General features: G+C 72.2%; 191 protein-coding genes and 5 pseudogenes (1 of these 196 only partly in view). 97 read left to right on the top strand and 99 right to left on the bottom strand.

The genetic code is table 11. From position 1 onward, the window contains the following. From ACGFZ2_RS16085 to ACGFZ2_RS16060, 6 genes are all read right to left on the bottom strand, one after another. On the bottom strand, nt 1-397 hold the 5' end (the start) of the coding sequence (locus ACGFZ2_RS16085) for a hypothetical protein (RefSeq protein ID WP_393454136.1). It extends 497 nt beyond the left edge of the window; only the first 397 of its 894 coding nucleotides appear in the window; its start codon is at nt 395-397; the stop codon falls past the left edge of the window. Continuing rightward, nucleotides 394-1,509, bottom strand: a complete 1,116-nt coding sequence (locus ACGFZ2_RS16080; protein ID WP_393454133.1) for a hypothetical protein — start codon at nt 1,507-1,509, stop codon at nt 394-396. The genes ACGFZ2_RS16085 and ACGFZ2_RS16080 overlap by 4 nt, the downstream gene beginning before the upstream one ends. Continuing rightward, the gene (locus ACGFZ2_RS16075) at nt 1,506-1,952 is read right to left on the bottom strand and encodes a DUF4188 domain-containing protein (protein ID WP_393454130.1); all 447 of its coding nucleotides are present in this window, start codon (nt 1,950-1,952) and stop codon (nt 1,506-1,508) included. Before ACGFZ2_RS16075 ends, ACGFZ2_RS16080 begins: the two co-directional genes overlap by 4 nt. Beyond that, complete coding sequence (locus ACGFZ2_RS16070; RefSeq protein ID WP_393454127.1) at nt 1,949-3,367, bottom strand: phenylacetate--CoA ligase family protein; 1,419 nt, start codon at nt 3,365-3,367, stop codon at nt 1,949-1,951. The genes ACGFZ2_RS16075 and ACGFZ2_RS16070 overlap by 4 nt, the downstream gene beginning before the upstream one ends. Before the next feature lie 484 nt (nt 3,368-3,851). Further along, nucleotides 3,852-4,451 carry a methyltransferase domain-containing protein gene (locus ACGFZ2_RS16065; RefSeq protein WP_393454124.1) on the bottom strand — a complete coding sequence of 200 codons (600 nt, stop codon included), beginning with the start codon at nt 4,449-4,451 and terminating at the stop codon, nt 3,852-3,854. 342 nt (nt 4,452-4,793) lie between these two features. Beyond that, entirely contained in the window at nt 4,794-5,429 is a 636-nt protein-coding gene (locus tag ACGFZ2_RS16060; RefSeq protein WP_393264120.1) for an isochorismatase family protein, read from the bottom strand. Nucleotides 5,430-5,519: 90 nt separating this feature from the next. On the opposite strand from ACGFZ2_RS16060, the gene ACGFZ2_RS16055 reads away from it, so the two are divergent. Continuing rightward, nucleotides 5,520-6,575 carry a GlxA family transcriptional regulator gene (locus tag ACGFZ2_RS16055; protein WP_393454121.1) on the top strand — a complete coding sequence of 352 codons (1,056 nt, stop codon included), beginning with the start codon at nt 5,520-5,522 and terminating at the stop codon, nt 6,573-6,575. A 101-nt stretch (nt 6,576-6,676) separates the two neighbouring features. Here ACGFZ2_RS16055 and ACGFZ2_RS16050 read toward each other — a convergent pair whose 3' ends face one another. Beyond that, nucleotides 6,677-7,309, bottom strand: coding sequence for an MBL fold metallo-hydrolase (locus tag ACGFZ2_RS16050; protein ID WP_393264122.1), 633 nt, complete (start codon nt 7,307-7,309; stop codon nt 6,677-6,679). Further along, the gene (locus tag ACGFZ2_RS16045; protein ID WP_393264453.1) at nt 7,306-8,391 is read right to left on the bottom strand and encodes an S-(hydroxymethyl)mycothiol dehydrogenase; all 1,086 of its coding nucleotides are present in this window, start codon (nt 8,389-8,391) and stop codon (nt 7,306-7,308) included. Before ACGFZ2_RS16045 ends, ACGFZ2_RS16050 begins: the two co-directional genes overlap by 4 nt. 117 nt (nt 8,392-8,508) lie before the next feature. Between ACGFZ2_RS16045 and ACGFZ2_RS16040 the strand changes: the two genes are divergently transcribed. Then, complete coding sequence (locus ACGFZ2_RS16040; protein ID WP_393454118.1) at nt 8,509-9,744, top strand: LuxR C-terminal-related transcriptional regulator; 1,236 nt, start codon at nt 8,509-8,511, stop codon at nt 9,742-9,744. A gap of 315 nt (nt 9,745-10,059) precedes the next feature. On the opposite strand, the gene ACGFZ2_RS16035 is transcribed toward ACGFZ2_RS16040, so the two are convergent. Beyond that, nucleotides 10,060-10,818: a hypothetical protein gene (locus ACGFZ2_RS16035; protein WP_393454115.1), complete on the bottom strand. Its 759-nt coding sequence runs from the start codon at nt 10,816-10,818 to the stop codon at nt 10,060-10,062. Nucleotides 10,819-10,827: 9 nt separating this feature from the next. Continuing rightward, entirely contained in the window at nt 10,828-11,238 is a 411-nt protein-coding gene (locus tag ACGFZ2_RS16030; protein ID WP_393454112.1) for a hypothetical protein, read from the bottom strand. Nucleotides 11,239-11,422: 184 nt separating this feature from the next. Here ACGFZ2_RS16030 and ACGFZ2_RS16025 point away from each other — a divergent pair, with 184 nt between their 5' ends. The 3 genes from ACGFZ2_RS16025 to ACGFZ2_RS16015 all read left to right on the top strand — a co-directional run bounded on the left by ACGFZ2_RS16025 (nt 11,423) and on the right by ACGFZ2_RS16015 (nt 13,810). After that, nucleotides 11,423-12,598, top strand: coding sequence for a sensor histidine kinase (locus ACGFZ2_RS16025; protein WP_393264133.1), 1,176 nt, complete (start codon nt 11,423-11,425; stop codon nt 12,596-12,598). Between the two features lie 5 nt (nt 12,599-12,603). Next, nucleotides 12,604-13,251 (top strand): response regulator, encoded by a 648-nt coding sequence (locus ACGFZ2_RS16020; RefSeq protein WP_393454109.1) that lies wholly within the window; start codon nt 12,604-12,606, stop codon nt 13,249-13,251. Nucleotides 13,252-13,462: 211 nt separating this feature from the next. After that, nucleotides 13,463-13,810 (top strand): VOC family protein, encoded by a 348-nt coding sequence (locus ACGFZ2_RS16015; RefSeq protein WP_393264138.1) that lies wholly within the window; start codon nt 13,463-13,465, stop codon nt 13,808-13,810. Between the two features lie 190 nt (nt 13,811-14,000). Here the strand turns inward: ACGFZ2_RS16015 and ACGFZ2_RS16010 are convergent, their stop codons facing one another. The 12 genes from ACGFZ2_RS16010 to ACGFZ2_RS15955 form a co-directional block, all read right to left on the bottom strand. After that, complete coding sequence (locus tag ACGFZ2_RS16010) at nt 14,001-14,957, bottom strand: amidohydrolase family protein (RefSeq protein WP_393454107.1); 957 nt, start codon at nt 14,955-14,957, stop codon at nt 14,001-14,003. Nucleotides 14,958-15,126: 169 nt separating this feature from the next. Then, entirely contained in the window at nt 15,127-15,900 is a 774-nt protein-coding gene (locus ACGFZ2_RS16005; protein ID WP_393454105.1) for a GntR family transcriptional regulator, read from the bottom strand. A 187-nt stretch (nt 15,901-16,087) separates the two neighbouring features. After that, a complete protein-coding gene (locus ACGFZ2_RS16000) occupies nt 16,088-16,969 on the bottom strand; it encodes a fumarylacetoacetate hydrolase family protein (RefSeq protein ID WP_393454102.1) in 882 nt (293 codons plus the stop codon). After that, nucleotides 16,969-17,385 carry a RidA family protein gene (locus tag ACGFZ2_RS15995; protein WP_357454537.1) on the bottom strand — a complete coding sequence of 139 codons (417 nt, stop codon included), beginning with the start codon at nt 17,383-17,385 and terminating at the stop codon, nt 16,969-16,971. Before ACGFZ2_RS15995 ends, ACGFZ2_RS16000 begins: the two co-directional genes overlap by 1 nt. A 21-nt stretch (nt 17,386-17,406) precedes the next feature. Further along, the gene (locus tag ACGFZ2_RS15990) at nt 17,407-17,940 is read right to left on the bottom strand and encodes a cupin domain-containing protein (RefSeq protein ID WP_393454099.1); all 534 of its coding nucleotides are present in this window, start codon (nt 17,938-17,940) and stop codon (nt 17,407-17,409) included. Then, a complete protein-coding gene (locus tag ACGFZ2_RS15985) occupies nt 17,937-18,308 on the bottom strand; it encodes a cupin (protein ID WP_350712639.1) in 372 nt (123 codons plus the stop codon). Before ACGFZ2_RS15985 ends, ACGFZ2_RS15990 begins: the two co-directional genes overlap by 4 nt. Next, nucleotides 18,301-19,941, bottom strand: coding sequence for an FAD-dependent monooxygenase (locus tag ACGFZ2_RS15980; RefSeq protein WP_393454096.1), 1,641 nt, complete (start codon nt 19,939-19,941; stop codon nt 18,301-18,303). The genes ACGFZ2_RS15985 and ACGFZ2_RS15980 overlap by 8 nt, the downstream gene beginning before the upstream one ends. Then, nucleotides 19,938-20,672, bottom strand: a complete 735-nt coding sequence (locus ACGFZ2_RS15975) for an SDR family NAD(P)-dependent oxidoreductase (protein ID WP_393454093.1) — start codon at nt 20,670-20,672, stop codon at nt 19,938-19,940. Before ACGFZ2_RS15975 ends, ACGFZ2_RS15980 begins: the two co-directional genes overlap by 4 nt. A gap of 28 nt (nt 20,673-20,700) precedes the next feature. After that, nucleotides 20,701-21,780 (bottom strand): Ldh family oxidoreductase, encoded by a 1,080-nt coding sequence (locus tag ACGFZ2_RS15970; RefSeq protein WP_393454090.1) that lies wholly within the window; start codon nt 21,778-21,780, stop codon nt 20,701-20,703. Continuing rightward, entirely contained in the window at nt 21,777-22,577 is an 801-nt protein-coding gene (locus ACGFZ2_RS15965) for an ABC transporter permease (RefSeq protein ID WP_393454087.1), read from the bottom strand. Before ACGFZ2_RS15965 ends, ACGFZ2_RS15970 begins: the two co-directional genes overlap by 4 nt. Then, nucleotides 22,574-23,341 carry an ABC transporter ATP-binding protein gene (locus ACGFZ2_RS15960; RefSeq protein WP_393454084.1) on the bottom strand — a complete coding sequence of 256 codons (768 nt, stop codon included), beginning with the start codon at nt 23,339-23,341 and terminating at the stop codon, nt 22,574-22,576. The genes ACGFZ2_RS15965 and ACGFZ2_RS15960 overlap by 4 nt, the downstream gene beginning before the upstream one ends. A gap of 59 nt (nt 23,342-23,400) precedes the next feature. Next, complete coding sequence (locus ACGFZ2_RS15955) at nt 23,401-24,399, bottom strand: ABC transporter substrate-binding protein (protein WP_393454081.1); 999 nt, start codon at nt 24,397-24,399, stop codon at nt 23,401-23,403. Nucleotides 24,400-24,722: 323 nt separating this feature from the next. On the opposite strand from ACGFZ2_RS15955, the gene ACGFZ2_RS15950 reads away from it, so the two are divergent. The 5 genes from ACGFZ2_RS15950 to ACGFZ2_RS15930 all read left to right on the top strand — a co-directional run bounded on the left by ACGFZ2_RS15950 (nt 24,723) and on the right by ACGFZ2_RS15930 (nt 29,943). After that, complete coding sequence (locus tag ACGFZ2_RS15950) at nt 24,723-25,121, top strand: DUF2809 domain-containing protein (RefSeq protein ID WP_393454078.1); 399 nt, start codon at nt 24,723-24,725, stop codon at nt 25,119-25,121. 57 nt (nt 25,122-25,178) lie between these two features. Further along, nucleotides 25,179-25,703, top strand: coding sequence for a GNAT family N-acetyltransferase (locus ACGFZ2_RS15945; protein ID WP_393264165.1), 525 nt, complete (start codon nt 25,179-25,181; stop codon nt 25,701-25,703). Between the two features lie 68 nt (nt 25,704-25,771). Next, a complete protein-coding gene (locus ACGFZ2_RS15940) occupies nt 25,772-26,095 on the top strand; it encodes a hypothetical protein (RefSeq protein ID WP_393454075.1) in 324 nt (107 codons plus the stop codon). A gap of 258 nt (nt 26,096-26,353) precedes the next feature. Then, nucleotides 26,354-27,541, top strand: coding sequence for a DNA polymerase IV (dinB, locus tag ACGFZ2_RS15935; protein WP_393454073.1), 1,188 nt, complete (start codon nt 26,354-26,356; stop codon nt 27,539-27,541). A gap of 350 nt (nt 27,542-27,891) precedes the next feature. Continuing rightward, nucleotides 27,892-29,943: a sialate O-acetylesterase gene (locus ACGFZ2_RS15930; RefSeq protein WP_393454070.1), complete on the top strand. Its 2,052-nt coding sequence runs from the start codon at nt 27,892-27,894 to the stop codon at nt 29,941-29,943. Between the two features lie 105 nt (nt 29,944-30,048). On the opposite strand, the gene ACGFZ2_RS15925 is transcribed toward ACGFZ2_RS15930, so the two are convergent. Beyond that, the gene (locus ACGFZ2_RS15925; protein WP_393454068.1) at nt 30,049-32,481 is read right to left on the bottom strand and encodes a M14 family metallopeptidase; all 2,433 of its coding nucleotides are present in this window, start codon (nt 32,479-32,481) and stop codon (nt 30,049-30,051) included. A 434-nt stretch (nt 32,482-32,915) separates the two neighbouring features. Between ACGFZ2_RS15925 and ACGFZ2_RS15920 the strand changes: the two genes are divergently transcribed. Together ACGFZ2_RS15920 and ACGFZ2_RS15915 are read left to right on the top strand one after the other, a co-directional pair. Further along, nucleotides 32,916-33,518 (top strand): SigE family RNA polymerase sigma factor, encoded by a 603-nt coding sequence (locus tag ACGFZ2_RS15920; protein WP_393264173.1) that lies wholly within the window; start codon nt 32,916-32,918, stop codon nt 33,516-33,518. Beyond that, nucleotides 33,508-34,908: a hypothetical protein gene (locus ACGFZ2_RS15915; RefSeq protein WP_393264176.1), complete on the top strand. Its 1,401-nt coding sequence runs from the start codon at nt 33,508-33,510 to the stop codon at nt 34,906-34,908. Before ACGFZ2_RS15920 ends, ACGFZ2_RS15915 begins: the two co-directional genes overlap by 11 nt. A 162-nt stretch (nt 34,909-35,070) precedes the next feature. Here the strand turns inward: ACGFZ2_RS15915 and ACGFZ2_RS15910 are convergent, their stop codons facing one another. Beyond that, the gene (locus ACGFZ2_RS15910) at nt 35,071-35,529 is read right to left on the bottom strand and encodes a hypothetical protein (protein ID WP_393264178.1); all 459 of its coding nucleotides are present in this window, start codon (nt 35,527-35,529) and stop codon (nt 35,071-35,073) included. A 230-nt stretch (nt 35,530-35,759) separates the two neighbouring features. On the opposite strand from ACGFZ2_RS15910, the gene ACGFZ2_RS15905 reads away from it, so the two are divergent. Beyond that, nucleotides 35,760-36,302: a DUF5565 family protein gene (locus tag ACGFZ2_RS15905; RefSeq protein WP_393454065.1), complete on the top strand. Its 543-nt coding sequence runs from the start codon at nt 35,760-35,762 to the stop codon at nt 36,300-36,302. 92 nt (nt 36,303-36,394) lie between these two features. Here ACGFZ2_RS15905 and ACGFZ2_RS15900 read toward each other — a convergent pair whose 3' ends face one another. Next, complete coding sequence (locus tag ACGFZ2_RS15900; RefSeq protein ID WP_393454062.1) at nt 36,395-36,949, bottom strand: hypothetical protein; 555 nt, start codon at nt 36,947-36,949, stop codon at nt 36,395-36,397. A 268-nt stretch (nt 36,950-37,217) separates the two neighbouring features. On the opposite strand from ACGFZ2_RS15900, the gene ACGFZ2_RS15895 reads away from it, so the two are divergent. From ACGFZ2_RS15895 to ACGFZ2_RS15840, 12 genes are all read left to right on the top strand, one after another. Next, nucleotides 37,218-37,865 carry a helix-turn-helix domain-containing protein gene (locus tag ACGFZ2_RS15895; RefSeq protein ID WP_393454059.1) on the top strand — a complete coding sequence of 216 codons (648 nt, stop codon included), beginning with the start codon at nt 37,218-37,220 and terminating at the stop codon, nt 37,863-37,865. 10 nt (nt 37,866-37,875) lie between these two features. Next, on the top strand, nt 37,876-38,595 hold the full coding sequence (locus ACGFZ2_RS15890; protein WP_393264189.1) for an SDR family oxidoreductase: 720 nt from the start codon (nt 37,876-37,878) through the stop codon (nt 38,593-38,595). A gap of 93 nt (nt 38,596-38,688) precedes the next feature. Continuing rightward, nucleotides 38,689-39,105, top strand: coding sequence for an ASCH domain-containing protein (locus ACGFZ2_RS15885; protein WP_393454056.1), 417 nt, complete (start codon nt 38,689-38,691; stop codon nt 39,103-39,105). A 222-nt stretch (nt 39,106-39,327) separates the two neighbouring features. Next, a complete protein-coding gene (locus tag ACGFZ2_RS15880) occupies nt 39,328-40,500 on the top strand; it encodes a sensor histidine kinase (RefSeq protein WP_393454053.1) in 1,173 nt (390 codons plus the stop codon). Beyond that, entirely contained in the window at nt 40,497-41,159 is a 663-nt protein-coding gene (locus ACGFZ2_RS15875; protein WP_357703381.1) for a response regulator transcription factor, read from the top strand. The genes ACGFZ2_RS15880 and ACGFZ2_RS15875 overlap by 4 nt, the downstream gene beginning before the upstream one ends. A 228-nt stretch (nt 41,160-41,387) precedes the next feature. Next, nucleotides 41,388-41,810, top strand: coding sequence for a DUF6223 family protein (locus tag ACGFZ2_RS15870; protein WP_393264195.1), 423 nt, complete (start codon nt 41,388-41,390; stop codon nt 41,808-41,810). A gap of 274 nt (nt 41,811-42,084) precedes the next feature. Further along, complete coding sequence (locus ACGFZ2_RS15865) at nt 42,085-43,296, top strand: D-alanyl-D-alanine carboxypeptidase family protein (protein WP_393454050.1); 1,212 nt, start codon at nt 42,085-42,087, stop codon at nt 43,294-43,296. A 163-nt stretch (nt 43,297-43,459) separates the two neighbouring features. After that, nucleotides 43,460-43,972 (top strand): membrane protein insertion efficiency factor YidD, encoded by a 513-nt coding sequence (gene yidD, locus ACGFZ2_RS15860; protein ID WP_393264199.1) that lies wholly within the window; start codon nt 43,460-43,462, stop codon nt 43,970-43,972. A gap of 396 nt (nt 43,973-44,368) precedes the next feature. Next, entirely contained in the window at nt 44,369-45,331 is a 963-nt protein-coding gene (locus ACGFZ2_RS15855) for a zinc metalloprotease (RefSeq protein WP_393264201.1), read from the top strand. A gap of 195 nt (nt 45,332-45,526) precedes the next feature. Beyond that, on the top strand, nt 45,527-46,741 hold the full coding sequence (locus ACGFZ2_RS15850) for a cyanophycinase (RefSeq protein ID WP_393454047.1): 1,215 nt from the start codon (nt 45,527-45,529) through the stop codon (nt 46,739-46,741). 399 nt (nt 46,742-47,140) lie between these two features. Beyond that, nucleotides 47,141-48,394 (top strand): protein kinase, encoded by a 1,254-nt coding sequence (locus ACGFZ2_RS15845; RefSeq protein ID WP_393454044.1) that lies wholly within the window; start codon nt 47,141-47,143, stop codon nt 48,392-48,394. Nucleotides 48,395-48,509: 115 nt separating this feature from the next. Then, on the top strand, nt 48,510-50,267 hold the full coding sequence (locus tag ACGFZ2_RS15840) for an extracellular solute-binding protein (RefSeq protein ID WP_393454041.1): 1,758 nt from the start codon (nt 48,510-48,512) through the stop codon (nt 50,265-50,267). Nucleotides 50,268-50,436: 169 nt separating this feature from the next. Here ACGFZ2_RS15840 and ACGFZ2_RS15835 read toward each other — a convergent pair whose 3' ends face one another. The 6 genes from ACGFZ2_RS15835 to ACGFZ2_RS15810 are packed head-to-tail and all read right to left on the bottom strand — an operon-like array spanning nt 50,437 to nt 58,862. Further along, nucleotides 50,437-51,918: an ABC transporter substrate-binding protein gene (locus ACGFZ2_RS15835; RefSeq protein ID WP_393454038.1), complete on the bottom strand. Its 1,482-nt coding sequence runs from the start codon at nt 51,916-51,918 to the stop codon at nt 50,437-50,439. Between the two features lie 56 nt (nt 51,919-51,974). Further along, complete coding sequence (locus tag ACGFZ2_RS15830; RefSeq protein WP_393454035.1) at nt 51,975-52,874, bottom strand: ATP-binding cassette domain-containing protein; 900 nt, start codon at nt 52,872-52,874, stop codon at nt 51,975-51,977. Further along, complete coding sequence (locus ACGFZ2_RS15825; RefSeq protein ID WP_393454032.1) at nt 52,871-54,649, bottom strand: dipeptide/oligopeptide/nickel ABC transporter permease/ATP-binding protein; 1,779 nt, start codon at nt 54,647-54,649, stop codon at nt 52,871-52,873. The genes ACGFZ2_RS15830 and ACGFZ2_RS15825 overlap by 4 nt, the downstream gene beginning before the upstream one ends. Further along, the gene (locus ACGFZ2_RS15820) at nt 54,636-55,622 is read right to left on the bottom strand and encodes an ABC transporter permease (protein WP_393454029.1); all 987 of its coding nucleotides are present in this window, start codon (nt 55,620-55,622) and stop codon (nt 54,636-54,638) included. Before ACGFZ2_RS15820 ends, ACGFZ2_RS15825 begins: the two co-directional genes overlap by 14 nt. Nucleotides 55,623-55,672: 50 nt before the next feature. Beyond that, nucleotides 55,673-57,157, bottom strand: a complete 1,485-nt coding sequence (locus ACGFZ2_RS15815) for an ABC transporter substrate-binding protein (protein ID WP_363706738.1) — start codon at nt 57,155-57,157, stop codon at nt 55,673-55,675. 28 nt (nt 57,158-57,185) lie between these two features. Further along, nucleotides 57,186-58,862, bottom strand: a complete 1,677-nt coding sequence (locus tag ACGFZ2_RS15810; protein WP_393454026.1) for an ABC transporter family substrate-binding protein — start codon at nt 58,860-58,862, stop codon at nt 57,186-57,188. A gap of 353 nt (nt 58,863-59,215) precedes the next feature. On the opposite strand from ACGFZ2_RS15810, the gene ACGFZ2_RS15805 reads away from it, so the two are divergent. Then, a complete protein-coding gene (locus ACGFZ2_RS15805) occupies nt 59,216-60,658 on the top strand; it encodes an aminotransferase class I/II-fold pyridoxal phosphate-dependent enzyme (protein ID WP_393454023.1) in 1,443 nt (480 codons plus the stop codon). A gap of 90 nt (nt 60,659-60,748) precedes the next feature. Here the strand turns inward: ACGFZ2_RS15805 and ACGFZ2_RS15800 are convergent, their stop codons facing one another. Further along, nucleotides 60,749-61,087, bottom strand: coding sequence for an alpha/beta hydrolase (locus ACGFZ2_RS15800; protein WP_393454020.1), 339 nt, complete (start codon nt 61,085-61,087; stop codon nt 60,749-60,751). Between the two features lie 55 nt (nt 61,088-61,142). Here ACGFZ2_RS15800 and ACGFZ2_RS15795 point away from each other — a divergent pair. From ACGFZ2_RS15795 to ACGFZ2_RS15780, 4 genes and pseudogenes are all read left to right on the top strand, one after another. Further along, nucleotides 61,143-61,340 (top strand): annotated as a pseudogene (locus ACGFZ2_RS15795) (helix-turn-helix domain-containing protein); the annotation flags it as partial. A gap of 97 nt (nt 61,341-61,437) precedes the next feature. Next, nucleotides 61,438-61,788: a hypothetical protein gene (locus tag ACGFZ2_RS15790; RefSeq protein WP_393454415.1), complete on the top strand. Its 351-nt coding sequence runs from the start codon at nt 61,438-61,440 to the stop codon at nt 61,786-61,788. Nucleotides 61,789-61,875: 87 nt separating this feature from the next. Then, entirely contained in the window at nt 61,876-62,094 is a 219-nt protein-coding gene (locus tag ACGFZ2_RS15785) for a hypothetical protein (RefSeq protein WP_393454437.1), read from the top strand. A gap of 121 nt (nt 62,095-62,215) precedes the next feature. Further along, nucleotides 62,216-62,539 carry a hypothetical protein gene (locus ACGFZ2_RS15780; protein WP_393454018.1) on the top strand — a complete coding sequence of 108 codons (324 nt, stop codon included), beginning with the start codon at nt 62,216-62,218 and terminating at the stop codon, nt 62,537-62,539. A gap of 112 nt (nt 62,540-62,651) precedes the next feature. Here the strand turns inward: ACGFZ2_RS15780 and ACGFZ2_RS15775 are convergent, their stop codons facing one another. The 10 genes from ACGFZ2_RS15775 to ACGFZ2_RS15730 form a co-directional block, all read right to left on the bottom strand. Continuing rightward, nucleotides 62,652-63,071: an MmcQ/YjbR family DNA-binding protein gene (locus ACGFZ2_RS15775; RefSeq protein WP_393454015.1), complete on the bottom strand. Its 420-nt coding sequence runs from the start codon at nt 63,069-63,071 to the stop codon at nt 62,652-62,654. A gap of 97 nt (nt 63,072-63,168) precedes the next feature. Beyond that, on the bottom strand, nt 63,169-63,834 hold the full coding sequence (locus tag ACGFZ2_RS15770; RefSeq protein WP_393454012.1) for an SMI1/KNR4 family protein: 666 nt from the start codon (nt 63,832-63,834) through the stop codon (nt 63,169-63,171). A gap of 85 nt (nt 63,835-63,919) precedes the next feature. Then, nucleotides 63,920-64,849 carry an ROK family protein gene (locus ACGFZ2_RS15765; RefSeq protein ID WP_393264251.1) on the bottom strand — a complete coding sequence of 310 codons (930 nt, stop codon included), beginning with the start codon at nt 64,847-64,849 and terminating at the stop codon, nt 63,920-63,922. Between the two features lie 37 nt (nt 64,850-64,886). Next, nucleotides 64,887-66,344 carry an argininosuccinate lyase gene (locus ACGFZ2_RS15760; RefSeq protein WP_393454009.1) on the bottom strand — a complete coding sequence of 486 codons (1,458 nt, stop codon included), beginning with the start codon at nt 66,342-66,344 and terminating at the stop codon, nt 64,887-64,889. Between the two features lie 65 nt (nt 66,345-66,409). Then, on the bottom strand, nt 66,410-67,363 hold the full coding sequence (locus ACGFZ2_RS15755; protein WP_393264255.1) for an amidohydrolase family protein: 954 nt from the start codon (nt 67,361-67,363) through the stop codon (nt 66,410-66,412). Continuing rightward, entirely contained in the window at nt 67,360-68,316 is a 957-nt protein-coding gene (locus tag ACGFZ2_RS15750; RefSeq protein WP_393454006.1) for a creatininase family protein, read from the bottom strand. Before ACGFZ2_RS15750 ends, ACGFZ2_RS15755 begins: the two co-directional genes overlap by 4 nt. Continuing rightward, entirely contained in the window at nt 68,313-70,106 is a 1,794-nt protein-coding gene (locus ACGFZ2_RS15745) for an ABC transporter permease (protein WP_393264260.1), read from the bottom strand. The genes ACGFZ2_RS15750 and ACGFZ2_RS15745 overlap by 4 nt, the downstream gene beginning before the upstream one ends. After that, entirely contained in the window at nt 70,103-71,176 is a 1,074-nt protein-coding gene (locus tag ACGFZ2_RS15740) for an ABC transporter ATP-binding protein (RefSeq protein WP_357699696.1), read from the bottom strand. The genes ACGFZ2_RS15745 and ACGFZ2_RS15740 overlap by 4 nt, the downstream gene beginning before the upstream one ends. 181 nt (nt 71,177-71,357) lie before the next feature. Further along, on the bottom strand, nt 71,358-72,404 hold the full coding sequence (locus ACGFZ2_RS15735; protein ID WP_393264263.1) for an extracellular solute-binding protein: 1,047 nt from the start codon (nt 72,402-72,404) through the stop codon (nt 71,358-71,360). 47 nt (nt 72,405-72,451) lie between these two features. Next, entirely contained in the window at nt 72,452-73,615 is a 1,164-nt protein-coding gene (locus ACGFZ2_RS15730) for an ROK family protein (RefSeq protein WP_350706160.1), read from the bottom strand. Between the two features lie 425 nt (nt 73,616-74,040). Between ACGFZ2_RS15730 and ACGFZ2_RS15725 the strand changes: the two genes are divergently transcribed. Next, nucleotides 74,041-76,737 carry a sugar-binding protein gene (locus ACGFZ2_RS15725; protein WP_393454003.1) on the top strand — a complete coding sequence of 899 codons (2,697 nt, stop codon included), beginning with the start codon at nt 74,041-74,043 and terminating at the stop codon, nt 76,735-76,737. A gap of 293 nt (nt 76,738-77,030) precedes the next feature. Here ACGFZ2_RS15725 and ACGFZ2_RS15720 read toward each other — a convergent pair whose 3' ends face one another. Next, nucleotides 77,031-77,792 carry a sulfite exporter TauE/SafE family protein gene (locus ACGFZ2_RS15720; protein WP_393454000.1) on the bottom strand — a complete coding sequence of 254 codons (762 nt, stop codon included), beginning with the start codon at nt 77,790-77,792 and terminating at the stop codon, nt 77,031-77,033. A 218-nt stretch (nt 77,793-78,010) separates the two neighbouring features. On the opposite strand from ACGFZ2_RS15720, the gene ACGFZ2_RS15715 reads away from it, so the two are divergent. From ACGFZ2_RS15715 to ACGFZ2_RS15690, 6 genes are all read left to right on the top strand, one after another. Next, complete coding sequence (locus tag ACGFZ2_RS15715; RefSeq protein WP_393453997.1) at nt 78,011-78,382, top strand: sterol-binding protein; 372 nt, start codon at nt 78,011-78,013, stop codon at nt 78,380-78,382. Then, nucleotides 78,375-80,462, top strand: coding sequence for a glycogen debranching N-terminal domain-containing protein (locus tag ACGFZ2_RS15710; protein ID WP_393453994.1), 2,088 nt, complete (start codon nt 78,375-78,377; stop codon nt 80,460-80,462). Before ACGFZ2_RS15715 ends, ACGFZ2_RS15710 begins: the two co-directional genes overlap by 8 nt. Nucleotides 80,463-80,473: 11 nt before the next feature. Beyond that, nucleotides 80,474-81,076 (top strand): cysteine hydrolase family protein, encoded by a 603-nt coding sequence (locus ACGFZ2_RS15705; protein WP_393453991.1) that lies wholly within the window; start codon nt 80,474-80,476, stop codon nt 81,074-81,076. 179 nt (nt 81,077-81,255) lie between these two features. Continuing rightward, nucleotides 81,256-81,753 (top strand): DUF523 domain-containing protein, encoded by a 498-nt coding sequence (locus ACGFZ2_RS15700; RefSeq protein WP_393453988.1) that lies wholly within the window; start codon nt 81,256-81,258, stop codon nt 81,751-81,753. Between the two features lie 147 nt (nt 81,754-81,900). Continuing rightward, nucleotides 81,901-82,455, top strand: a complete 555-nt coding sequence (locus tag ACGFZ2_RS15695) for a DUF3592 domain-containing protein (RefSeq protein ID WP_393453986.1) — start codon at nt 81,901-81,903, stop codon at nt 82,453-82,455. Between the two features lie 964 nt (nt 82,456-83,419). Continuing rightward, the gene (locus ACGFZ2_RS15690) at nt 83,420-84,973 is read left to right on the top strand and encodes a TROVE domain-containing protein (RefSeq protein ID WP_393453983.1); all 1,554 of its coding nucleotides are present in this window, start codon (nt 83,420-83,422) and stop codon (nt 84,971-84,973) included. A gap of 189 nt (nt 84,974-85,162) precedes the next feature. Here the strand turns inward: ACGFZ2_RS15690 and ACGFZ2_RS15685 are convergent, their stop codons facing one another. The 3 genes from ACGFZ2_RS15685 to ACGFZ2_RS15675 all read right to left on the bottom strand — a co-directional run bounded on the left by ACGFZ2_RS15685 (nt 85,163) and on the right by ACGFZ2_RS15675 (nt 90,976). Further along, nucleotides 85,163-87,328, bottom strand: coding sequence for a peptidase domain-containing ABC transporter (locus ACGFZ2_RS15685; protein ID WP_393453980.1), 2,166 nt, complete (start codon nt 87,326-87,328; stop codon nt 85,163-85,165). Then, nucleotides 87,325-90,687: a type 2 lanthipeptide synthetase LanM family protein gene (locus tag ACGFZ2_RS15680; RefSeq protein ID WP_393453977.1), complete on the bottom strand. Its 3,363-nt coding sequence runs from the start codon at nt 90,685-90,687 to the stop codon at nt 87,325-87,327. The genes ACGFZ2_RS15685 and ACGFZ2_RS15680 overlap by 4 nt, the downstream gene beginning before the upstream one ends. Nucleotides 90,688-90,799: 112 nt before the next feature. Continuing rightward, nucleotides 90,800-90,976, bottom strand: a complete 177-nt coding sequence (locus ACGFZ2_RS15675) for a hypothetical protein (protein WP_176737180.1) — start codon at nt 90,974-90,976, stop codon at nt 90,800-90,802. Nucleotides 90,977-91,308: 332 nt separating this feature from the next. Here ACGFZ2_RS15675 and ACGFZ2_RS15670 point away from each other — a divergent pair, with 332 nt between their 5' ends. From ACGFZ2_RS15670 to ACGFZ2_RS15660, 3 genes are all read left to right on the top strand, one after another. Then, the gene (locus ACGFZ2_RS15670; RefSeq protein WP_393264291.1) at nt 91,309-91,557 is read left to right on the top strand and encodes a mersacidin/lichenicidin family type 2 lantibiotic; all 249 of its coding nucleotides are present in this window, start codon (nt 91,309-91,311) and stop codon (nt 91,555-91,557) included. Further along, on the top strand, nt 91,557-91,805 hold the full coding sequence (locus ACGFZ2_RS15665; protein WP_357464787.1) for a mersacidin/lichenicidin family type 2 lantibiotic: 249 nt from the start codon (nt 91,557-91,559) through the stop codon (nt 91,803-91,805). The genes ACGFZ2_RS15670 and ACGFZ2_RS15665 overlap by 1 nt, the downstream gene beginning before the upstream one ends. A 152-nt stretch (nt 91,806-91,957) precedes the next feature. After that, nucleotides 91,958-95,314: a type 2 lanthipeptide synthetase LanM family protein gene (locus ACGFZ2_RS15660; RefSeq protein WP_393453974.1), complete on the top strand. Its 3,357-nt coding sequence runs from the start codon at nt 91,958-91,960 to the stop codon at nt 95,312-95,314. Nucleotides 95,315-95,393: 79 nt separating this feature from the next. Here the strand turns inward: ACGFZ2_RS15660 and ACGFZ2_RS15655 are convergent, their stop codons facing one another. Next, a complete protein-coding gene (locus ACGFZ2_RS15655) occupies nt 95,394-96,200 on the bottom strand; it encodes a BTAD domain-containing putative transcriptional regulator (protein ID WP_393453971.1) in 807 nt (268 codons plus the stop codon). Nucleotides 96,201-96,529: 329 nt separating this feature from the next. Between ACGFZ2_RS15655 and ACGFZ2_RS15650 the strand changes: the two genes are divergently transcribed. From ACGFZ2_RS15650 to ACGFZ2_RS15605, 10 genes are all read left to right on the top strand, one after another. Beyond that, complete coding sequence (locus ACGFZ2_RS15650; protein ID WP_393453968.1) at nt 96,530-97,522, top strand: RICIN domain-containing protein; 993 nt, start codon at nt 96,530-96,532, stop codon at nt 97,520-97,522. Between the two features lie 168 nt (nt 97,523-97,690). Continuing rightward, nucleotides 97,691-99,028 (top strand): SWIM zinc finger family protein, encoded by a 1,338-nt coding sequence (locus ACGFZ2_RS15645; RefSeq protein ID WP_393264304.1) that lies wholly within the window; start codon nt 97,691-97,693, stop codon nt 99,026-99,028. After that, the gene (locus tag ACGFZ2_RS15640; RefSeq protein WP_393453965.1) at nt 99,025-101,691 is read left to right on the top strand and encodes a DUF6493 family protein; all 2,667 of its coding nucleotides are present in this window, start codon (nt 99,025-99,027) and stop codon (nt 101,689-101,691) included. Before ACGFZ2_RS15645 ends, ACGFZ2_RS15640 begins: the two co-directional genes overlap by 4 nt. Before the next feature lie 294 nt (nt 101,692-101,985). After that, on the top strand, nt 101,986-102,558 hold the full coding sequence (locus ACGFZ2_RS15635; RefSeq protein WP_393264309.1) for a sigma-70 family RNA polymerase sigma factor: 573 nt from the start codon (nt 101,986-101,988) through the stop codon (nt 102,556-102,558). Between the two features lie 90 nt (nt 102,559-102,648). Next, nucleotides 102,649-103,425: a zf-HC2 domain-containing protein gene (locus ACGFZ2_RS15630; protein ID WP_393453962.1), complete on the top strand. Its 777-nt coding sequence runs from the start codon at nt 102,649-102,651 to the stop codon at nt 103,423-103,425. A gap of 95 nt (nt 103,426-103,520) precedes the next feature. After that, nucleotides 103,521-104,123 carry a copper chaperone PCu(A)C gene (locus ACGFZ2_RS15625; RefSeq protein WP_393453959.1) on the top strand — a complete coding sequence of 201 codons (603 nt, stop codon included), beginning with the start codon at nt 103,521-103,523 and terminating at the stop codon, nt 104,121-104,123. 23 nt (nt 104,124-104,146) lie between these two features. Further along, a complete protein-coding gene (locus ACGFZ2_RS15620; protein WP_393453956.1) occupies nt 104,147-105,349 on the top strand; it encodes a Dyp-type peroxidase in 1,203 nt (400 codons plus the stop codon). A gap of 28 nt (nt 105,350-105,377) precedes the next feature. Next, a complete protein-coding gene (locus tag ACGFZ2_RS15615; RefSeq protein WP_393453953.1) occupies nt 105,378-105,974 on the top strand; it encodes a copper resistance protein CopC in 597 nt (198 codons plus the stop codon). Nucleotides 105,975-106,211: 237 nt separating this feature from the next. Beyond that, the gene (locus ACGFZ2_RS15610; protein ID WP_393453950.1) at nt 106,212-108,191 is read left to right on the top strand and encodes a cytochrome c oxidase assembly protein; all 1,980 of its coding nucleotides are present in this window, start codon (nt 106,212-106,214) and stop codon (nt 108,189-108,191) included. 657 nt (nt 108,192-108,848) lie between these two features. Then, a complete protein-coding gene (locus ACGFZ2_RS15605) occupies nt 108,849-109,361 on the top strand; it encodes a winged helix-turn-helix domain-containing protein (protein ID WP_393453947.1) in 513 nt (170 codons plus the stop codon). Between the two features lie 202 nt (nt 109,362-109,563). Here the strand turns inward: ACGFZ2_RS15605 and ACGFZ2_RS15600 are convergent, their stop codons facing one another. After that, nucleotides 109,564-113,931, bottom strand: coding sequence for a S8 family serine peptidase (locus ACGFZ2_RS15600; RefSeq protein WP_393453944.1), 4,368 nt, complete (start codon nt 113,929-113,931; stop codon nt 109,564-109,566). 326 nt (nt 113,932-114,257) lie between these two features. Here ACGFZ2_RS15600 and ACGFZ2_RS15595 point away from each other — a divergent pair, with 326 nt between their 5' ends. Beyond that, nucleotides 114,258-114,821 (top strand): winged helix-turn-helix domain-containing protein, encoded by a 564-nt coding sequence (locus tag ACGFZ2_RS15595; protein ID WP_393453942.1) that lies wholly within the window; start codon nt 114,258-114,260, stop codon nt 114,819-114,821. A gap of 79 nt (nt 114,822-114,900) precedes the next feature. Here ACGFZ2_RS15595 and ACGFZ2_RS15590 read toward each other — a convergent pair. Then, a pseudogene (locus ACGFZ2_RS15590) lies at nt 114,901-115,044 on the bottom strand (IS5/IS1182 family transposase); the annotation flags it as partial. An 81-nt stretch (nt 115,045-115,125) separates the two neighbouring features. Here ACGFZ2_RS15590 and ACGFZ2_RS15585 point away from each other — a divergent pair. The 4 genes from ACGFZ2_RS15585 (at nt 115,126) to ACGFZ2_RS15570 (ending at nt 119,065) form a co-directional block, all read left to right on the top strand. Next, entirely contained in the window at nt 115,126-115,956 is an 831-nt protein-coding gene (locus tag ACGFZ2_RS15585) for an alpha/beta fold hydrolase (RefSeq protein ID WP_393453939.1), read from the top strand. A 9-nt stretch (nt 115,957-115,965) separates the two neighbouring features. Continuing rightward, nucleotides 115,966-116,850 (top strand): helix-turn-helix domain-containing protein, encoded by an 885-nt coding sequence (locus ACGFZ2_RS15580; RefSeq protein WP_393453936.1) that lies wholly within the window; start codon nt 115,966-115,968, stop codon nt 116,848-116,850. A 337-nt stretch (nt 116,851-117,187) separates the two neighbouring features. Continuing rightward, on the top strand, nt 117,188-118,063 hold the full coding sequence (locus ACGFZ2_RS15575) for an alpha/beta fold hydrolase (RefSeq protein ID WP_393453933.1): 876 nt from the start codon (nt 117,188-117,190) through the stop codon (nt 118,061-118,063). A gap of 411 nt (nt 118,064-118,474) precedes the next feature. Beyond that, nucleotides 118,475-119,065 (top strand): DinB family protein, encoded by a 591-nt coding sequence (locus tag ACGFZ2_RS15570; RefSeq protein WP_393453931.1) that lies wholly within the window; start codon nt 118,475-118,477, stop codon nt 119,063-119,065. A gap of 414 nt (nt 119,066-119,479) precedes the next feature. Here the strand turns inward: ACGFZ2_RS15570 and ACGFZ2_RS15565 are convergent, their stop codons facing one another. Beyond that, a complete protein-coding gene (locus tag ACGFZ2_RS15565; RefSeq protein ID WP_393453928.1) occupies nt 119,480-120,472 on the bottom strand; it encodes an alpha/beta hydrolase in 993 nt (330 codons plus the stop codon). Between the two features lie 77 nt (nt 120,473-120,549). Here ACGFZ2_RS15565 and ACGFZ2_RS15560 point away from each other — a divergent pair, with 77 nt between their 5' ends. Further along, entirely contained in the window at nt 120,550-121,143 is a 594-nt protein-coding gene (locus ACGFZ2_RS15560) for a TetR/AcrR family transcriptional regulator (RefSeq protein ID WP_393453925.1), read from the top strand. A 123-nt stretch (nt 121,144-121,266) separates the two neighbouring features. On the opposite strand, the gene ACGFZ2_RS15555 is transcribed toward ACGFZ2_RS15560, so the two are convergent. The 3 genes from ACGFZ2_RS15555 to ACGFZ2_RS15545 all read right to left on the bottom strand — a co-directional run bounded on the left by ACGFZ2_RS15555 (nt 121,267) and on the right by ACGFZ2_RS15545 (nt 123,727). After that, complete coding sequence (locus tag ACGFZ2_RS15555) at nt 121,267-121,689, bottom strand: nitroreductase family deazaflavin-dependent oxidoreductase (protein ID WP_393453922.1); 423 nt, start codon at nt 121,687-121,689, stop codon at nt 121,267-121,269. A gap of 242 nt (nt 121,690-121,931) precedes the next feature. Continuing rightward, nucleotides 121,932-122,861: a diacylglycerol/lipid kinase family protein gene (locus tag ACGFZ2_RS15550; RefSeq protein WP_393453919.1), complete on the bottom strand. Its 930-nt coding sequence runs from the start codon at nt 122,859-122,861 to the stop codon at nt 121,932-121,934. A gap of 122 nt (nt 122,862-122,983) precedes the next feature. After that, entirely contained in the window at nt 122,984-123,727 is a 744-nt protein-coding gene (locus ACGFZ2_RS15545) for a YqjF family protein (RefSeq protein ID WP_393453916.1), read from the bottom strand. Nucleotides 123,728-123,912: 185 nt separating this feature from the next. On the opposite strand from ACGFZ2_RS15545, the gene ACGFZ2_RS15540 reads away from it, so the two are divergent. The 4 genes from ACGFZ2_RS15540 to ACGFZ2_RS15525 all read left to right on the top strand — a co-directional run bounded on the left by ACGFZ2_RS15540 (nt 123,913) and on the right by ACGFZ2_RS15525 (nt 128,734). Continuing rightward, nucleotides 123,913-124,884, top strand: coding sequence for an SRPBCC family protein (locus tag ACGFZ2_RS15540; RefSeq protein ID WP_393453913.1), 972 nt, complete (start codon nt 123,913-123,915; stop codon nt 124,882-124,884). A gap of 25 nt (nt 124,885-124,909) precedes the next feature. Further along, nucleotides 124,910-126,085: a zinc-dependent alcohol dehydrogenase gene (locus ACGFZ2_RS15535; protein WP_393453910.1), complete on the top strand. Its 1,176-nt coding sequence runs from the start codon at nt 124,910-124,912 to the stop codon at nt 126,083-126,085. 424 nt (nt 126,086-126,509) lie between these two features. Further along, nucleotides 126,510-127,109 carry a TetR/AcrR family transcriptional regulator gene (locus tag ACGFZ2_RS15530; protein WP_393453907.1) on the top strand — a complete coding sequence of 200 codons (600 nt, stop codon included), beginning with the start codon at nt 126,510-126,512 and terminating at the stop codon, nt 127,107-127,109. After that, nucleotides 127,106-128,734, top strand: a complete 1,629-nt coding sequence (locus tag ACGFZ2_RS15525; RefSeq protein ID WP_393453904.1) for an acyl-CoA dehydrogenase family protein — start codon at nt 127,106-127,108, stop codon at nt 128,732-128,734. Before ACGFZ2_RS15530 ends, ACGFZ2_RS15525 begins: the two co-directional genes overlap by 4 nt. A gap of 39 nt (nt 128,735-128,773) precedes the next feature. Here the strand turns inward: ACGFZ2_RS15525 and ACGFZ2_RS15520 are convergent, their stop codons facing one another. Further along, the gene (locus tag ACGFZ2_RS15520) at nt 128,774-129,430 is read right to left on the bottom strand and encodes a M23 family metallopeptidase (protein ID WP_393453901.1); all 657 of its coding nucleotides are present in this window, start codon (nt 129,428-129,430) and stop codon (nt 128,774-128,776) included. A 79-nt stretch (nt 129,431-129,509) separates the two neighbouring features. Further along, complete coding sequence (locus ACGFZ2_RS15515) at nt 129,510-130,073, bottom strand: adenylate kinase (RefSeq protein ID WP_393453898.1); 564 nt, start codon at nt 130,071-130,073, stop codon at nt 129,510-129,512. A gap of 105 nt (nt 130,074-130,178) precedes the next feature. On the opposite strand from ACGFZ2_RS15515, the gene ACGFZ2_RS15510 reads away from it, so the two are divergent. The 3 genes from ACGFZ2_RS15510 to ACGFZ2_RS15500 all read left to right on the top strand — a co-directional run bounded on the left by ACGFZ2_RS15510 (nt 130,179) and on the right by ACGFZ2_RS15500 (nt 133,657). Then, nucleotides 130,179-131,456 carry an MFS transporter gene (locus ACGFZ2_RS15510; protein WP_393453895.1) on the top strand — a complete coding sequence of 426 codons (1,278 nt, stop codon included), beginning with the start codon at nt 130,179-130,181 and terminating at the stop codon, nt 131,454-131,456. A gap of 99 nt (nt 131,457-131,555) precedes the next feature. After that, nucleotides 131,556-132,341 carry an alpha/beta fold hydrolase gene (locus ACGFZ2_RS15505; protein ID WP_393453892.1) on the top strand — a complete coding sequence of 262 codons (786 nt, stop codon included), beginning with the start codon at nt 131,556-131,558 and terminating at the stop codon, nt 132,339-132,341. Beyond that, entirely contained in the window at nt 132,338-133,657 is a 1,320-nt protein-coding gene (locus tag ACGFZ2_RS15500) for a cytochrome P450 (protein WP_393453889.1), read from the top strand. The genes ACGFZ2_RS15505 and ACGFZ2_RS15500 overlap by 4 nt, the downstream gene beginning before the upstream one ends. A 71-nt stretch (nt 133,658-133,728) precedes the next feature. Here the strand turns inward: ACGFZ2_RS15500 and ACGFZ2_RS15495 are convergent. From ACGFZ2_RS15495 to ACGFZ2_RS15465, 7 genes and pseudogenes are all read right to left on the bottom strand, one after another. Then, nucleotides 133,729-133,806 (bottom strand): annotated as a pseudogene (locus ACGFZ2_RS15495) (N-acetyltransferase); the annotation flags it as partial. 22 nt (nt 133,807-133,828) lie between these two features. Next, nucleotides 133,829-134,698 carry a MerR family transcriptional regulator gene (locus ACGFZ2_RS15490; RefSeq protein ID WP_393453886.1) on the bottom strand — a complete coding sequence of 290 codons (870 nt, stop codon included), beginning with the start codon at nt 134,696-134,698 and terminating at the stop codon, nt 133,829-133,831. Nucleotides 134,699-134,871: 173 nt separating this feature from the next. Then, nucleotides 134,872-135,060 carry a hypothetical protein gene (locus ACGFZ2_RS15485; RefSeq protein WP_393264375.1) on the bottom strand — a complete coding sequence of 63 codons (189 nt, stop codon included), beginning with the start codon at nt 135,058-135,060 and terminating at the stop codon, nt 134,872-134,874. A gap of 60 nt (nt 135,061-135,120) precedes the next feature. After that, nucleotides 135,121-136,209: a hypothetical protein gene (locus ACGFZ2_RS15480; RefSeq protein WP_393453883.1), complete on the bottom strand. Its 1,089-nt coding sequence runs from the start codon at nt 136,207-136,209 to the stop codon at nt 135,121-135,123. Beyond that, nucleotides 136,179-136,508 carry a PadR family transcriptional regulator gene (locus tag ACGFZ2_RS15475; RefSeq protein WP_350706191.1) on the bottom strand — a complete coding sequence of 110 codons (330 nt, stop codon included), beginning with the start codon at nt 136,506-136,508 and terminating at the stop codon, nt 136,179-136,181. Before ACGFZ2_RS15475 ends, ACGFZ2_RS15480 begins: the two co-directional genes overlap by 31 nt. A gap of 139 nt (nt 136,509-136,647) precedes the next feature. Continuing rightward, the gene (locus tag ACGFZ2_RS15470; RefSeq protein ID WP_393453880.1) at nt 136,648-137,694 is read right to left on the bottom strand and encodes a hypothetical protein; all 1,047 of its coding nucleotides are present in this window, start codon (nt 137,692-137,694) and stop codon (nt 136,648-136,650) included. A 99-nt stretch (nt 137,695-137,793) separates the two neighbouring features. Further along, nucleotides 137,794-138,774: a DUF2804 domain-containing protein gene (locus tag ACGFZ2_RS15465; RefSeq protein ID WP_393453877.1), complete on the bottom strand. Its 981-nt coding sequence runs from the start codon at nt 138,772-138,774 to the stop codon at nt 137,794-137,796. 225 nt (nt 138,775-138,999) lie between these two features. Between ACGFZ2_RS15465 and ACGFZ2_RS15460 the strand changes: the two genes are divergently transcribed. The 4 genes from ACGFZ2_RS15460 (at nt 139,000) to katG (ending at nt 143,717) form a co-directional block, all read left to right on the top strand. After that, nucleotides 139,000-140,199 (top strand): RNA ligase RtcB family protein, encoded by a 1,200-nt coding sequence (locus tag ACGFZ2_RS15460; protein ID WP_393453875.1) that lies wholly within the window; start codon nt 139,000-139,002, stop codon nt 140,197-140,199. Continuing rightward, a complete protein-coding gene (gene prfH, locus ACGFZ2_RS15455; RefSeq protein WP_393264387.1) occupies nt 140,196-140,891 on the top strand; it encodes a peptide chain release factor H in 696 nt (231 codons plus the stop codon). Before ACGFZ2_RS15460 ends, prfH begins: the two co-directional genes overlap by 4 nt. Before the next feature lie 97 nt (nt 140,892-140,988). Continuing rightward, entirely contained in the window at nt 140,989-141,417 is a 429-nt protein-coding gene (locus ACGFZ2_RS15450; protein ID WP_393453872.1) for a Fur family transcriptional regulator, read from the top strand. A 23-nt stretch (nt 141,418-141,440) separates the two neighbouring features. After that, nucleotides 141,441-143,717 (top strand): catalase/peroxidase HPI, encoded by a 2,277-nt coding sequence (katG, locus tag ACGFZ2_RS15445; protein WP_393453870.1) that lies wholly within the window; start codon nt 141,441-141,443, stop codon nt 143,715-143,717. Nucleotides 143,718-143,815: 98 nt separating this feature from the next. On the opposite strand, the gene ACGFZ2_RS15440 is transcribed toward katG, so the two are convergent. Next, the gene (locus tag ACGFZ2_RS15440; RefSeq protein ID WP_393453867.1) at nt 143,816-144,730 is read right to left on the bottom strand and encodes a LysR family transcriptional regulator; all 915 of its coding nucleotides are present in this window, start codon (nt 144,728-144,730) and stop codon (nt 143,816-143,818) included. Between the two features lie 116 nt (nt 144,731-144,846). On the opposite strand from ACGFZ2_RS15440, the gene ACGFZ2_RS15435 reads away from it, so the two are divergent. Both ACGFZ2_RS15435 and ACGFZ2_RS15430 read left to right on the top strand, forming a co-directional pair. Further along, nucleotides 144,847-145,929 (top strand): YeiH family protein, encoded by a 1,083-nt coding sequence (locus ACGFZ2_RS15435; RefSeq protein WP_393453865.1) that lies wholly within the window; start codon nt 144,847-144,849, stop codon nt 145,927-145,929. 218 nt (nt 145,930-146,147) lie between these two features. After that, on the top strand, nt 146,148-146,975 hold the full coding sequence (locus ACGFZ2_RS15430; RefSeq protein ID WP_393454412.1) for a DUF72 domain-containing protein: 828 nt from the start codon (nt 146,148-146,150) through the stop codon (nt 146,973-146,975). Between the two features lie 112 nt (nt 146,976-147,087). On the opposite strand, the gene ACGFZ2_RS15425 is transcribed toward ACGFZ2_RS15430, so the two are convergent. Further along, complete coding sequence (locus ACGFZ2_RS15425; RefSeq protein ID WP_393453862.1) at nt 147,088-147,273, bottom strand: hypothetical protein; 186 nt, start codon at nt 147,271-147,273, stop codon at nt 147,088-147,090. 251 nt (nt 147,274-147,524) lie between these two features. On the opposite strand from ACGFZ2_RS15425, the gene ACGFZ2_RS15420 reads away from it, so the two are divergent. The 3 genes from ACGFZ2_RS15420 (at nt 147,525) to ACGFZ2_RS15410 (ending at nt 150,653) form a co-directional block, all read left to right on the top strand. Next, entirely contained in the window at nt 147,525-148,298 is a 774-nt protein-coding gene (locus tag ACGFZ2_RS15420) for an aminoglycoside adenylyltransferase domain-containing protein (RefSeq protein ID WP_393453859.1), read from the top strand. A 123-nt stretch (nt 148,299-148,421) separates the two neighbouring features. Beyond that, nucleotides 148,422-149,687 carry an MFS transporter gene (locus ACGFZ2_RS15415; RefSeq protein ID WP_393453856.1) on the top strand — a complete coding sequence of 422 codons (1,266 nt, stop codon included), beginning with the start codon at nt 148,422-148,424 and terminating at the stop codon, nt 149,685-149,687. 9 nt (nt 149,688-149,696) lie between these two features. Beyond that, nucleotides 149,697-150,653 carry a DUF1152 domain-containing protein gene (locus ACGFZ2_RS15410; RefSeq protein WP_393453853.1) on the top strand — a complete coding sequence of 319 codons (957 nt, stop codon included), beginning with the start codon at nt 149,697-149,699 and terminating at the stop codon, nt 150,651-150,653. 47 nt (nt 150,654-150,700) lie between these two features. Here ACGFZ2_RS15410 and ACGFZ2_RS15405 read toward each other — a convergent pair whose 3' ends face one another. The 3 genes from ACGFZ2_RS15405 to ACGFZ2_RS15395 all read right to left on the bottom strand — a co-directional run bounded on the left by ACGFZ2_RS15405 (nt 150,701) and on the right by ACGFZ2_RS15395 (nt 153,800). Continuing rightward, nucleotides 150,701-151,060 carry a flavin reductase family protein gene (locus tag ACGFZ2_RS15405; protein WP_393454409.1) on the bottom strand — a complete coding sequence of 120 codons (360 nt, stop codon included), beginning with the start codon at nt 151,058-151,060 and terminating at the stop codon, nt 150,701-150,703. 324 nt (nt 151,061-151,384) lie between these two features. After that, the gene (locus ACGFZ2_RS15400) at nt 151,385-152,722 is read right to left on the bottom strand and encodes a BCCT family transporter (RefSeq protein WP_393453850.1); all 1,338 of its coding nucleotides are present in this window, start codon (nt 152,720-152,722) and stop codon (nt 151,385-151,387) included. Between the two features lie 457 nt (nt 152,723-153,179). Beyond that, complete coding sequence (locus ACGFZ2_RS15395; RefSeq protein ID WP_393262589.1) at nt 153,180-153,800, bottom strand: L-threonylcarbamoyladenylate synthase; 621 nt, start codon at nt 153,798-153,800, stop codon at nt 153,180-153,182. 289 nt (nt 153,801-154,089) lie between these two features. On the opposite strand from ACGFZ2_RS15395, the pseudogene ACGFZ2_RS15390 reads away from it, so the two are divergent. Continuing rightward, nucleotides 154,090-155,198: pseudogene (locus tag ACGFZ2_RS15390) on the top strand (IS630 family transposase). Between the two features lie 115 nt (nt 155,199-155,313). On the opposite strand, the gene ACGFZ2_RS15385 reads toward ACGFZ2_RS15390, so the two are convergent. Then, a complete protein-coding gene (locus tag ACGFZ2_RS15385; RefSeq protein ID WP_393453847.1) occupies nt 155,314-156,186 on the bottom strand; it encodes a hypothetical protein in 873 nt (290 codons plus the stop codon). Nucleotides 156,187-156,431: 245 nt separating this feature from the next. On the opposite strand from ACGFZ2_RS15385, the pseudogene ACGFZ2_RS15380 reads away from it, so the two are divergent. Then, nucleotides 156,432-157,076, top strand: a pseudogene (locus ACGFZ2_RS15380) (IS630 family transposase); the annotation flags it as partial. On the opposite strand, the gene ACGFZ2_RS15375 reads toward ACGFZ2_RS15380, so the two are convergent. After that, complete coding sequence (locus ACGFZ2_RS15375) at nt 157,049-157,261, bottom strand: zinc-binding dehydrogenase (RefSeq protein ID WP_393267391.1); 213 nt, start codon at nt 157,259-157,261, stop codon at nt 157,049-157,051. The pseudogene ACGFZ2_RS15380 and the gene ACGFZ2_RS15375 sit on opposite strands and share 28 nt — an antisense overlap. A 1,088-nt stretch (nt 157,262-158,349) precedes the next feature. On the opposite strand from ACGFZ2_RS15375, the gene ACGFZ2_RS15370 reads away from it, so the two are divergent. The 6 genes from ACGFZ2_RS15370 to ACGFZ2_RS15345 are packed head-to-tail and all read left to right on the top strand — an operon-like array spanning nt 158,350 to nt 179,416. Beyond that, entirely contained in the window at nt 158,350-162,717 is a 4,368-nt protein-coding gene (locus tag ACGFZ2_RS15370; protein ID WP_393453844.1) for a peptidoglycan-binding protein, read from the top strand. Between the two features lie 55 nt (nt 162,718-162,772). Continuing rightward, on the top strand, nt 162,773-166,357 hold the full coding sequence (locus tag ACGFZ2_RS15365; protein WP_393453841.1) for a DUF6603 domain-containing protein: 3,585 nt from the start codon (nt 162,773-162,775) through the stop codon (nt 166,355-166,357). Between the two features lies 1 nt (nt 166,358). After that, nucleotides 166,359-171,206: a hypothetical protein gene (locus tag ACGFZ2_RS15360; RefSeq protein ID WP_393453838.1), complete on the top strand. Its 4,848-nt coding sequence runs from the start codon at nt 166,359-166,361 to the stop codon at nt 171,204-171,206. Further along, the gene (locus ACGFZ2_RS15355; protein WP_393453835.1) at nt 171,206-175,723 is read left to right on the top strand and encodes a hypothetical protein; all 4,518 of its coding nucleotides are present in this window, start codon (nt 171,206-171,208) and stop codon (nt 175,721-175,723) included. The genes ACGFZ2_RS15360 and ACGFZ2_RS15355 overlap by 1 nt, the downstream gene beginning before the upstream one ends. Continuing rightward, nucleotides 175,720-177,564 carry a hypothetical protein gene (locus ACGFZ2_RS15350; protein ID WP_393453832.1) on the top strand — a complete coding sequence of 615 codons (1,845 nt, stop codon included), beginning with the start codon at nt 175,720-175,722 and terminating at the stop codon, nt 177,562-177,564. Before ACGFZ2_RS15355 ends, ACGFZ2_RS15350 begins: the two co-directional genes overlap by 4 nt. A gap of 46 nt (nt 177,565-177,610) precedes the next feature. After that, nucleotides 177,611-179,416 (top strand): hypothetical protein, encoded by a 1,806-nt coding sequence (locus tag ACGFZ2_RS15345; protein WP_393453829.1) that lies wholly within the window; start codon nt 177,611-177,613, stop codon nt 179,414-179,416. A gap of 78 nt (nt 179,417-179,494) precedes the next feature. Here ACGFZ2_RS15345 and ACGFZ2_RS15340 read toward each other — a convergent pair whose 3' ends face one another. Then, entirely contained in the window at nt 179,495-180,058 is a 564-nt protein-coding gene (locus ACGFZ2_RS15340) for a DUF664 domain-containing protein (protein ID WP_393453826.1), read from the bottom strand. A gap of 107 nt (nt 180,059-180,165) precedes the next feature. Beyond that, complete coding sequence (locus tag ACGFZ2_RS15335; RefSeq protein WP_393453823.1) at nt 180,166-180,690, bottom strand: SMI1/KNR4 family protein; 525 nt, start codon at nt 180,688-180,690, stop codon at nt 180,166-180,168. A 266-nt stretch (nt 180,691-180,956) separates the two neighbouring features. On the opposite strand from ACGFZ2_RS15335, the gene ACGFZ2_RS15330 reads away from it, so the two are divergent. From ACGFZ2_RS15330 to rpsD, 5 genes are all read left to right on the top strand, one after another. Then, nucleotides 180,957-181,661: a tryptophan 2,3-dioxygenase family protein gene (locus tag ACGFZ2_RS15330; RefSeq protein WP_393453820.1), complete on the top strand. Its 705-nt coding sequence runs from the start codon at nt 180,957-180,959 to the stop codon at nt 181,659-181,661. Nucleotides 181,662-181,733: 72 nt separating this feature from the next. Then, complete coding sequence (locus ACGFZ2_RS15325; protein ID WP_393453817.1) at nt 181,734-182,996, top strand: hypothetical protein; 1,263 nt, start codon at nt 181,734-181,736, stop codon at nt 182,994-182,996. Further along, the gene (locus tag ACGFZ2_RS15320; RefSeq protein ID WP_393453814.1) at nt 182,993-184,171 is read left to right on the top strand and encodes an aminotransferase class V-fold PLP-dependent enzyme; all 1,179 of its coding nucleotides are present in this window, start codon (nt 182,993-182,995) and stop codon (nt 184,169-184,171) included. Before ACGFZ2_RS15325 ends, ACGFZ2_RS15320 begins: the two co-directional genes overlap by 4 nt. Beyond that, complete coding sequence (locus tag ACGFZ2_RS15315; protein ID WP_393453811.1) at nt 184,168-185,199, top strand: methyltransferase; 1,032 nt, start codon at nt 184,168-184,170, stop codon at nt 185,197-185,199. The genes ACGFZ2_RS15320 and ACGFZ2_RS15315 overlap by 4 nt, the downstream gene beginning before the upstream one ends. 204 nt (nt 185,200-185,403) lie before the next feature. Beyond that, nucleotides 185,404-186,000, top strand: a complete 597-nt coding sequence (rpsD, locus tag ACGFZ2_RS15310; RefSeq protein ID WP_393453808.1) for a 30S ribosomal protein S4 — start codon at nt 185,404-185,406, stop codon at nt 185,998-186,000. An 89-nt stretch (nt 186,001-186,089) separates the two neighbouring features. Here the strand turns inward: rpsD and ACGFZ2_RS15305 are convergent, their stop codons facing one another. Next, nucleotides 186,090-187,757 (bottom strand): family 10 glycosylhydrolase, encoded by a 1,668-nt coding sequence (locus ACGFZ2_RS15305; protein WP_393453805.1) that lies wholly within the window; start codon nt 187,755-187,757, stop codon nt 186,090-186,092. Nucleotides 187,758-187,788: 31 nt separating this feature from the next. Between ACGFZ2_RS15305 and ACGFZ2_RS15300 the strand changes: the two genes are divergently transcribed. From ACGFZ2_RS15300 to ACGFZ2_RS15290, 3 genes are all read left to right on the top strand, one after another. Then, entirely contained in the window at nt 187,789-188,319 is a 531-nt protein-coding gene (locus ACGFZ2_RS15300) for a LysE family translocator (protein WP_393267349.1), read from the top strand. Nucleotides 188,320-188,406: 87 nt separating this feature from the next. Beyond that, complete coding sequence (locus ACGFZ2_RS15295) at nt 188,407-190,443, top strand: polymorphic toxin-type HINT domain-containing protein (RefSeq protein WP_393453802.1); 2,037 nt, start codon at nt 188,407-188,409, stop codon at nt 190,441-190,443. Nucleotides 190,444-190,501: 58 nt separating this feature from the next. Beyond that, nucleotides 190,502-190,954, top strand: a complete 453-nt coding sequence (locus ACGFZ2_RS15290; protein WP_393453799.1) for a hypothetical protein — start codon at nt 190,502-190,504, stop codon at nt 190,952-190,954. 72 nt (nt 190,955-191,026) lie between these two features. Here the strand turns inward: ACGFZ2_RS15290 and ACGFZ2_RS15285 are convergent, their stop codons facing one another. Beyond that, entirely contained in the window at nt 191,027-192,433 is a 1,407-nt protein-coding gene (locus tag ACGFZ2_RS15285; RefSeq protein ID WP_393453796.1) for a PLP-dependent aminotransferase family protein, read from the bottom strand. A 25-nt stretch (nt 192,434-192,458) separates the two neighbouring features. On the opposite strand from ACGFZ2_RS15285, the gene ACGFZ2_RS15280 reads away from it, so the two are divergent. From ACGFZ2_RS15280 to ACGFZ2_RS15270, 3 genes are all read left to right on the top strand, one after another. Further along, complete coding sequence (locus ACGFZ2_RS15280; RefSeq protein WP_393453793.1) at nt 192,459-193,439, top strand: DMT family transporter; 981 nt, start codon at nt 192,459-192,461, stop codon at nt 193,437-193,439. Nucleotides 193,440-193,764: 325 nt separating this feature from the next. Next, complete coding sequence (locus ACGFZ2_RS15275; RefSeq protein ID WP_393453790.1) at nt 193,765-195,015, top strand: N-acetylmuramoyl-L-alanine amidase; 1,251 nt, start codon at nt 193,765-193,767, stop codon at nt 195,013-195,015. 87 nt (nt 195,016-195,102) lie between these two features. Beyond that, complete coding sequence (locus ACGFZ2_RS15270) at nt 195,103-195,633, top strand: SRPBCC family protein (RefSeq protein WP_393453787.1); 531 nt, start codon at nt 195,103-195,105, stop codon at nt 195,631-195,633. A 106-nt stretch (nt 195,634-195,739) separates the two neighbouring features. On the opposite strand, the gene ACGFZ2_RS15265 is transcribed toward ACGFZ2_RS15270, so the two are convergent. The 13 genes from ACGFZ2_RS15265 to ACGFZ2_RS15205 all read right to left on the bottom strand — a co-directional run bounded on the left by ACGFZ2_RS15265 (nt 195,740) and on the right by ACGFZ2_RS15205 (nt 208,793). Next, nucleotides 195,740-197,143 (bottom strand): hypothetical protein, encoded by a 1,404-nt coding sequence (locus ACGFZ2_RS15265; RefSeq protein ID WP_393453784.1) that lies wholly within the window; start codon nt 197,141-197,143, stop codon nt 195,740-195,742. Between the two features lie 236 nt (nt 197,144-197,379). Beyond that, nucleotides 197,380-198,174, bottom strand: a complete 795-nt coding sequence (locus tag ACGFZ2_RS15260; RefSeq protein WP_393453781.1) for an ABC transporter permease — start codon at nt 198,172-198,174, stop codon at nt 197,380-197,382. Then, complete coding sequence (locus tag ACGFZ2_RS15255; protein ID WP_393453778.1) at nt 198,171-199,160, bottom strand: ABC transporter ATP-binding protein; 990 nt, start codon at nt 199,158-199,160, stop codon at nt 198,171-198,173. Before ACGFZ2_RS15255 ends, ACGFZ2_RS15260 begins: the two co-directional genes overlap by 4 nt. Before the next feature lie 84 nt (nt 199,161-199,244). Continuing rightward, nucleotides 199,245-199,601 (bottom strand): hypothetical protein, encoded by a 357-nt coding sequence (locus ACGFZ2_RS15250; protein WP_350704599.1) that lies wholly within the window; start codon nt 199,599-199,601, stop codon nt 199,245-199,247. A gap of 10 nt (nt 199,602-199,611) precedes the next feature. Then, nucleotides 199,612-200,181, bottom strand: coding sequence for a TetR/AcrR family transcriptional regulator (locus ACGFZ2_RS15245; protein WP_393454406.1), 570 nt, complete (start codon nt 200,179-200,181; stop codon nt 199,612-199,614). 101 nt (nt 200,182-200,282) lie between these two features. After that, nucleotides 200,283-202,346 carry a glycogen debranching N-terminal domain-containing protein gene (locus ACGFZ2_RS15240; RefSeq protein ID WP_393267318.1) on the bottom strand — a complete coding sequence of 688 codons (2,064 nt, stop codon included), beginning with the start codon at nt 202,344-202,346 and terminating at the stop codon, nt 200,283-200,285. Beyond that, the gene (locus ACGFZ2_RS15235; protein ID WP_393453774.1) at nt 202,343-202,720 is read right to left on the bottom strand and encodes an SCP2 sterol-binding domain-containing protein; all 378 of its coding nucleotides are present in this window, start codon (nt 202,718-202,720) and stop codon (nt 202,343-202,345) included. Before ACGFZ2_RS15235 ends, ACGFZ2_RS15240 begins: the two co-directional genes overlap by 4 nt. A 170-nt stretch (nt 202,721-202,890) precedes the next feature. Further along, nucleotides 202,891-204,468: a hypothetical protein gene (locus ACGFZ2_RS15230; protein ID WP_393453771.1), complete on the bottom strand. Its 1,578-nt coding sequence runs from the start codon at nt 204,466-204,468 to the stop codon at nt 202,891-202,893. After that, the gene (locus tag ACGFZ2_RS15225; protein WP_393267310.1) at nt 204,468-204,767 is read right to left on the bottom strand and encodes a YciI family protein; all 300 of its coding nucleotides are present in this window, start codon (nt 204,765-204,767) and stop codon (nt 204,468-204,470) included. The genes ACGFZ2_RS15230 and ACGFZ2_RS15225 overlap by 1 nt, the downstream gene beginning before the upstream one ends. Next, nucleotides 204,764-206,086 carry a hypothetical protein gene (locus ACGFZ2_RS15220; RefSeq protein WP_393453768.1) on the bottom strand — a complete coding sequence of 441 codons (1,323 nt, stop codon included), beginning with the start codon at nt 206,084-206,086 and terminating at the stop codon, nt 204,764-204,766. The genes ACGFZ2_RS15225 and ACGFZ2_RS15220 overlap by 4 nt, the downstream gene beginning before the upstream one ends. A gap of 40 nt (nt 206,087-206,126) precedes the next feature. Continuing rightward, nucleotides 206,127-206,888, bottom strand: a complete 762-nt coding sequence (locus ACGFZ2_RS15215; RefSeq protein ID WP_357462198.1) for an SDR family oxidoreductase — start codon at nt 206,886-206,888, stop codon at nt 206,127-206,129. Beyond that, nucleotides 206,885-207,865, bottom strand: coding sequence for a transketolase C-terminal domain-containing protein (locus tag ACGFZ2_RS15210; protein ID WP_357462199.1), 981 nt, complete (start codon nt 207,863-207,865; stop codon nt 206,885-206,887). Before ACGFZ2_RS15210 ends, ACGFZ2_RS15215 begins: the two co-directional genes overlap by 4 nt. Continuing rightward, nucleotides 207,858-208,793 carry a thiamine pyrophosphate-dependent dehydrogenase E1 component subunit alpha gene (locus tag ACGFZ2_RS15205; protein WP_393453765.1) on the bottom strand — a complete coding sequence of 312 codons (936 nt, stop codon included), beginning with the start codon at nt 208,791-208,793 and terminating at the stop codon, nt 207,858-207,860. Before ACGFZ2_RS15205 ends, ACGFZ2_RS15210 begins: the two co-directional genes overlap by 8 nt. Before the next feature lie 130 nt (nt 208,794-208,923). Here ACGFZ2_RS15205 and ACGFZ2_RS15200 point away from each other — a divergent pair, with 130 nt between their 5' ends. Next, nucleotides 208,924-210,054, top strand: coding sequence for a mandelate racemase/muconate lactonizing enzyme family protein (locus ACGFZ2_RS15200; protein WP_393453762.1), 1,131 nt, complete (start codon nt 208,924-208,926; stop codon nt 210,052-210,054). 62 nt (nt 210,055-210,116) lie between these two features. Here the strand turns inward: ACGFZ2_RS15200 and ACGFZ2_RS15195 are convergent, their stop codons facing one another. The 6 genes from ACGFZ2_RS15195 to ACGFZ2_RS15170 are packed head-to-tail and all read right to left on the bottom strand — an operon-like array spanning nt 210,117 to nt 215,888. Then, nucleotides 210,117-210,500 (bottom strand): L-rhamnose mutarotase, encoded by a 384-nt coding sequence (locus ACGFZ2_RS15195; protein WP_393267300.1) that lies wholly within the window; start codon nt 210,498-210,500, stop codon nt 210,117-210,119. An 8-nt stretch (nt 210,501-210,508) separates the two neighbouring features. Then, nucleotides 210,509-211,342 carry a carbohydrate ABC transporter permease gene (locus ACGFZ2_RS15190; RefSeq protein WP_393267297.1) on the bottom strand — a complete coding sequence of 278 codons (834 nt, stop codon included), beginning with the start codon at nt 211,340-211,342 and terminating at the stop codon, nt 210,509-210,511. Then, a complete protein-coding gene (locus ACGFZ2_RS15185; RefSeq protein WP_393453759.1) occupies nt 211,339-212,298 on the bottom strand; it encodes a carbohydrate ABC transporter permease in 960 nt (319 codons plus the stop codon). Before ACGFZ2_RS15185 ends, ACGFZ2_RS15190 begins: the two co-directional genes overlap by 4 nt. Nucleotides 212,299-212,357: 59 nt before the next feature. Further along, nucleotides 212,358-213,653, bottom strand: a complete 1,296-nt coding sequence (locus tag ACGFZ2_RS15180; RefSeq protein WP_393267291.1) for an ABC transporter substrate-binding protein — start codon at nt 213,651-213,653, stop codon at nt 212,358-212,360. Beyond that, entirely contained in the window at nt 213,640-214,671 is a 1,032-nt protein-coding gene (locus ACGFZ2_RS15175; protein WP_393453756.1) for a Gfo/Idh/MocA family protein, read from the bottom strand. The genes ACGFZ2_RS15180 and ACGFZ2_RS15175 overlap by 14 nt, the downstream gene beginning before the upstream one ends. Further along, nucleotides 214,668-215,888, bottom strand: coding sequence for a M20 family metallopeptidase (locus ACGFZ2_RS15170; RefSeq protein WP_393453753.1), 1,221 nt, complete (start codon nt 215,886-215,888; stop codon nt 214,668-214,670). The genes ACGFZ2_RS15175 and ACGFZ2_RS15170 overlap by 4 nt, the downstream gene beginning before the upstream one ends. A gap of 113 nt (nt 215,889-216,001) precedes the next feature. On the opposite strand from ACGFZ2_RS15170, the gene ACGFZ2_RS15165 reads away from it, so the two are divergent. The 3 genes from ACGFZ2_RS15165 to ACGFZ2_RS15155 all read left to right on the top strand — a co-directional run bounded on the left by ACGFZ2_RS15165 (nt 216,002) and on the right by ACGFZ2_RS15155 (nt 220,473). Then, entirely contained in the window at nt 216,002-216,877 is an 876-nt protein-coding gene (locus tag ACGFZ2_RS15165) for an amidohydrolase family protein (protein ID WP_393453750.1), read from the top strand. A 159-nt stretch (nt 216,878-217,036) separates the two neighbouring features. Then, a complete protein-coding gene (locus tag ACGFZ2_RS15160; RefSeq protein WP_393453748.1) occupies nt 217,037-217,573 on the top strand; it encodes a hypothetical protein in 537 nt (178 codons plus the stop codon). Then, nucleotides 217,573-220,473, top strand: coding sequence for a M48 family metalloprotease (locus tag ACGFZ2_RS15155; protein ID WP_393454403.1), 2,901 nt, complete (start codon nt 217,573-217,575; stop codon nt 220,471-220,473). The genes ACGFZ2_RS15160 and ACGFZ2_RS15155 overlap by 1 nt, the downstream gene beginning before the upstream one ends. A 52-nt stretch (nt 220,474-220,525) precedes the next feature. On the opposite strand, the gene ACGFZ2_RS15150 is transcribed toward ACGFZ2_RS15155, so the two are convergent. From ACGFZ2_RS15150 to ACGFZ2_RS15120, 7 genes are all read right to left on the bottom strand, one after another. Next, nucleotides 220,526-221,749, bottom strand: coding sequence for a multidrug effflux MFS transporter (locus tag ACGFZ2_RS15150; RefSeq protein ID WP_393453745.1), 1,224 nt, complete (start codon nt 221,747-221,749; stop codon nt 220,526-220,528). Nucleotides 221,750-222,013: 264 nt separating this feature from the next. Then, nucleotides 222,014-223,384 (bottom strand): PQQ-binding-like beta-propeller repeat protein, encoded by a 1,371-nt coding sequence (locus tag ACGFZ2_RS15145; protein ID WP_393453742.1) that lies wholly within the window; start codon nt 223,382-223,384, stop codon nt 222,014-222,016. A 172-nt stretch (nt 223,385-223,556) separates the two neighbouring features. Beyond that, nucleotides 223,557-224,933: an FAD-dependent oxidoreductase gene (locus ACGFZ2_RS15140; RefSeq protein WP_393453739.1), complete on the bottom strand. Its 1,377-nt coding sequence runs from the start codon at nt 224,931-224,933 to the stop codon at nt 223,557-223,559. Between the two features lie 450 nt (nt 224,934-225,383). Next, complete coding sequence (locus tag ACGFZ2_RS15135) at nt 225,384-226,274, bottom strand: peptidoglycan DD-metalloendopeptidase family protein (RefSeq protein WP_393453736.1); 891 nt, start codon at nt 226,272-226,274, stop codon at nt 225,384-225,386. A 331-nt stretch (nt 226,275-226,605) separates the two neighbouring features. Beyond that, nucleotides 226,606-227,262, bottom strand: coding sequence for a DNA-binding response regulator (locus tag ACGFZ2_RS15130; RefSeq protein ID WP_393453733.1), 657 nt, complete (start codon nt 227,260-227,262; stop codon nt 226,606-226,608). Beyond that, nucleotides 227,241-228,338: a hypothetical protein gene (locus tag ACGFZ2_RS15125; RefSeq protein WP_393453730.1), complete on the bottom strand. Its 1,098-nt coding sequence runs from the start codon at nt 228,336-228,338 to the stop codon at nt 227,241-227,243. Before ACGFZ2_RS15125 ends, ACGFZ2_RS15130 begins: the two co-directional genes overlap by 22 nt. Then, on the bottom strand, nt 228,331-229,377 hold the full coding sequence (locus ACGFZ2_RS15120; RefSeq protein WP_393453727.1) for a sensor histidine kinase: 1,047 nt from the start codon (nt 229,375-229,377) through the stop codon (nt 228,331-228,333). The genes ACGFZ2_RS15125 and ACGFZ2_RS15120 overlap by 8 nt, the downstream gene beginning before the upstream one ends. Before the next feature lie 348 nt (nt 229,378-229,725). Between ACGFZ2_RS15120 and ACGFZ2_RS15115 the strand changes: the two genes are divergently transcribed. Both ACGFZ2_RS15115 and ACGFZ2_RS15110 read left to right on the top strand, forming a co-directional pair. Continuing rightward, a complete protein-coding gene (locus ACGFZ2_RS15115) occupies nt 229,726-230,262 on the top strand; it encodes a M23 family metallopeptidase (RefSeq protein WP_393453724.1) in 537 nt (178 codons plus the stop codon). Continuing rightward, nucleotides 230,219-230,686, top strand: a 468-nt coding sequence (locus ACGFZ2_RS15110) for a hypothetical protein (protein ID WP_393454434.1), incomplete at its 3' end; no start/stop codon positions are given. The genes ACGFZ2_RS15115 and ACGFZ2_RS15110, both read left to right, overlap by 44 nt.

The following is a 230,686-nucleotide window of genomic DNA, read 5'->3' as shown; positions in this document are numbered from 1 at the left end:
CGGGAAGGTGGACGAGTCCGGGTTCCAGGTCGGCGAGAACGGCCGGGTCGACCGGCCCGTTCGCGTACCGGCCACGGGCGACCCGGCGGGACTCGATGTCCACGATCCTGAACGGGGTTGGGTACCTGTGCGGCGCGGCGACCAGGCGGGGGCCGGGCGCCGCGGTGACGTTGAGGCCGAGGTCGGCGGCGACGATGAGGCACGTCTCGACGAACGCGCCGATTCCGAGGCCGAGGTCGCGTCCGGTCGGGTCAGAGTCGGGCAAGGAGCGGGGCTGATCGACGTTGATGACGATCTCGTCGGCGTGGTACTCGGGCAGCCATGGCTGTGTGTTGTGTGCGCTCGGCGCCCTGCGGCAGGTCGCCTCGTGCGCCCGTAACTGCTCGACCCACGTCATGCCGACCGCTTCTCGTAGAATGTGTACCCGTGCAGCGGTCGCCCGCCAGCCCGCCGGTACTGGGCGGCCGAGGCGGCGTTCTCCCGCTCGACGAAGGTGCTGCGCAGTGTCCGGTACCCGCCGGCAGCAAGGTTGCGGTGCAACTCCCGAGACAGCAGCGTCAGGTACCCCTTGCCTTGTTCCTCGGGCACGGTGCCCTTGATGATGAGCACTGCGTCGCGCCGGTACCGGGCGCGGGTCGCCAGCAGGCGCAGCTGATTGAGTACGCCGAGCCGGCCACCGACCTTCATGAGGAACTCGGAGATGTCCGGCACGGTCACCACGAACGCGATTGGCCGGCCGGCCTTCTCCAACCAGAGCAGCAACCCCTCGTCGAGCAGGTGAGCGAGGCCGTCGGTCTGCTCGGCCAGTTGCTCGGTGGAGATCTCGGTGTAGTAGCCGAGCTGCGCGAAGCTGGCGTTGAGCAGCTGCCGCAGGATCGGCAGCTGCTCGCGGAAGTGCCGCCGCGAGCCGTGCCGGATGATGAGCTGCTCCGCGGGGATTCGGGTGTCGTCAAAGGTGAACCCGTAGTCACGGTCGGTGCCGGCTGGGGCGCGAGCGGGGGTCGAGTCGGCCCCGGAGTCCCGGCCAAGGTCGACCAGCCAGGTGTCGGCCTCGAAGCGGCGTTGGAAGCCGTGCCGCTCATACATCACCGGGTAGTAGGCGGGGTTCCAGGCTGAGTCCACGAAGCCACGCTCGGCGAAGCCGGAGGTGATCACCCCGCCGGTCTGGTTGGGCAGCAACGCGACCGGTCCGAACAGCGGCCGGCCGTCGGCCCTGGCCTCGACCGTGTCCATGATGGCGGCGAAGACGGCGTCGTCGTCGACGAACTCGGTGTGCCCGAACAGTTGCCGCGGACCGACCTTCGCGTCGAAGGCGCTGCTGCGGTGCACGCTGGTCCGCCCGACTACGGCGCCGCGTCCGTCGCGGATCAGGAACAGTTCGGCGGTACGGCGGTGTGCGGCGATCACCGACGACAGCAGGGGCACGTACCGGTTGGTCGGGTGCAGCCGAAGTGGGAAGTCGACAAACGCTCGCAGGTCGGCCCGCGACTTCACGGCGGATACTCTCATGCGCGGTGCACCGGCGGGCCGGCTGTCTCGGTGGACAGCGGAGTGAACGTCTGGATGTGCGCCATGCCGTCAGCCTCGGCACGCCAGACGCCGTTGGTGTAGCCCTCGGGCTCGGCGTTGTACAGCCGGATGTAGCCCCCGGTGGCGTTCTGCGTGCCGTGGTCGGTCACCCAGCACATGAGGTCGCGGTGGTGGCGGCTGCGCGCGAACCTCAGCAGCGCGTCGCGGTCGCTGAAGAACGCGATGGTGCCGAGCGTGAACGGGAACTGGTAGTACACGGTATGCCACCGGTATCCGTCCATCCGTTGCATCTGCTTGACCATCTTGAACCAGGTGCGGGTGAGGGTGAGGATCGAGCGGGGCCCCCGGTATCGGGTGGCGCCGACGAACATGGCGGTCGCTTGACCAACCGGCGGCGCGGCGGAAAAGTCGGAGGTCCTCACGTCGTCGCGCCCTTCACCAGGTACACATTCTTGATTTTGGATGTTGCGCCGGCGAACGGGCCGGTGCCGTAGTCATGAACTCTCACCCGCAGGTCGGCTGCGGACGGGTCCTCGACGAGGGATTCGGCGAAGTCCCGGCTGACCTCGGCGAGGTAGCGCAGCACCCCACCGCGGCAGGTTTCGGCGAGGGCCAGCCGCTCGTCGGGACCGAGCGCGAGATCCTCGCGCAGCTGCAGGTTGACGACCGGCCGGCTCTCCAGGTCCGCGTGCTCCTCCAGCTCCAGGCAGAAGCTGTGCAGCAGGTGAGCGAGGGGATTGTCGGCGTAGAGGCCGTACTCGACGTCCTGTGGGTAGATGTTGGCACCCATGTAGGAGATCGTGCTGTCCTTGCGGCCGAACAGGAACAGCAGCGGCAGTTGCATCCGGTCGGTCCGTCCGGCGCGTTCGGCGTCCGACTGCGCGGCCGGGTCCCCGATCGCGGCCAGCACATCCGGGTACGCGATCAGCCGGCCCTCGTCGCCGATGTTGTAGCGGACCTTCGGGTTGAGCACCGCCGTCGAGTTGATCGTGCAGAGCACCTCGAGGTCGGCGTTGGTCTCCAGGTACGTCTCAAGCGGGTTGTACTGGAAGATCATTGGCAGCCGGTGCTCGTCGGGGCCGAGCAGGGCGGTCCGCAGGGCGACGTCGGTGCGTAGCCGGCGGCGGACCCAGACGGTGAAGTCGGTCTCCCCGGCGATACCGATGGTGAGGTCGCTGGCGCCGTAGCCGGAGCGTACCTTGAGGAAGCGCTCCTCCAGATAGTCACGCAGCGCCTCGGTCATCCCCTCCCCGCCGACCAGACCGCTGATCCGGTACTCGCCCCACGGGAAGCCCTCGGCGTCGAGCTTGTCGCGCAGATGCTTGAGGAACGGCGGATACGCGGTGACGATGTACTCGAACCCGGGCCCGAAGTACCGCAGCGTGTCCGCGATCTTCTGCAGATCCGGGCCCGTGTTCTTCACCATCGCGATCTTGGACATGGCGATGCCGGTGTTGGTGCCCGTGGCCCAGGCACCCATGGAGTACGCGTTGATGACGAACCGCCGTTTCGACGGGAACACCATGGTCGCGTAGCCGGCCAGGTTCTTGTGGACCGAGCGCAGTTCGCGGCGGCTGCGAATCCAGTTGAACGGCTGACCGGACGATCCCGAGGACTCGTCGACGACGCTGCCGGCGATCTCGATCTCGCCGTGCCAGCAGCGCTGGGCCTCCGGGTACGCCTTCACGTACGACTGCTTGTCTGTCGGCGGGTACGACGACAGGTCGAACCAGCGGAACCGCCATTGGTTGCGGCGCAAGAAGTCGCCGTACGCGGGCACGTCGATCGCGGCGAACTGACAGGTCATCCACGCGTGCAGCCGAGCAAATCGACCCATGTACGGACGGTAGTTCCGCGCCATGAGTCGCCACACCGCCGGATGAATCTGGTGCAGCGTATAGAGCCACGTCAGTGAGAAGCTCGTGAGCCGCAGCGTCCCCTGGCGCAGGAAGGTCATCACCACGCGTCCACGATAGGAGTCCTCGCAAGTCCCTCACCTGGTCACGGATACTCAACCGCCCTGGGTACCCCGACTCAACGACCTCCCGCCTTCGGCCTCGGCATGCTCCGGGCCGTGGACGTGGTCGACCCGGCGGCGTGGGTCTACGTCGCCCGGTGAGTCCGTCAGGACCGCGCCCAGCACGGCGCCGCTGATCACCACGTCAAGAAGGAGTCGTGATCGGCCACCCGGCAGAGCGTGGCGGAACAGCGGGTTCAGCGCATCGGTTGGGTCCTGCAGCGCTGCCCTGGGTCGTTGGGAGTGGGATGATCAGCGCAGTGGTCGCCGGGCCCGCGAGCAGTGTCGCCTCAGCGGGTGGCGGTCACGGGCGGGTCGCGGCCACCACGGTGTCCAGGGCGTCGACCGTCTTGTCTCGCATCCGGACCGGGCGCCGCGCCGTCTCGGACCGGTGGATCCGCATGCCGGGGAGTTCAGCGACCACCATCTCCGGAGTCTGCAATACTGCGGCATCCTGCGGGCCGCCGGTGCCCGCGGTGAGGTTGGCCAGATCGTGGCCGACGAGGACGAACGACCCGCCGGGGCGCACGGCGCTGGCCGCGTGCCGCAGAACGGTGGCCAGGTCGGGTCGGGGCAGGTGCAGGTAGGCGATGAGGACCAGGTCGTAGGCGTCGGCTTCGGGCCGGTAGGCGGTGACGTCGGCGATCTGCCAGTCGATGTCGACGCCCCGTTCGCGGGCAAGGTCCTGGCCGCGGCGCACGGCCACGGCGGAGAAGTCGACGGCGGTGGCCCGCCATCCGCGTTCGGCCAGCCAGACCGCGTTGCGACCTTCGCCCGCGGCCAGGTCGAGCGCCCGGCCCGGTGGCAGGTCGGCGGTCTCCTCGACGACGAACCGGTTCGGCTCGGCAGTCCAGACAAGCTCGGGGGCGTCGGCGTAGCGGGCATCCCAGTCGGCGCTGTCCACGTTCGGCCTTCCTTCGGTTTGGCGGTGTCTTCCACCTCCCAGCATCAGCCGGCAGGCGAGGTGTGAGCGGGTCTTTCCCAGGCTCAGCCGCGGACGGAGGTGTGTGAGCGCGAGCAGGTGGCCCGGTGCACGGCGATTCCCGCGGCTGTCGCGGTCGTGACCAGGGGCCCGCACGTGACATGCGGGACCCATCGAACCCCTCGCACTGACTCTTCGAACCAACCGAACGCCCCACGCAGCACGTCCTCGGACACCCGGGGCCATTATGGGCATCTGGTTACGCCCCGCCACGCGCGACAGTTGTCAGCCTCGCTGGCGGTGGAGGCGTGGCGCGGATGACGCCTACGCGGCGCGCCGCGCACCCGTCACGGCGGAGGTGCCAAGGTCGCTCTTCGGCAGCGACCGCCCGGCGGCGACAGCGCCGGACCAGGTCGCGGTGTCGGCGACGGCGGCGAAGTTCGAGTTGAGCAGTGCCAGCAGAGTCGTGTGGACCGTCTTCGCGTCGGCGAAGCCGGCCTCGTTTGCGATGTTGATCGCGCCGGTGGCGTCGGAGAGGACTTCGGCGGCCAGGCCGTGGGTCTCGGCCTCCGCGGCGGAGGCCAGCACGCAGTTGTTGGTCATGTAGCCGACGAGGGTGACGGTGTCGATCTCGTGCTCGCGCAGCCAGGCGAGGAGGTCGGTGCCGGCGAACACGGTGCCGTACTGCTTGACGACGGACTTCCACTCGTCCGTGCGGCGGCTCTCGACCTCCGGGTGCAGCTGGAAGCCGGGCTGGGTGGGGTTGAACACGGGCGCGTCCTCGCCCATCGCGTGCTGCACCGCGACGACGGGAATGCCCGCGGCGGTGGCCGCGTCGATCGCGTGCGTGATCTGCGGCAGCGACTCGGCATGGGGCGGGTACTGGATCTCCAGCGGGCCGTCGCCGAAGTAGTCCCGCTGCACGTCGATGAGGATGAGTGCGCGGCGAGGGGTGGTCATGGCCTGTGCTCCTTGGTCTCGTTGCCGCCGTCTTCGTGGGCGACGCACATCGAGTCTGCGGGCTGTGAACCGCGTCGGCCATTGGCACGCGTGCAGCGTTACGATGGATTCGTGCCAACGTCCGAGGATGCTCTGCGGATCGCCGTCTACGCCTTCGACGGCGTCACGATGTTCCACCTCTCTGTGCCGCAACTCGTCTTCGACGAGGTCGCTCGGCAAGGCCTGGGCAACTGGGAGACGATGCTCTTCTCGGACCGCGCGGGGTCGATTCGTACCGCCGAGGGCTACACACTCGGCGAGGTGCGCGGGCCCGCGGCGGCTGAGGAGGCCGATGTCGTCGTCGTCCCTTCCTGGTTCGAGGACGGTCGCACTGCCGGGCCGGCGCTTCAGCGAGCGTTGACGAGGGCCCACGGCCGCGGCGCGACGGTCGCCGGGCTGTGCCTCGGGGCCTTCGCCGTCGCCGACGCAGGCCTGCTGTCCCGACGCGCGGCCGTGACGCACTGGCAGGCCGTCGACCTGCTCGCCGCCCGGCACCCCGATGTCGACACGGATGCCTCCGTGCTGTACATCGATCACGGTGACGTGTTGACCTCGGCCGGGACGGCGTCGGCGATCGATGCATGTCTGCACCTCGTCCGCAGCAGGCTCGGCGCGGCGGCGGCCAACCGGGTGGCTCGCAGTCTCGTGGTGGCCCCGCACCGCGAGGGCGGGCAGGCGCAGTACATCGAACGGCCCCTACCCCCGCACTCCTCCGACGACCCGATCACCGAAGCGATGGAGTGGGCTCTGCGGCACCTGGCAGAACCCCTCACGGTCGAGCGGCTGGCTGGCGTCGCGCACATGAGCCGGCGCACCTTCATCCGAGCGTTCCAGGCATCTACCGGCGTCACCCCGGCCGCCTGGGTCAAGCGTCAGCGCCTCGACGAGGCCCGTCGGCTGCTGGAGTCGACGGAGCTGTCGGTCGACCAGGTCGCTGCCGCATGCGGTATCGGCAGCAGTGTCACGCTGCGGCAGAGCTTCGCCGCGGCCTTCGACACCTCGCCGTCGGAGTACCGCCGACGGTTCGACACCCGTACCGCAGACCGTCGGACGAGCAGTCACCGAGCAGTCCCACGTCCACAAGGGATAGGCAAAGCAAGAGCCTGACCTGCGTTTCCGCAGGTCAGGCTCTTTTGATCTTGCACGCCCGAAGGGAGCCGAGCCCCTGACCCTCCGATCCCCAGCCGGATGGGGTGGACGTGCCTGAATCAATGACCGCGGGCGATCCACTCGTCCAAGTGCGGAGCTTCGGCGGCAATCGTGGTGCCGTCACCGTGACCGGTGTGGACCCGGGTGTCGCCGGGCATGGTGAGCAGCCTTTCCCGGATCGAGGAAATGATCGTCGGGAAGTCCGAGAACGAGCGGCCGGTGGCGCCGGGGCCGCCGGAGAACAGGGTGTCGCCGGTGAACAGGACCCCCGCTTCGGGCAGGTGCAGGCAGACCGACCCGGGCGAGTGCCCCGGGGTGTGGATCACCCGCAGTTCCGTGCCCGCCACGGCGATCCGCTGCTCGTCGGTAGCCGGCCAGAACTTCTCGTCCGGGTGGCTCTGCCGCCACAGCTCCTCGTCGCCGGGGTGCAACAGGACCGGCGCGTAGCACTCCTTGGCGAGCCGCGGCGCGGCGGTGACGTGGTCGTTGTGCCCGTGTGTGCACACGACGGCGACGACGGCACGCGAGCCCACGGCCTCGATGATCGGCTCGGCATCGTGAGCGGCATCGACGATGACGACCTCGTCGTCGTCGCCGACGAGCCAGACGTTGTTGTCCACCTCCCACGTGCCGCCGTCGAGCTGGAACACCCCGGAGGTGACCACGCGGTCGATCCGCAGCGCGCCACTCATAGCACCACGACCGAGCGCAGCACCTCGCCGGCGTGCATGGTGTGGAACGCCTTCTCGACGTCGTCGATCGCGATACGTTCGGTGACGAACCTGTCCAGCGGCAGCCTGCCCTGCAGGTACAGGTCGATCAGCATGGGGAAGTCCCGCTCAGGCAGACAGTCGCCGTACCAGGAGGACCTCAGCGCGCCGCCGCGGGAGAAGATGTCGAGCAGCGGCATCTCCAGGCGCATGTCCGGGGTGGGCACGCCGACGAGCACGACGGTGCCCGCGAGGTCGCGGGCGTAGAACGCCTGCTTCCAGGTCTCCGGCCGCCCGACCGCGTCGATCACGACGTCGGCACCGAACCCGCCGGTCAGCTCCGCGATCGCGGCGACGGCGTCGGTGGCTGAGGCGTCGACGGTGTGGGTGGCTCCGAGGTCCCGGGCCCACTCGAGCTTGCGTGCGTCACGGTCCACGGCGATGATCGTCGAGGCGCCGGCCAGACGGGCGCCGGCGACGGCGGCGTCGCCCACTCCCCCACAGCCGATGACGGCCACGGAATCCCCGCGCCCCACCGCACCGGTGTTGATCGCCGCGCCGACGCCGGCCATGACCCCGCAGCCGAGCAGGCCCGCGACGGCCGGGTCGACGGACGGGTCGACTTTCGTGCACTGGCCGGCGTGCACGAGCGTCTTGTCCGCGAATGCGCCGATACCCAAGGCGGGGGTGAGCTGCGTGCCGTCGGTCAGGGTCATCTTCTGGGTCGCGTTGAACGTGCTGAAGCAGTACTGCGGGCGGCCCCGCTTGCAGGCCCGACACTGACCGCAGACCGCTCGCCAGTTCAGGATGACGAAGTCGCCGGGTCGCACCGACTCGACGCCTTCGCCGACGCTCTCGACGGTGCCCGCGGCCTCGTGGCCCAGCAGGAACGGGAACTCGTCGTTGATCCCGCCGTCGCGGTAGGTCAGATCCGTGTGACATACCCCGCAGGCGGCCACCGCGACCACGACCTCACCGGGACCGGGGTCGGGGATGACTATGTCCGTCAGCTCGACCGGCGCACCCTTGGAACGGGCAATGACACCGCGCACCTGCTGTGGCATGGAGATGCTTCCTCTTTCGATCGGCGGTAGATGCGACAGCGACACTAGCTGCGCTTTCCCGGTACGCGACCTGGCCGGCGGACGAGAGAAACCTGGTCTTTCGGCTAGGGTGTTCGAATGGGAACGGAACTTGCCGGGCTGCGTGAGGTGATCGAGGGGCCACTGCACGAGATCGCCGGACGGTTCTCCCGGTTCCTGGCAGACCGCTGGCCGCATACCGCACTGATCATCTTCACCCGCGAGTGCACCGGCCGCCCCCGCAAGGTGGCCGGGGCGATCGAGACGATCAACAGGGTCACTCTCGCGGAACTGGAGGACCTCAAGGCGCGCATCGAACCCGGTCGTCCGCTCTGCACCACGGCGACGATAGCCGGGGAGGCCCGCGCGGTGTGGGTGGTGCGGGATCGGGTGGATACGCTGCTCGTCCTCGTCGCTCGCAGCGCGGCCAGGCGCTTTCCTCAGTCCGAGGTCCTGGCGGAAGTCTTCGGTATCGTCGCGACGTCGATCCGGCAGCAGGTTGCCCAGGCCAGTCCGGACTACCTCGCTGAATCGCGCGCGGCGTCGACCGAGCGGGCACGCACGATCGCGGAGATGGCCGCGGCCCACGAGACCGCGCTCGTCACCATTCTCACGACGCTGCGTTCCACCGGCCTCGACGATCGCCGCGCCCGTCTCGCCGCCACCGACTCGGCGTCCGCCGCGCTCGTGGCGTTGCGCACCGCTCAGGAGTCCGACCTGGCCTCGTCCGAGGAACCAGCGCCGGCCGTGTTCGCCAAGCTGCGCAAGGAGATCCGCCAGGTGCTGCGCCACCACGACGCGCAGCTGGATTTCGTGCCACCGCCCAAGGACGTACGCCCGGTGCCCGGCGAGATCGCCCGCGCGGCGCACGCCATGACCCGTACGGTCGTGCTGGCCTTCACCGCCCAGCCGGGGCTCGCACGGCTGCGTATCGCCTGGGACTGCGACGGCACGTCGCTGCGGGTCGATGTGCGCGACCAGGGCGCCGGCCGCCTTGACACCCACGCCTTGCGCCGCAAGCTCGACGGCCGTGCCCGTGCGCTCGGCGCCACCGTCGAGTTCGACGCCGTACCCGACTGGGGCAGCCGCGCCACCATCAGCCTTCCGCTCGCTCCAGCTCCCGATCGTTCCGGCGGAAGCAGGCTGAGCAGCCTGAACCGGCGGGAACTCGAGGTACTTCGCCTTGTCACCCAAGGAAAGCGCAACAAGGCCATCGGCATCGAGCTCGGCATCAGCGAAAGCACTGTGAAGTTCCACGTCGCCGGTCTGCTGAAAAAGTTGGAAGTCAGCTCCCGCGGCGAGGCGACGGCGCTGGCGCTCGACGCGGGCATCTAGTGCTCCAGCCGGGGACCGTGATCATGGCTTGATGAGGTCTTGTCGGGTGTAGTGGCTGGTCTTGGCTCGGGCTCGGTGGCGGCGTCGGCGGATGGACCAGAGCGGCAAGGGCCAGGTCGGCCTGGACCACAACCAGGTGCGCGGTTGGACCGGCTGACACCGGTTCATCACCCTGGCCATGCTCGCCCTGGCCGTCCTGACCATCCTCGCCGCCCAACAGCCCGACACCGACCGACCAGACCATGCCGCACATCCGCCGCGACCTGCCGGGGCCCTGCCCAGTTGAGCGCCGTCCCGAGGAGCTTCGTGCACCCCCTACTCGGCTGGAGGCTGGGCGACTCGGCGTTTGGCGTTCCGCCACATGAGGCGGCCGAGGACCATGAGCCAGAGGGATTCCAGCGGTAGGACCATCACGAAGAGAAACAGGTCGGTGCCACCGGCCGGCGCCAACCCGACCCCGGCGAAGGCCAGCAGGCCATTGGTGAGCACCAGCGCGCCGGCGATCGCCCCGGCAACCGCGAACCAACGGGGATAGCGGGCATCGAGGGCGACCGCCAGCCCGGCCAAGAGCATGGTCAACCCGTAGAACACGACTATTTCGCTGTGGAAGGTGCCGTTGAGGAACCAGATTCCGGTTTCGGCCATGCGTTGCAGCGCCTCTTGTTCCGGGCCGGTAGCGGTTGCCCACTCGTCGGCCAGGACCTTGAGCGCGTAGCCGTCCACCCCGTAGTCGAAGACGACGAAGAGACTCCCAACAATCGCGCTGGGTATCAGGAACCGGCCGACCGCGCGGGCGGCGCCCGGCATCAGGGTGTTCGCGAGTGCGACGAAAGCACCGAGCCAGATAAGCCCAGCCACGATCGTGCCCAGATGGATGAGCAGCCAGGTCTGGTGGTCGGCGATGAACCGCAGGGCCACGGCCTCGCCCACGAGACTCTCCTCGCGCGTGGGGAGATCACCGTGCGGGGCGAACGACGCGCCGAGCACAAGTGGCCCAGCGATCGCGCACACCGCGCCGATTCGGAGCAGAATCCGTTGCTCGGAGTCCACCGGCTCCGCCGTCGAGCGCGTCATACCTGTCTCCTATCGGTGGGTGCGTCGGTCTTTGTCGCCTGGGGCATGCGCGGTGGCGTGCCGGCCGTCGCGCAGCCGCCGTACGAGCACCGCCAGCCCGCCCGCGATGAGGCCCCACAGCATGTTGGTGACGAACAGCGGGATGACCGCGAACGGCATGGCGAGCGGGCCCTGAAGCTCTCCGGTGAGAATCGGCGAGAGCACTGCGCTGAGCAGGATCGCCGCGGCCGCGTAGGTGAGCCCGGCGGCCACGAGGGTCAGCAGCGGCTCGCGTACCCGGCTCAGGCCCACGATCAGGACCCAGGCCGAGGTGATGGCGATGGTGAGGATGAGCGGTGTTGCCGGCTTCCCCAACACATCGCTCAGGCCGACGATGGAGAAGAGCGGCCGGACGAGCGCCAGCGCGGCAAGGCCGAACACCAACGGCCAGTTGAGGCGTCGAACAACTGAGGCAGGTTCCATGTCTTCACGCTAGGGTCGCCTGCTCGGCCGGCCTGTCAGTCAAGTCTCGTCACTTTTCGGCGGGCGCTACACCGTGGGGCGACATGGGACGTCGCCCCTCGACGTACACGTCGCCCGGCGAACGGATGCGATCATGTCGTCCATGACCCATGGCGCGGGCGACAATGAGGTAGCCCCGTGGGTCCTCGCGGCTCTGGTCGCCGCCGGCCAGGCCATCACGGTCGCGCTCATCATCGCGATCGGCTCGCACGACGGTGGGCGACACGACGTCGGGGCGTACGTGTTCGCGGCCGGCTTCGGTGCGCTGCTGCTGCTCCGCAGCCGGCTGCCGGTCGCCGTGCTGATCACCGCGGTCCTGCTCGTGTTCGCCTACTACGCCGCCGGATACCCGCCGATCGGCATGGCGCTGCCGCTGGTCGGGGCCTTCTACGGCGCCGCCGAGCGCGGGCGCGCAGCCGTGGCCTCCGTTGTCGGAGCGGTCCTGCTTGCGGTCTCGTTGTACTTCCGCACCACCGACGGCGAGTCCAGCGCCGTCCTGGCCTACGACCTGATCACGAACGTGGCCCTCATCGGCTGCGCGATCGCCCTCGCCCTCGCGGTCCGCAGCACGCGCGCCCTGCGCAACCAGCAACGCCGAGTGGTCGCCCTGGAACGTCACCATCAGCAGGAACGGGCCGCCCGCCACCTTGAGGCCGAACGCCTGCGCATCGCACGGGACGTCCATGATTCCGTCGGCCACGCGCTGTCCCTGGTCTCCGTCCAGGCACGCGTCGCGCAGCAGTCGCTCGGCACCAACGACGCGGCCGTCGGGCGGGCCCTCGACAACGTCGTCGACGCCGCCCGGTCATCCCTGGCGGATTTGCGCCGCACCCTGGCGATCCTCCAGTCCGATCGCGAGGACGCGGGCCGGGCCCTGCTCACCCTGACCGGCATCGAACGCACGGCGCAGGCGGCCCGCGACGCCGGACTCGACGTGACCGTCTCGATCGACGTCGACGAGGCCGCCATTCCCGCGCCGGCGGCAAGCACCGCCTTCCGGATCGTGCAGGAGTCGGTTACCAACGTGCTCCGTCACGCGAGTGCCAACCGGGCCACGATCACCATCTGGAGCAGCAAAGACGAGCTGCGCGTACGCGTCGCCGACGACGGTCACGGCGCGCGGACGGAACCCGTCTTCCGGTCCACCCGGGGCGACGGGGGGCGGGGAATCGACGGTATGCGGGAGCGGGCGGCACTGCTCGGCGGCACCCTGACAGCCGGATCCACCCCCACGGGATTCAGTGTCGAGGCGGTACTGCCGATCGGAGGAGCACGGTGATCAGGGTGGTCATTGCCGAAGACGAGGTACTGCTGCGCGGCGGCCTGAAGGCCCTGGCCGAACATGACGGTGACATCCAGATCGTCGCCGAGGTGGATCAGGGCGGGGCCGCCGTCGCCCGGGTACGCGAGCTGCGACCCGATGTGGTCCTCATGGACATCCGGATGCCCGGCCTCGACGGCATCGCAGCGACCCAGATCATCACCGCGTCCCCCGCTCTCGCTGATGTCGCCGTGCTGGTCCTGACCACCTTCGCTGAGGAGCAGACCGTGCTGGAGGCGCTGCGGGCGGGCGCGGCCGGCTACGTACTCAAGGACATCGCCCCGGAGGAGTTGCGCGAGGCGATCCGGGCGGTCGCTGCGGGCCGGCCGATCCTGTCCCCCGATGTCACCACGACCGTCATGCGGGCCGCCGTCAGGTCCCGTTCCGGACCCGACCCGGACCTCATCGACCGGCTCGCACCACGGGAACTCGAGGTCCTCGCCGAGATCGGCCTCGGACTGAACAACGCCGAGATCGCCGAGCGGCTCTTCATCAGCCCGGCGACCGCTCGGACCTATGTGAGTCGGCTGCTCCACAAGCTGGACGCCCGTGACCGTGCCCAGCTGGTCGTGATCGCGCACCGCGCCGGCCTCGTCGACACCCCTCGGTGAGGCCGGACCGGCGACGGGCCGTCGATCCACCGCCTGTCGGCGAACGTGACTGCGCCGGCCAGCACCGCGCACACCGCCACCGCAGGGGGTAACCTGGGCGCGGGACCCGTCCGAAGGCGATCGGGTCGACCCCGTCAGGTTTCGCTGCCAGGTCCGGTCTGACTTCAGGGCCCGGCATCGGTCGGGCTCGACATCGACTGAGGAGACAGACATGGCGGTAGGAGTGTTTGCGGGCATCCCGGTGCGCGACTATGACAGCGCCCTGGAGTGGTACAAGCGGCTGCTCGGTGCTGAACCGGCCTTCTATCCCAACGAGATCGAGGCGGTCTGGCAGTTGGCCGAGGATCGGTACGTGTACATCATCCAGGATCCCGACCGGGCCGGCGGAGCTGTCAGCATGATCTGGGTCGACGACCCGGTCGCCGAGGTTGCGAGGATCTCCGGACAGGGCCTGGAGCCGGTCGACGTTGAGAAGCACGACTCGGTCTGGAAGTACGTCTTCCACGACAGCGACGGCAACGAGACCGGAATCGGCGGAGAGGTCTCGACGACCGGATGATCACTGGTCCCGCGCTGCAGGCGTGGTGACCTCGGACCACTCCCAGCAAACCTTGTCGAGCTCCGCTCGGCGGGCCAACGTGCCCGCCGTCTTGTCGATGAAGATCTGCTCACAGTGGGTGGCGTCCTGGAGACGCCACCCACCCGGGCGGCGGCAGTGGCAGCTCGACGGCGTCAGCCGCACCGATCCGTCACCGACCGCCGGGTGCCCGCCCCAGAGCTCGCGCCGCGTTGTCGGTGGCCACCTGCCGGGCGTAGTCAGCGCCCCGGTGTGCCACCGTGGCGGACGGAGCGTCGGTGCCCATCGGGAAGGGCCAGTCGCTGCCGAGCACCAGCCGGTCCGCGCCGAAGACCGAAACCGCCAGGTCGACCACCTCCGGGTCGTGGGCCAGATTGTCGACGTAGAGGGCGCGCACCGCCTCGGCCGGGGTGGGCGACAGCACCGGTACGCCCGGTCTGCTGGTGGTGTGACCGCGCTCCCAGCGCCCGACCACCGCCGGCACGCAACCGCCACAGTGCACCAGCACGAACCGGATCCCCGGGTGCCCGCCGAGCACCCCGCCGAAGACGAGCTGGGCCACTGCCACAGTCGTCTCGACCGGGTTGCCCAGCAGGTTGGCCAGGTAGTAGGGCTCCAGGCGGGGATCCGCCGAGTGCGCGGGGTGCAGTTGCACGGTGCGCCGGTCCGCATCGAGACGCTGCCACAGGGGGTGCAGCGGCGGACCGTCGAGCGGTCCGGCGCCTCCACCGGCGGCGCCCACCACGCCGGCCCAGCGGTCGTCGGCGGCGATCCGGTCGTACTCGGCGAGGGCCACTTCGGGATGTTCGAACGGCAAGTACGCCAGCGGGGTGAGCCGGGGCCGGTCGGCGACCACGGCGAGCAGGCCGTCGTTGACCGCACGGACCCACGCCGCCGCCTCCGGTCCGGACATCCGCTGACGGTAGAAGGGCGGCGGGACGCTGACGATCGCCTCGTCCAGCCCTGCCTGGTCCAGGTGGTTCTCGAGCCGGTCCGGGTGGTACAGGTCGGGCGGGCCGACCCGTTTGCCGCCGAGAACGGCGGCGCCGTCACCGTCGACCGCGACCCCTGGCAGATTGGCCGGGCGCAGGTCGGGGGCGAGGTGGGCGTGCATGTCGATGCCAGGCAACGGGGCTTCCTAACGGTTGGCCCGACCGGCGGTCACGACGGGACGCGCCGACGGTACGGGATGGTGGCTGGCGTGGCCGCTCACCCGGCGGCGGACAGTCCGTCGGGGCGGGGGTGCCCCGACGGTTGTTGGGCGGCGCCACTACCGGCTGACGCGGTGGCGCCGGCGGTCAGCTCCCGGGACGCGCGCGTCCCGGTGCCCGGGCGGCAGGCACTGCCGCGGCGTCGGTGTTCATCTTGCCGATCACCCGGTCTGCCGCGTGCTGGATGTGGACCTGCACGGCGGCCACCGCCGCCGCCACGTCCCCCGCCACGCACGCGTCGAGGATGGCCCGGTGCTCGCGGACCCGCTCCTCGTTCTGCCCCGTCGGGGTGACCGTCGCGAACCGGTACCGCTCGCTGTTCTCCCAGACCGGTTCCAGGCCGCGCAGCAGCCAGCGCGATCCGGCCGCCCGGTAGATGGTGAAGTGGAACTCGGTGTGTGCCCTGCGGGCAGCCGTGGTGTCGCCGCGCGCGGACGCGGCGATGTGCTCGTCGAGTGCCGCCTCGGCCCGCCGGGCGTCCTGGGCGGTGAACCGGCTCGCCGCCCGCTCGATCAGTGCCGTCTCCATGGCGATCCGGGTCTCATGGGTGTCGACCGCGTCCTCGACGGTCAGCGGCATGACCCAGGCGCCCTTGTGCTGGACCACCTCGACCAGGCCGAGCGCGGCCAACCGCCGGATCGACTCGCGGACCGGGCTCATGCTCATACCGAGCAGGTCGGCCATCTCGTTGAGCCGCAACGGGGTGCCGGCCGGCAGCCGACCGGTGAGGATTGCCTCGTGCAGGACCGCGGTCGCCGAGTCGGCAAGGGTGCGGTGCTGTCCGTCGGCTCCACCGGCATCGGTCCGGCCGTCGTCGTCGTTGGCGTCGCTCAGGACGGATCGACGATGCGTTGTTACCACGGTTTGCCTCCGGATAGAGCCGCTGGTGGATGCCGTGCTCGTCCCGTTCTCGCAGGACATGATCCATGTTCATGGGTGCTCGGGTGATCCCACAAACGCATCAGGGCCCTGGAAATGGTACCAATTTCGTCGCTGTGGAATGGTGCGGGTCGGCGCCGCGCTGCGCCGCCCCGCACCCGTCGCGGGGTCAGTGCAGCTTCGTCAGTCGCACCTGGTTGCGCAGCTCACCGAGCGCTTCCACCCGGGTCACCACCAGGTCCCCGTCGTTCAGGAACACCTGTGGGTCACGGGCGTTCCCGATGCCGCTCGGCGTACCGGTGAGCACCACGTCGCCGGCCCGCAGGGTCATCCCCCAACTCAGTTCCGCGATGATGCGGGCGAATGGGAAGGCCATCTGCCCGGTCGACGCGTCCTGGAGCAGCACGCCGTTCACCTCGCACTGGATGCGCAGGTTCGCCGGGTCCGGCACCTCGTCCACGGTGGTCAGCCACGGCCCGAGCGGCATGGTGGCGTCGATGCTCTTGCCCTTGAGCCACTGGCCGCCGTGCGCGCGTTGCAGGTCGCGCTGCGACACGTCGTTGGCCACGCAGAACGCCGCCACGTACGACAGCGCGTCCGCCTCGCTCACCGAACGGCAGTCCGCGCCGATGACCAGCGCCACCTCCGCCTCGTAGTCCCACTTGGCGGAGAGTTGCGGGTCGTAGGCGATGTCGTCGTACGGGCCGACGACCGTGTCCGGGCCCTTGGTGAAGAAGGTCGGGTGCTTGGGCCGTTCCGCGGGGTCCTGCCCTTCCCGCTTGCCACGCGACTCCTCGAAGTGGTCCCAGTAGTTCCAACCGGTGCAGAGGATGTCCCGGTTGAACCGGCGCAGCGGCGCGTCGAGCCGGACCTCGGCCAACGGCACCGCCGCGACCTGCCGCGCGGCGGTGCGGACGGCCGCCAACGCGTCCGCGCCACCACGAATCGCCTCGTCGAGGTCGCCCAGCTCGGCGGGGAGCACGGCGACGGTGTCGCCGTCCACCACCCCGATCCGCCGGCCGGCCTCGGTGAGAACGCTGGCGAGCTTCATCAGGCGTCCTGCTCGTCGTCGATCACGCCGATCGCGTTGATCTCGATCAGGTAGTCCTTGTTCACGAACTTGGAGACCTCCACCATCGTCGAGGCCGGCGGCTCACCGGTGAAGTACTGCCGGCGCACCTCGTGGATGGCGTGGAAGTCCTCCATGTTGCGGACGTAGACATCCACCCGCACGATGTCCTCCAGCGACCCGCCGGCAGCCGTCATCGCGGCGCGCAGGTTCTGGCAGACCTGGTGCGTCTGGGCGGCGATGTCGCCGACGCCGGTGACCCCGCCCTCGCGGTTGCGGGCGGTCATGCCGGACACGAACACCATCCGGCCCCGCGCCCTGATCTGGGTGGCCTGGGCGAAGTGACCGTTCGGGGCGGCCAGCTCGGGGGAAACAATCTGCTGCTTGGGCATGGTCATCTTCTCTTCTTCGAGGTGGAGCTAGCGGGCGTCCGCCGGGTCGGTGTACCACTCGGGCTGGGTCGGGTAGTGCGGCCCGTCGTAGATCTCCAGCAGGACGCTCTCTTCTTCGGCGAGCGTGGGCCCGTGCAGGCTGCCCTTCGGGTTCCAGTAGAACGAGCCCGGGGTGAGGGTGAGCCCGGTGGGCACGTAGGTGTACCGGCCGCTGAGGCAGAACATGAACTGGTTGGACGCGTGTGAGTGGCGCAGCGGGATGCCGGCGCCCTTGCGGAACCGGATCAGCGAGATGGACGCCTCGGTCTCCTCGTTGCGCCACAGCGCCTTGTGGGAGAGGCCGGCCAGCGTCTTGTCCGCCCAGTCCAGCTCGTCGGTCTGGAGCAGGATCTCGCGGAAGCGGGCCAGCACCAGGCCGCCCGGGCCGGGCACCAGGTCCTCCCGCGACCGGTCGGCGGCCTCGCCGCCGTAGTTCGACGGCTCGGAGAGGTTGTTGGCCCACTCCTGCGGGTCGACGCCGGCCGGCACCGGCGGGGTCGGCACGAGCGGCAGGTCGCTCATCGCTCGCCCTGACCGGACACGAGGTTCTCCCCCAGGCACTTCAGCTCGACGAGCCGGCTGCGGTACCGGGTGGTGCCGTTGTTGGTGAGCATGTGGATCTCCCCCGGCTCGCGGTAGACCACCCCGCCGATGTCCTCGTGCACCAGGCGGGGGTCGCCACCGGCGAGCGCGTCGATCCGGTTGTCGGCGGCTTCCAGCGCGATCACCAGGTACGGGTTGAGGTGGTGGTGCCAGGGCTGCTGCTCGCCGGGCGCCAGACTGATCTCCCAGACCCGCACCTGGTCGTTCTCGAAGACCACCTGCTGGCCGACGGCACCGAGCTCGACCTGGGTTCCGTCCGGGGCGGTCGCGTGACCGTAGTTACTCATTGTCATCCCTTTCGCAGACGAGGGTGTTGTCGGACCGGGTCACGGGCGGCGGGCAGCCGGTGACCCGGGCGTAGAGCTGGGCGGCCGTGTCGATGCCGGAGACGGGGTCGAACGGGACGATCGCCGCCACGTGCCCGTCCGGGCGAACCAGCACCAGTGTGTCGTTGTCGACCCCGAAGCGGCGCCGCACCCGGTCTCCCGGGTCGAACAGCGCCCGGTCCCGCAGCCCGGAGTCGTGCGGCGCGTCCCACCGGCTCACCACGTAGTGCCGCAGGGCGGGCGACTCCTGTGGCGGCAGTGCCGGGACCCGGCGCGGGTCGGTGAAGTAGAGCGCCACGAAGGCGTCGGCAGCCAGGTCGTGCAGGTGCACCGTGCCGGACTGACCGAACAGCGGCAGGTCGGGGCTGCGCGCCCCGGCCAGCACCGGCAGCGGTTCGTCGCCGGCGGCGACCATCGACCAGTCGCCCGTGCCGCCCACGTCGAGGCGTACGCCGAGCATGGCGCGGGTGAACGCGTTGCCCCAGTTGCCGGCGGTCATCACCCCCGGGTCGTCCGCGCGCCGGGCCATGTAGGCCCGCGCCGCCGCGGCCATCGCCGCGGAGCCCTTGGTGGCGACCGGTTCCTGCTCGACCTGGTAACCGTCGAGCAGGCTCGGCTCGGCCCAGCCGCGCAGCACCCAGGCCATCCGCCAGGGCAGGTTCGAGGCGTCCAGGACCCCGGTGTTCAGGCCCAGCGCCCACATCGGGGTGATCAGGTGCGCGGCGTCGCCGAGCAGGAAGACCCGCCCGTCCTGCCACCGGTCGGCCACCCGCTGGTGCACGTTGTAGATGTTGGTGCCGACGATCTCCAGGGTCTTGGTGTCCCCGATGAACCGGCGTGCCTTGTCGGCCAGTTCCTCCCGGTCCGGCTCGGCCTGCCCGGCCGGCAGCGGGTAGAGGAAACGCCAGCAGTGCGGCTGGCGGACCAGGATCATCCACTCCTGGGGATCACCGAAGTAGGCCAGGTACGGGTAGTCGCGCGGGTTCTCCACGTCCAGGTCGACCTTCAGGTCGACCAGCATGTAACGCTCCTGGTACGTCTCGCCCTCGACCCGCGCGCCGATCTGGTCCCGGACGGCGGACCGACCGCCGTCGCAGCCCAGCAGGTACCGCACCGGAACCGTCCGCTCCCCCTCGGCGGTACGCAGCCGCAGGTCCACCCGGTCCGGGTGCTGGACGAAGTCGAGCAGCCGGTGTCCCATGTGCAGCGCGCCGGGGGCGGTGGCGTCGAGCCGCTGCCGCAGGATCGGCTCCAGCTCGTGCTGCGGGATGTTGATGACGAACGGGAAGCGGGTGTCCTCGGTCAGTTCGCCGGTCCGGACGCTGAGGGTCTGGGTGTTCGTGGCCCGGTCCAGCTCGCCGATCTCGTCGATGCGCAGCGACCCGGCCAGCACGTCGTTCAGGGCGCCGTACCGGTGCAGCACCTCCAGGGTGCGGGTGAGGACGGTGCCGGCCTTGGTGTCCAGCGACAGCCGCTCGTCCTCCTCGAAGATGACCACCGGCACGCCGTAGTGGGCCAGGCCCAGCGCGGTGACCAGGCCGACCGGCCCGGCGCCCACGATGCCCACCGGCAACTGCTCGGTCGTGCTGCTCATTGTGCTTCGCTCCTCGGGTACGCCCGGTCACGGGTCAGGGTGGATCCGGTCATGGTCGCGGCCGGCGAGAGCAGGAACATCAGCGGACCGACCACGTCGGCCGGCGTGCCGATGCCGGTGGCCCTCGCCCAGTGCTCCCGTTCGCCGCCGCTCGGGTTGGCCTGCTGGAACTGCGGGGTGTCCACCACTCCGGGGAAGACGGTGTTCACCCGGATCCGGTGCTCGGCGACCTCGGCGGCGAGCGACTTGGCGAAGGCGATCAACGCCCCCTTGCTCGCCGCGTAGGCCGACGCCTGCGCCCGGCCGGCGGTGGCCAGGCCCGACGCGAAGACCAGGATCGCGCCCGAGCGGCGGGCGATCATGTCCGGCAGGACCGCCTGCGCGCACCAGACCACCCCGTCGAGGTTCACCGCCAGCGTGCGGCGCCACTGCTCGGGGTCCATGTCGACCACGTCGCACCGCGGCTGCACCGCCGCTCCGGCCACCAGGGCGTCGATCCGCCCGTGCTCGGCGAGCACCCGGGCGACCGCGGCGTGCACCGCGTCGCGGTCGGACACGTCCACCCGGTGCTCGTGCACCCGCCCGCTGGGGTGCGGCTGACCCGATGTCACGTCGAACACCACGGCCGTACCCCCCGCGTCCGCGTACGCGTGGGCGAGGGCGGCGCCGATGCCGTTGGCGCCCCCGGTGACCACGAGCACCTCGCCGGTGGCGTCGAAACTGGCCCGCATGACGTCCTTTCCTCCTTCTCGACCGGGGTCAGCCGGCGCTGGGCGGCGACGGGAGCGGCACGCCCAGCCCGGCGGCGACCTCCACCAGTCCGGCGAAGACCGACGGCTGGAGCGCGACACCGTCGCGCGACGCCCGGTCGTACCGGCCGGCTTCGATGTCACCGGGCAGGTGGACCCGCTCCGTGCCGGGCGCCAGCGCGGAGCCGAGCACCTGGTCGGCCAGGTCGTCGACCCGGCGGGCGAGCTCCTCCGCGTCCTCGGCGAACGCCTCGGCGTCCAGGGCGAGGAAGAAGTGCGCGCAGTCGTTGGGCACCGACACGTCGGCGTAGAGGCCCTGCACGCCCCGGCCGTACGCCCCGCCGGACAGCACCCCGGTCAGTACGTCGATCATGAACGCGAGACCGTATCCCTTGTGGGCGCCGGACGGCAACAGCAGTCCCCTGAGCGCGGCGGCCGGATCGGTGGTGGGCCGTCCCTGCGCGTCGGTCGCCCAGCTCGCGGGGATCTCGCGGCCCTCACCGGCGGCCAGCCGGATCTTGCCGAGCGCGGCCTCGGAGAGCGCCACGTCGAGGATCACCGGCTTGCCGCCCGCACGGGGTACGCCCACCGCGAGCGGGTTGTTGCCGACCACCGCCGAGGCGCCACCGGGGGCGGGCATCAGCGGGCGGGTATTGGCCGCCGCGATGCCGACGCAGCCGTTGTTCGCGGCGAGGTCCACGTAGCGGAACGCCCCGCCGAAGTGGAACGCCCGGCGAACGGTGACCACGCCGACGCCGTACGTCCGCGCCTTCGCCACCGCCAGCCGCATCGCCTGGTCACCGGTGAGCTGCCCGAGCGCGTGGCCGGCGTCGAGCACCGCGATGGCGCCCTTGTCGCGGACCACCTCGGCCCGCTCGGCCCGGCTGACCGAGCCGGCCCTGATCCGGTCCACGTACATCGGCAGCAGCATCACCCCGTGCGAGGGGATTCCCCGCATGTCGGCGTCCACCAGGGAGCCGGCGACCAGGCCGGCCGCCTGCTCGGAGAAGCCCAGTGCGCCGAAGACCGAGGCGACGGCGTCGGTGAGCCACCGGACCGGGACGGTCGGCGGGAAGTCCGGCGCGCTCATGACCGGTCCGCCCACGGCACGAAGAACCGCTCGACTGCGGCGAGCAGGTAGAACAGCACGACGCTCAGCACCCCGAGCAGGATCATCGCGGCGAAGGCCAACGCGGTGTCGGCGCTGGCGCCGGAGGCGACGATCGCGTAGCCCAGCCCCTCGGTGGCCCCGACGAACTCGGCGATCACCGCGCCGATGACGGCGAGGGTGATGGCGAGCTTGAGACCGACGAAGAGCTGCGGGATGGCGGCCGGCATCCGGATCATGCGGAACGTCTGCCACCAGTTGGTCTTCAACGACCGACCCAGCTCCACCAGGTCGGCCGGGGTGGAGCTGAGCCCGGCGGCGGTGGAGATGACGATCGGGAAGAAGCAGACCAGGAAGACCAGGAAGACCTTGGGGAACTGGCCGAAGCCCATCCACACCACCAGCAGCGGCGCGACGGCCACCTTCGGTACGGCGTTGAGCATCAGCAGCAGCGGGTAGACGGTCCGTTCCAGCATCCGCGAGGCGGTGACGATCAGCGCCAGCGGCACCCCGATAGCGATGGCCATCAGGAAGCCCAGCAGCGTCTCCCAGAGGGTGACCAGGGTGTTGTCCCACAGGTAGCCGGACTCCTCGACCATGGTCTGCGCCACCTGCCCAGGGGACGGCAGGATGAAGCTCTCCACGTCGAAGACGACCGTGGTCGCCCACCACAGGGCGGTGGCGCCCACGACGCCGAGCACCGGCGGGAGTTGCTGGGCCCAGTGGCCCGCGGCGCGTGGCTTGTCGCGGCCGGTACGGCGGGATTCAGTGACCGTCACCGTGCCACCTCCTCGGGGGTCATGAGCAGGTCGTGCAGTTGGGCGCGCAGCACGCCGAGTTCGGCCGAGTGGCCGTCGCGTCCCAGCGAACGCGGGCGGGCGATGTCGATCCCCACGATCTGCCGCAGCCGGCCCGGTCGCGGGCTGAGTACGACGACCCGGTCGGCGAGCAGCACGGCCTCGTCGACCGAGTGCGTCACGAAGAGCACCGTCGAGGCGTGCTTCATCTGGAGGCGCTGGAGTTCGACCGTGAGGTCGGCGCGGGTGAGCGCGTCGAGCGCGGAGAACGGCTCGTCCATCAGCAGCACGCGCGGCTGCTGGATGAGGGCCCGGCACAGCGAGACCCGCTGCTGCATCCCGCCGGAGAGTTCGTGCGGCAGGCGCTTCTCGAAGCCGTTCAGCCCGACCAGGTCGAGCAGTTCGTGCGCGCGTGCCCGGGCGTCCCGTCGGTTCTGCTTGAACACCTCGGTCGGCAGCAGCACGTTGTCGATGACCGACCGCCACGGCAGCAGAGCCGGGCGCTGGAACATGAAGCCGATGTCCCGTCGTGGCCCCCGGATCGGGGTGCCGGCGACGGTTATCTCGCCCGAGGTGGCCGCCTGGAGGCCCGCCACCAGCCGCAGCAGGCTGGACTTACCGCACCCGGACCGCCCGACGATCGCCACGAACTCGCCGTCGGCGACCTCCAGCGACACGTCACGCAGGGCCTCCACGTCGCCGGCCCGGGTGCGGTAGATCTGCGAAACGTTACGAATTCCGATCATGGTTCGCCCCTCGCGGTGCGCGCCGCAACCAGCCGCGCGCACCGCCGTCGAAGAGGAAGTTATGGCTTTGCGATGTCGTAGACGCCGATGTCTTCGGCGTTCGGCGTCGACTTGAGGGTGCCGGTGCCGGCGAGGAGCTTGATCATCGCCTCCACCCGCGCCCGGTCCAGCTTTCCGGCCGGCCCGCCGTCGCCCAGGACGTACGGCCGCATCTCGGTGAGTTCGGCGGCGGCGACCTTCTCGTCGGCCGTCCGGTCGTGCTTCTTGAGCAGCTGGGCGGCTTCCTCGGGGTGCTCCACCGCGTAGAGCAGGCCCTTGACCAGCGCTGCCGTGAACTTCTCGACCTCTGCGCGGTTGCTTTCCAGCTTCGCGGCGGAGACCAGCAGGCCGTTGCCGTACAGGTCGGGAAGCTTGTCCGCGTACGGCAGCATGGTGACGGTCTTGCCACCGGCCGCCTTCTCCAGCAGCGGCTTGCCGGCGGCGAACTGGCCGATCGCGTCCACCGAACCGGCGGCGAGCAACTGCGGGAGCGACTGCGGCGAGGACGGGACGAACTTCACCGACTTCGGGTCGATGCCGGCCGCCTTGGCGTACGCCGGGAAAATGATCATGTTGGTGGAGCCGGAGCTGTCCGCGATGCTGGCGCCGGGCAGCTTCTCCGGCGAGTCGATCGCCTTGTCCAGCGAGGCGATGCCGGCCATCGACCGCTGGTGGATGGCGGCCACCACGCGCACCGGCATCTTCTCGTTCGCCAGTGTGGTGATGACCCCGGAGAGGTCGCCGGGGCCGTAGTCGGCCTGCCCCGACCCGATCAGCTTCATGACATCGACGGTGCCGGTGCCGGGCTTGATGGTGACGTTGAGGCCGGCCTCCTTGAAGTAGCCCTTCTCCAGTGCGACGTATGCGTACGCGTCCCGACCGAACGTCCCGAAGGAGGTCAGGTAGGTGACGGAGGCGGCATCGGGGGAACCGGTCTTCTCCGAATCACCACAGCCGGCGACGGTGAGTGTGAGAGCCGCTGCGGCGACGGCCGCGACGAGACGGGTGCGAGCTGACATGAGACCTCCTGCATCGGCGGGATTTATCAAATGTCAAACTTCCCGGCCCGTCAAGACCTCGTTTTGGCAACACCGCCCCGCTCCGGCGGTCCCGGCCCGGCGACCGCACCCCCGCCAGGCCCACTGACCTGGCAGTACGCCCCGCCACCAGTGGCGACCACAGTCGACACCGCAGGATCGCGTTACGCGCCGACAGCGAGCACGTCGCCGCTCGGCTCGACTCCGCCCGGCGGTTCGTTCTGTGGAGGGTCAGGTCGAACCGCCTCGTCACCGCTCTGGGTGGCCACGATGTCTCCGGCGAAACACGGCCTAGCATCGCCGGAGTGTCGATCACTCCTCGGCGGTGCCGGATCCTGATGCTCGCGGCGGCGGCCGTGTTCCTCGCGGTCGCCCTCGTCATCCGCGCGACGGCTGGCGGCGGCCTCGAACAGCACTCCGGCACCGCCCTGTACGGGTCCATGGTCTGGGCCGGGGTGCTGTTCCTCCGGCCGCGCACGGCGCCGCTGTCGGCGGGCGCGCTGGCGGTCGCCTTCTGCTGGGCGGTCGAGGTGTCGCAGCTGACCGGCATCCCGGCGGCGCTGTCGGCGCGCAGCCTCGTGGCCCGGCTCGTGCTCGGCGTCCAGTTCGACCCGGTCGACCTCGCCTGGTACCCCGTCGGGGTGCTGCCGCTGGTGGCGCTGGCGCAGTTCGTGCGCCGCACCCGCCGGCGGCGCGCGGACTGAACGGTCGGCGCCGATAATCGGGAGCGCTGGGAGGCCCGCCCCGCCTATCGTGGCGCGGTGCTGATCAGACGCGAGACCCCCGCCGACATCGACGCCGTCCGGGCGGTGCACCTCGCCGCCTTCGCCGATCCCGACAAGCCGGACGCCGTACCGGTGGAGGCCGGGCTGGTGGACGCGCTGCGGGCGGACGCCGGGTGGCTGCCCGCCTTCTCCCTCGTCGCGACCGCCGACGACGGGCAGGTCGTGGGGCACGTGGTGTGCACCCGGGGCCGGGTGGCCGGCGAGCCGGTCGCGCTGGGGCTGGGGCCGCTCGGCGTGCTGCCGGCCTGGCAGCGGCGGGGGGTCGGCTCCGCGCTGATGCACGCGGTGCTCGGCGCGGCCGACGCGCTCGACGAGCCGCTGGTGGTGCTCCTCGGCCACCCCGACTACTACCCCCGCTTCGGGTTCGGCCCGGCCGTCGACCTCGGCGTCACCCCGCCGCAGCCGTGGGGGCCGCGGTACTTCATGGCGCGTCCGATGAGCGCCTGGCGGCCGTCGATCCGGGGCGAGTTCACCTACGCCCGCCCCTTCGACGACCTGTAGGCGAGCCCGACGGCCTTGGCCGCCTGTCGATCGTCGGGCATGATTGGCGGATGGGAGAGGTGTTACCGATGCCGAGCTTCGGTGACCTGTTCACCGACCTGCGCGGCAGCGACCGGACGATGCGGGTGAGCTGGCATCCCGAGCGGGGCGCCGTGGTGCTGTCCCTGTGGTCGGGCACGGTGTGCCGGGGGTCCTTCCGGCTGGCCGCCGCCGACCTGCCGAGGCTGCTGTCGCTGCTCACCGACATCACCGCCCCCGCCCCGGACGGGCCCACGCAGGGCGCCGCACCGGCCCGCCCCCGTGCCGCCTCGGCCGTGGAGCAGACCGGCGAGATCGACCGGCCCGCCCCCCGCGGCCTGCTCCCGATCGTCGCTGCCCCGCGCGTCGCCTGACAGCTCCGCACACCCTCCACGTCACTCGCCCTGTCGGCTGCCGTGGTCTTCGCCGGTAGTGGGATCGGCGGGCACACGACCGGACAGCCCGGTCGGCGTCGCCCCGGGAGGCAAGCTCCAACGCTTGCAGAGTGAGGAGTCGCAAGGCGCACGGCGGCGGGCGCGTGCCGCTCGGCATCCCCGTCGCGGCGGTGGCCGCCCGGCGCTGTCCGGGCAGGTCAGCGCCGATGTCGACCCGTCCCGTGCGAACATGTGTTCGTGTCGCGCGAGGCCCGCATCCTGCACGCCGACCTGGACGCGTTCTACGCGTCGGTCGAGCAGCGCGACGACCCGCGCCTGCGGGGCCGGCCGGTGATCGTGGGCGGCGGCGTGGTCCTGGCGTGCAGCTACGAGGCGAAGGCCCGGGGCGTACGCAGCGCGATGGGCGGCCGGCAGGCCCGCCGGCTCTGCCCGGAGGCCGTCGTCGTGCCGCCGAGGATGGCGGCCTACACGGCGGCCAGCCGCGCCGTGTTCGAGATCTTCCGGCAGACCACCCCGGTCGTCGAGGGCATCTCCATCGACGAGGCGTTCCTCGACGTCGGCGGCCTGCGGCGGCTGGTCGGGCCGCCCGCCGACATCGCCGCCCGGCTGCGCCGGGAGGTGCGCGCGGGGGTCGGCCTGCCGATCACCGTGGGCGTGGCCCGGACGAAGTTCCTCGCCAAGGTGGCCAGCGGCGTCGCGAAGCCCGACGGTCTGCTGGTCGTGCCGCCGGACGAGGAACTGGCCTTCCTGCACCCGCTGCCGGTGGCACGGCTGTGGGGTGTCGGGCCGGTGACCGCGGGGAAGCTGCGCGAGCGGGGCATCCGTACCGTCGGGCAGGTCGCCCGTCTCGGTGAGGCGACGCTGGTCTCGCTGCTCGGCGCGGGGGCCGGCCGGCACCTGCACGCCCTGGCACACAACCGCGACCCCCGGCCGGTGCAGGTCGGCCGCCGACGTGGGTCGATGGGCGCGCAGCACGCCCTGGGTCCCGTCCCGCACTCCCCCGCCGAGTTGGAGGCGATTCTCGCCGGCCTGGTCGACCGGGTGACCCGACGGATGCGGGCGGCGGCGCGGGCGGGGCGGACGGTGACGCTGCGGCTGCGGTTCGGCGACTACACCCGCGCGACCCGCTCGCACACGGTGGCCAAGGCGACCGCCGACACGACGCCGCTGCTCGGCGCCGCGCGGGCGCTGCTGCGGGGGGCGCTGCCGGAGATCGAGCGGCGCGGCGTGACGCTGATCGGCGTGTCGGTGGGCAACCTGGACGACTCCCCCGTGCAGCCGCCGCTGCCGTTCGACCGCGACCCGGGGGCGGACCTGGACGCGGCGGTGGACGCGGTGCGCGACCGGTTCGGGTCGGCGGCGCTCACCCGGGCGGTGCTGCTGGGCCGCGAGCCGGGCCTGGAGATGCCGCTGCTGCCGGACTGATCGAAGGCGGCGGAGCAAGCAGCGGCCGTGACGGTGGCCCCCGATGCCGCCGGTGACCGCCGTCGTCGTCTCGCATCTGGCCGAGGCGAGGCAGCGGCACCCGGCAACCGGTCGCCCGTTCATCGCCGTGACATGCGCTCCCGCCGCGGCGATCCCACCGCTCATCGCATACGCATTGCGGTCGGTGAATATTGATAGCTAGGCATGACCCACGCCGATCCGGCGGACCCGACCTACCCGACCTGCTGGAGGTCCGAGTCATGCCCCGTCCACCCCGTTCCCGGCGGACACGCGACACGCGCCGTGCCGCCATCGCCGCAGTAGGCCTCCTCCTGTCCACCGTCGCAGTGGTGTTCGGGCAGCCGCCTGCCGCCGGCGCCGCACCCGACCCTGTCAGCTCCAGGCCGATCGACGGCACCTCGTGCGCCGCCAACGTCGACGGCATGGCCGACTTCACTCCCGTCCTCGCGCTGGACCTGCCCGAACGGGCCAGCTGGTTGAACCAGACGCCGCCGTACGCCTTCGACCACACCGCCGAGGTGGCCGCCGGCTTCGACCGGGTCGGATACTGCCTGGAGCTGGCCACTCCGGCGGGCCCGCAGTGGGTGTGGACGGCGATGGCGCCGTTCACCACCGACGCCGGCCGGCTCGGCCTGCCGACCCGCACCGGGGAGATCATCCGACAGCGGGTCAGCGACCTGGAGGTCGCGTCGAACGTCCCGGGCGTCACCACCGGCACCGACCTGGCCGGTCACGTGGAGATGTGGCCCCACACCTACAGCAGCGGAGGGTCCCGCCAGATCGCCGGTGCCTCGCCGAGCGTCTACGATGCCGACGACACCGTCAACCCGTCCGGCGGGTACGGGTCGTTCCAGGTGCACCAGGTCGGTGCCACCCGCCCGTCGTCCGTGGCGCCCCGCACGGTGCTCGCGGTCAACACCTTCACCTCCTCCGGGGCGCCGCTCTCGCTCGGCATCGGCCCCGCACCCAGCGGGCACCCGGACTGGACCTTCGCGGGGAACGCGGGCACCTTCACGCAGCGCCGGCTCACCGTGTACGCCCGGCCGTCCGTGCTCGCCCTCGACCAGCACCCGCAGGACCGCCAGTTGTACCCACGGGACGCCTCGAACGCGGCAACGGTGCCCGTGTCCGGGACGGTCACCGATCCGCGGGTCAAGGCGGTACAGCTGACGGTGACGAGCGGCGAGGACGAGTGGACCTACACCGCAGCGGTCACCGACCGGCGCGACTTCTCCTTCAGCCCCCGCATCGACGCCGCGCTACGCGAGTACCGGTTCGAGCTACGCGCGCTCGGCGCCGGCGTCACCCGCCGGGCCGGCCTGTGGGAGGGCGTCCTGGCTGGGGACGCCTACGTCATCCAGGGCCAGTCCAACGCCGTCTCCGCCGTGTACCGGGGTTCGTCCGCCGGCGAGGAGTCGCCGTTCATCCGCAGCTACGGCTCGCCCACCGCGGACCCGGTGCTGTCCGCGGCGGAACGCAGCTGGAACTACGCCGCCAGCGAGGTCACCAACCAGCCCGGTTCCGTCGGCCAGTGGGGCATTCGCATGGCCCGCCGGATCGTCGACACCTACGGCGTCCCGGTCGCCCTCGTCAACGGCGGCCACGGCGGCCGGCCCATCTCGTTCTTCCAGCGCGACGACGCCGACCCCGACGCCATCAGCACCAACTACGGGCGGCTGCGGCAACGACTGGTCGCCGCCGGAGTCCAGGCCGACGTGCGCGGTCTCCTCTGGTATCAGGGCGAGTCCGACAACGACAACGCCGCCGTCCACGTCTCCGGGTTCACCGCGCTCCTCGCCGACTGGCGTAGCGAGATCGGCACCCGCGCCGGCGACGGCGCCCGGTACTTCGTCTACCAGGTCCGCACCTCCCCCTGCGGCAACAGCACCACCGGAGCGCTGCGGGAGGCGCAGCGGCAGATGGGTGACACGCTCGGCGTCACCCTGCTGTCCACGAACGGCCTGTCCGGTCACGACGGGTGCCACTACGCCTGGGAACAGGGCTACCGGGAGATGGGTGACCACACGTTCGCCGTGGTGGCCCGCGACCTTTATCACGGCCCCAGCGCCGGGGTGGCACCACCCAACCCGCGCAGCGCGACCTTCTCCAACGTCGAGCGCACCGAGGTGACGGTGCAGTTGCGCAACGACGACCCGCTGGTCGTCGATCCTGGTGTCGCGGCCGACTTCCGGATCAACGGCAGCACGGCGGCGGTCACCGACGTCGAATACCGGGCGGGCGGTCGACTGGTACTGACGCTCTCCGCGCCGGCCGACGGGGCGACCGGGGTGAGTTACCTGAGCCACCTGCGCGCCGGCCCGTGGATCGTCAACGCGACGGGCAGCGGGCTGCTCACCTTCCACAACCTGCCGATCGCCTGACCGGCGGCCGGCAGGACGGGAACGGCGCGGGCCACCCGAGGTGGTCCGCGCCGTTCCCGGCTCCGCGGCAGGGCCCGCCGGGCCATCGGTACCGGCCGGAGGACCTCAGCCAGCAGGAAGGACGGCGGTGCCCTGGCGGTAGTTCGTGCCGTTGCCGTCGGGGCGGTAGTTGTTCTCGACGTTGCCCGCCGAGTCCACCGAGAACCAGTGGACCGTCGTGCCCGCCGGGACGGTCAGCGTCTCCCCGCCCTCGCGGACGCCGGCGGAGCCGTAGAGGGTCGACGCGTACGTCGGGGCGGCCCGGTCGAGGGTGTAGAAGACGGCCGCCGGCTCGCTCGTGGAGAACGTCACGGTCACCATGCCCGGCGTCGAACTCGGCGCGACCGTCAGCGTGCTGCGCGGCCGGCTGTTGTCCTTGGCGAAGTCACGGGCCACCCGCATCAGCTCGACGAGGCCGTTGGCGAACTCCATGGTCTCGTCGTGCGCCTCGTCCCACTCCGGCTGGAACGAGGTGCCGACCTCGAAGTTCCAGGCGTAGATGCCGTACTTGTACCAGAGCATGTCCCCCGAGTTACCGGCCGCCGAGTAGAGCACGTCGGAGATCGGGCCGGTGCGCGCCGGGGTGACCGCCATGTTGCGGTGCCGCTTGATGGCGGCCAGGATCCGCGACGACGCGCCCCAGAACGCCGACTCCTCGGCCAGCGTCGGCCGCGGCGCGGAGACCCGGTCGGGCAGCGCGTACGCCCCCGGCGACCACATGAAGTAGTTGCCCGACGAGTGCAGGTTCATCGAGAACCTGATGTTCGGGCGGGCGGCCAGCCAGTCGACGTTGCGGTTCTCCGGCTCGGACAGCTCGCTCGGGCCGGCGTAGGTGCCGCTGGTGCAGCTCGACGACGCGCCGGAGTAGCCGTCGAAGAGGCTGTACTCGGTGTAGTTGCGGTTGTTGTCCACGCCCCACGAGTTGCGGGCCAGGAAGTCGGCGGCCCCGGTCGACGGGCAGTGGTTGGTCATGTTCTTGCGCTGGGAGTTGAAGTCGTAGAACGAGTAGTGCCCGCCGTCGGGGTTGACCGACGGGGCGATCCAGATGTCGAGGCTGTCCAGCAGCTGCTTGGTCTGGCCGTCGTGGGCGTAGTTGCGCAGCAGCCGTTCGGCGGTCTCGATGGTGACCAGCGGCGGCACCCACTCGCGGGCGTGCTCCTGGGCGTAGGCGAGCACGCCGAGCTTCGAGCCGTCGCGGTGTTTGCCGATCCGGATCGCGTACACGGGGTGCGGGTCGCGGGAGACGCTGGCGGGCGCGCTGAGGCCGTCGCTGAGCGCGGTCCGCGGCGCCGGCGCGACCACGCCGGTGCCCGGGCTGCCCCGATAGGTGTACGCCCGCAGCAGCGCCCCGGCGCCGGTGTTGAGCGCCGCGACGACCTGGGCGGCGGTGCTGGTCACCGCGCCCGCGCCGTCGGTGCCCAGGGTGACCCGTACCGCGGAGCCGGTGACGGTCACCGACAGCGGCGTGTTCGCCGCGCCCGGGTCGGCGAGCTCCACGGAGATGGCGTTGCCGCCCTCGTGGCCCCAGGCGAGGGAGTCCACCGCGACGCGGCTGGCGGTGGCGGTGCCGAGCACCGCCTGCGCGTGCCGCCGGTAGCCGTTGGTCTTGTAGGGCAGCTCCACGACCTCGGCGAGCCGCGGGAACTCGGCGGCCAGCTGGTGGATCCGGGCGTACAGCTCGGTGGGCGTCAGGTAGCTGGTGACGAAGTCCTTCTGGTAGCCCGGTCCCTCGGGGCCGGTGCCCGGGGTCGGCAGCCACTCCCGCACCTGCGCGACGGCCACGTCGCCGGTCGGGCTGGTGATCCGGATGCGGTCGGGGCGGCTGGTCACCGTGGCGGCGCCCCGGTGGTACAGGTAGACGCCGGCGTCGACGAACCGGGAGATGGTCTGCGTCCCGCCGGAGCCGAACTCCGTGCCAGGGCCGCTGTCCCGCTCGACGGTGAGGGGGGTCGCGGCCGTCTGGCCCTGCGTCCACTTCGCCTCGACGGAGAGGATCTGGCTGGTCCCGGAGGTGTACCAGTCCGCCCGGATGATCTTGACGTCGGAGGCGTCCGGGGCGCTCGGGTCGGCCGCGGCGGCGGCGAACTGCCGGTTCTCGGCCACGCGGCCGGCGATGGTCGCCTCGCGTTCCGCCACCCGCTCCCGCGCGTCGGCGGGCCGGTGCAGCACCTTGCCGAGCGTGAAGCCGGCCTCGGTCAGCGCCGCCGCCTCGCCGGCCGTGACGACCGCGTGCGCGACGACGCCGTTCTCGGTGTGGGCGACGTGGTGGTCGAGGTCGACGCCGGTGGCGACGAGGGCATCCAGCTGTGCGGTGCCGGCGAGCAGCACCTCGACGACGTTCGCCTCCTCGTCGCCGACCCGGACCAGGTCGACGGCGGGGGCGACGGACGGCGCGGTGGCCGAGGCCGGGCTGACCAGCAGCACCACGGCCACGGCCCCGGCCAGCACGGCGGGGAGGGGAAGGCGGCGTCGCCACCGGGGACCTTGGGGATCACGCATCTGTCGACCCTTCTGTTCGTCGGCACGGGTGACCGAACGAGATGGCCGAGGGGCCCGCCCGGGGTACGCGGCTCCGCCCCGTCGGTCGCGCGCCACGCCTGCGGCGCCACGACACGGTGGAAGGAAGGTGGTGGTGCTGTCCGGTTGCGGCGGACCGACGCTGGCCGCATCGCCGAGCTGCGGAAACGTCGTCAGGCTGATGGACGGGAGGCTGCTCCGGTGGCGGTCGGTGGACTGCGCCAATCCTCAGTGCGCCCAAAGTGATCTGTCAATACCTCCGGTAAGCCCCCCGGGGGGTTCGCCTCGGCGGCCCGGGGCACCACTGATCCCCGGCACCCGAGGGGGCGGGAACACGCCGCCGTGGCCGTCGGTCAACCTTTTCCGGCGTCCCAGGGTCATCTTCTCGTCGATGATGCCCAAGATAGGGCTGGAGGGTGCACTTGACGGAAGACGGCTTCCGCGAGTTCGTCGAGATCCGATATGCGGATCTGCTGCGGACCGCGTACCTGCTGACCGGATCACGGCACGCGGCCGAAGACCTGGTGCAGAACGCGCTGATGCGGGCGATGCGACGGTGGCGGCACGTGGACGAACCGATGGCATACGTCCGCCGGATCATGGTCAACGAGCGGGTCAGCCTGTGGCACCGGTTCGGTTCCCGGGAGTTTCTGGCCGGCGTGACCGGCGCCTGGCGGCTGCACGCCGACCGGGGCAGCCGCGACGTGGCGGACGACGTCGTGGTACGCGAAGAGGTGCGCGCCGCCTTGCACGGTCTGCCACCCCGGATGCGGGCGGTGTTGGTGCTGCGCTACTGGGAGGACCTCACCGAGGCGCAGACCGCCCAGACGCTCGGTTGCTCGGTCGGCACGGTGAAGAGCCTCGCGTCCCGCGGGATCGCCCGGCTGCGGGCGGTGCTGCCGACGCCGTCGGCAGGGTCGTCACGGCCGGGCGCTCAAGAGCCGCTGCCAACCGACCCGCCACCGACCGTCGTGTTGCCCGCCGCCACTAGCTGGAGAGGTGCGAACGATGCCCGATGAGATCAAGGAGACGTTGGCCCGGCTCGCCGAGCCAGTCCTGCCGCGCCCCGACCCGTATCACCGGTTGCTGGTCCGCGTCCGGCGGCGCCGGCAGCGGCGGATGGCGGCAGGCGTGGTCGGTCTGGCGGCGGTGGCGGTGGCGCTGCCGATGTTCGGCGTGGCCGGCCCCCCGGCAGGCACCGACGCGGGGTCGTCGCCGCCACCCGCGATGGGGACGTACCAGCCGGCGAGTCGGGTCGACAAGCCGATGGTGCGACGGTTGTTGGACTCGCCGACCCGGGGCAACCTCGCCGGCGACCGGGCGCTGATCGCGGACATCGAGCAGCAGTACCGGTCGGCTCGCGCCCACCTGCTGGTCGACCCGGCGCTGGACGAGGTGAAGGTGCTGCTCGCACACGACGCACCGGGTGCCCGGACGGTGGTGGTGGCCTTCCTGAACGACTCGCACGCGTTGCTGCGCCATGGGCTCGGTGATGCCGGTGCGTCCGTGCCGGAACTGCTGGACAAGACCGGCACCCCGGACGAACCGCAGCCCTTGGAGCCGATCGTCTTCCTCGGCCGGCTGTCTCCGGTGGACGGCCGCCGTCTCGCCGACCTCACCGTCGGGCTGGCACCGGCCGGGTGCCGCGTCGAGACCTCCGCCGACGGCCGGATCCAGCCGGACGGATCGGTCGCCCGAAGCTGGCAGACGGTCAACACCGATGGTTTCGTGGTCCGGGGGGCGGGCCAGGTGGCCGAACGGTGGCGGTTCACCTGCGACGGCGTCGTGCGATACGCCGGTCCGGGCGGTGGTGGACCGGGCATGGCCAGCCCGACGGAGAACGCGCCGCCGGGTTCCACCACCGGCGCACGCGGCTCAGCGGAAACCACGCTCGCCACGACCGCCGTACGCGCCCTGCAAGACGTGCTCGATGGCCACGGGCTCACCGGGCCGGCGCCCCAGGTGATCTGGAGCGGACGGTTACCCGACTGGGTTCCTGGCGCGCCAGTAGCCGCGGTGGTGAGTTCCTGCTCGCCTGACGGCGGCTGCGCCGCCCTGCTGATGACCGATACCGACCAGCCGCAGCATGCGGAGTCAGGGGCACCGGTCACCTACCGGACCGCCACCGGGCTTCCTGACCTGGTGGCCGTCCAGGTGCCCGGCGAGACAGGCGGCGTGCTGGTCGTCGGGCCGGAATCGGCGGTCCGCGCCGAGTTGCTCGACGGCAGGGGACGCACGATCGCTAGCGGTCGGCTGGAAGCCGGTGCGGGCACGATACGCGTCGATCCCCGCCAGGTGGCCACAGTGAACATCCTCGACACGAGTGGCCGGGTCCTGCGGACGGCGGCCACCCCGGCCCTCGGCGCCGACATCGGCCAGCTCGGTGAACCGACCGTCTGGGCGAGGTGACGACCGACCGGACCACCGACACGGGGCGGTCGGTCCGGTCCCACCGCCGGATGGTCTCCGGCGGTGGGACCGGTTCTCGCTGGCCTGCCGAGCGGCCCCTGGCATACGAGTTACGCGCCCGGGCCGGTCAGTGCCCACCGATGGATCCGGGCTGAGGGCAGCTCAGCCGCAATTGCCCCAGCTGTACCGGCCAGCGCCCTGCCAGCTGGTGCCGTACAGGACCTCGCCGCTGTACATCACGCACTTGTCACGGGCAGAACGTTGGATCGCGGCGTAGTACTTGAAGTTTCCGGAGTCGTAGACCCAGGAACCACCCTCCACCCGGATCCCGGCGGAAACCCCGGTCGTCGAGCCGACAGCCACCCGCTTGAGGGTGGCGACACAGTTGTACGCGGTGGCGCTGTTGTACATCAGGTAGACGTCGCCCACCCTGGTGCCGTCCGGCGCGTAGATCGACCGGTGGCCGTCACCGGCGTACGCCCACGAGCCACCGAAGTCGTTGTTGCACGCCTGCGCCGCGGTGAACGGATTCGTCGCGGCCTGAGCGGGCGAAGCGAGCCCCACCGCCGCAACCGTGGCGGAGATGATCGAGATGGTCAGTCGTCGCGCTGGTCCACGCACACAGTCCCCCAAATGCTTCGGCGCCAAGATCGCGCATGAGCCGCCATGGTCCCACAGTGGATCATCACCACGATCCGGGGCAGCGCGGGCAGCCGGGATCGCTGGTGCAGGCGCCGGAGAAGGTGGAGCAGAGTGCTGACGGCCGCGCGCCCCGGCAGCACCCGACACCGCGCCAGCTCCGCCGGCAGCGCGAGGTGATATCCGTTTTGCACTGGTGAGACCATGCGGGCGTGAACAAGATCCCCACGCTGTTCCGCCGCGACCCGGACGACCGCAAACGCGTCCTGCCCGAGGCAGACCCTGCCTGCCAGTGGGTCCTCGACGGCGAGGGAACGCCGACGCGCAAGTACGACGGCACCTGCGTGATGCTCGACGAGGACGGCATCTGGTGGGCACGGCGCGAGGTGCGGCCCGGCCGCGCGCGACCGCCCGGCTACCGGCCCGTGATGACGGACGAGGTCACGGGCAAGACCGTGGGGTGGGAGCCGATCGAGCAGTCGCCGTACGCGCGGTACCACGCCGAGGCCCTCGCCGGCTCGCCCGAGCGACGGCGCGCCGGCACCTACGAGCTGATCGGCCCGAAGATCAACGGGAACCCCGAGGGCGTGCGGGGCCACGAGCTCGTACCGCACGGCGACGCGGAGATGCTGGACGTGCCGCGCGACCTTGCCGGCCTGCGTGACTGGCTGCTGGCGCACCCTCAGTACGAGGGCATCGTCTGGCACCATCCGGACGGCCGGCGGGCGAAGTTGAAGCACCGCGACTTCGCCTGAGCCGGCGGTTGTACGTCTTCACGCGCTGCTGCCCGCAAGGCGGCGGCGCCGTGGGGAACACATGCCAGAACGGCCCCTGGTGCCCTGCCCCCTCAGTCCTCGAGGTCGGGTGACTCCGGCGGCGGCAGCGGCAGTTCGACGGCGGCGACCGCTCCCACCCGCACGGCGGAGTGCGCCGGCGGCAGCTTGTCCGCTCGCGGCGAGCGGCTGTGCACCCGGCCCCGGCCAGTCGGGTCCGGTCGCCGGCCCACCTCGCAGGTCACCATCCGGATCGGCGGAGGCGGGGCCGTGAACCGGCCGGCACCCCAGCGCACCCACACCGGGATCCGCCCCGCGTCGGCTTCGGCGAGCAGCTTCTCCCAGGTGCGGCGGCGCGTACCGTGATCGACCTCGACGACGACCGGCGGGCCGTCCGGGCGGGCACAGGCCACGTCGAGCACCGACTGCTGTGCGGACATCGGCGGTGGCAGCGGCAGCACGCTGGACGCCCGCCGGTAGACCCGCCAGCCCCGCTGCTCCGCCCAGTCGACCACCGCGTCGATCAGCCGGGCGGTGACCTGATCCGTGGTCAGGTCGGTGAAAGTGACCGCGTCGAGCCGGTCAGCCAGCGACGCCGCCAACCGCTCCTCGTCCTCGCCGAGCACCACCGCCGCAGGGTAACCGCGCAACCGGCCGTCCGCGCCGGCGGGGCAGCACGAGTGGGCGAGTCGGTGCGCCACTGCGACTCGTACCAGAGCCTGGACGCGTGGATGATGGCTGGCTGTGAGCCACGTGCACTCCATACCGGTGCGGGTCCCTCCCGAGCCGTGCGAGACGATCGCCAGCCTCCCGCATCCGCGACTGCGGCCGTATGTCGTCGGTTACGCGGGCTTCCGCTCAGGTTCGGGAGCAGCCTTACGGCACCGGGTCCTGCCGATGAACCTGGCCACGATGATCGTCGACTTCGCCGGGCCGAGCAGGGTGGTCACCGGGCCCCGAGGTGACCCCGCCGTCTACGAGCAGACTGCTTGGGGGGACGGCGTCTCGATCGGCTTGACGCCGGCCGGAGTGACCGCGCTGTTCGGCGTGCCGATGCGGGAGGTGGCCGGCGGCACCTTCCGGCTGGCGGACGTCTTCGGCCGCTTGGAGGTGGAGTTGGCCGAGCGGCTCGGGGAGGCACCGGACCGGCCGACGTGGTTCGCGGTGCTGGACGACTTTCTGACCGCTCGGCTCGCCGCGGACACGGGGCCGGACGGGCTGACGATGCGTGCCTGGTGGCGACTCCAGCAATCGGCGGATCGGCTCCGGATCAGCACGTTGGCCGACGATCTCGGCGTCAGCCGGCGCACCCTTGAACTCCGGTTCCAGCGACAGATCGGTCTGTCGCCCGGAACTGTCACCAGGATCGCTCGGTTTCAGCGCGCCCTGCGCATGCTCACCCGGTCCGCCGGCCTGCCGCAGACGGCGGTCGACTGCGGTTACGCCGACCAGCCGCACTTCAACCGTGAGGTCCGCGCCCTGTCCGGCCTGACGCCGACCGAGCTGTGCGCATTCTTTCAATACCGGGAACTCGCCCCCGGCTAGCGTCCCCGGCATGAGGCTCACCGGTAAGACCGCACTCGTGACCGGCGGTTCGCGGGGAATCGGCCGGGCGATCGTGCATCGACTCGCCGGCGAAGGCGCAACGGTCGTGTTCACGTACAAGGAGAACCAGGCGGCGGCCGACGACCTCGTCAGCCAACTCGCCGGCACGATCGCCGTCCGCGCCGACCAGGAGGACCTCACCAGCATCTCGGCGATGTTCCAGCCGGTTCGCGACGGCCTGGACATTCTCGTCAACAACGCCGCCGTCAACCCCCGGGCGCTGATAGCGGACATCACCGAGGACGAGTTCGACCGAGTGTTGACGGTCAACACCAAGTTCCCCGTGCTGGCCATGCGCGAGGCGGCGCCGGTGCTGCGCGACAAGGGCCGCATCATCAACATCTCCACCCTCAACACGGTGGTGCCGGCGCCCGGCCACTCCCTGTACTGCGCCAGCAAGGCCGCGCTCGAACAGTTCACAGCGGTCGCCGCCCGAGAGTTCGGCGGCCGTGGCATCACTGTCAACACGATCTCGCCCGGCGCGACCGACACCGACCTGCTGCGCGCCGTCAACCCCCCGGAGGCCCTGGCCCAGACCGCCGCCGTCACCGCGTTGCAACGGATCGGCCAGCCCGACGACATCGCGGCCGTGGTCGCCTTCCTCGCCGGGTCCGACGCGCAGTGGATCACTGGTCAGAACATCCGGGCAACGGGCGGGCTGCTCGTTTGAGCACGACGCCGACGCGGAGCCCTGCCAGGGCGGTTGTCGGTGCCCACCGGAAACCCGGTGAACTTCAGTGGACACCGCACTACCCTCGTCCGGGTGATCGCCGATCTGCCCTCGTTCGAATTCGCCTTCCCTGGCCCACTGCGCGACAAGTTGGTCGCTGCCGTGCTCGACGGGACCAAGACCACCACCACCGGCCTGCTCCAGGACTACGAGATCGACGGCGAGCCGCTGCCGGTGGTGGGCACCCGAGCGGCGGTGGTCGACTCCGCCGGCCGCCGGGTCGCAGTGATCGAAGTGACCGACGTACGTGTCAGCCGACTGGGTGACGTCGATTTCGACCACGCTCGCGACGAAGGCGAAGGGGACGACTCGGTTGCGGCCTGGCGAGCCGGGCACGAGGACTACTGGCACGGAACGGACTACCGGGGCTGGCTGGGCAAACCGGACTTCACCGTGAACGACAACACCCCGGTCGTGCTGGAGCGGTTCCGCCTCGTTGCGAAGCTCTGACCTCCACGGCTGAAGGACGGTCGCGCTCGCTGCCCGGTCGCACCACCACGAGATGCCCGGGAGGCGACGCGTCAGCGCGAGCAGGCCGACCGCGGCTCCGATCACCGCCACGTCGCTGTGACGTTCCCGGACAGGTGCCGAGCGCGGGACGCCGCCACCTGGACCGCACGCCCGCCGGTCGGATGTTCTCCCGGCCAGTGCCGGGAGGTTAGGCTTCGGCGCATGTCGAGGTGGCGATGGCAGGGCCGTCCAGCGAACATCGCCCTGGTGCTCGTGGTCGGCCTGGTGGCCCTCGTCGGCCTGGTGGTGCAGTCGCGTGGCATCGACACCGCCGCTGAACGGGCGGCGCTGCTGGCCGTGCTGGCCTCTTCCGGCGCGCTGTACGTCCGCCGCCGCCATCCGGTCGCGGTGGGCGTGGTGGCGCTGGCCGCCGTCGGCGCGTACGGAGTGTTGCTGCACCGGCCCGGGCCGATCATGCTGGTGTTCGTCGTGGCGCTCTACACCGTCGTCGACGAAGGGCACCTCGCGGTCGCCATCGGGCTCGGTCTCGCCTCGGTGGTCGCCTTCGCCGTCGCGGACAGCTACAACAGGACGGCGAACAGCGCGAACGGGGCGACGCTGCTGCACGCCGGCTGGCTCATCGCGGTCATCGTGGGCGTGACCCGCAACCGCCGGGCCTACCTCGCCGAGGGACAGGCTCGGGCGCTCGCCGCCGAGCAGCGGATGGAGGAGGAGGCCCGGCGCCGGGCCACCGAGGAGCGGCTGCGCATCGCCCGCGAGCTGCACGACGTGCTCGGGCACCACCTCTCGCTGATCAACGTGCAGGCCAGCGCCGCGCTGCACCGGCCGGACCCCACCCGGTCCACGCAGGCCCTCACCGCGATCAAACAGACGAGCAAGGAGACGCTGCGCGAGTTGCGTACGACTCTCGGCATACTGCGGCGGGAGGGCGAGGCGCCGACCGCGCCCGCACCCGGCCTGAACCGCCTGTACGAGCTGGTCACGGCGGCCGGCCGGTCCGGATTGGAGATCCGCACCGAGCTGACCGAAACCCGGCCGCTACCGCCGGAGGTCGACCTGGCGGCGTACCGGATCGTCCAGGAGGCGCTCACGAACGTGACCCGGCACGCGGGCGCGGCCGCCGCGGTGATCCGAGTCCGGCCCGACCACGACGACGTGCTGGTGGAGGTCGAGGACGACGGTACCGGCGCACCGGGCCCGCCCGGCAACGGGATCCTCGGCATGGGCGAGCGGGCCCAGACGTTGGGCGGTTCGCTGAGCACGGGCCCCGGGCCGGACGGCGGCTTCCGGGTGCGCGCCCGCCTCCCGCTGCGGCCCGAGCCGGTGCCGGCGGGAGCGCCGGCGCTGCGATCGGAACCGGGGGGCGCGGCGTGATCCGGGTGCTGCTCGCCGACGACCAGACCCTGGTTCGCGCGGGGTTCCGGTCCATCCTGGACGGCGAGGACGGCATCGAGGTGGTCGGCGAGGCCGCCGACGGTGCCGAGGCGGTGCGCCTGGCCCGGCAGCTGCGGCCGGACGTCGTCCTCATGGACATCCGGATGCCCGTGCTGGACGGCCTGGCCGCCACCCGGGAGATCGCCGCGAGCTCCGATGTCCGCGTGGTCATCCTGACCACCTTCGACCTGGACGACTACGTCTACGGCGCGCTGCGGGCCGGCGCGAGCGGCTTCCTGGTCAAGGACACCGAGCCGGCGGAGCTGATCCACGGAGTGCGGGTGGTGGCGCGCGGTGACGCACTCATCGCGCCGTCGATCACCCGCCGGCTGATCTCCGAGTTCACCGCCCGGGCCACGCATCCGGACCCGGGGCCACGGCTGAGCGCGCTCACCGAGCGGGAGCGTGAGGTGATGGCGCTGGTCGCCGCCGGCCTGTCCAACGACGAGATCGCGGCGCGGCTGGTGCTGAGCCCGGCCACCGCGAAGACGCACGTCAGCCGGATCATGACCAAGGCCCAGGTCCGGGACCGGGCCCAGTTGGTGATCCTCGCGTACGAGTCCGGCCTGACCGTCCCCGGCTGGCTCGCCCGCTCCTGACAACAACCTGCGAGAGCACGCCGGCTGCCTGGCGGTGGGCTCGTCGGGCCTGCCGGCGGGGGCGAGTGTGCGGTTGCGCCGGTACGGGGAGACAACCGCAGCGGTACGACGCCCCGAGCGCGTACGACCCGGGTGGTAGGCCCATCGGCAACTCCGGCATGACGACCCGGAGACACGCTGGTACATACGCTGCCGCCTGTACCCGTCACGCGACCGAAGGGATCCTCGATGTCCATCCGCCACATGCTCGCCGCCGCCGCAGCCGCCCTGCTCGGGGCGTTCGGACTTGCCGCACCGGCGGCCGCGCACGTCTCGGCCCAGCCGGCCGCCGCCAGTGTCTACACCATGAGCGCCGGGCGACTCGGGGCCAGCGTGGCCGCCGTGCTGGGGCTGGCCGGCGTTATCATCGGCGGGCTCGCTCTGGCCCGCCCCACCAGTCGCATCGGCACCGGCAACGGGCGCGGCGGAGCGACCATGGCCCTGGTGGCGGGGCTGATCGGCATCGCCCTCGGTGGACTGGTCGTGGCAACCTCCGACAGTGGCATCGGCACCGGCAACGGGCGCGGCGGAGCCTACGTGGCACTGGTGGTGGGGCTGATCAGCATCGTCCTCGGTGGGCTGGCTCTGGCCCGCACCCGCCGCACCGGCTGACCCGGCCCTCGAGCCGCCGCCGACCGGGTGCGCCCGCCCGGTTCGGGCAGCCGGCTTCCGGCGGCGGCGTACGGTGGCGAAACGGGATGCTACCCGCCTCTGAGCAGCGCAAACATGGAGCGGCAGGTGGGAGTGGGTGCCGTTTTCAGGCGGCGCCGTCGGTGCTGTCGGTCAAGCGCAGCCCGCCGCTCCCCACCTGCTCCTCGCCGTCACCGCGACGTGCATTTCTCCAATCGCACCGTACCCGCCTCTGCGCCGATTACCGTACGTTAACGTGACTGACTTTCGGGTTACCGCCTTGACGCTCAGCGCGCTCCTGGTTCTGCCCGCTGGCGCGCTCGTCGTGACACCAACGCCGGCGGTAGCCACGCCGTACGTGCCGTGCCCCGCCGTGAAGCCGTCGGTTCCTCCGCCCACCACGCCGTCTCCCCCACCGGTTGACCCCGCTCAGCAGGCAGTCGGGGGGCAGGCGCTGGCGACGCCAGGACTGGCCATCCCTGCGGGTGCGCCGAAAGCTCCGGCAGTGACCGCCACCGCGTGGCTCGTGGCGGACCTCAACAGCGGTGAGGTCCTGGGTGGGTGCGGCCCCCACGAGCACCGAACGCCAGCCAGCGTGCAGAAGCTGCTGCTCGCGGCGTCCCTGATGTCCCGCCTCGATCCAGCCGACGTCGTTCAGGTGACCCGGGCGGATCTGCACGATCTCGATCCGGCGAGTTCGCTGATGGGGGTGGTCGAGGGCGGCCGGTACTCGATCGAGAGCCTGTGGCTGGGGCTGCTCCTCAAATCGGGGAACGACGCGGCCAACGTGCTGGCTCGCGTCGGCGGCGGCGCCGCCGGCCGGCAGGGCGGAGTCGACGCGATGAACGACGAGGCGCAGCGGCTGCGCGCGAACCAGACCCACGCCGCAACGCCCTCCGGCCTGGACGGCCCCGGCCAGTACACCAGCGCGTACGACCTCGCGCTGATCGCGCGAACCGTCTTCGCCCGCGAGGACTTTCGGCGCTACATCGCCACCGAGGTGGCACAGATACCGGCACGGCCGGGAAACCCGGCAATCGAGATCACCCATGACCAGACGCTGCTGGGCCACTACCCCGGGACGCTCGGAGGGAAGACGGGCTTCACCGACCTGGCTCGGCAGACGTACGTCGGCGTAGCCGAACGCAACGGGCGACGGCTCGCCGTGACCCTGCTCGGGGCGGAGACCGCGCCGCTGGGGAGTTTGGGTGAGTCGGCAGCGCTGCTCGACTGGGGCTTCGCGCTTCCTGCCGGCGCGTCCGTCGGCCACCTGGTCGCACCCGAGGAAAAGAAGCACGACCGGCCCGTAGTCCCCGTCAAGGGCGAGCAACACGGCGGGGCCAGGGAATCGTCGTCCCTGTCCGTGCCCGCCGGGATCGGCCTCGGCGCCGCCCTCGTGCTGGCCGTCCTGATCCTGGCGGCCCCACGGCGGCGCACTGACGCGCGGGATGAAGGCAGCCAACCGTAGGGAGTCCAAGCCCGGCGCAGCCGCACGGGCTGGGCTGACGGGCCGCCGTCGCGCGCCCCCGAACGCTGATCGGCGACTTCAGCCAGACGGCCTCCGTCGATCGCTCGCCCTCCCGGCGTATCCCCGGCCGGACGCCTTGCCCGGACCAGGCATGATCTCACCCATGACGATCAACAGCGCCGGCCACTCCGGAAGCCAGGGGCCCTGCCGCTGCCGTAAGCCGGCCCACTGCCACGCCGTGGGCCACTGCCACAGCGAGGTCGGCTCCCGTCGTCAGGGACCCGGATGCAAGGGCCGCAAGGGGGCCCTGGACTCCTGTGGCGACGACCCTTGCAGCAGCCCGGGCTGCTGCGACCTCGGCCTCTTCTCCACCCTGCTCACCCTGGGCGCCGCCATGGCGGGCGCCGCCGGTGGCCTGGCGCCCGCCCGGCAGGGCCGATCGGCCCGCAATCGGCCGGGAACCCTGGACCGGGCCGGTCTCGCCGCGATCCGCGGCTACCGCCGCTGGCTGTCGCACCGCTGGCCCGGGCAGTGCCGGTACACCCCGACCTGCAGCGCGTACGGACTCGCCGCCGTCGACCGCTACGGGCTGGCCGTCGGCGGGCGGCTCGCGGCGGCCCGGCTGCGCCGTTGCCGGCCCGAGGTGCCGCTCGGAACCGTCGACCCGCTGCGCTGATCCGGGGCCGCCGGTTGTGGTGACCCGCAGGCACCACCCGGCCAGACGGGCCGCTCCGGGCGGCCAGCGGGCGCCCACTCGCCGGGTGGCGACCCCGGGTGCCGCGTGAGCCGGTGATGCCGCACTCCACGGCGTGGCCCGCCGCGTAGTCCTCGGCATCGGACGATGGCGGTCGGCCGACGGCCTGGCCCCGCCTCTTGCGGGGCTCCACCCGGCCTGCGGCGCCGGGCTACTGCCGAAGGACGCCGACGCACCGGCGATGCTCCCTCTTTCGGGGCCTGTTGTTAGCGCCGGTGGCGTGTTCTCATACCGAGACGACGATGTCTGTGAGCTGGTCGGGCCGCCCCTCGCTCGTCCGCTCTGTGACCCCATCCCCCATGCGTGAAAGGTGCAACGATGCACAGGAGACTGACGTTCCGACTGGCAGTCCTGACCGCCACCGCCGCGACGTTCCTGGCGGCCGGCGGAGCCTCCGCGGCGGTGGGCACAGCCGCGTCCGTGACCGCCTCCCCGGGCGTCGCGGAATGCGAGCCGGGTGCCGAGGGGCACAGCGCGGCGCGGGTGAGCGAGGGCGCCACGGCGCAGGAGCCGGAGCTGTATTCCAAGAACGAGGCAAACGCCTACGGCGTGATCAAGGATTCGCCGCGCCTGCCCAACGGCAGCGTCACCGTGCCCACGGTCTTCCACATGATCTCCGACCACCCCCTGAGCGCGGCCGAGACGAACAGGTGGAACACCCTGATCGCGGCGCAGATGACGGTGCTCAACGATTCGTTCGCGGGCCGCACCGCGGCGAACGCCTCCGACACGCCGTTCCGGTTCTCGCTCGTCGACACGACGTGGACGGTGAACAGCGACTGGTACACGGTCGTGCCGGGCAAGAACGAGCGGGACATGAAGAGTGCGTTGTACACCGGCGACTCCCGAACCCTGAACGTGTACGCGGCGAACATCGGCGGCGGGCTCCTCGGCTGGGCGTACTTCCCGAAGGGTTACAACAACGGCCGGGACTACATCGACGGCGTGGTGATGCTCGACGAGTCGATGCCGGGCGGAACGGCGGGCAAGTACGCCCTGGGTGACACGCTCACGCACGAAGTCGGGCACTGGCTGATGCTGGAGCACACCTTCGCGCACGGGTGCTCCGCTTCCGGCGACTACGTCGCGGACACTCCGCGGGAGGCGGCGCCGCAGTTCAACTGCCCGGTGGGCGCGGACACCTGCACGGCACCGGGGCTTGACCCGATCCACAACTTCATGGACTACACGCAGGACGCCTGCATGAACATGTTCACCCCGGGGCAGGCGGACCGGATGAGCGACGCCTGGGTGGCATTCCGGGCCGGTGGCGGCAAGTAACCACGCACTGTCGGGGTTGGCGGGCCGCGGTCGGCGGCTCGTCAACCCCCTTTGTGTACGCGGACCGAAGCGCTACCGAGAGGCCCCAACCGCACCCCCGCCAACGGCAGCTCCCGCTGGGTGGCAGGTGGGCGTCGCGGAACAGGAATCGACGTTCCTTGACGCCTGTCCGGCGGCTGTCTAGCGTCGGTTGCCATGACCCGGCCCAAGTTCCTGCCACTGCTCACCGCCCTGATCATCACCGTGGCCGCGGCGGCCCTGCCCGGCAGAGCCGCGTCCGCCGATCTCGCGGGATCGGCGAGCGGACCGGGGGCGGTCATGCTGATCGGCGGCGCTCTCGCCGACGACAACAGCGCCGTCTACGGGGCGTTCGTCCGGCAGGCCGGTGGCTCCGGAGCGCGGATCGGCGTGTTGAGCGCGTCGTCGGCGTCGCCGCACTGGGCTGCCAACCAGGTGGGCAAGGTCCTCGAGCGGTACGGGGCGGCGGAGGCCACCTGGATCCCGGTGAGCGTCAAGAAGAACGGCAGCGGCGACGACGCGGCGAACGCCGCGCTGGCCGCGTCGATGACCGGGTTCTTCTTCGCCGGTGGCGACCAGTTCCGCTACGTGCAGTCGATGATCCACGCCGACGGCTCCGACGGTGCGGTGCTCGCCGCGATCCGGCAACGCTTCCAGGCCGGCGCGCCGGTCGCGGGCACCAGCGCCGGCATGCAGATCTTCGCCGGCCCCGACATGATCACCGGCGGGTCGAGCTACTACGGGGTCCGCGACGGGGCACACACCGGCTACTACGACACCGACGAGATCCTCGGCTACTGGCCCGCCGGTGGCTTCAACCTCTTCACCTCCGGCCTCGTCGACACCCACTTCGACGCGCGCGGCCGCAACGGGCGGTCGCTCCGGCTCGCCGCCGACACCGGGCACGACCGGGTGTACGGGGTGGGTGAGAACACCGCCCTGGTGGTCACCGGGGCGGGCACGGCGAGCGAGACCGCGCGGGTCGTCGGCACGAACGGGGTGTCGGTCCTCGACCTGCGCTCGGCCCAGGTCGGCACGGTCGGCGGGCACTGGTCGATCAGCGGTGTCCGGTGGAGCTACCTCACCGACGGCGACAGCTATGATCCCGGCCGGTGGCAGGTCACGAAGGGCGCGACGAGCACGCCCGCCGTCCCGCACGACCGCGCGGCGGCACCGCCGTCGACCGATGTGTTCGGCCCGTACGCGCTGCGCGACGCCGCCCTCGACCTCGCCGACGCCGGGCGGTCCACCGCGACGACCGGCACGACCGCGGAGACCGGTCCGCGTTTCGCGGTCGGACTGGCCAAGGGCGCCTCGTTCCTCGCGTACACCGCCGGCGGGGCCGGTCCCGCGTCCTTCACCGACCTGACGGTGTCAATCCAGGCGGGCTGAGCCACCGGGTTCCAAATGGCTGGAGGTTACGGTCCCGATCGACCTGTCAGCCCGCCGGCTGACCACCGATCGTGACCGCAGGGGCCACCGACCCCGGTTCGCCATCCGAACTCGCACGCTCCCGCGAGAACGGCTCGGTCATCTTGGCCGCGCCGCCGTGCGAGACACCCCGCCGCTAGACGTGCCGCCCCACTACCCGCCCACCGTGTGCCTCCACCGCAGTCGCCAGCAGGTCGAGCTTTGGACCGGGCCGACGGAGGTAGGCCGAGTAGGCGGAACGCGTCAGCGAGGTCCGCCGCGCTGCCCGGACGACAGCCTCGGCTGTGCCGCGCCGGCATGGCACGATACTCAATGTCCTCCGCCGCCGGGTGGTCGGGACACGACGTTGATGGAGTCGGGATGACAGGACTGGCCGGCGCACAGGTGCCGGGGCTGACCCCACTGTGGACGCACGACCCGGTCACCGCCGGCCCCTACCGGCTGGTCGGTCGTCTGGGCGCGGGCGGGCAGGGAGTGGTCTACCTCGGCGAGGACGACCAGGGCCACCGCGTCGCGGTCAAGATGATCAACATCGACCTGCGCGACCCCCGGGCCCGGTCGCAGTTCACGAAGGAGATCGCCGCGGCACGCCGGGTCGCGCCGTTCTGCACGGCGCAGGTGCTCTTCGCCGAGGTGGACGGCGAACCGCCCTACGTGGTCAGCGAGTTCATCGAGGGACCGACCCTTCACCGGCACGTCCGCGAACACGGGACGGTCAGTGGCAACGCGCTGCACCGGCTCGCCGTCGGCACTGCCACCGCGCTCGCCGCGATCCACCGTTCCGACGTCGTGCACTGCGACCTGAAGCCGGACAACGTGGTGCTCGGCCGGGACGGCCCCCGGGTGATCGACTTTGGCATCGCCCGCGCACTCGGGGTCACCGAGACGGTGACCAGCCGGGTGATGGGGACGACCGCGTACATGGCCCCGGAGCGATTCCGCAACGACCCGGTCGCCCCGCCCTGCGACGTCTTCGCCTGGGCCGCCACGATCGCCTTTGCCGCGTGTGGCCGGCCGCCGTTCGGCAACGACTCGCTCTTCGCGGTCATGCACCGGGTCCTGAACGACCCGCCCGAGCTGCCGCCGCTCCCCTCGGGCCTGGAGGAACTGATCCGGGAGTGCCTGGCCAAGGAGCCAGCGGACCGGCCGGCGGCCGAGCAGGTGCTGATCCGGCTGCTCGGGCAGGACGTCCGGGTCAGCGGTCGGGTCCGCCAGGAGAACCTGCTCCAGATGGGTAACGACACCGCCGGCGCGCCGACGACGAACGAGCCGCTGCCCACGTCGGCGACGCCGCAACCCCAGCCGACACGTGTGGCGCCGAGGCAAACCCGACCGACACCGCCGGACCAGCGTCCGGCATCGACGTCGGATACACCCGCCGCGTCGTCCCGCCCAGGAGAGGGTTGGGGGCAGCGGCTGCGCCGTGAGTCCGTCGACGCCTGGGGTGTGTCGACTGCGATCGTCCTCGGCTCGGGGGGCGCGGCCGCCGGCTACGTCGCGTCGAGCACGGTGGGCGTGGCCGCAGCGGTCGGGACGGCCACCTTCGCCGTGGTCTACCTGGTCCGGCTGCTGGTCGCGACGGCCCTCGGCGGCGGCCCCGCCGACCGCTCCTGAGGACCGGGTCCGGAGCCGTCCCGGTGGCGCTGGACCGATAGGTTGACTGCTATCCGTCAACCCGTCGAGGAGGACATTTCCGATGGCCCCAGCCCCGCCCCACACACGACCGTGGTTGCCGTACACCGCTGCCATCACCATCGGGATGCTGGTCATCGTCGGGGCGTTCGTGCTGGTCCGGCAGCGGGACGCAGGCACCGACCGGCCCCGCGCCGACTGCACCACCAAGCTCGAGGTCAACTCCTCGACGGAGAAGGCGGCGCTGCTGGTCGAGTTGGCCGAGCGGTACAACGGCAGTGACCGGTCGCTCGACGGCGGCGGCTGCGCCCAGGTGCACGTGAGTGCCCTGAACTCGGGCAAGGCCGCCGAGGCGCTGGGCGCCGGCTGGAGCGGCGTCCACCTGCCCGAGCCGCAGGTCTGGTTGCCGACGTCGAGCCTGTGGACCGGTCAGCTCCGGTTGTTCGACCAGGCCGCCGGGCGAGCGCCGCAGACCCCGGACCGATACCCGTCGATCGCCAACAGTCCCCTCGTGATCGCGATGCGACAGCCGAAGGGCGAACTGGTACGCCAGCGCGGGGCGCTGGGCTGGGGGGACATCCTCGGCCTCTCCGGGCGGGAGGGGTGGGCCAGCTTCGGTAAGCCGGAGTGGGGCCGCTTCACCTTCGGCAAGGACAACCCGAACCTCTCCACGTCGGGGCTGGCGGCGACCATCGCCACCTACTACGCCGCCGCACAGCGGTCCAGCGACCTGACCCGGTCGGACCTGGTGGACCCGAAGGTGACCCAGTTCGTCCGGCGGATCGAGGCCAACGTGTCGCACTACAGCGACGACGTGGTGGACCTGCTGCGGGACCTCGCCGAGGCCGACCTGGCCGGCGGGGGCGGGAGCACGGACGACATGAGCGCGATCGTCATGCAGGAGGAACTGGTCCACCTCTACAACGAGGGGAAACTGAGCCCGACGCACGACGGCCAGGAGCGGGGCCAGCGGCCGAACGTCCCGCTGGTCGCCGTCCACCCGAAGGAGGGCACCTTCAACCTGGACCACCCGTTCGTGGTGCTCCCCTCCGCCGACGAACGGCAACGCGTGGCGGCAGCCGACTTCCTGGCCTTCCTGACCGAGGACGCCCAGCAGAGGAGCTTCGCCCGGCTCGGCTTCCGGGACCACGAACGCCGGGCCCCGGCGGAACTGCTCGCCAGCGTCGGCGCCGAGCCCACCGGCGGGCTGACCTACTTCGAGCCGCCGGATCCGGCCGTGGTCAACGCGATGTTGGACGGCTGGAGCACGCTGCGCAAGAAGGCCAACATCCTGATCGCGCTGGACACCTCCGGGTCGATGCAGGCGGCAGTCGGCGACCGTACCCGTTTCCAGGTCGCCTCGGCGGCGGCGGCCAAGGGACTCGCGCTGCTCAACGCGGAGGACCGGGTCGGGCTCTGGTCGTTCTCCTCGGAGACGTCGAAGCGGCCCGACGGCCCGTACCGGGAGGAGGTCCGGCTCGGTGACTTCGACCAGCAGCGGATCACTCGCCGAATCGCTGGCCTGCACGTCGAGGGGGGCACCGCGCTGTACGCGACGGTCCGGGCCGCCCACGGGCACCTGCTCGACCGGTACGACCCGGAACGGATCAACGCGGTCGTGGTGCTGACCGACGGCAAGAACGAGTACGGTCGGGACAACGACCTGGCCCGGTTGCTCGCCGATGTCGCCCTGGATCCGCGGCGCCCGGTCAAGGTCTTCTGCATCGCCTTCGACCGGGAATCGGACTTCGGCACGCTGGACCGGATCGCCAAGGCGTCGTCGGGCAAGGCGTTCGACGCCACCGACCCTGCCAAGATCGACGAGGCATTCGTGAAGCTGGTCAGCAGCTTCTGACCGCCGGTACGACGCTGGAGCGTCTCAACCCCGACGCGCCGCCCGACCTGAGGTCGGGCGGCGCGTCGGCTGTTCGTCGATCAGCGTCAGCGGGCACAGCCGGGCACCTGCGCACCTACGACAAGTACGTCACCGAGCTGCTCGACGCCCACCCGGACGTCGTCATCGGTCAGGAGACCGGCCTGATGCGTCCCCAGTGCCACCAGGGTACGGAGAACCCGATCTGGTCGGCCCAGCCGAAGAACTTCTCGCTACGCGGGTAGTAGGTGCCGTACCAGAACAGCGGCACCCACTCGGTGTCCCTGGCCCACACCGCCTGCAGGTGCCGGTAGTGCTCGCGGCGCTCGTTCCTCGTCGCGGCGGTCCGCGCGGCGACGTAGGCGTCGTCCACGTCGGCATTCCGGTGCAGGCCCATGTTGTTCCGCCCGCCGGAGGAGTACTTGGTCGCCGTGATCTCCGGATCCGGCGCCATCGACCCGCCGACGATGATCAAGTCGAAGTCGTGTTGCTTGCGTACCTGGCGGGACCAGTCCACCGACGACAGGCCGGCGAAGGTCACCTCGAACCCGACCTCGCCCAGTTGGCGCGCAACCAGCTCGGCCAGTGGCCTGTGGCCGTGGAACATGTCCATGTAGAACATCGACAGCCTGGCCCGCACTCCCGACCGGTCCGCGGTGACACCGGCATCGTCGAGCAGGGCGCGTGCCCGTTGCGGGTCATGACCGGGCGCCTTGGCGTCCGGGTTGAAGGCCCACGAGGATCCAAGCAGGTAGTGGTCCCATGCCTGGGAGACCCCCGGATCGCCCAGGTCGGCGATCTCCTCCCGGTTCACCGCGTACGCGATCGCCTCGCGCACCCGCCGGTCCTGCCACAACTCGCGGCCGTGGTTGAAGTCCAGCAGCGCCATGCCCGGACCCTCGCGCTTGAGGATCTCGACCCCCGGCACCCCTTCCACCAGGCCCAACCGGTCGCGGGTGAGGGTGTCCTGGGGAACGATGTGGGCCTCACCGCGGGCGACCATCCGGACGCACTCGTCCCGGTCCGGCACGATCTTCAGGATCAGCCGGTCGATCTGCGGTCGCGGGCCCCAGTGGTTCTTCACCGCCTCCATGATGATGTGCTCGCCGGGGACCCATTCCGCGAGGCGGAACGGGCCGGAGCCGACCGGCTTCAGGTTGTGCAGGTTCGTCGCCCAGTCCGTTCCCTCGTACAGGTGCCGGGGCAGGATGTGCGCGAAGATGAAATTGCCGAGCAGGACGAGGAACCCGGCGTTCGGGGTGTGCAAATGGTAGTCGACGGTGTGGTCGTTGACCGCGACGATGGTCTCCACATCCGTCAGGAACATCGCGCCCTGATAGCCCATCTCCTTGGCGTGCAGATGGGTGTAGACGACATCGTGCGCGGTCAGCGGCGTGCCGTCCTGCCAACGGGCCGCCTGGTTGAGGTGGAAGCGCCACCGGCGCGACCCGTCCAACTGTTCCCAGTGCGTGGCCAGGTCGGGAAACGGGTTGGTCTCGTACCATTCGTTCAGCACGACCCGGTTGTAGATGTTGTTGCAGGCCAGATAGCCGGCGCTACCCGTCACGTTCCGGTACACATCGTTGAACTCCACCGCGTCATGCGGCGTCGCCACGACGAAATCGACAGACATAGGCGCGTCTCTCCGTTTCTGTGCAGTTCGACAAGTAGCTGGCCATTCGGCGGTCGCTAATGAAGGTCGCCGTGCGGGCAGGGCGGCAGCCCGTCGGATTCCGTCGGCCACCGGCGCTGCAGCATTCGGGGCTTGGCTCGTTCGATCCGCGGGTCGGGCACCGGCACGGCCGCGAGGAGTTCCCGGGTGTACGGGTGCCTCGGCTCGCCGATCACCTGCTCGGTCGCGCCCAACTCGACCATCTGCCCGCCATACATCACGCCGACCCGCTGGGCGATCTCCGCGACGACGGCAAGGTCGTGCGCCACGAAGAGGTAGGAGACCTGCCGCTCCCGCTGCAACTCCTTCAGCAGGCCCAGGATCGCCGCCTGGACCGAAACGTCGAGTGCGGACACCGGCTCGTCCAGCACGATCAGCTTCGGGTTCAGGGCCAACGCGCGGGCGATCGCGATGCGTTGGCGCTGACCACCGGAGAACTCGTGCGGAAACTTCCGCAGGCTGGCCGCCGGCAGCCGCACCTGGTCAAGGAGGGCCAGCGCCTGCCGGCTGGTCGCCGGCAGGCCATGGATCTGCGCCGGCTCGGCGAGGATGTCCGCCACCGTCATCCGCGGATCCAACGACGTGTACGGGTCCTGGAACACGACCGACAGCTCACGCTGCGACGCGCGGGCGCTCGCGCCCTTGAGCTGGGAGACATCCTCGCCGAGGAACAGCACCCGACCCGCGGTCGGCCGCTGTAGTCCGAGGATGGTTCGTAGCAGTGTGGTCTTACCCGAACCTGACTCGCCGACGATGCCGAGGGTCTCCGCCGGGCCGACCGAGAATGACACCGAGCAGAGGGCGTGCACGGTGGACTGTCCACTGCGACGGGCGGCGCGCGGCGCTCGGAAGTGCTTCACCAGCTCCATGACCCGCAACAGCTCGGCGGCCTCGCCGGGGCGTGTCTCCGCACTCATTTCCCCTCCACCGCCTTGCCTGTGAGCCGTGGGGCCAACGACAGCAACTTCCGCGTGTAGTCCGATCGAGGGTCGTCGAATATGTCGAAGACGTCCCGTTCTTCGACGATCTCGCCCTGGTACATGACGGCGACGCGATCGGCGATACCGGCGACGAGGGCCAGATCGTGGGTGATGAAGAGCATGGCCGCACCGGTACGCTCCCGAGCCACCGCGAGGGTGGCCATCACCTGGGCCTGCACCGTGACGTCCAGGGCGGTGGTTGGTTCGTCGGCGATGATGAGATCCGGGTCGTGGACCATCGCCAGGGCGATGGCGATCCGCTGGCGCATGCCGCCGGAGAGCTGATGGGGATGCTGGTCGAGGCGGGCCTCCGCATCCTTGATGGCCACGCTCTCCATGAGTTCGACCGCCCGCCGCCGGGCTTCGTCGCGGCTGACGGCGCCGGCCAGCTTCATCGAGTCCTCGAACTGGGCGCCGATGGTGAGCACCGGGTTGAGGGTGGTGGACGGATCTTGCAGGATCATCGCTATCCTCCGCCCCCGGTACGTCCGCCACTGCTCGAAGCTCAGGCCGGTGAGTTCGTCGCCGTCGAAGACGACCGACCCGGTGCCCGTCGCGTTGCTGGGCAGCAGCCCCACCAGCGACAGTCCGGTCAAGGACTTTCCTGACCCCGACTCGCCGACGAGGGCGACCACCTCGCCCGGCTGGATCTCCAGGCTGATCGAGTCCACCGCCACCTGCGCACCGAACCGCACGGACAGGTCGGACACCTTCAGCAGTGCCTCCCCCGCCACCTCCCGCACGGGCAACTCCCGGCGGCGGCGACGGCTGACGGTTGAGCGAGGTGTCGCCAGTGGGTTGGTGGGCGAGGACTTCGGGTTGAAGGCGTCCCGAAGCCCCTCCCCGACGTAGTTGACCGCCAGCACGATGGTGATGATCAGGAAACCCGGGAAGTAGAACAGCCACGGCCGGGTCAGCACCGCCGATTGCGCGTTTGCCACCAGCAGGCCCAGCGAGGTGTCCGGTGGCTGCACCCCGAACCCGAGGAAGGACAGGCTGCTCTCGGCGAGAATCGCCACGCCGAACATCAGCGTGCCGGCTACCACGATGTGGTCCGAAACGTTAGGCACGAGGTGCCGGAACATGATCCGGGCCGGGCTCGCCCCCATCACCCACGCCGCGTCCACGAATGCCTGCTCGCGCAGACTCAGCACCACGCCGCGGACCAGGCGGGCGACCGAGGTCCACATGAGCGCCCCGAGGACCAGCGCGAGGCCGAGCCAGGAGACTCCCCGGCCGGCGACCAGCGATCCCAGGAACGCGGCCAGGGCGAGGGTGGGCAGCGTGAGCACGAGATCGACGGCGCGCATCACGGTGGCGTCGACGAGGCTGCCGAAGTACCCGGCCGTCACGCCCAGGACCACGCCGATGATGCAGGCGACGATGGTGACCGAGAAGGCGATCAGGAGCGACTGCTGCATGCCGCGGAGCACCAGCGCGAACAGGTCACGGCCCAGGGTGTCCGTACCCATCGGGTGTTGTGGTGACGGTGCCTGCGACAGCTCGGACGTGATGTCGGTGTAGTTGTACGGCCAGAGCGGCGGGACGACGACGGCCGCGAGGATGACGACGACGAGTACGCCCAGGGCGACCATGCCCACCCGGTGCCGGAGAAACCGGCGGGCGGTGACGGCCAGCCTCGACGTCCCGGGTTCACGCTCCGGCGTGCCGGGTTCGATCGCCAGATCTTTTGTCAGCTCAGGATTTGGCATAACGCACCCGCGGATCCACGAGGCCGTACAGGATGTCGGCGAAAAGGTTGAAGACGACCACGGCGGTCGCGGCGATGAGCAACCACGCGAGTACGGCGTTCGTGTCGCGCAGCGCGATCGACTCGAGCAGGAACCCGCCCATGCCGCGCCACTGGAAGACCGTCTCGGTGATCACCGCGCCGGAGAAGACGACCGGAAGGTCCAGCGCGACGATGGTCACGATCGGGATGAGCGCGGGGCGGACCACGTACGACCTGACGATGCGCCGGCGGGACAGCCCCTTGAGCACGGCGAACCGGACGTGGTCCCCGGCCAGTCCCTCGGCCACCGCCGCGCGTTGGTAGCGGCTCCAGGTCGCGAAGTGCACCAGGGCCAGCACGATCGTCGGCAGGACCAGGTGCCCGGCGATATCCCCGGCCAGGGGCAGTATGCCCTCTGGTCGGGGCACCGACGCCTCCCCCACCGTGTAGAAGATCTGGTAGCCGGTCAGGTCGTTCAGCCCGATCCCCCACTGCTTCAACAGCACTGCCAGCCAGAACGACGGCAGCGCGAGGAGCACGAACGCGGCCGGGGTCATCAACAGGTCCGGCCAGCGACGCTGGTGAAGCGCGGACACCGTGCCGGCGATCAGGGAAAGCACGAGCGCCAGCACGATGGCCAACACGACCAGGCGCAGGGTGACCCCGACCCGGGTGCCCAGCTCGGCCCCGATGTCGCGGGTGGCGATCGTCGACGGACCGAAGTCGCCGGTGAGCACCCCGCCGAGCCAGGTCAGATAGCGCAGCGGTAGCGGCCGGTTCAGTCCCAACCGCGCTTCCTCGGCGGCGATCACCGACGCCGGGACCGGCGGTTGCCGGTCCCGGAGCTCGGCCAGCGGATCTCCCGAGACCGAGATCACTGTGAAGATCACGATGGAAGCGAGCAGCAAGACCAGGACGGCGCTTGCCAGCCGTCGAAGGATCAACCGAATCATGTCTCCGCGCCTCCTTTCCTCGGGGAGATCTGCCTGTGGTTACCGCGGGTTCAGACCGCGCGGATGCGGCCCCAGTGCCACCAGGGCACGGAGTAGCCGAGTTGGTCGGACCAGCCGTAGAACTTGCTGCTGCGGGCGAAGTACGTGCCGTACCAGAACAGCGGCACCCACTCGGTGTCCCTGGCCCAGATCTCCTGCAGGCGCCGGTAGTGCGCGCCGCGTTCGGCCAGGCTGCCCGCCGTGCGTGCGGCGAGGTAGGCGGCATCGACGTCAGGGTTGTGGTGCTGGGCCATGTTGCCCTGGCCGCCGCTGGTGTACTTCGGTGCGGTGATCTCCGGGTCGGGCGCCATCGATCCGCCGACGATGATCAGGTCGAAGTCGTGGGCGCCGGTGACCCGGCGCGCCCAGTCCACGGACGAGAGTCCCTCGAAGGTGACGTCGAGGCCGATCGCGCCCAGCTGACGCGTGATCATCTCCGCCAGTGGTTTGTGCCCGTGGAAGCTGTCCATGTAGAACATGGAGAGCCGGGCCCGTACGCCCGAGGCGTCGGCCGTCACGCCGGCCTCGTCGAGCAACGCGCGCGCCCGTTCCACGTCATGGCCCGGCGCCTTGGCATCCGGGTTGAACGCCCACTCCACCGAACCCAGCAGGTAGTGGTCCCACGCCTGCGAAACTCCCGGGTCGCCGAGTTCGGCGATCTCCTTCCGGTCCACGGCGAGGGCGACCGCCTCCCGCACCCGCTGGTCCCGCCAGAACTCCCGGCCGTGGTTGAAGTCCAGCAGCGCCATTCCCGGCCCCGGGTCACGCAGCAGCTCGATGTCCGCCGTGGCGCCGTCGAGCAGGTGCAGCCGGTCCTTGGTCAGGGTGTCCTGGGGGAAGAAGTGAGCCTCACCGCGGGCCACCATCCGGACACACTCGTCCCGGTCCGGGACGATCTTCAGGATCAGTCGGTCGATCTCCGGCTGCGGCCCCCAGTGGTTCTTCACCGCCTCCATGACGACGTGCTCGCCCGGTATCCATTCCGCCAGCCGGAACGGGCCGGAGCCGACCGGCTTCAGGTTGTGCGGGTTCGTCGCCCAGTCCGTTCCCTCGTACAGGTGCCGGGGCAGGATGTGGGTGAAGATGAAGTTCCCCAGCAGGACGAGGAATCCGGCGTTGGGCGTGTGCAGGTGGTAGTCGACGGTGTGGTCGTCAACCGCGACGATCGTCTCCACGTCCTTCAGGAACCGACCGCCGGTGTATCCCATCTTCATCGCGTGCAGGTGGGTGTAGACGACGTCGTGCGCGGTCAGCGGGGTGCCGTCCTGCCAGCGTGCCGCCTGGTTGAGGTGGAAGCGCCACCGGCGCGACCCGTCCAACTGCTCCCAGTGCGTGGCCAGGTCCGGGAACGGGTTGATCTCGAACCACTCGTTGAGAACCACCCGGTTGTAGATGTTGTTGCAGGCGATGTATCCGGCACTCGCGGTGGTGTTGCGGTAGACGTCGTTGAATTCCACCGCGTCATGCGGGGTGGCCACCACAAAGTCGATGGTCATCTGAATCCTTTCTCGAATGTCTGCGCGACTACTTGCGCAGACCCCACTGCTCGACATTCATGGTGGTTCCGTACTTGCTGGGGTTGATGAAGATGTTGGCGAACTTGTTCGGGTGGACGGCCATCTGCGGGCTGGCGAACAGCGGCAGCACCACACCGTCGGACATCAGGGTCCGGTCGAGTTCGTTCATCAGCTCGACCTGCTTGCGCGGATCGAGTTCGGTGGCGGCCGCCGCCAGGATCCGGTCCGCCTCGGCGGACGAGTAGCCGAACGAGCGGGCCGCGCCGGTGCCGTACCACTGCTGCAGGGACAGCGCACCCAGGTCGAGCGCCGTTCCGGTGGCCATGAGGTCGAAGCTGCCCGTACGCAGCGCCGGCGAGTAGCGCGAGCCGTCGGCCGCGTCGATGGCCACGGTGATGCCCAGTTGCTTGAGTTGGGACTGGGTGATCTGCGCGAGTTCCATGCGGAGCACGTCGGTGGACAGGGTCAACATCTTCAGATCGCGCAGGGGCTTCCCGTCGGGGAGGATCAGCCTGCCGTCGGTCACGCGATATCCCGCCTTCTCCAGGATGTCGAGCGCGGCCTTGCTGTCGCCCTTGCCGATGTTGAGTTCGTCGATGTTCTCGCGGTAGGCGTCGATGCCACCCACCTTCTGCCCGGGGACGTACGTGCTGCTCTTCATCGTCACCAGGTCCGGCGCGTACTGGCCGACCGTGCGCTTACGCATGTCGTCGAGGTCGAGCGCGGTGGCGATCGCCTTGCGCAGGGCCGCGTCGCTCATCACGTCGCCGGTGGTCTTCATGCCGAGATGGAAGTAGGTGAGCGTCGAACCGACCTGAACGGTCATGCCGTTCATGGCCTTCACCTGGTTGACGGTGTCGAGAGTCGGGTTCTGGTAGACCAGATCGATCTCACCGTTCTGCAGCGCCGTGATCTGCGCGCCCTGGCCCGAGATGTAGCGCGTCGTGATGGTGTCCAGGTTCGCCGGATCCCCGTACCACTTGGGGTTCTTGACCATGGTCATCGAGACGCCGTCCTGGTAGTCCTTGATCAGGTACGGCCCGCCCGAGAACTTCGGCACGTTCTTGCCGAAGCCTTCGTTGAAGGAGGTCGCCAGGTCCCCGTAGGTCTCGGCCACGTGCGCCGGCAGGATGTAGTTGAACAGGGCCTGCCACATCGCGAACGGTTTCGCGTACGCCATCGTCACCGTCTTGCCGTCGCTGCTGGTCTCGACAGAGGTGATGAGCGAGTAGCCTTCGGTGAACGCGGCCTTGCACCCGGCGCACTTCTTCGGGTCCTGCACCGCCTGGGTGTACTCGAAGTCCTTGCCGGTGATCGGGGTCCCGTCCGACCAGACGGCCTTCTGCTGGATCTTGTATTCGACCTTCATCGGGCTGGCGCCAACCACCTCGGCGGACTCCAGGAGCGCCTTGTTGAGCACCACGCTGGTGTCGGGGTTGGTCAGGAACGGATGTGGATAGAAGGGCCACTGCTGCTGGCGCTGGCCGGTGGTGTCGCCCGCGGCGGACAGGGGGTTCCAGTCCACCGGAGCGCTGGTAGCGGCCAAGGTCAACGTCCCGCCGGCCGCAACCTCGCTCGCGGCGGTCGGCGTCTGGGACTTGTCATCGTCGATCTTCGTGCAACCTGCGGGCCCGACCAGCGCGGCGAGCGCGACAGCGACCACGAGGCGTCGAGAGGCTTTCACGGGCACACGTCCTCTGGTTCAAGTGATGGGGGTACGCGACGTCGTGTGGCTGGTGTTCGACTCCGGGGGGCGGTTGCCAGGGTGGCTGGACTCCGCGGCCAGGACCCTCAAAGTTCGAGGTCAACGCCGTTGAAGCTAAGTTCGGCTTATGTTCTGGTCAACATCCCAATGTCCATGGACATATCCTGGCCGCCTCCTCGAGGGTCGGCCCCGCACCCACGGGCCGGCGCCCCCCGCGGCCCACGCCCGACGGCTACAGTCACCACCCGGCACGCCTACCCCGCCGACCGCGGCGCTTGATGGTCGACGGCGTCGACCCTCGGGCGCGTATCGCTATTCGGAGGACACCAACCGTGACACCACCAGCGCCGCTGGATGGCCAGGAATGCATGCGACTCATCCAGTCGCGGCTCACGTTGCGCACGACCAACGCGCTGGCCCGGGCGATCCTCGACCTGATCGCGTCCGGCGACCTGCCGGCCCAGTCGCAGCTGCCCACCGTGCGGGATCTGGCGGCCAAACTGGGAATGAGCCGGTCGTCGGTGGCGCAGGCCTGGAAGATGCTCAGCTCCCGGTACGTCATCGAGACCCGGCGCCGCGGCGGCACCTTCGTCCTCGGGCCGCCGCAGCCGCCACGGGCCAGGCGATTCGACAGCATGGTGCGCACCTCGTCGACGATGCCCATCGATCTGGGAAATCTACGAAGGGATGACCTGCCCCCTCCGGACCTGGCGCCCGCTCTCGCCTACGCGCTGAGCAACCGGGCATTGCACAACACCTTCGCCGACCCGGTCGCCCCCGAGTTGGCGGAGGCGGTCCAGCCATTCTGGCCGTTCGAGACCAACCATTTTCTCGCCACCCACGGGATCATCGACGCCATCGAACTGGCGCTTGCCGCCGTGGTCCGCCCGGGCGATCGGGTCATCATCGAGTCACCCACCCAAGCACGAGTGCTCGACATCCTGGATTCCATCGGTGCCACCACGATCCCCATCGACTACCGACCAGGCGGCCCAGATCTTGATCAACTACGGGTTGCGCTGATCAGCAAACCAACCGCGATGATCTACCAGCCCAGCGGAAACGCGCCGTCCGGACTGACAGTCAGCGAAGCGTGGATCGACGGGGCGGCATCCCTGCTCCAGAATGAAGCATTTCCCATCTTCGAACTTTCGCAGACCGCCCTCATGCGGTCAGCACAGCGTTCTCTGGCGACCCACCTTCCGAGCCGTGTCGTGCACATGCAGGCCTACAACTTCTTCTTCGGCGCCGACCTGCGCGTCGCCGTGGTAGGCGGCTCGCCGGAGTACATCGACATGATGTGGCTGCGACTCACCTACTCATCACGCTGGGTCAGCCGCGTCCTGCAACTCGCGCTGGCGTTCCAGTTGACGGACGCGAATGCGATACGCCACACGAACGACTTCATCGCGGAGTGCAAGCGAAGGCATTCCGAATTCAGCCATGCCCTCACCAGACGCGGATTCAACCTCGAACCGACCGAAGGACCCCACATCTGGCTGCCGGTTCCCGACGAGCATTCGGTCTGCACCCGACTCAGTCGGCACGGCATCGTCGTTCATCCCGGCAGTTTCTTCCATGCCCACCCAGCCACACAACATGTGCACATCAACGGAACCGCACTGGTCCACGGCATCGACGAAATGGCCCAGACGATAGCCCAAGCCTGCCGGATGCCCACCAAGGCAAACGAAGACTCCCCCCTTCCTGCCAGATTCGATCCGAGTCGAGACCAGACCTCAACTCCCTGGGTGGCCGCCCGAACGCCGCGATGAGACACCCGCTGCTCCGCGCGAACGCCGGCAGCGCCAGGGTGGCCGCCGCAGTCCGGGCACGCAGCCAGCTCGTGGTCAGGATCAGCGGTGTCACCTCGGCAGAAGCTGGCTGACGAAGCCGTCGATGGCCTGCCGCATCTGGGAGAGGCCCGGTTCCTCGATCGGCAGGTGCCCGGCCTTGTCCAACAGCACAAGTCTCGTGCGTGCGGTGATACGTCCGAAGAAGGGCAGGCTCAGTTCCGGTGGGGTCCAGCGGTCGGCTGCCGGGTGGGCCATCAGCACCGGGCAGGCGGTGAACTGCTCTGGCTCCACCGGTGGTGCTGAGGACAGGAAGGTACGGAGGAACGTCAGCGAGACGCGATTGCCGCCGCCGGCGGGATCTGATGCGACCAGCGCCGTCAACGCGGAATCGTTGCTCATCGCGCCCATGTTCGCCACCCAGCACATGGGGATGTGAAGCCGGCCCAGCCAGCGCAGGTGGTGCTTGCCATCTCGGCCGTCACCGCATCAGCCCAGGAAAACGCCCCAACGGCAACGCTCCTGGCAGACCCGCCAGCGCATCCTCGACGCCGCGGCTCGCGTTTTCGCCGACTACGGGCATGCCGCGGGCACCACCGACCGCATCGCCGAGGCCGCAAGGCTCTCCGTCGGCTCGGTGTACCAGTACTTCCCGAACAAGGACTCGCTCCTGCTCACCCTCGCACTCGCACACATCGACGAGAGCGCCGCGACCGTGCGAGCGGCCCTCGCCGTCACCGCCACCCCTCCGACGCTGATGCATTGGCTGCCCGCGACCGTCGCCGCGTACGCCGACCTGCACACACGCGACCCCACGCCTGCACAAGGTGCTGTTCGAGGAGTCCCCGCGCCCGCCCGAGCTGCTGGCCCGATTCCACCAGGCCGAACCCGACGCCGCCGACACCGTCGAGCAACTCCTGCGCCAGGACCCCGCCCTCGACCTCCCCGAACCGGCACGCAACGCCCGCATCGTGGTAGCGGTCATCGAGTCCCTGGTCCACCGGTACGTCAGCCAGCAACCAGACGACATCGACACCCCACAGCTGACCAACGAGATCGTCGACCTCCTGGTCGCCTACCTACGCGCCGCGCAGGGTCCCCCTCGGCCTTAGCCCCTCGGCGGTGCCTCGTCCCGACCAGCGTCACTCCCGCCACCGGCCCCGACCACTGGGCTGGCGGTGGACGGGCACGGTGTAGTGTTGACCAGCGTCCGGGACCACGACGGCCGTACCGAGGTGCGGATGGTCGCACAGACCGACCGCCACAACCCCGGTCGTCGGCACGGTGACGTCCGAGCAGCGTGGCGCGCGGACCGCCTCGGCCGACCCGGCGACCTGCTGACCACCGACGGTGACGGCGTGGTCCGACCGCCGATGCGGGCCTGGGAGACAGCCACCATGCGCCTCGACCTGAACTGACCGCGCGAGCCTCCCCGGGCGTCCGCCCGACACCTGCCACGCTGTGCCGGGGGTAGAGGTTTCACCGGCACGAAAAATGGAAAAGGTGGAAGTCGCACCTGCGCCCGAGGGGGGATCACTCGTGTCCGACACCAGCATCGACCGGTCCGACCGACAGGCCGACCGTCCTGACGAGGTGACCGATCCACTGCTGTGGAAGCTCGCCTTGGACGTGGCCGACGCCCACGAACCGGACGGGGAGGGCGGCTGCCGCAACCTGCTCTGCGCGGACCAGGCGTGGCCCTGCCCGGCCTGGAACAACGCCCAGCACGCGCTGCGCGTGGCCCGGGCCGACTCCGCCACGCAGCCGTCGTCGCCCGGCGTCCCGAGGCAGCCGGATCGTACCGACCGGCCGGCCGTGGCCGGGTCGGCGCGACGCCCCCGGCCGGCCGCGTCGGCCGCGTAGGGCGCCAACCTCGGGCCGAGCCGGACGTACGCGCCGGTCGGTGCCGAACGTCTTCGCCGCCGCACCCGCCCGCCGGGTGCGGCGGTCGTCGTGACCGGCGTGCTGCCGGGACTCAGGCCGGCCCAACCGGCCCGGTGATCCGGGCGGCCAGCTTCTTCGGGGCGAGCAGGCAGTAGCTCTCGGTGAGCAACTCGCCGACCTCGGCCCAGTCGACGCCGTCGTCGAGCACCATGCCCAGCACGTCGGCGCCCCAGTCCGGCTTGAAGAACGGGTGACCGCCGGCCACCAGCGCGTGGACCTCGTCGAGAGGCGAGCGGAACGTCAGCACGCAGGTTGGCTCGTCGGTCGCGGCGGCCCGGGCGTACGCCATCTGGTGGTCGGGGTCGACGGTGAGCACGTGGGCGAAGGTGCGCTTGCGGATCCGCCAGCGCACCCCCACCCAGGCCGGCTCCTCGTAGCTCTCCGGCAGCTCGCGACAGATCGGCCGCAGCCGGTCGAGGAACTCCGGCGGCACGTCTCCGGGGGCGGTCATGCCCCGCACCGTAGCCGGGCCCACCGACACTTCTGCCGCCCTCGCCGGCCGTCGGTTCGACGGAGCTGCCACGTGCGTACGCCGGCCGCGCTGACGGTCAGCCGACGGCGGCGTCGGCCTCGTCGAGCCAACGCCGGTACCAGCGGGCGAAGCCCAGCGGCGTGCCGTCGGCGTCGCGCAGCGGCCGGAATCCGCTCCCCTCGGCGGTGTCGTCGGCCCACATCTGGCCGCGCGCCGGGCCGCTGACCACCAGCGCCTCGCGCAGCGCGCAGCCGAGGTGGCACAGGTAGAGCAGCCCGATCGAGTGCTCGGGGGCGTAGACCAGCCTGTCGTGCCGTTCCCAGTAGGCGTCCTCGGCCTCGTTGAACGCCTCGACGGTGTCGTAGCCCTCCTCGTCGGGGGGCTCGGGCAGCCCGTCGGCCGGGTTGAAGGGCTCGGTGTGCGGGAACGGCTGGTGCAGCGTGTCCCGATCGGTGAGGTCGGCTCCGTCGCCCTCCCACGCCCAGCGGCCGTCCACCCTGCGCAGCGGGAACAGCCCGTAGGTCGGCCCGGCGCCGCCCCGGCCGGCGGCGAGCAGGAACGAGCGGTACTCCTCGGGGACCTCGACCCGCAGCTGCCCCTCCAGCTCGGTCATCTCCTCGGCGCGCAGCGGCGGCTCCAGCGTCCACCGGTGCGACTGGGCGCCGAAGACCTTGTCACCGTCGGGGTGGGCGGCCAGCCGGGCGAGCCGCCCGCGTACGTCTGACCAGTCGGTGTGCGTCACGGCCGGGACCCTATCGGCGGGCACCGACAAACGACGGGGCGGCCGGCCCCCGGTGCGGGAGCCGGCCGCCGGTCAGCGCCGGGTGTCACCGGGGTGTCGGGACCGCCTCGCGGGCGAGGATGACCGCGCCGAGCAGCGCGGCGTCGTCGGCGAACCGGGACAGGACCACCTCCGGCGGGTACGGCAGGACCGCGGCGAGCCGCTCCCCCAGCAGACCCCGGATCAGTCCGTTGCCGGCCACCCCGCCGACCAGCACCACCCGCTGCGGGTCGAGCAGCAGGCAGCAGGTGACCAGGTGTCGGGCCAGCTCGTCCACCCGGGCGGTCAGCGCGTCCCGGGCCGGGCCGGGGCGCTCGGCGGCGGCGGCCAGGGCAGGCGCGCCGCCCGGCAGCCCGAGCGAGTCCGCGAGCCCGTCCAGCGCCCGGCCGGAGAAGTCCAGCTCCAGCATGGTGCCCGGCCACGGGCCGCCGGCCACGGCGTAGCCGATCTCGCCGGCCGCCCCGTGGTGACCGGCCAGCACCGCCCCGCGGACCGTGGCCGCCGCCGCGACGCCCGTGCCGAGGCCGACCACCAGGCCGGGGTCGGCGTCGCGCAGCGCGCCGATCCGCAGCTCGGCCAGGGCGGCGGCGTTCAGGTCGTTGTCGACCGCCACCGCCGGCACCGCCAACCGGTCCCGGACCGCGTCGGCGAGCCGCAGCCGGTCCCAGCCGGGCACGTTCGGGGCCAGGTCGATCCCGTCCGGCCGCACCACGCCGGGCGAGGCGATGCCGGCCGCGACGACCGGCGAGCCGACCTCCCCCACCAGCTTCGCGGCCAGCTCCAACGCCCGGTCCAGGGCCTGCGGGGCGCCCCGTTCGGCGTACGTCGGGACCCGCTCGCGGGCCAGCAGCCGTCCCTGCCCGTCGGCCACCCCGACCGCCATCTTGGTGCCGCCGAAGTCGATGCCGAGCAGCACACCCGCGTCGCCGGTGGCCTCGGCGGCCTCGGCGGCCCGACCGGCCAACCGCACGCTCACCGTCCCGTCCCCGTGTCCACGGCCTTCGCGCCGGCGCTCATCGGCCCGCCCGCTCGGCGGCGACCGCGTCCAACGCCTTGTCGGCGGCGGCCAGACGGTCCCGGACGGCGGCCAGCCGGCCGGCGACGGTGTCGAAGGTGCCGCGCAGCACCGCCACCTGGGCCCGGACGGCGTCCGCGCCGGGGCCGTCGACCTGGGCGCGGTCGAGCACCAGCTCGGGGCGTACGGCGGCGGCGATCAGGTCGGCGACGGCGGCGTCGGCCAGCCCGTCGGCGATCCCCTCGGCTGCCGCGCGGACGGTCTGCGCGGTCCAGGTGTCCGGGGCGCCGCCGCGCACCAGCCGGCCGACCACGGAATGGGCGGCCCGGAACGGCACCCCGTGCCGGGTCAGCGCGTCCGCCGCGGCGGTGGTGGTGGCGCCGGAGGCGACGATCTCCTCCCGCGACGGCGGCTCGAGCGGCTCGATCTCGGCGAGGAAGCCGCCGAGCAGGGCGAAGAACCGGTCGGTGCGGTCGTTGCTCTCCCAGAGCCGGACCTGCACGTCGGTGGTGGCGTTGTTGGAGTCCTCCCACCAGGCCGCGCCGACGTTGTTGAGCACGGAGGCGGCGTCGGCGGCGGTGGCGCCGGCCATCGAGACGAGGTGTTCCAGCACCACCGGGTTGCGCTTCTGCGGCATGATGCTGCTGCCCTGGGTGAAGTCGCCGGGGGTGGTCACCCAGCGCCAGCTCAGCCAGTCCATCAGGGTGCGGGCCAGCCGGGCGCCGGTCGCGAGGGCCTGGGCGTTGAGGGTGCCGACCCGGACGAGGTGGTCGGCGCCGGCCACCGCCTCGTAGGAGTTGGTGACCAGGCCACCGAAGCCGAGCAGCTCGGCCACGCGGGCCGGGGAGATGTCCAGGTCGGTGCCGGCGAACGCGCAGGAGCCCAGCGGCGAGGTGTTGAGGGTCTCGATCAGGTCGGCGTACGCGACGGCCTCGCCGGCGAGGGCCTCGGCGTAGCCGGCGAGGGCGTGCCCGATGGTGGTGGGCTGGGCCGGCCGGCGGTGGGTGTAGCCGGTGATGACCACGTCGGCGTACCGGTGCGCCGAGTCCAGGGCGGTCGCGCCGGCGGCCAGGACCCGGTCGAGGACCCCGAGCAGCTGGTCGCGCAGCAGCATCCGGAACACCCCGGCGTCGAGGTCGTTGCGGCTGCGGGCCATCTGCACGTCCAGCTCGGACGTGGGGATGCCGCACGCCTGCGCGAGCCGCTTCTCCATCAGGTAGTAGGTGTCCTCGAACGTGCCGTCGAACTCCGGCGCGCCGGCGGTGTCGGCGCGCAGTTCGGCCAGCCCGCGCAGCAGCCGGGCGCCCCGCTCGGTGGGGATGAGCCCCTGCTCGGTCAGCATCACCACGTGCGCCTGGCTGGCCCGCACCATGGCCGGGAACAGGTGCCCGACGTGGTGGTCGTAGGTCGGCCGGAGGTGGTGCCGCTGGTAGGTGGTCAGCGCGGGTGTGTTCATGACGGTTCTCTACTTCCTTCCGTGCCGGGCGCGCCGGTCACCCGCCGCGCCCGGTCGTCAGCCGGTCAGTGGTCGAGGCCGAGCAGACGCTCGGCGTTCCCGGCGAAGATCGCGCGCAGGTGGTCGTCGGGCAGGCCCAGCTCGCGGCAGATCCGCAGCTGGTCGTCGAGGTAGCGGGTGACGTAGCCGCGCGGAAACCACGACGAGTCGCTGCCGAACACGATCCGGTGCGGGCCGATGGTCTCGTAGCAGCGCCGGAACAGCTCGTCCAGCGTCAGCTTGTACGGCATCCAGCGCACCCACTGGTTCGAGCCGGAGGTGTCGACGTGGATGTTGGGGCAGCCCCAGGCGGCGAAGAGCAGGTCCTGCACGTGCTGGACGCCGAAGTGCGGCACCACCACGGCGAGTTCGGGGAAGCGGCGGGCCATCCGGGCCAGCTCGTCGGGGCCGCCGTACCGGCCGTGGGAGAGGCCGCCGGCGCTGCCGTAGTGACCGATGTGGATCAGCACCGGCACGCCGAGGCGCTGGGCGGTGCCCCAGAGCGGGTCGAGGGCCTCGTCGTCGAGCGGGCCGCGCAGCAGCGGGGCGAAGAGCTTCAGCCCGCGCAGGCCGCGTTCGACCACCGCGCGTTCCAGCTCGGCGGCGGCGTCCGGGCCGTACGGGTCGTGGTGGGCGAAGCCGAGCAGCAGGTCGGGGTGGCGGTCCACCACGTCGGCGACGGTGTCGTTGCCGCCGCCGGTGACGAAGACGGCCCGGCGGATGTCGACCGCGCGCAGCTCCTGCGCCCACCGGTCCGCCTCGTCCTGCCACCGCGGCGCGGGGGGCTCGGGGTCGGGGAAGCCCCACGCCTGCCGCCACTGCGCCGCGTACGGGGCGGAGCCGGCGGCGCGGACGGCGCGCTCGTGCTCGCCGCCGGGGTGCATGCCGGCGGCGTGCTCGCACGCCCGGATCGTCTCGTCGGCGCCGATGCGGAAATGCAGGTGGAAGTCGACGACGTCGAGTCCGCGGTCGACGGTCACGGTGCCTCCTCTGGCTCGGGCCCGCCGGCCGGCGGGGTGCCGGCGGGCGGAACGTCCGTGGGCGGCGGGGCGGCGCCGACCAGGGTGTCGGCGGGCAGCGGGGCGTCGGTGGGCGGGGCGGGAGGCGGGGCGGCCACCCAGGCGGCGACGACCTCCCGCAGCCGCGTCGCGGCCAGCTCCCGGACCCGCCGGCCGGTCTCCTCGCCGGCCAGCGAGACGTGCCCCGACCAGCCCTGCCACGGGTCGGGGCGGGACTCCACCAGCACGTACGGGTGGGTCACCGGCAGCTTCGGCCTCGGCGGCAGGTCGGCGACCGCGTCGAGGCGCACCGCGCCGGGGTCGAAGCCGAGCACCCCGTCGGTCTCGTACGCCCCGCCGTGGCCGCGCGCCGGCAGCGGCCCGTACAGCTCGGCGGTCTCGGCCGGGGTCACGAGCTGGAACCAGTTGACCAGCAGCAGGCTGGCCGTGCGCCGCCCGGAGACCCACTCCATGGCGGCCCGGACGGTGGACATGTTGGCGTCGTGCCCGTTGACGATCAGCAGCCGGGGGAACCCGGCCGCCACGATGCCCTCGATCACGTCGGCCAGGTAGCCGACCGCGATCTCCGGCCGGATCGCCACGGTGCCGGGCCACGGCCGGGTCTGGCCGGGGCACGCGGCGTACGGCACGGCGGGGAAGAGCACCCCGCGCGGACCCGCCGTCGTGCCGGGTGCGCCGGCCGGGGTTGCGGCGGCACCCGGGGTCCCGTCGCCGGCGCCGGGGACCGCGCTCTCGGCGGCGAAGCCCTGGGCGAGGATCAGGTCGGTGCCGAGCGGCAGGTGCGGGCCGTGCCACTCGACCGCGCCGACCGGCAGCACCGCGAAGTCCGCCGCCTCGGCCACCGCCGCCAGTTCCCCGCCGGGGATCCGGGCGGCGGGGACCAGCCCGCCGCCCGCCGGCCAGGCCTCGCTCACGCCGTCCACCGCGCCGCCTCGCGGCTGGAGCGCCGGCCGCCCTCCAGCCGGCCGGAGACCACCATCACCACGAAGATCAGGACCACCTGGAGCATGCCGTACGCGGCGGCGGTGCCGACCTCGAACGAGTACATCCGGTTGTTGATCTCCACGGAGATCGGCGCGGTGTCGGAGGTGTAGATGAGCACCGAGGCGACGAACTCGCCGACGCCGTGCACGAAGGCGAGCAGCGCGCCGGCCACCACGCCGGGCAGCATCAGCCGCAGGGTGACCGTGCCGAACGCCCGCCACCAGGACGCGCCCAGGTTGCGCGCGGCCTCCTCCAGCGACGGGTCGATCTGCGCCAGGGTGGCCGAGCTGGACCGGAACACCAGCGGCAGGAACCGCACGAAGTACGCCAGCGGCATGATCCAGAAGGTGCCGATCAGCACCTGCCCGAAGCTGAACGCGTTGCCGGTGCTGAACGCCGAGATCAGGTTGATCGCCACCACCGTGCCGGGCAGCGCCCAGGCCAGCATGACCGCCACGTCCAGCAGGCCCCGGCCGCGGAAGTCCAGCCGCCGCACCGCGTACGCGATGAGCACGCCGACCACGACGCAGCCGACGGTCGCGATCAGGCTCATCTGCAGCGAGTTGAGGATCGGCTGGAACGCCTCGGGGTCGGAGAAGATGGTGACGAAGTTCTGCGTGGTGTAGGCGGCCGGGATCACCTCGGTGGTCCAGGAGCCGTCGGCGGAGAACGCCACCAGGGCGATGGTCGCCACGGGGGCGAGCAGCACGGCGGTGGCCAGGATCGACGCGACCAGGGCCAGCCACTTGCCGAACGGGTTGGTGATCTCCCGCCGGTGCGCGGCGACCCCCTTCGACTGGGACCGGTAGCTGCGCCGCCCCTCGTACCAGCGCATGCCGAGCAGGAACAGCACCGACACCACGCCGAGCACCGAGGCGTACGTGGAGGCCATCGGCAGGTCGCCGTTGGTGCGGTTGATGTAGATCTGCATGGTCATGGTCTGGTCCACCCCGAACAGCAGCGGGGCGGTGTACGAGGCCAGCGAGGTCATGAAGACCAGCAGCGAGGCGGAGACCAGCGCCGGGGTGAGCATCGGCAGCAGCACCGTGCGCCACACCCGGACCCGACCGGCCCCCAGGTTGTACGCGGCCTCCTCCACCGAGGGGTCCATTCCGCCGAGCGCGGCGGAGGCGGACAGGTAGAAGTACGGGTACATGGTGAAGGTGTGCACCACCAGCACCCCGGCGATGCCGCTGAACGGCAGTACGGGGTTCTCGGTGCCGAAGAGCTGCTGGAGCCCGCGCGGGAGGATGCCCGTCTCGCTGTAGAGCAGCTGGAACGAGATCGCCCCGATCAGCGGCGGCAGGGCCGCCGGCACCAGGATGATCGCCTCGATCAGCCGGCGGCCGGGGAACGAGAACCGCTTGAGCAGGAAGGCCATCGCCACGCCGACGATGCCGCAGAGCAGCACACTGGCCGCGGAGATGATCAGCGAGGTGACCAGGGACGAGCGGGCCACCCCGTCGCCGGAGAGGAAGGCGCCGTAGTTCTCCACCCCGTCCACGCCGACGCTCTCGGCGAAGGTGGCGAACATCGGCTGCACCACGTACCCGAAGAGGATCAGCGCGAGCGGGAAGACCAGGACGTACGGGAACCAGCGGGAGCCGGTGCCGCCGGCGAACCGGTCGGCGAGCCGGCGGCGCGGCGCGCGCGGCGGCGTCGGCTCCTGGGTGACCGGGGCGACGGTGGCCGGGCTGGGGGTGGCGGGAATGGTGCTCACGGGCGCACCACCCACATCCGCTCGCGGTTGAGCCGCAGCCCGACCTGGTCGCCGGCGGCGATCCCGTCCGGCACGTCGATCGCGGCGACCTGCACCGACTCGCCGGCCACGTCGACCACGAGGTTGGTGGCCATCCCGGTGAACTCCACCTCGGTGACCCGGCCGGGCAGCGCGTCCGCGTCGGTGGCCGAGGTGAGGCCGATGTGCTCGGGGCGGACCGACACCAGCGCGGTGTCGCCCTGGCGCAGGCCGTGCCCGGTCGGGGCGGGGACGGCGATCTCGCCGCCGGCGGGCAGCTTCACCGTGACGGCCTGCTCGGCGGCGCCGGCCACCGGCAGGGAGAGCACGTTGCTGCGGCCGATGAAGCGGGCCACGAAGCTGGTCGCCGGGCGATGGTAGATCTCCTGCGGGGCGCCGATCTGCTGCACCCGGCCGGACTGCATCACCGCGATCCGGTCCGACATGGCCATCGCCTCGGCCTGGTCGTGGGTGACGTAGATGGAGGTGGTGCCGGCCTCGCGCTGGATGCGGCGGATCTCCACCCGGGTCTCCTCGCGCAGCTTGGCGTCGAGGTTGGACAGCGGCTCGTCGAGCAGCAGGGTGCGCGGCCGGATCACCAGGGCCCGGGCGAGGGCGACGCGCTGCTGCTGGCCGCCGGAGAGCTCGTCGATGCGGCGGTCGCCGTAGCCGGCGAGGTGCACCTGACCGAGCGCCTCCTCGACCCGGCGCCGCGACTCGGCCCGGCCGACCTTGCGGATCTTGAGTCCGTACGCGACGTTCTGCGCCACGCTCATGTGCGGGAAGAGCGCGTAGTTCTGGAACACCATGCCGGTGTCGCGCTTGTTCGGCGGTCGGCGGGTGACGTCCTCCGCGCCGAACCGGATCCGGCCGGAGGTGGGGAAGTAGAACCCGGCCACCATGCGCAGGGTCGTGGTCTTGCCGCAGCCGCTCGGGCCGAGCAGCGTGAAGAACTCCCCGGCGGCGATGGTGATGTCGACGTCGTCCACGGCCGCGGTGTCGCCGCCGCGCGCGAAGCGCTTGCTCACCGACTCCAGCGTGACATCGATCATGAGGTCCTCTCCTTCGTGCGGTACCGGACCTGTCGGTCGTGGGATGGGGGGCGGGAGACGGGAAGGGCACCTTCCTGACGCCTCCGGCGGAGAGGGGCTCCCCTCTCACACCTGCCGGCGCCCCGGGGGCGGGCGGCGGGGCGCCGGGGACGGGACGGGCCCGCCCCCGGCGCCCGGGCGATCAGCCCTTGTTCTTGATCTGGCTGTTCCAGTGGTTGATCCACTCGGTCTCGTTCTTGCCGATCACGTTCCAGTCGACGTCCAGCGGCTTGAGCTGGAGCTGGGCCAGCCACTCCGGCTTCTCGGCGATGTCCACGGCCGGGATCTGGTAGTAGTCCTTGGCCAGGTCGGCGCGGAGCTTGTCGTCGAAGAGGAACTCGATGAACTTCTGCGCGCCCTCGCTGTTGCCGCCCTTGACCGCGGCCAGGCCGTCGACCAGCACCGGGGCGCCGGAAGCCGGCATGACGTAGCCGAACGGCATGTTCGACTGGTGGGCCTGCAGCAGGATGTCCTGCAGGTTCCAGGCGCTGAGCGTGCCCTGCTGGCGGGACAGCTTCAGGTAGAGGTCGGTCGGGTTGGCCGCGTACGCGCCGGTGTTGGCGTCGAGCTTCTTGAGCCAGTCGTAGCCGGGCTGCGGGTTGCTGCCGTCCGCGGACTGGCGCACGATCATCGCGGCGTAGATCGACCGCATGGTGCCGGACGCGGCCACGTCCCGGATGATGATCTTGTCCTTCCACTCCGGCTTGAGCAGGTCGTCCCAGTCCTTCGGGGCCTGCTCCGGGGTGAGGGCCTTGTTGTTGTACATGATGACCTCGGGCAGCAGGATCTCCCCGAACCAGCGGCCCTCGGCGTCCTTGTACTTGGCGTCCATCTTGCTGGCGAAGGCCGGCTGCCAGGAGGTCAGCAGGTCCTCGGACGCGCCGGCCGCGAGGCCCTGCTGGGTGCCGCCCCACCAGACGTCGGCCTGCGGGTTGGCCTTCTCGGCCCGCACCCGCTCCAGGATCTCCTGGGCGCCGAGGTTGAGGATCTCGACCTTGCCCTTGTACTCGGGGTACTTGGCGGTGAACTGGTCCACGACGTAGTCGGAGACCTTCTTGTCGCGGGCGGTGTAGATGGTCAGCTTCTCGGCGCTGCCGCCGCTGGCCGTGTCGTCACCGCCGCCGCCACAGGCGGTGCCGGCGGCGAGCACGGTGGCGAGCGCGCCGGCGAGGAGAAGGCGACGTTTCATGGGGTACCTCCGAGGGTGAGGGGAACTACGTTGTTCGGGGTGTGAGGTCAGGGGGTCGGCAGCAGGGTGGGCAGGCCCGCGGCGGCCGCGGAGAGGGCGTAGCTGACGGCGCCGTGCAGCACCGCCCGGTCGCCGAGCACCGCCCGGCGGACGTCGGTGGCGCTCGGCGCGGCGGCGCTGACGAGCGCCTGGAGCCGGTCGACGGCGGCGTCGTCGAGCTGGGCGGCGGCGCCGCTGAGCAGCACCCGCCCGGGGTCGACGACGCAGACGCAGGAGACGATCAGCCGGGACCAGGCCGCGAGCAGCTCGTCGAGGTACGCGGCGGCCCGCCCGTCGGTGGCGGCCAGCTCCACCAGGGCGGCCACGGGCGAGTCCGGGCGCCGCCCGGGCGCCAGCGCCACCACCCGCTCGGCGATGGCGTTCTCCGACCAGCGGGCCTCGAACGGGCCGATCCCGTCGTGGCCCCGGTCGGCCGGGTCCAGCGGCAGGAAGCCGACCTCGCCGGCGGCCCCGCCGGCGCCCCGGCGGACCTGCCCGTCAAGCACGAGGCCGGCGCCGATGCCGTCGGCGACGTGCAGCAGCAGCAGGTCGGCGACGTCGCTGCCGGCGCCGACCGCGTGCTCACCGGCGGCCATCAGGTTCACGTCGTTGTCCACCAGCACGGGCACCCCGAGCCGGCGTTGCACCGACTCCCCCACCGGCCGCGCCTCGACGAGGCCGACCGAGGGGGCCAGGCGGACGGCGCCGCCGGTGGAGATGCCGGGCGCGGCGACGGCCACCCCGCGCAGCGCCGGCAGGCCGTCGCCGACCAGCTCGGGCACCGAGCGGCAGATGGTGTCGACGATGTCGCCGGCGAGTCGCACGGCACGGTGGGCGATCACGGTCCCGTCGCTGTCGGCGATCTCGCAGCTGAGCCGGGACGGCTCCAGCGAGACCGCGGCGACCAGCTCGGCCCGGGGGTTGAACTCCAGCATCGCCCGGGGACGGCCGGCGCGCGACGCGCCGGGACCACGCTCGATGAGGTAACCCTCGGCGATCAGCTCCCGCACGAGCGGGGTGAGCGTGGCGGGGCTCAGGCCGGTGAGCTCGGTCAGCTCGGCGCGGGAGAGCACCCGCACCTGGCGGGCGGTGGAGATCACGGAAAGCCGCTTGATCTCCTTCGACCGCTCCCGGCTCACCGGGCTCGTCGGTGGCGTCACCACGTCAGTCACACTTCCTTCCTACGGCGAACGAACTATTGAGTCAAGTAACGAAACCGTCTCGTTACCTTGCGGCCACCTTCACGAGCAGCAGAAACGCCCTTCGCGGGGTCCGCCGGGGCCGAGCACGCGCGCCGCCGACCGAGGCATGGAAGACCGCCTGACCCCTTGTTTGTTTCTTTCGCAAAGAAAGAAAGACCTTGCAAAGCATTGACGGGCCGCCGCGCCGGTCCCTAGCGTCACCGGGCGAAGGCCTTCCAGTGTGTACGGATCTCCGTGCCGCTGCGTACCCCGGTGCCGGGGCGCCCCCTCGCGCCCCGCACCCCTCACCCCCACCGCCGCCGTCTCGCCGTCCGACCACGACCCCGCGTCCGCGCCACCGCGCGCCCGACGTCGGTGGCCGCTGCGCGGACCTCGCGTGTCGCGAAAGGACCTGCATGCGACTCAAGTCGTTCCTGCTACCCACGGCGCTCGCCCTGGCCCTGTCCGGGGCGCCCGCCGCCGCCCTAGCCGCCCCCACCGACGCCCGGCCGACCGACACCGTCGACCTGGACGTCCTCTTCGTCAGCGCCCACCCCGACGACGAGGCCGGCAGCCTCGCCACCCTCGGCCAGTGGAAGGAGAAGCACGGCGCCAAGGCGGGCGTCGTGACCATCACCCGCGGCGAGGGCGGCGGCAACGCCGTCGGCCTCGAGGAGGGCCCGCCGCTGGGCATCATCCGCGAGCGCGAGGAGCGCACCGCGATCGGCCGGGCCGGCGTGGAGAACCTGTACAACCTCGACCGCGTCGACTTCTGGTACACCGCCTCCGCGCCGCTGTCCGAGCAGATCTGGGGGCACGACGACACCCTGGCCCAGATCGTCCGGGTGATCCGGCAGACCCGGCCCGAGATCGTCATGACGATGAACCCGTCGCCGACGCCCGGCAACCACGGCAACCACCAGCAGGCCGCCCGGTTCGCCGCCGAGGCGTTCCACGCCGCCGCCGACCCGGCCGCCTTCCCCGAGCAGCTCACCCAGGAGGGCCTGAAGCCGTTCCGGGCAGCGAAGTTCCTGCGTACCGGCGGGACCGGCAGCTCGGCAACCGGGGCGCAGTGCGCGTCCAGCTTCGTGCCGACCGTCCCGACCGACCAGGTGTTCGGCGTCTGGGAGGGCACCCCGAGCGCCGACGGCAGGACCTGGGCCGAGATCGAGGTCGACGCCCGCCGGGACTACGTCACCCAGGGCTGGGCCGGCACCGCCGCCGCCCCCACCGACCCCGCGAAGATCCGCTGCGACTTCTACACCCTGGTCGACAGCCGCGTCCCATACGACCCGGCGGACACCTCGCCGGAGGCCATCCTGCGCGGCTCGGTGCTGCCGACGACGGCCGGCGGGCTTCCCCAGGGCACCGAGCTCTACCTGACCGCCGACCGGTTCGATCTCGCCCCCGGCGAGACCGTCGAGGTCACCGCGCACGTCCGCGCCCCGCACAACCGGGCGCTCACCGCGCCGCGGGTCTCCCTGCGGCTGCCGCAGGGCTGGACCGCCACCGGCTCCGGCGCGCTGCCCGGCGCCGTCCCCGCCGGCACGGAGCGGACCGTCGCCTTCACCGTGACCGTTCCCGCCGGCGCCGACACCAACGAGCAGCACCTCGTCGGCGCGAGCCTGACCACCGGCCAGGGCACCGGCCGCACCGACCGCGCGGTCCGGGTGGTCGCCGACGTGCGCGGCACCCTGGAGCCACTGCCCGAGGTCGGGCTGTTCCGCACCTGGGCCGGCGACAGCGGCTACCCGCAGCTGGACACCCTGATCAAGCCGGTCCTCACCGTCGGCTCCGGCAAGAGCCGGACCGTCCGGGTCGACCTGCGCAACCACGGCGAGGCCCCCCAGGGCGGCACCGTCACCCTCGGCCTGCCGGCCGGCTTCACCGCCGACGCGGTGACCAAGAGCTACGCCGAGCTGGCGCCGGGCGCGACCGGGGCGGTCACCTTCACCGTCACCAACAGCGACGCCACCCTGCCGACCGCCAACGAGGGCGGCGACGGCGGCGACTACGGCATCACCATCACCACCACCAGCGCCGCCGGCAGCACCGTCGAGACCGGCGCACTGGAGATCGTGCCGACCAGCGAGGTGCCGCACGCCGGGCACGACCACGCTGTCGACGGGGTGGCCTCCCCGGACGAGTACCCCGGCGAGGCGCTGGACCTGTCCCGGATCTGGGAGGGGCAGGCCACCACGCCGCAGGACGCCTCGGCCACGGGTCGCGTCGCCTGGACCGAGGACGCGCTGAAGGTGTTCGTCCAGGTCACCGACGACGTGCTCGGCAAGAAGGTGGTGCCGCAGGACTGCAAGCGGCAGCGGCGTACCGACAGCGTCGAGATCATCGTCGACCCGAAGGGCAACTCGACGGACACCTCGACGGTGTTCAAGGCCGGCATCTTCCCGGTCACCGACGACCCCGCGGGCGGCGACCCGCCGTGCTGGCAGCGCGACGCCGACAACCGGCAGGGCCCGGGCGCCACGACCGCGCCGGGAATGACGGTGGTCAGCAAGGTCACCGCGCCGTACGCCGGCTACACCATCGAGGCGAGCATCCCGTTCGCGGTGCTGCCCGACGCCGTCGACCCGGCCCGGATGGGCTTCAACGTGCTGGTCTACGACTCGGACACCCAGGACCTGACCTCCCAGTCCCGGCTGGGCTGGTCCACCTTCACCGGCGTCCGTGCCGACCCGTACCGCTACGGCCTGGTGACTCTGCCCGGGTACACCCCGGCGCAGCGGCAGCCCAGCGCCCCGGTGTTCCCGGACACCGCCGCCCGCAGCGTGCACAGCCCGCAGACCATCGCGCAGTCCGCGGTCGACGGCGTCGCGCCGGCCGCCGTGGCCCGACTTCCCGAGCGGGCGCTGCGGCTGACCGGCCAGCGCCAGGTGGCCGGCGGGGTGCAGGTGACGGTCCTCGCCGACCGCGCGGGCACCGCGTACCTGCACGCCTGGGACGGTGACCGTTCGCTCGGTGAACGGTCCGTGCAGCTGAGCCCCGGCGACCCGGTGACCGTGCTGGTCCCGGTCACCGGCGGCACGGCCGACGGCCTGCTGGCCGCGTTCGAGGCCGGCGGCGCCGCGCTGGCCCGCCACGTTCCGCTGGCCTGACCGGCGACGGCCCGGCCCCGGTCATCCCATGGGATGACCGGGGCCGGGCCCGCCCGGCGGGTCCCCCGCGCCCGACGGACACCGGCCGCCGGGCCGTGCCGGTACGCGGTGGGCCGGCTCGCGGATCCACTGCTGCGTTCCCCGCACGCCGCCGGGGACATCGTTGCGGACGTGCGCGAACGCGGCGGGTGTCCCGGGTGCCGACCGGCCGGCCGCGGGTCCGGCCGGGTCATCGACCGGACCGGGACACCTCGCCGGCCGCCGAGCCGTCCCCGGCCGTCGACCGACCCGGTCTACCGCACGTTGCGCCAGAGCAGGACCAGGCCGAAGACCGCCCCGAACGTGACGATCACGGCTTTGAGGGGGGCAGCGGGGAGCCTGCGGAGCAGCCGCGCCCCGACGTAGCCGCCGACGACGGTCGCCGGGACCAGGATGGCCGCCCCCGCCCAGTTGACGGTGCCGAAGAAGACGTAGAGCGCCACCGCCGTGAACGAGATGACGGCCGACAGCAGGTTCTTCAGGGCGACCGTCCTGGTGAGCGGCTCGTGCTGCAGGAGAGCCAGGCTGGCGACCAGCACGATGCCGAACCCCGCGCCGATGTAGCCGCCGTAGACCCCGCCCAGGGCGACCAACGCCTGCAGCGTCGCCGGGTGTTTCTGTCGGCCACGCAGTGCGGAGCGCCTGACCAGCTCGTTCAGGCGGCCCTGAAGGCCGAGGACCGCGGAGGCGGCGAGCACCAGGAACGGCACGATCATGTCGAAGACGCGGCTGGGCGTCAGCAGCAGCAGCGCCGACCCGGCGACCCCGCCGAGCACGGCGGCGGGCAGGATCCGCCTGGTGTCTCGCCGGGGTGGCAGGTCCCGGTAGCCGCCCACGACGCTGGCCACGTTCCCGGGGAACACCGCGACCGTGCTGGTCAGCTTGGCGGTCAGCGGCGGTATGCCGGTGCCGAGCAGCGCCGAGAAGGCGATGAGGGAGCCGCCGCCCGCGACCGCGTTGAAGGCGCCCGTGGCGACACCGGCGGCGAGGAGCAGCGTTGCCTCGATGGGATCCATCGAGTCCCAGGCTAGTGGCGTCGCCCGCCGGTAGGGCCGGGGTCCGCCGGCCCGAGCCGGCGCGCCGCGACGCGGACGGCCTGACGGTGGCCGGCGGCGTGGCGGCGTCGAGGAGGCCGGGGTGGCAGCAGCGGCGGTTGGCGGTGGGGGAATTCACCTCTTTCGGGTGAGGCGGAAGCCGCGATTCGCGGGAATGGTGGCCCTGAGGAGGTGGCGCGATGGGGAATGCCACCCAGGATTTCTTCCGCAGCCTGGCGCAGCGTGGACACGACCGCCGTCTGACGGCGATCGACGAGGGCAGTGTCCGCTTCGAGATCAGCCGGGACGGGCGGGTCGACCGCTGGCTCGTCTCCATCGACAAGGGCGACATCAGGGTCTCGGAGCAGGCGACCGGCGGGGACGCGGTCGTCCAGGCGGACGGGGCGGTGTTCGACCGGATCGCCAGCGGCGAGGCGTACTTCCTGACCACCGTCCTGCGCGGCGAGGCGACCGTGGCGGGCAGCCCCCGGCTCTTCGCGAGCCTCCGTAGGTTGTTCCCGCCGCCACCCAGTTCGGCGGGGACGGAGCACCGAGGAGGTGACCATGAGTGAGAACCAGGTGGGCATCCTGGACGGCACCACCTTCATGGTGTGTAACCGCTCGGGCGACATCATCCCGTCACCCGACGCTCCCATGGGCCTGTTCGCCCACGACACCCGGCTGCTGTCGAAGTGGGTGCTGACGGTGAACGGGGAACGGCTGACCACCCTTTCCATCGACGACATCCACTACTTCGAGAACCGGTTCTTCCAGGTTCCCGGGCGTCAGGACGTCTACGTCAACAGCACTGTGGGGGTGCGTCGGCTGCACAGCCTGGACAGCGGCCTCCACGAGGACCTGACCGTCATCAACTACGCCAAAGAACCGGCCGACGTGACCCTCAGGATCGAGGCGGACGCCGACTTCGCGGACCTCTTCGAGGTAAAGGACGCGGCGGTGAGGAAGAAGGGCCGACACTACCGGCGGGTCGACGACGGGCGCCTCGTCCTCGGTTACGAACGGGAGCGGTTCCGACGGGAGACGATCATCACCGCGTCGGCGCCGGCCGCGTGGGACGACAACGGCCTGACGTTCGAGGTCCACCTCGAACCTCGCAGCCGATGGACCGTCAGACTCAGCGCCCTGCCGGACCTCCCGATGCCCAGAGGGCTGGAGCGCCTCGTGATCCCAGGGCGGGCAGCAGGCAAGGGCAGGGACAAGGCACAGGATCTCCTGGAGTGGTTGGACAACGCGCCGCGCCTGGAATCCGGCTGGGAGCCGCTGAGCGGCACGTACCGGCAGAGCCTGATCGACCTGGCCGCGCTGCGCTTCAGTCCCTTCCTCGCCGACGACAAGAGGGTCCCCGCCGCCGGCCTGCCCTGGTTCATGGCCATGTTCGGTCGGGACAGCATCTTCACCAGTCTGCAGGCGTTGCCGTTCACACCCGAACTCGCCGCCACCACCCTCCGGGTGCTCGCGCTCCGGCAGGGCAGCCGCGTCGACGACTTCCGGGAGGAGGAGCCCGGCCGGATCCTGCACGAGATGCGGTACGGCGAGATGAGCATCTTCGAGGAGACGCCACACACGCCCTACTTCGGCAGCGCCGACTCCACTCCCCTGTTCCTCGTGCTGCTCGACGAGTACGAGCGGTGGACCGGCGACGTCGACCTCGTGCGCTCGGTCGAGCACGAGGCGCGCGCGGCGATCGACTGGATCAACAACTACGCCGACCTGACCGGCATGGGCTACATCTCCTACGAGCGGCGAAACACCAGGAACGGTCTGGAGAACCAGTGCTGGAAGGACTCCTGGGACAGCATCTGCTACCGCGACGGTCGGCTGCCGGGCTTCCCCCGCGCGACCTGCGAGCTGCAGGGGTACGCGTACGACGCGAAGATGCGTACCGCGCGGCTCGCCCGCACCGTCTGGAACGACCCGCCGTACGCGGACCGACTGGAGCAGGAGGCCGCCGACCTCAAGGAGCGCTTCAACCGCGACTTCTGGGTGGCGGACGGCGAGTACATGGCGCTCGCCCTCGACGGCGACGGCCGCCAGGTGGACGCCCTGTCCTCCAACATCGGGCACCTGCTGTGGAGCGGCATCGTCGAGAAGCCGAAGGCGGAGGCCCTGGTGCGGCACCTGATGTCGCCCGCCCTGTTCAGCGGCTGGGGTGTCCGCACGCTGGCCGAGGGCCAGGGCCGCTACAACCCCATCGGCTACCACGTGGGCACCATCTGGCCGTTCGACAACTCCTTCATCGCCTGGGGGCTGCGGCGTTACGGGTACGCCGACGAGGCGGCGCGGATCGCCGCCGGGATCCTGGACGCCGCCGTCTTCTACGACGGCCGGCTGCCCGAAGCCTTCTCCGGATCCTTCCGCGCCGACACCAGGTATCCGGTCAACTATCCCACCGCCTGCAGCCCTCAGGCGTGGTCGGCCGGAGCGACCCTGCTCCTGCTGAGGACGATGCTCGGGCTCCACCCGGTGGGCGAAGACCTCGTCGTCAGGCCCGCCCTTCCCGCTAACCTCGACTTCGTGGCGTTGCACGGCATCCCCGGCCGGTGGGGGCGGTTCGACGCCTACGGCAGGGGGCCGGCCGCCGCAGGCAGGCAGGGCTACCAGGCGGCACCGCAGCAACTCTCCGCCCTGTGACGGGAGGAACAATGCGAGAGATCGACCCGGCGCGCACCGCGGTGGTCGGCGTCCACTGGCAGCACGAGGTCGTCAGCCCCGACGGGCTGTTCGGTCCCTTCTTCGCCGAGCAGGTCGCCCGCCACCGCGTCGCCTCGTACGCCGCCCAGGTCGCCGGGGCGGTACGCGCCAGCGGCGGGCTGGTCGTCTACACGCGGGTCGCCCACCGGCCCGGCTACCCCGACCTCATCCCCAACACGCCCAGCTTCGCCATGATCCCCGAGCGGCAGGCATTCCTGGAGGGCGCGCCGAAGTCCCGCATCATCGACGAGGTCGCGCCGGAGGCGGGCGACGTCGTCATCACCCACGTGCGGCTCACCGGCTTCTTCGGTACCGAACTCGACACGGTGCTGCGGCGCAGACAGGTCGAGACAATCCTGTTCACCGGCGTCGCCACCAACCTGTCCGTGGCGGGAACCGCCTTCGAGGCGGTCAACCACGGGTACCGACCCGTGATCGTCTCCGACGCCTGCACGGCCGCGACCGACGAGGCCCACCGGGCGAGCCTGGAGACGTGGGGCCAGCTCGGCGAGGTGGTCACGACCGCCGAGGTCGTCGAGCGGCTGTCGCGATGAGTCGCCCCTCGATCCGAGCTGGCTGCGTCGCGGTCTGGTCCGGCTGGTTCCGAGGTCACGGGCTCTGCTGACGTCGGTCTCGCTCTCGGTCCGGTACGGCCGGCGCGGTTGCCGTACTTCGCTGCCGTCCCGCCACCCCCGGCCCCGACGGCCCATCCGGCGGCGGTTACGGTGCTCCGGTGCGCAGGGTGCTGGTGAGCGGCTGTCTGGGGGGCAGTCCGGTCCGGTTCAACGCGACCGGGGTGGATGTCTGCTCGCCGATCTGGGACCGCTGGGCCGCCGAGGGTCGCCTGGTGTCGTTCTGTCCCGAACTGTCGGTGGGGTTGCCGGTGCCCCGGCCACCGGCCGAAATCGTCGGCGGCGTCGCGGCGGAGGTGCTCGACGGTGACGGCAGGGTGCGGGAGGTGACCGGGCGGGACGTCACAGACCTGTTCCGGGTGGCGGCGCGACGGGCCGTCGACCGGGCCCGGGCGGCCGGGGTGGTCCTCGCCGTTCTGGTGGACCGCAGTCCGACGTGCGGCACCAGCCAGGTGCACGACGGGTCGTTCACGGGCCGCACGATCCCCGGGCGCGGTCTGGCCGCCGAACTGCTGGTCCGCGCCGGGATCCCCGTCTTCCATCAAGGCCAGCTCACGCAGGCCGCCGCCCTGTTGGATGGGCTCGACCGGGACGACTAGCCATCGGCCTTCTCCCACGCGGGAAACGGCGTTTGAGCTGCCTGGAGCTGAGCCATTTGAATGCCTGCCTCCCTCGATGCGAAGGAGGCGAAGAGGTCCCGCCGCCCGCTCCCGGTCGGGGTTGCGGGCGGCCGGCACGATGGCCGGGTGCGTACCGCGATCACACCGCGACGGTCCCCGGCCTGGGTGACCGCCGGCTGCGTGCTGCTGCTGGTGGTCGGCGGCGCGCTGCTCTGGCTGCCGTTCCACACCCAGTACGCGCTCGACGACTGGAAGACCGACCTGCGGGCGCAGGGTGTGCCGGCGCGGGCACTCGTCTACGACCGCGTGTCCAAGCGTGGCGGCACGTCGACCACGATGCACGTCCGGTACGAGCTGTCCGGCCGGACGTACACGCGGGAGGTCGCCTGCTTCGAGGTGTGCCGGTCCATCGGCGACGAGGTGCCGATCTGGGTCAACCGGCGCGATCCGAGCGACTTCGTCACCGACTTCGACCAGCTCAGCGGGCACCGGGGCCGCGTACAGGGAGGGCTGGGCGCCGTCGGGTTCGGGATCCTGGTCGTGGCGGTCCCCCTGACGCTGTCCCGCGCCCCGTTCGGGCGCTGGTTCCCCCGGCGTACGCCGCGGCGGTCGTCGGCCGCCCCGAAGCGGGACGGTGCCGCGTTCACAAGCCGTTCCAAGCACAAGCGCGGCGGCCGCTGACCTTCCGCCGTTCGGGCGGCAATTGCGGTTGGCTCACCTGTACGGGGTGGGTACCGTGGTCCGGCACCTCCCGGTGCGCAGGCAACGGCTACTTCCGCTTCCCACGGGGAGACGCGGGTTCGAATCCCGCCGCCGCCGATGCGCGGTGTCGACCAGCGGCCCAGGTCACCTTGGCCCGCGAGGGCCGGTCTCCGTTGCCGCTTCGACCTCGGGAGGCGCGTTCACGCCGCTTACCCGGTGCGATGGGGACGGTTACTTCTGGTAGAGGGCCCACAAAGAAGGGCCTTGCGGTTCGAACCCGCACACGCCGTGTCCGACCTCGATCTCGGGTGAGCGGCGTGAACGCCTACGGACGCGAAACCCCTTGCCGCTCCGGCGCCTCAGCCTGTACGTTCTCGTCGCACGTCCCGGTGCGAAGGTGACGGATACTTCTTTCCCGAACGAGCCCGTCGCCGTTGTCGGTCTCGGGACGTGCTCACGCCGCGTACCCGGTGCGCAGACGACGGATACTTCTAATCTATGGGTCGGGGGTTCGAGTCCCCTCCAGCCGTTGTGCTGGTAGCTCAGTCGGCAGAGCAATAGGCATTCCGTCGTCGACCTTCTGGTCTCGGGTACGCGGCGCGACCGTTCCAGCCACCCACCATCGTGGAACGGCAAACTCCGTTGCCCGGCCGCCGGTGCCGCCGCTACGGTCGGGTCCGCACTTCCCGGTGCGAAGGTGACGGTTACATCTGGAGGGGCGAACGCCCCGGCGAAGGACCCGTCCGTCGCCGGCTCCGATCTCGGGAGGCGCGACCACACCACACCCGGTGCGCAGGCGACGGTTACTTCACGGATCCGCAGGTTGGGGGTTCGAGTCCCCCCACGCCTTCGGGCGGGTAGCTCAATCGGACAGAGCGGCGGACAAGTCCGTCGCCGACTCTGGTCTCGGGTGTGCGTGTGGCCGCGTCCTCTCGTACGAAACATGGGGGACGTGATGGCCAAGTTCAACCTCAAGCTGCGCAGGAACCGGCACGAAGACGACTACGAGGTCGTCACCGCCGAGGGCGCCCCGGGTTTCGCCCGCGAGCCGCGGACGGAACTGTTCCTGCTCGGCGTGTCGAACATGGTCGGCGAGGACACCTTCTACGAGGGCGCCGCCGACCGGGACGCCCGGTTCCGTGAGCTGGTCGCCACCGTCGCCGTCGCCGACCCCGACTGGTTCGCCCGCTTCGTACCGTGGCTGCGCACCGGCGCGATGCTGCGTTCGGCGGCTGTCGTGGCCGCCCTCGAGGGCGCCCGCGCGCAGGTGGCGGCCGGCATTCCCGGATCGCGCTCCATCGTGGACTCGGCGTTGCAGCGCGCGGACGAACCGGGCGAGGCCCTCGCCTACTGGCTGGGTCGCCACGGCCGTGCGCTGCCGAAGCCGGTCAAGCGGGGCATCGCCGACGCGGCCGTGCGGCTGTACCACGAGCGGAGCCTGCTCAAGTACGACTCCGACCGCAACGCCGTCCGGTTCGGGGACGTCATCGACCTGACCCACCCGACGGCGAAGGACGAGCGGCAGGGTGACCTGTTCCGGCACGCGCTGGACCGGCGGCACCAGCGGGACAACCCGCTGCCGGCGTCGCTGACCGTGCTGGCGGCGCGGGCCGAGCTCATGGCGTTGCCGGTCGAGCGGCGTCAGGAGATCACCGACCCGGCGGTGCTGGGCGCGGCCGGAATGACGTGGGAGGCCCTCGCCGGCTGGCGGCAGACGGCGATGGACGCCCCGGCCTGGGAGGCGATCATCCCGACGATGGGCTACCTGGCGCTGCTGCGCAACCTGCGCAACTTCGACCAGGCCGGCGTCAGCGACGCCGTCGCCGAGACGGTGGCGGCCAAGCTGTCCGACCCGGGCGAGGTCGCCAGGTCGCGGGTGCTGCCGATGCGTTTCCTGTCGGCCTCCAACGCCGCGCCGAGCCTGCGGTGGGGGTACCCGCTGGAGAAGGCGTTGCAGCACGCGCTGGCGAACGTGCCCGCCCTGGACGGTCGGACGCTGGTCCTGATCGACACGTCGGGCTCGATGAACAGCGCCTTCAGCAAGGACGGCACGCTGCGCTGCTGGGACGCGGCCACCGTGTTCGGCCTGGCGCTGGCCGCCCGCGCGCAGGACGCGACGGTCGTGTCCTTCTCCCACGACGCCCGGGTGTTCCCGGCCGTCGCGGGCGAGTCGGTGCTGGCGGCGGTGCGCCGGTTCAAGGACGGCGGCTATTTCTACGGCGGCGGGACCGAGACCGAGAAGGCGGTGCGCCGGCACTACGCCGGGCACGACCGGGTGGTCATCCTCACCGACGAGCAGGCGCACTGGCACCGTTCGGTGGACGTGACGGCCGCGGTGCCCGGGCAGGTGCCGGTGTACACCTGGAACCTGGCCGGATACCGGGTCGGGCACGCCCCGACGGCCGGGAACCGGCACACGTTCGGCGGCCTGTCCGACGCGGCGTTCGCGATGATCCCGCTCATCGAGGCGGGGTCCCGCGGGCATTGGCCCTTCTGATCGCGCCACGGCGTCGGCCTCCCACCGGAGGCCGACGCCGCCGCTGATCTCGCCGTTGCCGCGCGGCACTCCCCGGGAGCGGGCCCACGACCGAGTGTCCGTGTCGGACACGGGCCGCTGGTTGAACATCAGCGCGGCGGTAGCAGAACGCGCTGACCGGATCGAAGCCACTGAGCAGGGGACCTTCGACTAGCCCCCGGCTGTCGCACGCTCCGTCAACCGACCCGTCTGCCGCCGCGCCAGCTCGGCGTACCGGCCGCCCAGTGTCATCAGCTCCTCGTGGGTGCCGCGCTCGACGATCTCGCCCTGATGCAGCACGACGATCTGGTCGGCGTCGCTGACCGTGCTGATCCGGTGTGCGATCACGATCCGGGTGCAGCCGAGCGCCGACAGTTCGGCGGCGATCGCCGCCTCGGTCAGGGTGTCCAGGTGGCTGGTCGCCTCGTCGAGCAGGAGCACGTTCGTCCTGGCCAGCAACGCCCGGGCGATCGCCAGCCGCTGCCGCTGGCCACCGGAGAGCGCGCCGCCGCCCTCACCGACGCCGGTGCTCAGGCCCATCGGCATGCGCTCCAGATCCGGCAGGAACTGCACCTTGCGCAACGCCTCGCGCAGCTCGTCGTCGGTGACGTCGAGCCGGCCGAGCGTCAGGTTGTCGCGGATGGAACCGCCGAAGATGTACGGGAACTGGGTGACCACGCCGAAGCGCTGGCGTAGCGGCTCCAGGTCGTACTCGTCGAGGGGCCGCCCGTCCACCAGGACGCTCCCGGCGCTCGCCCGCAGCAGCCCGGTGAGCAGCCGCACCAGGGTGGTCTTGCCGGAGCCGGTGGACCCGACGACCGCCACCTTCGACCCGGCCGCGACCCGCAGGTCGATGTTCTTGAGCACCAGCGGTGTGCCGAGGTCGTACCGGAAGTCGACCCCGCGCAGCTCGATCTCGCCGCGCAGCTCGACCGGCTGGTGGGCCTGCGGGCACGCCCGTTCCGGTTCCTCGTCCAGCACGTCGTAGATGCGCTCCAGGTGGGACCCGATCGTCTGGAGGTAACGCAACGCACCCATCACCTGCCCGACGGGTGCCAGCAGCAGCCCGGCGACGACGTTCAGGCCGAGCATCGTGCCGAGCGACATCCGGCCGGCCACCACCTGGACGACGCCGAACAGGAGGAGCACCAGCGGCGCCGCGACCTGGAACATCCCCATCGCCGACTCGTTGACGAGGTCCAGCCGCCGCCGCTCGAACCCGGCCCGCACCGACACGGTGAACCGGTCGGCCCACCGGCGCAACGCCCAGTTGGACAGCCCGGAACTCTTCAGGAACTCCGCCCCGGCCAGCGCGTCGATCGCGCTGCTCTGCGCCTTCGCGTCGGCGGCCAGCTCGCGCTGGGCACGCTCGTGGACCAGCCGGATGGTGCTCAGCACGATGCCGAACTGGGCAACCGCCAGGACCGCGACCACCGCCGCGTACGCCGGGCTCAGCGCCACCAGCAGGGCGGTGTAGATGAAGACGAAGACGGTGTCGAGCAGGAGCGTGGCCAGCTGCGAGGTCAGCATGTCCCGCACCGCCATGTTGCTGCTCAGCCGGCCCATCAGGTCGCCCGCGCCGCGGGTCTGGAAGTAGGCGTACGGCAGCCGCATCAGGTGGCCCATGAAACGCTCACCCAGGGTGCCGTCGAGCCGACGTTGGAGCACCAGCAGCGCCAGCCCCCGGGAGAGGGTGGCGAGGGTGTGCGTCGCGATGTACGCGCCCACGCCGAGGGCGAAGAGGGACAGGGTGTCCGCCCGCTGCCCGATGAGGACGTCCACGCCGTACTTCGTCGCCCAGGCGGAGGCGAGCCCGAGCACCTGCACCACGGCCGAGAGCGCCACGGCCAACACCATGAGCAGCGGCGCCAGCCGGACCAGGTCACGGAGGAACCGCAGGGCGAGGTGGTCGCGGATCGGGCGGCGCCGGCGCCGCATCGACTCTTCCGGCGTGAACTCCAGCACGGTGCCGGAGAACTCCGCGAAGAACTCCTCGTGCGTCAGCCGGCGCCGGCCGTGTCCGGGATCCACCATCCGGATCCGGCGCCGCCCGACCTTCTCCAGCACCGTGAAGTGGTCCTCGCCCCAGTGTGCGATGGCGGGCAGGCGGACGCCGGCCAGCCCGGCCTCGTTCACCCGCAGTCCCCGGGCGGCCAGCCCGTACTCGCGGGCCACCTCCAGGATGCGGCGGGCGCTGGTGCCGTCGCGTCCCACCCCGAAGTGGGCGCGCAACTCCCGGACCTCGGTGGCGCGTCCCAGCCCGCCGAGCACCATGGCCAGGCAGCTCGGCCCACACTCGGTGCTGCTCATCTGGACGATCACCGGTACGCGGGTCACGCTTCCTCCTCGGCGACGGCACGGGCGGCGGTGGCCGGGCCGGGTGGTTGGCGGTCGCGGGGCGCCGCGCCGATCGGCGGAGCCAGCAACAGGACGTTCGGCGTGCGGTCGGGCCGAGCGGCCCGCAGCAGCCCGTAGCCGATGCCGGCGGCACCCATCAGCAGTCCCGGCACGTGCATCCCCTGCGGTACGCCGCAGAGCTCCTCGCCGGCGAGCACCGTCTCGGCGACCGCGCGCGTCGCCCTGCGCGCCGTCGCGACGAGAGTCCCGTCGCCGGTGGCCAGGCCGGCGGTGAGCAGGGCTTCCGCCAGGCCGAGGTCGCCGTGGCACAGGCAGTCGTTGCCGGTGCCGGTGAGCAGCTCGCCCGAGGTGAGGCTGCGCCGCACCGAGGCGACCGCCGCGTCGAGGTCGGCGCGCACCTCGGGGATGGGCACGGTGCCGAGCATGGCCGCGCGGGCCAACGCGACGCCGGCCGCACCGTGACACCACGCGTTCATGAACGTGCCCGGCGGGGTGACGTCACGGTGGTCGGGCCAGTTGCCGGCGGCGGCGTCGTACTGGAGGTGCTCGTACCGCACGGCACGCTCGGCCGCGTCGAGGTAGCGCTGCCCGCCCGTCACCCGGGCGATCTCGGCAAGTGCGTAGGCGATGCCGGACACCCCGTGCGAGAAGCCGAGCAGCGGCGATCGCGCGGGGATCGCGGACGGCCACGCCAACCCGGGGTCGTGGGCCGAGGCGGTGGCGAGCAGGTGGTCGCCGGCCGCCCGCAGCGCCACCGACGTCCGCTCGTCCGGATCGACCGAGTGCAGGGCGCGCAGCGCGAGCGCCGCCCCGGCGGTGCCCGCGACCACGTCGAGGTGGCGGTCGCCGTCGAACCGCCGGAGCAGTTCCGGGACGAGCCGACGTGCCTGGTCCAGCAGCGGTTGCGCTCGCCACAGCGCGCCGAGCTGGGTCAGCGCGTGGACGTAGCCGCCCAGTTCGCTGAAGCCCCCGATGCCAAGCAGGTCACGGTCGGTCTCCGGCCAGTCGAGCAGGGCGTCGACGTGTCCGCTGAGCATCGCGGCGATCGCCTCGGCCGCGGACCGGAACCGCGCCAGGCCGGTCCGCTCGCCGAGTTGGCCGAGGAACACCGCGATCCCGGACAGCCCGCTGTAGCTCTCGAACGCCGTGGGTACGACGCTCCAGTGCCGGTCGGTGACGAGCGCGAGGGTCAGCCACACCGGCCGGGCCGGGTCGCCGAGCGCGGTCTCGAGGAGTCGGTCGCCCAGGCGGACGGCGGCCCGCTCCGCGAGCGCCTGGTCGATCTCCTCGGCCGGCGCCGCGCGCGTCCGGGGTGCGATGGCCCCCTGGCCGTCGCCGAGTTGCAGCGCGGCCAGCGACGCCGACACGGCCCAGCTCTGTTGGCGCAGGTCGGCGGCGGAGAGCCCGGCGATCCGGTCCCGGACGAGGTCCAGTCCCCGGTGGGGGAAGAAGTCGCGTACGACGAGGCCGCGATCGTCGTACAAGTCCCGGGAGTCGGGTCGGGTCCGGAAGAACGGGATGTCCCGCCGGGCGAGCTGCCGGATCTCACTGGCGGCGACGGCTCGGTCAGCGACCAACTCGGGGTGGCGGGTGGCGAGGACCTCGAACAGGCACTCCCGGTCCAGGGCGTCGCCCAGCACCACCGGGTGCCAGGATTCGCCGAGGATGCGGCCGTACACCATGGTGGGCAGCACGATGAACCGGATCTCGTCCGCGGCGAACGCGGCAACCGGCCCGCCGGGTGCGGCCAGCTCGTCACGGTGCGCGAGCAGCAGCCGGTAGCAGGCTTCGAAGCCGGCGACCAGGTCAGCCTTGTACCGGGCGGGGTCCGCCGCGGTGCCGGCGACCGTGGGCAGGTTGTGCCCGCCGGGCATCTCCATGCGGGCCCGGGTCCGCCGCATCTGGTCGGTGCCGGTGTCCTGCCACCGCGGCACCTTCATCGGGCTCAGTTCTCCTCGCCCGCCGGCCATCCCGGACAGCTCGGTGGTCACCACCGCGTCGCCGTCCTGCTGGATCAGGCGCTGCGGCAGCAGGCCGATCGACAGCACGGACTCTTCGATGCGCTGCATCGCCTCGGTGGGCAGCACCAGCGGCCGGGTGTCGGTGGTCGGCCGAGCCTGCTGGAAGATCGCTTCCAGGTCGACGATCACCGGGTGCTCGCCGGCGGCGATGACGTTCTCCAGGTGGATGTCCGAGGCGCGCAGCAGATACAGCAGGCTCAGGTACGCGCCCTGGCGCCAGTAGAAGCGGCGCAGCCCCTCCTCGTCGGCGCAGCTCTCGGGGTGGACGAACTCGACCCAGCCGTACCCCGTCCGCTCCACGATGGTCAGCCGGCGCAGTGGGCAGGCCATCCCCTTGGCGTTGAGCCAGTCGACCAGGGCGTAGAAGTGCGACTCGACGGCGAGTGGGCGCGGCTTGTAGACCACCTTGCCGCCGCCGGCGAAGGTGAGGATCGCGACGCTCCGCCCGCCGCGGTGCGTGTCGCCGGCACCGGTCTGCACCTCCACGAGATCGTCGAGCGAGGCGGCGGTCAGGCCGAACTCCGCGCGCAGCGCCGGCAGATCGGCCAGCACGCGTCGGGCCAGCTCGCTGCGTACCGTCAGCCACGTCTCCATCTCGTCGGCGAGCTCCCGGGTGAGCGTCGGATACTCGGCGAGGATCCGCAGGGCGTACGCGGGCTGGCGAAGCTGCCGGGCGAAGTCGCCGAATCGTGCTGCCGGCGTGTCACCGGAGAGTGTCCCCGCGCTGCGTGCGCGCTGCAGGTGGACCGCGAGCACCGGACTGATCATCGCCAGGTGGACCTCGTGGTTCGGCCGCAGCAACGGATGGTGCGGCGGAACCTCGCCCCGGTGGCCGAGGTCACGGGCGAGCCGGCGCACCTCCTCGTGCAACCGCTGCTGATAGCGGTGCGACAACGGGTGCACCAGCGCGAGCAGGTCGGCGGTCGGTCCCAGGTCGGCCGTCGGGCCGGCGTCGAACGCGGGCAGGTCGGCGGGGTCGGTGGACCACGCCTGGGCCACGCTCGTCAGCCACGACGGTGGCTGCGGCACCCGGTCGCGCAGGCTGTCGGAGGACTCCCCGAGGAGCAGCTCCAACTCCTCCTCGCTGAGGCCCGTCTCGTGCCACCGGGCGAGGTTCGGCTCCAGTCCGCCGGTGGCGGCCCGGACGGTCCGCCAGGCGTCGAGCCGGCGCGCGCCCCGGCTGCGGGCGGCCTCGGTGTCGGGCACCGGCACACGCCGCCGTTCCTCCAGGGACAGGGCAGCCCACCAGGCTGGTCGGTCGAACACGTCGCTGCCGAGGTCGGCGCGATCGCTCGTTGCGGTGTTGCGTGGGGCCATCACGTCTCTCCGTTGCGGCTCGTCACGATGGAACGGGTTCCGGGTGGGCGGAGACGGCGGGCGTCTCCGCCCACCCGGTGACGCGACCGGAGTGCCGATCGCCGTCGCGGGATCAGCAGCAGCCGACGCTGAAGATGCCGCAGGTGCCACAGATGCTGTGCTTGAAGGTGGAGATCGTGACCGTGATGGTGAAGCACACCGCGCTGCTACCACCGTTGATCTCCTGGTCGAGGTCGGTCAGGTCCAGCTGACCGATCGGGTCCTCGACGAGTTCCGGTCGTTCCGTCATTTCTGTCACCTCCCCTCGTCAGATCGCGAACCGTCGCTGTTCTGGCCGAGCGGAATGAGCGTTTCAGACGCCGGTTGTTTTCCGGTCGACGCTCGGTTCGCTGCCGATTCAGTCGCGGTAGAGCCGGTCGCCGTCGGTCTTGACCGGTGAGCCGGCGGCGTCCAGTGTGGTTTCTGCCGCCATCGGGCGGCACCGGTTCCTGGCCGAGCCGAGTTTCCGATTCCGTCGCCTGTTCTGACCGCGGGCTCATCGCCGCCCGCCGCAATCTCCGCACCCGTCACCCGGGTGGAGTGGCAGGCGTGGCGACACTTCTTCTATCGATCGGAGAAATCATGGAAACTGCTGCGAGGGCGTGGAAGGACCCGGTTTTCCGGGCCACTCTCGACGACAGCGAGCTCGCCGTGCTGCCGGCCCACCCGGTCGGCCGGGTCGAGTTGGGTGAGATGGTCACGGACGGGACCCGGGGCGCCGGCACCGAGTCCACCGCGACGATGGGCTGCTGCAACGGGGAGCCCTACACCTTCCGCACCTGCCTCACCTGCTACCCGCTGTGGACCTGCCGCACCTGCTGGGGATGCTGATGAGCAACACGGTTGTGCGCGCATGGAAGGACCCCGCCTTCCGCACCACGCTCGACGACGCCGACATCGCCCTCCTGCCGGAGAGCCCGGTGGGCGCCGTCGGTGGCCTGGACTCGGATCTGGCGGACATCTTCGGCGGTGACCGGGCGTTCACCTTCTACACCTGCTTCACCTGCCAGTGGGGCAGCCTCGGCTGCACCAACACCTGCTGGATCATGACGGCCGGATGCACGTCGGGAAGCTGCTGACGGCGGTCGACAAACCGCATTCCAATACCGACGACTGACCGATTTCCACGCAGGCCGGGGTGGGCATCGTGGTGACGGTGTCCACCCCGGGCCGGAAGGCCGGGCCACGACAGCCGCGGCCGTTCCGGACGCGGATAGATGAGGGCGGAGACATGTTCGACGAGATTCTTCAGACGCCGAACTGGTGGCGTGGCCTGACCCGGTCCGAACGGGCCGGAGGCACGCCGTTGATCACGGAGGAGCAACGCGACTACGGTCGCCGCCGGCGGGACGCCTGGCGTGGCGGCCACATCCTGCGCGGCACCGACATCTCGCTCGACCGGTGGGAACGACTCGGGCTGGCCGAGGACGGGATCGTCGAGCTGCTGGCCGAACCGGCCGAGTCGCTCGCCGCCAGGATCCCCGACCGGCCGGCCTGGCTGGACGTGATCGCCGAGGCGTGGCGGCGGTTCGGGTCGACGCGCCTCGACGACCTCGCCGGTGGCGGCCCGGCGACCGGATGCGATCACGACGACCACGACCACGGGCACGACCAGGCCGGGAACGTGGTGTTCCTGAACCTGATCGCGCCGTTGCTGGCGTGGGGCCAGGAGGAGTTGGGCAGCCGGGTGGCCCGGCTGGCGGCCCGGCACGGCCACGGCGACACCCTGCCGGCGGACCACTCGCTGCTGCAACCGCCGCTCGACCGACTCCTGCAAATGATCATCTCCGTGATGATCCTCGAGGTGAACGTGGCCCGGGTGGAGGGCCGGCTGGCCGGGGCGACACCGGCCGAGCGGATGTCGTCGTTCATCGCGCAGATCCGTACGCCCGAGACGGCGCTCGGCATCCTGGCCGAGTACCCGGTGCTCGCCCGGGAGCTGGTCACCTGCCTGCGCACCACCGTCGACGTCCGGGCCCGGTTCGCCGAACGGCTCCTCACCGACCTGCCCGAGCTGCGGCAGACCTTCGGTGGGGACTGGCACGGACTGGCCGACCTGGCCCGGGTGAGCTTCGGCGCCGGGGACACCCACCGCGGCGGCCAGACCGTCGCGATCCTCACCTTCACCGACGGCCGCAAGCTGGTGTACAAGCCACGCAGCCTCAGCGTGGAGGTCCACTTCAACCAGGTCCTCGACTGGCTCAACGCCCACGGGCTCCGCCAACCGCTGCGGCCGCTGCTCGTCCTCGACCGGGGCGAGTACGGCTGGGTGGAGCACGTCGACGTCGCGTCGTGCGAGAACGAGGAGCAGGTGGACCGCTTCTTCTGGCGGCAGGGCGCGTTCCTGGCGCTGTTCCACGCCCTCTGCGGCTCGGACCTGCACCTGGAGAACGTCATCGCGGCCGGGGAGCACCCCGTCCCCGTGGACCTGGAGGCGATCTTCCAGGTGCTGCCCCGGGTCACCGGGGCGCAACTGGCGCCGCTCACCTTCGGCGAGGCGCCCCGCGTGGTGCGGGACTCGGTGCTCCGGGTCGGCCTCCTGCCCGAGCGCATCATCACCGCCGACGACGAGGGCATCTACGACGCGGAGGTGAGCGGCCTGGCCGGCTCCGGCGGCCAACTCTCACCCGCCCGCCTGCCCACCTTCGTCGCCGGCGGCACCGACGAGATGCGGGTCGTGCGGGACCGCCGGGAGATGCCGGAGACGCAGAACCGCGTACGGCTGGACGGCCGGCCCGTCAACGCGCTGGCCCACACCGACGCCCTCGCCGCCGGCTTCACCGACTGCTACCAGATCATCTCCGCCCACCGCGACGACCTGCTCGCCGCCGGCGGACCCGTCGCCCGGTTCCGCGACGACGAGGTGCGGTTCATCCCCCGCCCCACGATGACGTACGGCCGGGTCCAGTCGGAGTCCTGGCACCCGGACCTGCTGCGCGACTCGCTCGACCGGGAGATCTTCCACGAGGTGCTCTCCTCCGCGTTCGTCGACCTGCCGGACCGCGACGTGCTCTTCGGCAGCGAACATCGACAGCTCGCCGACCAGGACATCCCGGCGTTCCACACCACCCCCGGCTCGACGGACCTCTACGACGCGCAGGGAGTGGTGGCCCGCGATTTCCTGGAGACCAGCGGATTGGCGGCCGTGCGGGCGCGGATCGGCGCGATGTCCGAGGAGGACCTGCGGCGACAGCTCTGGTGCATCCGCGCCTCCATGTCCGGGCTCACGGTGGGTACGCCCCGCGCCGAGCGGGTCGACTCCAGGCCGCTGCCGGAGGCGCCGATCGACGTCGATCTCGCCGTGCGGGCCGCCCGGTCGATCGCGGACCTGCTGCTCGACGCCGCCCTGGCCGCCGACGGCGAGGCGCCGTCGTGGCTGTCGGTGAACTTCATCGGCGACCGGTACTGGAAGGTCGGCCACGCCGGCATCGACCTGTACAGCGGGGTCGCCGGAGTCGCCCTGTTCCTCGGCCAGCTCGGCGCGGCCACCGGCGACGCCCGGTTCCGCCGGCCCGCCGAACAGCTCGCCGCCCAGCTCGCCGAGGTGACCCGCCAACTCGCCGCCAGCCCGGACCGGGGGGCCGGGCTGCCGATCGGCGGCTTCGGCGAGCTGGGCGGCCTCGTCTACGTACTGGGCCAGCTCGCCGAGGTGTTGCGGGCGCCCGCGCTCGTCGACGCGGCCCGGCAGGCCGCGGCGCTGTGCCAGGAGCGGTTCGCCGAGGACAAGGTGCTCGACGTGATCAGCGGCACCGCCGGGGCGGCGCTGGCGATCCTCGCCCTGCACGACGCCCATCCCGACGAGCAGACCCTCGACGCCCTCAAGGCGGCCGGTAGGACGATCGCCGACCGCGCGATCGACGTGCCCGGCGGGACAGGATGGCAGGTCGAGTACGAGAACGCGCCGGCGCTGCTCGGGTTCTCCCACGGCGCCAGCGGCATCGGGTACGCACTGGCCCGGATCGCCCAGCTCACCGGCGACGACCAGCTCGCCGAGGTGTGCGGGCGGGCGTTGCGCTTCGAGCGGCACCACCTGTCGCCGGAACGCCGGAACTGGCCCGACCTGCGGGTGATCAGTGGTCCGGGCGCCTTCATGAACGCCTGGTGCCACGGCGCCGCCGGGATCGGACTGGCACGCGCGGCGATGCTGCGACTGCCCGTGCTGGCTCCCTGGCACGACCTGATCCGCGAGGACCTGCGCATCGCGACCGGCAAGGTCCGCGACGACCTGGTCGTCGACGGGCGGTACACGGGCATCGGCAACGACTCCATCTGCCACGGGGACCTCGGGTTGGTCGAGACCCTGCTGGCGGCCAGTTCGGCACTCGACGAGCCGGACGGCGCGGCGCTGGGTCTGCGGTGCGCGCGGGCGATCGCCGAGCAGGTCCTCGCCGGCACGCCCCGGGCCGGGGTCCCGGAGCAGGTCAGCACGCCCGGGCTGTTGATGGGGCTCGCCGGCATCGGCTACGGCCTGCTCCGGGTGGCGATGCCGCACCGGGTGGCGAACGTCCTGCTGCTGGACGCACCGGGGCACGGCGGCGATCCGGGTCGGCCGGCCGAGCGAGGGCACCACGTGGTGGTGGCCGCCTGAGCGTCCCGCCCCCGTCTGGACGGGGCGGTCCGGGGTGTCGGGCGGCGACACCCCGGATCGCCCCGTCGTGACCTGCCGGTCAGAAGTCGGTGGGCACGGCGAGCGGGCGCAGCAGCGACAGGTCCACGTCCTCCCCGAGCAGGATCGTCCGTTCCAGCCGCTGGATCTGGGCCCCCGGGTCGATGCCCAGCTCCTCCCTGAGCAGGCAGCGCAGGTGCCGGGCGACGCTGAGGGCGTCTGCCCGCCGGCCGGTCTCGTAGAGCGCGGTCATCAGCAGCTCCCGGAAGCGTTCCCGCAGCGGGTGCGCGACGACCAGGCATTCCAGCTCCGGTATCAGGACGTCGTGCCGGCCGCAGGCCAGCCCCGCGCGCAACCACAGCTCGGTCGCGGCGAGCCGGCGCTCGGTCATCCGGATCCGCTCGGCCGCGACCGCGGGGGCGTTCCCGACGTCCGCCATGGCCGTTCCGCGCCACAGCGCCATCGCCTGCCCGAAGTGCGCCATCGCCTCCTCGTACGCCGCCGTCGCGAGCGCCCGTCGGCCGTCCGCGCAGAGCGCGTCGAACCGGTCCACGTCCAGCTCGCCCGGGGACACCCGCAACTCGTACCCGGCGGGCCGCGTCCGCAGGACTTCGCCGTCGGGGTCGTCCAGGCTCCGGCGGAGCCGGTGGACGTACTGTTGCACCAGCTTGCGTTGGCTGCCCGGCGCCTCCTCCGGCCACAGCTGCCGCACCAACTCGCCGCAGGGCACGACGTGGTTCGACCGGACCAGCAGGACCGCGAGCAGCGTGCGCCACTTGTCCTGTCGAAAGTCCTGCCAGGTGCCGTCGGCCGACTTCGTCTGTACGGGACCGAGTATCCGGTATCGGATCGATTCGGGCAGGGCCACGCTTCCGCCTCCCACATCAGTGCGACATCCGTCTCGTTCACCGGGTCACCGCTCTCCGCCGTGCCCGAGCGGCGACGGGCGCACGAGCGGTGCCCGGACCGGCCGGACCGGGAGCGGTCTGCCGGGGCCTCCGCCGCCGCGCGCTCCTGCCGCGACGGGGAGGTCCCGTCAGCCTCGGGGGGACCGGGTGTGTCCGGCAAGGACAGTCGCCTGTCCCGGTCACGGCCGACATGTCCGGCCTGGTCAGCGCGGTGCCTCGGACCTGTCCGGACAGCTCACCGCCCGAACCCGGCCCCCGCCGATCGAGTTGTGGCGATAGCCTGTGGGCCATGTCGGCCGGGGCTACGGGGGACGAACGACCGGATGAGGCTGCCACCGTCGCTGAACTCGTCGCGCTCATGGCACGGCTCAAGCAGCGGTCCGGGTGCACGTACCGGCAGCTCGAACAACGGGCCGTCGCGGGCGGCGAAGCGCTGCCGCGCAGCACCATCGCCGACGTCCTGCGCCGGCCGGCGCTACCGCGCGCCGAGGTCCTCGCCGCGTTCGTCCGCGCCTGCGGAGGCGACCAGGAGGAAGTGGACGTCTGGCTGCGGGCACGGGATCGACTGGGCACCGCGACCGAGCCCACGGCACCGCCCCCGGACGCACCCGATCCGGGTGACGTCCCGGACGCACCCGATCCGGGTGACGCCCCACCGGTCCGACGCAGGTGGCCATGGCTGCGCCCTGCCTTCGCCCTGCTGGCTGCCACCGGCCTGGCGATCCCGCTTGCGGTGTGGGCGATGGACCAGCGTGACCAGCCAGACCGTCAGCCGGAGCGGCCCGTCGTCTCCGGCAGCCTGGACCTGCCCGAAGGGGGAGCGTGGGCACAGATCCATCCGGTCGGCTCGCCCACCTTGTGCCTCTCGGAAGGGCGCGAGCACACCGGCCGGTACCCGAGCTCGGTCGCGACCCTGCAGCCTTGCGACAAACCCGACCTGCCCCGCACCCGCATCGAACCCGTCCGGGACAACCTCGTCCACATCCAGTGGGATCATCCTCAGTTCGGCATCGGCTGCCTCACCGTCCTGAAGTCACCACCGGTCCAGGACATGCTCGAACCCTGGACGGACTGCAGCGCCAGCAGGAAGGAACAACTGTTCGCCGTCGAGCGGGTCGACGCGCCGGTCCCGGGTGGCTACCGGCTGCGGCCGGCGGCCAGCGGGCTGTGCGTCGGCATCCGGGACGACGCCCGCACGCCCATCGGCGCGGAGGCGATGCAGGGGCCGTGCACCGGCGAGGCCCACCAGGAGTTCCTCATCGAGCTGACCCCGGCGTCCTGACAAGGGCCGGGCGTCGCACGTCCAGCGCTCCTTGGCCCGCCTACCCGGTCCGGAGGCCACGCCCCGGACAGGTGGCCGCCACCGCGCGGGAGGCCGCACGGGTCCGGATCGCAGCCGACGGGAAACGAGCCTGGTTCCTGTCGGTGGGGTCCTCTACTGTCCGCGGACGTGAACGCAGTGCAGACGTACCGGTATCTGGGGTCCTCCGCGTTGGGACAGGATGGACTCGCCCTGCAGACGAGTGGGGGGCCCGCGCCGAACCCGCGGTTCTTCACCGGCTTCCTCACCACCCCGCACGCGGCGGCCGTCGGCCTGCTGGCGGTCGCGGAGGTGGCCCGGACCCGGTACCACCGGCCGGTCAGCCCGGCGAGCCTCGACCCCGTGGTGACCGGCAGTCGGGACCGGCTCCGGTTCGAGTCCTTCTCCGGCTGCTGCGGGGTCTACGCCCGCCTCGACGCCCTGCCCGACGGCCTGGACGGCGACGTGGTGGAGCACGGCACCACCAACGTCGACGTCAACAACCCGCTGCGGGAGGCCCTGGCCCGGGTCGGCGGCCTCGACCCGCTGCACCTGTCGGTCGGCCCGGAGGACCTGACCGTCTCCACCATGGACGGCGCGGTGGTGGAGAAGAAGGTCCCGCTGCCGGTGCGGTGGCTGCGCGGCTTCGCCGAGGTGCAGGTGCTGGCCGCGAGGTTCGAGCCCCGGGCGGAGGTCCCGGCGGCCGAGGCGGCGGCGTTCCTGCGCCGGCTGCCCACGACCGCCGACCGGTCGGTGCTCTGGGTGGTGCCGGCCGGGCGCTCGCTGCGGCTGACCTCCCGGCCCGTGCCCGGCGCGGTCTGCCTGGCCGGGGCGAGCCGGCTGGCCGCCCTGCGCCCGATGCTGCGGTTCGCCCGGACCCTGCGGGTGTACGGGCCGACCGTCGCGGCCGGGTCGGCACCCGTGCCGAGCACCTGGGAGCTGGACACGGGCGCGCTGCGCCTCTCCCTGACCCTCTCCCCCGAGCCGTACCGCGGGTTCTCCGGCGAAGGCGCGGCGCTCACCGCGCTGGCCGGGGACGAGGTCGTCGACGACGCCGACCTGGTCGCCGCCCTACTCTCCTGGGACCCGGCCATCGACGTGGATCGGCTGGCGGCGGAGGCCGGGATCGACGCGGCACGGGTCCGGGGCGCGCTGGCGCAGCTCGGCACCGCCGGGCGGGTCGGATACGACGTCTCCGAGGCCGCGTACTTCCACCGGGTGATGCCGTACGACGCGGGCCGGGCGGAGCGGGACAATCCGCGTCTGGTCGGCGCGCGGGCACTGCTCGACGCCGGGGCGGTCGAGTGGGACGGGACGTCCGCCACGATCCGCAGCGGCGACCAGGTGTACCGGGTCCGCCGGCTGCCGGACGGCGGGTTCACCTGCACCTGCCCATGGTGGGCGAAGCACCGGGGGCAGCGGGGACCGTGCCGGCACGCGCTGGCCGCCCGGATGCTGACCACCGACCAGGTCGAGGAGCGGGTGTGAGCCGGGCCCAGCAGACGCTGCTGATGAAGAGCACCGTACGGCGGCGCCGGGAGCTGGCCGCCAGCGGGACCAGCGATTTGTTCGACCTGGTCCAGAACGGCTCCGCCACGCTGGTCGCGGACGCCCTGGCCGGCCTGCCCGAGCAGCGCCGCAGGGAGATCGGCGTCGAGCTGACCGCCTGGTTCAAGGAGCGGAACCGGTCGACCTGGTGGCCGGTCGGATCGGGCACCGCCCTGGCGGTCGCCGTGGTGGGCTGCCTGCCCAGCGCGGCACAGGCGGCGGCGATCCTCGCCCGCAACTCGGTCAACCCGGACGGCGAGCGGGCCGCCGCCCTGCTGTCCGGCGTCGCCGAGGAGCGCGGCATCACCTGGCTGGGCGACCTGGCGCACCGGCTGGCCGCGAAGGTCAACCAGCAGACGTGGGTCGAGCGGTGGCGGTTCGTCGCCGCGCTCCTACGGGCGGAGGGGGTCGCCCCGCCGACCGACGACCGGTTCGTGGAGCTGTGGCTGGGGGCGGTGGAGCTGCCGGACCGACGCCGCTCCGGGCCGCCGACTCCCCTGGTGGACCGGTTGCGCAGCGACCCGTTCCTGGCCGCCATGCTGCCCCGCCTGTTCGAGGTGGACGGTCTCGGCTCGCGGATGATGTTCGACGAGGTCGCCACGACCTGGGAGGAGCGGGAGCGGCACGTCCTGCCGACCGCGCTGGCGCGGCTCGCCGCCGAGGGGGTCGTCGACCGGACGATGCTCATCGACGGCTCGCTCGGCCGGCTGCTGCGCGGCGACCGGGCGGCGGCGCTGCGCGCCTTCACCACCCTGCTCCACGAGCTGACCCCGACCACCGCCGAGGTCGCCGCCCGGGCCACCGACTACCTCCGCCTGCTCACCGACGCGCCGGCGCCGGTCGCCACGATGGCGCAGAAGGCGTTGCGGGATCTGCCCGACCTGGAGATCGAGGCGGTGCTCGACGCCTCGCGTGAGGTGCTGCTGCGGCCGGACAAGACGCTCGTACGGGCGCAACTGGCCTGGCTGGACCGGTTGGCCCGGCAACACCGGGACCGGGCGGTGGAGGTCGCCGAGGTGATCGGGGTGGCGCTCGGGCATCCCGCCGTCGAGCTGCGCGACCGGGCGAGCACGCTGGCCGCCCGGCACGGTCACGACCCGGCGACGGTCGGGACCGGCCCGGCGGTCAGCCGGCCGCGCGGGGACGACCTTCCCCCGCCCGCGCCGCCCGCGCCGGCGCCCGACCCGATCACCCACGTGGACGAGCTGGCCGAGGAGGTCGCCGCCCTGCTCGGCACGCCGTCGCACGGCGCACCGCTGGACCGGATCCTCGACGGGCTGGTCCGGGTCACCACGACCGAGGGTCCACGGGTGCACGCCGCCCTCGCCCCCGTCGTCGACCGCCGCCACTGGTCGTGGGGCAACGAGCACCGCTACGACCCGCTCTGCCTCTGCCAGGTGCTGGTCGACGTGCTCCTCACCGCCGGCTCCACCGAGCAGCAGCCCCGGCGCCGCAGCCGGTGGGCGGCGCTGCTGGCCGCCGTCCGCCGGACCGACCGGACGCCGTCGGCGCCGGAGCTGGCCACCACCGATCCCCGGGTGCCCCCGCCGCACCGGCTACTGCGGGCCCGGCTCGCCGAGATCGGCGCGCACGTCGACGAGCCGGGGCAGCCCGGTCTGCTGGCCGCCCCCACCTCCGCCAACGGCCTGCTCGACCCGCTGGCGCTGGTGGAACGGCTCGCGGCGTGGGGCGACCGGACGCCCTGGTACTGGGACCTGACCCAGGCCCTGCTGCGCCTGCCCGCCGACGCCGACGACGCGGTGGCGAACAAGGCGGCGGCGCTGGGCACGCCGGCCGGGGAGCGGCTCGCCGCCTGGCTGCGCGGCGGCGGACTGCCGCAGCCGGTCATGCGGGCCACAACCGTCACCCGGCGACCCCGCAAGGCCGGCTACGACTGGGAGTTCGACCAGCTGGCGCCGGAGCGGATCCTGGTCGAGCTGCGCCCGCCCGACGGGTACGAGGACCGGTACGGCCTGCTGACCGCCGACCCGGCACCGATCGGGGTCGAGTACTCCGGCTGGATGAAAATGTGGCCGTCGATCCTGCCGGGGCACCGGGGGGTGGTCGCCGCGTACACCCTCCCGTTGGTGGCCGGGGCGGCGGACATGGACCAGCGCGACGGCGCCGTGGTGCTGCCGCTACTCGCCGAGAGCAGCGGCACCGGCGGGGTGGCCCTCGACCTCGCCCTGGCCTACGGTCTCGGGGCCCGGCACGGCGCGGACCGGGTCGCCGCCCTGGACGCCCTGCTCGGGCTCGCCGGGGCGGGGCAGTTCGACGCCGGTGGGGCGGGTGAGCAGCTCGGCCGGCTGGTCGCCAGGCAGTTGGTGAAGCTGACCCGGGTGGTGGAGCCGCTGCGGGACGCCGCCCTGGCCGGGGCGCCGCTGACCGTGTGGCGGCTGGTCGCCGCCGCGTTGCCGGCGGTCCTCGCCGCACCCAGGCCGCCGCGCGGCCTGCCCGACCTGCTGACCCTGGCGACGGAGACGGCCACCGCGACCGGTGTCCGGATCGAGGTGCCCGGCCTGGGCGAGGTCGCCGGCCAGGGCGGGTCGTCCCGCCTGGTCACCGAGGCCCGACGCCTGCACCGGGCGCTCACCACGGCCTGACACCTGTCGATGGTCCGGCGGGTCTGCGATCCGCCGGACCATCCAGCGGTGGCCGTCGTGCGGCGCCAGGCCGATGATCCGACGCGGTCGCCGTGCCCGGGCCGCGCAGCGGCGTCGGCATGCCGACGTCCCTCGACCGCGGGGAGGCGGTCAACCGATCCGGTCCGGCGAACAACCGCAGGGAGAGATACGTCGCGTCGCCCGCGATACGGTACCGTCCGGTTACTACTACGACTTGTCGTGACCGCCGTGGGGGTGTCCGTCCTCCTCCGGTGGGCTGACGGGAGGTGCCGGATGGCCGACGACGACGCGGAGATCACCGCGTGGGCGCTGGCCGCCGGCCGGGGTGACCGGGACGCCGCCGCCCGGTTCGTCCGGGCGACGCAGCAGCAGGTCCGGCGCTTCCTCGCCGTGCTGGTCTCCCCCACGGAGGCGGACGACCTCGCGCAGGAGACCTTCCTGCGGGCGGTGCGGTCGTTGCGGTCGTTCGCCGGGCGGTCGTCGGCGCGGACGTGGCTGCTCGCGATCGCCCGCCGGGTCGCCGTCGACCACATCCGGAGCGCCACGTCCCGTCCGCGGACCGTGCCGCTGACCGACGGGCATGACACCGCTGACGCGTCGCGGAGCGCGTTCGATCGGCAGGTGGTGCTGGAGCAGCTGATCACGGCGCTGCCGGCGGACCGGCGTGAGGCGTTCGTCGCCACCCAGGTGCTCGGCCTGTCCTACGCCGAGGCGGCGGAGGTCTGCGGTTGCCCCGTCGGCACGATCCGCTCCCGGGTGGCCCGGGCCCGGGAGGACCTCGTGGCCGCCATGGACGGCGGCGGCCGGTCGACGGCCGCGCGGCCGGGCGGGAACGCGGCCGGCTGAGCGGGCCGCACCCCGGTTGAGCAGGGCCGCGGCGGCGGCCGGCGAAAAAACGTCGGGAACCGACGGCCGCATCGGAACGACTACCCGTGCATGGGGTGTGAGCAGTGGCGTGAGGTGCTGTCGGCGCAGCTGGACGGGGAGGAGTCCCCGGCCGAGCGGACGGCGGCCGAGGCGCACCTGGCCGGGTGCGGCGGCTGCCGGACGTGGTACGACCAGGCCGCGGCGGTGACCCGGCGGGCGCGGCTGTCGATCATGGCCGCCGGTGACGACCTCACGGACGTCGTCCTCGACGCACTGCCCGAGGTGCCGCCGCACCGGCGGCGGGGGCGGGCCGTGCTCAGCCTGCGGGGGCGGGCCGTGGTCAGCCTGCGGGCGGTGCTGGGGCTGATCGGGGCGCTGCAGCTGGTCTTGGGCCTGGCGCAGATCGGGCGGGGCGTCGCCGGCCCACACGTGCATCCGGCAGCCGACGGGCTGGCGGCGGGGCATCTGTGGCACGAGTCGGCGGCCTGGAACGTCGCGGTCGGCGCCGGGTTCCTCTTCGTCGCGGCCCGGCGCACTCCCCCGACGGGGCTGGTGCCGATGTTGAGCGCGTTCGTCGGCATGCTGGTGCTGCTGTCGGTCAACGACCTGGCGACGGGGCGGGTGGACACCACCCGGCTGGTCAGCCACGGTTTCCTGCTCGTGGGCTACGTGCTCGTCGTCGCGCTGTCCCGCCCCGGGCTGCGCCCCGACGGCCCGGTGCGGCGCAACCGCACCGACGAGCCTCGCTGGCACCTGCCCGCCGAGGAGCAGCCCGAGTCGCCGGGGCTACGGCTGCTGCCGCCGTACCCCGGTTCCGCCCGCGTCCCCGACCGCCGGGCGGCCTGATCAATTTCGGACAGGATCGGCTCCCGGTCGGAACTTTTCCGACTACCGGGCCGACCAACCGAACGTCGCGTCATCGTTCGAAGGGACCTGCCCGGATGCTCCACACCATGCTCGCCGGCTCGCGTCGCCGCCCGGCCGCACTCCTCACCTGCGTCGCCCTCCTGCTCGGCGGAACGGTCGGCTGCGGCTCGTCCGACGGCTCGTCGGCCGGCGCGCCCAGCCCGTCACCGTCGGCCACGGCGAGCGCGGCGGGTGTGCTCGGCGTCCGCGACCCGTGGGTCAAGGCAGCCGACACGGGAATGACCGCGGCGTTCGGCAGCCTGGTCAACGACGGCGACACCGACGTCACGATCACCGGCGCCGCCACCGACGTGTCGGCGATGGAACTGCACGAGATGGCCATGCGGGACGGCCAGATGGTCATGCGGGCCAAGCAGGGCGGCATCGTGGTCAAGGCCAGGAGCACGCACGTGCTGGAGCCCGGCGGCGACCACCTGATGCTGATGGACCTCAAACGGCCGGTGCGGGCCGGCGACCAGGTGAGCTTCACGCTGACCTTCGCCGACGGCCGGACCCAGACGTTCACCGCGGTGGCCAAGCCGTTCACCGGTGCGCAGGAGAGCTACGCCCCCGGCCACGGCGAACCCGCGCCCGACACGAGCGGCAGGCCCGCGACGACCACCGGCCCGGCGTCGTGACCGGAGTGCCCACCGCCCGCCCGGTGAGCAGGCGCGGCCTGCTCGCCGGCGGCGCCCTGGCCGCCGGAGGCACCCTGGCCGGCGCCGCCGCCGGCGCCGCCACCCGTTCGGACCCGGGAGTACGGCCCGTCGAGGCACTGCCCGTGGCCGAGGTCGGTGGTGCGGTCGAGCCGTTCCACGGGCCCCGGCAGGCTGGCGTCGCCACCGAGCCGCAGGCACACGCGTCGTTCGTGGCGTTCACCCTGAGGCCCGGCACCGACCGGGCGGCGCTGGGCCGGATGTTGCGGCTGCTCACCGACGACGCGGCCCGCCTCACCCAGGGGCGTCCCGCGCTGGCCGACACCGAGCCGGAACTCGGGCTGCTGCCCGCCCGGCTGACCGTCACCTTCGGCTTCGGCCCCGGCCTCTACGCCGCCGCCGGCCTGGCGGACCGGCGGCCGGCGTCGGTGGCGGCGCTGCCCTCGTTCCGCGTCGACCGGCTCCAGCCCCGCTGGTCGGGCGGGGACCTGCTGCTGCAGATCTGCGCCGACGACCCGGTCACCGTCGCCCACGCCCAACGGGTCCTGGTCAAGGACAGCCGGCCGTTCGCCGCCGTCCGGTGGGTGCAGCAGGGCTTCCGGCGCGGCGCCGGCGTCGAACCCGGCGGGCGTACCCAGCGCAACCTCTTCGGCCAACTCGACGGCACCGCCAACCCCAGGCCGGGTGGGCCGCTGGAGACCGCGGTGTGGGTGCCCGACGGGCCGGCGTGGCTGCGCGACAGCAGCACCCTGGTCGTCCGCCGGATCAGCATGAACCTGGAGACCTGGGACCTGCTCGGCCGCGCCGACCGGGAACTCGCCGTCGGCCGCCGCCTCGACACCGGCGCCCCGTTGACCGGAGCCGCCGAACACGACGTGCCCGACTTCGCCGCCACCGGCCCCGACGGGCTCGCCGTCATCCCCGACTTCTCCCACCTGACCCGCGCCCACGTCGGCGAGGACCGGCTGAAGATCCTGCGCCGCCCGTACAACTACGACGGGGTACCCACCGCCGACGGCACCGCCGACAGCGGATTGATCTTCGCCTCCTACCAGGCCGACATCGCCCGCCAGTTCCTCCCCATCCAGCGGCGCCTCGCCGAACGGGACCTGCTCAACGAGTGGACCACCCCGATCGGCTCCGCCGTCTTCGCCGTCCCGCCCGGCTGCCCCGACGGCGGCTGGATCGGCCAACAACTGCTCGGCTGACCACCACCCACCAGGAGAAGCACCAGAGATGCCCACCCGATTCCGCCGCCCGACCGCAGCCGGTCTCGTCACCGCCGCGCTGGCCGCCGCCGCGCTACTGCTCGTGCCGGCCGCTCCCGCCGCCGCGCACAACACGCTGCAGTCCGCCAGCCCCGCCAAGGAGGCCCAGCTGGCCACGGCGCCGACCCAGGTCAGGCTGACGTTCATGCAGAAGCTCGATCCGGCCTTCACCACCATCGCACTGACCGACGCCGCCCGAACGAAGGTCGCCACCGGCGAGCCCGTCGTCACCGGAACGACGGGGACGGTGACGATCGACCGCCCGCTGGCCAACGGCACCTACACCGTCGCCTACCGGGTCGTCTCCGCCGACGGGCACCCCGTGCAGGGTTCGTACCGGTTCACCGTCGCGGACCCCTCGGCGAGCGCCAGCCCGCAGGTGACCGCGGCGAGCAGCGCCCCACCGGCCGCCGGCCCGTCCACCCCGTCGGCCGGCCCCGCCGCCTCGGCGGGCGGCTCCGGCGGGGGGCCGGGCACCGCGACGCTGGTGGTGGCCGCCGGCGTCCTGGCCGCCGTCATCGGCGGTGCCGCCATGCTGTGGCGTCGTCGCCGCGCCGGCGCCTGACGCACGCCCAGCCGACCGGAAAGGTCGACGCCTTGTCGCGGCGGCCCCGCCGGGCAGCCCGACCGGGCGACCACCGCCCTCCCCACCAGCAAGGGAAGCGACGTGCCAGACACCAAGTCCCACCCGGCCCCCGTCCCGGACGCCGGGCGCGCGGCGGCGGATGCCGGCCCCACCGCAGGGGCGACCACCCGCGGGGTAGGTCCGGCGGCCAGCGGTCGCGGCGGGTGGCTCGTGCCGGTGGCAACCGTGGCGTCGGCGGTGGCCGTGCTCCTGCTCGGCCTGCGCGCCGGCGGCGCGCTCACCGCCGCGATCCCCGGCCTGCCCGATCCCGGGCCGGTCACGGCGTGGGCGCTGCCCGTGGTTCGGCTGCTCGCCGACGGCCTCGCCACCCTGACGGTGGGGATGGTGGTGACGGCCGCGTTCCTGCTGCCCGGCGACGGTCCGAGCGTGTCCCCGCACGGCTGGCTGCTGCTGCGCCGCGCCGGCGCGGCGGCCGCGGGCTGGGCCGTGGCCGCGTCCACGCTGATCGTGCTGACGGTCTCGGACCTGCTCGGCGTCCCCGTGGACGGGCTCAGCCTCGCCACCGTGGTCAGCTTCGCCTCCTCGATCTCCCAGGGCCAGGCGCTGCTGCTGCAGGCGGGGCTCGCCCTGACGGCGGCGGTGCTGGCCCGGGCGGGGGTGTCACGCGGGCTCGCCGCCGTGGTGGCGTTGGTCGCCCTGGTCGCGGTGCTGCCGCCGGCGTTCACCGGGCACGCCGCCGGGGCGGGCAACCACCAGGTCGCGGTGACCAGCCTCGCCCTGCACGTGCTGGCCGCCGCGCTGTGGGTCGGCGGGCTGGCGGCGCTGCTGATGATCCGTCGCAGCCGGCAGCTCGCCGACACCGCCGGCCGGTACAGCCGCCTCGCCCTGGGCTGCTTCGCGGCCGTCGCCGTGAGCGGGGCGGCCAACGCCGCCGTGCGCCTCGGCTCCCTGGCGGAGCTGTGGCAGTCCCGCTACGGCTGGTTGGTCCTCGGCAAGCTCGTCGCGCTGGCGATCCTGGGCGTCCTCGGCGCCCTGCACCGGTCGCGGACCCTGCCGGCCCTGCACGCGGGCCGCCCCGGCGCGTTCCGTCGGCTGGCCGCCGGCGAGCTGGTCGTGTTCGCCGCCACCGTCGGGCTGTCGGTGGCGTTGTCCCGCAGCCCCGCACCGGTGTCCGGGGACCCGCTCGACGCCGATCCGATCACCGAGCTGCTCGGCTTTCCGATGCCCGCCGCGCCGACCCCGGCACTCCTGGCGGGCCAGCCGCTGCCGGACATGTTCTTCCTGACCCTCACCGTCGCCGGGGTCGGCGGCTACCTGGCCGGCGTGTGGCGGCTGCACCGGGCCGGGCACCGCTGGCCGGTCGCCCGCACCGCGAGCTGGTTGGCCGGCATGCTGCTGCTGGCCGCGATCACCGACCTGGGCGTGGCCCGCTACGCGTACGTGCTGTTCAGCGCCCACATGGTGCAGCACATGGTGCTGTCGATGCTGGTGCCGATCCTGCTCGTCGGCGGCGCCCCGGTCACCCTCGCCCTCCGCACCCTGCGCCGGCCCACGGACCCGCAGGTCCGCGGCGCCCGGGAGTGGCTGCTGATGGCGCTGCACAGCCGACCGGCGAAGCTGCTCACCCATCCCGTGGTCGCGTTGGGCATCTACGCCGGCAGCCTCTTCGGCCTGTACTTCAGCGACCTGCTGGGCACGCTGATGCGGTCCCACGTCGGCCACCTGGCCATGCTCGTCCACTACGTGGCCGCCGGGTACCTGCTGTTCTGGGTGCTCATCGGGGTCGACCCCGGCCGGCCGAGGCTCGCCCCTCCCCTGCTGGTGATCCTCCACCTGGCCGCGATGATGGCCCACGGCTTCTTCGGCCTCGTCCTGATGCAGAGCACCACCGTCATCGCCCCGGACTGGTACTCCGCCGTCCACCCCGCGTGGGCGTCCTCCATGATCGACGACCAGAGGCTGGGCGCGGGGATCGCCTGGGCCTTCGGGGAGATACCGGCCGCGTTCGTCATGATCGTGCTGGTGCGCCAGTGGATCCGCGCCGACCAGCGCGAGCAGGGCCGGCTCGACCGGGCGGCCGACCGGGCCGAGGCCACCGGCGAGGAGGACGACCTCGCCCGGTACAACGCCTTCCTCGCCGCCGCCCGGCGTGCCGACGCCGGCCCGCAGGACGGCCGCGACCCCGCGCGTCCGTGACCGGGCAGGCGGCCGGTACGGTGTCGCCATCTGCCTCGTCGGGGTGGCGGTCATGATGTACGCCCCGCTCAGCGGCTGACCCCGGCGGCACCGCCACCCGCCGGGCGGGGCAGCCCGGAGGCCCGTTCCAGCCCTGGCATGGTCATCCTGCCCGCCCACGCATGTCGAGCGCGGCAGTGTCATTGCGATACCGGAATTGTCCGCCAAGCAATTCAGGCCGATGCGTCGGGCGACGCGACATGGACCCGTGCCGAAATACCGTCGGCCCGTGACCGTAATTAGCATACGTGTGTTTCAGCAGGGTGTCGGCTGAAGCGGACAACGACCACGCCGCATACGAGACGTCGGCCGCCGCGACGCCCGAGCCGTCCGCCCGCGTCCCGCAACGACCAGCGGGCTGGACACGGCGGCCGGTACGCAGGCGTCGGGAGCCCTCGCCCGGTCGCCGGCGGAGCGCCCATGTCCGAAAGATCGGTCAACCCACCACCAAAGGCCTCTCCGCTTCCGTCCGGACCGGGAAGTCAACCCATTTATGGATGCCAAAATGTAACCGTCTTTGGCCGAGGCAGGATGACATCCTGTCAGGGTCACAAACCGATTGATCGGCGTCGTATAGCAACTGTCCCGGAACGGGTGGGGAGCCGGAAGGGGTGGGGCATGAGGAGGATCCCGGCCGTGTCCTTGGTCATCGGAATCGCTTCCTCGCCGGCCGAGCGCCGGCAGCTCGCGCGACTGCTCGGCGGGACGGAGGCGTTTCTGATCGTCTCGAGCGTCGACCAGGCACGGGAGTTCCTCGACGTGGTGGAGACCCCGCCGCCGGGGGCAGCGGCCCCAGCCGTCCAGACCGTGGTCACGGCGGCCGCCGGCGGCACCACTGCGCCACCACCCGACCTCAGCGTCGATTCCGACCGACGGGTGCTGCGCTGGCGGGACCGCGAGATCGAGCTGACCCGCCTGGAGCACGATCTCCTGCTGTGCCTGGTGGGAGCGCCCGGGCAGGTCTGGACGTACGAGCGGCTGCACCTCAAGGTCTGGGGCAACGAGCACCTCGGCCGCGGCTCCGACATGCATTCGGTCGTGCGGAGGGTGCGGCGCAAGCTGGCCGGGCTGAACGCCTCGGCGACGATCCACGCCGTCCGCGGGGTCGGCTTCCGCCTCGCCCCGGCCTGACCACGATCCGCCGCCGAGCGAGCCCGGAGACGCTGCCGGGCGACACCTCGCACCGCTCGCACCCTCGGAACGCGCACCGCCAGCAGCCCTCGGACGCGCAATCCTGTGCCTTCGAACGCCGCACCGCCCGCCGCCCTCGAAACTGATCCGGCCCGCCTGGTCGATGACCAGGCGGGCCGGACTGTCAGCTAGCGGTCAACTGTCAACAACGGATGGGGGACAGAGCGAAGTCCTCCACCGTCGGGGTGGTGGTGTTGATCCTCGTCTGACGGGTCTGGGGCTTCCAGCCGTCCTTGGCGACGATCATCGTCATGGGGTTGTTCCGACGGTCCATCCAGTAGGCGTACTTGCCCTCGGCGTCGGTGGCGAACGTCCAGGACATCGCCCACGAGTCGATCTGGACGACGGCACCGGCAAGCGGCGAGCTGGCACCCTGGCAGCTCGTCCCGGTGACCGTACCCATCAACTTGCCCCAGGTGGTCGGCGGCTTCACGTTCATCGTCACGGCCACCGGCTCCACCGTGTACGGCGTGTTCTCCTTGATGGCGACCGAACCGGAGTAGGTGCCCGGCTGGTCGACGTTCGCCGTCATCCCGACGGTGACCGTGACCTGCTCGCCCGGCGCCAGCGTGACCGCCGTCTTGTCGATCGTCATCCAGCTGACGTCGGCGCCGCCCTCGGCGCACTCCTCGAACCCGGGCAGCGCCTCGCTGTCGGGCGTGGCGTTGAAGCTGCCGGAGGAGCCACCGACCTTGTAGAAGCCGCACGCCGCGGCACCGCGGTACCGCGGCGTGTTGGCGTTCGGCAGGTTGGACCACGAGTCGGTGGCCGGGTCGTAGGCGAAGCCGGCGTTCGTGATGGCCCCGCCCTGCACACCGCCGACGACCAGGAGCTTGCCGCTGGCGACAGCGAACGAGCTGGCCCAACTGTCGACCGGCGCGTCGGCGATCGCGGTCCAGGTGTTGGCCCCCGGGTCGAAGGCGTAGCTGGACTTCAGCACGGCGGAGCCGTCGTTGCCACCGGTGCAGTAGACGACGCCGTCGACCCCGCCGCAGGAGGCGAAGGCCACCGACTTCGGGTAGTCGGGCAGCGTCTCCCAGCTGTCGCTGCCCGGGTCGTACCGGACCACGTCGTTCGACATCGGCGTGCAGGACGACGTGGTGCAGCCACCGATGGCGTACAGCTTGCCGCCGACGACCGCCTGCCCGGCCGCGGAGCGCGGCGCGGGGTTGTCGGCCTTCTCCGTCCAGGTGTTGGCCGCCGGGTCGTACGACCAGGTGGTGCCGTCCGGGCCGGACGCCGCCCAGCCACCGGTCGCGACGATCTTCCCGTCCACGACGCCCACCGTCATGGCGTTGCGGGCGCCGGGAAGATCCGCGATCGGCGTCCAGATCTGCGCGATCGGGTCGTAGACGAAGTTCTTCGTCGTGGACGCCGACCCGTTGGTGCCGGCGATCGAGTACACCTTGCCGTCCAGGTTCACCACCCGGTTGTCCATCACGTTCGCCGGGTAGTCGGCGATGTCGGTCCAGGGCGCGGCCTGCGGCCCGACCGCAGCCGAGGCCGCCGTCGCCGCCTTGCCCGTCGCCGCCGCGGCGAACGACGTCGGGGCGGTGAGCCGCTGCTCCGGCGCGCCGGTGGAGCCGAGCACCTGCTGCTTGCTGATCCGGGAGCCGTCGGCACGCAGAAGGGTGAACCCGCCGTCGCGCTCGCTGAACTCCACGTCGACCGGGGCCCCGCCGGTGTTGGTCACCGTGAACGGCTTGTTGACCTTGCCGGTCGGCATCTGGACCGTTCCGCTCACCGCAGCCGGCGTGACCGACAGGCGGCCGGCCGCCAGCTGGAAGTTCGCGGCGGTCGCCCAGTCCTCCTGGACGTCGACCTGCTTGCTCTGGCTGACGTAGTTGCCGGCCTTCGCGGTGAACTTGTGGTTGCCCGTCAGCGACGAGAACAGCCAGTAGAAGCCGTCGGCCAGCCCGGCGTCGTCCGGCGTCGCCACGGTGGTGGCCTTCTCCGCCGGCCGCTCGTCGCTGGTGACGGTGGCACCGTTGACGTAGCCGTTGGTGTTCTTGTCACGGACGTGGCCGAGCACCAGGCCACCGTTGGTCGGCTCGCAGACGACCTGGCTGCCGATCAGCACGTTGTCGACCTGCCACCACCACTCGTACGAGGCGTCGTAGTAGTGGAACCGGACCCGGGTCTGCGCCTGGCCGGCGGCCTGCGGGATCGGAACCTCGGTCACCCGCGGCCCGCGGACGTCGGCTGCCTGCCGGAGCACGTTCGTCCAGGTGGTGCCGCCGTCGACGCTGAGGTCGACATCGGCGCGGTCGCTGCCCAACCAGTTGTAGTCCTGGTTGAACCGGATCACCGGAGCCGCGACGTCGGTCAGGTCGACGACCGGGCTGACGAGCGACGTGTCCTGCCGCCCACCGGAGCCGTACTCGTCACTGTCGACGATCGCGAAGTTGCCGGTGCCGCCGGTCAGGTTGCGGCGGCCGCCCTCGTCGGTGAACTTCCAGACCTGACCGGTGTTCGCGTGGTCCACCACGGACCAGCCAGCCGGCACGGTGGCGCCGTCGAACGTCTCGTACTCGCCGTCGGAGCCGAACCGGTAGCCGGGCGCCGTGGTGCACGAGTTGGTCTCCACCGGCACGGCGACGTTGGCGGTGACGTTGCCGCCGCCGACCACGACCTCCTTGGTGACGGCCTGGTAGCCCGGGTACTGCGACTCGACCTTGAGGTTGTACGTGGCCGAGGCCGGGAGCTTGATGCTGTATCGGCCGTTGACGGGCGTGGTGTAGTCGGACACACCGGACGGACCCTCGACGGTCACCTTGGCGTAGAGCGGCCAGCCGTGGCCCGACCCGTCGGTGACCGAGCCGCTGACGGTGACGCTGGGCACCGCCGTCAACGCGACGTTGATCGTCGTGGTCGCGTCGCGGGTGACGGTCGCCGGCGTCGTCTTGCCCTGGTAGCCGAACGCCGTCACGGCGACCTGGTAGTCACCGACCGGGAGCAGCGACGAGTACGTCCCGTTGGCGGCGGTGGTCAGCTCGCGGTCCGCCGCGCCCGTCAGGGCCACCTTGGCGCCCGCGATCGGGTCGCCGGTGGTCGCGTCCGTGACCGTGCCGGCCAGGGTGCCGGTGTCGCCGATCGGGGCCGCGTTGAGCAGCGCGAGCGCGTCCAGCCGACCCTCGCCGTACACGTTGTTGTCGTCGGTGGTGCCACCGCACTGGGTGTCGGCCTTGTCGACCGCCGCGTTGTCCAGCAGCGCGCGGGTCGGGTTGACCTCGCCGACCAGCGCCGGTGCCGCGGACCACAACAGCGCGATCGCGCCCGCGAGGTGCGGGGCGGCCATCGAGGTGCCGTTGTAGCTGGCGTAGCTGCCGCCCGGAACGCTCGACCGGACGTTCACGCCCGGCGCCGCGATGTTGGGTTTGATCTCGCCGTTCTGGCCTACGCCACGCGACGAGAAACCGGCGATGTTGTTGTTGATGTCGTAGGCGCCGGCCGAGTAGTTGCTGACCAGGCTGCCCGGGGAGCCGCTGGTCTGGCACGCCGACCCGTTGTTGCCGTTGGACCAGACACCGAAGATGCCCGACGCGGTCCAGGCCAGCGTCACGTCCTCCATGAACGGTTCGTTGGAGGGGCTCGTGGTCCCCCACGAGTTGTTGATGATGTTCGGCCGCTTGCTGACGTCCGGGTTCTGGCCGTTGAGGTCGGTCGGCTCGAGCATCCACTGGCCGGAGTTGACCAGCGCGGCGTCGCTGGGGCAGCAGCCGTTCGCGGCGATCCACTTGACCTCGGGTGCCACGCCGATCTGGTTCGCGCCCGCGGAGCCGGCCATCGTGCCCATGGTGTGGGTCCCGTGGCCGTTGCTGTCACAGGGCGCCGCGGCGCAGGTCCCGGCGGCGTTGTACCAGTTGTAGTTGTGGTCGAACGTGCCGTCGCCGTTGTTGCCGCGGTAGGAGTTCACCAGCGCCGGGTGGTCGAACTGGACCCCGGTGTCGATGTTCGCCACCGTGATGCCGGCGCCCTTGACGCCGTACTGGGACCAGACGTCGTCGGCGTTGATGTTGGCGATGCCCCACTCGAGGGCGTTGACCGTCTTCTCGTCGGTGCCCTTGGTGACCTCGGGCACCTGGTAGGCGACCGGGGCGTACAGGCCCTCGACCTCCGCGTGGGAGGCAATGCTCTCCGCCATCGCCAGCGAGCCGCCGCTGACCTTGATCGCGTTGGTGGCCCAGAAGGTCTCGTACTTCGCGCCCGCGCCGTCGAGCTCGGCACGGATCTTGGTCTGGCTCTCGGCGGCGGTTTTCTTCAACGCCGCCACGACCGCGGCGCCGCGCTTGTCCCAGTCCTTGATCGCTGCGGCCTGGTTCAGGTCCGCCCGGTCCTTGAAGCGGATCCAGAAGTCCCCTTCGGTCTTGCCCTGGAGCTGCTTGCTGAGCTCCGGCCGGATCTTGCCGTCTGCGGAGGCTGCTCCTGCCCCGGCCAGCGCGGCCTGTGCGCCGGAACCGAATGCGGCCAGGCCTGTCGCGGCGAGGACCAAGGCCGCGCCGGCACTCACCAGGGATCTGGCTGTGCGTCTCGTGAATGGACGTCTGAACATAGGTGGCGCCTCCTCCAGAACGACCCAGAGTGGAACGAGCCATGGTGGAGGGTGCGGGGAACACGCCTCCCCAAGTGGACGAAGCGGAACGCACCCTCCATGGCCCCCAGGCAACCGCGCGGGTCACGCCGGCTGCCCGTCTGGACACTATGATCGACATGAAAGGACGATCAAGAACTTGCCGTAAGCAATCTGTCACTAACAGTTGGCCAGCCGTCGGGAAGCTTGCCAATTTTTGTCACGATCATGACGAGGCTGGGCAGAAACTTGCCCATCGTTTCGGGGTGGGTGCTGTGGGGGCACACGACGAAGGCACGGCGTCGGACGGGCGCGATCCGGCCGAGGAACAATTTCCGCTGGTGATCGCGGTGGCACCGTCGCGGGCCGAGCGGATCCGACTCGCGGAGCGCCTCGAGGGCGTCGCACCGCTGCTGCTGGTCTCCGATCTCGACGAGCTGCGCAGGCTGATCGCGGCCCCGCAGCGGCTCCCCCCGGCGTCGTCCGGGCCGGCCCCTGCCGCCGCGCCCGAGGCGGCCGACGGCATGCTGCTGATCGACTCGGCCCGGTCGACCGCTCGCTGCCGGGATCGCGAGGTCGGCCTGACGCGGCTTGAGCACGACCTGCTGATCAGCCTGACCACCGAGCCGATCCGGGTGTGGAGCTACGCCGAGTTGCACCGGACGGTCTGGCGTGACGAGGGGCTGGAGCGCAGGGCCGACGTGCAGTCGCTGGTGAAGCGGCTGCGGCGCAAGCTCGCCGGGCTCGGCACCGGCGTGACCATCGACGCGGTACGCGGCGTCGGGTTCCGGCTGACCGACCACCAGCAGCCGCGGGTCAGCGGTTCCTGATGCCTGCCTGACTTGGGCAGCCCGCATCGTGGTCCATCACCTGCAGCCCGGCGCGAGGTGGGGTAATGAGGTGCGGGTCCGACGCGTACGCCGTGTCGGCCAGGACCCGGCCGGGGCGAGTTCTCGGGCGTCCGGTCGTCGGCCGTGGGACACGGATGGCGTCCAGGACCGGGATGAACCGCGGACTGTCGCCGCGGTGTCCGGCGGTCAGCACGATGGCGAGCAGCTCAGGGTCGGCCCCGGCCCCTTCCACGACGACATTTGTCCAAGACTGATAGCCGGCAGCCCATGCATCATCCCCCGCATGAGTCAGTACGACGTTGAGCACTCGCATGGGATGCACGTGGTCCACGACGGCCCGCTGCAGGCGCCGCCGTTGCTGCTCATCCACGGATCGGGAGCCTCGGGCGCTTCCTGGAGCCCGATGATCCCGACACTCGCCGCCAACCATCACGTCATCCGGGTCGATCTCCCCGGCTGTGGCCAGTCCCCGCCCGCGCTGTCGTACGACGTGCCCGCGCAGGCGGGCAGGGTGGCGGCGCTGCTCGACGACCTCGGCCTTCGGCACGTCGCCGTGGTCGGGCACTCCAGCGGCGGCTACGTCGCCACCGCGCTTGCCGAACAGCGCCCCAGCCTGGTGCGGTCGCTCGCCCTGGTCAGCACCGGCCCGAGTCCCGAGGCGCTCCTCCCACAGCCGGCCATCCTTCGGGTCCTGCTGGGCCCGATTTTCGGCCCGGTCGTCTGGTCGAGGCGTTCGGACGCAATGATCGGCAAGGGGATCAGGGCTACGACCGCACGGCCGGTGGACATCCCGGACGACGCGATCGCCGATCTCAAGGGCATCACCTACCGCGTGTTCAGGACGGTGCTGCGCCGCAACACCGAGTACATCGCCGAGCGGAGCGTGCCCGAGCGTCTCGCCGCCCTCGAGGTCCCTGTGCTGGTGATCTTCGGCGCCGCCGATCCCCGCTGGGACCCGTCGTCGGCGCACCAGTACGACGCGGCGCCGACCGCGCGGGTCGAACTGCTGCCCGGCGTCGGGCACATCCCCATGTTCGAGGCGCCCGAGGCGACCAGCGAACTGCTGCTGGGCTTCGCGGCAACACCAACCCCGCCCGTGATCCCTCAGGCATAGGCTGGTCACGTGCTGTCGACCGGGACACAACCCGACTGGGCGTCGCTGGAGGTTGCAGTGCCGCGCCTGTCAGGTCGACTGCCGGGGATCAGCATGGCCGGGTTCCGCCAACGTGTCCCCGCACCCGTGGACATCGCCATGGTGGCACACCCATCCGTAACCCTGCTCGTCGATCTGAGCGAGGGAGAAGGCCTCGTCTACGACACCCCTGGCCGGCACGAGCGCGGTAGCGTCGTCATCGGGCTTCTCCCCGGCGATCTTCGGGCAACTGGCCGGGGGGTCGGCGAGTGCCTCCAGATCCGGCTGGAGCCGTCCGTGGCGGCAGCGGTGCTCGGCACATCGACCGAGTTCAGCGGGACAGTCGTGTCCCTCGACGATGTCTGGGGCCACGACGCCGTGCGAGCCGAGCGCAGGCTGCGCGCCGCCGCCTCGTGGGACGAACGGTTCACGATCGCGGTGGAAATCCTCGGCCGACGGCTGGGCGCCCGCCCACCGATCGATCCGGAAGTCGCCTACACCTGGCGGCGGACGCTCACCAGCCGGGGGCGAGTGCGGGTCGATGGCCTGGCGGACGAGGTCGGCTGGAGCCGCAAGCGCCTGTGGTCCCGCTTCCGGTCCCAACTCGGCATCACACCCAAGCGCGCCGCCCAACTCGTTCGGTTCGACCACGCCGCCCACCTTCTCGCGGCGGGCCACTCCCCCGCCAGCGTTGCCATCGAGAGCGGCTACGTCGACCAGTCCCACCTTCACCGTGAGGTCAGGGCGTTTGCCGGGCTTACGCCCACGGCCGTGGCCGCCGCGCCGTGGCTCGCGATTGACGACGTTGCGTGGCCGGCTTCATCGCCAACCTCGAGCCCGATGACGGATGGCGAACGCATCCCCGAGCATCGTTGAACAACCTGCCCACCACGATCTGGCTTCCCCACGACGCGCGGATTGAGAAACACGCCGTGTCAGGGCAGTTTCCGTCCACGGCCGCTGCAACAGCGACCGCACAGCGCACTTCCATCGGCAGTTCAGGATGCCCCCTCGACTCAGGCCACCTACCGACCGCGACCGCTCTTGATCAGTCAGCACGCGGACGGCGGCAGATCCGGATGCGGGGTGTCGAAGCGAGTCGGGCGGTGCGGGTTCGAGTTCCGGCACGATGGGCTGGTGAGTGATCTGGTCGACGGCGTACTGGCTGGCCCATCCGATCACGGGGGCGTGGACGTAGAGGGAGGAGGACGCAATGCAGGCGATCCAGAAGGTCCGCCATCGACAGGCTGACGTCAACGGTCTGGAGGTGTTTTTTCGCGAGGCCGGGCGTCCCGGCCGGTCGACGGTACTGCTGCTGCACGGGTTTCCGAGCTCGTCGCACACATTCCGGGAGGTCATGCCCACGCTGGCCGACGTCGCGTACGTGATCGCGCCTGATCTTCCCGGCTTCGGCATGTCCTCGTCGCCAACCGTCGACAAGTACGACTACACCTTCGAGAACCTCTCACGGACGATCGAGAACCTACTCGACCAGCTTGGGGTCGAGCGCTTCTTCGTCTACCTGCACGACTTCGGCGCAGCGGTGGGATACCACCTGGCCACTCGCGCCCCGAATCGCATCCGCGGCCTTGTTGTCCAGAGTGGCAACGCGCACGAGGACGGCCTCGGCGAGCAGTGGGACAGCGCCAAGGCGTACTGGGCCGACCCGACCGACGCCAGGCGCGCCGAACTGCCGGACTGGTTGAACTTCGCCGGCACCCGTGACCAGTACCTCGCCGGGCTGCCCGAGTACCTGCGCACGCTGCACTCTCCCGAGTCGTGGCACCTCGACTGGGAGCGCATGAGCCGCCCCGGCAACCTCGACGCGCAGTTCGCGCTGTTCAGTGACTACGCCAGCCACGTCGCGCGTTTCGGTGAGATCGCCGAGTACCACCGGGCTCACCAGCCGCCGGCGCTCGTGCTGTGGGGACGGCGCGACCCGTACTTCGACGTTGACGAGGTCCTCGCCTACCACCGCGCCCTCGATCGCATGGATGCGCACATCTACGACGGCGGGCACTTCTTGTTGGAGACGCACGCGGCCGAGTGCGCCAAGCTCATGCGGGCGTTCGTGCTCGACCACGCTTGAGCTTGCTTTGGCAGGGGCAGGGGCCAGGACGCGCTCTCCCTGTCGGTCGGCGCGCGTGACGAGAGCGGCGTTCCGCTGATCGGTTCGTCGATCCCCATCTGAGTCACGGCCCGGTCCCGCGCGGGCCGCCGGACCGCCAGCCACTCGCTGCGGAGGTCGCCGAAGCCAGCCTCGGCCCCAACAACCAGACCCAGGTCGGAGAGATCGACTGCGTACGCCAGCCAGCAGTAGCTCCCATGCCAGGATCGAACGCGCTGTCATCGGCACGAGCGGGTGGCGCCGCCCGCCTGGCGACCGTACGTAGCGCCCACTCGGCGGCTACGGACGAGGATGCCCGACCGCTCCAGCCGAGCGCTGATCTCGCAGGCGACACCTCGCACGATGCCCGGCGCATACGGAACACTGGCGGGCATGGCTGACTTGGGCGATGCGAAGGCTGCGCTACACCACTACCTGCAGGCGGCTCGCGAAGACCTGATCTGGAAGCTCGACGGGCTGAGCGAACGCGAGGCCAGACTGCCCCGCACCGCGACCGGCAACAACCTGCTGGGAGTCGTCAAGCATTGCCTCAATGTCGAAGCCGGCTACTTCGGGCCTACCTTCGGGCGCGAATTCCCGACGCCTGAGGAACTGGTCCCCATGCAGGCGTTCGAGGAGGACCCGCAGGCAGACTGGTACGCGCGGGAGGAGGAGACGAAGGATGGGCTGATCGATCTGTATCGCCGTGTCGGGGTGTTCGCGGATCAGACGATCGAACAGCTACCGCTCGACGCGCCGGGGCGGGTGTCGTGGTGGCGGCCAGGTGGACAGGACGTGACGCTGCAAAAAATCATCGTCCACGTAACCTGCGACCTCGCTCGTCACGCCGGTCACGCCGACATCATGCGCGAGCAGCACGACACGGCGATCGGCCTGCGGCGGGAGAACACCAACATCCCTCACGACTATGACTGGCCGGCGTACGTCACCAGGCTGACGAAGCTGGCTGACCGCTTCGGATAGCCGCCCGGTCCCGTCGGTGCAGTCGGTGACTTCAGCATCCGCACTTCGGCGGGTGAGGACGCCACGGCTGGCCAGCGCGACAAGGAGCGGACCACCAACCCATCCGCCACGGCGGCTCAGCGGAGCCGACAAGCTGGCGGCGAAACTCCAGAGGTGCGGACGCAGCAGCCGCGTCACGGTCTGTTCCGCCGCGGGCTCGGCGCCCCTCATTGGTGGTGGGGCAGACCGCTCCCCCACCGGGGCAAGGTCCGAGGCGTTCATCGTTCTCCCGTCTTCATCGATCTCTCCTCACGACCAGGCCGGCGGTCGCGCCGATGGCCGTACCCCCGGTCGGCCAGCCGGTTGTGTCGATCGCCCGGGCCATGTGGGCCATGGCGGCGGTGACGTGGAACAGAAACCGGCCGGCCGAGGCGATCACCCGGTGAGGCCCCCGCGGAGGAACTCGGTGATCTCCGCTCGTGCGGCCTTGGCCTGGGGTACCACGCCCGGCATGCTGAGGAACGCGTGCGTGGCTCCGGGGTACTCGGTGAGCCGTGCGGCGGTCCCGGCCGCCCGCAGTCGTTCGGCGTAACGGCGGCCGTGATCGGCCACCGGATCCAGGGTCGGCACCACGACGAGCGCGGGGGCCAGCCCGCTCAGGTCGTCGGCATACAGCGGCGACAACGCGCGAGGATCCGTTCCCGGCGGCACGGCGAGCCGCTGGAACAGCCGCATCTGCGGCATGGTGAGGGTCGGGCTGTTGGCGTGTTCGTGCATCGAAGCGTGCTCGAACCCCGCCGCGGTGAGGTCAACGGCCGGGTTGACCAGCACCTGTGCCCGCAGGAGCGGGCCGGACTTCTTGGCCCGTATCGCGGCCAGGGCGGTGACCATCGAGCCGGTGCTCTCGCCGAAGACGGCGATCCGGGCCGGGTCGATGCCCCACTGCGCGGCGTGCTGCACCACGTGCAGAAGCACGTCCCAGCCGTCGTCGACGGCCGCCTGCAGCGGAGTCTGAGGATCGAGGAGCCGATGCTCGACCGACACGACGAGCCCGGGTAGCCGCGCGGCGAGGTGGCTGTTCACCCAGTCGCTCTGCACCGCCGTGCCCACGAATCCGCCTCCGTGAACATGGAGCACGAGTGGCAGGCCGGCCCGGGCGGCGCCTTCGCCCTCGCGCCCGGGCGACGGCCGGTACGTCCGGACGCGGAGCCTGCGTCCGGGAAGTGCGACCTCCTGCCACTGGATCGTGACGCCGCGGTCCGGAAACCCGGTGATCAGCCGCGCCAGGCGGGACGACCGCTCACGGTTCACCGCCTCCCGCAGCACCACCAGTTCCTCGGCCGTCATCGCCGACCAGTCCGGCTCCTTGCCCAGGGCCTGCATCAGCCGGATGCCCAGCGGTGCCCGCTCCGCGGTGACCTCGCTCATGGTTCTCCTCGACACTTTGTGGTTTCGATACCGAGAGTATCGATACCTAAGGTAGCGTAATCGGCTACCGTGTCAACATGACCCCTGGGACCACATCCGCCAGGCCGCCCGGCCGTCCGCGCACCGGCGTCAACGCCGCCGTCTTCACCGCGACGCTGAGCACCGTCCACGAGCTGGGCTACGCGCGCGCCACCGTCGACCGCATCGCCGCCACGGCCGGCGTCGCGAAGACGACGATCTACCGTCGCTGGCCGTCCAAGGGCGCGCTGGTCGTGGACTGCCTCCTCGACGCGTTCGGCCCGGTGCCGGTGGCGAGCGGCAGTCAAGCTCAGCTCGTTTCCTCGGCCATCCATTGGATCGCGGCGAAGATCGGCGAGCCCGGGGTGGGCGACGCGTTCGCCGGCGTGTTCAGTGACGCCGTCAGCGATCCGACCCTGCGCGAGATCCTGTCCGCGCGGCTGCAGGAGCCGTACCGGCTCGCGCTCCAGGAAGCCCTCGGCGAGCCGGAGAACCGGGTCCTGCTCCTCATCGACGTCGTCGTCGGGACCCTGCTCCACCGGATGGGCATGACCGGCGAGCCGATGACCGACGCTGACGTCGCGGCACTGGTCGAGATGGTCCTGCCGCACTTTGCCGACGACGGCGGTCGGCCCAGACCTGCCGTCGACTGACGGCGGCACCGGAAAGGAGACGCCGGCCGCCGACCGCGCCTGTGGACCGAGCAGGCGTAGGCCGCGCTCGACCGGCTGACAGGCGACGAGGCCGCGAGGCGCTGTCGCTCACTCGTCCACCTCTCACGTGGGGGCACGAACGGGGCATTCACGGATTCGGAACACGGGGTGACGAGGCGCGATCCGGCGGGACTCCGGCAAGGGGGCTGCCGGCCCCAGCCCCAGGTGCGCCCGTGCGCCAGGCGCGGCGGCGAGGTAGCGGCGCAGGATCTCGGCGCGACGCTCGGACGCGATCTCCTCGATCAGGATCGGGGTCTCGCGACCCCGACGGCGGAGCGCGGCCCTACCGCCCGCCGCCTGGACGTTCCGCACCCAGTTCGCATCCGGCCCGAGCATCGACACGAGGTATTCGGCACGGCGGTAGGCCGTGACGCGACCGGAAGCGAGGTGACGTTGCCGCTGTGATGCCCCAGCACCTTCAGCACGGCAGCGTGGCGCGGCGACAACCACCGAGCCCTCGTACACCAGGACATCGAGCTGGTTCATCAGCCGCATGAGCCCGTTCGGCCGTCCTCCCCGATACATCGCGCGCTTGACTGACGCGACCGCGCGTACGACAGCTCGCCCGAGGCTCCGCGCCCGCACGGCGCGTTCGGTCGCGACTGCTTGTTCACTTGCCCTATGACCGGTGTCTGGCGAGGCTCGGTCCAGGCGCCCGGGCTGTCGCTCTCTCATCGGCTGCCCACGCTGGTCGTGTGGTGTTTGGCCTGCGCGGTCCCGGGCGTCGCCTAGCGGTCCGGGCTGTCGGCGGCGGCCATGACGCGCAGCGCGTTGGGGTCCAGGCCGATCCGGATCGGGGTCTCGCCGTACGGCTCCCCGTCCACCTCCACGGGCGCCGGCCGGTCGGTCTCCAGCCAGAGTTCGCGTACGGCGAGGAACGGCTCGTCGACGAGGGTGCGGCGATGGCCGGTGGCCGCGTTACGCGCCGTGTCCCGCAGCAGTCCGCGGCGGGTCGGGCCACCCACCGGGTACGCGACCAACAGCCGGTCGTCGGCGTCCGCGTCCGCGGTGATGGGCCGCCCCGCGTGGAAGCCGCCGTTCGCGACGTACAGCTGGTGGGTGAGGAACTCGTGCCGCCGTCCCTCGGCGCGTACGGCGGCGCGCAACGGCCGGTGCCGGGTCAGCAGCGCCAGGGCGGTCATCGGGTACGCGATCCGGCCGATGACCCGCTTGAGCCGGGGCGGTGTCCTGAGCATCACGTCGGCGGAGAGGCCGATGCCGATGTGGTTGGTGAACCGCATGTTGCCCACGAGTCCGAGGTCGACGTCGATCACCTTGCCGTCGGTGAGGACCGCGACCGCCGCGTCGAGGTCGAGCGGGATGCCCACCGTACGCGCGAAGTTGTTGGTGGTGCCCAGCGGCAGCAGGCCGAGCGCGATGTCGCGGTGGGCGAGCAGGCGCGCGGCGGTGCCGATCGTGCCGTCGCCACCGCCGGCGACCAGGAGGTCCGGCCCGAGGTCGGCGGCGGCGGCGAGGCTCTGCTCGAGTTCGGCGGGCCGGTCGACCGGATAGGTGCCCAGCAGGGTGAAGCCGGCCGCGACCAGCCGCGACCGGGTCTCCTCGTAGAGCTGGCGGCCCCGGCGGGAGTGGGCGTTGACGACCAGCACCGCCCGCCGCTCCCGCCGGATGGCCGCGCTCAGCTCCTGCTTCGTCCGCATAGGGCCCGACCCTAGCGCCGGACGGCCGGCGGACGGCGCACGCCCGCCGGGTGTTCGGGTCGGCGGTGCCGTTCGCCACCCGGTTGATGGTGCGCGCCGCCCACAGCGATTCGGGCCGGTGATCAGCGAGACGGGCGCAGGGTGACTGGTGGGCCGAACCGGACCGGCACGCCGGGGGAATACAGCACGCTGGCCGGCGGTCCGGTCGGCGCCGGCAGCCCGGCGGCGGTGACCAGCTCGTCGTCCAGGTGCAGCAGTTCGGCCCGGTGCAGCGGCCAGCGGGGATGCCAGTTCGGCAGGTGCCGCGTGCGACCGTACGCCCGGGTGTGCAGCCCCCACCGGGCGGTGACGAAATGCTCCAGCGGGGTCGGCTCGGCGATCGCCCCACCCACCCGGACCACCATCCGGCTCGCCGCACAGGGCGGGCCGGGCCAGCGACGCCGGCACCGGTAGGTGCGGCGGTCGCCGTCCCGGTCCAGCCGCATCGCCGACCACATGTACGGCAGCCGCAGGGTCGCCCGGGCGACCAGCACCGGGACCAGCCGGGACGCGTCGAGCGAGCGGAACACCACGGCCCGCCGGCCGGCGCCGTCGACCGAGTAGAGCCGGACGTTGGTCTCCCAGAAGCTGCCGAGGTACGGCACCCCCGGCCCACGGCCGAGGCCCAGCCCCACCATGCGGAAGCCGACCAGGCCCACATAGCTGAGCCCGTCGAGGGTGTCCGGGCGGGTGCCGGCCGGCAGCAGCGGCGCGACGAGCTCCGGAGCGACCGCCCAGTGCAGGAAGGCGAGGTCCTCCCAGCGCTGCCGCAGGATCGCTCGCGGGAACGCCTGCTCGGGCGCGCAGTCGACCGGCTCGATGTACACGTGCCCATCCTGCCCGGCGGCACCGGGTGACGCTCCCCTCCCGGGCGTGATCTCGACATTTCCGGGAAGACGGGCGCGGCAGGGCGCTGCCCCGGGCGCCCGGGTGCGAGGCGAGCGGACATGACCCGTGCGCGGGCAGCGGGCTTATCGCCGCCTGGGACCGATCCGGAAGTGGAGCGAGGTAGATGGCAGGAAGAACCACCTTTGGCGTCCGATCGCTGACGGACAGCCTCGGCATCGAACGGGCGAGCCAGGGCCGCAGGTCCGAAAGGCTGGCGCGGCTCCTCGGCTGGGCCAGTGTCGGCCTCGGAGCAGCGGCGCTCGGCGCCCGGCCGCAGGTCAGCCGGATGTGCGGCATCGACGATTCGCGCACCGCCCGGACGGTGCTGCGGATCGCCGGCGTGCGGGAGTTCGGGCACGCCGCCGCGCTGCTGATTCCGCGCCGGGCGGGGTGGGGAGCGTGGACGCGGGTCGCCGGCGACATCATGGACCTCGCCGCCAGCGGCCGGGCGCTGCGGAACCGCCACGACGAGCGGCGACGGCGGCTGCGCTACACGACCTGGGCGCTCGCCGGCATCACCGCTGTCGACCTCTACACCGCGGTACGGGTCACCCGGGGCCGACGGATGACGGGCGACAACCAGGTGGAGGCGTCGATCACGGTCAACCGCAGCGTCGAGGACACCTACCGGTTCTGGCACGACTTCGAGAACCTGCCACGGTTCATGTACCACCTGAAGTCGGTGCGGATAGCCGGCAACCGGCGTTCCCGCTGGACGGCGAAGGCCCCGGCCGGCGGCAGCGTCGAGTGGGAGGCGGAGGTCGTCGACGACCGCCCCGGCGAGCTGATCAGGTGGCGCTCCGTGGCGGGGGCACAGGTGCCCAACTCCGGGTGTGTGCGGTTCAGGCCGACGGCGGGCGGACGCGGCACGGAGGTCCATGTCGAGCTGACGTACTCGGTGCCGGGCCGGCGGTTCGGCGCGATGGTGGCCAAGATGTTCGGCGAGAGCCCGCAGCAGCAGACCTGCGACGACCTGCGGCGGTTCAAGCAGGTCATCGAGACCGGCGAGATCACGAAGTCCGACGGCAGCCCGCAGGGCAGCAGCGTCCAGCAACAGGTGAAACAGCGCCCCGCCCAGCCGCTGCCGACCCGCTGACCGGTCGAGAGAAGGCAGGAAGCACATGAGAGCCACCTGTTGGGTCGCCCCGAACAAGGTATCCGTCGACGACGTGCCCGACCCGCAGATCATCAACCCCCGGGACGCGATCGTGCAGATCACGTCGTCCGCGATCTGCGGCTCGGACCTGCACCTGCTCCAGGGATACCTCCCGGCGATGAGGAAGGGCGACGTGCTCGGCCACGAGTTCATGGGCGAGATCGTGGAACTGGGCCACGGCGTCCGGGACGGGCTGGGTGTCGGCGACCGGGTCGTGGTGGCCTTCCCGATCGCCTGTGGCAACTGCGTCGCCTGCGCGAACGGCCTCTACTCCATCTGCGAGAACTCCAACCCCAACGCGGCCGTCGCCGAACTGGCGATGGGTCACTCGCCCGCGGGTGTCTTCGGCTACTCCCACCTGCTCGGCGGCTACGCCGGCGGTCAGGCGCAGTACGTACGCGTGCCGTACGCCGACGTCGGGGCGCTCAAGGTCGAGGACGACCTGCCGGACGAGAAGGTGCTGTTCCTGTCCGACGTCCTGCCGACCGGCTACATGGCCGCCGAGATGTGCGACATCGAGCGCGGCGACGTCATCGCCATCTGGGGGGCGGGGCCGGTCGGTCAGCTCGCCGCCGCCAGCGCCTTCCTCCTCGGCGCGGAACGGGTGATCGTCATCGACCGCTTCCCGTACCGCCTCGCGATGGCGCGGGAGAAGACGGGCGCGGAGACGATCAACTACGAGGAGACCGACGTCCTCGACGCCCTGCGGGACATGACCGCCGGGCGCGGGCCCGACGCCTGCATCGACGCGGTCGGCGTGGAGGGGCATCACGCCTCGGCGGCGCTGCACGCGTACGACAAGGCCAAGCAGGCGCTCAAGATGGAGACGGACCGACCGCACGCGCTTCGGGAAGCCGTCCTGAGCTGCCGCAACGGCGGCACGATCTCGGTGATCGGCGCGTACGGCGGCTTCATCGACAAGTTCCCGATGGGCTCGTTCACGAACCGGTCGCTGACCATGCGGTCGGGCCAGACCCACGTGCAGCGCTACATGCGGCCGCTGCTGGAACGCATCCGTAAGGGCGAGATCGACCCGAGCTTCATCATCACCCACACCATGCGGCTCGACGACACGCCCCACGGCTACGACATCTTCAAGAACAAGCAGGAGGACTGCGTGAAGGTCGTCCTCAAACCCTGACCCTCGCGGTCGTGCCGGTCTAGGACGACGGCGCTCCGGTCCTGCTCCTCGCTGCGGCCCGTCTCCCGCCGCGACATCGCCTTCGCCACCTCGATGGAGAACGGTGACCCCGGCGGCCCGCATCAGGACCGGCGGCCCCTCGGCGGTCAGCTCGCCGACGCCAGCCGCCCGCCGTCGGCCAGCACGTCCCGGGCCTGACGGGCGAGCAGGAGGTGCTCGGAGCGCCGGGCGAGTTCCTCGCCGAGGCGGGCGTGCCGCGCCGCCTCCGCCTCCCGCCCGGTGCGCCGTGGCCAGACCGATGTGGGCGCAGACCTCCGCGCGGCGGTAGCCGATCTCCCGGCTCAGCCGCAGGGCCCGGTGCAGGAGGTCCTCCACGCCTGCCGCCACCTTGTGACCAAGGTTTGAATGATGGTTCAATTCTTGCGTGGTCTACCGGAGCACCGACCGTGTGAAGGCTCGGCTGAGCGCGTCCCGCGACCGGATCATCGTCGCCGCCCTGGAGATCATGGCCGGGCACGGGTACGCCGGCTGTTCCGTCGCCGCCGTCGCCGAGCGGGCCGGCATGGCCACCGGCAGCGTCTACCGCCACTTCCCCACCAAGGCCGACCTGTTCGCCGAGGTGTTCCGCACCGCCTCCCAGCGGGAGGTGGACGCGGTCGCGCGCGCGGCAGCGCTGGAGCCCACGGTCGCCGCGCAGGTGTCCGCCGTCATCGAGACGTTCTCCGGCCGCGCGCTGCAGTCCCCGCGGTTGGCGTACGCCCTGCTCGTCGAGCCGGTCGACCCGGCGGTCGACGCCGAGCGGCTCGTCTTCCGCCGGGCGTACGCCGAACTGATCGCCGGCTACGTCGCGGCCGGCGTGGCGAGCGGTGAGCTGCCCCCGCAGGACCCGGAGCTGACCGCGACCGCTCTCGTCGGTGCCCTGGCCGAAGCGATGGTCGGCCCGCTGGCGGCCGGGGTCGCCGGCCCGAGCACCATCCCTAGCCTGATCACGTTCATCCACCGTGCGATTGGAGTGTCGCCTTGACGACGCACGAGGTCCGCAACCAGGTCCCCCCGCTGGCCGGCTACGACGCGGCGGACGACCCGGCGCTGCTCGACGGGCTCGCCCGGGAGGGTGCCGGGTGGGCCACCGCGGAGCTGCACGAGCTCGGCCGGATCGGCGGCGCCGAGCAGGCGATCGAGTACGGGCGGCTGGCGAACGAACACCCGCCGGTCCTGCGCACCCACGACCGCTACGGCCACCGGATCGACGAGGTGGAGTTCCACCCGGCCTGGCACGAGCTGATGCGCACCGCGGTCACGCACGGGCTGCACGCCGCGCCGTGGGCGGACGACCGGCCCGGCGCGCACGTGGCCCGGGCCGCCAAGTTCTACACCTGGCGCCCCGACGCCGGGCACGGCTGCCCCATCTCCATGACGTACGCGGCGGTGCCGGCGCTGCGGCACGACCCGGAGCTGGCCGCACGGTACGAGCCGCTGCTCACCGCCGCGACGTACGACTTCGGGCTGCGCGCGCCGCTCGGCAAGCGGGGGCTGCTGGCCGGCATGTCGATGACGGAGAAGCAGGGCGGCTCGGACGTACGCGCCAACGCCACCACCGCCCGCCCGGAGCCGGACGGCACCTACCGGCTCCTCGGGCACAAGTGGTTCACCTCGGCGCCGATGTGCGACGTCTTCCTCACCCTCGCCCAGGCGCCGGGCGGGCTCACCTGCTTCCTCGTGCCGCGGGTCCTCCCGGACGGCACGCGCAACCCGATGCGGCTGATGCGCCTGAAGGACAAGCTCGGCAACCGGTCCAACGCCTCGGCGGAGGTCGAGTACGAGCACGCGCTGGCCTGGCGCGTCGGTGACGAGGGCCGTGGCGTGCGCACCATCATCGACATGGTCAACCTGACCCGCCTCGACTGCGTCATCGGCGCGGCGGCCGGGATGCGCCAGGGCGTGCTCACCGCCGTCCACCACGCCACCCACCGGCAGGCCTTCGGCCGGTACCTCGCCGACCAGCCGCTGATGCGCAACGTCCTCGCCGACCTCGCGGTCGAGTCCGAGGCCGCCACCGTCCTGATGATGCGGCTCGCCGGGGCGACCGACCGCTCCGCGCGCGGTGACGCCGGCGAGACCGCGTTCAAGCGGCTCGCCCTCGCCATCGGCAAGTACTGGGTCTGCAAGCGCTGGCCGACGCACGCCGCCGAGGCCCTGGAATGCCTGGGCGGCAACGGCTACGTCGAGGAGTCCGGCATGCCGCGGCTGTTCCGCGAGTCGCCCCTGAACTCGATCTGGGAGGGCTCCGGCAACGTCGCCGCGCTGGACGTCCTGCGCGCCCTCGCCAAGGAACCGCAGGTCATGGAGGCTTTCCAGGCCGAGGTGGCCACCGCCGCCGGCGCCGACCCGCGGCTCGACGCCGCCGTACGAGGGGTGCGGGCCGACCTGGCCGACCACGGCGACCTCGAGCTGCGGGCCCGCCGCGTCGTCGAACGGCTGGCGCTCGTCCTGCAGGGCTCGCTGTTGGTGCAGCACGGCCACCCCGCCGTCGCCGACGCCTTCTGCGCCTCGCGCCTCGGCGGGGACCACGGCCACGCGTTCGGCACCCTGCCGCCCGGAGTCGACTTCGCCACGATCATCTCCCGCGCCGTGCCCAAGGTGGGCTGAGGCCACCGCGGCACTCCCCCACGATCCGGACCCGGCGCGTCACACCGATTCGACGATCTCCGACTCGCGGGGGATGCCCTGCTCGACCACCACCGGCGGCCCGCCGGGTCGACGCCACGCCCGGTAGTCCCGGAAGGACATGGGGAGGCCGCGCGCGGCGAACGGATCCGCGGAGTCCATGACCTGGATGTGCAGGTGCGGCTGCGTGGAGTTGCCCGAGTTGCCGCAGTCGGCCAACTCCCGGCCGGCCGCCACGGGCTCGCCCTCGCCCACCCGGATCGAGCCGGCGCGCAGGTGGGCGAGCACGACGTACCCGCGACGGCCCGCCAGCTCGAGGATCACGTGGTTGCCGGCGAGCGCGCCCGCGCCCCCGCGAGCCCGGGACGCCTGGGTCAGGGCGTAGGGCACCCGCGCGAGCGGTGACCGCCGCGCCACGTGGTCCACCTCGCCGTCGTGGACCGACACCACCCTGCCGGCGGCGGGCGCGAGGATGGGCTGACCGAACGCGAAGAACCGCTCCGCCGGCTCCGTGGCCAACAGCGCGCGCCAGTCCCGCGTGGTCGCCGTGCGCCGGCCCCGCACCGCGACGAAGTCCATGGCGTACGTCGTGGCGAACAGGTGGGTGCCGTGGCTCGGCACGCGCCGGGCCGGGCTGTTGCGCGCGAGCCACGTGCCGCGAAACGGTAGCGTGAGCACGACGTGGTCGAGAGCGGAGATCGTGAACCTCCCGTGTCACCTGCTCGTCCCCGCCACGAACTCTACCGGTGGACCGCCGTCAACGACGTGAGCCGGGCGTGCCGGCCCCGTCTCCCAGGCGGGGCAGGCCGGCCAACCAGCGGTCCAGGGCTGCCGGCGAGCGGAACAGCAGCACCGGCGGCCCGGTCGGGTCGGCCTGCCAGGCCCGCATCCGTCGCCGGGCCCGGCCGAAGGCGGTGAGGTGCCACACCAGGATCGAGTCCCGGGACAGCACGCTGCCCAGCGACTCGCGGTTGCCGTTGCAGATCTCCTCCCCCGTCCGCAACCGGCGGACGGTGCGACGCAACAGGCGCCCGAAGGAGCACCAGCGCGGGTAGTCCAGGCCGACGACCAGGTCGGCGCGGGTCAGCACCACGTCCCGCCACCCGTGGTATGCGCCGTCGAGGATCCATCGGTCGCGTCGGCAGATCGCCTCGATCCGGCTGCGCTGCTGCGCGACCGGCACCTCGACCCAGCCGGGCTCCCAGAGCAGGTCGTCGACGGGGTACCACGGCAACCCCAGGTGCCGGGCCAGCCGCGCCGCCAGGGTGGACTTGCCGGCGTCGTACACCGCGTAGATGAGGATGCGCGAGGGAGCGCTCATCGCGGCAGCGTACGCCGGTGGCGCCACACCGCCCGGTCCACCGTGTCCCACCCCGCCGTCAGGCTCGCCAGCCTGGCCGGGGTGGCGGGACTATCCTCGCCGGGTATGAGCCAACGCGTCGGTCCGGCCCAGCCTCCCTTGTGGCGTGACCGCAACTTCGGCGCGTACTGGGCGGCGCAGTCGCTCTCCGCCGCCGGTGACTCGTTCGCCTACATCGCGGTGCCGCTGCTGGTGCTGCACGCGACCGGGTCGGTCGCCCAGATGGGCCTGCTCACGGCCGTGGCCGGCGCCGCCTCCGTCGGCGCGGGGGTCTTCGGCGGCGTCCTGGTCGACCGGTACGACCGGCGGACACTCATGGTCGCCGCAGACCTGGCCCGCCTGGTGCTCTACGCCCTCGTTCCCCTGGCCTGGCTCGCCGGCCCACAGATCTGGCTGCTCTTCGTCGTCCTGCCCATCTGCGAGGCGGCCGGCATGGTGTTCCAGGTCGCCGCGGTGACCGCGGTACGCAACCTCGTCGACCGACACCGGATCACCGAAGCCAACGGGCGGCTGCAGGCGACCTACGCGACGGCGGCCGTGGGCGGGCCACTGCTCGCGGGTGTGGTGTCCGCCCGATTCGGTCCCACGGCGGCCATCGCCATCAACGCGGCCAGTTTCGCCCTGTCAGCCGCCGGCCTCTGGCTGGTCCGGCTCCGGCAGCCCGCCGAGGGTGAAGGGACCGGCGGCGGGCTGGGGCGGGAGACGCGACTGGCCGAGTTCCTGGCCGGCGCCCGGTTCCTCTGGCGTCAGCCCGTGCTCCGCTCGCTGACCATCCTGCTGTCGGTCTTCATCTTCCTGACGTACGGATTCACCGACGTGCTCATCTACCACGTCAAGTACGACCTCGGCGGCTCCGACGGCACCGTCGGCACGGTGCTCGGGCTGGCGGCGCTGGGCACGATCGCCGGAGCGCTGCTGGCGGCGCCGTTACGCCGCAGGCGTGGCTTCGGAGTCACCTGGATCGGCGCGGTGTCGATGTGCGGTCTCGCCATCGCCGGCATCGGCGTCGTCGGAGACGTGCACGGCGTCACCGTGCTGACCGCGGTATACCTGTGCGGCGTCAGCGTGGGCGGGATCTGCTCGATGTCGCTGCGCCAGGAGATCACGCCCGATCACCTGCTCGGGCGGGTCACGTCGGCTTTCTGGAGCACGCACTACTCGCTCGGCCCGGCCGGTGCCGCGGTGCTGACCTGGGCCGCCGGCCGGTACGGCGTCACCGCGGTGGCTCTCGTCGCCGGAACAGGGTGTCTCCTGGTCGCGGTCGGCGGACTGTTCACGCCCATCCGCCGGGCCGGCGCCGAGCCGGTCGCCCACGAGCCGGAGCTTCAGCGGGCCACCACCTGAGGCGGGCTACGGTCGCCTTCACGACGACAGCCTTCACCTTGTCGGCTCCAGGTTGTTCACTTCGGTCGCAGCGCCGCAACAGCGAAAGGGGTCGCCGTCATGTCGATCAGCCACACCAGTGTCGGTGACTCCGACGCGAGCCCGGTCACCGTCGGGCACGGGCCGCGCAGGGTGCTGGCGCTACACGGCTGGTTCGGGTCGGCGCGGGGCTGGGGCTGGCTGCCGGAACTGATCGACGTCGAGCGCTTCACCTGGGCTTTCCTGGACTACCGGGGCTACGGTGCGCGCACCAGCGTCGCGGGCGACCACAGCATCGCCGAGATCTCCCGTGACGCCCTGGCCCTCGCCGACTCCCTCGGCTGGGACACGTTCTCGGTGGTCGGGCACTCCATGGGCGGCAGCGCCGCCCAGCGGGTGCTCGCCGACGCGCCGGAGCGGGTGGACCGGCTCGTCGGCATCAGCCCGGTCCCGGCCGGTGGTGTGCCCTTCGACCTGCAGGGCTGGGCCCTGTTCGACGGCGCCGCCGCCAACCCGGGCAACCGGCGCGCCATCATCGACCTCACCACCGGCAACCGGCTCTCCGGCCGCTGGCTGGACGAGATGGTGCGGTTCTCCCTCGACCACTGCACCCGGGAGGCGTTCGGCGCCTACCTCACGGCCTGGGCGCGTACCGACTTCACGGACGACGTGAAGGGCAACCAGGTGCCGGCGCTCGCCGTCGTCGGCGAGCACGACCCGGCGCTGGGCGCCGACACGATGCGCGAGACCTGGATGCGCCACTACCCGAACGCCCGGCTGGAGGTACTCGCCAACGCGGGGCACTACGCGATGTACGAGACCCCGGTGCGGTTGGTCACGGTGCTCGAGGAGTTCCTCGGGCAGTGAGCGTCGATCCGGCGCCCCTGGTCGATCCCCGCACCTACGTCGACGGCGTTCCGTACGACCTGCTCGCCACGCTGCGCGCGACCAGCCCGGTGGTGTGGGTCGAGGAGCCCCCGCTGCTCGGGCTGCCCGGCGGTCCGGGCTTCTGGCTGGTGCTCCGACACTCCGACGTGACGGCCGTGCTCAGGCAGCCAGGGCTCTTCTCGTCGGCGCTCGGCGCCACCCAGATCCGCGACCCGGCGACCCCGGAGGACCTGGGTTACGTCCGGCGGATGATGCTCAACATGGATCCGCCGGAGCACGGCCGGCTGCGCCGGCCGGTCGCCCGCTCGTTCACCCCGCGCGCGGTGGCCGCGCTGGAGGCGTCGATCCGCGCGAACGCGGCGGCGCTCGTCGAACGCGCGCTCGGCGACGCGGACGAGGGCAACTGCGACTTCGTCCGCGACCTCGCCGCCGACCTGCCGCTGCTCACCCTCGCGGACGTGCTCGGGGTGCCGGAGCGCGACCGCTGGCTGCTGTACGACTGGTCGAACCGGGTGATCGGCTTCCAGGATCCGGACTACGCCGTGTCCGCCGCCTTCGACCCGCAGGCCGGCACCGCCGCGGCCCGCGAGGCGCTGCGGCACCGGCCGGTGCCGGACGCCGACGGCCGGATGCCGGATCCGCGCGCCCGGGCCGGCATGGCCGACCTCTACGCGTACGCGCACCTGCTGGCCGGGTCGAAGCGCCGCAACCCGGGACAGGACGTCATGTCCATCCTGCTGGCGCACCGCGGCGACGACCGGCTCTCGGTGGACGAGTTCGAGAACATGTTCTGGCTGTTCGCCGTGGCCGGCAACGAGACCGTCCGCAACGGCCTGCCCGGCGCGATGATCGCCCTGCTGGAGCATCCGGCGGAGATGGCGCGGCTACGCCGGGACCCAACGCTGTTCGACACCGCCGTCGACGAGCTGCTGCGCTGGTGGACGCCGGTGATGGTGTTCCGGCGTACCGCCACGGTGGACACCGCCGTCGCCGGGGTGTCGGTGCGGGCCGGGGACAAGGTGGTGGTCTCGTTCGCGTCGGCCAACCGCGACGAACGGGTCTTCGCCGAGCCCGACCGACTCGACCTCGCCCGTCACCCCAACCCGCACCTCGTCTTCGGTCACGGGCCGCACTTCTGCCTCGGCGCGCACCTGGCCAGGTGCCAGCTCCGTGCGCTGCTCCAGGAACTGCTTGCCCGCACCGCCAGCGTCGCGTACGCGGGCCCACCCGACTACCTGCGCTCGAACTTCCAGCGCGGCGTCAAGCGCCTGCCGATCCGCTGGCGGCGCCGCTGATCACGCCCCCGACCCCGCCGAATCACCGGTGTGCCGTGCGGCCCAGGCAGGCGGAACCGGCCGGTTCCGGTGATGACGGGGCTGCGGCGCTCCAGCAGGACCACGTCGCGCCAGCGGCCGTGGTGGCGGCCGACCCGCTCGCGGATGCTATCCGCTCGGCGTCCTGTGGCGTCATGGGTCGGACGGTGATGCCGGCCATGTCGCGGCCTGTCGGGGTGTTGCCGGTTCGCAGGGGAAGGCGACGTCGACGCACGGTTCAGTGTCGGTCGCGGTGTCCCAGTTCTGGTAGTAGATCTCCCGCGCGGACGCACTCAGCCGCTGGTCGTGATCTCGGAGCCACGTGTCCAGCGCGTCGTAGGCCCGCAGGATCGCCGGATAGACCGCCTCCGCCTTCGTCAGCGACACGTACGCCTGCCGGTGGGCTCGCTCGATCCGGACCCCCACCGACCCCTCGGGCTCTACCGGATCACCCGTCGGGGCACACACCTCGACAGGCCCGTCGGAGTCCTCGGTGACCAGGCCGTGGTAGGCGACGAACACGGGCCCGGACAGCGTGCCGCCGGCGGCGGTCAGGTGGTCGAACAGCAGGCGCGTCGCTTCGGGCAGGAAGGACGGAAGGCGATCGGCGGTCACGTGTCGCTGGATGAAGATCACCTTCTGGGTGGGCACGTCGCGGCACCGGACCCCGGACGCGACCCCCGAGGCCGCTCGATCGTCGAGGAGATCCAGCAGGTGACGCACCAGCGGCCGACGGGCGTGGTGCGCGGCCTCGGCGTCCCGCCAGTACGCCTCCACCCTGTCGACCGCCTGCGGGCCGGGAAGGCCGAGCACCTCCGCGATGGCCGCCATGGGCATGCCGATCGCGCGCAGCAGGGTGACGCGGCGGGCCCGTTCCAGTTCCGCGTCGCCGTAGTACCGGTAGCCGGTCCGGGCGTCGACGTGGGCCGGGCACAGCAGTTGACGCTCCTCGTAGAGGCGCAACGCCTTCGCGCTCAGTCGGGACCGATTCAGGAACTCACCGCTCGTCAACCACCGTGGCATGGTCGCGAGTCTGCCCTCCGCCCCAGGGGCAGGGTCAAACAGGCAGGTGTCGATCATCGGCCGGCATGACGCACCGGTCGCGCCAGCCATCGCCCGCCGCCACCTACCGCAACGGCGGCTCCGGCCACTCTCCCGCCCAGGCACCACCGGCGCGATCGTGAGGAGGCTTCGCCTCAGTCACCGTCGCCGTCGCCGCCGCCACACCCCCCGGTGTCACCCGAGGTCGCCAGCCACAACAGGCCGGCCGGGGTCGCGGCCTGGGTGGTCACGACCTGGTCGAGGCGTACGCGTGCCGGCAACCGCCGGTACTTCTCCGCGCCGCCGGGATCCTGCGTCCTGCGCGGCTTGTCAGGCTCCGACATGAGGGGATCTCCTCTCGCACAACTCGATGGGTCGCTGGCCATCTGATGGCCCGTATCACGTCATCCCGACACGTCGGCGGGGTTCACGGAGAGTTCCCGGGTGGCCCGCAGCGCCAGCATCGCCAGCGGCGCGCACACCAGCAGCAGGATCGCTGCCTCGGCAGCGCACACCGCTGTCACGGCAGCAGATACGCCGCCCCGCAGGACGTAGTCGGCGACGGACACGCCGCGCAGCGCGAGGGCAGCAATCCCCAGGAACAGGAGAGTCAGCGGCCAGTGGGCTGCCCGGGCCACTGCCGACGCGCGCAGGACGAGGTAGCCGACACCCGCTGCGGACACCGACAACGCACACAGGCCCGGCCAGTCGAGTGCGGCGAGTCGCAGCTCCTGCTCCACGGGAAGTGTCCACATCCCGATGACGTACAGGGGGCTCAGGAGGACACCGGCGACGAAGGCACGGATCCAGGTCCGGGTGCGCACGGGCGGAGCCTCCCGATGGAACGCCACCAACGCCAGCACCAGGCCGGTGTTGACGAGCACGATGAGCCAGGTGGTGGGGGGCGTGCCGCCAGGCAGGAACATCGCCTCGTAGGTCCTGGCGACCCAGTCCGCGACGAGGGGCACCGCCGCCAGCCAGCGGGCCGGCCTGGGCTGATTCACCGCGAGCGCGACGAACGCGGCGATCGCGAACAGACCAAGGGGATTGAACGCCAGGCGCCACGGTGCACCGGGCAGGTCGAACACCGGCTCGGTGGGCGGCGTCGGCAGCGGCGGAAAGTCGCCGGCGAGCCAGGGCATGACGCCGATCTCCACCGCCGCCGTGACGGCATGGAAGAGCAGGCCGAGCAGCGCCACCGCGCGGATCGCATCGCCCCGGAGCCGCGGCCTCGGCTCGGCGCCGACGCCGCCGAGCCGAAGCCGCGTAGCAAGCGCCAGGACGCTGAGGACTTCGTCTCTGTCCGGCCGGCCGTGGTCCCGGAGGTACGCGGCGTCCTCGGTGTCTTCCTCAGCGCCGACGCACTCCAGGAAGGTGCGGACCATGTCGTCCTCCCACCTCCGGCGATAGGAGGCTGGCAGAAGCGTCAGCAGCCGGCGGTACCGCTGCTCCAGACTGCTCGTCATGCCGCACCGCCGGCGGCCGGCCGCCACACACCGAGTCTTTCAGCGGCCGCACGGGCATTGGCGGCTTGGCGGTCAGCTTCCTCCGCCAACGCCCGCCCGCCGGAGTTGGTCAGCCGGTAGTACCGCCGGAGCCGACCCTGCTGCACCTCCTCGCGGTCCAGTTCCACCAGACCGTCGGTGACGAGCCGGTCGAGCACGCCGTAGAGCGTGCCCACCCTCAGGTGCACCCGCCCCCGCGACAACTCCTTCACCTCGTTGACGACGCCGTAGCCGTGGCAGGGCCCACCGGCCAGCGCTGTCAGGACGAAGAACGCCGCCTCGGTCATCGGTCGAGTCACCATGGCCACAATATATCGGGAGACAGGATATGCGTCCAGGCGGACATATCTGGAGGAGCGCTGACGCGGCCGGCGAACGCCGGGTGAGGTCCGGGGTCCGCCGCCTCGACCGACCGGGCCAGGACGGTTAGCGCGACCTGGCCCGCCGGGAACGGGCCACCACGACCCCCGCCACGACGACCAGACCCAGCCCGAGTGCTCCGGCCGCCACGATCAACGTGGCCACGTCGTCGGGGTGGTCCGCCCTGTCGTCGTCCGCGGCGCGCGCGGTCGGCGCGGGGGTGGCAACCGGCGCTGTCGACGGGTCGGCCGCGGCCAGGGCGTAGCGGAGGAGGTCCGCCCTTGTTCCCGGCGGCCGGCCGGCGGTCTCGGACACGGTGAGCAGGGACCGCCCGTCGCGGCTGTAGGTGATCGACTCGCCCTGCGGCTCGTCGGGCAGCGGGATGACCCGTGGGGTCCCGCTGGTCAGCGCGGTGACCACGTCGCCGTCGGCGACGTCGAACTCGTACGCGTCGGCGTAGGTGCGCAGCACTATCCTGCGCCCGTCCGTCGCGGTGGCAGCGCCGGTGACCGCTGTCCGGCCGAGCACCGAGAACGGGTTGCTCGTCGTGGAGGCCGGCAACCGGACCTGTCCCACCTTCGCCAGTGGCACGGTCGTGCCCGGTCGCAGTGGGCCGCTCGGGGCGTACAGGTTGGCCGAGTACTTGGTCACGATCACCGGCCGGCCGTCGCCGGTCACGAGCATGGCCTCGGCGTCGTGCGGGCCGTCCGGATACGCCATGCGGTGCAGCACCGGACGGTCGGCGCCCGGCGGCAGCTTCCACACCGCGACCGTCTGCCGGGAGCGGTCGTTGTCGCCGATGTCCGCCACCCAGACCGTGCCGTCCACGCCGACGGCGAGGTCCTCGGTGTCGCGGGGCCGCGACGGATACGGCACCGTCCGCGTGACGGCGCACTCGTGATCGAGGAAGAAGATCCGGCGGCGGGCCTCGTCGTCCGCGCCGTCGTTGACCACCACGTACCCGTCGTCCGTGGCGGCCAGGCCGGAGATCTCGGTCAGCCGGTCGTCACGCACCTCGCACAGCGGCGTCCCCCGGACCGGAGCGGGCGACGGGTTCGCCACCGCGGCACCCGGCACCAGCAGGACGGCGAGGATGACGACCGCTCCCGCCACGCGCGGCAACCTCCGCGCGGTTCCCTTACTGCGTCGCATCACCGGCAATCCTCCCATTGCGGCACGCCGGCAGGTCCGCCGACGCCGGTCCGTGTCGGACTACCAGCGGTTGCGTGCTTCCTCCGCCCAGCCGACGAGGCCGTCGAGGTCCGTGCGCTCGCCGTCGTCGGTCTGCGCCCAGCCGGTGAAGTGCCCGAAGCACTGGTGGGTCTCGTTGGCCAGCACGCCGAGGTTGATGCGGGCGACCCGCTCGTGGAACGGATGGAACTCCACGTCCACCCGGTCGCCGGTGATCCGCCAGGGCCGTAGCCAGTCGGTGCGGTCGTAGCGCCAGGTCAGGTCGGCGCCGATCTTGTGCAGCCGCCCGTCGACGAAGAGGGCGTTCTCGGTGGAGCCGGTGCCGTCGGTCCATCGGCCGCCGAGTTGGATGGATCGGCCCGGGGCGCTGCCGGCCGCCCAGTTCCACCGGATGGCGTACGGCCATCTGCCACGGCCGTGGTCGAGCACGGCGAACGAGTCCTTCTCGCTGATCGGGTACGCCGTGTCGCCCACCCACAGGGTGCCGCGCACGGGCCGCCCGAGGTCCTTGACGGTGTACTGGAACCGGCGGGTGTCCCACGGCACCACGACGCCGAGCGATTCGTGTTCCGCGGGCAGCGGCGCCTCCAGGTCGACCTGGACGCCGGGCGTGGTGGCGCGGATCGTGCTGCCGTCCGGGCGCTGGTCGATGTTGATCGACAGGCCGCCGCCGACGGCGCGTACCCGGCCCGCGCCGCTGGCCGCCGGGAACAGCGCGCGGCGGGCGAACGGGACCACCGTCTCCTTGGTGGTCTCGACGCCGCTGCGGCGGTCGAGGACGTAGACGCTGTGCACGCCCGCGTAGTCCAGCGACGACGCGACGAGGCCGACGACGTGCGTGGGGGTGACGATTCCCCAGTACTCCCACCGCTTGGTCCGTCCCCAGCCGCGCAGGTTGGCCCGGTGCAGCGGTCTGCGGCTCCAGCCGACCGCCGCCGGGTTGAGCCGCCCGTCGGGCAGGCACAGGTCGACCGGTTCGGTGATCTCCCGCTCGCGCGTCACCGGGGCAGGGTACCGGTCGGCCGGCGGCCCGGTCGGCGGTCGGGCATGACGTCCAGCGGAGCACCGCCCGCGCCGCCAAAAGTCGCTTGCCGCCAACCGCGGGCTCCGGGAGGCTGGGTCCATGACGTTCTGACGGACAGCACCCCCGTTGCTCCCAGGCCCCACGGCGCCGACCGGTGCCGTCGTGCCGTCCGCCCGTCCCCTTTCAGCGAAAAGCGAGCGTCCTTGTCTCCGCACCAGTCGCGGCGGGAGTCCCTGCCGCAGTCCAACCCTGCCCCTGCCCCTGCCACCGTCACCGTGTTCGCCTCCCCCACGAGCTGGATCGAGTCCGACGCCCTGGCGCAGTGCCGGCAGGTGGCCGCCCTCGACGGCATGATCCACGTCGCCGCCATGCCGGACCTGCACCCGGGCAAGGGCGCCCCGATCGGCGCCGCCATGGCGTCGACCGTGCTGTACCCGTTCCTGGTGGGCTCCGACATCGGTTGCGGCATCGCCGTGTTTCCCATCAGGCTCAAGCGCCCCGTACCCGAGAGGCTCGCCGCCCGGTTCCCCGACCTCGACCGCGCGCTGGACCCCGAGCAGGACGCCGACGACCCGGCCTGGGCCGTCGTGGAGGGCGACGTTCCCGCCGGTCACGTCGAGGGCCTCGGCACGGTCGGCCGGGGTAACCACTTCGTCGAGCTGTCGCGGATCGAGACCGTCCTCGAGCCGGGCCACGCGAGCCGTCTCGGGCTCGCCGCCGGCGACCTCGTGCTCATCGTCCACAGCGGTTCCCGAGGGCTGGGCGAACGGATCCTGCGGGCGCACACCGAGGTCCACGGCGCGGGCCCCGCCCCTGACGCCGCCACCTACCTGGCCATGCACGACGACGCCGTACGCTGGGGATCACTCAACCGGCGGCTGTTGGCCGCCCGGGTCGCCCACGCGCTGGGGGCCGAGCCCACCGAGCCGATCGTCGACCAGTGCCACAACCTGGTCGAGGTCCGCGACGGCATCTACCTGCACCGCAAGGGCGCGGCGCCGGGCGACGGCCGCGACGTGCTCGTCGCCGGCACGCGCGGCACCCCCTCCTACCTCGTCGCCGGCCACGCCGGCCCGGAGGCCAACCATTCCGTGGCGCACGGCGCGGGCCGCAAGATGTCCCGCGCCGACGCCCTGCGCCGGGGCCGGGCCAAGCACACCGTCGAGGAACTGCGCCGCACCCCGGTCGGGTCGCTGGTGGTGTGCGGCGACCGCCAGTTGCTCTTCGAGGAGGCCCCGACGGCCTACAAGCGCATCGAGCAGGTCGTCAGCGACCTCGTCGACCACGGCCTGGCCACCCCCGTGGCCACCACGGTCCCGCTGGTCACCTACAAGACACCCGACGTCGGGCCCGCCTCCCGACCGGACCGGCGGGACAACCGCCGCAGGCGAGGCCGGCCATGAGCGTCCACCTGCTCGTCTCCGCCGGGCGCGGCCCGCAGGAGTGCGCCTGGGCGCTGGCCCGGCTGCTGCGTCGCCTGGAGGCCGACGCCACCCGGCACGGTCTGCCGACCCGCCGGGTGCAGACCGTGCCGGGTGATCGGCCCGACACCTACCGGTCGGTGCTGATCCGGATCTCCGGTGCCGGCGCCGAGGCGTTCGCCGCCTCGTGGACCGGGACCCTGTGCTGGCAGGCGCCCAGCCCCTACCGGGCGAGCACCGGCCGGAAGAACTGGTACGTCACCGCCCGACCGTGCCAGGTCGACACCCCGACCACGACATTCGCGGAGGCGGACGTCGACATCGTCGCCTGCCGTACCGGCGGCCCCGGCGGTCAGCACCGGAACAAGGCCAGCACGGCCGTACGGGCGACCCACCGCCCCACGGGCCTCGTCGTCGTGGTCGACACCGAACGGCAGTTCAGCCTCAACCGCCGCATCGCCGTCCAACTGCTGCGGCAACGCGTCGAGCACGGCGACGAGACAGCGCGTAACGCCGCCACCACCGCCCGCTGGCGCGTCCACGACGAACTCGTCCGCGGCAACCCCACCCGCGTCGAACGCCCGAGCCCCTCGGGACAGGAGACGGTCCCACCGCAGCGGGCGCACCAGCGACGGGGACGGTCCACCGGGCCACGCCCGCCCCGCTCGTTGTAGTGCCACCGCCGCTGGGCGCCCAGGTCTGCGTCGAAGGTGTGCGGGTTGAGCCGAGCAAAACTAGATTCATTCCAAAAGAATGGACTATGTTCATCACATGGCGTCCGACTTCGAGACTCAGCTGCGGGCGGTCTCGTTGCGCGTGACGCGGCCCCGGTTGGCGGTGCTCGCAGCGCTGCGCGACCATCCGCACGTCGACACCGACACGGTGATCGCCCTGGTACGGGCGGATCAGCCCACGGTCTCCCACCAGGCGGTGTACGACGTGCTGCGCGCGCTCACCGACGCCGGTCTGGTGCGGCGCATCCAGCCTGCCGGTGCGACCGCCCGGTACGAGTCCCGGGTGGGCGACAACCACCACCATGTCGTGTGCCGCTCCTGCGGCGCGATCGCCGACGTCGACTGCGCTGTCGGCCACGCTCCCTGTCTCACCGCCTCCGACGACCACGGCTTCACAGTCGACGAGGCGGAGGTCGTCTACTGGGGCACCTGCCCCGACTGTGCGACCGAACGCACCTCCCAGTGATTCGCCAGTTCGGAAGGAAGCAGATGAGCGACAACCAGGACAACGGCCCCTCCAGCGCGCAGGGCGTGGACAAGAAGGCGGCGGCCGGCTGCCCGGTCGCGCACGACTCCGTGACCGCGCACGGCAGTGAGAGCGAGAACCCGGCGATCGACTCGCCGGCCCCGAAGACCGGAGGTCGTCCGCGCACCAACCGGGACTGGTGGCCCAACCAGCTCGACCTCTCGGTGTTGCGTGCCCACTCGTCCAAGAGCAACCCGTTGGGCGAGAGCTTCAGCTACGCCAAGGAGTTCGCCAAGCTCGACGTCGAGGCCCTCAAGCAGGACATCATCAAGGTCCTCACCACCTCGCAGGACTGGTGGCCGGCCGACTTCGGCCACTACGGCGGCCTGATGATCCGGATGAGTTGGCACGCCGCGGGCACCTACCGCATCCACGACGGTCGCGGTGGCGCCGGCGACGGTGGTCAGCGGTTCGCTCCGCTCAACAGCTGGCCGGACAACGCCAACCTCGACAAGGCCCGCCGGCTGCTGTGGCCGGTCAAGCAGAAGTACGGCCAGAAGATCTCGTGGGCCGACCTGCTCGTGCTCGCCGGCAACGTCGCCCTGGAGTCGATGGGCTTCAAGACCTTCGGATTCGGCTTCGGCCGGGAGGACGTCTGGGAGCCCGAGGAGATCTTCTGGGGTCCGGAGGACGCCTGGCTCGGCGACGAACGCTACGTCTCCGAGAAGGAGATGGCGGCCGGCGTCGGGGCGACCGAGATGGGGCTCATCTACGTCAACCCGGAGGGCCCCCGCGGCAACGCGGACCCGGCTGCGGCGGCGCATTTCATCCGGGAGACCTTCGCCCGGATGGCGATGAACGACGAGGAGACCGTCGCCCTCATCGCCGGTGGCCACACCTTCGGCAAGACCCACGGCGCCGGCGTCGCCGACGACCACGTGGGTCCCGAGCCCGAGGCCGCCCCGCTGGAGGCGCAGGGCCTGGGCTGGCTGAGCACCTACGGCAGCGGCAAGGGCGCGGACACGATCACCAGCGGTCTCGAGGTGACGTGGACCGACCGGCCGACGCAGTGGAGCAACCGCTTCTTCGAGATCCTCTTCGGCTACGAGTGGGAACTCACCACGAGCCCGGGCGGCGCGAAGCAGTGGGTCGCCAAGGACGCCGAGGCGATCATCCCGGACGCCCACGACCCGTCGAAGAAACACAAGCCGACGATGCTCACCACCGACCTGTCGCTGCGCGTCGACCCGACGTACGAGAAGATCTCGCGCCGCTTCCTGGAGAACCCCGACGAGTTCGCGCTGGCGTTCGCCAAGGCCTGGTACAAGCTGCTGCACCGCGACATGGGTCCGGTCAGCCGCTTCCTCGGACCGTGGGTCCCCGAGGCGCAGCTGTGGCAGGATCCGGTGCCGGCCGTCGACCACGAGCTCGTGGGTGACGCCGACGTCGCCGCCCTCAAGGCGAAGGTCCTGGAATCCGGCCTCACGACCGCCCAACTGGTCTCCACCGCCTGGGCCTCAGCCGCCAGCTTCCGGTCCACCGACAAGCGCGGCGGCGCCAACGGCGCACGGATCCGTCTCGAGCCGCAGCGCAGCTGGGCGGTCAACCAGCCGGAGCAGCTCGCGACGGTCCTCGAGACCCTCGAGGGCATCCAGCGCGAGTTCAACGAGGCCGGCGGCGCGAAGATCTCGCTCGCGGACCTCATCGTGCTGGCCGGCTCGGCCGCCGTCGAGAAGGCGGCGCGCGACGCCGGCGTCGAGGTGACCGTGCCGTTCCACCCGGGCCGCACCGACGCCACTGCCGAGCAGACCGACGTCGAGTCGTTCCGGGTCCTCGAGCCGCGCGCCGACGGGTTCCGCAACTACCTGCGCCCCGGCGAGAAGACCCAGCCGGAGGTACTGCTCCTCGACCGTGCCTACATGCTCAACCTGACCGCGCCCGAGATGACCGTCCTCATCGGCGGCCTGCGCTCCCTCGGGGCCAACGTCGGCGGCACGCGGCATGGCGTCCTCACCGACCAGCCCGGCGTGCTCACCAACGACTTCTTCACCAACCTGCTCTCCCCGGGCATCCGGTGGAAGGCATCGGAGTCCGACGAGCACGTGTACGAGATCCGGGACCTGGCCACCGATGAGGTGAAGTGGACCGCCACCGCGGTTGACCTCATCTTCGGCTCCAACTCCCAGCTGCGGGCACTCGCGGAGGTCTACGCCAGCCAGGACGCGCACGACAAGTTCGTGGCCGACTTCGTCGCGGCGTGGGTCAAGGTCATGAACCTGGACCGGTACGACATCGCCTGATGTGCAGAGGGCCCGGGTCACCGAGGACGTGCCCCGGGCCCTCTGCGTCCCGCGGGGTGGCCGGCCGTGGCCCGCGTCATCGGTGCGCCCGCGCCGGATCAGCCGGCCCCTCGACCGCGTCGAGCCGCGATGGCGAGCAGGTCCCGGGCCGGTCCGGTGGGTCGCTGACCGGCCGGCCAGACCGCGCGGAGCGGCCGGCTGAGATCCACGCCGGTCACCGGGACCCGGACGAGACGTCCGGCGGCCACCTCGTCGTCGATGGCCAGGTTGCTCAGGACGGCGGGGCCGGCGCCGGCGGCGACCGCTGCTCGCATCGCGCTCGTGGTGGACAGCTCCAGCAGTGGCGGAGCGAGCGGCGCGTGGCTGCGCAGGGCTGTTTCCAGGGCATGCCGGGTGCCGGAGGTGGGCTCTCGCTGCACCAGTCGGGTCGCGGCGAGTTCGGCGGCGTCGACCGGCCGGCGCCGCCGTGCCCACGGGTGGCGGGGATGCGTCACGACGGTGAGTTCGTCGCGGGCGACGATGCGCGAGTCCAGCCCGGTGGGCACGCGCGGCCCCTCCACGAAGCCGAGGTCCGCCGTGCCGTCGCCGACCGCCCGTGCGACGTCGGTGGAGTTCATCGCGTGCAGGCTGACGGCGGTCTGCGGCCGCTGCGCGGCGAGCCGGACGAGCCACGTCGGCAACAGGTGCTCCGCCACGGTGAGACTCGCCGCGACCCGCAGCCGTACGTCCCGCTCCGCGCGCAACGAGCGGATGCCGGCGTCGAGCGTCGCGGCCGCCTGCAGCACGTCGCGTGCCCAGTCAGCCACCAGCCGCCCTTCAGGCGTGAGCGTGGATCCACGAGGACCCCGCTCGACCAGGGGGAAACCGACGAGCCGCTCCATGGTGCGGACCCGAGCCGTGACGGCCGGCTGCCCGATCCCCCGTGCCTGTGCCGCCCGGCCGAGGCTTCCGGTGGCATCCACCAGCAGCAACAGCTCGAGCGCGTCCAGATCCGGCACCCGCGACAACTCCACGCCCAGACACTACGCCGACCCATCAGCCGCCCTGATGAGCCCATCACACTGAGCCACCTACCGACCCGACCGCCGCTGCTGCACTGTCAAGGAGATCTCACTTTTCGGGAGGCACGGTGGTCGACGAAGACCCGAGCAGACCCACCCTCACGGCACCCGGCGCTGGCCGTCGGTGCGGGAAGGGTCGAGAGCATCCACCCGGGTCGGAACCACGCCGGCCGCCGGGCGCCGTCCCCGGACTGCTCCTGGTCGCCGCGGCCACCGCGGTGGCGTTCGCCGTCACGCGCATGCTGCCGGCCGTGCCCGCGTCGACGGTCGCCGTGGCGCTCGGGATGGTCGTGGTCAATCTCGGCGTGCACCGCCCGATGTTTCATGCCGGCACCCGGGTCGCCGCCGGGCCCCTGCTGCGGCTCGCGGTGGTGCTCCTCGGCCTGCAACTGAGCCTCGGCGACCTGGCGCAGATCGGCGTCCCCGGCCTCGCCGTGGTGGTGGGCACCGTCGCGGTCACCTTCGCCGGCACCCGGCTGCTCGGACGACTGCTCGGCGTGTCCCGCGCCCGCTCGCTGCTGGTCGCCACCGGCTTCAGCATCTGCGGCGCCTCCGCGATCGCGGCGATGGAGAAGGTGACGGACACCGAGGACGACGACGTCCCCGCCGCGGTGGCGCTGGTCACACTGTGCGGCACCCTCGCGATCGCCCTGCTGCCGCTGCTGCGCGGCCCGCTGGCCCTGGACCCGGTCGCGTTCGGCGAATGGGTCGGCGCCAGCGTCCACGACGTCGGGCAGACGGTAGCCACCGCCAACCAGGTGCCCGGTGCGCTCACCACCGCCGTCACGGTGAAGCTGGCGCGGGTCGCGCTCCTCGCGCCTCTCGTGGCCGCGGTGGCCGTCACCGCGCGCCGCGCCGCGAAAGGGGCACCGGGCGGGCCGGGCCGCCGGCCACCCGCGGTGCCGCTGTTCGTCGTCGGGTTCCTGGTCGCGGTCGGCCTCGCCAGCACCCCACTGGTCCCGGACCCGCTGGCGGACGCCGCGCGTCACGTGCAGCACGTGCTCCTCGTCGCCGCGCTGTTCGGGCTCGGCACCGGCATCCACCTGCCGACCCTCCGGCGCACCGGCGGCCGCACCCTGGCACTGGGACTGGCGAGCTGGGTGTTGGTGGCCGCCGCCGCCTACGTCGGCGTGCGACTCCTCGGCCGCTGACGGCCGACCGCCCCCATGCCGCTGCCCGGGGCGGCCGACGGCGGTCGAGGAACACGCGAGGGTGTGGACGACCCGGCGTCGGGCGCGAGCCGAAGGCCGGGCCGGCGGGTGCGCGCGGAGCCGGGTCGCGCGGCCGGATACCGTACCCGGGCGCGGGCCTGCCCGCGCGGGCCGTCGAGCGGTGGGAGGATCGGATGCGCCTGCACGTGGGGTGCGCGATGTGGACGCACAAGTCCTGGCAGGGACGCTTCCTGGCGCATCCGCTGCCGGCCCACGAGCGGCTGCGCGCGTACGCCGGCTGGTGCACCGCGGTCGAGGGGAACACCACCTTCTACGCGACCCCGGCCCGGGAGACGGTGGCGTCCTGGGCGCGGCAGACCGACCCCGACTTCCGGTTCGTGCTCAAGCTGCCCAAGACGGTCACGCACGAACGCCGGCTCACCGGCGCCGACGAGGAACTCCGGGTCTTCCTGGACGCGATCGAACCCCTCGGCCCACGGGCCCACGCCCTCTGGATCCAGTTACCCGGCTCGTTCGGCCCCGCCGACGTGCCGGCGCTCGCCCGCTTCCTGCGGGGGCTGCCCACCACCCACCGGTACGCCGTGGAGGTCCGCCACCCCGCGTTCTTCGACGACCCGCGGGCGGCGCTGACCTTGGAGGACACGCTCGTCACGGTCGGCGCGGAGTGGATCCCGTTCGACACCACCGCGTTCTTCCGCCAGCCGCCAACCAGCGACGCGGAACGGGAGGCGTGGACCAGGAAGCCTCGTACGCCGCTGCGCACCCGCGCGCTGACCGACCGGCCGATCGTCCGGTACCTCGGCCGGGACGACCCCGCCCGGACGGTCGAGGGCTGGCAACCGTGGCTCGACGTCGTGACCGGCTGGCTGCGCGAGGGCCGCTCCCCGACCATGTTCGTGCACACCCCCGACAACGCCGACGCGCCCGACCTCGCCCGCAGGTTCCACGACGAAGTCCGGGCGCGCCTGCCCCAGGTCGAACCGCTGCCCGAGCCGACCCCGGTCGGACCGTCGACGCTGTTCTGAGCCGAGGTGGGCTGGTCGGGCGGCAGCGGCACCACGGCAACGGCTCGTGCCCGGTCGCCCGCGCCGGGCATGGCGACGCACCGACGATGCCGAGTGGGGCGCAGGACCCCGACTACATGTGGTCCAGGCGGATGAACACCCGGTCGTGGACCTCCCAGGTCGCCCGCACGTCCGGGTGACGCTCGTCGTACGTGTCGCCCCGCATGATGCCCTGGCCGAAGGTCGTGAAGGGTCCGTCCTCCAGGTGGAGACGACTGGTGTAGATGCCTCGGGTGCCGTTGTTCCACGCGATGGTCATCGAGAGTTGCTCGCCCGCGACGGTGCCCGTGACGTCGTCGCACCGGACATTTCCCGAGTGGTTCGCGGTCCATCCCCTCGGGGGGCGACAGCCGCATCGGGTGTCCGGCGCCAGGTAACCGCCGCCCAATACGGCGGACGGTATTGAACCGGCATTGCCGGGCCCAGCGTTCTGTCGTATCCCCGGCTCCGGCCGAAGCGGACGTACGCCGAGGCGATCGAGTTCCGTGCGGCACTGCTACGGTCGCCGGCATGATCCAGGATCTGACGCGGGCCTACCTGGCAAAGGTCGATCATGAGTTGCCGGGCTATGTGCGGGGCCTCTACGTCGTCGGCTCCGCCGCGCTCGGCGCCTGGCAGCCGCGCGCCAGTGACGTGGACACCGTGATCCTGACGTCGCGGCCGGCCACCGGTGACGATCTGACCCAGCTCGCGAGGATCCACCGCGAGATGCCGGGGTCGCCACGCCTGGACGGCGTCTACCTCGAGCCGGCCCTGGCGCAGGTCTGGCCGATCGACAACCGGATCGTGCCGTTCGTGGTGAACGGCCACTTCACGCCCGACCGGCCGTGCGGCGAGCTCACTCCGGTGCTGTGGTTGACGTTGCGGCGGTACGGCATCCCGGTGCGTGGACCGGCCGTCGCAGACCTGGGGATACGGGTCGACCCGGAGCAACTGCGCCGGTACAACCTCGACAACCTGCGGGAGTACTGGAAGGCGACGGCGGCGAGGATCCCGGCCGCGTTGGCCGACGTGCCACCCGACCAGGTCGTGGACGCCGACACCGTCGGCTGGTTCGTGCTCGGCCCCGCACGACTGCACTACACGCTGGCCCACCAGGACGTCATCTCGAAGGCGGCCGCCGCCGAGTACCTCGCGGAACTGTTCCCCGCGTACGCCGATCTCGCGCGACGAGCGGTTCGCCGGCGTGCGGGTGAGCCGGAACAGTTCACCGCAGCGGACCTGGCCTCGGCGGGCCGCAGCGTCGACGCGGTGGCCGACGACGCGTGGCGCCGCTTCGCATGACCAGGGGTCCGCGTGCGCCGCGAACGCCTGCACGGCGGCCAGCCGCCCGACGGCCAGCCGCGCAGGATCCGGTCCCCTAATCCGGTCGGAGAGAACCGGCAGCCGCTGGTAGGTTCGCTCGCCGTGACGGCGACCAGAAGCGAACGACTCGGCGGGCGCTTCGCCCGGCTCTTGGCGGCCAGCACCACGTCGGCGCTGGGCAGCGGGATGGCGACGGTGGCGGCTCCGCTGTACGTGGCGGCGCAGACCGACGACCCGTTGGTCGTGTCGGCGGGCGCCGCGGTGGCGTGGCTGCCGTGGTTGCTCTTCTCGCTGCCCGGCGGGGTCCTCGCGGACCGGGTCGACCGGCGCCGGCTGATGATCGCCGTCGACTGGGTACGGGTCGCCGCCCTGGCGGTGCTGGCCGCCGCGATCGTCACCGGTCGGGCCGGGGTGGCGCTGCTGTACGCGGTGCTGTTCGTGGTGAACGCCGGTGAGGTGGTGTTCCGCACGGCCGCCCAGGCGGTGCTGCCGGCGGTGGTGCCGCGGTCGCGGCTGGAACGGGCCAACGGCTGGCTGGGCGCGGGCACCACAGTCATGCACAACATGGTCGCCGGGCCGCTCGGCGGGTTCCTCTTCGTGGTGGCGGCCGCCATCCCGTTCGGTGTCAACGCCGGCACGTACGCCCTCAGCGCCCTCCTCGTGGGCCTGATGGCCGGGTCGTACCGCGGGACGGCGGAGACGGGCGGACGCCGCTCGGTGCGCGCGGAGGTCGCCGAGGGGTTCCGCTGGCTGCTCTCCCACCGGCTGCTGCGCACCATGACCCTGCTGATCGGGCTGCTCAACCTCACCCTCACCGCGGCCCTCGCGGTGCTGGTGCTGCTCGCCACGCAACGGCTGGGCCTCGGTTCGGTCGGGTACGGCGCCCTCTTCACCTGCCTCGCGGTCGGTGGGCTGCTCGGCTCGGTCGTCGGGGACCGGCTCGTCGCCGCGGTCACCGCGACGTGGACCATCCGGATCGGCCTGCTGATCGAGGCGGGGCTGCACCTGGCGCTGGCCGCGTCCCGCAGCGCGGTGGTCGTCGGGGTGGCGCTGTTCGCGTTCGGGGTGCACGGCGCGTTGTGGAACATGGTGGCCAACTCGCTGCGTCAGCGGTTGACCCCGTCCGCCCTGCAGGGCCGGGTGGGCAGCACGACGCTGTTCATCGCCGCCGGCGGCAACTGCCTCGGCGCGCTGCTCGGCGGGGTGGTCGCCGCCCGGTTCGGGCTGACCGCGCCGTACTGGGTGGGGCTCGTGGTGGCCCTGGCGGTCATCGCGGTGACCTGGCGGGTCTTCGACCGGGCCACGGTCGCCGCCGCGTACGCCGATCCTGCCCCGGCGGCCCCGGACGCTCCCGCCACGATCGCCTGAGGAGGCCCGATGCCGTCGCTGTGCGTACCACCGCTGTTCGCCGCGCTGGAGCCCGCCCGCACCGTGCTGATCGCCGGCGCGGGTGGCGGTTTCGACGTGTACGCCGCGATCCCGCTGGCCGTCGCGTTACGCGACACCGGCCGGACCGTGCACCTGGCCAACCTCTCCTTCACCCAGCTCGAACTGCTCGACCTGGACGCCTGGAAGGCGGAGAACGTCGCCGCCGTCACCCCGGACACCGCCGGCCCGGACGACTACTTCCCGGAACGCGCGCTGGCCCGCTGGCTCGCCGCCAGCGACCAACCGTGCACCGTGTACGCCTTCGCGAGGGTGGGCGTGCGTCCGCTGCGCGCCGCCTACCGACACCTGGTCGACACGCTCGGCGTGGACGCGGTGGTGCTGGTCGACGGCGGCACCGACATCCTGATGCGCGGCGACGAGGCCGGCCTCGGCACCCCCGTCGAGGACATGACCAGTCTCGCCGCGGTCGCCGGGCTCGACGTGCCGGTGAAGGTGGTGGTCTGCCTCGGGTTCGGCATCGACGCCTATCACGGGGTGAACCACACCCAGGTGCTGGAGAACATCGCCGCCCTCGACCGCGACGGCGCGTACCTGGGCGCACTGTCCATCCCGGGCACCAGCCGGGAGGCGGAGCTGTACCGGGACGCGGTGGCGTACGGGCAGGCGGCCACGCCGCTGCGGCCCAGCATCGTGCACGGACAGATCGCCGCCGCCACCCGTGGCGCTGACGGGGACGTACACGGGACCCGCCGCACCCGGGGCAGCACACTGTTCGTCAACCCGCTGATGGCGATCTACTTCAGCTTCGACCTCGACGGTCTGGCCCGCCGTTCGCTCTACCTCGACCGCCTGGAGCACACCGTGGGCATGCGGCAGGTGGCGTCTCGGATCGAGGAGTTCCGCGACGAGATCGAGCGGCGCGCGCCCCGGGTCTTCCCGCACTGACCCGAGTCCGCGATGTCGCGAGGGTCCAGGCCGGCGTCGGCAGCGACTCAAGCTGACGCTGCCGTAACGGACCCACGGTGGAACTGTCCGCAGTAGAACGGCAGCGGGGGCGGTCGTGGGGCGAAGTGCCGCGCGACCGCGTCCTGGTCAGCGGCGAGGACCGAGACCGCGAAGGTCCCGGCCGCCACGACGCCGTCAAGGGTGCGGGTGCTCTTCTCGAGGCAGATCAGGATGAGGGGCGGGTCGAGCGAGACGGAGGTGAAGGAGTTGGCTGTCATCCCGTGCGGGTCAGTCCCGCCGACGGTGACGATGGTGACCCCGGTGGCGAAGGTGCCCAGGACAGGACGCAGTTGCGGGGTGTCCAGCGGGGACACCTCGGCGCCGGGAGGCGGTGACGGCGGCGGCATCAGCACGGCAGGAGCGTGCCTTCACCGGTTCGGCGCGCGAGGTCGAGAAGGGCCAGCTCGGAGGGCGGTTTCTCGGGGTCGTCGCACCACGTGGTCGTGTTGATCAGGCGGCGAGTGGTTTCCGCAGGCGCTCGGCTGGGGTTTCCCCGCCGAGCGTTTTGCGTGGGCGGAAGGCGACCGAGGCGCGGCAGCGAGCTCCGTAAGGGGGCGGCACACAAGATCCAACCGGTCGGACCGTGGCGCCGGCGGATGAGTCGGTTGCCGCACTTCGGACTGCACGGCTCACCGCAACGGCCAGATTGGTGAGGACGGTGTAACAGGTACTCACGTTCGTTGCGCTTGTGCTGGCAGGGGTGGAAGTCGCGCCGGCCACGTAGCCGGGGGCCAGACCTGTGTACCAGGCGGGATCTTCATCACGCGCCAGAGCGGCACTCCGGGTGGAAGGGGCCAATTGTGCATGATCTTTCTGCGATCGCCCGAGAGCGGGAGGTGCTTTCCGCCGTCGCCGATGCGATCGCAGCCGCGGCGGCCGGCAGGAGTTTGCGTGTGGCGGTCACATGCCCCGATTCGCACCTCACCTTCGTCGGTCAGCTCACGCGGGCGCTGCACGCTCGTGGCCTGGCATGCCGCTGCGTGGTTTCGAAGCCGAATCCGTCCGTCGCCGGCTTGCCGTCCCAAGACGGAGAACCTGAGTCGGCGCTTGCCGTGATCACCAGCGAACCGTTCGCGCAGACCGACGCTGACGTGCAGCGCGTGAACATCGACGTGATCGCTGGCGCGTCGCCGGCACCCCGACGGGTCGTCGGTCACGGCCAGGCAGGTGGCGGGACCCCGGATGCCGACACGCAGCCCGACGTCGTTCTCGAATATCACGAGCCAGCTCGGCTGATCCTCCGCCACATGGCGCCCCACCTGTCTCGTGCCGTGGCCGCATAGGTTCGTCAGGCCGCTGTTGATCTGCAGGGCGCCCAGCCCGAGGGAGACCGCCGATCCGAACAGCGTCGCGAAGATCGCGAAGATGTCGATGGCCTTGCCGGGGCCCCGGTTGGCCCGTTCTCCGATGAGCGGGAAGAAGGCGCTGCTGATCAGGCCGCGCCGGCCCTTACGGAAGGTGAAGTAGGCCAGCGTCAGACCCACCACCGCGTAGATCGCCCACGGGTGCAGCGCCCAGTGGAAGAACGAGTACTCCATGGCCACGCGGGCGGCCTGCTGGGAGTTCGGTTCGGTGAGACCGCGCGGCGGGGTCCCCAGGTGGGACAGCGGCTCGGCGGCGCCCCAGAACATCAGGCCGATGCCCATGCCGGCGCTGAACATCATCGCCACCCAGGAGACGGTGGAGAACTCCGGCTTCTCGTCGTCCCGGCCGAGCTTGATCCGCCCGTACCGGCTGGACGCCAGCCAGACCGACAGCACGACGAAGGCGGCGCTGGCCAGCACGAAGACCCAGCCGAACGCCCTGACCACCCAGTCGAGCGCCGCGCCGGTGACCGACGCCAGGTTGTCGGTGGCAACGATGCCCCACACGACGAAGAGCACGGACACCGCGGCGGCGATCCCCAGCACCGTCCGGTCGACGTCTCCCGGGCGGCGGCCCGGCTGGACTGGCGCTTCTCCTAACGGGGTGTTGCTGTCAGTTGACGTACCTGTGGCGGGCACGGCCATGGTCTGTGGACCTCCGTGGGCTCGCGGGAACGCAGGCCGCAGTTCCGGCGCTGTTTCCCGCCGGTGGGCCCGCAGTTCCGGTTTGTCCCGACCTGGTCAGCGGTCTGGGAACTCGGAATGGTGTCTCCGGTTCATAGGCGATCTTGCGTGAATGGCGAACGTACGCGCGGTTCGCCGGGGCTCGACCGCCACTGACGCCGGCGACGGGCCGCAATCACTCTCGGTGTCAATCTTGGAGGAGACCCTGCGATCTCATGACAGTCCCATGACAAGACCGGCGAAACGTCACGGACCGTGGACGAGGGCGGTCTCACGGCCTCGCGCGGTGACACGCGCAGCAGCGCCATCGTGATCAGGCCGGACGCGCCTTCCATTTGCGCAAGCTGTCGTGCCGGCCGCGCACGCCGCGGAGGGAAAGCCGACGGGTAGGTGGACGCCGATCAGGGCGGCGGTGAACTCACGCGAAGCGGGACGGGTCCCCCGCCCCCTCGCGTAGGATCTCCGGCTCGGGTTGCGACAGGTCGACCACGGTCGTCGGCTCCTTTCCGCAGTCGCCGGCGTCGATCACCGCGTCGAGGACGTGGTCCAGCCGTTCCTTGATTTCCCACCCCTGGGTCATCGGCTCGTCCTCGTCCGGCAGGATCAGGGTGCTCGACACCAACGGCTCGCCGAGTTCGGCCAGCAGCGCCTGGGCGACCGTGTGCCGGGGGACGCGTACGCCCACCGTGCGTTTCTTGGGATGCAGCAGCCGACGCGGCACCTCACGGGTGGCGGGCAGGATGAAGGTGTAGCTGCCCGGGGTGCATGCCTTCACCAGGCGGAAGACCGAGTTGCTGACCTGCACGAACTGACCGAGCTGGGCGAAGTCCCGGCACACCAGCGTGAAGTGGTGCCGTTCGTCCAGTCGCCGGACCTCCCGGATCCGATCCAGCCCGGCCCGGTTGCCCAGCCGGCAGCCGAACGCGAAACACGAGTCCGTCGGGTAGGCGACCAGCCCGCCGTCCCGGATCAGGTCGGCGACCTGGCGGAGGACCCGGGGCTGGGGATTGTCCGGATGCACGTCGTAGTACCTCGCCATACGCCGAGACTAGTACTTCAGCCGACGCCGCCATCGTTACCATCGATGTTGGTGGTCGGGTGGTCGGATGGTGGTGATCAGGTGTGCCGCCGCTACCGCGACCGTCCCCACGGGTTGCGTTCGACCCAGTCGCCAGCAGACCGCCGTGCTCATGGCGCCTCCGGCCGCCCATCGCTGCATTTCACGCCAAGGGCGATCTCTAGTGCCGTGACCACGAACGTTCACCGTGTTGGATAACACGCCGTCTGGCCTGCCGGCCCGGCAGTCTGGTGGCACTCAGGCTGTGGCGGTGGCAGAACCCGTTCGCGTACGGCGGCTCAGTGACCAGGAGGGTCAGCAGCTGCTGAAGATCACTCGTAGAGGTACCGGCTCGCCGATTCGGTTACGGCGGGCGATGGTCGTGTTGGCGTCTGCCGGCGGGAATACGGTGCCGGCGATCGCTCGCCTCGTTCAGGCGGACGAGGACACGATCCGGCAGGTCATCCACCGGTTCAACGAGATGGGAATGGCCAGCCTGGACCCTCGGTGGGCGGGTGGCCGTCCCCGCCAGATCAGTCCTGACGAAGAGCAGTTCATCGTCGAAACGGCCAACACCCGCCCCAAGAAGCTGGGGCGGCCGTTCACCCGGTGGAGCATCCGCAAACTCGCCGACCACCTCTGCTTGCATCCCACCCGACGGGTCCGGGTGGGCCGGGAACGGCTGCGGCAGATCCTGCACCGGCACCGGATCACCTTCCAGCGGACCAAGACGTGGAAGGAGTCCACCGACCCGCAGCGCGATGCCAAGCTCGCCCGGATCGAGTACGTGAGCAGCCACTTCCCGCAGCGAGTGTTCGCGTTCGACGAGTTCGGGCCCCTGGTGGTCCGCCCGCAGGCAGGGCCGGGCGGGCGCCGGCCGGGCACCCGCACCGGCTGCCCGCGAACTACCACAAGCTGCACGGGGTCCGGCAGTTCCACGGTTGTTACTCCGTCGGTGACGACCAGCTCTGGGGCGTCGTCCGGCGCCGTCAGAGCGCCGCGAACACCCTCGCCGCGCTCAAGTCGATCCGGGCCGTGCGTCCGGACGGGGCGCCGATCTACGTGATCCTGGACAACCTGTCCGCGCACAAGGGCTCGAAGATCCGCAGGTGGGCGGCCCGGAACAAGGTCGAGCTCTGCTTCACCCCGACCCACGCCTCCTGGGCCAACCCGATCGAAGCCCAGTTCGGGCCACTACGCACCTTCGTGATCGCCGGCTCGAACCACCCCGCGTTGACCCGGAAACTGCAGGCCTACCTGCGCTGGCGCAACGCCAACGCCCGCCACCCCGACGTACTGGCCGCCCAACGCCGCGAACGCGCCCGCATCCGCAGCGAACGACAACGACACTGGGGCCAACCCGCCACTCGCGCAGCCTGACCCCAACACCGTCAACGTTCGTGGTCAGAGCACCAGCCGGCCCGTGGGCCTCGGCGGGCCACTGTGCCCCACGCCGATCCGACGTGGTGGAGCGCCCGGGCCCGGCGTCGTCGGGTCAGTAGCCTTCGAATTCACTCACGGCGTCGGGGTGGGCGAAGAAGGCGCCAGGATAGCGCGGCGGGTACCGCAGGGCGACGTCGCGGTCATCGGGCGGAAAGGCCCGATTGATGCCGAGTGCCACCTCGTAGCCGCCGTGGAGGAGTAGCTGTTTCGCTCCCGGAATGTACTCGTTCTCGACCTGATACCGCAGCTCGGTGAACTTGGCCCGCACCGCGTTGCCGAGCGCCACCAGATTCAGGGCCTCGGGACCGCCGTCGACCCCTGCTTGAAGCGCTCTGGTGAGGGTGCTCGTGAATGGGTCGATCTCGCTCCCGAACAGCATTACCCGGCCAGCGCCCAGCAGCGACAACTGTGGGCCGTGCCAGTGACCGGCCGGTGGGTCCGGCAGGGTGAAGTGCCGCGCGGCGATCTGCGGGGAATCGCAGTCCAGCAGGACGACGAGTCGGGTGGCCGCACTGTTCCGCATCAGGTCGGCGACCCTCCTGAGCACGGACCGCCGGCTGCCCGGATCCTCGGTCCACTGCTCCGCGCCCTCGGGGGTCTCCCAGTGTTCCGGGCCGGTCGCGGCGTAGGAGAACAGCAACGTGTCCGACGCCGCCGCCGCGGCCCGGCGCACGGCGTCGATCACCGCGTCGGGGGACTCCCCGCGCACGAGCTGTTCGGTGTGCGCTTCGAGGAAGGGCGTACCGATGTTCGGGGAGACGAGGGTGCGGGCCAACGCCCTGGTCGCCTCCACCGCCGACTCGTAGCCGTGGCCGAAGCCATGGTCGGCGTCGGGGTCGGGGGTGTCCCGGCCGACGAGGACGGCTCGGGAACCGGCGAGGACGGGCAGAAGCGGATGTCGTCGCGGGGTCGCGTCGGCTGTCATCACTCCATTCTGGAGACCGAGAGCCGGCCAGTCGATGTCCCCGGCCGTGTCGGCGTCGGGGAGCGCGAGCCAGCATCTCGCGCTGCAGGTCGCTCCCTGCGGGCCGGCTGCGGCGCGTCAACCGCCGTGCCCGTACCGGCTCGGCCAACCCGCGTACCCCGCTCTCAGCAGCACTATCACCGCCGTCGAGAGTGAGCCCCTACCGCCTCGTCCAAACGGACGACACTCGGCGTGTCACCAGCCCGGTGAACGCTCCGAAGTTGGCGTTGCTGGCGTTGACCGCTGAGGAGCGGGACGTGTTGCAGGGCTGGGCTCGTCGTGGGAAGACGGCGCAGGCGTTGGCGTTGCGGGCGCGGATCGTGTTGGCGTGTGCGGATGGCTTGTCCAACAGCGAGGTCTCACGGCAACTCGGGGCGTCGCTACCGACGGTCGGTAAGTGGCGCAAGCGGTTCATCACGCAGCGACTGGCGGGGTTGCAGGACGAGGCTCGTCCTGGTGCGCCGCGGAAGATCACCGACGCGCAGGTCGAGGCGGTCATCGTCAAGACCCTCGAAGAGACGCCGCCTAACCAGGATAGCCACTGGTCGACTCGGTCGATGGCGAAGGCGACTGGGCTCAACCAGACGGCCGTGTCGCGGATCTGGCGGGCGTTTGGGCTCAAGCCTCACCTGGTGGACACCTGGAAGCTGTCCACCGATCCGTTGTTCATCGACAAGGTCCGGGACGTGGTCGGGTTGTACCTCGATCCGCCGGACAAGGCGATGGTCCTCGCGGTCGACGAGAAGTCCCAGATGCAGGCCCTCGATCGCACCGCGCCGATGCTGCCGATGATGCCGGGCGTGCCCGAGCGCCGTACCCATGACTACGTGCGCCACGGCACCACGAGCCTGTCCCGCACGATACCCGTCGCGGTCTCCCACGACTGCTCGGTGCCCACGCACTCGAGCACGCTCGTGGCACCGAGGCCGCCGGTCAGCTCCTTGACGTGTGCGACGGCCGCCTCGCCGCGTTTCGCGACGTGATCGGTGGCCCCAGAAGGCCGGGCGACTGCGGCCCGGTCCTGGTGCCGTCCCAGGCAATGATCCGCTCCGCCCCGAGCCGCTTGGCGGCAGCACCCCTCAGAGCCCCACGGCCCGATGGTCGAGCTCTATGCGGCCATCCGCCAGGAGCCCCGTACGGTGCCTCCGGGGCTGTCCGGACGAACGCTGCAGCGCGCAAGTCTGGACGCTGCCCGGTGCGACCACGCTGGAACAGGCGCACGGCGGGCAGGTTTACCCCGGTCCACGACGCCTGGCGGGCTGCCGCTCGCAAGACCCACGGCGACACCGCAGGAACATCGACCCTGCTCGGCGTCCTGCACTAATCCGACCGGACCAACGACACGAGCACGTCCACGACGAACGCCTCAAGCCCTTGCCGCACCACCGAAAGCTCATCGGGGGCCGATGAAGCATGAAGCAACCCGGACCACTCCGACCACCCACGACACGCCGACCGAACAGAGCACTACTACGCCCGTCTACGAGACAACACAGGTCGCCTGCGCAGGTGATCGTGGCGGCGCCAGGGCCGTAGCCGATGATTTCGGTAGACGATGCCGGATGGACGGGTAGCGGTTGTCGTGCGGACGGCCGAAAGATGCGATCCCCGTGTCCCGGCCGCCCGGGACAGCGGACCCTGTCGCTGGTACCCCCCGGGCCGACAGACTTGCGGGCGAGGTGGCCGGCAGACCCGCCGGAACCGTTGCGCGGCAACGGCTACGCCCGGCACAGCCCGTTCGCACCACACGGGGTGACGGACCGGCCGCCACGACATCCGGACCCACGTTCCCGTGCCGACACCGGCCGTCGGAGCGGCGTCCGCACGGGGAGGGAGAGGCATGCGACCACGTCGGCACCTGGCCCGGCGCTGCCGGTGTTACCGCGCCGCGATGCCCGGCGGCAAGCCGGCGTCGGGTCTCCGTCAGAGGAACGGACTGAGTGGACGCCCGGCCCGCCCGGACGGCTCGCCCCGCCCGTCGTGGATCCGGTGGTTGCCGAACGCCGGGACGGGTCTTCCGCACCGTTGCGCGGTAGGCGCGGCGGATCCCGGCGACTTCAATCGTCGTAGACACCGCGCGACTCCCACCGTCCCGTCGCTCGGCCATGGGCGAGGGGATGTGCGATGACGGCTCCGTCGAATCTGCCACTGGTGCTCAGCGGTCCCGTCGTACGTCGGGTCGACCCGACCGGCGTCACGGTGTTCGTCGCGCTGCGCGCGGAGTGCACGGTGACCCTGAACGTGTTCGCGGTCGGCGCGGCTCCCGGGTTCGCCCGCGGCGCCACGGTCGGCACCGCCAGCCGTACGACGGTGCGGCTCGGGGAGCGGCTGCACGTCGTCGCGGTCACCGCGAGCGGGATCACCCTGCAACCCGGCGTCCTCTACGGCTACGACCTGGCGTTCTCCGGCGGCTCGACCGCCGGGAGCCTGTTCGACGCCGGCGTGGTCGCCGCCGACGCGGCAGCGGCGCGGGCCGCCCTGACGTACGTCGGGCACCCGCAGGCGCCGGCCGCCGCGCCCGCGTTCCCGACCTTCGCCACCCCGCCGGGTAACCCGAACCGGCTGCGGATCTTCCACGGGTCGTGCCGCAAGCCGCACGGCGAGGGCTACGACGCGTTCCCCGCCCTGGACCCGATCATCGCGGCCTCGGCGGGCGACCCGGCCCAGCGCCCGCACCAGCTGGTGCTCGGCGGGGACCAGATCTACGCCGACGACGTGGCCGACCCGCTGCTCGCGCTGATCCACGGCCACGACGCGCTGGCGGCGAACGGCAGCGACCCGGCGGTGCCCGCGTACCCGGGGGTGGCCGCCCGGCTGGGCCTGGCCGCCGAGGTGCTACCGGTCGGGACGACCGATCAGCCGACGGACGCGCGGTACGCGCCGGGCAAGCGCGCCGACGCGATGGCGAAGGACGCGAAGTTCACCTCCGGCGCGGCGGACAGCCACCTGATGTCGCTGCGCGAGTACCTGTGCATGTACCTGCTGGTCTGGTCGGACGTGCTGTGGCCGGAGAGCTGGCCGAGGTTCGAGCACGTGCTGCCGGCGGACACCCGGGTCCTGAAGGACCCGCAGGACCGCCGCCCCGGCGAGACGGTGTACGACCTCATGCTGGCCGGGCGGGCGTACACGCCCAGCGCCCAGCAGAAGGAGATCATCGAGCGGTTCGAGCGGTGGCAGCGGCAGGCGCTCGCGCTGCGGATGTTCCGGCAGGGGCTGGGCGCGGTGCGCCGGCAGCTGGCGAACGTGGCGACGTACATGGTGGCCGACGACCACGAGGTCACCGACGACTGGAACATGACCGGCTCGTGGGTCACCGACGCGGTGGTGAACTCGCCGCTGGGGCGGCGGGTGGTGCGCAACGCGATGGCCGCGTACGCGGTGTTCCAGGCGTGGGGGAACACCCCGGAGCGGTACACCGAGGCCGGGGCCGCCGGGGAGCCGGGCCGGGCGGCGCTGGCCGCGCTGCGCGGCTGGGTCGCCGCCCCCAACGACGGCGACGACCTGGCGTTGCGGACCCGGCTCGGGTTGCCCACGGCGGTCACCAGCGAGGGCCGGCTGGCCCGGCCGGCGGGCGCGCTGACCTACCACTGGACCGTCACCTGGCCGCGCTACCAGCTGGTCGCGTTGGACACCCGCACCTGGCGGCAGTACCCGGCCGGCGCCGGCAAGCCGGGCGGTCTGCTCTACGACGACCAGCCGCTCGACGAGATGATCAGCGGCGGCGGGGTGCTCGGCGACGACGCGGTCACCGTCGTCGCCCAGCCGGTCGCCCTGTTCGGCGTACCCGTCCTGGAGCAGCTCGCGCAGCCCCTCGCGAGGGTGTTCGCCGGGCGGTACGACGCCGACGCGGAGGACGCGTGGGTGACGAGCGACGCGGCCGTACACAAGATCCTGGCCCGGCTGTTCGCGGCGGCGCCACCCGACGCCGACGGTGTCCGGCGGCGGCGGCTGGTCATGCTCGGCGGCGACATCCACTTCGGCTCCGCGGAGCGGATCCGCTACTCCGCCACCCTGCCGTACGCGTGCGGGCCCGACCCGGCGAAGCCGTTCGAGGGGGTCAACCGCACCGAGGGGGTGCTCGCCGGGTTCGTGTCCAGCGGGTTCCGCAACGAGGACGGCAAGACCCGGATCCTGCACGCGCTGGGGTACGTGCCGCTGCTCGACGGCACCGGCCGCATCGACCTGGTGGGTTGGGCCAACGAACTGCCCGACAAGGAGGGCCAGCGGATGCAGGCCGGCGTGCAGGTGACGCTGGCCGCCGACGACGTGACCGGCTGGTGGGTGTCCGGGCGGCCCTCGGTCAGCGACCTCGACGCGCTGAAGGTGCTGACCCGGCAGCCCGAGTGGAACGTGCACGTGCAGTTCGTCCGCCACGACGAGGCCGACCCTGAGGTCCGCCGCGACGGCACGCCGGAGTCGGTGGTGGACCCGGCGGGCCTGCCGCGCGACCAGGCGCTCGGGCAGTACCTGGCGGCGGCCCGCAACCTGGACCACTACAAGGGGTCGTGGGGCAACGGCAAGGAGATCGTCGGCCGCAACAACCTCGGCGAGGTCACCTTCGACTGGCCGGACGGGGAGTGCAAGTCGGCGACGCAGCGGCTGTGGTGGCACCTGCCCGGCGAGAACCGGGCGGCCGCGCTGACCACGTTCACCGTGGACCTGTCCTTCGGCTGCTCGCTGGCCGTCACCCCGCCGTACGGCGGGTGGAACCTGCGCGCCGACGACCGGGACGCCACCGCGACGGCCAAGGCCCGCTACGACGGGCTGGAGCGACCGGCGGATCTGGTCAAGGACCGCTGGGTGACCCGGTTGCAGCAGGACCTGGCCACGCTGGGCTTCCTGGCACCGGCCGAGGTCGACGGCGTGTACGGCCTGCTCACCTACTGGGCGGTGCTGGAGTTCCAGACGTACGCCCGCCGGGAGCGGGCCGCGGTCGAGCCGGCCGGCGCCACCGCGCCCCGCTACTCCGACCGGCTGCAACCGGTGGACGTGCCGGAGGCCGAACGGTACCTCGGGCCGGTCAGCGGCATGGCCGACCTGGCGACCCAGGTGGCGATCAAGCACTGGCTGGACAAGCGGTGGCGCTCCCCCGTCGTGGTCGAGGCGTGGCAGGTGGCGGGGGACGTCCCGCAGCGGCTGGACCAGCCGAACGTGTGGAACTTCGACGAGGTGACCGCCGCCGACCGGCGGGTGTACTCACGGGTCGTCACCGGGCGGCCGGCGGGGGCGGGCCGCGCCCCGGACGGGTACCCGGAGCTGATCCGGTTGGGCGCATACCGGGCGCACCCCACCGGGGCCGAGTGGAGCGGCCCGGTGCTCGACGCCGAGTCGGAGCTGCTGCCCGAGGCGGTGCTGCCGCGCCCGCAGGACCACGGCGGCGGCCCGTCGCTGGCCGCGCTGGTCGCGGCGATCGACGCCGGCGGGGACGCGGGCGCGCGGGCCGCCCGGCAGCTGTCCACCTTCAAGGTGCTGCGGGCCGTCGCCGAGAACCGGGTGCCGGACGCCGCCGGCGGCTACCTCGACGCCGTCGCCGCGGACGACCCGGCGGTGATCCGGTTCGGGCCGTTCGGTTGGCGGGCACACGGCCCGCTGGTCACGCCGACGTCGGTGCCGACCTTCCTCGACCTGAACTCCGAGCCGGGCGAGATGTGGGCGTACCTGGCGTTCCTGCGCGCCACCGACCGGGACGCCTACGACGCGCTGGGCGGGCTGGCGGGCGTCACCGCCGTGCCCGGGTGGGGGCGCGACGGCGGCGGGCTGCTCTTCACCGACCTGCGGGTGCTGCGGGCCCGCCCGGCGCGGACCGACGCGACCGGCGCCGCCCGCGAGGGCATCAGCACGACGCTGGAGCTGCTGGGGCTGCGGTCGTGGCACTGGATGCACCGCTACGCGCTCGCGCTGCGCGGCCACGACGGCGTCCGCCGGGGGATCTGGGCGTTCGCCCGGCAGCGGCTGCACGACCTGCTGGCCACCGACTGGGACTCCCCCGACCCGGACGTCTCCCCCACCGTGGCGAACGTCCCCGGGGCGGACGGCAACCCGCGGCGGGCCCGCGTCGGCGACGTGTTCACCTCCGAGCGGGCGGTGGCGCTGCTGGCCTGCTGGCAGCAGCACCGGGCGCACCAGCTCGTCGCCGTCGGGCCGCCGTCGGCAAACGCGGAGAAGCCGGAGTTCCGCACCCGGGCGCGCGCCGCCACCCCGCTGCACCTGGTGCTCACGAAGGCCAGGGCGCTGGGCGCGGACTTCAGCGGGGCGCCCACCGGCTGGACCGACGCGCACGAGACCGCGCTGATCACCGCCATCGGCCAGGTCGTCGCCGGCGACGCCGAGGTCGCCACCGCGCTGACCCGGCTCGCCGCCTGGCCGTCCTGGCCGACGGGGCGGCACTACACGCTGCCGCTCGACGCGCTGCCCGCCGCCGAGCGGGGCCTGTCGGCCGCCCGCGGGTCGCTGCGGCTCGACCTCGGCGACCTGCCGAGGGTGACCGCGTGAGCAGCACACGACCGGCGACGGACAGCGGCCGGCAGCACAACGGACGGGATGGACGATGAGCGACGCCAAGAACGCGCTGGCACTGCTGTGGAACGAGATCCGGCTGCTGGCCGAGCCGGTGCTGGCCGCGTACGACCCGTGGCAGCGGGCCCGGCTGATGCGCGCGTTGGGCTGGGACCTGGAGGCGGTCAGCGGGTTCGACGCTGCCCGCTTCGAGGACTGGGTGAAGACGATCGGCCCGGCCCTCGACGCGCTCGGCGCGGCGGCCGAGGCGGAGCTGGACAGCCTGGAGGCGGTGAAGAAGCTCGGTGCCGCCGCCGGCGACGCGTTCGGCAAGATCGGCGCCCTGCCGCCGACGCTGCAGGGGAAGCTGCCCGACGTGGCCGGCCTGCCCGAGGAACTCGCCGACGACCTGCTCGACCTGCTGATCCTGACGTACCTGCTGCGCCGGGCGCCGTGGATGATGCCCGTGCTGGACCTGCTGGGCCTGGTCACCCCCGCCGCGGACGGCCTGCCCAGCGCGCCGATGCCGCCCGGCGACGCCCCGATCCGGCTGCCCCGTCGGCGCGACGAGCTGCACCTCGACCGCGTCGTCGACCTCGTCGCCGACCCCGGCGCCTACTTCCGCGGCCTGTACGCCCCGGCCGGCTGGGACACCCCGGAGGGCGTTGCGGAGCTGTCCGCCCGGCTGCTGCCCCGGCTGGCCCGGGCGCTGCGGGCCCTCGGCCTCGACGCCGACCAGGGCGTACGCCCCGGCGTCGGCCCCGACCAGGGCGAGGTGGGGCGGCGGCTGGCGGACAGCCTGCTGCGGCTGCGGTTCACCGGGCTGCGCACCCCCGGCGGGGAACCCCCACCGACCGGCGCCGGGCTCGCGCCGTGGCAGCCCACCTTCGGCGTCGGCGTCACCCTCGGCCTGGCGAGCTGGGACGGCCGGTTCACCGTGATCCTCGCCCCGACCGGCGAGGCGCACCTGGAGGGGTCGATCGGCGCGTGGAACGTCGCCACCGACCTCAGCGGCGCCGGCCCCGCGATCGCCGTCAACAGCGACGGGGTCACGTTCAGCGGCGACGCGGCCGTCGTCAAGTGGGCCGCCGAGATCGCCCGGATCGCGCCGGCCGGCGAGCCTGGCTGGATCATCGGCGCACCGGAGGGCACCCACCTCGCCGTCGGGCAGCTCGTCATCACCGGCCGGGCCAGCCTCGGCGCCGGGCGCGACGACGTCGAGCTGGGCGTGCAGGCCGGCCGCGCCGAGCTTGTCATCCGCGCCGGCGACGGCGACGGGCTGCTCGCCAAGCTGCTGCCCGCCGACGGGCTGCGCCTGGGCCTCGACCTCGGCGCCGCCTGGTCGATGCGCACCGGCCTGCACCTGGCCGGAGCCGCCGCCCTGGCCGCCGACTACCCGGTGCACCTGTCCTGGCACGGCATCGGCATCGAGGGGCTGCGGATCGCGTTGCAGGCCTCGACGCAGACCCGCGCCGTCAGCCTGCTGATCACGACCACCGTGCAGGCCACGCTGGGGCCGCTGCACGTCACGGTGGAGAACATCGGCGTCCGCGCCGACCTCACCTTCCCGCCCGCGCTCCCGGCCGGCAGCGGGGACACCGCCCGCGGCGGCAACCTCGGTGTGGCCGACCTGGCGCCCGGATTCAAGGCGCCCGACGGCGTCGCGCTGCGGATGGACAACGGCCTCGTCTCCGGCGGCGGCTACCTGTTCGTCGACGAACCCCGCGGCATGTACGCCGGCGCCCTGCAGCTCGGCATGACCTCCACCACGCCGCTCGCCCCGATGAAGGGGTTCCGGCTCCAGGCCACCGCGATCGTCAACACCCGCAACCCCGACGGCAGCCGGCTGACCGAGGCCGACGGCGGGCACAGCTTCTCCCTGCTCCTCGCCGGCACGTACGAGTGGTTCCCCGGGCTGATGCTGTTCTGGGGCATCTCCATCACCGGCCTGGGCCTGGTCGTCGGGCACAACCGGCGCAGCAACCCCGAGGAGTTCCGCAACGCCGCCCGCTCCGGCACCCTCGACGCGCTGCTGTTCCCGCAGGACCCCGTCGCCAACGCCCCGGCCGTCATCGCCACCCTCAGCCGGCTGTTCCCGGTCGACACCACCGGCACCGTCCTCGGGGCGATGGTGCGGCTGAACTTCCTCGGTGGGCAGGTCGTCGCCGACCTGGGGGTGCTCGTCGAGTTCCCCGACCCGGTACGCATCCTGCTGCTCGGCAAGCTGGTGATCGACTTCTCCGACGCCGGCAGGTTCCGGCTGGACTCCTTCGGCATGGTCGACTTCGCCCGCCGCGAGATCAGCCTCGATGCCGCACTCATCGACTCGAAGCTGTTCGGCCGGCCCGTCTCCGGGGAGATGGCGCTGCGGGCCCGCTGGGGTGCCGGGCGTACCTTCGCCATGTCGATCGGCGGCTTCCACCCCCGCTACACACCCCCGCCCGGCTTCCCGCCGGTCAAACGCTTCAGCATCGCCCTGCAGAAGTCCGGCAAGGGCATCGACCTGCTGGCCTACCTGGCGGTCACCAGCAACACCGCCCAGTTCGGCGCCGAACTGAAGCTGCACTTCGAGGGCGGCGGCTTCGTCATCGACGGCCGCGCCTGGCTCGACGTGATGTTCCAGTTCAAGCCGTTCTGGTTCACCGCCGAGATCGGCGCCACCGTGTCGCTGAAGTACGGCGACAAGGAGCTGCTCGCGATCAACCTGCTCATCGGGGTCTCCGGCCCCGGCCCGTGGAAGGCCTGGGGCGAGGCCCGGATCAAGTTCCTGTTCTGGGAGGTGTCGGCGAAGTTCTCCTGGACCGACGGGGACACCGCCGCGGCCGACGAGCCCACCCACGTCGACGCCGCCGAGACGCTGCGCGTGGCGCTGTCCGCACCCGAGGCGTGGGAGATCCGTCCCGCCATCGGCGCCGGCGAGCCGGTGACGCTGCGCGACCTGACCGGCTGGACCGGGCCGATGCTGCTGCAACCCGGTGCGCGACTGTCGGTGCGGGAGAATGTGCTGCCGCTGGACACCGACCTGCAGCGCGTCGGCACGTCCCGGATCAGCGGACCGAACCGGTTCACGCTGACCGGGGTGAGTGTCGGCACCGGCGACGACGCGCTGTCCGGCACCCTCGGCGACACCGTCGAGGACGACTTCGCGCCGGGGCAGTTCCGCGACCTGTCCCCCGTCGAGCAGCTCACCACCCCCGGGTTCGTGCGGCTGGCCGCCGGGCGGACCGTCGCGCTGCCGGAGGACACCACCCTGCCGCCGGCCGACCTGACCACGTTCGCCGAGTTGGCCGACGACTCCGCGTACGACCGGATCATCATCGACGACCCGGACGCCGCCGGCCGGCCCCTGCCCGCCCAGCCGGCGACGGCGCGGCTCGCCGCCCGCGGCGGTGACCTGCTGGCCCGGTTCGCGGCCACCGCGCCGGCCGCCTACGCGGGCAGCCGCCACGGCGGCGCCGCCCGCTTCACCGGCCCCACCCTGGAACTGGCCGCCACCGCGCCGGCCGCCCGCACGCCGCGCGCCGCCGCGACCGTGCCGGCGCAGCGGCGCGCGACCGCCGCCCCGGCGGCGCCGCGCCGCCCCCGCGTCCGGGTTCCCCACCCGAGGATCACGCCCGTCGAGCTGGAGGTCTGCTGACATGGGTGGCCTGCGTTTCCTGCCCTGGGTCCGCGACGGCGTCGCCCGCGTGGTCTCCCACACCGACACCCTCACCGGCGCGCTGCCGCGCCCCCGCGCCGAGGTGACCCTCACCGTCGCCGCGCTCGGCACCGACACCGCCACCGGCGACACCGAGCAGATCACCGGCACCTCGACGGCGCTGCTGCACGGGCCGGGCGACGTCGTCGGCGTCGACCCGCAGGAGATCATCCGCAGCTACCCGGCGCCCGGCGCGGAGAACGTCGAGGTGTCCCTGCTGGCCGCGGTCGAGTTCGACAACCCCGACCTGCCGTGGCGGTACACCCCGGCGCGGCCCGACGACAACGGCGCGCTGCGCCCGTGGCTGGTCCTCGTCGTGGTGCCGGTCGGCGAGGACGGCGCGGAGCTGCGCACGCAGCCGGGCCAGGCCCTGGCCCGGCTCGCCACCACGGTGCGGCACCTGCCGGTGCTGGCCGAGTCGTGGGCGTGGGCACACGCCCAGGTGCTGGTCACCGACGACGACGAGGACCTGTCCGCGGTGATCGCCTCCGCCCCGGAGCGCACCCTGTCGCGGCTGGTGTGCCCGCGCCGGCTCGCCGCCGGCACCGACTACCTGGCCGCCGTGGTGCCCGCCTTCGCCGCCGGGGTCCGCGCCGGGCTCGGCGAGACCGTCGACGACACCGGCCCGCTCGCCCCCGCCTGGGGTCCCGACTCGGCCCACCCCGGCCCCGACGATCCGGTGCTGCTGCCCGTCTACCACCACTGGACGTTCCGCACCGGGCCCGACGGGGACTTCGAGTCCCTGGCCCGCCGGCTGCGGGCCCGGGTCCTGCCCGACGACGTCGGCCGGCAGCCGGTCGACATCGCCGCGCCCGGCGGCGGCCTGCCCGCCGGCGACGACGAGGGCGTCGAGGGCCGGTCCGTGCTCGGCTTCGAAGGCGCCCTCGCCGCGCCCGGCATGACCCCGACCGTCTGGGCCGACGACGTCCGCCAGGCCTGGCAGGGCGCGCTCACCGACCTGCTGCGCCACGCCGACGACCGGCTGACCCCGCCGCTGTACGGCAACATCCACACCCAGCAGGGGCAGGTCCCCACCGGTGACGCGGAACCGCGCTGGCTGGCCGGACTCAACCTGGACCCCCGATACCGGGCCGCCGCCGCCCTCGGCACCCAGGTGGTGCAACGCCACCAGGAGGACCTGGCCGCCGCCGCGTGGGAACGGGCCGCCGAGCTGCGCGAGGCCAACGAGCAGCTCCGCCGCGGCCAGGCCGCCCGGGACACCGCCACCGCCCTGTTCGCCCGCCGGGTCGACCCGGACTCCCCCGGCACGCCGGTCGGCGACGACCAGCTCGTGGCCATGACCCAGCCGGTGCACGACCTCGTCGACGCGGGCTCCGGCGCCCGCCTCGCCGCCGCCGGCGACCCGCTCGACCGGCAGCTCGACGGCAACCCGGGCGCGCGGGCCGCCACCAGCGCGCCGCTGCGCCGGCTGCTGCGCCCCCGCGGGCCCCTCGCCCGCCGGGTCGACGCCGACGGCGGCCCGGCGGCGCTGGCCCGGCTGGCCGGCGGCGCCAGCGCGGTGCCCGCCGCGAAGGTGCCCGCCGGCGGCAAGGTGCTGGACACGCTGGTCACCGACGGCCGTGGGCTCGGCTCGCTGACCCGCGCCGTCATCGAGCAGGCCGCCCAGAACCCGTGGTGGCACACCACCAGCACGGCCGGCGTCACGGCGGGCGTCCAGGTGCTGGCCGCCGACGGCCGGGTCACCGCGACGGCGGGCGTGGGGGCGCTGGCTGCCGACGACCCGGTCACCACCGTGGCCACCAACGCCGGCGACCTGCTCGGCGCCGACCGGTTCTTCCTCGGCGCCGCCGACGGTCGGCTGTTCGAACGCCGCCGCGTCGGCGAGCAGTGGGTGTGGCGCGACCACGGCCTCCCGCCGGGCACCGCCGTGGCCACCTCCGGCGCCACCGTGGCACCCGACCGGGTGTTCGTCCGCACCCGCGACAGCCGCCTGTTCGAGCGGCGGTGGGACGGCGACCGGTGGGTGTGGCGCGACTGCGGCGCGCCGCCGCTCGGGGTACGCAGCCGCCCGACAGTCGGCGGCAACCAGGTCTACCTGCTCGGCGGAGACGGCAACCTGTACCGCTACGACCCGGCGGCCGAGTCGTGGACGTCGCTGGGAAAGCCGGCGATGTGGTCCACCGAACGGCTCTGGGGCACCCCCCGCCCGATCGGGACGACGGTCCTGGTCGCCACCAGCCACAACCGGCTGTTCGTCCACAGCGGGCAGTGGAGCCAGGTCGGCAACGACGCCATCCCGCCGGTGTGGGGCTCCCCGGCCAGCCAGCACCCGTCCGCGTACGGGTCCCGCTTCTCCTACCTCACCACGGACGGCTGGCTGGTCTCCCAGCTCTCCGACGGCTCCCTCTACCGGCATGACGCGACCCCCGAGGGGCGACGGCTCGTCTCGCTCGGGCAGCAGGCGGCCCAGATCGGCGAGGACGACGGCATGTCGATCATCGCCCTCGGCGCGCCCGACGCCAACCCGGCCGACGTGCGCCTGATGCGCCGCTACCGCTACTACCACGACGGGCACGAACGGGAGTACTGGGGCTGGGAAGTGATCGGTTCCGCGCCGGCCGGCGGTCTCGGCCGGCACCGCCCCGGCCCCGTGCTCGGCGAGTTCCGCAGCGGCGAGATCTTCGCCGTGACCCGCGACGGCCGGCTCACCTCGTGGCGGTGGGGCTACGCCCCGACCGGCTGGATCGACCACGGCACCCCCGCCGACCCGCGCGGCGCCGGCCCGGACACCGCGCCCGCCCCGGCGCACCTGCGGTTCGCCCCCCGGGTGGGGCTGCTCGCGTCGCTGCTGTTCACCCACACCGTCCCGGTGGGCACGGGCAGCCGCGCCCGGATGCAGATCGGGCACAACGTGGGCGACGACGGCGCGGTGCGGGAGAACGTCCTCACCGCCGCCGTGGACGGACCGGCCATCCCCGTGGCGGCCCGCGCCACCGCCACCACGATCGGCCCCCTCGCGCCGAACGGCCACCCGGCACTGGTCGCCGCCGCCCTGCTGCCCGGCCCGGACGGCACCTGCCGGATCAGCTACTGGATCGGCCGGGACGCCACCGCCACCGGCACCGCCGCCGCCGGGTGGACCGGCCCGTACGAGCTGCCCGACCCGGTCAGCGCCCACGCCACCGGCCTCGACGTCGCCCTCGCCGACCTCGACGGCGACGAGCAGCCCGAACTCGTCGTCGCGTACGGGGTGAGCCGCCCCGGCGGCACCGAGAACCGGGTGTACTACCGCGTCGGGTGGGGCCTGGACGCGGCCGGCACGGTGACCCGCGGGTGGGGTGACTCGCAGCCCACCCCGCAGCAGCTCGACACCATCACCGCCGTCGGCGTCGACGTGGTCGACATGACCGGCGACCAGGTTCCCGACCTGCTGGTCTTCGCCGCCGGCTCGGTCGGCGCCGCCCCGGTGGCCCGCTACTCCACCGGGCTCGGGCTCAACCGGCGCGGCCGGATCGTCGGCGGTTGGACGGCCGCCCGCGCGGTGCCCGACGAGGCGGCCGTCGCCGGCGCCGCCGGGGCGGGCATCGCCGTGGCCGACGTGACCGGCACCCGCCGCCCCGACCTCGTCGTCGCCCGCCGCAGCGGCACCACCATCACCTACCGCACCGCCTTCGACCTCGACCCCGCCGGCGTACCCGTCAGCTGGAGCCCCGCGGTCACCGTCACCGGGGCCGCCGACGCCGGCACCGCCCGCGGCTGCGCGGTCGCGATCGCCGACCTGCGGGCCGACCTCGTCGCCGACCGGGCCCGGATGGGCGACGACTTCATGGCCGCCGCCGCGGCCCACCAGGGCCGGCTCGCCCCGGCGCAGTCGCTGGCCCGCAACCACCGGCCCGCGACGGTCGACCTCGCCACCGCCGCGGCGGCCGTCCGCGACACGGTCCGCCCCGAGACCGCCGTGGCCGGGGAGGTGCTCGCCGGACTCAGCCTCGGCGACGGCGACCTGGTCGACGCCCTGCCCGACAGCGGCGACCCGCTGCGTCGGCTGCTCGCCGGGGTCAGCTTCACCGTCCCCGCCTACGAGCTGCTGCGCGGCCTGTCCCAGGAGCACGTCGTGCCGAACCTGCCCGCGGTGGCGCCGGAGACGATGACCGCGCTGGCCGCCAACCCCCGGTTCATCGAGGCGTTCCTGGTCGGGCTCAACCACGAGATGAGCCGGGAGATGCTGTGGCGGGAGTTCCCCGCCGACCCGCGGCAGACCTGGTTCCGGCAGTTCTGGGACGTCCGCGGCGCCCTCTCGGCCGGCGCGCCGCTCACCGACATCCCGCCGCTGACCGACGACGCCTGGCGCAACGGGCCGCTGGGCAGCCACCTCACCGCCGTCGGCGCCCCCGGCGAGCAGTCCCTCGTGCTGGTCATCCGCGGTGAGCTGCTGCGCCGCTACCCGTCCACCATCGTCACCATGCGTCAGGCCACGTGGACCGGCCCCGAGCAGCGGGAACCGGCCGGGCCGGACATCCTGCCCATCTTCCACGCGTGGCTGTCGCCCGACCTGCTGCTGTTCGGGTTCCCGTTCACCGCCGACGTCGCCCGCGGCGCCACCCGGCAGACCGCCGGCCCCGCCGGCTACTTCTTCCTGCTGCGCGAGCAGCCGGCCGCGCCCCGCTTCGGCGTCGACCTCACCGGCGACCCGCTGCCGCCGGACGCGGTCGTCTTCGCCGCCCGGCACGGCCGCAACGCCGCCGACACCGCCCTCGCCGTGCTGCAACGCCCCGTCCTGCTCGCCCGCCACGCCAGCGACCTGCTACCGACGCCGGAGAACCACTGATGACCACCTCGTCGTACGCCGCGAACCGGCCGCCGCTGGCCACCGTGCTGACGCAGACCCCGTGGACGCTGTCCGCGCTCGCCCCCGCGGTCATGCTGCCGGTGCGCCTGGAGACCCGGTTCGCCGGCGCGACCCTGAAGATCCGCGTCTACCCCGACCAGATCCACGTCGACGACCACGAGCCGGACCTCACCGCCGAGGAGATCGCCGCCGGCCGGGCGTACTGGGGCGAGGGCCGGCCCGGCGGCGTCACCGGCGCACCCGACGACGCGGCCTGGAACGACCTGGTCCGCCGCTTCGGCGCGCCCCGCGCCGCCTGGATCGCCCGGGTGATGGAACCCGTCGCCGGCGACTTCCCCGAGCCGCAGCCCCGCCCCGGCCCCTGGTGCGAACCGGCCCGGGCCCGGCTGCTGCCCACCCGCTGGTACGCCGTCGGCCGCACCGTTAGCGGCCGACTGTTCACCGGCACCTCCGGCACCGTCACCCCGGACCTGCCCGTCGGGCCCACCCCCGTGCCGGCCGGCGGCACCGGCACCATCGACCAGGTGCCCGCCGAGGCGCCGCCCGTGGACGCCGGGATGCGCTGGACCGTCGACTTCGCCACCGCCGAGGCCGCCGGCATGGCGCTGACCGTCACCGTCCCCACCGGCACCGACGGGAACCCGGAGACGGTGGAACGGCTGCTGGTGTTCGGGCTCGACACCGCCGCCGCGCCCGACGCCTCCGCGAAGGCCCTCGGGCGCCTGCTGGAGGCGCACGCCGCGACCGACGGGCTGGCGTTCCTCGCCCCCGACACCCCCACCAACAACACCGCCACCGCCACGCCGGCGGCGGCCCCCACCACCGCCGCGCCGAGCGCCGCCGACACCGCCACCGACGCCGGGGCGCCGGAGGCCGCCGCCGCACTGGTCGCCGCCGCCCTGGGCGTGTCGCTGACCGCCGAACCCGACGACGCGCTGACCGCCGCCCGGGGCACGCCGACCCGCGAGGGCGCGCCGACCGCGCTCGCCCGCGGCACCGGCGCCACCGTCGCCGACCGGCCCACCGGCCGGCTGGTGCGCCGCCTGCTCTGGCCGGCCAGCTTCGGCGCCCTGCTGCGGGACCTGCTGCCCGTCGCCACCCCCGCCGAGCAGGCCGCGCTGCGCGAGCACTTCGTCGCCCACGTGCACGCCGACGGGCCGCTGCCCACGCTGCGCGTCGGCCGCCAGCCGTACGGGCTGCTGCCGGTGGCCAGCCTGCGGGACTGGCGCCCAGCCGGCGGCGGCGAGGCCCGGGCCGTCGGGCTGCTCACCAAGCTGTGGCAGCAGGTGTGGCTGCCCTCCCCCGTTTCCCGGATCGTCCCCGGCCTCGCCGACCCCGAGCGCACCCTGCTGGACATCCTGGCCACCGACGCGCGGGTGCTGGAGGTACGCGCCCGCAGCATGCTCGGCAACGAGTACGTCAGCTGGCTGTGGCGCTTCGCCCGCCTCGGCCTCGGCCCGGACTGGCGCGAGCAGGTGGTCGAACCGGCCCGGGACCTGCTCGCCGCCCTCGGGCTGGGCAGTCCCACCGACCCGCGGCTGTCCCTGGCCGTGTTCGCCAAGGAGGCGTACGCCCTCGGCACGCCCCTGCTCGACGGGCCCGGACAGCCGCGCGCCGACCGGATCCGCGCGTACCTCGACGCGCTCGCCGCCGTCGGCCTCGAGGGCGACGAGGTGCCGGCGAGCCCCGGTGACGGGCCGGTGCCGCTGTTCCACCGGCTGTTGCGCGCCGCCCTGATCGCCGAGCACTCCGCCGCCGCGCACGCGTTCGCCGGCGAGGCGTCCCTGCCCACCGCGGCGGAGGTCCCGGAGCCGGAACTGGTCGACATCCGCCCGCACGACCGCACCCCGGTGCTGCGCCGCCGCCTCGCCGTGCCCGTGCCCGGCGCCCCCGGCGAAACCGTCGGCAGCTACCTCGCCAGTTCCCAGGTCGACCCCCGCCACGTCCGGGCCACCACCGACCTGCGCGCCTTCCGCGCCGCCCTGACCGACCTGGGCGACGCGCTCGACGACGGGCTGTCCCCCGCCGACCTGCACCGGCACGTCGCCGGCACCCTCGGCCTGGCCACGCACCGGCTGGACGCCTGGATCACCTCGCTGGCCACCCGCCGGCTGGCCCAGCTCACCGCCGGACCCCCGACCGGCGTGCACGTCGGCGGGTACGGCTGGCTGGTCGACCTGCGGCCGGCCGGGCCGCCGCGGCTGGTGCCCCGCCCCGCCGACGTGCCCGACACCGTGGCGCCGCCCACGCTGCCCGTCGCCCCCGACGGCGCGGGTCACGTGCACGCCCCCTCGCCGGCGCAGGCCGTCACCACCGCGGTGCTGCGCAGCGCGTGGCGCTCGCACCACGGCGGGGACCACCCGATGGCCGTCGACCTGTCCTCCCGCCGGGTCCGCCTCGCCGAGCAACTGCTCGACGGCGTCCGCGCCGGCCAGAGCCTCGGCGCCCTGCTCGGCTACCGCTTCGAGCGCGGCCTGCACGACCACCCCGACGGCCCGCTGGACCAGTTCCTGCCGTTGTTCCGCCGGCTCGCGCCGGTGCGCGCCCACCGCGTCGACGCCGACGACGACACCACCACGGTCACCGCGACCGTCGAGTCGGCGGCGACCGTCGACGGGCTGGAACTGCACCGGCTGCACCAGGCCAGGGCCATCGAGTCGCAGCTCGACGCGCTGCCCGGCGCGGCCCGCGCCGCCGTGCGGCAGGTCCTCGCCGACCTCGCCGACGCCACCGACGCCGTGGCCGACACACTGCTCGCCGAGAGCGTCCACCAGCTCGCCCTGGGCGACATGAACCGGGCCGCAGCCGCCGTCGACGCCGCCTCCGGCGCCGCCACCAGCCCACCCCAGCTACACGTCACCCGCACGCCGGCCACCGGCGCTACCCTCACCCACCGGGTGCTGCTGCTGATCAACGTCGACGACCGGATGGACCCGCTGCGGCAGGACTGGCCGGCCGCCCGCGCCCAGCACCCGCGCATCATCGGCAGCCCCGCCGACGCGCTCACCTCCGTGCTGCTGCCGCCCTCGCCGCGGGTTTTCTGGCGCTACCGCTGGCACGCCCCCGACGGTGTCACCGCCACGCCGTGGCGCGACGCGAGCCTGGACCGGCTGCAGACCCCGGCGATCGACCTGCTCGCCGCCCCACCGCACCCCGGCCGCCCCGACGACGCCGAACTGGACCGCCGCATCGCCCTCGTCACCTGGGCGAAGCTGCTGCCCGCCGAGGTGCGACCGGACTGGACGCTGGAGCTGGACTACGACCGCGACCCGGCCTGGGCCGCCGACAAGATCGGCCTGGCCGAGTTCCTGCACGCCGTGAACGTGCTGCGGGACCTGTTCGGCCGCTCCCGGCCGGTCGTCGCCGCCGACCTCGGCCTGGACCCCGACGCGCCCCCGCAGGTCGATCCGGTGACGAAGGCGCAGACCGACGAGCTGTGGCAGTCGGCGCGGAACGCCGCCGCCGCGCTGCGGGACGTCCCGGCCGCCGACGCGCCCGGCTGGGACGAGACGGCGGTCCGCCTGCTGCTGGACACCGCCGCCGGGTTCGGCGTCACCGGCGCGGTGCCCCCGCCGCCGGCCGCCGGCACCGCCGCCGCGGTCGCCGACGCCGCCCTGGTCGCCGGCCACGAGCTGGACCGCCGGCTGGCCGCCCACTGCCGGGTCGTCGCCGACCTGCACGACCGGGCGCCCTGCCCACCGTCGGCCTGCACCTGCGACCCGGCCACCGACTTCGACCGGCCGTCGGCACCCCCCGCGCGGCGGCGGGACGCCCAGATCGCCCGCGTCCGGGCGCTGCTCGGCCCCGACATGCCCGTCCTGACCGCCGCCGGCGCGCCCCAGCCGCAGCAACTGGCCACCGTGCTGGCCGCCAGCGACGCGCTGCAGGGCGGCTCCCCCCACCCGGTGCGCCGGTGGCTGTCCCGCTACGGCCGGGTCCGCCCCGCCGTCGGCCGCCTCCAGGAGGTGCTGACCACCGCGCAGGCCCTGGACGCCGGCGGCGTGGTGAGGCTGCCCGCGACCGTCCGGGTGGCGCAGCTGCCGTACGCGCCCGGCGACCGCTGGGTGGGCGAGGCCCCGCCGCGCGCGAACACCGAACCGGTCTCCCTGGTCGTCGTCGCCCCCGGCGGCATCGACGTGACCAGGCCGGTGCACGGCCTGCTGGTCGACGAGTGGACGGAGGTGGTGCCCGCCGGACGGGTGCAGACCGGCCTCACCTTCGAGTACGACGCCCCCGGTGCCGCCGCGCCGCAGGCGGTCCTGCTGGGCCTCGCGCCCGACGGCGCCGCGACGTGGCAGCCGGCCACCCTCGCCAACGTCCTGGAGGAGGCCCTCGACCTGGCCGTCGCCCGCGCCGTCGACGTCGACTCCCTCGGCGCGGCCGGCCAGTTCCTGCCCGCCCTCTACTTCCCCACCAACGTCGCCGAGACCACGACCACCACCGACTTCGTCCCCGACGCGACGCTCGCGCCGCAGGGCGGACAGGAGGTCCAATGACCACCGCCGAACCAACCCTGGCCGACACGCACACCCCGTCGGTCACCACCTGGACCCGCCTCGAACCGCGTACCCGCCGCGCCGACCTGGCCCCCGCCGTGGAGGCCCGCACCGCCGACCCGCTGTGGCTGCTCGCTCGGCAGTGGCAGCTCGGCGAGTTCACCGGCGAGGACACGGGGTCGCCGGTCAGCGCCCGGGTGCACGCCGAGGCCGCCCGGTTCACCCGCTACCGGCCCGGCACGGCCTCCGGCAGCACGGTCGGCCTGCCCGCCGCCACTCCCCTGGAGGCGGTGGTGGAACGGGAGTCCGCCACCACCGCCGGCGACCTGCGCTTCGCCGTCGAGAGTGGCCAGCAGCTACTGCGGTCGCTCGCCGCCGCCGGCGCCGGCGCGCTGGCACCCCGGCTGTGCGCCAGGTATCCCGTCCCCGCCGAGCCGCCCGACGCCGCGTCGGCCGCGGACGCCGAGACCCTCGGCTACCTGCGCATCGCCGCCGGCCGCGTACCGCACGGCGACCTGGCCCTGCGCGCTTGCGCCGAGGGCCGGTTCGTCGCCGAGAACGAGGTGCCGGCCGCCCTGGTCGGCGCGGTCACCGCCGCGATCGCCGAGTGGATGACCTGGCTGGGCGTGCCGCCCCGCCCCGCCGGCCCGCCGGACGGCTACCTGCTGCAACTGCCCGCCGTGCTGGCGCCGGGCGCGTCCCGGCCCGCCGCGCCGCCGTGGCCGCCCGAGGACTTCACGCCCCTGTTCAGCGCCCCCGGACAGGAGGGCTCCGCGTGGCGGCGCGAGCGGCTGGAGTACGACTTCGCCGTCGGCGCGCACGGCTCCGCCGGCGAACTGGTCCTCACCGCCCACGAGTACGACGGCGACCGGCTGGACTGGTACCACTTCGACCACGAGCCCGGGGCGACCCTCGACGCCGCCCCGGCGGTCGAGGACGTCGTCAAGGTGCTGCTGCCCACCCCGGTCGCGTACGCCGGCATGCCCTCGACCCGCTTCTGGGAGTTGGAGGACGCCCGGGTCAACCTGGCCGGCATCGGCGCCGGCGCCGGCGACCTGGCCCGGATGTTCCTGGTCGAGTACGGCCTCGTCTACGGCAACGACCACTTCCTGGTGCCGCTGGAACTGCCCGTCGGGTCCGCCACCCGGATCCGGTCGCTGATCGTCACCGACACCTTCGGCATCCAGACGCTCGTGCCGGCCGCGCCCGACGACACCGCGCTGTTCCGCCCGTCCAGGGCGACCGCCGGCGGGCCGGCCGACGTGCTGGTCCTGCCCGCCACGGCCGCCACCACCCTCGACTCCGAGCCGGTGGAGGAGGTACGCCTCGGCCGCGACGAGATGGCGAACCTGGCATGGGCCGTCGAACGGACCGTCACCGGCGCCACCGGCCGGCCGATCGACCGCGGCGCCCAGGTCGGCAGGGCGGCGCCGCCGCCGCGACCGCCGGTCGCCGACGCCGAGATGGTGCCCAGCCTGTCGTACGCCTTCGCCACGACCGTGCCGGACAACTGGGTGCCGCTGATCCCGGGGCCGACGCAGGACCGGCCCGACGTGGTCCGGCTGCGCCGGGTCCCGCTGCAACAGCCGTCCCGCGAGGGTCCGCCGGTCGCGGTCACCGGCCACAGCCGCCTGCTCGACTGGCGCTGGCGCGGCGACGACCTGGTCGAGCTGGCCATCCCCGAGGAGGAGGTGCTGCGCGCCGGCACCCGACTGCTGCGCCAGTGGCAGCTCGCCCGGTGGACCGACGGCTCGGTGCACCTGTGGCTGGGCCGCGCCCGCCACACCGGCACGGGCGAGCTGTCCAGCGGCCTGCGCTACGACACCGTCCAACCGCGCTGAACGATCCCACCCGCGCACCGACCGAACCAGATCAGCGGAGACCACCATGACGATCACCTGGAAGAACGACCTGCCGCTGCCGATGGCCCGGCCCCGGTACTACGACCACCAGTACCTGCGCGCCGGCGACCTGACCCAGGCGCTGGACTACCTGCTGGCCCGGCAGAACCTCGCCGCCCGACTGCTGCAGCCCAGGGGCGTGGTCACCGGCCTCGACCTGACCGCCACCGGTAGCGACGTGACGATCGGCCAGGGCGTGGCGATCGACGGCGCCGGCCGGGTGATCGTGCTGGCGGAGAACACCCGCAAGACCCTGCCCGCCGAGGGCAGCAGCTGGCACGTGGTGATCCGCTACCACGAGTACCTCACCGAGCGGCGCGACGAGGGCGGGGTCGCCGCCGAGACCCGGTGGACCGAGGAGGGGCGCATCGAGTTCTCCGCCGCCGCCCCCACCGACCCGGCCAACGCCATCGTGCTCGGCACGGTCACCCGCGCCGGCGGCACGATCACCGTGCAGGGCACCGGGCGGGTGGCCGCGGGCCTCCGGGTCCCGGTCGGGGCCATCGTGCCGGCCGTCGGCGGCGGCGCCCAGTCCGGCATCACCTTTCCGAGCGACCCCGGCGGCGGCGCCGGCGACGAGGCCTACATCCGGTACTGGCCGTACAACGGCGAGAACACCATCCTGCGCATCGCCAACAACAACGATCCCGACGACATCATCGCCTTTACCCAGCAGAACGCGGACCGGCTGCGCATCGCCGGCGGCATGCTGCACCTGGGCAGCATGGAGGGGGCGGCCGTCTCCCCCGGCCAGGTGGTCACCGGGCTCGGCTTCTGGGGCCCCGGCGTGCAGCACGCGCAGCTGTCGTTCCGGGCCGGCAAGGGCTTCGAGCTGGTCGACCGCAGCAACGACGGGCCGGGGCTCGGCTACGGCGAGGGCAGCAAGCCGTACGCCGACCTGGCGGTCAAGGAGCTGCGGGCGGCGAGCCTGCGCGGGCGCGGCGGGCTGTCGTTGACCGCCGAGGGCGGCTTCGCCGTGCGGGCCACCGGCGGGGTCACCGTGGTCAAGGACGCCAACGGCAACGGCGACCTGACGGTGCAGGGTGGCCTGTGGACGGGCGGGAACATCTCCATGCCGGCCTCCGGCTACCTCAGCGGCGCCCACCGGCTGCACATCAACGGCCCCGAACGGCTCTACCTGCTCAACAGCGCCGGCGTCTACATCGGCTACGGCGGCGGCACCGGCCCGGAGACCGGCTGCCTGTGGGTCGAGAAGCGCGGCTTCTTCGGCGGGAACGTCCAGATCAACGGCCAGCTCGGCGTCGCCGTCAGCCCGAACACGGTGCCCTCCTGGAGCGGCGGCGGCATCAGCACGTTCGACCTGTTCTCCTCCGGCGCGATCTATCTCGGCACGGAGTCGGGCGGCTACACGATCAGCCTGATGGCCAGCACCGGCGTGATCAAGGGCAAGTCCAAGCAGTTCGCCATCGACCACCCGCTGGACGCCCCCGACGCCACCGAACGCCGCCAGCTCATCCACGCCGCCATCGAGGGACCGGAGAACGGTGTCTACTACCGGGGTGAGGCGCGGCTCGACGGCGGCACCGCCACCGTCGAACTGCCCGCGTACTTCGAGGCGCTGACCCGGCCGGAGGGCCGGACCGTGCACCTGACGCCGGTCTTCGACGACGACGAGCCGGTCTCCGCGCTGGCCGCGAGCCGGGTCAGGGACGGGGCATTCCGCGTCCGCACCGTCGACGGGTCGCCGGCCTCGCACGCCTTCTACTGGGAGGTCAAGGCCGTCCGCGACGACCTGGAGCCGCTCGAGGTGGAGGTGCCGGCGACGCACTGACCCGCCCCGGGGTCGGGCCACCCGCGAACGGGCCCGACCCCGAGGGCAGCGCCGTCCACTCGTCGGGCGGTCAGCCGTTCACACGCGTGGGCGCCAGCCGGCCGGCGGGTCCTCGCCGACCAGTCCGTCCACCGCCTCGCGGAGCAGGTCGGCGTGGCCGGTGTGCCGGCCGTACTCCTCGACGAGGTCGCAGACGAGCCGGCGCAGGCTGGCGTGGCGGCCGTCGGGCGTGGCGGCGTGGACGAGTTGGTCGAGCCCGCCATCGGCCAGGGCCGCGTCGAGCCTCGCGCGGGACCGTTCGACGGCGCCGTCCCACAGCGCGTAGAGCTGCTCGGGGGCGTCGGTGGCGGCGGAGGCGAACAACCAGTCGTTGTCGCCGTCCCAGGCCATGCCCTCCCAGGGCGCGCCGATCGGCTGCCCGGTCAGCCTGGAAGTGAACGTGCTGTCCTCCACGGCGGCGAGGTGCTTGAGCAGGCCGCCGAGGGTCAGCGAGGAGGCGCCGAAGCGGGTCCGCAGCGCGGCGGCGTCGAGGCCGTCGGCCTTCCAACGAAAGGTCGTTCGCAGCCGGTCGAGCGCGCCGACGAGATGCTCGACCTCGGTGCCGGCGAGGGGCGGCTCCCACGGGTACTCGCTGGTGGTCATCGCGCCACCGTAGCCCGCGCCACCGACAACCCTGTCCGCGGAGCCGCGGACCCTGTGCGAACTCGACCTGCGCGTCGACCGACGGGCACCACCGACTGACGAACCGGTCAGCGACAGAGGGAATCGACGTACCGCTCGAAGTCGGGAAACTCGGCCCGTGCCGCCTCGATCACCTCGGGCACGGTCCGGCGTGCCTGCGGCGCGTAGTGCTTGGCGATCGCGGTGCGGCGGGCGTCCGGGCGGGGGCGGTGCTCGTGGCGTGGCCACATGGTCGCCTCCAGCGGGCCGAAGCCACCGGCCAGCAGCCACAGGTAGGCCCCCAGGTCGCAGGCGACCACGGACGTCTCGCCTTCGGAGCCGAGGAACACCACCGGCTGACGGTCGACCGGCTCACCCGGCCGGACCAGCCAGAAGGCGGCCAGTCCGCCCGTGCCGTCCTGGCCGAAGATCCGCAGGTCCAGACCGTCCATCGAGCTGTTGCCGCTCCACGCGTGCCACCACTCGGCGGTCTCGCCGAGGGTGAGAAAGCTGTCGTACGGCTCGAAGTCGACGCCGTCGCCGCCGGCGTAGTCGAAGCCGCCGCCCTGGGCCTCCCGCAGCGCGGCGGGAAGGGTGAGTTCTCCTCCGGTCACCGGCGCACGGTAGCGGAAGACCACGACAGAAACGGGTCGACGGTTCAGGGGCCGGCCGCCGACCCGACGGCAATGACGTATCTCATATTGACGCGAATCGTCCAATGTGATGCATTGGCCACTTCCCTGGGATGACGCGCAGTCCTTTCTCAGACGGACCGGAAACAGATTGCAACCAAGGGGTAGCGCATCGCTTCATGTCGTTGCATACTTGCCGCCGACGCACAGCTGATCCCGGCGTGCCGATCCGCCCGAAAGGTTATTCCGTGAAGCGTGACCAGTCGCCTGTGCTGCCGGGCAGCGGCGCCACCGACTATGCACGCTATATGCGCACGGACGCGCTGCTCGACCTGCAACGGCCGCCGGCCGAGATGATCCACCGCGACGAACTGCTCTTCCAGGTGGTGCACCAGTCGGCGGAGCTGTGGCTCAAACTGGCGGCGGCCGAGTTGACCGAGGCGACCGCCCGGGTGGGCGCCGGGGACCCCGCGGCGGCCGAGGCGCTGCTGGCGCGGGCGACGCTCGCCGTGCGGCTGATCACCGACCAGCTGGAGATGTTCCGACACCTCTCCCCCGTGGACTTCCAGGCGATGCAGCCCGCGCTGGGCAACGGCTCCGGCGCCGAGTCGCCGGGCTGGCGGCAGGTCCAGGCGGCCAGCCGGCAACTCGGGCGCGCGTTCGCCGACTGCCTCGCTGACCGGGGGATCCCGGCGACGGCGTTGTGCCCGGCAGACCCGGCGGACCCCGTCCACCGGCTGGCGGAGGCGATGGTGGAGTGGGACGAGCGGGTGTCGCTGTGGCGCACGCGGCACTACCAGGTGGCCCTGCGGGTCGGCGGTCACGCTCCGGCCGGCACCCCGGGCAGCCCGGCCACCATGCTCGCCAAACTTGTCGGGCACCGGTTCTTTCCCGATTTGTGGCAGGCCCGACTCCAGCCCGCGGCCGACGATTCCGGTGCCGCCAAGCCCTGACATCCGCACTTGCCGGCGGTGACCGGCGTCCGCCCATTGTGGTGCCGATTCGGAAATGTCGAGGGGCGCTTCGTGCACGAATTGACGAGCTGGTTGTCCGGTACGGCCGACCCGCGCACTTTTCCCTACCCGGCGGTGCTGCGCGAATTCCATCGGGTCGGCAAACACTTCGTCGAAAAGGAACTCCTCGCCCTGCTCGACGAGACGCGGGCGAGAGTGGCCGGCGCGACGACGGCCGGCGACGACGAGGCGCGGCTGTTGAGCGACTTCCTCGACGTGACGCTCGACAAGTGGGACGGCCGCTACGACTACCGCAGCTACCTGGCCCTACGCCTGCTCCGGCTGCCCTGCGGCGCGGACGACCCGCCCCCGGCCGAGGACGACGCCACCGCCCGGCGCGCCCGTGACCGGCTGTTCGTCCGCCTGGTCGCCGACGCGTTGGCCTTCGAGTTGGCCGCCGCCGCCCACACCACCGACCTGCTCCCGCAGCAGCGTCCGGGGCCGCCGGTGGTGACCAAACGCTGCCGCCTCGGCGTCCGGGCCGCCCTGCCCCCGCTGGCCCGCCTCGGCCTGGCCGGGGCGGTCGGCGACGGCGGTCCGACGACCACCGCCGCCGCGCTGCACGCCGTCGCCGCCGACCTCGACGCCGACGGGGATCAAACGCTGCGGCTGAGCATGCTGCCGGTCCACGTGACCCACGACGAATACCTGTTCATCCGGGTGCTCCAGGCGTACGAGTGCCTCTTCGCCGGGGTCGCCGACGAGCTGCGCGCCGCCGTCGCCGCGCTGGCCGGGGCCGTGCCACGTGCGGCGGCCGACCGGCTGGGGTACGCCGGGGACCTGCTCGGCGCCGCCGGCCCGCTCTTCTCGCTGCTGGCCACCATGCAGGCGGAGTCGTTCCGGACGTTCCGGCAGTACACCGAGGGGGCCAGCGCCATCCAGTCCCGCTCCTACAAGCTCGTGGAGTCGCTCTGCCGTACGCCGGAAGGAGACCGGCTGGACTCGGTGGCCTACCGGTCGGTGCCGGAGGTGCGGTCCCTGGTGCGGGCCGGCCAGCCGACGATCGACGAGGCGTACCGGTCGGCCGTGCGTGCGGGCCGGCTCGACGGCGCGGACCGCATGCTGGTGGCGCGGCGGATGGAGACGTTCGCCGGGGCCCTGTCGCAGTGGCGGCGCACGCACCACCGGATCGCCACCCGGATGCTCGGTCCCCGCTCCGGGACCGGCTACACGGAGGGCACCCCTTATCTGGCGGCGGTCCGCGACGTGCCGGTCTTCACGGCCGTCACCGCCGATTCCCGCCCGGTCGACCCGATCGGAGGCCGCACCGCGTGAGTCGATCCCACCCCGCGCCCGGGCCTGACGCGCCCCGGTGCCTCGACGCCGCCGCGCAGGCCGCGCTGCGCGCCGAGTTCCCCCTGCTGGAGACCTGTGTCTACCTGAACAACAACTCCACCGGCGCGGTGCCGAGGGGCGCGGAGCGGGTGCTGCACGACTACTGGGAGACGCTGCGCACCTGGCGGGACGACGTGTGGCAGGGCTGGCACGTCGGTCTCGACCGGTACGCCGACTCGGTGGCCGCCCTGATCGGCGCACCGCCGGGCAGCGTGGTCACCGACGCGAACCTGAGCACCCTGCTCGCCCGGGTGGCGTCCTGCTTCGACTACCGCCCGCCGCGCGACCGGGTCGTCACCACCGACCTGGAGTACCCGACGGTGCCGTTCGTCTTCCGGGCGTTCGGCCGCTACGGCGCCCGCCTCGACGTGGTCGGCACCGGCGGCCCCCACCTCGACCAGGAGGCGCTGGAGGCGCGCCTCGACGAGCGGACGCTGCTGGTGTGCGTGTCGCACGCCAGCTTCACCTCCGGCGCCACCGTCGACCTGCCCCGCCTGGTCGCCCGCGCCCACGACGTCGGCGCGCTGGTGGTGGTGGACGCCTTCCAGACCGTGGGGGTGGTGCCGATGGACGTCACCGCCCTCGGTGTCGACGTCGTCCTCGGCGGCGCGCACAAGTGGCTCTGCGGCGTCGGCACCGCCTTCCTCTACGTCCGCCCCGACCTGGTGCCGGAGCTGACGCCGGCGGCCACCGGCTGGCAGGCCGGCGACCGGGCGTTCACGTTCCAGCCGTCCACCGGCTGGGCGCCCGACGCCCGGCGGTTCGCCGGCGGCACGCCGTACCCGGTCACCTCCCTGGTCTCCCAGGTCGGCCTGGACCTGCTGGCCGGGATCGGCACCGAGGCCATCCGGTGGCACTCGCTGGCCCTCACCCAGCGGGTCCTCGACCGGGCCGGCGAGGCCGGCATCGCGGTGGTCAGCCCCACCGCGCCGCACCGCCGCGGCGGCGTGGTGTGCCTGGACGTGCCCGACGGCGAGGCGGTGAAGCGGCGACTCGCCGCCCGTGACCTGATCTGCAGTTGGCGCGGCTACCTGCGGGTCGGTCCGCACGTCTACAACACCCTCGACGAGGTCGACGCGTTCATGGACGCGCTGGAGAAGGAGCTGCACCGGTGACCGTCACCCTCTCGCCGCGGGCGCTGATGAGCCTGCTCGCCAACGGTCCGAAGGCCATGGACGTGCTGGAGACGGCGTTCAGCATGGGCCTGCTCGACGCGCTGGAGCCCGGGCCCGTCCGTCTCGACGCGCTGGCCACCCGGTTCGGGGTACGCCCGCTACGGCTCTACAAGTTTCTCGACTGCCTGGAGAGCCTGGGCTTCCTGACGCGCGACGAGCCCGAGGACGACATCGGCACGACCAGCTACCGTGCCGTGCCGGGGCTGCGCGACGCGGTCGCCGCGGTGGTCGGCCCCGGCGCGGTCGAGCGTGACCGGGACCGCTATCCCTGGCGGCGGCTGCACGGCCGGCTGCCCGAGAGCCTGCGCGGCCGGGTCAGCATCGGCGACGACGACTTCGCCTGGCCGCCGAAGACCGACGCGCAGACCGCCGAGTTCGAGCGCAGCATGGCCGTCGGGCTGGGACCGGTGATCGAGGCGGTACGGCGGCACGCCGATCTGCTGTGGCCGGACCGGCGTCGCCTGCTGGAGGTGGGCGGTGGCGACGGGACGCTCGCCGCGCACGTCCTCGACACCGCGCCGGGCCTGCGGGCCGACGTCTACAACCTGCCGGCGGTGGCGCCGTTGGTGGCGGCCACCCGGGTCGCGCGGGGGCACCCCGAGCGGCTGGGGTTCGTCGGCGGCGACTTCCTGACCGAGCCGCTGCCCAAGGGGTACGACGCGATGTCGTTCGTGCGGGTGCTGCACGACTGGCCGAACGAGGTGGCCCGCCACCTGGTGGAGCAGGCGTACGCGGCGCTGGAGCCAGGTGGGCTGCTGCTGATCTGCGAGGAGTTCCGCACCCCGGACCGGCTGGCCATGCAGTTCTTCTGGAGCTACTTCCTGATCGGCGTGGACAGCTGCGTCAGCCGGCTGCGCGAGGCGGAGTTCTACACCAAGCTGCTCGCGGAGGTCGGCTTCGAGCGGGTGGCGGTGCTGCCCGGCACCTGGGAGCTGGTCGTCGCGTACAAGCCGAACCCGGCTGGCTGACCGGCCCCGCCCCGGCCGCGCCTTCCGCCCTTCTTCGTCGCCTTGCGGCCCGGTCGAACAGCAACGTCGGCCTCGTCGCGCCTGACCGCAGGGCCGTCCCTGGTCTCGACGCGCCGCTGCACGGGGCGGATCACCCGGACCGGGTGGGGTGTGCTCACCCCGGTGCGGGACAGAGTGGTGACCCACGACAGCCAGGGAGGCACCATGACGCTCCGCTCCAAGGTCAACATCGCGCCGACCGACGACGTGCCGCTGAAGCCGGCGCATGGCTACCGACTGCGCCGGCAGCGGCATCCGATCGGTGTCCGGGGCGGGCCGCGCCGAGCCCCGCGCGGCTACCGACTGCCCGACGCGGAGCGGCGGCAGATCCGGGCCGCGTACGACCTGCGGGAGCGGCAACTGGTGCGGGCTCTGGTGACGGCCGCCGGGCAGCCCGGCGACGCGGCGGAGAACCTGGCCGGGCAGTTGGAGCAGCGACTGGACGCGCTGGTACACCGCGCCGGCTTCGCCCGGACCGTCGGCGAGGCCCGCAGCCTGGTCGAGCACAACACGTTCACCCTGGACGGCGGCAAGGTCAACCGTCCCTCGTACCTGGTGCGACCGGGACAGGTAATTCAGGTACGCCCGGAGCGGCAGTGCCCCACACCGGCTGTGGTCGCCGCAGGCGGGTTCCGCGACGTCGAGTCCCCGCCGTACCTGGACGTCCGGCCGGAGGAATTCACCGCGACGCTGACCCGGGAGCCGCGCCGGCAGGAGGTGCCCGACCTGCGCGGCGTCCCGCTCACCGTCCGGTCCGACTAGGTCAGCCCACACCACACCGGCCCCGGCACGTGGACCACGAGGCGCGGTCGGTCAGGCAGCGGCCACAGCACCGCAGGACGGACAGGCTCTCACGGTGCGGCGACGGACACCGGCACGCTGAGTCGGCCCTCGTTTCCGCTGCGATCCAGCCCGGACACGCAGTAGGAGAGCGAACGGTCGGTCGGGGCGGTGCGGTCGACCCAGCCCGTACCCCGGACGGTGCCGACGAGCCGGGCCGCATCGCCGTCCACCCGGTAGACGGCGAAGCTCGCGGCCCCGTCCCCGCGCCAGGTCAGCGCCACCTCGCCGTCGCCGTGACGGCGCGCGCCGGTGACCGTGGGGGCGGCCGGCGGTGCCGCTGGTAGGTGCGCCATCGCGGGCACGAGTGCCGGGCCGGCGTAGTGCGCCCCGCTGTACCGGCTGACCGCCCCGAGCTTGTCGGCGCGCACCTGCCGGGCGCTGAAGTGCACGCTCCCGCTCACCCCGTGCCGCCGGTTGAGGGCGAGCTGGCGGTCCAGCTCGGCCGGGTCGCGCCAGGCGCCGCGCTCGCCCACCCGGTAGTCGGCCTGGCCGATGTAGAGCTGCACGCGGGTGCCCTTCACCATGGCCGCCCACCACGGCAGCAGCGTGGCGTAGTCGGCCCTGTCGAATCCGATGTGCCAGTAGAGCTGCGGCACGACGTAGTCCAGCCACTGCTCCCGCACCCAGAGTCGGGTGTCGGCGTAGATGTCGTCGTAGCTCTGCAGCCCGGCTGTCGCGGAGCCGGCCGGGTCGGTGCGCTTGTTCCGCCAGATGCCGAACGGGCTGATGCCGAACTTCACCCACGGCTTGATCACCTTGATCCGCTCGCTCATCTCCCGCACGAGGGTGTTCACGTTGTCCCGGCGCCAGTCGTGCTTGTCCGCGGACCGCCCGCCGTACCGGGCGAACGCCGCGTCGTCGGGGAAGTCCTGCCCAGCCTCCGGATAGGGGTAGAAGAAGTCGTCGAAGTGCACCCCGTCGACGTCGTACCGCCGCACCGCCTCCAACATCGAGTCCTCGACGAAGGTGCGCGCCTCGGGGATGCCCGGGTTGAAGTAGAGGCGGCTACCGGGCTTGTCGGCGCTGGGATAGGTCACTACCCAGTCCGGGTGCCGGCGCAGCGGGTGGGTCGGCGCGAGCCGGTCCAGCCGGGGGCCGGGTCCGCCCACCGTGGCCGGCTGCCCGCCCCGGTACGGGTTGAACCAGGCGTGGAACTCCAGGTTGCGGGCGTGCGCCTCGGTGACCATGAACTCCATCGGGTCCCAGCCCGGGTCGCGGCCGTCGCGCCGCCCCGTCAGCCACTGCGACCACGGCGCGTACTCCGACGGCCAGAGCGCGTCCCCGCTCGGCCGCACGTGCACGAAGACCGCGTTGTGGTTGCGCCGCACGGCCAGGTCCAGCCAGCCCCGGAACTCCGCCCGCACCGTCTCGGCCGGCAGCCCGCGCCGGCTCGGCCAGTCGATGTTGTTCACCGTCGTGATCCACATGCCGCGCAACTCTCGGGGCGCCCGGGCCGCCCGGCCGGCGCAGGTCGGGGTGCCGTCCCTCGGGCCGGTGCCAGGCGCCGCAGCGATGGCGGACGCGTCACCCGGCGCCGATGCGCCGCCGCCGGCATCCGGGTCCCGCAGCGACCAGGCACCGGCCGCGGCCGCTACGGCGAGCGCGGCGACCACCGCGACCAGCGCGTGGGTACGACGACGGTGGGCGGGGGGAACGGGCGGAGCAACGACGGGCATCGCCCCAGTCTGCCCAGTTGCTGCCCGCCGGGTGAACCAGTCCGCCCCTTACGTGACGATCGGACAATGCCGGCTGCCGGCCCTGTGCCGCGATACCTGCCGGGGTCGGACGAACATCGACTGCTCAACCAGTGGAGCGGGGAGCCACGGACCTGAGCCGAGGCACGCAACCGCGGCGAGGGAGACGAAGCGGGCGGTTCCGGCTGCGGCGCGGCTACCTGAACCCGACCTCCGGCACCGCCGGAGGCGGCACCGGCGGCGGCACCGGCGGCCGCAGGAGCTTCGCGATCGGTGTGGCGACCAGCCTCGCAACCCCAAGGCCGGCGTGGTCGCGGTGTCCCTCATCCCGCAGTTCGTCACCGCCGACGGCCCGGTGCTGGCCTCCTCGATCGCCCTCGGCGCCGTCTGGGCCACCGTCTCCGGCACCTGGTTCTGCCTGTACGCCTGGACCGTCGACAAGGGCCGTGCCCGAGCCAAGAGCCCAGCCGTGCAGCGCTTCCTGCAGGCGGCGGCCGGCGTCACCATGCTCGGCCTCGGCACCGCGGTGGCGGTCGGCACCTGACCATCGGAGATCTTCCCTTGCCGGCGTCGACTAGCTTGCACACATAGACATAGATGACTGTCGTGGTGCACGGTGGAGGACGGACACATGACCGAGCCGGGAGACCCGCAGCAGAGCAACGAGCGGCCGCCGGATGGCGCGGTGTCGACGGCGTCACCGGGTCGACGGCGGAAGGCACTGCTGTTCGGCTGCGCCGGCCTGGTGCTCGCCCTGGTCGCCGGCCTCGTCGTATGGCTGAACCTGCCGACGCCCGAACGCAATCGGGAGCCCTTCGACCAGGCGGTGGCCAGCCTCGGGAACGCCCGCGGAGTGCGTTACACGGGTGCCGCGACGGACGCGGCGTTCACTGGCAAGCAGACGCGGCGGGACATCACGGTCACCGCCCACGGGGAGCAGTACGGCACCGTCAGCGTGCCGGACCTGAACATGGATCTGAAGGTGCTCCGGGTCGGTGGACGGGTCTACGGCTACGAGACGAGCAACGGGCGGTGGGCCCGGTGGCGGACCGGCGGCTACACGAGGCGGCTGCTCGGCCCGATGTCCGAACAGCTCGTCTCCCCTGGCGCGCTTGCTGATCAACTGTCGGAGGCCCTGGACGCGCTGCCCAGGCTGCCCGCGCCCGAGGACCCGGACCTGCCGGCCCTCTCGGTGGACGGGGTGCCGGCGTTGCGGGCCGACACGGCGGCGGGCACCCTCCTGGTGGCCAAGGACCCACCGTACCGCGTACTGCGGTTGGAGCCGGGCACCGAGACGCCACGGTCGGGTCAACCGCAGCCGACCGGTCAGGACGAAGCCCCGTCCGACGCCGCGGCTTTCGACAGTCTGGACATCGCTCCGCTCTCCGACGGCCAGGCCGAGCAGATGTACGACACCCTCGCGGCCGAGACCGCGCAACTGGCCGGCGCCGAGGACGCGGACGTCGACTTCGCTCTGGAAGGCGACGGCACCCTAAAGTGCAGGCCCAGTGGCTGCCACGTCCGGCAGAGCTTCACCGGAACGCTGTCCACCGACGCCGCGACCCGCATCACCGCCGGCCAGATCACCGTCAGCATGACGGTCACCATGGACATCGAGGGGCGGCGGGCCGGCGGCTGCAGCAGCCCTCCGAGGACCCTTCCGCTCACCGGGAACACCGTCTCCGGTCAGCAGTCCTGCTCGGCCCCGGAGGCCGGCCCGGTGTGGGCCGCCGTCGACGCCGAGAAGCGGGCCAGGGCCAAGGCGGAGTCCAGGGCCACCGGCCGGTCGGTCACCTACACCGTCCGCTCACATGCCCGCGCCGAGGTGATCGCACAGGCCGTCACCAAGGTCGAGGTGGACCGGCTGCTCGAACGGCAGCGGCAGCAGCGCAACTCCACGGAATGCCCGACGCCCAACAGCTTCGTCCCCGGCACCCTCGTCCTGCTCGCCGACGGCAGCGCCCGCCCGATCGAACGGGTCACCCCGGGCGTCCGGGTCCGCGCAACCGATCCGGTCACCGGCCGCACCACCGGCGAGCCCGTGCTCGCCCAGATCACCGGCGGCGGCCCGAAACACCTCGACCAGCTCACCGTCACCGACGGCCGGCAGACCGGCACCGTCATCGCGACGGCCGGCCACCCGTTCTGGAACCCCGACCGGCGGGCCTGGATCGACGCCGGCGACCTACGCCCCGGCGCGGCCCTCGCCGGCCCGCCAGGCTCCCGCCCGGTCCGCGTCACCGGTACGCGCGCCTACCAGCGGAACCTGACCGTCCACAACCTCACCGTCGCCAACGTCCACACCTTCTACGTGCTGGCCGGAGACACGCCTGTCCTGGTGCACAACTGCGCGATGAAACGTGGCGCGAAGGCGCTGAAGGGGATCAAGGTTCCCAACTCCTACGAGGGGCTCGACATCGCGCACGTACGGCGGAACCACGTCCTGGGCGGTGCCGGGGTGACCAGCGGCAAGGACCTGTGGCCGGCGAAGATCACCGACGCGGAACTGGAGTCCATCGCCCGGGCGGCGTTGCGGAACAACCCGCGCGTGGTCGGCTACGATCCTGAGACACGAATGGTCCAGGCGACCGCCGTGGTCGACGGCAGGAAAGTGCGGTTCCAGATTCCCCGTGGCGGCGGCCGGATGAGATCGATCTACCCGCAGTGAATCCGTCGCGCTCCGGCCGAAGCCGCCGGCCGCCGGCTCGTTGACAGAGGCTCGGAGCATGTTCGCGATCAACATTCCGTTGGACAGCCTGCGGGTCGACGCACGTGCACCCGAACTCCACCTGCACGGCCAGACCTGGATCACCATCGACGGCCACGACTTTCCCGAACGGCACTGGGCCGACTCTCCGCTGTCGTTCCTCGGCTCGCTGCGGGCCGCGATCCGGGAGGCCGCCGGCGGTGAGGAGGCGGATTTCTACTTCTGGGAAGGCGCCTATTTCGTGAAGCTCGTTCCCCGGCCGGACGGCGTCGCCGTGTTCGCGGTGCACGACGCCGACCTGGACGAGGGCGGAGCCGTCGAGGCGAGTTGCGTGTCCACGCTCGGCGAGCTCGGCCGGCTGTATCAGGCGGAGGTCTCCCGCCTGATGGAGTGGGCCCAGCGGCACCAGGAACGGGACCTGCGGGCGTTCCTGGCCCGGATCCTGCCCCTGTCCGAGTTGGACCGGCCGTGAGGATGCTCGGGGAGTCCTGCCGGCGTGGACCGACCGCTGTGGGCCTGGGAACGGGATCGCCGGCCGGACGCGTCAGGCAGCTGCCGTCCGGCTCGCCAGCGCGCGGGAGAGCCTGCGGACGGCCTCGTCCATGAGGTCGGGTGGCGCGGCCGCGTAGGTGAGGCGCAGGTGTGGTGCCGGGGGTTCGGCGGCGTACCACGGCCGCCCGGGGAAGACCACGACGCCCTCATGGGCCGCAGCGGCGGCCAGCGCGACGTCGTCGGTGCCGTCGGGCAGGCGGGCCCACAGGTGCAGGCCGCCCCGCGGAACCACCTGCGGGGCGAGTGGGGGCAGGTGCCGCCGCAGCGCGGCCAGCAGTGCCGCGCGCCGCGCCTGCAACGCGGCGCGCACGGTGCGGTGGTGACGCGCCCACACCGGGGAGGTGACGAACTCGATCGTGGCCTGCTGCAGGGGGCCGGCCACGAAGAAGTCGTCGAGCAGTCGGCCTGCCCGCAGGCGGGCGCCGGCCGGGCCACGGGCGCCGATCGCCGCGACACGGAGCCCGGGCGCGGCGGACTTGGTCAGGGAGCGCAGGTAGACGACGTGTCCGTCGGGGTCGTCGGCGGCCAGTGGAGGTGTGGCCTCGCCGTCGATGGCGAGGTCCCGGGCGTAGTCGTCCTCGATCAGGAACGCCCCGGCGTCGCGTACGGCGGCGCAGACCTCGGCGCGGCGGTGGGCCGCCAGGGTCGCGCCGGTGGGGTTGGCGTACAGCGGTTGGCAGTAGAACAACCGCGCGCCGGTGCGGGTGAACGCGGCGGCCAGTTGGTCGGGCCGTACGCCGTCGGCGTCGGCGGGGACGGGCACCACCCGCAGTCCGGCGGCGCGGGCCGTGGCCAGCGCGCCCAGGTAGGTCGGCGACTCGACGAGCAGGGTGTCACCGGGGGCGGCGAGTGCGCGGAGCGCGGAGGACAGCGCGGCCTGTCCGCCCGGGCAGATCACCATGTCGCCGGCGCTCAGCCCGCCTCCGGCCGCGCGGGCGAACCAGGCGCGCAGGTCCTCGCGTCCCTCGGCCGGGCCGCGTTGCCACGACGCGGGCTGTCGGGCGGCTCGGGCCAGCGCGGCGCCGAGCGCGGCGGCCGGTTGGAGATCCGGGTCCAGGTAGCCGCCGGACAGCGGTATCGCGTCCGAGGGCGGTAGCGCCAGTAACGCCTGCATGTCCTCCTCGCCGGGTGGGCGAGGGCCGAGGGCCACGGTCTGCCAGGACAGGTCCGACCCGGGCTGCCGCGTGGGCGCGGTGGCCACGAAGGTGCCCCGCCCTGATCGCGCCTCGACCAGTCCCTCTGCGGTGAGCTGCCGGATCGCCTCGGTGACCGTCACCGGGGAGGCCTGGTGGCGCGCGGTCAGCTCGCGTACCGACGGCAGCCGGTCCCCCGGGGCGGCCCTGGCGACGAGCGCGCGCAGATCTTGGATGACACGCTCGGCTGCGTTACCGTTGCCCATGAAGGACAAGAGTAGCGCTACTGCCGTGAGCACGGTAACAGCGGATCGCACCGTCGGGCTCGCCCTCGGAGCGCTGGGCGTGCTGGCCTTCAGCATGTCGCTGCCCATGACCCGCGTCGCCGTGCAGGAGCTGGACCCCTGGTTCGTCGCCTTCGGCCGGGCCGTCGGCGCGGCGCTGCTGGCATGGGCGTACCTGAGATCCACCGGCGCGCCGCGGCCCAGCCGAGGTCAGTGGCGGCGCCTGTCGATCGTCGCGCTCGGTGTCGTCGTCGGCTTTCCGTTGTTCACCTCGCTGGCCCTGACGACGCAGACCTCGGCGCACGGTGCGGTCGTCGTCGCCGTGCTGCCGGCCATGACCGCGATGTTCGCGGTGCTGCGCGCCGGAGAGCGTCCGCCGCCGCTGTTCTGGGTCGCGAGCATCGGCGGGCTGCTGGCGGTCCTGGCGTTCCTCATCGTCAGCGGCGCGGTCAGCGGCGCCCTGTCCCTCGCGGATCTGTACCTGCTCGCGGCGGTCGTGCTGTGCGGCCTGGGATACGCCGAGGGCGGTGCGCTCGCCCGCGAACTGGGCGGCGCCCGCACGATCTGCTGGGCACTGCTGCTGTCGCTGCCCGTCACCCTGCCCGTCACGGCCGCGGCCACCACGGTCCACCGACCGCACGCCGGCGCCGTCGCCTGGGCGGCGTTCGGTTACCTCACCGCGGTCTCCATGTTCCTGGGCTTCTTCGCCTGGTACGCGGGCCTCGCCCGCGGCGGCATCGCGCAGGTCGGACAGATCCAGCTCGCCCAGCCCGTCCTCACCCTAACCTGGTCGGCGCTGCTGGTCGGCGAGGCCGTCGCTCCGGCCTCGGTCGCCGCGGCGTTCGTGGTGCTCGCCTGCGTCGTCCTGACCCAGCGCTCCCGCACCGGAACCCGAACCGCTGCTCCTTCGCCGACGGGCGAGCCGGGCGGTTCCGGCGCGAGACCCGTCGTGGCGGCGGCAGCCCACCCGTCGCCGGATCCGACCTGATGCGCACCGGCGCCATCTGGCGCGCCCGGCAGGGCGGCGCGCGGGCCGGCCGGGCGCGCCGCCGATGAAGGATTCCGCCGCCCCGAAAGCCCGGCACCGCAAACCGTTTACACCGCCGTCGGCTGCGGGGTATGTTACGGGCCATCCATCGAGCTCCATCTATCACAAATAGGGGTGGAAGGTGACTGGTCGACGCGCCTCACGGCGTACGCACGGGCTACTCGGCGCCATGCTCGCCGCGACTCTGGTCCTGTCCGGTGAGTCAGTCCTGGCGGCTTCGCCGGCATCAGCCGACCCGGACCGGGGCTCGGCCGCATCAAGCCGGTTGGCCACCGCGTTCGACACCGCCGCACGACGGTACGACGTTCCCCGCGATCTGCTCCTCGCCCTCGGCCACGCCGAGACGCGCCTCGACGGGCATGGCGGCAGACCGAGCGCGGCGGGCGGCTACGGCCTCATGCACCTGGTCAGCAACCCGAACCTGCACACCCTGGACGAGGCGGCCCGGCTGACCCGGCTCGACCGGGACACGCTACGCGCCGACCCGACCGCGAACGTCGCCGGCGCCGCCGCCGTCCTGCGCTCCTACGCCGACCAGGCCGGCCTGACCGCCGTCGAGCGCCAGGACGTCAACAGGTGGTACGGCTCGGTCGCGCGCTACGGCGGGGCAAGCACCCCGGCGGTCGCCCGGCTCTACGCCGACGCCGTCTACGACCTGCTCCGAACCGGCTTCGAGACGGCACAGCCCGAAGCGTTGGCCGTTCCCGGCCGTCCGGTCGCGCCGCAGCGGGGCGTGCTCGCCCAGGCGGCGGACGGGGTCGGAACCCTCAGCACCGACTACGGACCGGCCGCGTGGGCGCCGGCCAGCCCCAGCAATTACACCGTGGCCAGCCGGCCCGGCAGCCACCCCGTCAGGTACGTCGTCATCCACGTCACGCAGGGCAGCTACGCCGGATCGATCAGCTGGTTCCAGAACCCGGCCGCCAAGGCCAGCGCGCACTACACGTTCCGCTCGTCCGACGGGGCGGTCACCCAGTCCGTGCGCGAGAAGGACATCGCCTGGCACGCCGGCAACTGGACCTACAACACCCAGTCCATCGGCATCGAACACGAGGGCTACGTCGACAACCCCGCCTGGTTCACCGACGCGATGTACCGGGCGTCCGCGGCCCTGACCCGCAACCTGGCCAACAAGTACGGCATCCCCAAGGACCGGGCACACATCATCGGCCACAACGAGGTGCCGGGGGCCACCCACACCGACCCGGGCCCGCACTGGAACTGGACCTACTACATGGAGTTGGTGAACGGGAAGACCGGCATCGGCTCCGGCACGGTGAACACCGGAGGGGCCGGCCTCAACGTCCGCTCGGGGCCCGGCGCCGGCTACGCCATCGTCGGATCCGTCGCCGACGGCACGACGGTCAGCATCTACTGCCAGGCCGTCGGCACCACCGTCACCGGCACCTACGGCACCACCAACGTCTGGAACCGGATCGGCACCAACAGGTACGTCTCGGACGCCTACGTCCTGACCGGCCACGACGGCTTCATCCCCAACGTGCCACGGTGCTGACCTCCCGGCGCCGGACCCGCGCGGCCCCTCGCCGACGTGCCCGCGGTGAGAGGATCTGGAGAGCCGAAGGACACAAGGGAGGGCGCCGTGCGCTACGTCGATGGCCCGACGGTGGAGTGCGACCTGCGCCTGGCGGCCGATCCGGCCCGGGTGTGGGAGTTGGTCACCGACATCGAGCTGCCCACGCGGTTCAGTACGGAGCTGCGCCGGGTCCGATGGCTGGACGGCAGCCGGGGGCCGGCGCTCGGCGCCCGGTTCGAGGGGCACAACCACCATCCCGCGCTGGGCGAGTGGCGGACCATCTCGCACGTCGTGCGGTTCGACGAGCCGCAGGTCTTCGGCTGGGTGGTGCTCGACCCGGACAACCGCTTCGGTGGCGGCCCCGCCGACCTGCGGCGCCCGGCCGCCGCCTGGCAGTTCCGGCTCGCTCCCGAGGGTGACGGCTGCCGGCTGGTCCAGTCCGTCCGGATCGGCCCCGGCCGCAGCGGGGTGAGCCTGGTCATCGACCGGGCCCCCGAGAACGAGGAGCAGATCATCGAGCACCGACGGGCCGCCCTGCGGGACGCCATGACCGCCACGTTGCAGGGCATCCGGGGCCTCGCCGAGCAGCCGCGCTGACCATTCCGACGACGCGGCCCGGCCATCACCGGGCCTCGGCGACGTCGAGCAACACCGCCGCGGCGGTGGGCGGGCCGCACTGATGGCACAGCGGGTGCGGCCCGCTCTACGGCACCGGGAAGTCCAGGTGCGAATTCCGGTCGGGACGCGCACGGACCACGTCCATGACCTGCGCCGCCACAGCGGAGGGGCGGCGGTCACGGAGATCCAGGACGTTGCCGGAGACACTCACCCGGTTGGCCACGAGCAGCCGCATGATCGCCAGCAGGGCGTCGAACCGACCGGTCAGGTCGAACCGACGACCGTCGGGTCCGATCACGACGGCCGGGCTCGCCCCCACGGCGAGGGTGGTGCGCGCCCAGTCGATCTCGTACGACCGGCGGTCGGGGCCGACCCGCACGACGAGCTGCTTCGTGCGGTGCAGCAGCGCGAGGTAGGCCATCGGCACCGTCAGTTTCTTCCCGAGGTCGATCGGGTCGGTGCCGTCGGCGGGAAAGACACGCAGGACGGTCTCCAGCACCGGGCCGGCGTACTGGAAGGTCTTCGTGCCCCGCAGTTCCAGGAATCGGCCACAGACGAGGTGCCCGCCGTGGCGGGCCCACCGGCGGTCCACGCCGCCGAACGCCCCTTTCTCCGCGGGCAAATGGTCGACCACCCACCTGGCCTGCCCGTCCGGCACCGGCTCGGGCGCCGGCCACCCGCCGGCGGCCCGCTCGACCAGGTTCTGGAGCTGCGTCGCCACGGCGGGCTCGACGCGGCGCAGGTCGATCGTGTCGCCGTCCATGGTGATCCGGCCCGCGGTCCCGGTGCCGGTGCCGGTGATCCGCCACAGCTCCAGGAGGAGATCTGGGCGACCGGTCAGCTCGACGTGCCGCCCGTCGAGACCGAGCAGCCTGCACGTCCTGGCGCCCGACAGCAGGGCGCTGCGCGGCCAGTCGATGCCGAACTCCTCGGGGATGTCGGGATGGACGACGGCGACGAGTCGCCCCGCGGTGACGGCCGCCAGGCACAGGGACGGCACCCGCCACGTGTGCGTCGACTCGAACGGCTCGCCGCCGTCAGGTTGGACCCGCAGCCTGAGCCGGATGCGCGGCTTCGGCTCGTCGGGGTCGAGGTCGCCGTAGGACTGGTACGTCGCCTCCCAGTCGTCGCCGTACGACACGAGTGCCGCCTCGCGCACCTCGGCCGTGGCCAGCCGGCCGCCCTGGATGGGGATCCGGGCGCGGGGGGTCCACATGGCGAGGGTGTCGTCGTCCCACTGGTGCGCCGTGGACACGCGGTCGCGGTCGGTGATGACCGGGTGGTGCCTGCGGGTGAAGAGGAACGCGCTGACGAGGATCGCGAGGGTGAACCCCAGCCCGACGAGGAGGAAGGCCAGCGGGACACCCCGTTCGCCCTCGCCGGCATCGGTGACGCCCAGGGCGCCGCAGATCAGCAGGATCGGCCCCGCCACCCCGAAGACGGTGAAGAGCACGAGGTTGCCGACGAATGTACGGGCGAAACTCCGCACTGCCCCTCCTTGGCTGACGTCGGTCCTTGATACCACCGTTCCCGACGCGACTGCGGGCGCACCGGTTCCAAGACGGTACAAGGGCGGCGCCTGCCGACGGCAGACCGAGAGCGACGCGGGGTTTCGACATTGACGGCTGGCTGGACCAGCGGGGCGTGCGCCGGCCCCCCTGAGCGGGGAAGCCCGGGGGTGCCGACCCGCCGCACGCCTCGTGCTCGTCCGATGGTCCGCCCCGGTCAGACGACGTCCCTGCGTAGGGGCAGGACGATAGCCAGTAGCGCGGCGGCGAGCGCGTAGGCGATCAGCAGCCCCGCGCCGGCCTGCGGGGAGAGGAGTTGCGGTGCGGCTCCGGTCGTGTCGCTCGCCACCTGGGTGAGCGCGGTGAAGTTGGTCAGCGCGGCGGTGGCACCGCCGGGCAGGAACGGGTAGGCCGTGTTCACCCCGGGAATGAAGAGCAGCAGGTTCTCGCCCATGTAGAGGTACGCGCCCAAGCCGGCCAAGGCGAGCACCTGGTTGCGAACCAGTGCGCCGATGCCCACGCCCAGTACGGTGTAGGCCGCCATCGCCACGACCAGGCGCAGCAGCAGACTGACGACGACATCGAGTGGTGCGCCGGTGGGGATGTCCCGGACCGCCGTCCCGGCGTAGAGCGCGATGCCGGCCGCGATCGTGGTGATCAGCCCGTAGGCCACCCCGGCGACGAGGTAGACGAGGAGTTTCGCGGCCAGCACGCTCCGGCGTCGGGGTGCGAACAGGAACGTGGCCGATATGGTCCGGTGCCGGTACTCGGAGGTGACCGCTGTCGCGCCGAACAGCGCAGGGACGATCACTCCGAGCCCGGCGAGGCCGAGTACCGCCCGGATGCCGGCCTCGGTGTCCAGTCCGGGCAGTGGCGGATTGACGTTCTCGGGGCCGATGATGGTGAGCAGCCCGACGAGGCCGCCGCCGAAGACGACCGCGGCGGCCACCGCCCAGATCCAGAGGCGGGTGGCGAACAGCCGGCGGAACTCGGCTCGGACGAGGTGGCTCATCGGGTGGTCCTCTTTTCCCCGGTCAACTGCAGAAATGCCTGCTCCAGGTCGGTGCGGCACGGAGTCAGTCCGTACACGCGCAGGCCCGCGCCCGCTGCGGTGTCCGCCACCCGTTCGGCGCTGAGGCCATGGATTCGGAGGGTGCCCGGACCGGTGTTCTCGATCCGGGGCGGGCGACCGTCGGTCGTCCGGGCATCGGCCAGTCGCGCGGCGAGGAGGTCGGCGTCAGGAGACTGGACCACGACGGCGGGAACGGTCACTGCAGCGAGTTCGTCGAGGGTGCCTTCGGCCATCAGGCGCCCGCCGCTGAGCACGACCACGCCGTCCACCATCTGTTCCACCTCGCTGAGCACGTGGCTGGAGACCAGGACGGTGCGCCCCTCGTCGGCGAGCTGGCGTAGGAACCGGCGTAGCCAGGCGATCCCCCCGGGGTCGAGCCCGTTGGTCGGCTCGTCCAGAAGCAGCACGGGAGCGTTGCCGAGCAGGGCCGTGGCGAGGGCGAGCCGCTGGCGCATGCCGGTGGAGAATTGGCCGGTCTTGCGGCCCGCGAACCCGGACATGTCCAGGGCCTCGATGACCTCGTCCGCGCGTCGTAGCGGCAGCCCGGCCATGTCGCAGTAGATCCGCAGGTGGTCCCGGGCGCTGGTTCCGGGATGGCAGCTTGACGCGTCCAGGGCCGCGCCGATGGTACGAGCTGGCTGCGGCAGGTCGACGTACCGTCGGCCACCGATGAGCGCGTCGCCGGAGGTGGGCCGAACCAGTCCCAGGATCATTCGCAGGGTGGTCGACTTCCCGGCGCCGTTCGGGCCGAGGAAGCCGGTGACCCGCCCGGGCTCCACGGTGAAGCTCAGGTCGGTGACCGCCGGGACGGCACCGAACCGCTTGGTGAGGTTGCGCACCTGCACCCGCACGCCGTCGGACGTCTTCGTGATGCTGGTGAGCGGTTTGTCGTGGTCACTGGGAACCAGCTTTTGGATCTTGGGCATGAGGCATCGCCGTTCGAGGTGGGGTGAAAAAGGGACCGGTGGCCGCCGGAGCGGCCACCGGCCGGGAAGCGACGGACGGACTGGTCAGGGCGTCCGCGTGGCCTCTTCGATGAGCCGAACCGTGGCGTGGGGGTCGCTGACCTGGACGACGAGGCGGCTGTAGCGTTCGTCGGTCAGTTCGATGACGACGGCCTTCGCTGGATCGCGGACGTCCCAGAACACCCGCTCGCCGTCGTGGTGGAAGGTGCCCGCGACGATGACCCCGGGGAGGTGGGCTCCCGGCGCTCGCAGGCCCTTCGGCTCCTTGACGATCCCCGGGTCGGCGGTCGCGCCCCTGACGTTGACCAGCGGGATGGTGAGCCGGCTCTTCAGTGCCCAGAGCTTGTCCATGCCTTCGATCTCCACGACGAGGGCCTCGCCGTCGACGTACACACGTGCCATATCTGTCTCCTCAGATCTCGTGCTGGCTGAGCTGGTGGGCCACTGCCCTGCCGGCTTCGGTGGTTTGCGTATCGGAGGTGCCGGCCCTGGCCCGCAGGCGCAGACCCAGTACGGTGGCGGTCAGCGCGGTGGTCAGTGCCTCGACGCGAGCGGTTCCGTCGGCGCCCGGATGTTCGGCGATCAGGACGCGACCGAGGGCCTCGTCCATCTCCCGCAGGCACTGGGCGACCACTTCGGCGACCTCGGGATCGACCGGGGCGCGCTCGACCGCGGCCCTCAGGAGCAGGTCGAAGCCGGGTTTCGCCGTGTCGGCGGCGAGTACGCGATGCATCGCCTCGGTGATGTCGCCAGCCGCCGCGAGGGCCGTGACGAGTGGTCGCACCTGGTGCTCCACGTGCCAGCGCAGCGCCCTGGTGTAGAGCCCGCCCTTGCTGCCGAAGGTCTTGTACAGGCTGTTGCGATGGACGCCGAGGCTGGCCACCAGGTCGTCGACGGACGTGCCGTCGTATCCCCGCTCGGCGAAAACTCCTACCGCCGCCTGGACAGCTTGATCCTCGTCGAACCCACGTGGTCTCCCCATGTCAGCCACAGTAGCGGGTTTAGGAACGACCAGTCAAGAACGATCGTTCCTAAATTCGGCCGAGCTGGTTCCTGCCGCCTGAGGAGGCCCCTGTTCCGTCCCTACCGTCGAGCCCTGGCCCGACGCCGGCTGTCGACCCCGCTCCGGCCGAACGCGTCGGCGCGCCCCCAACGCCCCGGAATGTCGAGCAGTTCGATCCGGCCGATCGCGGCCGGCAGGGCGGGATCGACCGCGAGGTGGTCCTCGTGCGGATTGAGGCCGAGCATCGTACGGAGGAACAGCAGGGTCGCTCCAGCCGACCAGCCCTGCGGGCTGCAGGCGGTGGGGTATTCGACGGGGTACTTGGTCAGGGGCCGCTCGTAGCCGGCGAACGCTTCGGGCAGCCGCCCGCCGAAGTACTGCGACGCGTCGATGACCGCCTCGGCGATCTGGCCGGCCTCGGTGCGGAAGCCGTAGCGCCACAGCCCCCAGGCGATGATCGAATTGTCGAACGGCCAGACCGTGCCGACGTGGTAGCCGACCGGGTTGTACCGCGCCGCGCTGTCGGCCAGGGTGCGGACACCCCACCCGGAGAACATGCTCGGCCCGAGGAGGTGCTGCGCGATCTTCTGGGCCCGGTCCGGTTCGACGATGCCGCTCCACAGCAGGTGGCCCATGTTGGACGACATGGCGTCGACCGGCTTGCCGTCGGTGTCGAGGGCGAGCGCGTAGTACTCCCCCTCCTCGATCCAGAAGTCGCGGTTGAAACGCCGTTTGAGGTCGGCCGCCTCGGCTTCCAGCCGGTCGGCGTAGGCGGGGTCGTTCCAGAACTGCCGGGCCAGACGGGCGCCGCGCAGCTTCGCGTCGTAGGCGTACCCCTGCAGCTCACAGGTCGCGCGTGGCAGTCCGGGCAGCCGGCCGTCCCGGTAGGAGACGGCATCCCAGGAGTCCTTCCAGCACTGGTTCTCCAGGCCGTTCACGGTGTTCCGCCGCTGGTACGACACGTAGCCGTTGCCCAGGATGTCGCCGTACTCGTCGATCCAGTTCAGCGCCGCGCGGGCCTCGAGCTCCAACTGTCGCACCAGGCTGGCGTCCCCGCTCCACCGCTCGTACTCGTCGAGCAGGATCACGTACAGGGGGGTGGAGTCCGCCGATCCGTAGTAGGGGCTGTGCGGCTGCTCCTCGAACGCCGCCGATTCGCCGTAGCGGAACTCGTGCGCGATCTTCCCGGGTTCCTCGTCCCGGTAATCGTCCAGCTTGCTGCCCTGCTGGAAGGCGAGGTCGCGGAGGACCGTCGAGGCGAGTTCCGGCACGAACGGCAGCGTCTGCAGGCTGATGAAGATGCTGTCGCGGCCGAAGATGGTCATGAACCAGGGCAGCCCCGCGGCCGGCAACCGCCGGGGGAAGGCGAGCGGTGAGTACCGCATCGCGGCCAGGTCGGTGAGGCTGCGCTCGTACGCCGTCTGCAGGGACCGGTGGTCGCACACCAGCTGTGGTGTCTGGACGAGGAAGTCGTCGAGGTCCTGCCGCAGCTGCGGCTTCACCCGCCCCTGGTGGGCGTCCAGGCTGGCCCGGATGTCGAGGCCCCGCGCGCCGCGCACGATCGGGTAGACGTGCAGCTCCGTGCTCCACCTGCCGCGCGGTGCGATCCGGAGGTCGAAGGTCATCCCCGTTTCGTCGACGCGCGCCGGCGAAGTGCTCGAAATGATCGTCTCACGGTGGAAGGTGCCTCGTTCGTAACGGAACCGCAGATGACCGTCCTCGACGCTCGTCAGGGTCTTCCCGGTCTTCTGCCGCACGTCCTTGATCTCGAACAGGTCGGCGAAGTCGGTGGCCATCTCCACCCGCAACGTGAGGTGCCGTTCCTCGGTGTCGTGGTTGAGTACCGTCAACTGTTCGCTGAACTCCCGGCAGATCTGCTGCTGCCGGATGACCGAGACCTTCGCGTCGACGTAGTGGGTCGGCTCGCCGGGCACGAGGAAGTAGCGGGTCTCGAAGTACTGCAGGTCGTCCCGAGACAGGGCGTTGAGCGGTTGACCGTCGACGGTCAGCACCCATTTCGACAGGAACCGGGTATCGAACGAGAAGAGCCCGGTGGGAAAGGTCGGCGACGGGTGCAGGTCGCCACGTTCGTCGCTGACGACGAACGTGTTGCCGTCCAGGATGCTGACGCCTCGTTCGCTCATGAACCCTGTCCTCCTGCACGGACGAAGTCGCGCGGGTGGTGGGCGCCCTCGGGGCCGGGCAGCAGCCGCTCGAACGACGACAGGAGCGCCAGGTCGCCCTCGACGTTGATCTCGTTACGCATCAGCGCCGCGTAGAGCTGCGCCCGACCCTGGACCAGCCGGTCGAAGAGCGTCTGGTGGCCCCGGATCACCAGGTCCGGCCGCTGCTCCTGGCGCGACACCTGGGTCGTGCCGTCGCACAGCGTGACGAACCAGACATCTGCTCCCGTATCGCGTTCGACGTCCAGCCGGATCGTGCCCCGGGCCTTCATTGTGATCGGCGTGCCCGGGCTCCGGCCCAGCCGGCCGAGAAAGTCGGCGGTCGGGTCCCCCATCAGAAGCCTCCTCCAACACCCCCGCGAGCCGCACTGTTCGTACAGCCTGGAACGCCCGGTGGTGAGCGGCCGTCACCCGAAGCGGGTGAAAGTCGCCGGCGGTGTACCCGCCGCGCAGCGGGGGCCGGTCGCCCGGCCGCACCGCTGCTTCGCCGGCGGGGTCCGGCAGGTCAGCCGGCGGAGTGGGCGTGACGGGCCGCCCGCTCGGCCAGCCACAGCCACCGGCGCTGCACGTCACCGCTGGTGGCGGCGACCATCGCCAGGGCGTCGCCGCGAACCGCGCCGAGGGCGTCCGACGTCACCGTGGGGTCGTCCAGCACGGCCGCGCCGGCGCGGAAGGCCTCGGCCTCGGCCGCGCCGCCGAACCGCGGTGCCACCTCCGCGCGCCAGAAGTCCGCCCAGGCCAGGTCCGGGTTCCAGGTGAAGCGCGCGTACGCCAGGTAGCTGATCTCGTTGGTCGGGTGGTACGCCGACGCCTCGGCGAAGATCGTCAGGCCGCGCATGCCCGCCCCGGCGGCCCGGGTCGCCATGTCGGCGTACAGGTCGGGCACCCAGGAGTGCCGCTGCCGGTTCCACTGGGAGCCGGCGTGGGTGCGCAGCACGTTGGTGGTGTGCGGAAGCCCGTCGACGTGGTCGGCGGTGAGCCGGTCCCGGTTGTCGTGCCAGAAGCCCCGGTTGACGCAGTACTGGTAGGCCACGTCGTCGGGCAGATCGGCCAGCGGCTTCTGGGCCTCCAGGTCGAAGATGTTGTCCCAGTAGACCTCGACGAGGTGCCGCAGCGGCACCCCCGCCGGCCCGGTGCGGCGGGCGGTCTCGAGCAGGGTCGGGTAGACCGACCGCATGGCCTCGTACGACCAGGAGGTGCGCTCGCCGCCGGTGCGGGCCGCGCACCTGGCGCAGGCGCAGCTGCCGTAGTCGCCGGTCTCGAAGTTGACGCCGCCGACGGGGAGGGTGTCCAGCAGCCAGTCGACCGCCTCCCGGTGCCACGCCAGGTTGTCCGGCTGGGACGGGCAGGCGGCCATCATGTACTCGCTGGCCGGGAAGTGCAGGTCGCCGAAGTCGTCGATGTCGAACCCGACCTTCTTCGGCAGCTCGGCGGCCAGGTCGGGGCGCTGCCGCAGCCAGGTGGCGAGGTTGTAGCGGTGCCGGCCGTCGAAGTAGATGCCGCCGTAGGCGTTGACGCCGATCCCGGCGATGATCCGTACGCCTCGGGCGTTGGCGTACTCGCACAGCTCGCGGGCCGCCTCGACGCCGCCGTGGGCGTCGCGCAGCAGCCCGTACACCACGATGCCGCCGATCCGCTCCCGGCTGCAGAAGTCGACCAGCCGCCGGTAGTCGGCGCCGAACGCGTCGGCGGGCTTGGCGTACGGGTTCAGCGCGCCGATCTCCTGCTGGCCGAGCTGCCGAAGGTCCCAGTTGGTGGAGTGGTCCCAGGTCCACAGGTTGCGCAGCGGCAGCCGAGGCGCGCCCTCCCGGACGCCCACCGGCACGCCGGCCGGGGTGGCCAGGGCGAGCAGCTCCCGCGCGGCGTAGACCAGGCCGGCGAAGGGGTCGCCGCTGAGCCGGATCTCGCCCTGCTCGGGTACCTCGATCCGGTAGCCGCCCTCGGGCCGCGCCGGGTCGGCCTCGAAGCGGACCGGCACCCCCTCGGGTGTCTCACCCCACGCCTCGCCCAACAGCCGGGCCGCGTAGGGCGCGGATGCGGCGCCCTGCACCCGGACTCCGGCGATCTGGCGGTACTGCGACATCAAGACCTCCCGAGGGATTGCGGGGTGACGGCGAGGTAGTCGACCACCTCGATGCCGGTCCACACCCGGTGCTGCCAGTACGGATCCTGTTCGACACGGCTGCGGGCGGCCGTGGCGTCGGCGGCCCGCAGGACGAGGACGGAAGCGCCGAGGTCGGCCCGGGCCCCGGCGAGCAGGGCGGTGCCGTCGGCGAGCAGGGCCTCGACGTGGGCGAGGTGGGCCTGCCGGTGCGGTTCCCGGCGGGTGGCGGCGTCCGCGGCGAACGTGGCCGTGACCAGGAAGGTCGGTTCGAACCTCACGCCTCACCGCCGATGGCCTCGAGCAGCCGCCGCATCGCCACCCGGTAGACCGTCTGCGGCCGGCCCGCGCCGGTGCTGACGTGCACGCCGACCTCCTCGGCGAAGCCGGCGGCCCGCAGCGACTTGAGCAGTCGGCGCGCCGAGCGCGCCTCCACCCCGTAGGCGTCGGCCAGGGCCCGCGCGGTCACCTGGTTCGGGTCCATCTGGTGCAGCGCGTCCAGCAACCGGCGGGTCGACAGCGGCCCGAGGCGGAGCTGTTCGGAGATCCGCAGGACCTCGGGGGCGGTCTCGCGGAGCCGTTGTTTCACCGGGCTCTCCCGGCTGGAGTAGATCTGCCCGTCGGGGAAGACGACGTGGGTGTCGCCGCTGCCGCGGCCGAGTGCCAGCGCCTTGCGGGCGTTGTCCTCGGCGGCGGCGATGGTGGTGCCGGCACCGAAGCCGACCGTGTGCTCGACGTCGACACCGCGGAGGGTCAGCAGGGAGGCGTGGCCGGCCCGGTGCCGGGCGATGGCGCTCTCGACGGTGCCGCGGGTCGTCGTGATGAGCAGCGTCCGGTCGTCGATCGTGCCCAGTCTGCCCCGCATCCGCTCGGCATGTTCGAGCAACGCCTCGCGCAGCCGCAGCCGCTCCCGTTCCATCTGGTACAGGTCCTGCTGGCGGCTGGCGGGCTCGGTCAGCTCGATCATCATCACCGCGATCTGGGTGGCGCGGGACTGTCGTACCTCCGCGGCGAGCCACGCCCGGCGCAGGGCGTCCCGTACGGAGGCGCGGGTGTGTTCCACCCGCCAGACCGGCACCCCGCTGTCGGCCAGGTCGCGGTGCACCGCGCCGAGGCAGGTCAGGCACGCCTCGACCGCGCCGGAGGCGTACCGCTCGCGGTGGAAGGCGGTGATCTCGTCGAGGCCGGAGAAGAGCAGGCCGGACGAGTCCGCGATGGGCAGGATCTCGGTCGGCGGGGTCAGGTCGATGTCGTGGTACGTCTCGCGGACGATGTCGGCCTCGATGGTGTCCACGCTCACCGTGGGCAGCCGTCCGCCGCTCGCCAGCAGCATCCGTGACAGTGTCCGGTAGAGGTCGATGCCGGCGTGCGGCATGTAGTCGATCTCGGCGCGCAGGTCGCCGGCGGCGGCGGCGAACGCGTACGGGATGCGCCCGGTGAAGAGCAGCACCTGGCACAGCTCGTCGAGTTCGCGGGCCAGCTCGAGGGCCTGTTCCGGCCGGGTGTACGTGCGGGCCGTCAGGTCCGTGGCGCGGCCCTCGCCCGCGGCGACCTCCTGCACGAGCCGGATCGAGTCCTCCGGACCGATGATGCCGATCACCTTGCCACCTCCACGTCGTCGCCGGTCTCGGGCGGGCTGCTCAGCGGGTGTGGACGGTGCCGACCACACCGTCGCTGACCGGCGACGCCAACAGGACCAGCGCGGACGCCACGTCCTCCGGACGGCCCAGGGCCGCCTCGATCTCCGCGACCCGGCCGGCGTCGGTCCCGTTGGTCCGCGCCTCGTCCAGCGACCGTCGCATCAGCGGCGTGTCGATGTCGCCGGGGCACAGCGTGTGCACGCGGATCCCCTGTGGACGGAGCTGTCGGTCCAATGTGAGCGCCAGGCCGTGCAGTCCACCCTTGCTCGCGCCGTAGGGTACCGAGCCGGAGCCGTTCTGCACGCCCGCCCTGGAGCCCACCAGCACGAGGACACCGGTGCCCGGGGTGAGGTGCCGCACCGCGTGCTTGGCGACGAGGAACGGCCCGGTCAGGTTGACCGCGATCACCTGCGCCCACAGCTCGGCGGTGACCTCCCGGACGTCGAGGCCCTGGCCGCGCATGACGCCCGCCACGTGCAGCACGGCGTCGATCCCGCCCCACTCGGCGGCGACGTCGTCGAGCGCGGCGGCGACCTCGGCCTCGACGGTCACGTCGACCCGGCGGGCGCTGGCGCTCGCCCCGGTGCGCCGGGCCGCGGCGGCGGCCCCGGCCGCGCCGTCGCCGTCGGCGTCCAGCACCGCGACCGCCGCGCCGGCCGCGGCGGCGGCGTGGACGGTGGCCAGGCCGATGCCGGAGGCGCCGCCGACGACGACCACCCGCCGGCCGGCCAGCAGGCCGGCCGGCGGAGTGTCAGCGGTCATCGCGTGACCGTGCGGCGCACGGCATCCACCACGTCGGCCGCCTCGGGGATCACGGCGGCCTGCAGGGCCGGGGCGGCCGGCATCGGCACGTCCGGGGTGGCCACCCGGGCGACCGGGGCGCGCAGGTCGGCGAAGCACTCCGCGGCGGCCCGGGCGGCGATCTCGGCGCCGAACCCGCCGGTCAGGTTCGCCTCGTGGGCGACGACCAGCCGACCCGTGCGGGCCACCGAGGCGGCGACGGTGTCGAAGTCCAGCGGGTTGAGCCAGCGCAGGTCGATCACCTCGGCCTCGATGCCCTCCTCGCTGAGCTGGCCCGCGGCGTCCAGCGACGCCGAGACCATCCGGGACCACGCCACGACGGTGACGTCGGTGCCCGGGCGGACCACGCGGGCGCCGCCGACCGGTTCGACCGGGGCGTCGGTGCGGACGGGGCCGCGTGTCGGGTAGAGCATGCGCGCCTCGGCGACCACCACCGGGTCGTCGCTGACGACCGCGGTGCGCAGCATCTGGTACGCGTCGTCGGGCGTGGCCGGCAGGGCCACCCGCAACCCGGGGGTGTGCGCGAAGTACGCCTCGGGTGAGTGCGAGTGCTGGGCGCAGGCGCCGGGCGAGTAGCCCTGCTGCATCCGGATCACCAGCGGCGCCTTCCACCGGCCGTTGCTGGAGTAGTGGATGGTGGAGATCTGGTTGACGAACTGGTCCATCGCCACGAACGAGAAGTCGGCGTACATGATCTCGGCGATCGGCCGGAGGCCGGTCATCGCCGCTCCCAGGGCCATGCCGAGGAACCCGGTCTCGGAGATCGGGGTGTCGAAGATCCGCGCGGAGCCGAACCGCTTGTGCAGCCCCTTCGTGGCGCCGAACGGCCCGCCGGGCAGGGCGACGTCCTCGCCGAAGTAGACGGTGTCCTCCCGGCTGTCCAGCGCCCAGGTGAGCGCGGCGTTGACGGCCTGGATGTAGCGCAGGGACTCAGACATGGACGTGCTCCTTGACGGTCGCCGGGTCCGGGAACGGCACGGCACGGGCGGCGGTGACGGCGGCCTCCACCTCGGTGGCGACCTCGGCGTCGATCGCGTCGAGCCGGGCGGTGAGCGCGGCGTCGGCGGCCTGCCGGATCCGGGCCAGCGGCTCGCGTTCCCGGGCGGCGGCGACCTCGCCCGCCGGCCGGTAGTGCTGCACGTCGCCGCTGTAGTGGCCGACCAGCCGTTCGGTCATGGCCTCGACGATGGACGGTCCGGACCCCTCGCGGGCCCGGGTGACCGCCTCGGCGACCGCCTCGGCGACGGCGTCGGGGTCGTTGCCGTCCACCACCCGGCCGGGGATGCCGTAGCCGGCGGCCCGCTCGGCGAGCTGGCGGACCAGCACCATGTCCTCGATGCGGGACATCTCGGAGTAGACGTTGTTCTCCACGACCAGCACCAGCGGCAGGTCGAGCACCGCGGCGAGGTTGAGTGCCTCGTGGACGTTGCCCTGGTTCATCGCGCCGTCGCCGATGCTGACCACGGACACCGCGCCGCTCGCGGTCCGCTGGGCGGTGAGGGCCGCGCCGGCGGCGACGGGCACGCCCGCGCCGACGATGGAGTTCTCGCCGATGAACCACCGGCCCGGGTCGGACAGGTACGGCGAGGCGGCCCGGCCGCCGCAGAGGGCGGAGTCGCGTCCCATCATCTCGGCGAAGAGGCCCACCAGGTCCACGCCCCGGGCGATGGCCCAGCCGTGACCGCGGTACGTGGCGGTCACGTGGTCGCCGTCGCGCAGCGGCCGGCAGGCGCCGACCGGGATCGCCTCCTGGCCGTTGCACAGGTGGATCGAGCCCGGGATCTCGCCGTCGTCCTTGAGGGCGGACAGCCGCTCCTCGAACCGGCGGATCCGGGCCATGAGCCGATAGTCGTCCGGCAGACCCATCACACCCCCAGTGGTAGTTAGAGCCTTATTCCGGCTCGTTCGATTTGAAGCCTAGACCAGCGCTGTAAGGCTATGGAAGAGTGCAAGAGCAAGTTTCTGGCCGTTATTGGTCTCTTATTTGGAGGCAGGTATGGAGATCACCGCCGTCGAGTCGGTGGTGCTGGGCGACGCGCACTTCGTCCAGGTGCACACATCGGACGGGCTGGTCGGCGTGGGCCAGTCCGCCTGCTGGGGCTACCCCGCCGCGGTGCACGCCGTCGTGGAGGCGTTCCGTCCGCACCTGCTCGGTGCCGACCCCACCCGGATCGAGCACCACTGGCACCACCTCTACCGGATGGGACCGTTCCGGGGCTCCGTGCTCTCCGCCGCCGTCTCCGCGGTCGACCTGGCCCTGTGGGACCTGCTCGGCAAGCGCCTCGGGGTCCCGGTCTGGCAGCTGCTCGGCGGCCGGGTGCGCGACCGGATCCGGCTGCACCTGCTGCTGCCCGGCACGGGGGCGGAGGCGCTGGCCGCACAGGCCGCGGCAGCCGTGGCCGACGGCTTCACGGCGGTCAAGTTCGACCCGCTGCCGGCCGACTACCCCGACCTGTCGCTGGCCCGGCTGGTCGCCGCCACCGAGGCCACCACCGCCGCGGTCCGCGACACCGTCGGCACCGACGTGGACCTGCTCATCGAGCTGCACCGCAAGCTCACGCCCCTGCAGGCCGAGGCGGTCGTGCCCGCGCTGGCCAGGCACCTGCCGCTGCTGGTGGAGGACCCGATCCAGATCGACAGCGTCAGCAGCCAGGCCGACGTCGCCCGCCGCGCGGCAGGGGTGCCGATGGCCAACGGCGAACGCCTGCACACCATCTGGGAGTTCAAGGAGCTGCTCGCCCAGGGCGGCGCCCAGTACGTCCGCCCCGACCTGGGCCTGGCCGGCGGGATCAGCCACGCCCGCAAGATCGCCGCGCTGGCCGAGGCCCACCACGCCGCCGTGGTGAGCCACAACTGTCTCGGTCCACTGCTGACCATGGCCTCGGTGCAGTTGGACGCGGCCATCCCGAACTTCGTGGTGCAGGAGTACTCGCCCCTGGACGACCAGCTCGCCGACGGGCCCGCGCGTGCCTGCGTACGGCGGCAGGGCGGTTTCCTGCCGGTGCCGGAGGAACCGGGACTCGGCGTGACACTGGACCTCACCGACGCCACGCCGCTCGACCTGACCGGTCGCCCCTTGACCCGGATCCCGCTGCGCGCCGACGGCTCGGTCGCCTACGCGGTCTGAGTGCTCACCGCCGTGGCCCGGCGGGACGGTCCGCCGGGCCACGGGGGTGCGCGACGCCGCGCTCAGCATCCCGCGGGACGGCCCGCGTGGTGGAAGACCGGGTACGCCCACAGCGGTTCGCCGTCGGCGTCGGCGATCTCGGCGAACAGGTGCGCCAGGGACCGGGTCCAGCGGGCCTGCACGGCGGACGCGCCGGTGACCCGTCGGGCGTGCGGGTGACCGTGCCGGGTCCGCAGCACGCAGATCAGCAGCAGCCCGTGCCGGTAGATGTGGTAGTCGTAGATGCCGGCGTCGTCGAGCAATGCCGACATCTCCGGCCAGATCTCGGCGTGCCGGCGCTCGTACTCCCGCTCCGCCCCGGGGCGCAGCCGGTAGAGGTGGCACAGTTGGACCCCGGGCCCGGACTCCCCCGGCCCGGCCGCCCCGTCCGCACCGGAAACCTCCACCGGCGGGCTCACTTGCCGGAGCCGGCCAACGCGCCGGCCACCAGCTGCCGCTGGAAGACCAGGTAGATGATCAACACCGGCAGCAGCGCGACGATCAGACCGGCGCTGACCAGCGGCACCGACACGTCGTACTGGCCGCTGAGCAGGGAGACGCCGACCATCAACGTCTTGCTGTCCGAGCCGCCCATGATGACCAGGGGCAGCAGCAGGTCGTTCCACATCCAGACGAAGTTGAAGATGGCCAGCGCGGCCAGCGCCGGGGTCGCGATCGGCGCCAGCAGGCGGAACAGGATGGTGAAGTGGCCGGCGCCGTCCACCCTGGCCGCCTCGATCAGCTCGTCGGGCACCTGCTGGAAGTAACCGGCCAGCTGGTACGTGCCCAACGGCAGGCCGAACGCCGCGTACGCCAGGATCAGGCCCTGGTACTGCCCGGACATGCCCAGGTCCAGCACGGTCTGGTACAGCGGATAGATGATCGCCTGGCTGGGGATGGTCAACGTGACGATGATCAGCAGGAAGACCAGCTTGCCGCCCCGGAAGCGCAGCTTGGTGACCGCGTACGCGACCAGCAGCGCGGCCAGCACCGACAGCACCAGCCCACCGGCGGTGGTGATCAGCGAGTTCAGCAGCAGCCGCGGCATGTCCATCCGGCGGAACGCCTCGAGGTAGTTCTCCAGGGTCACGCCGGTGGGCAGGCCCAGCGGGTCCCGCGCGAAGCCCGTCTGCGTCTTCAGCGAGCTGACGATGGTGAACAGCAACGGGTAGACCGCCGCGACCGCGACGACCACCAGCGCGAAGGTCAACAGGTAACGCCCCAGCCGGGCGGTGGCACGCCGGTTCATCGCGTTCTCCGGGTCCCCTCTGTGAACATGTGCCGCACGCTGAGGATCGACAGCAGGGCGACGAAGACGAACAGGGCGATGCCGATGGCGGAGCCGTACCCCCGGTCCAGGAACTGGAAGGTGGTGAGGAAGACCAGGTACTCGGGGAGCATGGTGGCGTCCCCCGGCCCGCCCTGGGTCAGCGCGTAGATCAGCGGGAACAGCCAGATCAGCACGCCGGAGGCGCACAGCACGCTCCAGTAGGCGACGGTGGGCCGGAGCATCGGCACGACCACCGAGAACAGCCGCCGCCAGAAGTTCGCCCCGTCGAGGTAGGCGGCCTCGAGGACCTCCTCGGGGACGGTGGCCAGGCCGGCGAGGTAGGTCATCACGCCCAGGCCGAACAGGCTCCACAGGGCCACCGCGACGAGCGAGAACAGGGCGCTGTAGCGGCCGTTGAGCCACTCGAGGGCCAGGGGGTCCAGCCCGACCGAGCGCAGGAAGGCGTTGAGCGGCCCGTCCGGGGCGAGGATCTGCCGGAACATGATGCCGACGACGATCGGCGCGATGGTGTACGGGATGAAGTACACGGCGCGGAAGAACTTCCAGCCCGGGGCGCGCTGGTGGATGACCACCGCCAGGACCAGGGGCAGCACGACCCAGATCGGCAGCGTCGCCACCACGAGCAGCGCATTGCGGAAACTGGAGCGCACCACCGGGTCGTCGAGCATCCGGGTGTAGTTGTCGGCGCCGGCGAAGGAACTGCCACCGAAACCGCTCGACGATTCGAGGCTGGTGACCACGCCCCGGCCGAGGGGCACGAACTTGAACGCGACGGCCAGGGCCAGCGCCGGCAGCACCAGGGCGGCACCCAGCCACCACTCCCGGATCCGCGCGGCGCGGACCGGACGGCGTGCGGGCTCGGGCGGGCGGTCCGCGACCACCGGCTCCGACACCGGCGCGGTGGAGATGGTCATCGGGTTTCCTCTCTGGGGCGGGCCGGGCGGGACGGCCGGGGCCGCCCCGCCCGGGGCGACTACTTGTTCTGCTTCTTCGTCGGGCTGCGCTCCAGGGCCTGCTGCATCTGCTCGGCCCACTTGTCGACGGTGAGCTGGCCGAGGGTGACCTGCTGCCAGCCACGGGCCAGCGCGTCGGCCTCCGGGCCGGAGAGCATCACGCCGGCGTGCAGGGTCGGATCCGCCACCAACTCCTGGATCTTCTGGAAGGCCGGCGAGGAGGGCAGCAGCGCCTTGTCGACGTTCTTGTTCAGCGGCTGGCCCTTGGCGTGCTTGACCCACAGCTCGCCGTTCTCCTTGCCGGCGAGCCAGGTGATGAAGGCCAGGCCGGCGTCCTTCTTCTCGCTCCACTTGGTCACCCCGTAGACGGCGCCCTCGATGCCGGAGAACTTCTGCGCCAGCGGCGCCGTCGGGTTGGCCGCCGGCCAGCGGGTCACGCCAAGCTTGTCGTCGCCGAGGGCCTTGCCGAACGCCTCCCAGTTCACCGCGTCGGAGATGATCGTCCCGGCGAAGGCGGCGCCGCCGCGCTGGAAGATGTCCGCCCCGTCGGGGAGCATCGTGATCGACGGCGCGTTCTTGTTCGCCCAGCCCTTGGTGGTGATCTCGGCCAGCTTCTCCAGCACCGAGACCAGCTTCGGGTCCTTCCAGGACAGGGTGCCCGCGAGCAACCCGCGGATGTCGTCCTCGCTCAGGTAGCTGCGGGCGATCTCCGGGAAGTCCCAGTAGGCCGGGAACGTGCCGGACAGGCCCAGGGCCAGGCAGGTCTTCCCCGTCTTGGCGACCGCGTCGCAGGCCGCGCCGAACTCGTCCCAGGTCGCCGGGGGCCGCTCCGGGTCGAGCCCGGCGGCCGTCAGCACGTCCTTGTTGTAGTAGAGGACGTTGCCCTGGTACGAGAAGGGCACGCCGTAGCAGGGCTTGCTGGTGTCGAAGCCCTCGCAGGCACCGCTGTAGGTGACGAGGTCCTTGTTGATCTCCGCGGCCTTGTCGCCCAGCGGCACGTACGCACCACGCCGGTCGAACAACTCCAGGCCGGCGTTGTTGGCCATCACGTCCGGCCCGGACTGCGAGGTGATGTACGGGCCCTGCACCTCGGGGTACTTGTCGAACGGCACCGACTGCATCTCGAGCTTGATGTCCGGGTGGCTGGCCTCGAAGCTGGTCTTGACCTGCTTCCAGTACTCGGTGCCACCCGGCTCCCAGGTCAGCACCTTCAGGGTGACCGGGCCGCCCGCGGCGTCGTCGCCACCGCAGCCGGTCAGCAGCGCGGCGGCGGCCACGCCCGCGGCGACGAGACCGGCCAATCTACGTCGATTCATCGGCAGAAGCTCCTGTCAGCGAGGGGGTTTGAGGGATTCGGCGGACGGCGCCGTCGGCGGCGGCGCTGTCGACCACGGCCGCGGCGATCTGGACCACGTGCAGTCCGTCGGCCAGGGGAACGACCGGGGACGCGTCGCTGCCGTCGACCTGGCGGAGGAAGTGCCGGAGCTCGGCGGCGAGCGCGCCACCGCCGTCGACCGGGGAGAGCAGCCAGTCCGGCGCCTCGGTCTGCTCGGCCTGCACCAGCACCGTGGAGTGTCCGAGGTCGACGTGGCCGACCCCGTCGGTGCCATACACCTCGACCAGGTCCGAGGTGTGGTTGGGGGTGTGTTCGGGCAGGAGATAGCTGTTGCGGATCGACGACACGACGTCGTTGGCGTGTCGAAGCTCCGCCCACACCAGGACCGGCGTCGCCGATCCCGGTCGGGTCCGGGCCGCCGCGCGCACCTCGACCACCGGCGCTGCCGCGTACCAGAGCGCCAGGTCGATGTCGTGCACCGCGGTCAGCAGTGCGGGATGGTCGTTCGGGAAGAGCCGGGTCAGGGAGCGGGGGCGGTCCCGGCGCGAGGAGACGGCCAGCACCCGGCCCAGACGGCCCTCGCGGACCGCGTCGTGCAGCGCCCGGTGGGCGGGGCTGTGCCGCAGGATGTGCCCCGGCTGGCAGAGCACCCCGTGCGCCTCGGCGGCCGCGACGATCGCCGTGGCGTCGGCGACCGTCGCGGCCAGCGGCTTCTCGACCAGCACGGGAATCCCGGCGGTGATCAGTGCGACCGCGACGGCCCGGTGCGCCGGCCCGGGCACGCACACGGAGGCGGCATCCGGTGCCGCCTGCGCGAGCAGGGCCGCGACGGAGTCGAACGTACGCGGGATGCCGTGCTGGGCGGCGACCCGCTCCCGGGTGGCGGTGTCCGGGTCGACCAGTGCGTCCACCCGGACACCGAGCGACCGGTACGCGGCGACGTGCCGGGCGCCGAACGCGCCCGCCCCGACCACGGCCACCCGCGGCCCGGTGCTCACCGGGCCACCGCCGCCGCGGTGCCCGCGCCGGCGACCGGGGCCGGTGCGTCCTCCGCGAGCCGACCGTCGAGGACCGCCCGGGTGAGGCGCTCCAGGGCGGCGACCCCCGTCGCGATGCACCGCTCGTCGACGTCGAACGCGCCGGAGTGCAGCGGCGCTCCACCGCGTTCGCCGGTGACCCCGAGCTTGACGTACAGGCTCGGGCCGAGCGCGCCCAACAGGGCGAAGTCGTCCGTGGTCAGGGGCGGTACCGGCAGGTCGACGACGTCGACGTGCCCCGACAGCTCGGCGTGCGCGAGAGCCACCACCTCCGGGGCGTTGCGCACCGGCGGCATCTCGTTGGCCCAGGCGAACCGTACGCCGAGGTCGAGCGCGGCGGCCTGCTGGCGGGCGACGCGTTCGATGACCTCCTTCAGCCGCTCCCGCACGACGGGGTCGTGGGTACGCAGCGTCCCGGTGGCCTCGGCCCGCTCGGCGACCTGGCTCTGGCTCGCTCCGCCGGCGATCGTGCCGATGTTGAAGGCGACCAGTTCGTCGGGGTCGCGGGACCGGGAGACGGCCGCGTGCAACGTGGACACCATGGCGGTCAGGCCGAGGATGGCGTCCCGGCCCAGCGCCGGGGTGGCGGCGTGCGCGGCCCGCCCGAGCACCTCGACGCGGAACGCGTCCTTGGCCGCCATCGCGGTCGCCCGGTCGATCCCCACCGCTCCGGCGGGCAGGTCGGGCCAGCAGTGCAGCCCGAGCACGGCGTCGAACCGGCGGTCGCGGAACGCCTCGTCGGCCAGGACCGCGGCAGCCCCCGAGTCGGCGCCGAACGGGATCTCCTCGGCCGGCTGGAACAGCACGGTCACCGCACCCCGGGCGGGTGGGTCGGCGGCGAGCCGGGCGGCGACCCCGTAGGCGACCGTCATGTGCACGTCGTGCCCGCAGGCGTGGCACACGCCCGGATTGCGGGAGGCGTACGGCTCCTGCTTGCTGTCCTGCACGGGATAGGCGTCCATATCGGCCCGAAGGAGGACCGTCGGCCCCGGGACACCACCGTCGATCTCCAGGACGACGCCGGTGTCGGCAATTCCGGTGCGAATCCGACCGAGCGGCCCGAGCAGGCGCTCCAGGGTAGCTGCGGTCTGCCGCTCCGTGAACCGCAGCTCGGGGTGCCGGTGAAGCTGACGCCGCAGCCGTACCAGCTCATCAACCTCGTCGCCTGGCAGCGTCACCCGGCTCACTCCTCGCTCGCGCCAACGTAATCCGGACCTAATTGAGACAAGAACCTAAGTCAGGGGTGTCTCCGCGTCAATGGCCAGGCGAAATTTGAGTTAGGGTCCGAACCATGCAACGCGCCGACGCCCACCTGCACCTGTTCGCCGCCGGCTACCCCGGCCGCTACGGCCGCTCCCCCGCCGGCGGCGACGAACTGACCGTCTACCAAGGCCTACGCCGCGAACACGGCATCGTCCGGTCGCTGGTGATCGGCTACGAAGGCGAGGCCGGCTTCGCCGGGAACAACCACCATCTGGCCGCCCTCACCGCCGCGCACGACTGGATCGCGCCGGTCGCCTACGTCCCACCAGATGGACCAGCCGACGAAGACTCGCTCGACCGCTGGTGGTCGGCGGGTTTCGTGGGCATCGCCGCCTACCTGCCGGACCCGACCTCGGCGGACCGCTTCGCCGACTGGCTGGCACGCCACACCGCGGCGTTGAACAACGCCGCCGTGCTGCTCAGCCTGAACGCCACACCCGCCGCGACCGACCGGCTCGGCTCGGCCCTCGCCGCCCTGGACGGGTGCACGATCCTGTTCAGCCACCTGGGACTGCCCGGCGCGCAGCCCGTGGTGCCCACCGGCGACGAGGCGCGGGAGATCCTCACGCCCCTCACCCACCTGGCACGGCTACCCCACGTCGGGGTCAAGATCTCCGGCCTGTACGCCGTGAGCGAACCCTCCCACGGCTACCCGCACGAGGCGGCGCGACCGTTCGTCGAGCTGCTCCTGACGCACTTCGGCACCCGGCGCCTGTACTGGGGTTCGGACTTCCCGCCCAGCCTCGACCACGTGTCGTTCGCACAGACCCTGCACCCGGTCGGCCTCGACGAACTCTCCGCCGCCGAACGCGACGACGTCCTCGGCGCCAACCTCCTGCGCGCCCTGGACCAGCGCACCGCCGCGGTGCCCACCGGGCGCCCCGCCGCCGATCGCCAGATGTAGCACCAGAACGGTACGCACATCCGGGGAGACGCACGCCATCATTTCGTCAAAAGCTGACACCCGCCCCCGGGACCTGCCGGCGAGTGGCACCGTGCAGATATACATGCGCATGCGCCCATGTCGTTTGCGCCCGGTTTTCGGGCGGTGCGGGGAGGTGTGGTGACCACGACTGAGGAGGAAGGCGCGGCCGGCCGGGTCAAGGTGCGTGAGGTGGTCCGGGACGTGGTGGCTTCGGTCGCCCCGGAGGAGTTGCCTCTGGTGGACGGGCTGGTCGCGTTCGACGACGCCACGGTGGTGCGGCGCCTGGGCACCCGGGGCGGGCGGCGTGAGCCGTTGGGTTTCGGTTGGGGCGAGGTCGTGGCGTTGGCGACCCCGGTGGTGTGGCTGGTCGTGCAGCAGCTCGCCGACCGGGCTGCCGCGTCGGCCGTGGACGGCACCGCCAAGGGAACCAGAGCCGTCCTGCGCAAGGTCTTCCGCCGGCGGGCCAAGCCCGCGGAGGTCCCCGCGTTGACCCGCGAGCAACTCGGCGAGGTACGGCAGCGGGTGGTGGAGGTCGCCGTGCAGCGCGGCCTGGACGACGAGCGGGCCACGGCAATCGCCGACGCGCTGGTGACCCGGCTGGCGCTGACCGCGCCGGTGACACCCGTGCCGGAGCCCGTGAGCCCGGACAGGCCCGGGCCCGGGGACAGGGCGTGATGGTCGCCGAGCCGGCCCGGTCGCGCGTCGACGAGCGGGCGATGGGTGCCGGTACGACCGTGCGGTTCGTGCTGCTGGTGGTCTTGCTGCTGGTGAGCAGCGCGACCATGACGGCCAACGTCACCGCGTGGCTCTCCGACACCGACAGCGTGGAGGGCTTCGCCTGTTTGCTCGCCACCGGGATGGATCCCAACGATGCCTACAGCGCGGCCGGCGAGGCCAGCTTCATGGCCAACGTGGCTGCCTACGAGGCGTGCATCGCCCGCCATGAGCGACCGCTGCCGTGGTGGATCCACCTGGCGTGGCCGGCTCTGCTGGTGGTGTTGGCCAGTGTGCTGTTCTGGTGCCTGCATCTCTGGAAGGCGCGGCGTGGCCGGGTCGTCCCGCTGACGGCGATCGACCGTGACGGCGAGATCCTGCGCACCGTGGAGAGTCTGGCGGCGTCGGCTGGCCTGGCCCGTACGCCGAATGTCGTCGTGGATCCGGCGGCGGCCTCGGCCGGGGCGGTGGTGTTCGGCCGCAACCGCCGGCCGACGGTGTGCCTGCACGGTGGGCTGCTCGCCCGCAGGGCCACCGATCCCGAGGCGTTCCGGGCGGTCCTGCTGCACGAGTTCGCCCACATCCGCAACGGCGACGTCACCCTCGCCTACGCCACCGTCGCGGTGTGGCGGGTGTTCCTGGCAGTGGTGCTCCTCCCCTACGTCGTGTGGTGGATCATCGCCTTCCCAGGTGGGCCGTGGTCGCCGGAGTGGTCCGGTGCGGTGCCGATGGCGACCCGTAACCTCGTGCTGGCGGTCTTCCTGGTGGCGCTGATCCATCTCGCGCGGTCGGACGTGCTGCGCAGCCGGGAGATCTACGCCGATCTGGCCGCGGCGCGATGGGGCGCCGACCCCCGCCCCTGGGCGGTGGCGACCCCGGGCCCGCCCGAGGGGAGACTGAGGCGGCTGGGCGCCTCGTTCGTCGAGCTGTGGCGCACCCATCCGCGATGGGATCTGCGCCGAGAGGCGCTGGACGATCCGGCGGTGCTGTTCGGTCTGCGGTCGCTGCCGATGTTCCTGACCGGGGTCGCCGCGACTCTGATCAACTCCCAGGTGCGGTTGTACCTGAGCATGTCCGATCTGACCCGCCCGTGGCTCGGCCAGGTGGCGGCTGTCGCGGCGGCGGGGCTGGTCACCGGGCTGGTGGGGGTCGCCCTGTGGCGTGCCGTGGCCCATGCCGTGCTCACCGGACGGCGTGTGCCCTCCGGCCTGCGGGCAGGGCTGTGGCTGGGAACGGGGATGATGGCCGGCGAGCTGGTGCTGAACGACATCGTGCTCACCGAGTGGCTGCCCCAACGCCCCGCGATCCTGGTGCTGGTGGTTCTCGCCGGGGCGGCGTTCACCTGGTGGGTCGCGCAGTGCGCCCACCTGTGGCTCAGGGCATGGCCGGGCCGGACGATCCGGCCGGTGATGCTGGCGGGGTTGGCATCCGCGTGCCTTGTGTTGTCGGCATGGTTCACGTGGTGGCGCGAGTGGGGCTCTCAGTACCTGAACGGGCCGGCGTTCGACACGCATGCGCTGCTGGAGCGCGACTACCCCGGCGAGGCGGCCGACCATCCTGCCGCGGCCAGCGTGATCGGCATCGTCCACCCGCTGTTGCACAGCCTGGACCAGCCCCTCGTCCTACCGATGGTCGCGGCCCTGTGGGCCGTGCCGCTGCTGGCCTGGACGAGCCGACGGGCTACGGCCACGCTCCGCTGGGTGCCCGGCGCGCTGCGGGAGCCGGCCGCGGCGGAGCCACCTGTGGAGCTGCCGCCGCTGCGAGGGATGCTCGGAGTCGCGACGCTGGGCGGGGTGTCGGGCTGGGTGGCCGTCGCGGGCGCGGCGGCGTACATGCATTCCTGGCAACCACCGCGTGGGCAGCGGGGCGGCCTGTACCTCTGGATCTACGAGGGGTGGGTGTTGGTGGCCCTGGTGACGGCGGCCACGGCAGCCGCCGTCGCCGCGAGCGCGGTCGCGAGTCGCCACCGGCTGCTCATCGCGATCATCACCGCCGAACTCGCGGCGTTGATCGGCCTCGGCGGATGGTTCGGCCTCCTGTCCGTCGACGGGTGCGTTCCGCTGCTGAACACCCTGGCATCGTCCTGCCAGTGGCGTCCGGCCGCGGCCTGGCCGCTGGTCCAGCTTCTCGCGGGCCAGGTTCTCGTGGTCGCCGCGGTCACGGCCGTCATCGCGGCCGCAACCGTTTCCGCGATCCGCCAGGTGTGGACACCCGGAGGGCACCACGCCGCCAAAGCGCGTCCAGCGAGGGAAGGACGGGGCGGGTTGGTCGCCCGACGGCTGTGCGTCGGTGTGTTGTGCGCCGCCGCGGTGGGGGTCACCGTGCTGGAGGAAGCGAGCCTGCTGGACATGAAGCGCTCCTCGAAACGTGAGGCCGCGGCCAACGTGCAGCTCATGGTGCCCGTTGGTGAGCCGCCGGCGGTGTCCGCCGAGACAAGAGCCATGCAGGTGCTCGCGTGGAAGAACCTCGGCGCAGGGGACCTGGTGAGGCGCTACGCCGATGCCCTCGAACGCCTCGGTACGGCACAGATCCAGGCCGCGGACGCCGCAGACGCCGCGAACAGCGCACGCGCCGAGATCGACCCGGCCACGTTCCGGCCGATCTGTGCCGACATCGGTCAGGTCGCGCGGGACGCCGACCGCTACTTCCGGGTGCCCGACCCTCAGGGCCAGGTGCTCTGGCGCAGGTTCATCGAACAAGCGGCAAAGGGCAGCCAGGAGTGCCAACAATCGCTGGACCAGGGGGATTCCGCCCTCTTCACGGCATCAAACGACAGCATCGCCAAGGCCAGCGACGCCCTCACGTCGCTGCTCGACCGGACCGACGTGGTGCTGCGAGACGGCGGCCTGAGGCGCCCGTGACAGCGCCGGGCGGCGACGCGACCGCCGCCCGGCCACGAAACACGGCAGCTCCTCAGTGCGCTGCCACGACCACCGCCGCCGGTTCCAGTTCGGTGAGCCGGGACGGCCGCACCACCACGAGCAGGACGGCCGTCGCCGCCACCATGCCACCCGCGACCACGAGGGCCATGGCGACCGCGCCCGTGCCCAGCACGCCCACCAGGGGCGCGGCCAGCGCGCCGACGCCGAACTGCACCGCGCCGAGCAGGGCCGATGCGGTACCGGCCGCTTCCCCGTGCCGGGACAGGGCCAGGGCCGGCGCGTTCGGCATCGCAAGCCCCGCCGCGGCGAGCACCACCCACAACGACGCCAGCAGGCTCGGCAGACCGCCGAGCCCCGTCGCGGCGAAGGCGAGCAGCGCCACACCGGCGCCCGTTCCCACAGCCAGGGCGACGACGAGGATCCGCTGCGGCGAATAGCGGCGCAGCAGCCGTACGTTGAACTGCGTCGCCGCGATCAGCCCTACCGCGCCCGCACCGAAGGCCAGCCCGAACTGCTGCTCGTTCAGCCCGTACTGCTCCTGCAGGACGAACGACGACCCGGCCACGTAGGCGAACAACGCCGCCATGGCGAGCCCGGCGACCAGGACGAGGCCCACGAACGTGCGGTCCCGCAGCAGCGAGCCGTACACCACAACGGTCGCGACCACCCCGCCGCGCTGCCGCCGGTCCGCCGGCAGCGTCTCGCGCAGCCCGAGCGCGGCGACCACGACGAGCAGCACCCCGAGGACGGCCAGGGCCACAAACACGCCGCGCCAGTCCGTCCAGCGCAGCAACCCGCCACCGAGGGTCGGGGCGAGGATCGGCGCCGCCCCCATGACCAGCAGCAGCCGGGAGAGCAGCGTGGCGAAGGCCGCGCCGCTGAACAGGTCGCGGACCACGGCCATCGCGACCACCGAGGCCGCCGCCACGCCGAGGCCCTGCACCACCCGCAACACACCGAGTACCGCGATGTTCGGTGCGAGGACGCAGAGCACCGACGCCACGACGTGCAGCGCGATACCGGCGATCAGCGGAACGCGCCGCCCGACGGCGTCGGACAGCGGGCCGATCAGCAACTGGCCGACGGCGAGGCCCGCCAGCGTGCCGGTGAGGGTGAGTTGGACCGCCGCCGACGTGGTCTGGAAGTCCGCGACGATCGCGGGCAGTGCGGGCAGGTACATGTCGATGGTCAGCGGACCCACCGCGATCAGCGACCCGAGCACGAGGACGAACCGCAGGCGTTGCCGAGCGCTCATCAGGTCACCCGGCGTCCCCGCGGCGGCGGGACCAGCGGGAGCATCGACGGTAGCGGTCATCGGATCGTCTCCGACCGGTCGACCCGCAGCCGCGGGGACTGTGCAGAAGTCATAACTGGCTCCAAAACCCGGTCCGGTGATCTCATTCCCCCGCGGGCCAGGACGCAACGGAGATCACACCGCGGCCTCTTGATCGGCGGCCAGCCAGCAGTGACCGGACGTCGCCTACCAGGTGAACGAGCGCGGCCGGCGGGACGGACCGGTTCAGAAGGTGTGCAGATCCAGGGTGATCCCGTCCGATCCCCCGGGATGGCTCACCGCGACCCAGTCGTCCCCGGCGCCCGCGAGCCAACCGGGGTAACGGCCGAGCTGGCGGCCGGTCGGCACGTCGTAGACGATTACGAACGGCCGGCCGCCCGTCGCAGCGCTGACCGCCACGAACCGTCCGGTCACGGTCGACCGCCAGCTCGCCGACCCACCGGAGAGCCCCGGATCCGGCGCGGTCCACCGCGACGCGCCGGTGGTCATGTCGAGCAGCTCCAGCTCACCCTCGTCGGCGTTGCGCCGCACCAGCACCGACCGGTCGTCCCCGTCGATCGGTACGCCGGAGGTGGCACCCTCCCACTCCGCCTTGCCGTTGCGCAGGTCCACCAACTGTGGCCGGCCGGTCGCGCTGACCGCGACGAGCCGGGTGCCGGCCCCGATCAGGACCAGCCCGCTCTGATGGTTCGTCAACCGCTTGACGCACTCACCATCCTCGTTACGCCCGCTGAAGACCTCACCGGACCAGCCTCTGGCACCGGTTGCCGCGTTGACGGTGTCGATGCTGACGGTGCACTGCCGATCACCCCGGGGTGGATCGTTGTCGGTGGTCACCAGCAGGTCGCCTGCGACGAAGCCGTACCAGGCCCGGCTCGGCAACCGCCCGGCCCCAGCCTTGCCGGTGGTGGTCGCGACTGCCGTGTAGGTAGGGGCGGACGCGCTCAGCCGCACCGCCACGTACCGCCCGGTGGGCGGGGCATACGGCATACGCGCACCGAGCGCGACGTCGGTCACCCGGGCGAACCGGTCGGCGGCCAGTTTCCAGAGCTGACGGCCGTCCCGGACGTCCCGGGCAATGACCACGCACTTCGCCGACTGCCCTGTGCCTACGCACTCCTTGTTGTAGACGACCTGTTGCTGGACGATGACGTCCTGGGTGTCCTCGGCCCGCCAGCGGGTGGCGCCGGTGACCGCGTCGAGCACCTCCAGCGGTCCTCCGTTGCTGGCGCTCGCGACGATCAGACCGTCGGTGACCGCGTACTGATAGCTCGTCGGGAACGGATGGCGCCACCGGTCCTGCCCGGTGGACCGGTCCACCGCCCGGAGTTCCCGCTCGTCGGGCACGACGATCAGCTGGCCGATCTGCGCCAGCTGATCGACGAGCCGGTTGACCGACACCGACCAGACCGGGTCGGGGCCCTCCTGCCCCGGCCGGCTGCCCCGGCCCCGTAGGGTCTCCTGGCTCACCTCGATCTGCGGTGCAGGCCGCTCCGGCGGCTCCGCCCGAGGCCCGGCGCACGCGGCGAGCCCGAGGACCAGGCTCAGGGCCGTTCCGGCGAGGCTCCATCGAGGCGGGCGGTACGACGGTGACAACGGTCTCTCCTTCGATCGGTGGCGAAGGCCCCACCGTAGGACCCGCCCGCACCCGGGCGCCGACCTGAAGCGCTCGCCCGACTCACCGCCGCAGCTGTCCCGGCCGAAACCGGATCGCGACCAGGTCGACCGCGGCGTCGCGGTGGGCCCGGGCTACGTGCCGGTGGCGCCGTCAGGGTGCCCGACGGTTGGCGCGCAGGGCGGCCAGCACTACGCCCGGTGTGGCCAGCGACCTCGGATGCGCACGCATGGAGACGACCTCGTTGAACCGCCGCGCGACCGCCACGTCCGTGACGGTCGCCGTGACGATCTGCCGGCTGATCCAACTCGAGAACCGGTGGCCGCGCGGGTAGGGCCCGTCGACGTGCGGCAGGGCCAGGTCGGCGGAGGTGGACGTCGACCACGCGGCGTCGACCACGACCCTCTGCCAGTCGAAGAACCGGCGCGCGGGCAGGGCCGGATCCGGCCGTTCCCGCAGGTAGGCCGACAGGCAGGCCGCGTGCAGGGCCGCCGCCGTCATCCCCTGCCCGTACACCGGGTTGAACGACGCGACCGCGTCGCCGACGCTCACCAGCCGGGCCGGGAACCGCTTGAGCGTGTGGAAGTCCCGCCGCCGGCTGTCGGCATGGCGGTAGGTCCGGACGTCGCCGAGCATCTCGTTTCCGGCGACGTCACCGAACTCCGGTGGGAACTGGTCCCGCAGCCGCCGCACGAAGTCCTCGGCGGTGCTTCCCGGGCGGTTGTCGCCGTACCCGGCCATCATCGCCATCCACCGGCCGTCCTCGACGGCGAAGACCGCGGCACCGGCCACGTCCGGCGGCGTCCCCGGAGTGTGCAGCGCCATGACGACCGTGAGGTCGGGAGCCGTCTCCGGGCGTCGGAACAGGGCCGTCGCGTAGTTCAGGTTCACGGTCATCCGCCGCGTGACGGGGCGGTCCCAGCCGGCGTGCTCCAGCCACTCGGACAGCCTGCTCGAACGCCCCATGGCGTCCACCACGAAGTCACCGCTCTCGACGCCGGGCACCCCGCCGACGTCGCAGCGGACGCCGGTGGCCGCGCCACCGTCGAGCACGAGACCCGTGGCGCGGGCCACGACCGTCTTGACGTTGGGCAGTCGAAGCACCTGCTGACGGATCAGCCCCTCCAGCAGCGGCCGGGTGCCCGTCAGGCTGTCGGCGTCGTCGGGCACGACAACCTTCAGCCGGCCGTCGAGGTAGGCGCGTCTGGTCCCGGGGGGAGCCTCGATCGCTCCCTGGGCCAGCGCCTGTTCGCGGAAGCCGGGAAACAGGCGTTCGAGCTGGAGGAAGCCGCCGGGCAGGAGCGCGTGCAACTGCGTCCCCTGTGGCACGCCCCGCCGACCGCCGGTCAGATGCAGGTCGTCCCGGTCGACGACGACGACGCTCTCCGCGTGGTCGGACAACACCCGGGCGGCCAGCAGGCCGGCGACGCTGCCGCCGACCACGACGGCCCTGCCCATGACCGGGGACTGCCGGGCGGGTGGTCGCACGGCGTTCAACGCGGCGAAGACCTTGGTCGGGGAGAGGGGCATCGTGCTCTCCAAGGGGGTACGAGAGGTGCCGCGCGCGCCTGCCGAGCGGCCTGCGCGTACGCGGCCCCAGGGGACAGACCGGCCGACATGACGCTCGTCGATCGTCGCACAGCTCGGCAGTTGACCGGCGCGGTCCTCGCTGGTCGGTGCGGGCCAAGTCGAAGGCGGGCTCTTGGCGCCCGGCCGGGGCGGGTCTGTGGATCTAACGGTGTTTCCGGCCTGACAGCCCCCTCACCTCGGAGTCAGACCCGAGCGGTGAGACCGTCACATCTTCTGCAACCTCGGTGCTCTGTTGGTCACCGTGGCTGGGCTGTGCCGGCGGTATCGGTGCCGGCGCAGCCCAGTCGTGGGTGGTTGGGTCTCCTCGTGCCGGGTGGACATAGCGAGTGGGGTTCGCGGTTCGTGGTTTCCGTGCCGAGGCTTGGTTGGCGGCGGTGGTCTGGGGAGGGGTCAGTCCCACTGGTCCTGGTTGAGGAAGCGGGCGAGGCCCCGCCACGAGTTCGGTCCCATCACCCCGTCGATCGGGCCGGTGTAGCCCCAGCCGGAGGCGAGTCGCTGCACCGCCTTCCAGGTGTTCGGCCCCGGTACGCCGTCGATGGGGCCGGTGTAGCCGTAGTTGCGCATGGCTCGTTGCAGCGCGGCGTACGTGTTCACGCCGGGCACGCCGTCGATCGGCCCGGTGTAGCCGGCGGTGATCCGTAGCCAGTTCTGCATCCGTTGGTAGAAGATCGGGCCGGGGATGCCGTCCTGCTCGGTGGTCGTCTTGGGCAGGCCGCCGCCACCCGGGTTCTGGCTGATGTAGGTCAGCGGGTTGATGCGTACCCCGCTCGGGTTGATCATGTGCCAGTGCAGGTGCGGGCCGGTGGAGCTGCCCGACCCGGGGGCACCCACAGCGCCGCCCGACCGTCCCACGATCGTCCCGGCGCCGACCGCGGTCCCGTTGGCCAGCAGAAACTGTGACAGGTGCATGTACTGGCTGCGGTAACCGTCCGCGTGGTAGATCGTGACGGTGTGCCCGCCCGTCCCGTTGTAGGGGATGTTCTGGATCGTGCCGGCGCCGCAGGCCGGCAGCGCGGTGCCGACCCCCATCCCGAAGTCGATCCCGCCGAGCGACCCGTAGTCGAGGTGGTCCTGCCAGGTTCCGGTGATCGGGTAGCCGGTGAACGGGTTGTAGATCACCGGTGCCGCCTGGGCGGTCCCGGGAAGACTGACGATCCCACCACCGACAACGAGGGCACCGGCGGTCAACGTCGTACTGCGCAGCAACGTACGGCGGCTGAGCCCGGCCGGTGGCCGGTCTGTCGCACCGCCACAGCAGTTGGGCTGAATCTCCTCACCCATCATCGGCTCCTCATCCGTCTTTGTCGTGCGTGGATGGCGACGAGACTAGGGGCATCGGGCTGTATAAATATCGGTTGATCGACCGATCAGGGGAAAGGCGCCAGATGGCGACCGAGGCCACCTCGGGGCAGGAGCCGGCCGTGTGGCCGGTGGGTGCGGTGACGGATGAGCCGTGATCGCGATGCTGGTCGATCGGGCTCGTGGTGACGGGATGAAGGCCGACGTTGGCGCGTCGGCCAGGAAGGCACGCCAGCTGACCGCAGTCGTCGAGGACGGGCGAGGCGTGCGTTCGACCGACAGCCGTCCTGGCAGAAGCCAACCACGCACACCATCACAGATCGTCGACCTGGATCAACCCATCCTGGATGGCGCGCGCTACCAACATCGCCTTGGTGGGGGCCGCCCGGCCACGCATCGCGTACTTGATCCGAATATGCTCCAGATGGGAGTTGACCGTGCCCAGCGAAATCCCCAGGCGCTGAGCCACGAACTCCTTGGAGTGCGACTGGAACCACTGGATCAGCACCTCGGTCTCGCGCGCCGACAACACCGGCCGGTGGGCGGAGCGGTCGCCGGCGAGCGCGCCCGCCAGGGATGGCGCGGTGTACGCCTGGCCGGCCGCTGCGGCCCTGGTGGCATTGAGGAGATGCTCGGTGCCCTCAGCCTTCGTCAGGTAGCTCAGCGCGCCCAACTCCAGGCACTGAAGTGCGATCACGTCGTCAGCGCGCATCGAGTAGACGACGACCCGCCGCCCCGCCTGCACCAGTCTGCGTAGGTCGCCCATCGCCGGGGTCGGTCCGCCCAGGTGCAGGTCGAGGATGACCACGTCGGCCTGGGCACCTTCACCGAGCCACGCGACGCGGACGTCACTGCCCGAGGCGGCCACCCGTATCGGCGGTGTGCCGGAGGACAGCCAGTGGGTCACCCCGGCCAGCACGGCTGGGTGGTCATCGACGATTACGGCGCTCAGCTGCTCCTCGTCTGCCATCTGGCCTCCATTCGCACGGACTCGCCATAGGTGTCACAGTCGACTACGACCTGTGCGGAGGCTGCGGTGACCACGTCGGTGCCGACGTCCGCCATCACGGCGACCCGCACGTCCTCGTGGGTGCGCAGCACACTCACCCGCGCGTGGGACCGTGCCGCAGCCAACGTCGCCACGACGGGGCTGGTGAGTTCCCGACGCACGTCGGGGGGCACCGCCACGGCCGCGCCGCTGACCGCCAGCGACACCTCGATGCCGCGTCGTTCGGCCTCATCGACACACGCGGTGACTTCGTGCACCAGCGGATCAGGGACCTCGTCGTTCTCAGCGAACAACCTGCGGAGCTGGGTCGCCGCAAGGGAGCACCGTCGTCGGGTGTCGTCGTCGCGGGGGTCCAGCACGCCATCGGCCAAGTCCGCCAGCAGCGGCAGTGTCACGCCCAACTGCCCGGCGAAGACGGTGCGCTGTTCCCGATCCCACTGCTCGACCGCCATCACCCTGGTGATCAGCTGCTCCTGCTCGGCGGCCACTGACATCGCCTGACGGGTTCTGTGGTGCAGCATCCGCGAGATCGGCACGACCGCCAGCTGGATGCTGGCAGTGCCGAACGCGACGATGCCCGCGGCACCGATCCCCGCGCGGTCCGGCATGACCGCCAACAGGAATTGGCCAACGCTCGCCGTCAGATGCACGGCCATGGCGGTGAGCAGCACGGGCACGCGGTCCAGGAGCAGCAGCAACAGATGCCACCCCACCAGGCCGAACGACCAGTCCGGTGTGCCGAAGTGCTGGCCCAGTGGCAGGACGCGGGTGGCACCGGCCGAGGCTCCCAGCGTGACCGCCGTGCCGACCACCACGACGACGGCCGGTATGGGCTGTCGGCGCACCACCCACACGCCACAGGCCGCCGTGACGAGCGCCAGTGCCGTGAAGGCGGCCACGGCGACCCACCTCGGCTGGTACTCATATTCGATCAGCGGCCATACACACAGCCCGAATTGCACGACGCCGGTGATGCACAGCAGCGCAATCCGCATCGTTGGGTGCACGTGGTCGCGCGCGGCGCGGCTCTCAGGCACCGGGCCACACCAGCCGCACCGAGGTCCCCGTACCGGGGCGCGAGCTGACCAGGGCGCTGCCGCCGGCCGCGGTCATGCGTTCGACGATCGAGCCGCGAATGCCGCGGCGGGAGTGCGGCACCTCGCCAGGGCAGAACCCCACGCCCGCGTCGTCGACCGCAACGACTACGCGATCCTCCTCGACGTGGATGCTCAGCGTGGCGTCGCGTACGCCGGCGTGCCGCTCGACGTTGGCCAGTGCTTCACGTACCGCCCGCACCAGCGCGAGTGCCGCCGACGCGGGCACCACCGCCCCTTCCCGCCAGAGGACGTCGACGGTCAGTGGAGTTCGGTCCACGACGGAGCGCAGCGCGGCATTCAGGTCGACCAGGCTGTCCTGCGAGGCCTGTCCACCCGTTGCGCCTGTGAGCACGGTCAGGTCGTGCCGTGCGTACTCGGCCACCTGCCTGGGGTCGATGTCCCGGCCGTGCGCCGTTACCAGGAGAAACGTCGCCGAGGCCGTGTCGTGCAACAACGCGAGGAGCTCCCGTTCCTGCGAGTGCCGCGCCACCGCCACCGCCTCGGCCCGCGCCAGCGCTGCCCGGCGTGCCCGCAACACGTCCACGCGCCTGCTGGACCGCTGCAACAACACGAACGCCAGACGCGCCATGACGCACTCGAGCAGCAGCCGCAGGCCGACCGCGCTCCCCTCGTCGACGCCAACCACGGCGAAGCCGACCACGAGCAGCCCGGCCGTGACGGGCAGCGACACCTTCGGCGGCCAGTCCCACTGCAGAGTAATCGACGTCGTGGTCAGCGCGTTGAGTGCCCACTGATTGGGCTTTCCATCAATCCACTCCTGCGTCACGCAGATCGCCGCAACACGCGCCACCGCGAACGTAAGCGCCAGTGGCGCCGCGCGCTCGGAGAACCCGGCCTGGCAGTCCACCACGGCACCGACCACCATCAGCCCGAACAGTGCGAACCCTTGCGGCAGGGCATCGCCGGGAAGCGTCAGAAGCCCGAATGCGCTGATGAGCAATAGCAGGAACCCACGCATGGGCGCCGCGTACCGGCGTGCTGAGGCCAGGAACTCCGCCTCTACGCTGCCCGGCCCTGAACTCGACGGCATGGCGATCTGTCATGTCCCGCGGCAGGAGCAGGAGGCCTGCGGCCGCGTCACGAGACTGCGATCGGCTTCGATAACCACGCGAGGACCCTAACAACGGAGCCCCGCCCTATTTCACACCGGCCGGTGCCGTCGGCGTGATGTAGCTCGACGGTCTGGGATGGTGTGTCTGGGGAGTGGTTCCCTGCCCTGAATGGCCGTCGGTCGAACGCACGATGCCTGCCGTTCGTGCCCTGTCTAGGTTCGGCGCACAGCACCCCTCTATGTGGGAGTCGGTTGATGGCAGGCGACGGGTTCAGCAGACGGACCTTCTTGTACGCAACGGTGGCGGCCGGTACCGCCACTGCGGTCGGTATCGGGGCGCGCGCGGCCGAGGCAGCCGTCCCGGGTTTCTACAACCCCTTCAGTGGCTATCCGATCACTGGGACCTGGCAGGAACATCTCAACCGGGGGTCGCTCGGCGGCATCGACTACGGCATGCCCGTCGGCACGCAGCTGCCCGCTGCGGGCGGCGGTGTCGTGACCAACGATCCGAACAACGGCACCGGCGGCTACACCGTCACCGTTCAGCACGACAACGGCTACCGCACCCAGTACCTGCACCTGTCGCAGTTCCTACTGGCCAACGGCACGCGGGTCGGCACGGGCGAGATCGTCGGGTTGTCCGGCGGGGCGGTTGGTGCACCGGGATCCGGCTCGTCCACCGGCCCGCACCTGCACTGGCACATGATCGATCCGAGCGGCACCCGCATCAACCCGCTGGTCTACCTGGATGGCGCGGGAACGACCGCCCCGGGCGGATACGCAGGTCTTTGAGACCGCGGACAGCACTGGTTGGCGGCCGTTGCCGGTCGGGTCTGACGGGCAACCCGTTCTCGCGGGCGCGGTCAGCGCGGTGCTTCGCGCGGACGGCACCAAGATTGTCTACACGGTGCGCGATGGTCGTTTATATGAGGCAGCCAGCAACACCGGGTGGCGGAATCTGCAGGTGCCCAACCACGACCAGGTCTCCGCGGTATCGGCGATCCCCTACAACGGCGCGGTCGTGGTGTACACGGTGCGTGGGGGCGCGGTGTACGAGTCGAGCAGCGCCAACTGGCAGCCCCTGCTGGTCGGCCACAACGGGCAACCCGTCCACGGAACCGCGGTCAGCGCGGTGCTTCGCGCGGACGGCACCAAGATTGTCTACACGGTGCGCGATGGTCGTTTATATGAGGCAGCCAGCAACACCGGGTGGCGG

The sequence above is a fragment of the Micromonospora sp. NPDC048063 genome (assembly GCF_043202855.1).
Classification (GTDB): Bacteria; Actinomycetota; Actinomycetes; order Mycobacteriales; family Micromonosporaceae; genus Micromonospora.
Note: the sequence above shows the minus strand (reverse complement) of the source record. Positions and strands in the feature narration are given on the sequence as shown.

What these genes read in the sequence shown, in the direction of transcription:
- ACGFZ2_RS15180 (WP_393267291.1), bottom strand. Translation starts at nt 213,653, where the DNA reads ATGAATCGACGTAGATTGGCCGGTCTCGTCGCCGCGGGCGTGGCCGCC.
- ACGFZ2_RS15425 (WP_393453862.1), bottom strand. Translation starts at nt 147,273, where the DNA reads ATGACCATCGCGTGGAACAACGGCACCCGAGGCATCTACACCAGTCGT.
- ACGFZ2_RS15725 (WP_393454003.1), top strand. Translation starts at nt 74,041, where the DNA reads ATGCGACTCAAGTCGTTCCTGCTACCCACGGCGCTCGCCCTGGCCCTG.
- ACGFZ2_RS16060 (WP_393264120.1), bottom strand. Translation starts at nt 5,429, where the DNA reads ATGACCACCCCTCGCCGCGCACTCATCCTCATCGACGTGCAGCGGGAC.
- ACGFZ2_RS15260 (WP_393453781.1), bottom strand. Translation starts at nt 198,174, where the DNA reads ATGAGCCACCTCGTCCGAGCCGAGTTCCGCCGGCTGTTCGCCACCCGC.
- ACGFZ2_RS15200 (WP_393453762.1), top strand. Translation starts at nt 208,924, where the DNA reads ATGGAGATCACCGCCGTCGAGTCGGTGGTGCTGGGCGACGCGCACTTC.
- ACGFZ2_RS15705 (WP_393453991.1), top strand. Translation starts at nt 80,474, where the DNA reads ATGCGAGAGATCGACCCGGCGCGCACCGCGGTGGTCGGCGTCCACTGG.
- ACGFZ2_RS15340 (WP_393453826.1), bottom strand. Translation starts at nt 180,058, where the DNA reads ATGACCACCAGCGAGTACCCGTGGGAGCCGCCCCTCGCCGGCACCGAG.
- ACGFZ2_RS15230 (WP_393453771.1), bottom strand. Translation starts at nt 204,468, where the DNA reads ATGTCGCAGTACCGCCAGATCGCCGGAGTCCGGGTGCAGGGCGCCGCA.
- ACGFZ2_RS15635 (WP_393264309.1), top strand. Translation starts at nt 101,986, where the DNA reads ATGGCCGACGACGACGCGGAGATCACCGCGTGGGCGCTGGCCGCCGGC.
- ACGFZ2_RS15820 (WP_393454029.1), bottom strand. Translation starts at nt 55,622, where the DNA reads ATGATTCGGTTGATCCTTCGACGGCTGGCAAGCGCCGTCCTGGTCTTG.
- ACGFZ2_RS15490 (WP_393453886.1), bottom strand. Translation starts at nt 134,698, where the DNA reads ATGCCACGGTGGTTGACGAGCGGTGAGTTCCTGAATCGGTCCCGACTG.
- ACGFZ2_RS15855 (WP_393264201.1), top strand. Translation starts at nt 44,369, where the DNA reads ATGCACAGGAGACTGACGTTCCGACTGGCAGTCCTGACCGCCACCGCC.
- ACGFZ2_RS15775 (WP_393454015.1), bottom strand. Translation starts at nt 63,071, where the DNA reads ATGACCGCCCCCGGAGACGTGCCGCCGGAGTTCCTCGACCGGCTGCGG.
- ACGFZ2_RS15625 (WP_393453959.1), top strand. Translation starts at nt 103,521, where the DNA reads ATGCTCCACACCATGCTCGCCGGCTCGCGTCGCCGCCCGGCCGCACTC.
- ACGFZ2_RS15665 (WP_357464787.1), top strand. Translation starts at nt 91,557, where the DNA reads ATGAGCAACACGGTTGTGCGCGCATGGAAGGACCCCGCCTTCCGCACC.
- ACGFZ2_RS15115 (WP_393453724.1), top strand. Translation starts at nt 229,726, where the DNA reads ATGGCAGGCGACGGGTTCAGCAGACGGACCTTCTTGTACGCAACGGTG.
- ACGFZ2_RS15605 (WP_393453947.1), top strand. Translation starts at nt 108,849, where the DNA reads ATGAGGAGGATCCCGGCCGTGTCCTTGGTCATCGGAATCGCTTCCTCG.
- ACGFZ2_RS16070 (WP_393454127.1), bottom strand. Translation starts at nt 3,367, where the DNA reads ATGGGTCGATTTGCTCGGCTGCACGCGTGGATGACCTGTCAGTTCGCC.
- ACGFZ2_RS15185 (WP_393453759.1), bottom strand. Translation starts at nt 212,298, where the DNA reads ATGACCATCTCCACCGCGCCGGTGTCGGAGCCGGTGGTCGCGGACCGC.
- ACGFZ2_RS15995 (WP_357454537.1), bottom strand. Translation starts at nt 17,385, where the DNA reads ATGACCATGCCCAAGCAGCAGATTGTTTCCCCCGAGCTGGCCGCCCCG.
- ACGFZ2_RS15370 (WP_393453844.1), top strand. Translation starts at nt 158,350, where the DNA reads ATGACGGCTCCGTCGAATCTGCCACTGGTGCTCAGCGGTCCCGTCGTA.
- prfH (WP_393264387.1), top strand. Translation starts at nt 140,196, where the DNA reads ATGAGCGTCCACCTGCTCGTCTCCGCCGGGCGCGGCCCGCAGGAGTGC.
- ACGFZ2_RS15450 (WP_393453872.1), top strand. Translation starts at nt 140,989, where the DNA reads ATGGCGTCCGACTTCGAGACTCAGCTGCGGGCGGTCTCGTTGCGCGTG.
- ACGFZ2_RS15120 (WP_393453727.1), bottom strand. Translation starts at nt 229,377, where the DNA reads ATGCGTGGGTTCCTGCTATTGCTCATCAGCGCATTCGGGCTTCTGACG.
- ACGFZ2_RS15830 (WP_393454035.1), bottom strand. Translation starts at nt 52,874, where the DNA reads ATGAGTGCGGAGACACGCCCCGGCGAGGCCGCCGAGCTGTTGCGGGTC.
- ACGFZ2_RS15720 (WP_393454000.1), bottom strand. Translation starts at nt 77,792, where the DNA reads ATGGATCCCATCGAGGCAACGCTGCTCCTCGCCGCCGGTGTCGCCACG.
- ACGFZ2_RS16080 (WP_393454133.1), bottom strand. Translation starts at nt 1,509, where the DNA reads ATGAGAGTATCCGCCGTGAAGTCGCGGGCCGACCTGCGAGCGTTTGTC.
- ACGFZ2_RS15990 (WP_393454099.1), bottom strand. Translation starts at nt 17,940, where the DNA reads ATGAGCGACCTGCCGCTCGTGCCGACCCCGCCGGTGCCGGCCGGCGTC.
- ACGFZ2_RS15575 (WP_393453933.1), top strand. Translation starts at nt 117,188, where the DNA reads ATGCAGGCGATCCAGAAGGTCCGCCATCGACAGGCTGACGTCAACGGT.
- ACGFZ2_RS15955 (WP_393454081.1), bottom strand. Translation starts at nt 24,399, where the DNA reads ATGTCAGCTCGCACCCGTCTCGTCGCGGCCGTCGCCGCAGCGGCTCTC.
- ACGFZ2_RS15740 (WP_357699696.1), bottom strand. Translation starts at nt 71,176, where the DNA reads ATGATCGATGTCACGCTGGAGTCGGTGAGCAAGCGCTTCGCGCGCGGC.
- ACGFZ2_RS15155 (WP_393454403.1), top strand. Translation starts at nt 217,573, where the DNA reads ATGGTCGCCGAGCCGGCCCGGTCGCGCGTCGACGAGCGGGCGATGGGT.
- ACGFZ2_RS15825 (WP_393454032.1), bottom strand. Translation starts at nt 54,649, where the DNA reads ATGCCAAATCCTGAGCTGACAAAAGATCTGGCGATCGAACCCGGCACG.
- ACGFZ2_RS15660 (WP_393453974.1), top strand. Translation starts at nt 91,958, where the DNA reads ATGTTCGACGAGATTCTTCAGACGCCGAACTGGTGGCGTGGCCTGACC.
- ACGFZ2_RS15560 (WP_393453925.1), top strand. Translation starts at nt 120,550, where the DNA reads ATGACCCCTGGGACCACATCCGCCAGGCCGCCCGGCCGTCCGCGCACC.
- ACGFZ2_RS16015 (WP_393264138.1), top strand. Translation starts at nt 13,463, where the DNA reads ATGGCGGTAGGAGTGTTTGCGGGCATCCCGGTGCGCGACTATGACAGC.
- ACGFZ2_RS15405 (WP_393454409.1), bottom strand. Translation starts at nt 151,060, where the DNA reads ATGCCGCCGCCGTCACCGCCTCCCGGCGCCGAGGTGTCCCCGCTGGAC.
- ACGFZ2_RS15585 (WP_393453939.1), top strand. Translation starts at nt 115,126, where the DNA reads ATGAGTCAGTACGACGTTGAGCACTCGCATGGGATGCACGTGGTCCAC.
- ACGFZ2_RS15980 (WP_393454096.1), bottom strand. Translation starts at nt 19,941, where the DNA reads ATGAGCAGCACGACCGAGCAGTTGCCGGTGGGCATCGTGGGCGCCGGG.
- ACGFZ2_RS15915 (WP_393264176.1), top strand. Translation starts at nt 33,508, where the DNA reads ATGCCCGATGAGATCAAGGAGACGTTGGCCCGGCTCGCCGAGCCAGTC.
- ACGFZ2_RS15475 (WP_350706191.1), bottom strand. Translation starts at nt 136,508, where the DNA reads ATGACCGAGGCGGCGTTCTTCGTCCTGACAGCGCTGGCCGGTGGGCCC.
- ACGFZ2_RS15215 (WP_357462198.1), bottom strand. Translation starts at nt 206,888, where the DNA reads ATGACCGCTGACACTCCGCCGGCCGGCCTGCTGGCCGGCCGGCGGGTG.
- ACGFZ2_RS15535 (WP_393453910.1), top strand. Translation starts at nt 124,910, where the DNA reads ATGAGAGCCACCTGTTGGGTCGCCCCGAACAAGGTATCCGTCGACGAC.
- ACGFZ2_RS15400 (WP_393453850.1), bottom strand. Translation starts at nt 152,722, where the DNA reads ATGGCCGTGCCCGCCACAGGTACGTCAACTGACAGCAACACCCCGTTA.
- ACGFZ2_RS16035 (WP_393454115.1), bottom strand. Translation starts at nt 10,818, where the DNA reads ATGACGCGCTCGACGGCGGAGCCGGTGGACTCCGAGCAACGGATTCTG.
- ACGFZ2_RS15815 (WP_363706738.1), bottom strand. Translation starts at nt 57,157, where the DNA reads ATGACCATCGACTTTGTGGTGGCCACCCCGCATGACGCGGTGGAATTC.
- ACGFZ2_RS15255 (WP_393453778.1), bottom strand. Translation starts at nt 199,160, where the DNA reads ATGCCCAAGATCCAAAAGCTGGTTCCCAGTGACCACGACAAACCGCTC.
- ACGFZ2_RS15420 (WP_393453859.1), top strand. Translation starts at nt 147,525, where the DNA reads ATGATCCAGGATCTGACGCGGGCCTACCTGGCAAAGGTCGATCATGAG.
- ACGFZ2_RS16000 (WP_393454102.1), bottom strand. Translation starts at nt 16,969, where the DNA reads ATGAAGCTCGCCAGCGTTCTCACCGAGGCCGGCCGGCGGATCGGGGTG.
- ACGFZ2_RS15505 (WP_393453892.1), top strand. Translation starts at nt 131,556, where the DNA reads ATGTCGATCAGCCACACCAGTGTCGGTGACTCCGACGCGAGCCCGGTC.
- ACGFZ2_RS15190 (WP_393267297.1), bottom strand. Translation starts at nt 211,342, where the DNA reads ATGAACCGGCGTGCCACCGCCCGGCTGGGGCGTTACCTGTTGACCTTC.
- ACGFZ2_RS15355 (WP_393453835.1), top strand. Translation starts at nt 171,206, where the DNA reads ATGACCACCTCGTCGTACGCCGCGAACCGGCCGCCGCTGGCCACCGTG.
- ACGFZ2_RS15235 (WP_393453774.1), bottom strand. Translation starts at nt 202,720, where the DNA reads ATGGGGGACCCGACCGCCGACTTTCTCGGCCGGCTGGGCCGGAGCCCG.
- ACGFZ2_RS15760 (WP_393454009.1), bottom strand. Translation starts at nt 66,344, where the DNA reads ATGAACACACCCGCGCTGACCACCTACCAGCGGCACCACCTCCGGCCG.
- ACGFZ2_RS15835 (WP_393454038.1), bottom strand. Translation starts at nt 51,918, where the DNA reads ATGTCTGTCGATTTCGTCGTGGCGACGCCGCATGACGCGGTGGAGTTC.
- ACGFZ2_RS15285 (WP_393453796.1), bottom strand. Translation starts at nt 192,433, where the DNA reads ATGGGCAACGGTAACGCAGCCGAGCGTGTCATCCAAGATCTGCGCGCG.
- ACGFZ2_RS15245 (WP_393454406.1), bottom strand. Translation starts at nt 200,181, where the DNA reads ATGGGGAGACCACGTGGGTTCGACGAGGATCAAGCTGTCCAGGCGGCG.
- ACGFZ2_RS15345 (WP_393453829.1), top strand. Translation starts at nt 177,611, where the DNA reads ATGACGATCACCTGGAAGAACGACCTGCCGCTGCCGATGGCCCGGCCC.
- ACGFZ2_RS15735 (WP_393264263.1), bottom strand. Translation starts at nt 72,404, where the DNA reads ATGAAACGTCGCCTTCTCCTCGCCGGCGCGCTCGCCACCGTGCTCGCC.
- ACGFZ2_RS15165 (WP_393453750.1), top strand. Translation starts at nt 216,002, where the DNA reads ATGCAACGCGCCGACGCCCACCTGCACCTGTTCGCCGCCGGCTACCCC.
- ACGFZ2_RS15430 (WP_393454412.1), top strand. Translation starts at nt 146,148, where the DNA reads ATGTGGACGCACAAGTCCTGGCAGGGACGCTTCCTGGCGCATCCGCTG.
- ACGFZ2_RS15140 (WP_393453739.1), bottom strand. Translation starts at nt 224,933, where the DNA reads ATGCCCCTCTCCCCGACCAAGGTCTTCGCCGCGTTGAACGCCGTGCGA.
- ACGFZ2_RS15350 (WP_393453832.1), top strand. Translation starts at nt 175,720, where the DNA reads ATGACCACCGCCGAACCAACCCTGGCCGACACGCACACCCCGTCGGTC.
- ACGFZ2_RS16040 (WP_393454118.1), top strand. Translation starts at nt 8,509, where the DNA reads ATGGGAACGGAACTTGCCGGGCTGCGTGAGGTGATCGAGGGGCCACTG.
- ACGFZ2_RS15680 (WP_393453977.1), bottom strand. Translation starts at nt 90,687, where the DNA reads ATGGCCCCACGCAACACCGCAACGAGCGATCGCGCCGACCTCGGCAGC.
- ACGFZ2_RS15985 (WP_350712639.1), bottom strand. Translation starts at nt 18,308, where the DNA reads ATGAGTAACTACGGTCACGCGACCGCCCCGGACGGAACCCAGGTCGAG.
- ACGFZ2_RS15565 (WP_393453928.1), bottom strand. Translation starts at nt 120,472, where the DNA reads ATGAGCGAGGTCACCGCGGAGCGGGCACCGCTGGGCATCCGGCTGATG.
- ACGFZ2_RS15690 (WP_393453983.1), top strand. Translation starts at nt 83,420, where the DNA reads ATGGGGGACGTGATGGCCAAGTTCAACCTCAAGCTGCGCAGGAACCGG.
- ACGFZ2_RS16045 (WP_393264453.1), bottom strand. Translation starts at nt 8,391, where the DNA reads ATGCCACAGCAGGTGCGCGGTGTCATTGCCCGTTCCAAGGGTGCGCCG.
- ACGFZ2_RS15540 (WP_393453913.1), top strand. Translation starts at nt 123,913, where the DNA reads ATGGCAGGAAGAACCACCTTTGGCGTCCGATCGCTGACGGACAGCCTC.
- ACGFZ2_RS15210 (WP_357462199.1), bottom strand. Translation starts at nt 207,865, where the DNA reads ATGTCTGAGTCCCTGCGCTACATCCAGGCCGTCAACGCCGCGCTCACC.
- ACGFZ2_RS15615 (WP_393453953.1), top strand. Translation starts at nt 105,378, where the DNA reads ATGCCCACCCGATTCCGCCGCCCGACCGCAGCCGGTCTCGTCACCGCC.
- ACGFZ2_RS15205 (WP_393453765.1), bottom strand. Translation starts at nt 208,793, where the DNA reads ATGGGTCTGCCGGACGACTATCGGCTCATGGCCCGGATCCGCCGGTTC.
- yidD (WP_393264199.1), top strand. Translation starts at nt 43,460, where the DNA reads ATGACGATCAACAGCGCCGGCCACTCCGGAAGCCAGGGGCCCTGCCGC.
- ACGFZ2_RS15250 (WP_350704599.1), bottom strand. Translation starts at nt 199,601, where the DNA reads ATGGCACGTGTGTACGTCGACGGCGAGGCCCTCGTCGTGGAGATCGAA.
- ACGFZ2_RS15130 (WP_393453733.1), bottom strand. Translation starts at nt 227,262, where the DNA reads ATGGCAGACGAGGAGCAGCTGAGCGCCGTAATCGTCGATGACCACCCA.
- ACGFZ2_RS15630 (WP_393453962.1), top strand. Translation starts at nt 102,649, where the DNA reads ATGGGGTGTGAGCAGTGGCGTGAGGTGCTGTCGGCGCAGCTGGACGGG.
- ACGFZ2_RS15365 (WP_393453841.1), top strand. Translation starts at nt 162,773, where the DNA reads ATGAGCGACGCCAAGAACGCGCTGGCACTGCTGTGGAACGAGATCCGG.
- ACGFZ2_RS15150 (WP_393453745.1), bottom strand. Translation starts at nt 221,749, where the DNA reads ATGAGCGCTCGGCAACGCCTGCGGTTCGTCCTCGTGCTCGGGTCGCTG.
- ACGFZ2_RS15895 (WP_393454059.1), top strand. Translation starts at nt 37,218, where the DNA reads ATGAACCTGGCCACGATGATCGTCGACTTCGCCGGGCCGAGCAGGGTG.
- ACGFZ2_RS15890 (WP_393264189.1), top strand. Translation starts at nt 37,876, where the DNA reads ATGAGGCTCACCGGTAAGACCGCACTCGTGACCGGCGGTTCGCGGGGA.
- ACGFZ2_RS15240 (WP_393267318.1), bottom strand. Translation starts at nt 202,346, where the DNA reads ATGAGCGAACGAGGCGTCAGCATCCTGGACGGCAACACGTTCGTCGTC.
- ACGFZ2_RS15925 (WP_393454068.1), bottom strand. Translation starts at nt 32,481, where the DNA reads ATGCGTGATCCCCAAGGTCCCCGGTGGCGACGCCGCCTTCCCCTCCCC.
- ACGFZ2_RS15670 (WP_393264291.1), top strand. Translation starts at nt 91,309, where the DNA reads ATGGAAACTGCTGCGAGGGCGTGGAAGGACCCGGTTTTCCGGGCCACT.
- ACGFZ2_RS15675 (WP_176737180.1), bottom strand. Translation starts at nt 90,976, where the DNA reads ATGACGGAACGACCGGAACTCGTCGAGGACCCGATCGGTCAGCTGGAC.
- katG (WP_393453870.1), top strand. Translation starts at nt 141,441, where the DNA reads ATGAGCGACAACCAGGACAACGGCCCCTCCAGCGCGCAGGGCGTGGAC.
- ACGFZ2_RS15385 (WP_393453847.1), bottom strand. Translation starts at nt 156,186, where the DNA reads ATGACAGCCGACGCGACCCCGCGACGACATCCGCTTCTGCCCGTCCTC.
- ACGFZ2_RS15960 (WP_393454084.1), bottom strand. Translation starts at nt 23,341, where the DNA reads ATGATCGGAATTCGTAACGTTTCGCAGATCTACCGCACCCGGGCCGGC.
- ACGFZ2_RS15570 (WP_393453931.1), top strand. Translation starts at nt 118,475, where the DNA reads ATGGCTGACTTGGGCGATGCGAAGGCTGCGCTACACCACTACCTGCAG.
- ACGFZ2_RS15395 (WP_393262589.1), bottom strand. Translation starts at nt 153,800, where the DNA reads ATGGCGAGGTACTACGACGTGCATCCGGACAATCCCCAGCCCCGGGTC.
- ACGFZ2_RS15135 (WP_393453736.1), bottom strand. Translation starts at nt 226,274, where the DNA reads ATGGGTGAGGAGATTCAGCCCAACTGCTGTGGCGGTGCGACAGACCGG.
- ACGFZ2_RS15715 (WP_393453997.1), top strand. Translation starts at nt 78,011, where the DNA reads ATGGGGAATGCCACCCAGGATTTCTTCCGCAGCCTGGCGCAGCGTGGA.
- ACGFZ2_RS15510 (WP_393453895.1), top strand. Translation starts at nt 130,179, where the DNA reads ATGAGCCAACGCGTCGGTCCGGCCCAGCCTCCCTTGTGGCGTGACCGC.
- ACGFZ2_RS15975 (WP_393454093.1), bottom strand. Translation starts at nt 20,672, where the DNA reads ATGCGGGCCAGTTTCGACGCCACCGGCGAGGTGCTCGTGGTCACCGGG.
- ACGFZ2_RS15550 (WP_393453919.1), bottom strand. Translation starts at nt 122,861, where the DNA reads ATGCGGACGAAGCAGGAGCTGAGCGCGGCCATCCGGCGGGAGCGGCGG.
- ACGFZ2_RS15845 (WP_393454044.1), top strand. Translation starts at nt 47,141, where the DNA reads ATGACAGGACTGGCCGGCGCACAGGTGCCGGGGCTGACCCCACTGTGG.
- ACGFZ2_RS15850 (WP_393454047.1), top strand. Translation starts at nt 45,527, where the DNA reads ATGACCCGGCCCAAGTTCCTGCCACTGCTCACCGCCCTGATCATCACC.
- ACGFZ2_RS15360 (WP_393453838.1), top strand. Translation starts at nt 166,359, where the DNA reads ATGGGTGGCCTGCGTTTCCTGCCCTGGGTCCGCGACGGCGTCGCCCGC.
- ACGFZ2_RS15970 (WP_393454090.1), bottom strand. Translation starts at nt 21,780, where the DNA reads ATGAGCGCGCCGGACTTCCCGCCGACCGTCCCGGTCCGGTGGCTCACC.
- ACGFZ2_RS16025 (WP_393264133.1), top strand. Translation starts at nt 11,423, where the DNA reads ATGACCCATGGCGCGGGCGACAATGAGGTAGCCCCGTGGGTCCTCGCG.
- ACGFZ2_RS15870 (WP_393264195.1), top strand. Translation starts at nt 41,388, where the DNA reads ATGTCCATCCGCCACATGCTCGCCGCCGCCGCAGCCGCCCTGCTCGGG.
- ACGFZ2_RS15555 (WP_393453922.1), bottom strand. Translation starts at nt 121,689, where the DNA reads ATGAACCAGCTCGATGTCCTGGTGTACGAGGGCTCGGTGGTTGTCGCC.
- ACGFZ2_RS15290 (WP_393453799.1), top strand. Translation starts at nt 190,502, where the DNA reads ATGTTCGCGATCAACATTCCGTTGGACAGCCTGCGGGTCGACGCACGT.
- ACGFZ2_RS15515 (WP_393453898.1), bottom strand. Translation starts at nt 130,073, where the DNA reads ATGAGCGCTCCCTCGCGCATCCTCATCTACGCGGTGTACGACGCCGGC.
- ACGFZ2_RS16050 (WP_393264122.1), bottom strand. Translation starts at nt 7,309, where the DNA reads ATGAGTGGCGCGCTGCGGATCGACCGCGTGGTCACCTCCGGGGTGTTC.
- ACGFZ2_RS15710 (WP_393453994.1), top strand. Translation starts at nt 78,375, where the DNA reads ATGAGTGAGAACCAGGTGGGCATCCTGGACGGCACCACCTTCATGGTG.
- ACGFZ2_RS15295 (WP_393453802.1), top strand. Translation starts at nt 188,407, where the DNA reads ATGACCGAGCCGGGAGACCCGCAGCAGAGCAACGAGCGGCCGCCGGAT.
- ACGFZ2_RS15940 (WP_393454075.1), top strand. Translation starts at nt 25,772, where the DNA reads ATGCCGAGCTTCGGTGACCTGTTCACCGACCTGCGCGGCAGCGACCGG.
- rpsD (WP_393453808.1), top strand. Translation starts at nt 185,404, where the DNA reads ATGACGCTCCGCTCCAAGGTCAACATCGCGCCGACCGACGACGTGCCG.
- ACGFZ2_RS15800 (WP_393454020.1), bottom strand. Translation starts at nt 61,087, where the DNA reads ATGGGCGCGATGAGCAACGATTCCGCGTTGACGGCGCTGGTCGCATCA.
- ACGFZ2_RS15410 (WP_393453853.1), top strand. Translation starts at nt 149,697, where the DNA reads ATGCCGTCGCTGTGCGTACCACCGCTGTTCGCCGCGCTGGAGCCCGCC.
- ACGFZ2_RS15485 (WP_393264375.1), bottom strand. Translation starts at nt 135,060, where the DNA reads ATGTCGGAGCCTGACAAGCCGCGCAGGACGCAGGATCCCGGCGGCGCG.
- ACGFZ2_RS15305 (WP_393453805.1), bottom strand. Translation starts at nt 187,757, where the DNA reads ATGCCCGTCGTTGCTCCGCCCGTTCCCCCCGCCCACCGTCGTCGTACC.
- ACGFZ2_RS15650 (WP_393453968.1), top strand. Translation starts at nt 96,530, where the DNA reads ATGTCGGCCGGGGCTACGGGGGACGAACGACCGGATGAGGCTGCCACC.
- ACGFZ2_RS15880 (WP_393454053.1), top strand. Translation starts at nt 39,328, where the DNA reads ATGTCGAGGTGGCGATGGCAGGGCCGTCCAGCGAACATCGCCCTGGTG.